Raw genomic sequence first — 230686 nt, 5'->3', positions numbered from 1 at the left:
TTCGCGCGCCGACGCCGATAAATACATCGCCGGCGGCTGGGTGCTGGTCGACGGCGCCGTCGTCGAAGAGGCGGGCGCCCGCGTGGCCGACGAGCAGGAAGTGACGCTGCACGACGCTGCCACGCTTGACGACATCGTGCCGGTCACCATCTTGCTGCATAAACCGCCCGGCCTCGATGCCGCCGCCGCCGTGCGCCTGCTCACGCCCGTGTCGCTGGTGCTGGCCGAGCACGGCAAGCAGCGCTTTTTGAAGCGCCACCTGGCCAACCTGACGGTGACCACGCCGCTCGATGAGCGTGCCAGCGGCCTGGTGGTGTACAGCCAGGATTTTCGGGTTACCCGCAAGGTGCTCGACGAAGCAGTGCGCGTCGAACAGGAATTTGTCGTCGAAGTGGCCGGCAATATTCGCGAAGGCGGCTTGGCGCTGCTCAATCATGGCCTCAGTTTTAACGGCAAGCCGCTGCTGCCGATGAAGGCCAGCTGGCAAAACGAAACCCGGCTGCGCTTTGCCGGCAAAGGCATCCGCCCTGGCCAGCTGCTGCACATGTGCCGCATGGTCGGCTTGACGGTGGTGTCGACCCGCCGCATCCGCGTCGGTCGGGTGCCGATGGCCAGTTTGCCGGCGGGGCACTGGCGTTATTTGCACGAGTACGAGCGCTTTTAATCGAGTGATCTGCCTGCATGCCACCATCAACGGCGCCGCCGTCGATATTCACGTCGAGACATGGCTGACCCTGCCCGACCTGCTGCGCGACAAGCCGGCACGGACCTGCACCAGCTGCGCCGCGCAGGCGGGCCTGAGCCGACAGCACGCCATCATCAACGCCACAGCGGCCAGCAGCCCGATCAGCGGCGGCGTGGTGTGGGGCAGCGGTCAGGCTCTGCACGAAGCGCCCCTCGCCGAACACGTGCTGGGGCGCTTCATGAACCACAATCTTTCCCAATCGCATATCGCCATCAACGCCAATATTGACGTCATAGGTGTGCCCGAAGATGACCGTGTGGTCAGCCGCAGCGGCGCCAAAGGTGTCGGCGAAATCGGCCAGCTGCGGGTAGCGGCGGCGATTGCCGATGTCCTCTGCCACACCACCGGCACGCGCCTGCGCTCGCTGCCCATGCGGCCGCAGCGCCGGCTGCCTCTGCGACCACCGTCAGCCATCAAGTGCCACCCTCATTGTTAAATAAAGATGGTGCTTTTGCCTAGATTTTGACGTAACCTTGCTGTCACTTTGACATTTACACAGGTGGTTACGTGTTGAGCATTAACGTAGAGCAATGGGATGATGTGCTGGGCGATTTGTACGGCGCGGTGCTCGATCCCGCCCGTTTGCAGCGGGCAGTCAGCAAGGCCGACCGCCTGCTTGGCTCGGATCTCTGTCACATTGTCGGCATCAGCAATCAGGGCGCCGAGACATTTCGGCTGCTGTCGCAAGCGGGCACGCAAGCCGTTGGTGATCTGTACGCAGCGCATTACAACCGCATCGATCCGCGTCGCCTCTACATTCAACAGGCGCAGGTGGGACGCACCCATCGCTGCAGCGAGTTTTTTGATGCCCGCTTTGTCAGCCGCGATCCGTTTTACCAAGACTTCCTGATCCCCGAAGGATTCCGTTACGTCATCGGCGCCTGCCTGCACCGCAGCGCCAACGAGCAAGTCTTTGTCGCCTTCAACCACGGCGCCGGCCGCGACGACTTCACTGACCACGAACAGCGCTTCTTTGAGCGCTACATCAGTCACCTGGGCCGGGCGATGGGCAGCGTGTTCGCCCACGCCCCGCTGGCCGCGGCGCTGGCCAGTGAGGGGGCGCTGCAGGCGCTCGAGGTGGGCGTGATGGCGCTCGACCAGCATGCCAGGATGATTTACTGCAACCGCCAGGCCGATGGCTTGCTGGGCAGCGCGCTGCGCCAGCAGTTCAGCGCCGGCACGCTGGCCGAGGGCGGCGCGCTGGCGGCGCTGTTTCGCCGCGTGCAGCGCGATGGTCACGCGCCCACGGTGGCGCTGCGGGCAGGGCCGGGGATGGCGCCGATGTTTGTGTCGGGCATGCGCATCCGTCCCGACCCACAGGACGACGGCGGCGCTTTCGATGCCTATCTGGGCCGGCTGCAGCCGGCGGTGGTGCTGGTGTTTAGCCTGGGCAAAAACCGGGCGGTATTGCCCCCCAGCGAGCTGATGCAGATTTTCGGCCTGTCGGCGGCCGAAGCGCGCCTGGCCCACGCGCTCGGCGGCGGCATGTCGGTACAGGACTTCGCCGCCCTCTACAGCGTCAGCGTGGCGACCGTGCGCACGCAATTGCGCGCGGTGCTCTACAAAACCGGCGAAGCGCGCCAGCAAGACCTGGTGCGCATGCTGATCGCCCTGCCGCGCAATGCCGCCGAAAGCGCCCGCAGCGCTGCGAATCATCCACTTTGATGATGTCGCTTTACTACTGTTGACGTCAATATAGTGTCGCCCCGGAAACGAGGGGTGGTACCAGAGTGATCTGGATGATTGATTGCAACCATGGGAAGCGGTGCGATGACAAAACGCGGCAAGATTTTACGGGATACCAGCGCTAGCAATGGGCTGTTGATGATTGAAGGGCAGCAATATCCATTCACCCTCGAAGGCATGTGGCGCTCCGACCAGGCGCCCCGCACCGGCATGACGGTCGAAGCGCAGTTTGCAGCGGACGGTAGTATCAGCGCCCTGCAGCCGGTCACCGATGCACAACTGGCGCGCGAACAATCCGAACTGATGCTGGCCGCAGCGCGCGCCAAGGGCGGCGCCTTCGCCACCGACCTGGTGGGGCGACTCGGTGTGCCGCTGCTGGCCGGACTCGGTTTGCTGGCGCTGGCCTGGTTCGTGTTGAACAGCGTGGTTGTCAATGTCGGCCCGCAATACAGCGTCGGCCTGTCGTTCTGGAAGCTGCTGGGCGTACTCAATTCGCCCGACAGCGTCATGTCCAGCCTGCGGGGCGGCAGCGCCGGCGCCGGCTTGTACGGTTTGCTGGCGGTGCTGGCATTGCTGGCACCGGCCACCCCACGCCTGTGGCACGACAGTCGCGCCCACCTCGCTGCGCTGTTGCCGCTGGTGTTCATGCTGCTCGTTGCGCTGCTGTTTTATCACAGCATCGGCAACGCGGTCGACGAGGCGCGCAGCAGCGCCGCATCGTTCGGCGGCGCCGCTGCCGCCCAGATGGTCGAGGAGATGCAACGCAGCATGCAGCGCGAAGCAATGCGCGCGGTGTCGCTGGGCCTGGGCTTTTATCTGGCCTGCGCCACCAGCGTGGCGTTCGCCGTCAACGGCGCCATCGGATACCTGGCTGCCCGCGCAGCCTGATTGTTCCTTGGGGCGCTGTCACCGTTAGATATTGAAGAGTTTGCTTTCCGCGCTGCGCAGTCGATATCCGGTGACGCGACGATCCCCGTCAAATTTCAACAACCACGTACGGTTCCCTACTTAACGTGGACAGCGCCTTATTTTAAGGCTGGTTTTTTTAAGGACTTACCATGCATTTGACCCGCTCCACCCTGATCGCCACCGCACTGATCGCCGCCTTGAGCGGCTGCGGTGACAAGACTGCCAAGGCCGATCCTGACGCCAAGGCGCCCACGCTGGCCGATGCCACTGCACCGAAGGCGGTCGCCGCCGCCCGTGAACTGGTCAGTCGCGCCGCGCTGCCCAAGGCGGACAAGAACACGCCCGAGAGCCAGTATGTGGAACTCAACAGCGGCAACCAGCTGATGTTCAGCTACCTCTCGCTCGCTGCCATGCCCATCGATTACAAGGAAGTGGCCACCAGCTTCTCGCCCGACTATGCGCGTGCCAGCGACGAATTTCGCCGCAACGATCTGTTGACCGCACTCAAGCCACGCATCGATGGCGCCGTCGCCGAAGCGGGCCAGCGCCGCTACGTCAAGATGACCATCGACAGCCCGATCGAGAAATACGACTTCGACAAAAAGGGTTTTCCCCTCAATAGCGCGGTCTGGCAATCGGGTTCGTATCGCTATTTCAACGACAACAGCACCTACAAGATCGGCTTTACCAATGGCGACGCCTACCGCTACCTGAACGTCGCCGCCGAAGACAGTGCCCGCACCATCGAAGGCTTGCGCAGCAAGTACGAGCAGCTCAACCTGGTGGTATATGCGTACACCCAGCAGGCCGACCTGAGCGACAAGATCGTCAAAGCCGAAATCGTCAAAGTGGCGCTGGTTGATCGCAAGGGTAACGTCCTGGCCAGTCAGTAAGGGCAAAGCGGGGATCAGCAGACGCAGTTGCTTTTTGTTGTGATTGCTCTCAATCATGATAAACCGGCTGCTTCTGCTTGCCCTGACCCTTGGACTGACCGCCATGCCAGCTACCATTTCTGCCGCCGCCGCTGTCCCTGTCGGCGGCGACGTTGCCAGCGCCATCGCCCGGTCGCCGCACTACCACGCGGGCACTTTTCATAATGCCCAGCCAGTGCACAAGCCCAGCCTGGGCGAAAACCTGGCGCTGTTCTGGACGGTGATGTTCAAGAAGAGCAAGGCCACCGTGCCGACCGGCGTGATTCCCGTCGACACGCTCAGCCGTGCGCAATTACAGGCAGCGCCTGACGACAGCGTGTTCCGGCTCGGACACTCGACCATGCTGCTCAAATTTGGCGGGCTGTTCTACCTGACCGACCCGGTATTTTCGCGGCGCGCCTCGCCCGTGCAATGGGCCGGTCCGGCGCGCTTTCACCAGCCGCCCATTGCGATTGCCGATGTGCCGCCGATCGCAGCGGTGATCCTGTCGCACGACCATTACGACCACCTCGATCGCGCCAGCGTGCTGGCGCTGGCCCCCATTACGCGCCACTTCATCACGCCGCTGGGGGTGGGCGAGCGCCTGATCGCCTGGGGCATCGACGCCGCCAAGGTGCGCCAGCTCGACTGGTGGCACAGCACCGAGGTGGGCGCCGTCACCCTGGTGGCCACGCCTGCCCGCCATTTTTCCGGCCGCACGCCATCGGACCGCGACCGCACCTTGTGGGCCTCGTGGGTGATCCAGCATGGCGACCTCAAGCTATTCTTCAGTGGCGATACCGGCTATTTCGATGGCTTTCAACAGATCGGTGCTGCGTACGGGCCGTTCAACCTGGCGATGCTGGAAACGGGGGCTTACGATGCCTTGTGGCCCGATGTGCACATGCAGCCAGAGCAAACCTTGCAGGCGTTCCTTGATCTCAAGGGCAAGACCTTGATGCCGATCCACAACGGCACGTTTGACCTGGGTCTGCACCGCTGGCAGGAACCGTTCGAGCGCATCCATGCGCTGGCCACCGCCAGCGGGGTGGCGATCACCACGCCGCGCATGGGCGAGCGGCTCGATGTTCGGCAGCCGGCGGCGGCGCAAGCGTGGTGGAATGAGGTGGATCGGCTGGAAGGCGTGCAGCGCTAGTCATTCCGACCTGCGACCGGTACCTGGCGGTGCCTGTCCCAAGCATGAAATGAACGGCACCGGGGACGCACTGATTAATTCATGACGGCGGACTCGGCACACGAAAAAAGTGCCCAGCTGCGTTGCAAATCCTCGCCATGCCCCGGCATGTCTGCGGTATTGCGCCTTGCCGAGCACCTTTTTAGTGACCGATTCCATCCGCCGGAATAAATCGGTGCTTCCCTAGCGCTTGGGCAACGCAATGAGCCGGGTGCCGGCAATTTTATCGTGCAAAAACTGGCGGTTCTTGTCGAACAAGGCTGTCAGCGCCCATGCGGCGATGCCGGCGGCCAGCGCGCCGACGATCTGCCCCGGGCTGCGCAAATGGAACACATAACAGACCAGCAGTGCGGGCAAAAACCAGCCCCAGGCCAGCAGGTAGCGCAGTGCGGCCGGCCGCAGCGGCACCTTGGCGTGGCCTGGCATGACGAGCTTGATGCGCCAGGTTTTCATCGCCAGGGTGTGGCCGCTGCCCGACCAGGCGTGGATAAAATAGAGGGCGGCGACAAGAAAAAACACCGCATTGCGGCCCTGATCGAGCAGCGCGCTGTGCTGGTTGAGGGTGGCGAACAGGTAAATGAACATGGCCAGCGCTTCCACCGCCGTCAGCAGGAAGGCCTCGTACAACATGGCCATCAAGCGACGGCCGATGGTAGGGACGCCCACTGCCGGCTTAGCGGCCATTGACGGCCGGGCCGGGAGGCAGGGCCGGCGCTGGTGCCGCCGCTGCCGCCGCTGCCGGCACCAGCGCCGGCGGACTGACGGCGACGCAGGCTGCCACGGCGCTGCCGCCCGCTGGCGCTGCCGCTCGCGCGCTGCCGGCGGGGCAGGGCGGCTGTGGATTGCGCAAAATTGGCGCCACAGTCTTGACGCTGGCCTGGGTCGGCGTGGGCAGATTGGTCAGTTGCTTCTTCCGCTTTGCCGCTTCTTCTGCCAGTTTTTGCTTTTGTTCTTCCGGCAGTTGCTGGTATTTTTCCCATTGTGCGGATTTTTGTGTGACGTCGAGCTTTTGCGCACGCGTGTAATTTTCGCGCACCAGGCGGCGCTCGCCGGGCGTCATGCGTACCCATTCGCGCATTTTTTCGTGCACCCGTGCCTGCTCGTCAGGTTTCATCGAGGCGAAGCGGTTGGCGATGTCGAGCCATTTTTGCTTGCGGATGGCTTCCATCCGGTCCCACTCGGCAGCGAGCGGCTCGAGCGCCACTTTTTGCGCGGCTGACAGGCTGGCCCAGGCCGGTTTGACGAGGTTGACGGCGCCTTTGGCGGCGGGCGCGGCTGCGGGGGCAATCGCGCGGGGAACTGCGGGTGCCGTGGCCGGTGCAAGCGCTGGCGCAACCGCGGTTCCGGTTTGCGCCAGCACCACGCCCGCCAGGGCCAGCAGGGCGGCGCCGCACAGGCAGGCGAGGCGGACCACCTTATTGACCGCGCTGGGCAAGGTATTGATTAAAGCCGTGGTCGAGGTACGCCGTCAGCGGCAGCTCGTCCGACAGCACGGCGGCGTCGAGCTCGGCCAGTTCGGCGATGCGACGCTCCTGTTCGTACTGGTAGACCCCGGCCAGACCGGCCACCAGCGCCAGCAGGGGGATGATGGCGCCGGCCCGGCCCATCGCCGGAAAATTGAACGACGACATCAGCTGACCAATATTGCCAGCGAAACCAGGACGGGCGACGCGCTGCGCCAGAAGCGCCGGCACGTGCGCTTTCTTGCGGGCCATGGCCGCCTGGCGGGCGGCAGCGAGCCGGTCCGTGGTCGACGCCGGCAAATCGTCCAGCGTTTCGTTGAGCGCATGGCGTACCTTGTACGCAAAATTGAGATCGTCGGTGTTCATAATTTAAGTCCCTTGGCTTTCAGCGATTCGGCGAGGGTATGGGTCGCCCGCGAACAGTGTGTTTTGACGCTTCCTTCAGAGCACCCCATCGCTTCGGCTGTTTCAGCCACGTCCATGTCCTGCCAATAACGCATGAGGAAGGCTTCCCGTTGACGCGCCGGCAGCTTTTGTACCTCGGCGTCGATGATGGCCAGCGTTTGCGCGCGCTCGACCTGGTCGGCCGTGCTCTCGGCGGCAGCGCTGCCTTCCTCTGCTTCGTGGGTTTCCAGTATATCAAAATCATCGTTGCCTTCCTGCCGTTTGCCCATGCCGGAGAACAGGCTGACCCAGGCATTGCGTACTTTTTCGCGGCGGAAGTAATCGAGGATGGTGGTCTGCACGATGCGCTGAAACAGCATCGGCAATTCGGCGACCGGCTTGTCGCCGTATTTTTCGGCCAGCTTGATCATCGCGTCCTGCACGATGTCGAGTGCGGCCTCATCTTTGCGCACGGCATAGACGGCCTGCTTGAAGGCGCGTCGTTCGACGTGCTCCAGGAAATCCGATAATTCTTTGTCTGTGGCCATGCGCGGGAAGGGCGGCGGTCGAACGGGTCAATTGTGACACCCGGACAGCAAACCATGCTGAAATGAAAACTGACGCATCCTAGCAAAAAAGCGCCTGCTTTGCTTGCATTTAACGCACAGCGACGGTGCAATTGCCGATTAATCCACAGTTTGTCTTGACCGATTTGGTGCAACGCAGTACTGTGAACAACGCTTTGTCATCCCGAAGCTCTATGGTCCCGTCGTCACCTGCACACAAGCGAGGCAACGACGTGACGCGCTTTCTTATGTAGGCAGTTTGCTCAGACCCGTGCCACAAGCACGAGAGGTTTGCACCATCGCCACAGAAACTCACGCCGAACGAGTTGCGCCCAGCGCCTTTTTGAAACGTCACGCCGTTGACGTGGACAATTGCCGCGACCGCAGAGAAAAGGGACGCCTGAGCACTGTCGCGCCATGCAAGCATCGCCAGGAATGAGCATCCGATCACCTCCCAATGGGTCTTGAAAGGAATGTTTTATGACTAACGAAGCAGAAGCACCGATCACCGGTGCAAAAATTGTCGTCCGCTGTCTGGCGGAAGAGGGCGTCAAGCACGTCTTCGGCTACCCCGGCGGCGCGGTGCTGTACATTTACGACGCCATCTTCCAGCAAGACAAATTCCAGCACGTACTGGTTCGCCATGAGCAGGCCGCGGTGCACGCCGCCGATGCCTATTCGCGCAGCTCGAACACGGTTGGCGTCGCCCTCGTCACCTCCGGTCCGGGCGTCACCAATGCCGTCACCGGCCTGTCGACGGCCTACATGGATTCGATTCCCATGGTGGTCATTTCCGGCCAGGTACCGAGCCACGCCATCGGCCAGGATGCATTCCAGGAGTGCGACACCGTCGGCATCACCCGCCCCGTGGTCAAGCACAATTTCCTGGTGAAAGATGTGCGCGACCTGGCCGCCACCATCAAGAAAGCCTTTTTTATTGCCCGCACCGGCCGCCCCGGCCCTGTGCTGGTCGATATTCCCAAGGACATCAGCATGCACAAGTGCGTGTATGCGTATCCGAAGGAAATCGAGATGCGCTCCTACAAGCCGGTCGACAAGGGCCATTCCGGGCAGATCAGAAAAGCCGTACAGCTGCTGCTGCAGGCTGAACGCCCGATGATTTATGCCGGTGGCGGCGTCATCCTGGCGAACGCCTCGCCTGAACTGAACAAGCTGGTCGACAAGCTCGGCTTTCCGGTCACCAATACCCTGATGGGCTTGGGCAGCTATCGCTCGTCGTCCGACAAGTTTGTCGGCATGCTGGGCATGCATGGCACCTATGAAGCCAATCTGGGCATGCAAAACTGCGACGTGCTGATCGCCATCGGCGCCCGCTTCGACGACCGCGTGATCGGCAATCCCAAGCATTTCGCCTCGCACCCGCGCAAGATCATCCACATCGATATCGACCCGTCGTCGATCTCGAAACGGGTCAAGGTCGATATTCCCATCGTCGGCAACGTCAAGGATGTACTGATCGAGCTGCTCGCGCAGTTAGACGCCGCTGAAACCAAACCGAACCCGGTCGCCCTGCAAGCGTGGTGGAAGCAGATCGCCGAATGGCGTGGCCGCGACTGCATGGCGTACCAGGGCTCGGACACCGTCATCAAGCCGCAGTCAGTGGTCCAGCGTTTGTGGGATGTGACGGGTGGCGACGCCTTCATTACCTCGGACGTCGGCCAGCACCAGATGTGGGCGGCCCAGTACTATCCGTTCGACAAGCCACGGCGCTGGATCAATTCGGGCGGCCTCGGCACCATGGGCGTCGGCTTGCCGTATGCCATGGGCGTGCAGATGGCCAACCCGGGCGCCACCGTTGCCTGCATCACGGGCGAAGGCTCGATCCAGATGAATATCCAGGAACTGGCCACCTGTAAGCAGTATCACCTGACGCCGAAGATCATTCTGCTCAATAACCGCGCGCTCGGCATGGTGCGCCAGTGGCAGCAAATCGATTACGGCGGCCGCTATTCCGAGTCTTACATGGATTCGCTGCCGGATTTCAAGATGATGGCGGAGGCGTATGGCCACGTCGGCATGAATATCGACAAGCCAGGCGACGTCGATGGCGCCCTGCGCGAAGCGTTTGCCATGAAGGACAGGCTGGTGTTCATGAACTTCATCACCGACCAGAGTGAAAACGTCTGGCCGATGGTGAAAGCCGGCAAGGGGTTGTCCGAAATGCTGCTCGGATCGGAGGACCTGTAATGCGCCATATTATTTCTGTATTGCTCGAGAATGAAGCCGGTGCCCTGTCGCGCGTGGTCGGCCTGTTTTCCGCCCGCGGCTACAACATCGAAACGCTGACGGTGGCGCCGACCGAAGATGACACGCTCTCGCGCATGACCATCGTCACCAGCGGTTCGGACGACATCATCGAGCAGATCACCAAGCACTTGAATCGCCTGATCGAGGTGATCAAGGTGGTCGACCTGACCGAAGGCCAGCACATCGAACGTGAGCTCATGCTCATCAAGGTGCGGGCCGTGGGCAAGGAGCGCGAAGAGATCAAGCGCACCGCCGACATCTTCCGTGGCCGCATCATCGACGTCACCGAAAAAACCTACACCATCGAACTGACCGGCAACAAGACCAAGCTCGACGCCTTCATCGATTCGATCGACCGCGCGGCGATTTTAGAGACAGTGCGCACGGGCGGCTCCGGCATCGGCCGCGGCGAGCGCATCCTCAAGGTCTGAGCCAGCGCAGCACCCCCATCAAATTTACTGAACAAATTTCACAAGGAATGATCATGAAAGTTTTTTACGATAAAGATTGCGACCTCTCCCTCGTCAAAGGCAAGAACGTCGCCATCATCGGCTACGGTTCGCAAGGCCACGCCCACGCGCAAAACCTGAACGATTCCGGCGTCAATGTGACGGTCGGCCTGCGCAAGGGTGGGGCGTCGTGGAGCAAGGTCGAGCAGGCCGGCCTGAAAGTGGCGGAAGTCAACGACGCCATCAAGGCGGCCGACATCATCATGATCCTGCTGCCCGACGAAAACATCGCGCAGGTCTACCACGACAATGTTGCCCCGCACGCCAAGCAGGGCGCGGTGCTGGCCTTTGCCCACGGCTTCAATGTCCACTACGGCCAGGTCGTGCCGCGCGCCGACCTCGACGTCATCATGATCGCCCCGAAGGCCCCCGGCCATACCGTGCGCGGTACCTATGCCAACGGTGGCGGCGTGCCGCACCTGATCGCCGTCTACCAGGATAAATCGGGCTCGGCCCGTGACATCGCCCTGTCGTATGCGATGGCCAATGGCGGCGGCCGCGCCGGCATCATCGAAACGAACTTCCGCGAAGAGACTGAAACCGATCTGTTCGGTGAGCAGGCCGTGCTGTGCGGTGGCGCCGTTGAACTGATCAAGGCCGGTTTCGAGACCCTGACGGAAGCGGGCTACGCGCCGGAAATGGCGTATTTCGAATGCCTGCACGAACTCAAGCTGATCGTCGACCTGATCTATGAAGGCGGCATCGCCAACATGAATTACTCGATCTCCAACAATGCCGAATACGGCGAGTATGTGACCGGTCCGAAGATCATCACGTCGGAGACCAAGAAGGCCATGCAGCAATGCCTCAAAGATATCCAGACCGGTGAATACGCCAAGAGCTTTATTCTGGAAAACAAGGCGGGCGCGCCGACCCTGATTTCGCGCCGCCGCCTGACGGCCGAGCACCAGATCGAAGAAGTGGGCGCCAAGCTGCGCGCGATGATGCCGTGGATTGCGAAGAACAAGCTGGTCGATCAGTCGAAAAACTAAGCAAGGCGGGGCCGCGCAGGCGCCTGCGCTGCGGTCCCCACGTCCACCGCCAGTGTTGCGGCAACAAAGGGCAGGCCCGTCGTGTGCGACGGGCCTGCCCTTTGCACATTCAATTGCAACTTTCGATGACAATGCTCGTCAAGACGGCATCGAGCCGTTACTGTTCCGGTATCACCCATTCATCAGGAGCTTTTCACATGGTCTTACGCCCCCTCATCTGCGCCGCCACCCTGCTCGCCGCCACCTCGGCCTATGCCCAGTCGACCAGCGGCACGCTGGTCGTGGTCCCCGCTTTCGGCGAAGTGGTGCATGCCAATGACCAGGCCGTTGCCAGTTTTTCCATCGAAGAGCAGGACAAGGACAAGGCCGTTGCCGCTTCGCGCGTCAATCTCAAAATGAAACAGGGCATGGAGATCATCCACCGCGAAGATGCCCAGGCCGCGCTAAAGACGGAAGGCTATTACACCTATCCCGTGTACGCCGAGCAGCGGCCACTGGCCAGTGGCACCGCAGCAAAACCACAGATCATCGGTTACCGGGTGGGCCAGAGCCTGCAAGTGAAAACGGTCAACCTGGCCGGCCTGCCGAAGACCGCCGCCGCCGCCCAGAAAGTGCTGTCGCTAAATGGCCTGAACTTCGGTCTGGCGCCCGCCACTTTGCGTCAACTCGATGAGGCGCGCATCGCGGCCACTTACAAAAATCTGCAAGAGCGCATCGCTTCAATCGCCGCAGCGATGGGCCGCAACCGCGCCGAGGCCAGCCTCGATACCGTCGACTTCGAAGGCTCCGGCAACTATGCCGGCCAGGACCGTGCGGCAGCGGCGCCGATGGCGATGAAATCGATGCGCATGAGCGAGGCGGCGGCGGTGGCAGAACCATCGTTCGAGCCGGGCGAGACCACGCTGCAGATGAACGTGGTGGCTAAGGTACGTTTCAAGTAAGGCAGCGAGGGGGCGAACGGCCGGCTGCGCGGCCGGCTTGCCCACTATAATAAGCGCATCAGTGTTGACAGCGCTTTCATCGGAAACGGAATCTCCATGCCTTCTTTTACCCCGCGCAGAAAACCCGGCGCCAAGAAACTGGCCCGTTTTGGCCGCCGCAAGCTCGATGCCGCCGGTAATCCCGTGCGCCGCCGCGGCATCTATCTGCTGCCCAACGCGTTCACCACGGCCGCCCTGTTCTGCGGCTTCTATGCCATCGTCCAGGCCATGAACCTGCGCTTCGAGCAGGCGGTCTGGGCGATTTTTATTGCCATGGTGCTCGATGCGCTCGACGGCCGCGTGGCCCGTCTGACCAATACCCAGTCCGAGTTCGGCGCCCAGTACGACAGCCTGTCCGACATGGTGTCGTTCGGCGCTGCACCGGCGCTGGTGATCTATGAATGGTCGCTGCGCGGTCTGGGCAAGGCGGGCTGGATCGCCGCTTTTATTTATTGCGCCGGCGCCGCCTGCCGCCTGGCCCGTTTTAATACCAATATCGAAGTGGTCGACAAGCGCTACTTTCAGGGTTTGCCAAGCCCCGCTGCAGCGGCCCTGGTGGCCGGCTTCATCATGATGATGAGCGACTTCGGCATTTCTGGCCTAGAAGTGTCATGGTTCTCGTTTGTGGTCGCCCTGTTTGCCGGCCTGACCATGGTCACCAACGTGCCCTTCTATAGTTTTAAGGACGTCAATTTCCGCAAGACGGTGCCATTTATCACCGTGTTCCTGATTGCGCTGGTGCTGGCGCTGCTGGCGATCGACACTGCAAAGGTGCTGTGGCCGCTGTTTGTGCTGTATGGTCTGTCTGGCTACGTGATCTACCTGGTACGGCTGGTCAAGGGCAAGCCGGTCAGCATCATCCAGACGGGCGAGGAGGCGCTGCGGGCAGACGAGCGGCTGTGACCGTGCAAGAACTCAGCGCATGAACCGCCGCTCGTCATACATCGGATCGGGGCCGTTTTGCAGCAGGCGCACGATCCCGGCCTCGTCGAAATGCACGTGCATCATCGAGTTCCACACGCCGGCTTCCTTGTAGCGGTAGGACCACACTTCGTAATTGTTCAGGCGCACGCGCGACGTTTCAGCGGGGCGGCCGACGGTGCGCAAGACATCCTCGTGGGTGGCGCTGTTGAGTTTGATGGTGGCGAAAGTTTCTCCCGTCAACACTTGCTCGAAGCTGCGCAGGCGCCGGTCAGCACCGAAGCGTGCCATATAGGTTTGCTGGCCGAACGGGCCGCGCGCGTATTCGTATTCTTCGCCAATGGCCAGCGCATAGGTGGCGGTGGGGCGGCCCAGCCGTGCGACGACGGCGTCGACCGTCTCCCCTGGCTGCGGTGGCGGACCGCCGACGGCGGCGCAGCCGGACAGTAGTAGTTCGATTGTCAATAAGCTCGCTGCAATTTGGTAACGCATGGTGCTCTCCTGTTCGAATATCGCCATGATGCCCCAGCCGGGCGCCATCTTCACTGGCCGCACGCGCTGTTTTCGCTTATAATCGCCGGTCCGGTCATGTGGCCGGGTTCAATCGAAGTTCACGGTGCGCTGGGTTACGACTCTTGCACCGCATGTGAAAGGTAACATCATGTCCGTAGAAAACATCGACAAGTCAGCGATCATCGCCGACAACGCACGTGGCCAAAACGACACCGGTTCGCCGGAAGTTCAGGTCGCACTGCTGACCGCCCGCATCAACGAACTCAATGGTCACTTCAAGGCGCACGCCAAGGATCACCACTCGCGCCGCGGTCTGATCATGATGGTCAACCGTCGTAAAAGCCTGCTGTCCTACTTGAAGTCGAAAGACGCGACCCGTTATCGCGATCTGATTGCCAAACTCGGCCTGCGCAAGTAATTTTTGCCTGTCCTGTTTTGACCGAAAATGCCTGCGCCAGTTTGACTGTCGCGGGCATTTTGCATTATGTGGGTTCAAAAAGTTGAATTAAAGAAGTAAAGGTGGCCTGTGGCCATCTGCGGTGAGGTGAACGACAGCCCCTGAAAATCTGTCGGCAAATAGAAAGGGAATACCCATGTTTAACAAAGTCACGAAAACTTTCCAGTACGGTCAGCATCAAGTCACCCTCGAGACAGGTGAAATTGCCCGTCAAGCTTCCGGCGCCGTGCTGGTGTCGATCGAAGACACCGTCGTGCTGGCCACCGTGGTGGCGCGCAAGGATGCCAAGCCAGGTCAGGATTTCTTCCCCCTGACGGTCGACTACGTCGAGAAGACCTATGCTGCCGGCAAGATCCCGGGCGGCTTCTTCAAGCGCGAAGGCCGTCCTTCGGAAAAAGAAACGTTGACCTCGCGCCTGATCGATCGTCCGATCCGTCCGCTGTTCCCTGAAGGTTATCTGAACGAAGTCCAGGTCATCATCCACGTGCTGTCGGTCAATCCTGAGATCGACCCGGACATCGCCGCCATGATCGGCGCTTCCGCCGCCCTGTCGGTCTCCGGCGTGCCATTCAACGGTCCGGTCGGCGCTGCCCGCGTCGGTTACGCCAATGGCCAGTACATCCTCAACCCGACCACCACCGAACTGAAAACCTCGCAGATGGACCTGGTCGTTGCCGGTACCGAAACGGCCGTGCTGATGGTCGAATCGGAAGCGCAGCAACTGTCCGAAGAAATCATGCTCGGCGCCGTCGTCTTCGGTCACGAGCAAATGAAAGTGGTGATCGACGCGATCCACGAACTGGTGCGCGACGGTGGCAAGGATGAAATCGTCTGGAACCCGCCGGCGAAGAACGACGCGCTGATCGCCCGCGTGGCAAAATTTGCCGATGCCAAGATCAACGACGCCTACCAGACCAAGGACAAGCAGGCCCGTACGGCCAAGCTGAAAGCCGCATTCTCTGAAGTCATCGCCGATCTGAACGCCGAAACGCCGGATACGCCGGTCGACGCCGCTGAAGTGGGCAACCTGCTGTTCGACATCGAAGCCAAAGTGGTGCGTTCGCAGATTCTCAATGGCGAGCCACGCATCGACGGCCGCGACACCCGCACCGTGCGCCCGATCTCGATCCGCACCAGCATCCTGCCACGCACCCACGGCTCGGCCCTGTTCACCCGTGGCGAAACCCAGGCGCTGGTGGTGGCCACGCTGGGCACCGCCCGCGACAGCCAGAAGATCGACGCACTGATGGGTGAGTACACCGATTCGTTCATGATGCACTACAACATGCCTCCTTTCGCCACCGGCGAAACGGGTCGTGTCGGCACGCCAAAACGGCGCGAAATCGGCCACGGCCGCCTGGCCAAGCGCGCGCTGATCGCCGCCTTGCCTGACGCCGCCGACTTTAGCTACTCGGTGCGCCTGGTGTCGGAAATCACCGAATCGAACGGTTCGTCGTCAATGGCGTCGGTCTGCGGCGGCTGTCTGGCACTGATGGACGCCGGCGTGCCGATGAAAGCGCACGTGGCCGGTATCGCCATGGGCCTGATCAAGGAAGGCGGCAAGTTTGCCGTGTTGTCTGACATCCTGGGCGACGAAGATCACCTCGGCGACATGGACTTCAAGGTGGCCGGTACCGCCAATGGCATCACGGCGCTGCAGATGGACATCAAGATCATGGGCATCACCAAGGAGATCATGAAGGTCGCCCTGGCCCAGGCCAAGGAAGGCCGCGAGCACATCCTCGGCGAAATGCAAAAGGCCATGCCGCACGTGAAGACCGAACTGTCGGACTTCGCACCGCGCCTGATCACCATCAAGATCAATCCGGAGAAAATCCGTGACGTCATCGGCAAGGGCGGCGCTGTCATCCGCGCACTGACTGAAGAAACGGGCACCCAGATCGACATCAGCGACGAAGGCGTGGTCACCATCGCGTCCGTCGACGCTGCCGCCGGCCAGGAAGCCAAGCGTCGCATCGAAGAACTGACCGCCTCGGTCGAAGTGGGTAAAACCTACGACGGCGTCGTGCTCAAATTGCTCGACTTCGGCGCCATCGTCCAGGTCATGCCAGGCAAGGACGGCCTGCTGCACATCTCGCAGATCGCCAACGAGCGTGTCAACGCCGTTGCCGATTATCTGAAAGAAGGCCAGCACGTGCGCGTCAAGGTCCTCGAGACCGATGACCGCGGCCGTTTGAAGCTGTCGATGAAGGCCGCTGAAGGTAACGAAGTGCCGGCTGCACCTGCTGTCTAAACGTTCTCTGCCTGAATAAAAACCGCCAGCGCGCAAGCCTGGCGGTTTTTTTACGTCTGTTGCTTTACGTCTGTTGCTTTACGTCTGTTGCTTTACGTTTGCCGGGCGAGGTGGCTGGCCAGGCGCGTGCCCAGGCAGAGCAGCGTCAAGGTGGGCGGCAAGCCCCAAGGGCCGGGAATCACGGAGGCGTCGCACACGTAAAGATTGGGCGCCGCCGTTTGCAGGTCGGCGTCGACGCCGTCGCCGATGCGCACGCTGCCACCGGGATGGGCGGCGAAATGGTGGCTGGCAAAGACGTGGCTGGCGCCAGCTTCGCGCAGTACCGCGCGCGCGAGCTCGACACCGCGCGCAAATTTGAGACGGTCGCTGGCATGCAGCGGTTTGGACACCCAGCGCGGGCCAATGGCGCCGCCGATCTCGTCGCCAATTTTGACCATCACCGACAGCGTGCGCGCGTGCGCCGCCAGCCGGTCGAGGCGGCCCGCCTGCGCGGCAAACGCCTGAAACAGGGGGCGCGGCAGCGCCAGATCGGCCAACGAGATGCCGTCACCATCGAAGCGCACGCCAGCGGCCATCGGCACTTCGTTGCCGGCGTCCTCACCATCGTTGACGGCCACTGCCAGATCATCGACCGCACCCATCACGCTGATGACGGGGTCGCTGAAAAAGCCGCTGGTGGCGCCGCGCAGACCCGAGGCATGCAGCAGCCGGCTACTGCCAACAGCGCCACCGGCGAGTACCACCACGCGCGCCTGCGCCACCTGGGTGGTGCCAGCGCGCGTGTAGACGACGCCGACGGCGCGACCGTCTTCGAGCAGCACGCGCCGGGCCCGGGTGCGGTCGAACAGAACGGCGCCGTTCTCGATGGCCTGGTCGAGAAAATCGCGCGCCGTCCACTTGGCGCCGAACGGGCAGCCGTAGACGCAACGCCAGCAACCGGCGCGGCAGCGCGCCGGGCGGATCATCTTGTCGAGTGCTTGCCAGTCCATGCCGGCCGCGCGTGCGCCTGCCGTCAAGCGCCGTGCCATCGGTCCCACCAGAGAGTCGGGCAGCGGCGCGATGGGCAGTTCGGCGCGCAGCTGCGCCAGTTGCCGGGACAGATCGATGCCGTGGGCGGCGAACATGGCGGGCGGTGGCGCCGCCGCAGTGGCGAAGTTGAGCGCCGAACTGCCGCCGGCGCCGATGCCCTGCACCAGCAGCGAGGCGTCGCGGTGGATGAACAGGCCGCGGCCGGGGATGGCGGCCATGCTGGCCATCTGCGTGAGCGTGCCGGAGAGCGGTGCGGCGCTGCCCTGTTCGAGCACCAGCACGCGCCAGTGGCGGCGGGCGAGGTCACGGGCGACGCTGGCGCCGCCGGGGCCGCTGCCAACGATGATGGCGTCGTAAGGGGGCGTGGTCATGCGCAAGTGTAGCAGGCGCGCGGTGGGGTGAGCGGTGGGGCGACCCTTGGCACAGGCGCCTGCGCGCCAGTGCCCCGGCTGCCAGGGGCGCCGCGCAGTCACCCGCAGGGTGCCTGTCCCAAGGTGGGGTGAACGACGGGTCATCGATCCGGCCGTGGACGCGTGCAGCCCGCCGTCGCTGCGATGGCCGGTGGCCATATCGACAGCGACCGGCAAGCCGGCTGTTCGCTTGCTGCTTGCTGACTTTTGCTTACTTCTCGCTGACCTTGAACTCGCCAAACGCCTTCAACTGCTCACTGATTTGCGCAGGATCGCCAACGACGACAATCGATTGCTTTTCCGGCGCAAAATACTGTTTGCCGATAGCGCGCACCTGTTCTGGCGTGACCTTTTGAATCAGCGGCACATACTGGCCCAAAAATTCAGCAGGCAGACCGATCAGCCAGTTGCTGGCCAGCGTGCCCGCCACCGCGCGTTGCATCTGGTTGTTGATCAGGTAGCCGCCGGCGACGTAGCGCTTGTTCATCGCCATTTCCTCGTCCGATACCAGGTCCGTGCCGAGCCGCTTGTACTCGTTGAAAAACTCTGTCAGCGAGGCGCCGGAGACGGCGTTGCGCACATCGGCGCCGCCGATCACGCTGCCGCCGTCGCGGTTGACGCGGGCGCCGGCCGAGGCGCCGTAGGTGTAACCCTTCGCTTCGCGCAGGTTGAGGTTGACGCGGCTGGAAAAGCCACCACCGACAATGGTGCTGGCCAGCCGCATCGGCACGAAGTCGGCGGTGCTGGCGGCAATCCCCGGGCTGCCCAGGCGGATGGTCGACTGTACGCTGCCGGCCCGTTCGAGCAGGATCCGCTGCGGCGTGGCGCTGTGCGGTGCTGGCGGCGTCGGCGGCACTGCAGCGCCGTTCGCTTTCCAGTCCCCAAAGGCGCGTTCGGCCAGGGCGATGGCGTCTTTGGCCTTGATGCGGCCGGTGATCACCAGCAGCGCCTGGTCGGGACGGAAGCGGCGTGCGTGCTCGGCGCGCAGCATGGCATCGGTGGTGGAGGTAATCGCTTCAGCAGTTGCTTGCACGCGGCCATACGGATGGTCGCCGTAGACCGCTTTGGCAATCGCGCGCTCGGCGCGGAAACCGGGGGTGGCTTCCTGCACTTTTAGCGACTGCAGGGCGTTGGCCTTGGCCAGCGCCACTTCCTTGACAGGGAACGAGGGCAGGCGCGCCACTTCAGCCAGCAAGCCCATCATGTCGCCGGCGCGCGAGGTGACGGCATTGGCCGACACCAGCATGCCATCGACACTGGTCGAGGCGCCCACCGAGCCGCCCATGCCCTGCGCTGCTTCGGCGATCGCGCGCGAATCGCGTACGCTGGTGCCTTCGTTGAGCAGGCCTGCCATCAGGTTGGCAAAGCCGGGGTGGTCCTTGTCGTCGGCCGTGTAGCCAGCGCCGCGCACGGCCAGCACGTAATCGACGCGCGGCACGCCGCTGCGCTCGACGACCCACACCTGCAGGCCGTTGGCCATGCTGTGCTTGACGATGTTTGGCGCCGGGATCGGCTTGTCCTTGCCGTAGGCCGGCATGGCGGCAGGCAGTTTGACGTCGGCCGCTTGCGCGCACGGTACGAAGGCGCTGACAATGGACACAGTGATCAATAATGTTTTCATCGCGCTTTCCTTATTTCTTTTCGATGGCTGGGGCTGCTGCTGGGGCCGCTGTTACCGGCGCTGCTGCAGCTTTGGCGATCGGCTTGCGGTCGATGACGGTGCGGTTGGCCGCCGTCAGATAGGTGGCGGCAGCGCGCTCGATGTCGCGCGACGTGACCGCTTCGATCCAGCCGGGGATCTGGTTGACCACCTTGGCATCGCCCCACAGGGTTTGCAACTTGGCCAGGGTGTCGGCCCGGTTGATGAAGCTTTCCAGCTTGTTGTTCCAGTCGGCCAGCATGCGCGTCTTGGTGCGCTGCAAGGTGGCGGCGTCGACGCCGTTCTTGACCACCTTGGCGATTTCTTCGTCGATTGCCGCCAGCATGGCGTCGGCGCTGCTGGTCGGCTTGTAGACGGCGAACACGGTAAACAGGGTCGGGCCGTCGAATTCCCATGGTCCCGTCAAGCCGTACAGATTGTCGAGGTTGAGCGCCAGTTCGCGCCCTTTGACCAGACCCTGGTAGAGCATCGAGGCGTCGCCGCCGGCCAGCACTTCGCCCAGCACCGCCATGGCGGCCTGGTCGCGGCTGCCGCGTGCCGGCATCTTCCACGCCGCTACCAGCGCGGGCGCCTGCGCCAGGGCATCGCTCTGCTCGATGCGTTTTTCCGCCGTGTTCAAGCCTTCGGTAAAATCGCTGCCGGCCGGGACCGGGCGTTTGGGGATGGCGGCGAAATATTTTTTGGCCAGGGCGAAGCCTTGCGCCGGGGTGACGTCGCCGGCGATGGCCAGCACTGCATTGTTGGGGCCGTAGTAATCGCGGTGGAAGGCGCGCACATCGTCGAGGCTGGCCCCCTCGAGGTCTTCAAAGCTGCCGTAGCCATCGTGGTTGTTTTCCCACTTCTGGAACGCTTGCTGGCTGATGTCGATCCACATGAAGCCGCCATATGGCTGGTTCTTCACGTTGACGCGGATTTCTTCCTTGACCACGTCCTGCTGGTTCTTCAGCGAAGCGGGACTGAAGTCGAGCGTCTTCATGCGGTCCGCTTCGAGCCACATGATCGAAGCGAGCGCCGACACGGGCGCCGTTTCGATGTAATTGGTAAAGTCGGGACGGGTCGATCCATTGTTGCGGCCGCCGCCGCCCGTGATGGCCTTGTCGAACACCCCTTTCGGTGCATTTGGCGTGCCCTGGAACATCAGGTGTTCGAACAGGTGGGCAAAGCCGGTACGGTTTTTCGGTTCCAGCCGCATGCCGACGTGGTAGACCACGGAGACGCCGACGGTGGGCGAGGTGTGGTCTTCCGAGACGATGACGGTCAGGCCGTTGTCGAGCTTCTGGACGTTGACGGGCAACGTCCATTGATCGGGTGTTGCGGCCAGTGCGGAGAGCGACAGGGAGAGCGCCCCGAGCAGGGCGGGGATAGTGCGTTTGCGCAAAATGAGCATGGTGGCGGACCTCGTGATCTCGATGAATGTGACCCCCAGATCTGGCGGCGCGGTGAAATGTGAACCGCGGCACTGACCCGGATGCCGAACTATGGGGTGAACGGTAGCGCTCTGGCCTGCTGCTGGCCGGCGTCTTGGGCACAATCTTAGCGAAAAAACCAATTGCTGCGGTAACAATTTTATATGCATGTTTCGCCCATGCGCTGCGCCGCGCTGGTGCTGGCATGCGCCTGCTGCGCCCATCGCTGCGCCGCGCTGGTGCAAAACATGGTGCGCGTGCCACCTGGCAGATGGCACGAAATATGCACGTTTTAGCGGCATCGCATAAGGAGACGCCATGGCTGACCAGCTCATCTATCAAGCCACCACCGCCGCCGCGGTCGATGGCGCTACCGACGTCGTTGTCAGCGCTTGTGTTGCCGACCCGCTCGACCGCGCCGCCACGGCGCCGGCGCCGCTGGCGGCGGCGCAGCTGTCCGATGATGTCTTCGGCGCCCTCATCAATCTGTCGGGGCGGCGCCGGTTTACCTCGCAGCGGGTGGTGCTCTATGCGGTACTCGCTTCGCTCGGTCACGAGGGCGCCGAGGCCACCGCGCGCGCCACCCTGGCGCAGCTGGTGGACGCTCACAACACCCTGATGCAGGGCAAGGGCAGCCTGCCGGGCGTGTTCAGCGGCCAGTTGCACGACGCCTATTTCGGCACCCTGCAGGGCGACCGTAACATCCGCGCCTTCATCGATCTGGCCGAACTGACGCTCGCTGCCATTGCCGACAACCGGATCGGTGCGCCGGTGCTGCTCGACCAGCTGGTCAAGAGCGCTACGCCGCTGCTGAGCGTTTTGAATGGATTGACCCTGGTCTATGAAGAGCAAGCCATGCGCCATGCGCAGGCGCAACGCCGCCAGCTACACCAGTTGATGGGGCAAATCAAGACGGTCAGTCAGCAAGCCCGCCAACTGGCCTTCAATGCCCAGGTGACCGCCGCCCGCGCCGGTGAGCAGGGGCGCGACTTTGGCGTGGTGGCCGCCAGCATGGCGCAGGTGACGACAGCGCTCGATGCACTGGTGCAGCAGGCAGCGGAGCGTTCGCTGGGGTGAAGGCAGGGCTTGGCGGCGCGCTGTGCCGGATGGCGGCACCGCTGCACCTGCATCGGCGCGACCATGCCGCCATTTTGGTCATTGAGCAGGCGTTTTATGCAGTCCATCGCAATCCGATGGAGGCGGGTTGGGGGCGGCGCTACAGTGCCATCATACCAACGCCACTCCGAAGGAATAACGCCATGAACCTCAGCAAACATATGGAAGCCGTACTGGTCTGCGCTTTCGCCGTCATCGCCGCCACTGGCATCGCTACTGCCGCCGTCCCGCTTCATGCTGCCGCGCCGGCCACGGTGTTGCCCGCTGCAGTGTTGCCCGCTGCGCTCGCACCAGCTGTCGCGGTGAGCGGCCCGATGCAGGTGGTGACCATCGTCGGCAAGCGCCAGCCGCGCGCGTGATGTGCATGCTTGCCACCAGCACTGCCGCCTGCCATCGGCCATCGACGCCCACCTGTTACGGACCCCGCGCATGAACTATCTGCTTATTGCTGGCACTGCCCTGTGCCTGTTGGCCGGCTCCGCCCACGGCGCCGGCGCCGCCGTCGAAGGCAAGGTCGTTAGCGACACCGACAGCATCAGCGAAGCGCGCACTGTCGACGCCCGCGTGCTGCGAGTCAAGCTCGACGGCGTCATCAACGTCAAGGTGCGCCAGGGTGCGGTTGCCGAGCTGGTCTTGATCGGTGAGCGCAGATTGATCGACAAGACCAGCACCGTGCAAACGGGCGATACCCTGCTCATCGATACCGACAGCCACCAGGTCAAGTTCAGCCGCCGCAGCATGCTGCGCGCCGAATTGACGCTGCCGCGCCTGCGCGAATTGCGCTCCGATAGCGTCGGTTCGACCGAGGTAACGGGCTTTAGTGGCGACATCTTCGATCTGACCCTCGACGGCGCCAGCACCATGCGCCTGGTGGCCGATTACCGCGTCATCAATGCTTCGCTGGGCGGGGTGGGCAGCATGCATCTACAAACCGGCAACAGCGAGCTGGTTGAACTGAATATGCATGGCGCCGGCTATGTGACGCTGGTCGGTCGCAGCAAAGTGCTGAAGGCCTCGCTGGGCGGGCTGGGGGGGCTCGATGCCGAAAAATTCCTGGCCGACACCGTCGATCTTGACATGAGCGGCCTCGGCAATGCCAGCGTGCTGGCGCGCCAGAATGCCGTGCTCAATCTGTCGGGGATGGGCTCGGTGACCGTGTATGGCAAGCCGCCCAGGCGCTCGGTGACTGCGGACGGGCTGGGCAAGGTCAGTTGGAAGTGAGCCGTCAATGAACTGGTAGCGACGCCGCCGCGCGCCCTTCCATCAGTCCGGCAAGAACAAGACGACCCAATCACACAAGCGCATCGAGGGACATGAAAAAACACTTATTTGCCGTCGCCCTGGCGTGCGGCCTCGGCCTTGGCATCCAGGGTCTGGCGATGGCCGGTTTCGCCGAAGGCGCCAGTGCCTATAACGCCGGCCGTTATGAACAGGCACTGCGCGACATCGTGCCGCTGGCGCGTGCCGGCAATGCCGATGCCCAGCACTTGCTGGGCCTGATGTATTACATGGGCCGTGGCGTCAAGCGCGATTACAAGGCGGCGCTCGAATGGCACCGCAAGGCCGCCCAGCAAGGCAAGGCCGATGCCCAGTACGTGGTCGGTGCCATGTACTACACCGGCAATACCGTACCGCAGGATCAGCTGCTCGCCGTGCAGTGGTTTCGCCGCGCGGCCGAGCAGGGCCACGCCGATGCCCAGTACGCCCTGGGCCTGCTGTACCGCTTTCATGTGGCGGGCATGCCCCATGATGTGGTGATCGCGTGCATGCTATGGAATCTCGCCGCTGCCGGCGGCAACAACAACGCCAGCGCGCAGCGCACGGCGCTGGCCCGCCTGATGAGCCAGGAGCAGATCGACGAGGCGCAGGCGCTGTCGCGCAACTGGAAGCCGGGCACACCCTTGCCGACGGCCTCGCGCAGCGGTGCCGGCGCGGGCAACTGAAAACGGTGCCGTGTTTGCCGGATCTGCATGGAAAATTCCGCTGGTCTGAGCATACTGCCCCTGTCCCCCTTTGCTGGCTGACAGCGCGACCGTCGAACTTGGCGAACTTGGCGAACTTGGCGAACTTGACGATGTTGACGAGTTCGATGTGCTCGGCTGGTCAACAGGAATGCCAGCATGCGTCATTACTATCCCGACAGCCCCGAAGCGCAAGCCCGCATTGTCGTTGCGGCCCTGCTTGCAGATGGTGGTCTAGACAAAGCGGAGCTGGCCCGCTTGCGCGCCGGCCAGATCGTGCAACGCCTGGCCCTGGACGAATTGCCGTTCGATCGCATTCTCCAGCACTTTTGCGAAGACCTGCAGGTTGTGCTGGCCAGCGACCATGGGGCCAGCGGCAGCTACTGGGCATGATGCTCGGCCTGATCGGCGCTGATGACCGCCTCAGCCTCCATGCACGGACCCTGGTGTCGCAGGCGATGACGCGCTGGGGGCTGGAACTGCACACCATATTGGCGCACCGCCAGCCGCTCTGACGGCGAGGGCGCAGTGGCGCCTGGCAGCGCAGTGCCATGCAGCGCATGCGATTGCGCGCAGCCGGCTTGTGGCGACTGGCCAGACGCGAGGTCGGCTTCAAACCAGTCGGTGCCGGCGCGATCAAAGCCGACCTCGCTGTAGCTGGTGGCCAGGTGGCCAGGCGGGGCGCGATGGCGCGGCCCAGCCGAGCCTGGCCGCCGCCGACCACTACCACTGCTGTCGATGACTGCGTGTCGACATGTTCGTCGCTATGCGTGGCGTACGCAATCTGGCAGTGGGGTACGCCACTGGACGGGCGCCAACCACAGTGCCGCAGGTATGCCTCACTTCAAACGTGCGCACCCGCACGCAAGCTCTGTCCACAGGTTTTCGATGGCGGTAAGATGATGCGGTGCGGGCCAGTGGCGCCCCGTGCCCGCGTCGAATCAGGAGGCCATCGTGAGCCAAGCACAGACCGGCAAGCAGGGCGGGCGCGGCCCGTCGCCATTCGACGAAGCGCTGATCGACTGGCTCAAGCGCTCGATCCGCTGGGCTGTGCGGCTGCTGGCGGTGTTGATGATGCTGGTGATCTGGTGGGGTGTGGCCGATGTCATTGACGTGCTGGTGGAACGGATGTCGGTGCACCCCTATTTTTTGCTAACAATCAGCGACATTCTCGCCACCTTCGGCACCTTCATGGCGGTGCTCATTGCGATTGAAATCTTCGTCAACATCGTCAGCTACCTGCGCGAAGATGTCATCCACATCAAGATCGTACTCGCCACCGCCTTCATGGCAGTGGCCCGCAAGGTCATCGTGCTCGATTACAAGGAAATTGGTGCGCACTATGTGTATGCCACGGCGGCCCTGGTGCTGGCACTGTGCCTTGCTTACTGGCTGACGGTGGTAAAAAATCCCGATACCGAGCCGCACGGCGAGCTCTAACTGCAGCGTCGGCTGCCATTCTGCCAGTCTGCCAGTCTGCCAGTTTGCCACTGTGCCGGTCTGCCAGTCCGCCAGCCCGCCAGTTTGCCAGTCGGCTAGTTCGCACTTTCCTCCTCGCTTGCCGTCGCCTGCGCCGCCTGCGCCGCTTGATCGACGGCGGCACTGGCGGCGCTCTTGTGCGCCGCGTTGCCCACAGGATTGCTGGCGACACCCGCCGCGAGATTGGCTGCGCCAGTCTCTGCCAGCTTGGCCGTGACATCGACGGCGGCTTTGCCGGCGACGCTGGCCCCTTCGTCCAGCGTCCGCACGACGCCAGCCGTGAACAGGGACAGTGGCACGGCGTTGCCCATCAACTGGTAGCCAAGGTTGTTTGGATGCAGGTGGTCGCCGCTGTCGTAGCTGGGGGCGAGCCGGCGCGGGTTGGCCGGGTCGCGCAGCAGGGCGTCGAAATCGACCACGCCGTCAAATTGCCCGCTGCTGCGGATCCAGGTGTTGGCGGCCTGTCGCACCAGATCCTTGTCGGCGGAATAATAGTCGGCATCCTGAAACGGTGTCACGGTGGCGCCGATCACGCTGATGCCGCGCGCGTGCGCGCGTGCAATCAGCTGGCGGTAGCCGGCGATCAGATCATCGCTTGTCAAGGGCGACGAGCTGCTACTGTTGATCAGATCGTTAATGCCGATCAGTACGATCAGATACCGCGCACCCGCTGTCGCCAGCACATCGCGGTCGAAGCGCTCGAGGGCGGCGCGACCGGCCAGCGAGCCGACCTGCGGATTGCTGAGCAGGCGATTGCCGGCAATGCCACGGTTGACCACCCCCAGGCTGGCGCCGCTGCCGGCCTGCAAGCGCCGCGCCAGCCAGTCGGGCCAGCGGTTGTTGCTGTTGCCGTTGCTGCGCAAGCCATCGGTAATCGAGTCGCCAAGGGTGATGATGGCGCCAGCCCCGCTCTTGCCCGTCACATCGACTTCCACCAGGAAGGGCCACTGCTCGATGGTGCCCTGTACGGGAAACGTGCTGCTGCCCACAAAATTGCCGGTAGTCGACACATAGCTGTCCTGGGTGGCCATCGCATGGACGGTGGTGACGCGGGTTTTAACGGGAAAATACAGGCTGATGGCCAGATCGGACAGCGCCGGCACGGCCAGGTCGACCGGGTCGCTGAGCACCGGCGTGCCTGCTGGCACCACGATGGTCGGGTTGCCGCTGAAGGTCAGCGTGCGGTCGCTGCCGGCGACGATGCCGGCGCTGCCGGCGACCCGCAAGGCCACGTGGGCACCGCCGATCTGCAGGGTGCTGCCGCCCATTTCATTGGACAGGCGGATGCGTACGCGGCTGCCGGCCGTGCTGGTATGGACGATCAGGCGGACGGTTTGCTGATTGAACACGGCACTGGCGGTGTCCAACGGCGGGCCGGCCGGACCGGCACCCCAGCTTCCCACCCACAACTCGCTGGCCCAGGCCTGGCTGCCCTGGGCATGGACGGTGCCGCTGGCCAGTGCACACCAAAATACAGCGCAGCACAGCAGGGCGACGCGGCGCGGCGCGGCGCGCAAAAGAGCGATGATCGTAGCCACTGCAGTTCCTCCTCAGGGGGTGAAATGAGACGCCAGCTGTTGCAATACGGTACACGGTACACGGTACACGGTACACGGTACACCTTGCACGGCACGCGGCAGCCGACGCATGCAACATGCATGCCTTGATCAGCTCAATGTACGGCGCGCTGGGCCGGCTGCCTAGGGCGGCGCCGACGTGCTGTTTGCGCTAGCTCTAAGGAAGGGAATATTTGCAATGCTGCCCAGTATTTTCTTGCGCTTCGACATAGCCACGCCGGAATGGCAACATTTTGTTAAGCAACGCCATGGTCTGCGCCACACGTTAATTTCTTGCCAGACGTGCTACAAGGTTTGACCAGTTTCGCCGGCGCCGGTTAAAATAGCGGGTTAAACCCATCCTGGACCCGTCCCATGCGTCGCAAACTCGTTGTCGGAAATTGGAAAATGAACGGCAGCCTTGCCGTCAATGCCGCGCTGCTCGAGGCATTGACGACGGCCGTTGGCACGCCTGCTGCCGCCAGTGCCGTCTGCGTGCCCGCGCCGTATCTGGGCCAGTGCCAGGCAGCGTTGACGGGGAGCACGATTGGCTGGGGCGCCCAAGATGTCTCCTCCCATGGCGGCGGCGCCTACACGGGCGAAGTGGCAGCGACCATGTTGGTCGATTTCGCCTGCACCTACGTGATCGTCGGCCACTCCGAGCGCCGTGCCATGCACGGCGAGTCGAGCGAACTGGTGGCCGCCAAGGCGCAGGCAGCGCTGTCGGCCGGGCTGACGCCGATCGTTTGTGTCGGCGAAACTTTGGCCGAGCGTGAGGCAGGGCAAACCTTTGCCGTGGTTGGTGAACAACTCGGCGCCGTGCTGGCCCTGCTCAGCGAAGCCGAGGCGGCGCGCATCGTGCTCGCTTACGAGCCGGTGTGGGCGATCGGCACCGGCCAGACTGCCACCGCCGCCATGGCGCAGGAAGTGCACGCCCAGTTGCGGGCGCAGTTGACGCAGAAGCAGGCGGGCGGCGTGCAGATTCTGTACGGCGGCAGCATGAAACCAGACAACGCCCGGGAATTGATGGCACAGACCGACATTGATGGCGGCCTGATCGGTGGCGCGTCATTGAAAGCGGGCGATTTCCTCGCTATTATCGGCGCCGCCAGCTAAGCAGCCAAGCAGCTGAGCAGCAGTGCCGCCCGAACCAAATTTAAAACTCGCAGTCAAACTAGAAATGGAAATGCCATGAACACCTTGTTCAATCTTATCGTCGTCGTCCAGGTGCTGTCGGCCCTCATCATCATCGGCCTGGTGCTGCTGCAACACGGTAAAGGCGCCGATATGGGCGCCGCCTTCGGTTCGGGCGCCTCTGGCAGTCTGTTCGGTGCCACCGGCTCGTCGAACTTCATGTCCAAGTCGACCGGCGTGGCGGCGGCAGTATTTTTCGCCTCCACCCTGGCGCTGGCCTATTTCGGCACCCAGCGCGGACCTGCCGTTGGCACCGGCGTCATGGAGCGTGCCGCCGCCGTCAAGCCCACCACCGGCAGCGGCGCGGTACCGGCAACCACCACGGTGGCACCGGCGCCAGTGCTGCCGGTCACCGGTTCGGCAGCAGTGCCGACCACGGCGGCACCCGCAGCGCTGCCAGTACCTGCGGCACCAGCAACGCCGGGCAGCAGCGTGCCGAAGTAAGCGGTCGAAGTAAGCGGTCGAAGTAAGCGGTCGAAGTAAGCGGTCGAAGTATTTGTTACATCGCAGGGCCGAATAGAACAAACGGCAATAAACGGCAATAAACGGTAACAACATGGTCCGCGCGCTGTCAGCGTGGTGTCATGGTCAGTCCGGTAAAGGGGTGATCGGCGTGTCGTTGACGGTTCAGCGGGCCGTTTTGCTGCATTTTGCAGTGCCTGTATTGATAAAATTGGATATTATGCTTATCAATTAAGCAGAGTGTCGCCAATCAAGCAGGCACCGGCAAAAAGTTTTAAAGTTATACCGCAATTTGCCTGTGTTACCGCAAGTTTGCCATTGAAAAATAGTGGTATCGCGGGTTAGAATAGCGTTTCATCGCCGACGTGGTGAAATTGGTAGACACGCTATCTTGAGGGGGTAGTGGGAGAAATCCCTTGCGAGTTCGAGTCTCGCCGTCGGCACCAGGAATTACTAGAAGCCAGCAAGGGCTGTGCGCCTGAGCTGGCTTTTTTACGACAGTCAATCGGTTTATCCTGGCAGTGTCAATGTCAGGGTCCAGGGCAGGGCGCTGCGAACGTGCAGTGGTTCCGCAGTTGTTCAACAGTCGAACTATCAACAAGGGCTCATCCACGTGAACCTCGAATCATATTTCCCCGTTCTTTTGTTCATCCTCGTCGGCATCGGCGTCGGCGTCGTGCCGCAGGTGCTGGGCAAGCTGCTCAGCAAGAGCGCGCCCGATGCGGCCAAGCTGTCGCCTTACGAGTGCGGTTTCGAAGCATTCGAAGATGCCCGCATGAAGTTCGACGTGCGCTACTACCTCGTTGCAATCCTGTTTATTTTGTTTGATCTGGAAACGGCGTTTTTCTTCCCATGGGGCGTGTCGATGCGCGAATTGGGCTGGTCCGGTTTTGTGACGATGATGGTGTTTATCGCTGAATTCGTCGTCGGATTTTGGTACATCTGGAAGAAAGGTGCCCTTGATTGGGAATAAGCCATGGCTATTGAAGGCGTTTTAAACGAAGGTTTCATTACCACCACAGCTGACAAGCTGATCAACTGGGCCCGCACCGGATCAATGTTTCCGATGACGTTTGGCCTGGCTTGCTGTGCAGTCGAGATGATGCACACGGGCGCGGCGCGCTACGACATGGACCGCTTCGGCGTCGTCTTCCGTCCCTCGCCACGCCAATCCGACGTCATGATCGTTGCCGGTACCCTGTGCAACAAGATGGCGCCGGCGCTGCGCAAGGTCTACGACCAGATGCCGGAACCACGCTGGGTCATTTCGATGGGCTCGTGCGCCAACGGCGGCGGCTACTATCACTATTCGTACTCGGTGGTGCGCGGTTGCGACCGTATCGTGCCGGTCGACGTCTACGTGCCGGGCTGCCCGCCGACGGCTGAGGCTCTGCTCTACGGCATCTTGCAGCTGCAGAACAAGATCAAGCGCACCAACACCATCGCACGCTAAGAGGCGACCATACATGACAACCAAACTCGACCTCCTGCAAGCGAATCTGCGTACGGCGCTGGGCGACGACGTCACCATCACCGCCGCCCTCGGCGAAGTGACGGTGGTGGTCAAGGCCGCCAATTACCTCGCTGCCATGCTGACCCTGCGTGACGATCCTGCGCTGCAATTCGAGCAGCAGCTCGACCTGTGCGGCGTCGATTATTCGACCTACGGCGAAGGCGCGTGGGATGGCTTGCGTTTCGCCGCCGTCTCGCATTTGCTGTCGATCGCCCACAACTGGCGCGTGCGCGTGCGCGTGTTCGCCGAAGATGAAGATTTGCCCGTGCTGGCCTCGGTGGTCGGGGTCTGGCGTTCGGCCAACTGGTACGAGCGCGAAGCGTTCGACCTGTTCGGCATCCTGTTCGAAGGCCACAACGATCTGCGCCGCATTCTTACCGATTACGGTTTCATCGGCCACCCGTTCCGCAAGGATTTCCCGGTGACGGGTTACGTGGAAATGCGTTACGACCCCGAGCAAAAGCGTGTGATCTATCAACCCGTGACGATCGAGCCGCGTGAAATCATCCCGCGCGTGATCCGCGAAGAAACCTACGGTCTCAAATAATGGCTGAACTTAAGAATTACACCCTCAACTTCGGTCCCCAGCACCCGGCGGCCCACGGCGTGCTGCGTCTGGTCCTCGAGCTCGACGGCGAAGTGATCCAGCGCGCCGATCCGCACATCGGCCTGTTGCACCGCGCCACCGAAAAACTGGCCGAAACGCGTACCTACCTGCAATCGGTGCCGTACATGGACCGTCTCGACTATGTGTCGATGATGGCCAACGAGCACGCCTACGTGCTGGCGATCGAAAAGCTGCTGGGCATTCAAGCGCCCGAGCGCGCCCAGTACATCCGCGTGATGTTCGATGAAATCACCCGTCTGCTCAACCACCTGATGTGGCTGGGCGCGCACGCGCTCGACGTCGGCGCCATGGGCCCGTTCCTGTATGCCTTCCGCGACCGCGAAGATTTGTTCGACGTCTACGAAGCGGTGTCGGGCGCGCGCATGCACGCGGCCTACTACCGCCCGGGCGGCGTGTACCGCGACCTGCCTGACGCCATGCCGAAACACAAGGCATCGATCATCCGCAGCGCCAAGGCCATCGACGCCCTCAACGAAGCGCGCCAGGGTTCCTTGCTCGATTTCATCGACGATTTTTCCAAGCGTTTCGTCACCTATGTCGACGAATACGAAACCCTGCTGACCGACAACCGGATCTGGAAACAGCGCACTGTCGGTATCGGCGTGGTCTCGCCGGAAGATGCGAAAGCCATGGGCTTCACCGGCGCCATGCTGCGCGGCTCCGGCGTCGAGTGGGATCTGCGCAAGAAGCAGCCGTACGCCGTCTACGACAAGATGGAATTTGACGTGCCGGTCGGTACCAATGGCGACTGCTACGACCGCTATCTGGTGCGCGTCGAAGAAATGCGCCAGTCCAATCGCATCATCAAGCAGGCATCGAGCTGGCTGCGCGCCAACCCGGGCCCGGTGATGATCGACAATCACAAGATCGCGCCACCATCGCGGGTCGACGTCAAGACCAATATGGAATCGCTGATTCACCACTTCAAACTGTTCACCGAGGGCATGCACGTGCCGTCCGGCGAAGCGTATGCAGCGGTGGAACATCCAAAAGGCGAGTTCGGCATTTACATCGTCTCCGATGGCGCCAACAAGCCGTACCGCCTGAAGATCCGCGCCCCGGACTATGCCCACCTGCAAAGTCTCGACGAGATGGCACGCGGTCACATGATCGCCGACGCCGTCACCATCATCGGCACCCAGGATATCGTCTTCGGCAGTATCGACCGCTAACAGAATCGACCAGGCAGGCACCCACATGTTGTTAACTGAGCATTCAATCAAAAAAATCGATCGCGAGGTCGCCAAGTACCCGCCGGATCACAAGGAATCGGCGGTGATGGCAGCGCTGGCCATCGCCCAGGACCAGCACGGCTGGCTGCCAGCCGAATTGATGGCGGAAATCGCCGACCACCTGGGCATGCCCGCCATTGCCGTGCAAGAAGTGGCGACGTTCTACAACATGTACAACGTCAAGCCGGTCGGCAAGCACAAGATCTCCGTTTGCACCAACCTGCCGTGCGCCCTGTCGGGCGGCGAATCGGCAGGCCAGTACCTGCAAAAAAAACTGGGCATCGGCTACCGCGATACCACCCCGGACGGCCTGTTCACCCTGGTCGAAGGCGAGTGCATGGGCGCGTGCGGTGACGCGCCGGTCATGCTGGTCAATAACAAGCGCATGTGCAGCTGGATGTCGCATGAAAAAATCGACGCGCTGCTTGAGGAACTGAAGAAATGACTTCCCTCCATAACCGTCACATCAAGCCCCTGATTCTCGCAGGTCTCGATGGCAAGAACTGGCATTTGCAGGATTACGTGGCACGCGGTGGTTATACCGCGCTGCGCCGCATCCTCGAACAAAAAATCACGCCCGAACAGGTGATCGCCGAACTGAAAACCTCGTCGCTGCGCGGTCGCGGCGGCGCCGGTTTTCCGACCGGCCTGAAGTGGAGCTTCATGCCGCGTCAGTACCCGGGCCAGAAATACCTCGTCTGCAACACCGACGAAGGTGAGCCGGGCACCTTCAAGGACCGCGACATCATCCGTTACAACCCCCATGCACTGATCGAAGGCATGGCCATTGGCGCTTACGCCATGGGCATCACGGTGGGCTATAACTATATTCACGGTGAAATTTTCGCCGAATACGACCTGTTCGAAGAAGCGCTGGAAGAAGCGCGCGCTGCCGGTATGCTTGGTGACAAGATCATGGGCACCGACTTTTGCTTCCAGCTGCACGCCTTCCACGGCTACGGCGCCTACATCTGCGGTGAAGAGACGGCCTTGCTGGAGTCGCTCGAAGGCAAGAAAGGGCAGCCCCGCTTCAAGCCGCCTTTCCCTGCTTCGTTCGGCCTGTACGGTAAACCGACCACCATCAACAATACTGAAACGTTTGCAGCCGTGCCGTTCATCATGAACATGGGCGGCGAAGCCTACGCGGCGCTGGGCAAGCCGAATAACGGCGGCTCGAAGATCTTTTCGATCTCCGGCGACGTCGAGCGTCCAGGCAATTACGAAGTTCCCATGGGCACGCCATTTGCGACCCTGCTGGAACTGGCCGGTGGCATGCGCGGTGGTAAAAAAATCAAGGCCGTCATCCCTGGCGGTTCGTCCGCCCCGGTGATCCGCGGCGACGTCATGATGGACACCGACCTCGACTACGATTCGATCGCCAAGGCCGGCTCCATGCTGGGCTCGGGCGCCGTCATCGTCATGGACGATACGCGCTGCATGGTCAAGTCGCTGATGCGCCTGTCCTACTTCTATTACGAAGAATCGTGCGGCCAGTGCACCCCATGCCGCGAAGGTACGGGCTGGATGTACCGGATGGTGCACCGAATCGAGAATGGCCAGGGCCGTGCAGACGATCTGGACATGCTCAACTCGATCGCCGACAACATCCAGGGCCGCACCATCTGCGCCCTCGGTGATGCGGCTGCGATGCCGGTCCGTGCGTTCGTCAAGAATTTCCGCGAAGAATTTGAATATCACATCGAGCACAAGCACTGTCTGGTGCCTGCTTATATCTAAGGCCAGAGAACACTCATGGTTGAAATTGAAATTGACGGCAAGAAGGTAGAAGTCCCACCGGGTTCGATGGTGATGGACGCTGCCAACAAGTTGGGAACCTACATCCCGCACTTCTGCTACCACAAGAAATTGTCGATTGCGGCCAACTGCCGCATGTGCCTGGTCGAAGTGGAAAAGGCCCCCAAGCCTCTGCCCGCATGTGCCACGCCCGTATCGGCAGGCATGATTGTGCGCTCGAACAGCGCCAAGGCCGTGCAGGCGCAAAAGTCGGTGATGGAATTCCTTCTCATCAATCACCCGCTCGATTGCCCCATCTGCGACCAGGGCGGCGAATGCCAGCTGCAGGATTTGGCCGTCGGTTACGGCAAGTCGAACTCGCGCTACGATGAAGAAAAGCGCGTGGTGCCTCCCAAGGATGCCGGCCCGCTGATCTCGATGGCGGAAATGACCCGTTGCATTCACTGCACCCGTTGCGTGCGTTTCGGCCAGGAAGTGGCTGGCGTGATGGAGCTGGGCATGCTCGGGCGTGGCGAACACGCCGAGATCACTTCCTTTGTCGGCAAGACCGTCGACTCTGAAGTGTCGGGCAATATGATCGACCTGTGCCCGGTGGGCGCGCTGACCTCGAAGCCGTTCCGTTACAGCGCCCGTACCTGGGAACTGTCGCGTCGCAAATCGGTCTCGCCGCACGATTCGCTCGGCACCAATCTGATCGTCCAAGTCAAGGCCGGCGTCGTCATGCGCGTGCTGCCGCTGGAAAATGAGGCGGTCAACGAATGCTGGCTGTCGGACAAGGACCGTTTTTCGTATGAAGCCTTGGCTTCCGACGAACGCCTGACCAGCCCCATGATCAAGCAGGGCGGTCAGTGGCAAACCACCGACTGGCAGACGGCGCTCGAGTACGTCGCCCACGGCCTGCGCAACATCAAGCACGAACACGGTGCCGATGCCATCGCCGCGGTGGCCACCGGCCACTCGACGCTGGAAGAACTGCACCTGCTGCAAAAAGCCGTGCGTGGCTTTGGTAGCGAAAACGTCGACTTCCGCCTGCGTCAGAGCGATTTTGCCCTCGACGGCAAAGTCACTCCATGGCTAGGCATGCCCATCGCCGAACTGAGCACCGTCAAACGTGCGCTGGTGATGGGGTCCTTCCTGCGCAAAGACCACCCGCTGGTCGCCACCCGCCTGCGCGCTGCCGTCAAGAATGGCGCCAAGCTGTCGGTGATCCACGGCGCCGATGACGAGTTGCTGATCCCGGTGGCGAATAAAATCGTTGCTGCACCATCTGACTGGCTTGCCGCCATCAGTGGCGTGGTCGCAGCGGTAGCGAAAGCCAAAGAGATCGCTGCACCGGCCGGTTTCGACACCATCGTCGCCAGCGCCAGCGCCAACGCGATTGCCGCCAGCCTGCTCGGCGCCAATGCCGACACGCCCGCCGTCATTTTGCTGGGCAACGCTGCGCTGTACCACCCACAAGCGTCGCAGATTCACGCGGCCGCCGAATGGCTGGCAAACAGCACCGGCGCCAAGCTGGGCTACCTGGTCGACGCCGCCAACGCGGTCGGCGGCCACATCGCCGGCGCCACCTCGAAAAACGCCGCGACGTTGTTCTCGGTACCGAAAAAAGCCTACGTGTTGCTCAACGCCGAGCCTGAGCTCGACGCCGCCAACGCGCAGCAAGCCCACGCGGCTTTGCTGGGCGCTGAAATGGTGATCGCCATGAGCGCCTTCCGCCACGGCATGGATTACGCCGATGTGCTGCTGCCGATCGCACCGTTCTCGGAAACTTCCGGCACGTTTATCAGCTGCGAAGGCCGCGCGCAAAGTTTCAATGGCACCGTCAAGCCCCTGGGCGAAGCGCGTCCGGCCTGGAAAGTGCTGCGCGTGCTGGGTAACCTGCTGGGGCTGTCCGGTTTCGACTACGACACCTCGGAAGCGATCCGCGACGAAGTGCTGGGCAAGGGTGTGATGGATGTGTCGGCAAAACTGAGCAACTCGGCAGCCATCGTGCCAACCGCAGCAGCGTTTGGCAATGCCGGCGCTTTGCAGCGTCTGGCCGACGTGCCGATTTACTTTGCCGATGCGATATCTCGCCGTTCGCCGCCGCTCTTGCGCACCTTCGACGGTCAGCCGCCGCAGGCGCACCTGCCGGCAGCACTGGCCGCGTCGCTGGGCGTCAAGTCGGGCGACATCGTCAAGGTCACGCAAGGCGCCGGTTCGGCGATGCTGACCGCCCTCGTTGACGCCAGCCTGCCAGAGAACACGGTGCGGGTGGCGGCATCGCACCCATCGACCGCGATGCTGGGCGCCATGTTTGGTGACATCGAGGTAGTCAAAGCCGGGGAGGGCAAATAATGGCGCTGTCAGACATGATTGTTACTGCCCAGGCCCATGGCACCGCGCTGCTCGGCGCTGGCGGCTGGATGTTTGCCTGGACCATGATCAAGATCCTGTGCGTGCTGTTGCCGCTGATGGGTCTGGTTGCTTATGCCACCCTGTGGGAGCGCAAGCTGATCGGCTGGATCCAGATCCGCGTCGGCCCCAACCGTGTCGGTCCGGCCGGCCTGTTGCAGCCGATCGCCGATGCCATCAAGCTGCTGTTCAAGGAAATTGTCGTGCCGGCCAAGGCCAGCAAGGCGCTGTTCATTCTCGGCCCGATCATGACGATCGCGCCGGCCCTGGCCGCCTGGGTGGTGGTGCCGTTCGGTCCTGAAGTGGCGCTGGCCAATGTCAACGCCGGCTTGCTGCTGTTGATGGCGATTACTTCGCTGGAAGTGTACGGCATCATCATCGCCGGCTGGGCCTCGAACTCGAAGTACTCGTTCATGGGCGCCATGCGCGCTTCGGCGCAAATGATCTCTTACGAAATCCCGATGGGTTTTGTGTTGGTGGTGGTGCTGATGGTGTCCGGTTCATTGAATTTTTCCGACATCGTCGCCGGCCAGCAGCAGGGCATGATGGTCTCGAGAGGCCTCTCTTTCCTGTCGTGGAACTGGCTGCCGCTGCTGCCGCTGCTGGTGGTGTATCTCACTTCCGGCCTCGCTGAGTGCAACCGTCACCCGTTCGACGTGGTCGAAGGCGAATCGGAAATCGTGGCCGGCCACATGGTCGAATACTCGGGCATGTCGTACGCCATGTTCATGCTGGCCGAATACGCCAACATGATCCTGATCGGCGTACTTGCCTCGATCATGTTCCTCGGCGGCTGGGCTGCACCGTTTACATTCCTTGATATCGGTGGCGCTTTCGGTGGCTTCTTCTGGCTGTTCTTGAAAACCTTCCTGATCGTCTCCCTGTTCGTCTGGGTCCGCGGCACCTTCCCGCGTTACCGTTACGACCAGATCATGCGCCTCGGCTGGAAAGTGTTCATTCCGCTGACCCTGGTGTGGCTGGTCCTGGTCGCAGGCTGGATGCAGACCTCCTGGAATATTTGGAAGTAAGGAAAAGCAATGGATCGCGTTAAAGATTTTTTCGGCAGCATGATGTTGACCGAGCTGTTCAAGGGCATGGCCCTGACCGGCAAGTACATGTTTTCTCGCAAGATTACGGTGCAATATCCGGAAGAGAAAACCCCGATGTCACCCCGTTTCCGTGGCTTGCACGCACTGCGTCGGTATCCTAACGGCGAAGAGCGCTGCATCGCCTGCAAGCTGTGCGAAGCGGTGTGCCCGGCGATGGCCATTACCATCGAATCGGAGCAGCGTGACGATGGCTCGCGTCGCACCACGCGTTACGACATCGATTTGACAAAGTGCATCTTCTGCGGTTTCTGCGAAGAGTCGTGCCCGGTCGATTCCATCGTTGAAACGCACGTGCTGGAATATCACGGCGAAAAGCGCGGCGATCTCTACTACACCAAAGAGATGCTGCTGGCCGTGGGCGACCGCTATGAAAACGACATCGCCGCCGCCCGCGCCGCCGATGCGAAGTACCGCTAATCTGAGAGCCCGGTAACCTCATGGAATTCAAAACTTTTCTGTTCTACGCGTTCTCGGTGATCATGGTGGCCGCGGCCACCCGCGTGATCACCGCCCGCAACCCGGTGCACGCCGCGCTGTTCCTGGTGCTGGCATTCTTCAACGCCGCCGGCCTGTGGATGTTGCTCAAGGCCGAGTTCCTGGCCATCGTGCTGGTGCTGGTGTATGTCGGCGCGGTCATGGTGCTGTTCCTGTTCGTCGTCATGATGCTCGACATTAATATCGACCGCATGCGCGAAGGTTTCTGGGGCTATCTGCCGCTGGCCTCCGGCATTGGCGCCCTGATCGTGCTGGAAATGGCGGCCGTGTTGTGGCGCGGTTTCCTCGGTTCGGTGCAAGAGCCTAGTGCAGGTGGCAACATCGGCGGCACCAAGGAACTGGGCATGCTGATCTACACCAAGTACATATATGGCTTTGAAATTGCCGCCGTGATCTTGCTGGTGGCGATTATTGCCGCCGTCGCGCTGACCCTGCGCAAGCGCAAGGACACCAAGGCCATCGACCCGGGCGTGGCCGTGCGCGTCAAGCGCAATGACCGCCTGCGCATCGTCAAGATGGCGTCGGTCGACCAGCCGGCCCTCGACGCCGCCTCGACTGCCGCTGCCGTGGCCGCCGCCGAACTGACTGCCAAGGAGCCGAAATGACTTTGTCGCTCGCACACTACCTGATCCTGGGGGCGATCCTGTTCGCCATCTCGATCGTCGGAATTTTTCTCAACCGCAAAAACATCATCGTGCTGCTCATGGCGATCGAATTGATGCTGCTGGCGGTCAACCTGAACTTTGTGGCGTTTTCCCATTACCTGGGTGACGCGGCAGGGCAGATCTTTGTCTTCTTCATCCTGACCGTTGCTGCCGCCGAGTCGGCTATCGGCCTGGCGATTCTGGTCGTTCTCTTCCGTAATCTGGACACGATCAACGTCGAAGACCTCGACAGCCTCAAGGGCTAAGGTTTGCATCGTTTTGCAACTTCATTCATATAAATAACGACTAAGGTTCAACATGGCGGGGCAAACTCTTAACCCATACTTGCTACTGGCAGTGCCATTGGCGCCGCTGGCGGGCTCGGCAATTGCCGGTCTGCTTGGCACGAAATTTTTCGGCAATGTGGTCGGCCGCAAGGTGTCGACCACGGCGTGTATTCTTGGCGTGCTGATTGCGCTGATTATTTCCGTCCAGACGCTCATGCTGGTCAACGGCGGGTATTCCTTCAACGACACCATCTATACCTGGATGACAGTCGGCACCCTGAAGATGCAAGTGGGCTTCCAGATCGATGCGCTGTCGGCCATGATGATGTGCGTGGTGACCTTCGTGTCGCTGATGGTGCACATCTATACCATCGGCTATATGGCGGAAGACGAAGGCTACAACCGCTTCTTCTCTTACATCTCGCTGTTCACCTTCTCGATGCTGATGCTGGTGATGGCAAACAACTTCCTGCAACTGTTCTTTGGCTGGGAAGCCGTGGGCCTGGTGTCGTATCTGCTGATCGGTTTCTGGTACACCCGCCCGACCGCCATCTTCGCCAACATGAAAGCCTTCCTGGTCAACCGCGTGGGCGACTTCGGCTTCATCCTTGGCATCGGCCTGCTGCTCGCTTACGGTGGCTCGCTCGATTACCAGGAAATCTTCGCCAAGAAAGAAGCGCTCGCCACCATGCAAGTGGCTGCTACCGGCTGGCCGCTGCTGACGGCTGCCTGTATCTGCCTGTTCATTGGTGCCATGGGCAAATCGGCACAGTTCCCGCTGCACGTGTGGTTGCCTGACTCGATGGAAGGCCCGACCCCGATCTCGGCCCTGATCCACGCCGCCACCATGGTTACCGCCGGCATCTTCATGGTCTCGCGCATGTCGCCTCTGTTCGAACTGTCGGATACGGCGCTGTCGTTTGTACTCGTCATCGGTTCGATCACCGCGCTGTTCATGGGTTTTCTCGGCATCATCCAGAACGACATCAAGCGCGTGGTAGCGTACTCGACGCTGTCGCAGCTTGGTTACATGACGGTCGCCCTCGGTTCGTCGGCCTACTCGGTTGCCGTGTTCCACCTGATGACCCACGCCTTCTTCAAAGCGCTGCTGTTCCTCGGCGCCGGTTCGGTCATCATCGGCATGCATCACGACCAGGATATCCGCAACATGGGCGGTCTGCGCAAGTACATGCCGATCACCTGGATCACCTCGCTGCTCGGTTCGCTCGCGCTGATCGGTACGCCGTTCTTCTCCGGCTTTTATTCGAAAGACTCGATCATCGAAGCGGTTCACGAGACCCATCTGTGGGGCGCTGGCTTTGCCAATTTCGCCGTGCTGGCCGGCGTGTTCGTCACCGCGTTTTATTCGTTCCGCATGTATTTCCTGGTGTTCCACGGTAAAGAGCGCTTTGGTCAGCCGCATGCTCATGATGCCCATGCAAAACACGACGCCAAACACGACGCCCACGACGCTCATGGTCACGACGACCAGGACGCGCACGACGACCATGCTCACCACGGCCTGGCCCCGGGCCAAAAGCCGCACGAGTCGCCATTTGTCGTCTGGTTCCCGCTGGTGATGCTGGCGATCCCGTCGGTCGTCATTGGTTATCTGACCATCGGTCCGATGCTGTTCGGAGACTTCTTCAAGGGTGTCATCACGGTCGGGGAAAACCACAAGGCCATGGAGTTGCTGAGCGAAGAATTCCACGGTCCGCTGGCGATGGCAATCCATTCGCTGTCGAGCCTGCCACTGTGGCTGGCCATCGGTGGCGTCGCCTCGGCGTACTACTGCTACATGATCAACCCGCGCGTTCCTGCCTGGTGCTTCAAGCATTTCCATGCGGTTCACACGCTGCTGGAGAACAAGTACTACATGGACAAGTTCAACGACGTCGTGTTTTCCGGCGGTGCGCGCCTGATTGGTAACGGCTTGTGGAATGTCGGCGACAAGGGCTTGATCGATGGCCTGGTCGTCAACGGCAGCGCCAAGCTGGTGGGCTGGTTCTCGTCGGTGGTGCGCACCGCGCAGACCGGCTACATCTACCACTATGCGTTCGTGATGATTCTCGGTGTGCTCGCCACGCTGATGTATTTCTTCCCGTTCTGGCACGCTTAAAACATCTACATCAGATACGCAAAGACCAAACAACATGATGTCTCATTTTCCTCCCTACCTGAGCCTGTCGATCTGGCTCCCGATCCTGTTCGGTGTGATTGTCCTGGCCGTTGGCCGCGACGATAACCGCGCACTGACGCGCTGGGTCACGATGATCGGCTCGCTCGTCAGCTTCGCCGTGACGATCCCCCTGATCCTTCATTTCGACAACGCCGCGCATGGCATGCAATTTGTCGAATCGACGCCGTGGATCGGCCGCTTCAACATTCTGTATAACCTTGGCGTCGACGGCCTGTCGCTGTGGTTCATTCCGCTTACTGCCTTCGTTCAGTGCGTGGTGGTGGTCTCTGCCTGGCAGGTGATCGAAGAGCGCGTGGCGCAGTACATGGGTTCCTTCCTGATCCTGTCGGGCTTGATGATCGGCGTCTTTTGCGCCCTCGACGGCTTGCTGTTCTATTTCTTCTTCGAAGCGACCCTGATCCCGATGTTCATCATCATCGGCGTGTTCGGTGGCGCCAACCGGGTGTACGCCTCGTTCAAATTTTTTCTGTACACCTTCTTCGGTTCGCTGCTGACCCTGATCGCCATCATTTACCTGTACAACCGCTCCGGCGGCAGCTTCAGCATCCTTGAATGGCACGACCTGAAACTGAGCTTGCGTGAGCAGATTTTTATCTTCATCGCCTTCCTGATGGCGTTCGCCGTCAAGGTGCCGATGTGGCCCGTGCACACCTGGTTGCCCGACGCCCACGTCGAAGCGCCCACCGGTGGCTCGGTGGTGCTGGCCGCCATCATGCTGAAGTTGGGCGCGTACGGCTTCCTGCGGTTTTCGCTGCCGATCGCCCCGGATGCCAGCCATTACCTGGCCAACTTCATCATCACCCTGTCGCTGATCGCCGTGATCTACATTGGCCTCGTTGCGCTGGTACAGAAGGACATGAAAAAGCTGGTGGCGTATTCGTCGATTGCCCACATGGGTTTTGTGACCCTGGGCTTTTTCGTCTTCAACGAAATGGCCTTGCAGGGCGGTATCGTGCAAATGATTTCGCACGGCTTCGTGTCCGCCGCCATGTTCCTGTCGATCGGCGTGCTGTACGACCGCATGCACTCGCGCCAGATCGCCGACTACGGCGGGGTGGTCAACCGCATGCCGAAGTTCGCTGCCTTCTTCGTGCTGTTTTCGATGGCCAATGCGGGTCTGCCTGCCACCTCCGGTTTTGTCGGTGAATTCATGGTGATCCTTGGTGCCACCCAGTTCAATTTCTGGATCGGCATGCTGGCGGCCACCGCCCTGATCCTTGGCGCGGCGTACTCGCTGTGGATGGTCAAGCGGGTCGTCTTCGGCGCCGTCACCAACCACCACGTCGACGAGCTGACCGACATGAACGGCCGCGAATTCGGCCTGTTCCTGGTGCTCGCCATTGCCGTGATCGCCATGGGCCTGTACCCGGCGCCATTCACCGATACGATGCAAACCTCGGTGGCCGACCTGCTCAAGCATGTCGCCATCAGCAAACTGCCATAAGCCAAAATGACTCCTATTGCCATCCCTAGCCCCAATCTGATGCCGGTCTACGCCGAGATCTTTCTCATGGTGTCGGCGTCTGCCATACTGCTGATCGACATGTTCATGGCCAAGCGTTCAGTGGCCTACTACCTGTCGCTGCTGGCCCTGGTCGGCTGCGCCGTGCTGTCCTACGCCGATTACAGCGCCGGCACCACTGTCTACACGTTCTACAATATGTTCGTGTCCGACCCGATGTCGAACCTGTTGAAACTGTTCACCTACCTGACGGTGGCCATGACCCTGATTTACTCGCGCCAGTACGCCGGCGAGCGCGGCATGTTGTCCGGTAACCTGGGCGGCGAGTTCTACGTGTTGGCGCTGTTCTCCATGCTGGGCCAGATGGTAATGATCTCGGGTAATAACATGCTCGTCATCTACCTGGGCCTGGAATTGATGTCGCTGTCGCTGTACGCGCTGGTGGCCTTGCGCCGCGATCACGCGGTGTCGACCGAAGCGGCGATGAAGTATTTTATTCTCGGTGCGCTCGCTTCCGGCTTCCTGCTGTACGGCATTTCGATGATTTACGGCGCCACCGGCTATCTTGACATCACCGAGATCGCCCGCATGGTTGCCGGTGGCACCGTCAACCACTCGATCCTCACCTTTGGCATTGTCTTCATCGTCGCCGGCCTGGCTTTCAAGCTGGGCGCCGTGCCCTTCCACATGTGGGTGCCGGACGTCTACCAGGGCGCGCCAACGGCGGTCACGCTGCTGCTCGGTGGTGCGCCGAAACTGGCCACCTTCGCCATCGTCATTCGTTTGCTGGTCGAGGGCTTGCTGCCGCTGGCCATCGAATGGCAGCAAATGCTGCTGGTGCTGGCCGTGCTGTCGCTGGCGGTAGGTAACCTGACGGCCATCGCGCAGACCAATTTCAAGCGCATGCTGGCCTATTCGACGATTGCGCAAATGGGTTTCGTGCTGCTCGGCCTGATGACCGGCGTGGTTGGCGCCAGCGCACTGAACATCAATACCGCGTACAGCGCCGCCATGTACTACGCCATCACCTACGTGCTCACCACGGTAGGCACCTTCGGCCTGATCATGATGCTCTCGCGCGCCGGCTTCGAAGCCGAACAGATCGCTGATTTTAAAGGTCTGGGCAAGCGCAGCCCGTGGTTTGCCATCGTCATGACGGTATTGATGTTCTCGCTGGCCGGTGTGCCGCCGATGATGGGCTTCATGGCCAAGTGGGCGGTGCTGCAATCGGTGGTCAATTCGGGCATGGTGTGGTTGTCGGTGGTGGCGGTGATGTTCTCGCTGATCGGTGCCTTCTACTACCTGCGTATCGTCAAAACCATGTGGTTCGACGACGCCGTCGATGCGTCGCCGATCGCCGTGCCAGCCGACATGCGCGCCATCCTCTCGCTCAACGGCATCGCCATTTTTGTGCTCGGCGTGGTACCAGGCTCGCTGCTGACGGCGTGCCTGCACAGCATGACCAAGACCCTGAGCAGCTGATGAGCGTCGCGTGATCAGCGTGTCGCTGGCGAGCTGGCTGGTCATTGCCATGGCCGTGCTGCTCGCCAATTTGCCTTTTTTGAATGAACGGCTGTTCGGTGTAATTGCCAGGTCCGGCCCCAAGCCAATGTGGTTGCGGCTGCTGGAACTGGCGCTCTGGTATGTGCTGGTGGGGCTGTGCGCCCGCCTGCTCGAAGGACGGATCGGCAATGTGTTCGAGCAGTCCAAAGAGTTTTATATGCTCACCGTGCCGCTGTTTATTACCCTCGCTTTTCCCGGCTTCGTGCTACGCTACTTGAGCAAGCGCCAGCGTTGAAAGACGCCTGGCGTCCAACCGAGGAGAGCGCATGAGTGACCGCCTGACCGAAACCCGCATCGATGGCACCGTCGCCTACGACGGTTCCTTCCTCAAGATCCACCGCGACCGCGTGCGCCTGCCCGATGGCGCCGTCACTACCCGCGAATACATCCGCCATCCCGGCGCTGTCGTCATTCTTCCCCTGTTCGACGATGGCAGCGTGTTGCTTGAACGGCAGTTCCGCTATCCGAACGCGCAGATCTTTATCGAGTACCCGGCCGGCAAGATCGATCCGGGTGAAGACCCGCTCGCCTGTGCCAAGCGCGAGCTGGAAGAAGAAACGGGCTATACCGCGGCGCGTTGGGATTTTGTTTGCACCATTCATAATGCCATTGCTTACTCGGACGAGCATCTCGAGCTCTACCTGGCGCGCGGACTGCACGCAGGCGAAGCCAAACTCGACGATGGCGAATTTCTCGAAACCTTCACCGCCACCGTGCCGGCGCTGCTGGAGATGGTCAAGCGCGGCGAGATTACCGACGTCAAGACCATCATTGGCACCTTCTGGTTGGAGAAAATCATTGCCGGCAGCTGGACGCCGGGCTGAGCAGGAGCGTGAGGATGCGGGCCAGCCTGGCGTCGGCCCTTGTTGCCGGCCCGCTTGCCGGCCTGTTGGCGTGGGCTACACCGGCCCGCGCCGCCAGCGAATTTCAAAGCCGCTGCGAAAACAGCATCGGCACCACGGTCGCCCGGCTGGAAGTGGCCGATCACGGCTGGTCCGTCGACAACAGCCGCTCTTACCGATCGCTCACCGCCATGAAGGGGCAGGCCGCCGGCTTCGTACTCGGGCTTACGCGCACCGAGTCGCGCATCGTCATTGGCCTCGAAGGCAAGCTGTTGCAGGACCTGCGCAGCGGTTACGAATGCGTGGCGCCGGTGGTCAAGGTCAAGCTGTCGTACGTGCCCATCGTGCTCTACGTGGGCAGCGAGTTCGCCCCGGGCAGCTGCGCGTACGAAGAAATACTCTCTCACGAGATGAGACATCTCAAGGTCTACCTGGACCACCTGCCGAAAGTGGAAACAGTGGTGCGTGCGGCGCTCGACCGGCGCTTTATTGCCAAGCCCCTGTATGCGCCGTCGGGCCAGGCGCGCGCCTTGCTGCAGGTGGAAATGGACCAGCGCTGGATGCCATTCATCAAGCACGAAATGGCCAGGGTGGAAGCGCTGCAGGCCGTGATTGACTCACCCCAGGAGTACGCCCGTCTTAGCAAAGTTTGCAAAGGTGAGGTACAGTTCCAACTGCGTCGCCAACGACAGTGAAGATTTAGCAGCATGCACAGCACCAGTTTCTCTCCGCAGTATGTCGCCCTGATTCCCGCCGCCGGCGTCGGCGCCCGCATGCAGGCCGATGGTCCCAAGCAGTATTTGCCGATTGCCGGCAAAGCCATGCTGGCCCATACCCTTGCGGCGTTCGATACCAGCGCCCACATCGCCCACACCTTTGTCGTCGTCAGTGACGACGATGGCCAGATCGATGGAGTAGCGACCAGCGGCCCCCGGCTGTCGGTGCTGCGCTGTGGCGGTGCCACCCGCATGGACTCGATCCTCGGCGGCCTCGAGGCGATGGCTGGCGCGGTGAGCGACGACGACTGGGTACTGGTGCACGACGCCGCCCGTCCCGGATTGACGGCCGCCCTGATCGAACAACTGATTGTCGCGGTGGGCAGCCACGCAGTGGGCGGCCTGCTGGCGCTGCCCGTGGTGGACACCGTCAAGCAGTGCGCTGCCGGTGCGCACAGCGGTGTGCACACGGTGCCGCGCGACGGCCTGTGGCTGGCGCAAACGCCCCAAATGTTTCGCTATGGCTTGCTGCGGCGCGCCTTGCTGGCGGCGCGCGGGAGCGGCGCCGCCGCCGCTGCCGCCATGACCGACGACGCCAGCGCCATCGAGGCGCTCGGTCTGACGCCCTTGCTGGTCGAAGGTCACCCGCGTAATTTAAAAGTGACGCTGCCGCGTGACATCGAGATCGCCGCCATGTATCTGGCGGCGGCGCCGACTTCCACTTCCACTTCCACCCAACCGTGAACTGATATGGCACTCGCATCCTACAATCCCGCACCCCCGTTTCGCATCGGCACCGGCTACGATTGCCACGCGCTGGTCGCCGGCCGCAAGCTGGTCATTGGCGGCGTGACCATCCCGCACCGCCTGGGCCTGTTCGGTCATTCCGACGCCGATGTCCTGCTGCACGCCATCATCGATGCGATGCTGGGCGCCGCCGCGTTGGGTGACATCGGCAAGCATTTTCCGGACACCGACCCGATGTTCGCCGGCGCCGATTCGCGTACCCTGCTGCGCGAAGTGGCACACCGTGTGGTCGCCACCGGTTACACCATCGGCAATATCGATGCCACCATCATCGCCCAGGCGCCGAAGATGGCGCCGCACATCGGCCAGATGGTGTCGCGCATTGCCGAGGACATTGGCGTGTCGCCCCAGCAGGTCAACATCAAGGCCAAGACCAATGAAAAGCTCGGTTACCTGGGGCGCGAAGAGGGCATGGCGGCCGAGGCGATCTGCATGTTGATCAAGGCGCCGGCGCCTTGAAGGGGGGCTTGGCGAAAGGCCGCGCGGTACCGCAAGCGAAAAAAAACGTCACCGCGAGGTGACGTTTTTATGTCGGGACTCATGACGGCGGATGGCGCAATTAAAAGTAAAAGTTGGCCGTTACGCCCAGTGGCGACCATCGACATCGCGCGCGCGCCGCCTTGAACGTTTCATTCGCATCGCGCAGCGTGATACCACAGCGCGGGCTGAAAAAATAGTCTGCTTCCAGCACGCCGCTGGTGCGGCGTGCCAGCGGCGCCGGCCGCGTCGACCGTCAGTGGCGCGTCCAGGTGCTGCCGGCGCAGGCGAGCATGATGGCGGCGGTCCCTGCGCATTGCAGGGTGCTCAAGGTTTCTCCCAGGATCAGCCAGCCGGCAATCGCGCTGACCGCTGGCGAGGCACTGAGCAAGATACCAAATACGTTGGCCGACAAATAGCGCATGGCGAACATGTCGAGCAGGTAGGGCAGCATGCTCGACAGAACAGCAATGCCAAGGCCCGCGACCAGCACCGCAGGATTGAGTAACAGGCTGCCCGCTTGCGCCGCGCCCAGCGGCACGATGAACAGGGCGGCGATCAGCATGCCGCTGGCGACTGCCTGATTGCCGTAGGGCGCCACGCGGGCGCCGGCAAAAATATAGATGCCCCAGCAGACGGCGGCGCCCAGCGCAAACGCCACGCCGAGCGGATCGAGGCCGCGGTGCAGGCCGTCGTGCAGGGCGCCCAGCGGCAGCATCGCCAGCCCCGCCAGCGACAGAGCGACCCACACCGCATCGATGGGGCGGCGCGACGCCAGCAGCGCCGCCCCCAGCGGGCCGAGCACCTCGATGGCGACGGCAATGCTGACGGGTAAGGTGGCGAAGGCGCGATAGATCAGCAGGTTCATCAGGCCCATGGTGACCCCATAGGCGAGCAGATCGCGCCAGCGCGCCGTGCCCCAGATGGTCCACGGCCGCAGGGCAAGCCCTAACAGCAGGGCTGAAAAGCCCAGCCGCAGGGCAGCCACCCCTTCCGAGCCCACCAGCGGGAACAGCGATTTGCCGATGGCGGCACCGGTCTGCACCGAGACCAGGCCCAGCAGGGCGGCCCCGATGGGGGCGGCAGCATGACGTCGATGAGGCAAGGTGGCAAGTCTCCGCTTGAGGAACGCGCCACTATACTATGGCGATGGCGATGGCGATGGCCAGCGGGGCGGTCGATTAAAAGCGCAGCCGCACACCCATCACCAGGTTGCGTCCCGGCAGCGGTACCACATCCTTCAATACCGAGGTCGAATAGCGGATGTCTTCATTGAGCAGGTTTTTGACCAGCGCAAAATAGGTGACATCGTTATCGCCTACCCGCTGCGTGTACGACAGGTTCAGGTCGAGTTCGCTGTAGGCGCCGGTGGGCGTGCTTTCGTAGGTGGCCAGGTGATCCTGCTTGAGCGCGTGCAGCGCCGACACCCCGGCGCGCCACGGACCCTGGCGGTAACCGACATCGCCGCCGAGGCGGGTGGCCGGTTGCAGCGGCAGGCTGCCGGCGTTGTCGAGGCTGCCGCGCGAGCGGTCGACGAAGGCGTGCCAGGAAACGCCATCGTGGCCGAGGTTATAGCTCAATTCCGCCTCGGCGCCGCGGATGGTGGCGCCGGCCTGGCGGAACTGGCGCTGGCGCAGGCTGCCGCCGACATTGCCTTCGTCATCGAGCAGGGTGCCGTCGATCTCGCCGTAGACGAAATTTTTCACCTTGTTCTGGAACAGATTGGTTTTCCAGCGCCACAGGCCCGCCGTTTTTTGCAGCGACAGTTCGATATTGCGCGAGTTTTCCTTCTCGAAGTTGGCATTGCCAATATCGAAGGTATTGGTCGAATCGTGCGGGCCGCCCGCATACAGTTCGTCGGCGGTGGGGGCGCGCTGCGCAATCGACGCCGTCAGGCTGGTCGAGTAGCCCGCCATGAACGGCCACAGCGCACCGGCCGAGTACGAGCCCAGCTTGAAGTTGCGGCTCAGATTGCCGTCGGGGGTGCGCTCGACCTGTTCGTAACGTGCGCCGGCGTTGACGTCGAGCACGCCCAACTTGTGTTCTTCGACCAGGAACAGCGAAGTCGAGCGCGAACGGGTGGCCGGCACCGTGTCGGGGCCACCGGTGCGCGCATTGAGCGCCGCAAAATTGGTGTTTTCGGTTTGCATGCCGAAGGTGCCGTGCCAGCCGGCCACCGGCTTGTGCGTCAGTTCCCAGCGTGTTTCCACCGAGCGGTTGCTAAAGCGCGTTTGCGGCACGCCGTCGAGATCAAGTTCGCTGTGGCGGTAATTGGTGTAACCGCTCTTGAACTTGAAGCTCTCGAAACCGGCCAGCGGTTCCTTGACCAGGCTGTCGAAGTCATAACGGCGCTGCTGCATTGAAATTTGCGATGCGTCCAGCGTCGGCACGCCGTAATCGTTGCCAATGGCGCTGACGGAGGCGCCCGCAAAGCCCCAGTCGGCAATATAGGCGCCTCCGAGGCCCACGCTGTGCTGGCGGTTGAACGAGTGTTGCAGCATGCCGGCATCCGCATCGGTGCGGCCGTCGGCGTAGCGCGAGCCGGGGATGCGGTAGTTGCCGGCATCGCGCGCGCTGGCGTCGAGGTGGATGGCGAACGGTCCCTGGCCCGCATCGACTGCCAGCGAACCGGTGGCCGAGCGGTCGGTCGAGCCGACCCGTCCTTCGACTTCGCCGGTGGCTGCCGCTGGCACCGTGGTGGGGATGCGGTCATTGACCACATTGACCAGGCCGCCGATGGCGCCGGAGCCATACAACAGGGCGGCCGGCCCGCGCAGGATCTCAATCTGGCGCGCGGTGGGGCCGTCGGTGGCCACCGCATGGTCGTTCGACAGGCCGGAAATGTCGGACACTGCCATGCCGTTTTCCAGCACTTTGACGCGCGAGCCTTCCAGGCCGCGGATGATGGGACGCGAGGCGCCGGCGCCAAACGCCGACGCCGATACGCCCAGTTCATGCGACAGCGTTTCGCCCAGCGAGCCGCCCACCTTGTTGTGCAGGTCGTCGCCCGACAACACCTTGGCGGGGCTGAGAATCTGGTCGCCCTCGGCGCTGCCAAACGGCGCCGCGGTGACGATCACGGTGGCCATCGGCTTGCCGACGCTTTGGGCGCAGGCGAGGGAAGACAAGGCGGACAGAACGGCGCCCGCCACGATAGTGCGTGGAAAATAGTGAAGTATCACGGTGTATCCTTGAGAGAGCATGAAAGATGCCGGGCGCGCACCAGCGATGGCCGCACCACGACACGAACGACGTTGCGATTCTCAGGATTGCGGCGGTGCGCGTGAAGAAAAATGGGCAGTAAATGGCGCGATGCGCGAAATGAACGCCAGCCACAGCGCCATCACCGGCGCATGGCGCGGCATGGCGAAGACGAACGGTGATGTGCACAGGAAGGCGCCGACGGTGGCGGCATCGAAGGCCAGGCACGAGTGAGCAGCGCTCTGGTCCAGCGGCGTGCTGCCGGCATCGGTAGTGGCCGCTGGCGTGCCGGCCAGCGCGGCCGTTTCGACCGTCTCGGCACCGGCCAGCATGCGCGACGCGTGGCCGATCCGGTGCGCCAGCCCTTGCCAGTGCGAGCTGAGCAGCGCGGCGATCAGGATCGCAACGAACACAGCATGCAGGCGACCCTGCGAGCGGGCAAAAGAGCGGAACAAGGGCATCGGTTACGGTAAAGACATCAGCAAATACAGGCGGGCCAGTGCGGCAGGCGAAGGCGTCGATGGGGACGCGACGGCGTCGATTGTAGCGCAATTTGAACGGCAGTAAAGCCGCGGCGGGCGCGTCTCATCTTTCCTTTCGACAAAATTGCGCGCTCACGGCGCCACCATCGGCTATAATTTTTTAGCAAAAATGCATGCCGAGGAGACCCCATGAGCACCACCAGCCACCCCGAAATGACCCCGCGCGCCGCCTGGCTGCTGATCTTGTCGGCCTCGGCCATCCTGATGATCACCATGGGCGCGCGCCTGACCACCGGCTTGTTTATGTCGCCGATCAATACCTCGACCGGCCTGGGGATCGCCTCGATCAGCTTTGCGCTGGCGGTCGGCCAATTCATGTGGGGCGCAGCGCAGCCGGTCTTTGGCGCGATTGCCGACAAATACGGTTCGGTCAAGGTGGTGGTGGCCGGCGCCCTGATGCTCGCCGGCGGGCTGGCGGCCACGCCGCTGGTGGGCTCGCAGTGGGGCTTGCTGCTGACCATGGGTTTCCTCAGTGCCGCCGGCGCCGGTGCCGGCAGTTTTTCCATCCTGATCGGCGCCACTGCGCAGCGCCTGCCGCCTGAGCGGCGGCCGTTTGCGGCCGGCTTCATCAACGCGGGCGGTTCCTTCGGCCAGTTCGTGTTCGCCCCGCTGATGCAGGCGATTATCAGCAGCGCCGGCTGGATTGCCGCCATGCTGACGATGGCCGTGACGACCCTGCTGACGATTCCCCTGGCCTGGCAATTGCGCGACCCGAAAGGCGAGGGCGCTGCAGCCCAGGCTGCCCACGCGCGCAAATTCGTCCCCGCCAGCGGCGTGCCCGCGGCCGACCCGCTGGTGGCCCCGGCCATGACATTGCGGCGCCAGATCGCCATCGCCATGCGCGATCGCAGTTATCTGCTGCTGCACCTGGGCTTTTTTACGTGCGGCTTTCACATCGCCTTCCTGGTCACCCACCTGCCTGGCGAAGTGGCGCTGTGCAACCTGTCGGCCAGCGTGTCGGCCACCGCGCTGGGCCTGATCGGCTTGTTTAATATTGCGGGCAGCCTCAGCGCCGGATATCTGGCCACCCGCTTTCGGATGAAGTCCTTGCTGGCCCTGCTGTACGCCAGCCGCGCCGTCATCGTCGGCGTGTTTTTGCTGGCGCCAAAAACGCCGCTGACCTTTTATGTGTTTGCCGCCGCCCTCGGGTTTACCTGGCTGGCGACGGTGCCGCCCACCGCCGGCCTGGTCGGCAAACTGTTCGGCATGCGCTACCTGTCGACGCTGTTCGGCCTGACCCTGCTGTCGCACCAGATCGGCGGCTTCCTTGGGGCTTGGCTGGGCGGACTGTCGTTCGTCCATTTTGGCAATTACACCTGGATGTGGTACGCCGACATCGCGCTGGCGCTGGCCGCCGCCGTGTTCAACTTACCTATCCGAGAAGCGCACGTGCTGCCGAAGGGCGCCGCGCTGGCACGCTAAGATGGCACGCTAAGATGACAAGGGACAGCTGGGCTTACCGCGAGGTGGCGGTCGAATCGGTGTTCGATCGCGCCAGCGGCCGGCTGCGCCTGCAGCCGATGGCGGGACAGGCGTTTGCCCCCAGTTTGCCGGTGCACGCCGCGCGCGTGCTGACCGACCCGGCGCGCTATCGGGCCGGCAGCCGGTTTTTACTCAACGCCAAGCTGAGCGACCGCCTCGGTGGGCCCCAATTTCTGTACAGCTACCACGGCGACCCGGTGACGCTGCTCAGCGCGGCGGCGGCGCGCCGCTTTTTGCTGGCGTTTAAGCGCGGGCGGATTTAGAAGCAGTCAGTCCCAGTGCGCGCTGGCGCGACGCCAGCGCAGCGCCGATGAACAGCGCCAGCGCCGAGTACAGCAGGCCCCGCTGCAAGCCGCCGGCGCCGTCGGCAATCTTGCCGATCAGTGCAGGCCCGATGATCTGGCCGAAGGCGAACACGCTGGTAAACGCGCTGATGCCGGCCGACCACGCGTGGGGCGGCAGATTATGGCGCACCAGCGCGGTGGTCGACGCCACCACCGACAGGAAAATGGCGCCGAACATCACCCCTGACAAAAATACCAGGGGTGGCCATGCGGTCAGCGCCGGCAACAGGGTCGCCACACCGAGCAAGCCATTGAGGATTGCCATCGACTGGCCGCCCTTGAAGCGGTCCAGCATGCCGGCCCAGATGCGCGACGACGCCATCACGGCCACTCCCAGCGCGCTATAAAACCAAGTGATGGCAGCGCCGCTCATGCCCTGTTCCTTGAGCAGGGCGATGACGAAGGTCATGTAGGCAATGTAGCCGACCCCGAACATCAGGTAGCCGGCCAGGCCGAAGGCGAACGGCCGCACCTGAAAATGGCCGTGGGCACCGCGCGCCACCGGCGCGCCGTCGATGTGCACCGCCACCGTCGCCATCGCCGCCGTCGCCAGCAGGCAGACGGCGCCCAGTGCCACCCACGCCCATTGCCACGGGTGGGCCGCCTGTGCGCTGGCGGCGCGCGTGAGCGACTGTGGCACCAGCACGGCGGCAATCAGGATGCCGGCGCCGGTGCCGCCGTAATAGATGCCGATCAACAGGCCGGCGCGCTGCTGGTGCAGGGCGCCCAGGCGCGCCGCCAGCACGCCGCCGGCGACAAAGATCAGCGCGCTGGCAAAGCCGGTCAGCACCCGCTGCAGCATCAGCAGGGACGCGTCGATCACCAGGCCGGACAGCATCATCATCAGCGCCGCCAGCAGCGCGCCGCCCACCAGCGGCGTTTGCGCGCGCCAGTGGCGCATCAGGACGGGCATCGTTAGCGCACCGAGGAAGTAGCCCAGCGCATTGCCGGTGTTCATGGCGCCAGCCAGAAAATAGCTCCAGCCGAGGTCGGCGCGCATGGGCGGCAGCAGCAGCGCGTAGGAAAAGCGCGCCAGCCCCAGCGAAATGGCGGCACCCAGTGCCAGCGCCAGCGCCAGCAGGAACGGCCGGCGCAGCGCCAGTGAATCGGTGGGCAAGGGGGATGGCGCTGATGTCATCGAATGTTCCTGGCGTGGTGGGAGATCACGGTTTGTGTTGAATTGCTACTGGAGCAATTATGGCAGGTTTGCAAGGCCAGTTGGTGCTGGCGATCGGTCGCTGGCGTGCGCGCCATCGGTGTGAAAGATGTAAAAATGCCCAGAAGAGCATGTGCTTTCCCGCTTCCACCCGCACTTCTTCCACCCGCACTACTTACACTAAGGAATCACCATGGCAACCCGTAAAATCGCCGTCATCGTCGGCAGCCTGCGCCAGCAGTCGTTCAATCGCAAGGTGGCGCGCACCCTGATGCTGCTGGCCGGCCCGGAGCTGGACATGGAAATTGTCGAAATTGGCCAGCTGCCCCTGTACAACGAGGATGACGACGCCACGCCGCCGGCCAGCTACACCGAATTCCGCGAGCGCATCAAGGGCTACGATGGCGTGCTGTTCGTCACCCCCGAATACAACCGCTCGGTGCCCGGCGCCCTCAAAAACGCCATCGATGTCGGTTCGCGCCCGTATGGCCACAGCGCCTGGAGCGGCAAGCCGGCCGGGGTGGTGACGGTGTCGCCGGGGGTGATCGGCGGCTTCGGCGCCAACCACCACCTGCGACAGATGCTGGTGTTTCTGAACATGCCTGCCATGGCCCAGCCCGAAGCCTACATCGGCGGTGTTGCCAAGATGTTCGAGGGCGACAATCTGACGAATGAATCGACCAAGGCCTTTTTGCACAGTTTTATTGATGCGTTTGCGGCCTGGGTCGAGCGCCACGCCGACTGATTCGTCTGTCGCTGCATGAGTACCGCTGACAGTTTTCCACCCGGACGGACGCCGGCCGCGGGAGCGCCCGCCGCCGGCGCGCCGGCCGTCCTCTTCGGTAAGCCGCCGGGCGGCTGGCGCCGGCGCCTGTTCAACATCATTTTCGAAGCCGACACGGCCGCCGGGCGGCGCTTCGACATTGCCCTGGTGGGCGTCATCCTGATCAGCATCCTGGTGGTCGTGCTCGACAGCGTACCGGCGCTCGCATGGCCGCGGCAGCCGATGATGAGCGTGTTCGAATGGTTTTTTACCTTGCTGTTCAGCGCCGAATACCTGGCGCGGCTGGCGTCGGTGCGGCGGCCGTGGCGCTATGCCACCAGCTTTTTCGGCATCATCGACCTGCTGGCCGTGCTGCCGGCGTATTTCTCGCTGTTCGTGCCGGAATCGGCGGCCCTGCTCGATATCCGCATCCTGCGCCTGCTGCGCGTGTTCCGCATTTTCAAGCTGACGCTCTACATCAACGAATACACCATGCTGGGCAGCGCGCTGCGCGCCAGCGGCCGCAAGATCCTGGTGTTCCTGTCGGTGGTGCTGATGGCCGTGCTCATCCTCGGCACCGTCATGTATGTCGTTGAGGGCCCGCAGCACGGCTACACCAGCATCCCGGTGGCGATGTACTGGGCCACCGTGACCATGACCACGGTCGGTTACGGCGACATCACGCCGCAGACGGGGCTGGGCAAGCTGATCGCCTCATTCATGATGCTGCTGGGCTGGGGCATTCTGGCGGTGCCGACCGGCATCGTGACGGCAGAAATGACCTCGCTGCGTTTCCGCAAGGCCGATCATGACAGCCGGCACTGTGCTGCTTGCGGCAGCCGTTGCCACGAGCCGGCCGCGCAGTTTTGCAAGGATTGCGGGTCGGAATTGTCCGAAAAGCAGACAATGGCGAATGCCACACACGATTGATCTAGATCAAAGGTTGAGGATGATGAAAGCCTAACCTTGGCACTTGAGTCACCCACCGAAAGCAGTAGCAAACCGGGGGCGGCCATTCCGATGCCATGCATTGCTAGTCCGCGGCCAGTCGACCAATCGGCGGTGGGCGAGCTTTTGCGCGGCAATCCGTTAGCACCATCCATTATTTGCCAAAGGATTAAAAAATGTTCCCATTTTCGCAATCAGTAACGCCCGCCGTCCGCAGCCACATGGACGCGCAAGTATCTTTCATGAACGATCTGTCGAAATCGATGTTCAAATCGTTCCAGCAAATGTGCGATCTGAACATTCAGCTGGCCCAGACCATGCTGGAAGAAACCACCACGGTGACCCAGCACCTGTCTACCCAGACCCGTCCTACCGAAGCGATCAGTGCCGCCAGCGCCCGTGCCCAGCCCACCGCTGAAAAACTGCGTGCCTATCAGCAGCACCTGTCGCGGGTGGCGGCCGACGCCCAGGTCGACCTGGCCCGCGTCACCGAGCAGCATGTGCAGGAAACGGCGCGCACGGCCAAGGCGCTGGCCGATGAAGTGCAACGGGTGGCCACCGAAGAAACGGAACGCGGCATGCGCAATCACCAGGAAACCATGCGCAACTTCACTGATCCGTTCAAGGAAATCACCCAGCGCGCCGACGGCCTGCGTGCGCAAAGCGACAGCGCAGACAGCGCCGCCAGCACCGCCAAGCAGGCGCCCACGCCGTCGAGCAGCAGCGCAGGCCGTAGCACGGGCGGCGCCGCCGCCCACTAAGGCCGTCAGCGCGCCCGGCTGACGGGCCGGGCGCGTGATGTTCAGCGTTACCAGTATCGGACTCGCGTGCGAGCGCGGGTCCGACTGGTGCCGCACACATCAGGTGCGACTCAGGCGGCGTGCTCGCCACGACCGTACGCTGATCACAAGGTTCCTGCGCCGTTTTATGGGCAGCGTGTTGCGCAGTTTGCTGTTCAGTTAGTTTGCTGTTCATTTTGTTGCGCGGTTTATTGGGCAGTTTGTTGTTCAGCTCGGTGCTCAGCTCGTTGCTCAGTTTGTTGCTCAGTTTGTTGCTGAGTTTGTTGCTGATTTTGTTGCTGATTTTGTTGCCCAGTCAGCGGTTCAGCTTGCCGCTCACTCAGCCGCTCAGTCAGCGCAGCACGTGGACCCAGCCCGAACAGGGGACGCAGCATGGGCACCCGTCTGACCATCTCGAACACGGCAAAGCTGCCGCACACCGTCAACACCACCAGAATGGTCGCTTCCGTCAGCGCTGCCAGGTGGACTGGTTTGAGGTAATGGGCCATCAGCACAATCAGGCTCTGGTGCACGATATACACGGGAAATACCGCTTCGCTCAGATAGCGTCGCTTGGCGCCGTCGACATTCAAATGACGCCGTGCAAAACCACAGGCGGCGAGCATGGCCGTCCACTGGCCCAGCGCATAGACCACTCTTTGCAAGGGCAGCAGCCAGGCCATCGTCGATGGCGAAACCAGCTCATCCGGCAAGGAGGCATATACCTTGAACAGGGCCCACACCACTAGCGCAATGCCCAGCGCAACAAAACGCAACGCCGCCATCGCTTGCCACACCTGCGCCTGGCGCGCCAGCAGCGCGCCGACCACAAACACGCTGAAATAAACGGCGTGGTTGAACCAGTCGTCGAACAGCGCATGGGTCACCGGAAAACGCTCGAGCATCGTCAGGCGCAGCAGTGCCAGCAGCGCTGCCGGCAGCAGTACCAGGCGCCAGCCCGTCAGCAGCTGTCCCAGCAGATTCGACCATGATTCCCAGTAGCGGCCACAGACCTTGAACAGGCCAGCGAGCAGCACGCTGTAGACCCACAGGTAGGCGACGAACCACAGGTGGTTCCAGGTCGGCATCACCAGGTGGCTGTGCGGCCCCGTCTGGAAGCCCCGGTAATTGCTCAGGTACAGGCCGAGGAAATCCCTATAGCTACCCTGGTAGCCGAATTTTTCGATGACTTCGCAAAACGGCTGCGGCGGCACGATCACCAGCATGCCCAGCGCCAGAGGCAGCAGCAGGCGCCAGCTGCGCTTGCGCACGAAGGCGGCGGGCGCTGCGCTCGTCAACATCAGGCGCGAGGCGACGCCCGCCACCAGGAACAGCAAGGTCAGCCGCCAGGGCGAGGACAACATCATCAAGAATTCGATGCTGTCGCTGGCGTGGGGGCTTTTGACGTGCCAGCCCCAGCTGACGTAATACATACCGACGTGATACACAATCAACAGAAAAAACGCGACGATGCGTACCCAGTCGAGAAAATACAAGCGGCTCGATGGTGCGCGGCCGGGCAGCGGCGCGGCGAAGGCAGTGGGCATGGCAAGCTTTCAGTGGCTGATCAAGCTGTCAACATACGGCGGCCGCGCAAGGCGCGCCAGTCAATTGGGGCGAGCCGGGAGCAGGGCGGGGTGAAACGGCGCGGCGGCGTCCGGCTCTGAGAACCTGCCGGGATAGGCTCTTAGCCACTGCACGCCGCCAGCCGCGCCACCACCTCGGCGCGGTACTGGCGGCTGCACGGCACCCGCGCGCCGCCGCGCAGCAGCAGCGCGCCATCGCCCTTGTCGGTCGTAATCACGCGCTCGATCCACGCCAGCTGGACGGCGGCGCGGCGGTGGCAGCGGACAAAGCGGGGACCGAGGCGCGCGAGCAGGCTTGACATGCTCTGGCGCAGCAGCGGCTGTGCAGCGGCGCAGTGCAGCACCACGTAATTGTCGGCCGTTTCGATCCAGCCGATCTGTTCGACCGGCACCACCCGCGTGACCCCCCGTTCGCTCACCAACAGCTGGTGCAGCGGCAAGCCGTGCGCTGCGGCCGGCTGCGCCTGCGCCCGCTGCAGGCGCACCTGCGCGCGCGCGCGGGAACGCTCGAGCCGCGCCAGGTCGTAGGGTTTGAGCAGGTAATCGATGGCGTTGGCGTCGAATGCCGCCAGCGCATATTGATCCCAGGCGGTGACGAACACCACCAGCGGCGCCGGCTCGGGCAGCGAGGCGGCCACCTCCAGGCCGCTCGTTTCCGGCATCTGGATGTCGAGAAAAATGAGATCGGGCCGCTGCCCGGCAATGCGTGCCAGCGCCTCGATGCCATCGGCGGCTTCGTCGATGCACAGTTCAGCGGCGGCCGTGCACTGGCCCAGCAGGCGGCGCAGCCTGGCGCGCGCCGGCTGTTCATCGTCGACGATGAGCACGCGCATCATTGGACCGGCGCCGGCACCAGCAGGGTCGCCCGCACGCCTGCCGGCACCAGTTGTTCGAGCTGCAGGCTGGCACCGTTGCCATGCAGCATGGTCAGGCGCGCGCGCAGATTGGCCAGGCCGATCCCGCTGCTGCCACTGTCACTGGCGCGGCCCGGCACCAGCACACCGCCATCGTCTTCCAGCACCACCCGCAGCAGCGCGCTGGCCGGCTCGACCTGCGCGCTCACCGTGATGCGGGTGAGGGCGCGGCGCTGCTCGACCGTGTGCTTGAAAATGTTTTCCAGCAGCGGCTGCAGGCTCAGCACGGGCAGCTGGCACGCCAGCGCCTGTGCTTCTATGTGCCAGGCGATGCTGGCGCGCTCGCCAAAGCGCGCCAGCATCACGCCCGCATAGCCTTGCGCCAGGCGCAGCTCCTCGGCCAGCGGCGCCGACTGCCGCTCACCGGCGTCGACGGTGGCGCGCAGCAAGCTGACCAGGGCGATCAGGGTGGCGTCGGCGCGCTCGACGTCGCTGTGCATCAGCGACGAAATGGTGTTCAAGGCATTGAACAGAAAGTGCGGCTGCATCTGTTGCGCCAGCCGCTGCAGCTGGGCCTGGCGTAACAGGGTGTTAGCCCGTTCGGCATGCAGCTTCGCCTGCAGCAGCTGCTGGTAAGAGAGCACGCCAAAACGCACCGCCGTGAACAAACCAATAAAAATGGTGATCTTGAGCGACTCGTAAAACAGCACTTCGGCCCACGGCCGGTGACTGTAACTGTCGCCCACCAGGGCATACACCGCGTGGCGGATGCCGAAGGTGAGCGGGGTAAACAACAGCCAGTAAGCAGGCAGCCACAGCGCCTGGCGGCCAAACCAGCGCCATGGCGTAGCCAGCGCGCCGCGCCAGTGGCGCGTCAGCTGCAATTGCGCGAGCATCAGGGCTGTGCCCACCAGCAGCGACGACGATTCCCACAGCAGCGGCTTCCACACCGCGAGGCCGCCACTGCGCAGGTAATCCTGGACGCCAACTGCCAGCATCAGCGCGGCAAACAGCAGCCACGCCAGCGCGAACCCCAGCAGGGCGCGCCGGCTCCACGGCTGCGCCAGGGCGGCGCTGTCAGTCGTCGTCATCCTCGTCCACTGCGGCGGCATCGGCATCCTTGGCCTGTTTGGCGCGGTCGGCGTCGAGCCGGGCTTGCATGGCGCCCACTTCGCCCATGAACTCGCCGACGCTGCGCGCGCGTGCCAGCCGGGTGGCCGGTGGCAGGATGACCGACATGTACAGCTCGTCGCCAAGGCGGCCGCTGCGCTGCTCGTTGCTGATCAAGGTCAGGCCCGAGCCGAGCAGGCCGAGCAGCACGCAGACGATGGCAAATTGCCGGCGACCGTGGGGCTTGACGGTCACCAGGTGATAGAACAGCATCACGGCAACGATGGCCACCGCGACGTGGGCGCCGTAGCGGGTGATCCACGCCAGCGACAGGCTAAATGCCAGCAAGGCCGAGAGTAATTTAAAGACGCTGATGGCAGCGACGCCACAGCCGAACACGAACAGGTGGCGCCCGAGGCGCGCATGGCGGCCGAACAGGCGGTTGGCAAACGCCCAGGCGCCGCACCACACCAGGCTGGCGCCAATGCCGTAGGCGAGCGCCTGCAGATAGCGGATCAGCTGGAACGGTTCGGTGTCATTGAGCCACACCGACAACAGCGATACCACGCCCAGCAGCGCGATGCCCAGCAGGCCGGGGGCGCCACCCTCCCAGCTGTGGCGGGTGTGGTCGATCTGTTCGGCTGGCACGGGGAAATCGGCTTGCCGCAGGCGCAGCGAGGTGTGGCCCAGGCGCACCACGGTGTCGCCCGTCAGCAGCACGCTGGCCACGCGGCGGCCGCGGTGGATCACGCCATTGCGGCTGCCCAGGTCGCGCAACACCAGCGCGCCGCCGCCATCGAACTCGATGACGGCGTGGTGCGCCGCGCAGTGGGCATCGTCGACGATGCAGTCATTGTCGTAAGCGCGTCCCAGCCGGATCGGCATGGCGGCCACCTGCTGGCGCTGCAGCACTTCGCCGTTGCGGGCCAAGGTTTCCAGAAAATACGGCGCGCTCATGGCTTGGCTCCGCGCGCCAGCGTATCGAGGAAGGCGCGGGTGCTGCGCATGCCATTGGCGAACGACACGCCGGACACATCGAGCCGGCTTTGCAGGCTGGCGCGGGCGTCATCGAGGCTGGCGGTGAGCAGGGTGAAGTTATACAGGCCAGGAAATTTACGGTAGGCGCGCACGCAGGTAACGGCGCGCAGGGGCAGCCGGCCCGAAGAGATAAACTGCTCGGTGCAGCGCGGGCCGGTCAGCCGGCTGTCCTTGCCGCGCCCCAGGTTTTCGGCCTTGAACAGGGTGGTGGCCAATACGGCAAAGCGCAGCTTGTCGAGCGAGGCCGAATGCACATACTGGTGGCTCATCGACACGTGGCCGGTCTGCTGGGTGTCGGAGACGAAGATGGCCGACTCCATGCGGCAGCTGATGGTGTCGGCCGTGAAACTCGCTTCCGCCTTGACGTTTGAGCGGCCCCAGCAGCGCACCTGGTCCGATTCGCGCACCGGCACCAGGTACGGCCCCATGCTTTTGGTCGACAGCGGCGTCTCCAGCAGTTTGTCGATCATGGCGGCCTGGTGCGCCAGCAGTTGCGCGCCGATCAGGGGATTAAAATCTTTCGGCGCCGCCGTTTGCGCCGCCACCGTTTTCAATAGTTGCTGGGCATAGCGCACCGGCACCAGGAAGCTCACCAGTTCGCCGTCGCGCCGTTTCGACACATTCACGCCGGCCACCTCGCCGCTGGCGGTCACGCTGGGGCCGCCGCTCATGCCCGAGTTGATCGGGCCGGTGAACATCAGCTGATCGTAAAAGCTGCGCGTGATGACGCCGTTGTAGGCGCCTTCGGAAATGGCGAAGCCGAGGTCGAGCGGATTACCCAGCGAATACAGATACTGGCCCTGGATCAAGGTCGCCAGCTTGTCGGGGATGGTAAAAAATCCGGTGCCGGCGCGGTTCACCCGCACCACCGCCAGGTCGTGCAGCACATCGACGGCCAGCAGTTCAACGGGGCCACGCTTGCCGTCGGTGTCGACATACTCGGCCGTGTAGACGTCCGGATCGAGCGCCATCTGTGACACCACGTGGTAATTGGTCAGCACCAGTTTGCTGGTGCCGATCAGAAAGCCGGAGCCGACGGTGGACTGGCTGCGGCCATTTTTCAGCAGCATGCGAATTTGCAGCAGGTCGGTCTTGGCGCGCGAATACAGGCTTTGCGCGGCCGACGACGGTGGCGGCAGCACCGCGCTGCTGTCGACTTCGGGCGGCGCTTGCGGGGTGGCGGCCGGCGCTGTCGGCGCCGTCGCCAGCGGTGCCAGTGGCGCCAGCGGCGGCGCCAGCTGGCGCGTTGCGCCCGCCTTGTCAGCGGGCGCCGCCGCGAGCGCCAGGCTGGCAGTGGTGATGGCACAGGCGAGCGTGCTGACAAGCATCTTGAAAAAATTCATGCGATCCCGTTTCGGTACAGCTTGAGGAATACAACACATTGCCAGAGCTTAATTGATTTGGCCGCAGGGAACAGAAAGCGCCAGCGGCTTACAGCTCGCCGTCTTCAGCCACCACCGCCGTCAATGGCATCATCATGTGACCCATCTTGGCTGCCTTGGTGTCGAGGTAACCGGTGTTGAAGGCATTGCGGTTGACCAGCAGGGGCACCCGTTCGCTGACCTCGATGCCGGCCTGCTCCAGCGCCTCGATCTTGCGCGGGTTATTCGTCATCAGGCGCACGCGGGCGACGCCGAACTGCGCCAGCATCGGCTGGCACAGGGCGTAATTGCGGGCGTCCGCATGAAAGCCCAGCTGCAGATTGGCTTCGACGGTGTCGGCGCCTGCTTCCTGCAAACGGTAGGCGCGGATCTTGTTGACCAGGCCGATGCCACGCCCTTCCTGGCGCAGATACAACAGGATGCCGCGCCCTTCATCGGCAATCTTGCGCAGCGCCCCCTCGAGCTGGGCGCCGCAATCGCAGCGCTGGGAAAACAGCACGTCGCCGGTCAGGCATTCCGAGTGCACGCGCGCCAGCACCGGCTCGCCATTGCCGATATCGCCCAGCACCATCGCCAGATGTTCCTTGCCGGTCGCATGTTCAATAAAGGCGTGCAGGGTAAATTGCGCCCACGGCGTCGGCAGGGCGCACGAAGTGACGTACTCCATCAATGAGTCGGCCATCAATGGGGCGGCCAACAGTGCGTCGGCCGATGGCGAAGGTGTTGGGAAAGGTGCACGAGGGTTCATTGCTATCTCTGAAAGCTATTTCTGTAGGCGCAAGTGTAGCGGAAATCGTCGGCGACTGTGGCTGCCCGGCAGTGGCACCCCAGTTAAGAAAGAATTAACGGGCAGTTAGCAAATGTTTGACCTGTTTAGCAACGGTTGACCACAACGGCCTATAAATTGCTGCAAAGTGTTGGGCTGCGTCAATACTTTCGCGGTAACATAGCTTTTATTCTGATGAATTTAACAAGTTGATGACCCCGACGAATTCTGTGGCGCTGCTGTTTTTTCGTGTACTTGCCGATCCCCGCGGCCGACCGGCAGCGTTGCTGCTCGAGTGCGGCGCCGGTGACCACGGCGCGCTCGCTGCTGCCATTGGCGCTGGTGTCGACAATTTTGTGGCGCTGTCGGCGGCGATGCCCTGCCTGTTCCGGCACGATGCGCTGGCCGCCCCGCTCGCCGAGGCCCTGCAACAGCAGCGCTGGCGCGCACTGGCGCCGGCCGCCGTCTGCCGCGTCGATCAGCGCCTGGTGATCGACGCGCTGCCGGCCGCCATTGCCTGGCTCGATGGCGACTGGTGCATGACGCCGCCACCGACCGCCACCGGCGCCCAGGCCGCCTCGCGCGCCACCGCCCTGCAGATGGTGCAACTGGTGGCCGACGACGCCGACACCCACGCCATCGAGGCGCTGCTGCGGCGCGATCCGGCGCTGTCGTACAACCTGCTGCGGCTGGTCAATTCGATCGGCGTTGGCGGTGGCCGCCGCATCACCAGTTTTTCGCAGGCGCTGCTGCTACTGGGGCGCGGGCAACTGCGGCGCTGGCTCAACCTGATGCTGTTTGCCGCCCGCCAGGGCGACATCCGTTCGACCATGCTGCTGGCCCGCGTGGCGATGCGCGCGCGCGCACTCGAACTGCTGGCCAAGGTGCATGGGTTGGATAAATTGCACCAGGAGCAGGCCTTCATGACCGGCATGTTTTCCTTACTGGGCGTGCTGTTTGGCATGACCGTGGCCGAGGTGCTGGCGCCGCTGTGCCTGGGCGAAGCGGTGCACGCCGCGCTGCTGCGCCGCGAAGGCGAGCTGGGCATCCTGCTCAGCCTGATCGAAGCGCTGGAACAGGGCGATCTGGCCGGCGCCGCCGTCCGCCTCGACGCGCTGCAGATCGCCCGCGCTGATTTCAACGACGCCATCATCGACGCGGCCCTGTGGATGCAGGGCGCCCTGCAGGAAAGCCAGGCAGCCCATGGCTGAAACGCTGAGCCAGCGCTGCCTGCGCCTGACCAGCATGGCGCGCGCGCTCGAGACGGGCGCGGCCGATGCCAGCGATGGCGCTGCGCTAACGGCCAGCATGGACGCATTCGAAGTGGCGCTGGAGGCGGCGCTGCAAGCACTGCCGGCAGCTACCGCGCCGGCGCTGATCACCCTCGATCTGGCCGGCTATGTCAGCGACTGGAACGCTGGCGCCAGCGCGCTGTTCGGCTACAGCCGCCAGCAGGCCCTCGGCCAGCACGCCTTTTTTCTCGACGCCGCCGACGCTGACGATCCCGGCATCGCCCTGCTGCCGCAACAGGCCGACGCCCTGATCGTGCGCCGGCGCACCCGTGCCGGCGCCACCATCAGCGTTGCCATGCGGGTCAGCGCGCTCCTTGATGACGCCGGCAACGTGGCCGCCATGCTGCTGACGATGACGACCGCCGCCGCTGTCAGCCCAGCCGCACCGCGCGCTGGCGCCCTCAGCGACAGCGACCGCCACCGCCTGCACGCGCGCATCATCGAAGACAGCGAGCAGGGCGTGCTGATCACCGACGCCGATGAGCGCATCGTCTCGGCGAACGCCGCCTTTTGCCGCATGACGGGTTACAGCGAGGCCGAGCTGATCGGCCAGACTGCCGAGCTGCTGCACACCGGCGCGCCCGACGACGGTTTTACGGCGCGCGTGCGGGCCACCTTGCACGGGGAAGCGTCGTGGCGCGGCGAAATCGTCGGCAAGCGCAAGAATGGCGAACAGTTTCCGCAAGCGGTCAGCATCAGCGTGGTGCGCGACGGCGCCGGCGCCATCAGCCACAGTTTTTCACTGTTTTCCGACATCAGCGTGCACCGCGAAGCCGAGGCACGCATGCAGCGCATGGCCAATTACGACAGCCTGACCGGCCTGCCCAACCGCAGCCTGTTCAATCACCTGGTCGACCAGATGCTCAGCGAGGCGCGCCGCGCCGCCGAATATGGCGCCGTGCTGGTGGTGGAAGTGGACCGGCTGGCCGCGGTGGCCGACCTGCTGGGCCACGACGTCGTCGCCGAGGTGCTGGTCGAAGTGGGGCGGCGCTTCCGCGCCGGCCTGCGCGACGCCGACATCCTCGCCCGCCTCGACGGCGCCAGGTTCGGGGTGGCGCTGCCCTTCATCGAAAAGCGCGAGCATGCGGCGCTGGTGGCGCAAAAACTGCTCGCCTCGCTGCAGGCGCCCATCGATATCGGCGGCCACCAGGTGCGCGTGGCCGGCCATATCGGCATTGCCATCTACCTCGAAGACAGCACCAACACTGCCTCCCTGATGCGCTATGCGGAGGTGGCGGTGACGCGGGTCGACCTGAACGCCAACGAGCGCTTCCTGTTTTACAGCGAAGAGATGGACTTGCGCGCCAAGGACCGCATGCGCCTGGAAAACGAGCTGCGCGCCGGCCTGGCCGCTGGCCAGCTCGAGCTGCACTATCAGCCCAAGGTCAGCCTGCGCAGCGGCCGCATCGTCGGTGCCGAAGCGCTGATCCGCTGGCGCCACCCGCAGCGCGGCTTGGTGCGCCCCGACGAATTTATCCCGCTGGCCGAGGAAACCGGCTTGATCCTGGAAATTGGCAACTGGGTGCTCGGTGAAGCATGCCGCCAGATCCGCGCGTGGCAGGATGCCGGCCTGGCGATGCCGCCGGTGGCGGTGAACCTGTCGGCGCGCCAGTTCGACCGCCAGTTGCCCGCCTTCGTGCAAACGGTGCTCGAATGCCACGGCGTGCAGCCGGGCCAGATCATGCTGGAGATCACCGAGAGCCTGCTGGTCGGTGGTACCGACGACGTGATTGCCATCATGAATACGCTGGTGGCGATGGGCATGGCGCTGGCGCTGGACGACTTCGGCACCGGTTACTCGAGCCTCGCTTATCTCAAAAAATTCCCCATCAGTACGCTGAAAATCGATCGCGCCTTCGTCGTCGGCCTGCCCGATGAAGAAAACGATTGTGCCATCGCGCGCGCCATCGTCACCATGGCGCAGCAGCTGCGCCAGGAAATTGTCGCCGAAGGGGTGGAGACGGTCGAGCAGATGCAGTTCCTGCGCGACCTCGGCTGCGATCAGTTGCAGGGCTGGCTGTTCAGCCCGGCCGTGCCGGCCGCCGACTTCGCCGCCATGCTACGCGACGGCAAGCGGCTCGACGTCACCCGCTAGCCGAAATATCCACCGCACATAGTGCTTGCTGTAACATGATTGCTTCCCGACCAAGCAAGATTGCGGGGAACGATCACAAGGACGGCTATGCTGGAAGCGACGGACAAGGAAAGCTGTTATTTAGGCCAATTTATCCCGGTCCATTACCATCACAATATGTTGATGGATAAAAACCGCATGCAGGGTTTCAAGGCGGCGATTGCCCAGGCGGTCTTGCCGGGCATGACCGTGCTCGAACTGGGCGGCGGCACCGGTGTGCTGTCGTGGTTTGCCGCGCAGCAGGCGAGCAAAGTCTATTGCGTGGAGTTCAATCCCGACCTGGTGGCCGAGGCGCGCCGCCTGCTGGCGCGCAACCGCGGGGGCGAGAAGGTCGAGCTGATCGAAGCCGATGCCTTCGACTACCTGCCGCCCGAGCGGGTCGATGTGGTCATTTGCGAAATGATCCACGTCGCCCTGGTGCGCGAAAAGCAGGTGCAGATGATGGCCTCGTTCAAGGCGCGCTACTTGGCCCGCTTCGGCGCGCCCTTGCCGGCGTTCATGCCCGAGGCAGTGGTGATGGCCATCCAGCCGCTGCAGCAGGACAGCGATTTCGAGGGTTTTGACGCCCCCATCATTCAATTCCAGCAAAATCAGGTGATCCACGCGGACACGCTCGAACTGGCCGCGCCCGCGGTGTATGCGATCGTCGATTTTAACGAGCCGACGCTGGAACAGATCGTCTGGCAAGGGACGATTGCCATCACCACCGACGGCACCGTCAACGCCATGCGCTTTATCACCAAGAACATCCTCGCCGTGGTGGCGAATGAAGCGCGCACCATCGACTGGCTCAACAATTACATGACGGTACCGCTCGAACCGCTGGCCGTGCGCGCCGGCCAGGTGCTGGCAGTGCGCCTGGCCTACAAGGCCGGTTGTTCGATTCCGGCGCTGCAGGCGGGGCTGCAGCTCGGTCTGGCCAGCAACGCCTGCGCTACATCGGCGGCCGCTTGAGTCCGCCATGACCCGCGCTTCGCTCGACCCTGACAACTGGGACGCCCTGCGCGCCCAGGGCCACCGCATGCTCGACGACATGATCGACTACCTCGAACAGATCCGCGAACGTCCGGTCTGGCAAGCCATCCCGGCAGACAAGCGCGTGCTGTTTGAGCAAGCGCTGCCGTCGCAACCGACCGATCTGGCCGCCGTGCACGCCAGTTTCATGGCCGACATCCTGCCTTATGCGGTCGGCAATGCCCACCCCGGCTTCATGGGCTGGGTCCATGGCGGTGGCACGGCGGTCGGCATGCTGGCCGAAATGCTGGCCGGCGGCTTGAATGCGAATGTGGGCGGGCGCGATCAAATGCCGGTCGAAGTCGAGCGCCAGGTGGTGCGCTGGATGCGCGAACTGTTTCAGTTTCCCGCCAGCGCCAGCGGCGTGTTCGTCACCGGCACCTCGATCGCCAATTTCATGGCGGTGCTGGTGGCCAGGGTGGCCTTGCTGGGCAGCAGCGCGCGGGGCCAGGGCGTGCGCGTCAGCGACGGCGAGCTCACCGTCTACACCTCGGCCGCCGCCCACGGCTCCATCGCCCAGGCGGTGGAGATGGCCGGACTGGGGCGCGCATCGCTGCGCAAGATTGGCGTCGACGGGCGCCAGCAGATCGATGTGGCGGCGCTGGCGGCGGCGATCGGCGCCGACCGCGCTGCCGGTCGCCGGCCATTTTTACTGGTCGCGTCGGCCGGTACCGTCGATGTGGGTGCCATCGATGACTTGCGCGCGCTGGCCGCACTGGCGCAGCGCGAATCGCTGTGGCTGCACGTCGACGGTGCCTACGGCGCCATGGGCATGCTGTCGCCGCACATCGCACCGCGCCTGGCCGGCATCGAGCTGGCCGATTCGATCGCGTTCGATTTCCACAAGTGGGGCCAGGTGCCCTATGATGCCGGCTTTTTGCTGGTGCGCGATGGCGCTCAGCACCAGGCGGCGTTCGCCTCGCCGGCCGCCTACCTGGCGCGCGAAACGCGTGGCCTTGCCGGCGGCTCGCCGTGGCCGTGCGACTTCGGTCCCGACCTCTCGCGCGGCTTTCGCGCCCTGAAAACCTGGATGACCTTCAAGGTCTACGGCAGCGAGCGGCTGGGACGTTCGATCGACCAGAGCTGCCGCCTGGCCCAGTACCTGGGCGCGGCGATCGAGGCGCACGCCGCGCTCGAGCTGATGGCGCCGATCAGCCTGAACATCGTGTGCTTTCGCTACCGCTGCGGGCAAGCGGACAGCATCAACCGCCAGATCGTCGCCGATCTGCACGAGTCCGGCATCGCGGCGCCGTCCACCACCACCATCGCTGGTGCGCTGGTCATCCGCGCAGCGCTGGTCAACCACCGCACCAGCGAACACGATATTGACAGGATGCTCGTCGCCGTCGTCGCCGCAGGCGCGCGCCGCTGCGCCCCACCTGACCATCAAGGAATTGCATGAACGACTTGCTTGCCACTGCCAGCACCCCGTTTGCCCCGCTGATCGGGGTGGCGCCGCTGATGCGGCGCGCCTTCCAGCACGAAGACTTGCGGCCCATCGGCGCCGCCCTGTTGCAGCGCGCCCAGGACCATCCCGAAGATGCCAACGCCCTGCTCGATTTTTCCACGGTGCTGCAACTGACGGGCGACCGCACTGGCGCGCTGGCGATCCAGGCCGAGGCGATTGCCATGCAGCCGCTCTACAGCCTGTCGTGCCATTCAGGTGAACCGGGCCTGCGCCTGCTGGTGCTGATGGGGCCGGGCGACTTGATGTCGAACACGCCCGTCGAATTTCTGCTCGAAGGGGCCGATGTCGCCGTCGATGTGCTGTTCGTCAGCACCACCGCGCCGTTTCCCGACAGCGTGCCCGATCACGACGTGCTGCTCGTCGCGCTTGCCGAATCGACCGCCAACCAGCCCTTGCTGGCCCAGGTCGCCGAACTGGTGCAGCACTGGCCGCGTCCCGTCATCAATCCGCCCGAGCGCATTGCCGTGCTCTCGCGCGACGGCGTCTGCGCGGTGCTGGCGGGGATTGCCGGCGTGCTGCTGCCGCTGACCGCACGCGCCGATCGCGCCACCGTGCAGGCGCTGGCGGCGACGCCGCACAGCCTGGCAGCGCTGTTGCCGGGTGACGACTTTTCGCTGATCGTGCGCCCGGTCGGGTCGCATGCCGGGCACGATCTGTTGAAAATTCCGACCCCGGCCGATGTGCCGGCCTACCTTGCCGCTGTCGATAGCGCGCAATTTTATGTGTCGCGTTTTATCGATTACAGCAGTGACGACGGGCTGTTCCGCAAATACCGGGTGGCGCTGATCGAGGGCGTGCCGTATATCTGCCACTTCGCCATTTCCTCGCACTGGATGGTCCATTATCTCAATGCCGGCATGGACGACAGCGCCGACAAGCGCCGGCAGGAAGCCGACTGCATGGCCCATTTCGATGCCCAGTTCGCCACCCGCCACGCGGCGGCGCTGGCGGCCATCAACGAGCGCATGGGATTGCCGTATCTGGGCATCGATTGCGCGGAAACGCCATCGGGGCAATTGCTGATCTTCGAGGTCGACAATGCCATGGTTGTCCATGCACTGGAAGCGGACCCCAAGTACGCCTACAAAAAACCGGTCATGCAAAAAGTGTTCGATGGCTTTCGCCGTCTGCTCGAGAACGCCCGCAACGGCATGCCCCCCGCGTGATTACGGCGCCAGCAGGCGTTCCATAAACGCCCGTTTGTCGGCGCTGGCCGGGTCTTGCCAGAAGTGCTGGCGCTGCAGACGCACTTCACCGTCGCACAGCACGCGCACGCGCAGCGGCTTGCCCAGCAATACGCTGTGGACATAGGTGGCAAACGTTTCGGCAAAGTCGTCGTAGACATTGGTGGCGGCGTACAGGGTGGCAAAGCTGGTGCCAGCGAGCGCCTGGTAGATGCCGAGGATGGCGTCATCGGCCAGGCCGCGCCGCGCATAGTAAGAGATGGCGCTGCGCCCGGCAAAATCCTCGCCCGCTTTCGGCACGATCTGTTTGTCGGCGGTGACGTCCCAGCCCAGTTGCAGGAAGGCGTAATCGGTGGTGCCCCGCATGGCGTCGGCGCCCAGCCACCAGATTGGCAAAAAGCGCCGGCCGGTGCTCAGGACGTGACCATATTCGTGCAGCAGCAGGAACTGGATGGCATTGGCGCGCGTGTCGCCAGCGGGGTCGGCGATGGTCACCTCGAGGCAGTTGCTGCCGCGCAGCTCGAACGGGGAGTTTTCTTTCCAGGTGGCCCAGGCATTGGCCAAGCGTTCGGCAAAGGCGTCGATATCCATCACGATCACGGCGCCGATAATCGCGCCTTGCGAATCGACGACGACATCGGTAATGGCCGACGAGCCGACGGCGCGGGCGAAATACACGCCCAGCAGGACGTCCTGCAATTGTGCGTTGATGAGATCGGGCACCTCGTTGATGGCAGTGCGCAGATCGTCCAGCAGGTCGGCCGGCACCGCGCAAGCGCAGGTGCGGGCGTCGACGGCGCTGGCCTGGTTGGCCCAGGCGATGTAATCGACCAGCTCGGCAGGGGCCGCACCGGTGCGCGCGGCGATGGGTAGATCGAGGGTCGCTTTCCAGAAAAGCGGGTCTTGGGCGACGATCAGGTCAGCCTCCGTGGCGAGGTGGTCAGATAAAAACAGTACAGCAGCGCTACTGTTGAGCGACCAAGCTTAGCACAGCGCGCCCTGTCAGCGCCGCCGCAGGGGATCGAGCAGGCTGCGCAGATCGTTGTGATCGAGTTCATACATGATGGCCAGCAGCTCGCCCAGCTCGCCTTTGGGAAAGCCGGCGCGGGCGAACCAGCCCAGGTAGTGGCCGGGCAGGTCGGCAATCTTGCGGCCTTCGTATTTACCAAAGGGCATTTCGCGGGTCAGCAGCAGCTGCAAATGTTCGGCTTTCATGCGCGCCACTGTAGCACCCGCGCTAATATAGCGGCGAGGAGGGTCACCTTATGAATGATCTATTCGATCTTGCCCGCTTCGTCGAGGCGCAGGAAGCGGTGTATGCCAGCGTGCTCGACGAGCTTGCCGCCGGGCGCAAGCGCAGTCACTGGATGTGGTTCGTGTTTCCCCAAATTGCCGGACTGGGCCGCAGCGCGCTGTCGCAACGCTACGCCATCGCGTCTGCCGACGAGGCCGCTGCCTACCTGGCGCACCCCGTGCTGGGGCAACGCTTGCGCCAGTGCTGCGCGCTGGTGCTGGCGCTGCGCGGCCGCGACATTGCCACCATCTTCGGCAGCGCTGATGCACAAAAACTGCATTCGTCGCTGACCCTGTTTGCCGAAGTGGCGCCGGACGAAGCGGTGTTTCAGGACTGCCTCAACGAATTTTTCGATGGCTTGCCCGATCTGGCGACGCTAGCGCGCCTGTAGATGCGGCCAGCGGGGAGGGCGCCGGCAGGCAGGCGGCGGCTGCGGTGCGGTGCGTGCTGGCAACATGCGTATAATCGCTGGCTTGTCCGACCTTCACTGCATGGAAAAAATTCCCTATGGCTTCAACTCCCGACAATATCAGCATGGCGGTGTTCTGCGATTTCGAAAACGTGGCGCTCGGTGTGCGCGACGCCAACTACGAAAAATTCGACATCAAACCCGTGCTCGAGCGCCTGCTGCTCAAGGGCAGCATCGTGGTCAAGAAAGCCTATTGCGACTGGGAACGCTACAAGGGTTTCAAGGCCACCATGCACGAAGCGAACTTCGAGCTCATTGAAATCCCCCACGTGCGCCAGTCCGGCAAGAACTCGGCCGACATCCGCCTGGTCGTCGATGCCCTCGACCTGTGCTACACCAAGTCGCACGTCAACACCTTCGTCATCATTTCGGGCGATTCCGATTTTTCGCCGCTGGTATCGAAACTGCGCGAGAACAACAAGCAGGTGATCGGCGTCGGCGTCAAGCAATCGACCTCGGACCTGCTGGTGGCCAATTGCGACGAATTCATTTTCTACGATGACCTGGTGCGCGAAGTCAAGCGCGCCGCCGCCAAACGCGACGAGCGCAAATCGCAGCCGCAGGCAAGCACCTCCGGCAGCAACCGCCGCGCGCCCGACGACAAGAACGACAAGCGCAAGGAAGAACTGGAAGCACGCAAGGCGCAAGCGATCGACATGGTGGTCGAAATGTTCGACGCCCTGGTCTCCGAGCGTGGCGACAGCGGCAAGATCTGGGCCTCGCTGCTCAAGGACACCCTGAAACGCCGTCGCCCCGAATTTAATGAAACCTATTTTGGTTTCCGCACCTTCGGCAATTTGCTGGAAGAAGCGCAGGCGCGCGGCCTGCTCGAGTTTGGCCGCGATGAAAAATCCGGTGCTTATGTGTATCGCAGTGCCGCCGGCCAGGCCGGGCGCAGTGCCGAGGCGGTGGTCGAAGACGTCGACGGTGAGGCGGTCGATGGCCATCTCGATGGCCGTCCCGCCGTGCTGGACATCGATGGCTTCTCGCCGGAAATGGCGGAATTGCTCAACGCGCCCGTCGCGCCCATGACGGAAGCGCCCGCGGCGGTGGAAGCGCCGCGCCGCCAGGCCCGTCCCGAGCAGGAGCGCGGCCGTGGTCGCGGTCGCGGGCGCACCGATTTCCGGGCGCCGGTGGCGCCGCAGGTCGAGCCTGCTGACCTGGTTGATGCAGTCGAGCCGCAGGCTGAGGTACAGCCCGAGGTACAACCCGAGCCGGCCGTGGCGGAACAAGTCGAAGCGCTCGACAGCGAAGTGTGGAACGACGAATCGCCATTCCCGCCGCCAGCGGCGGGCCAGCGCCGCGCGCCGGCCCGCAAACCGGCCGCCAAGAAAGCCCGGGCGCCGGCCGTGCGCCAGCAGGCCGCGCCCGAGGTGGTCAGTCAAGTCGACGTGCTTGCCGCTGCACCGGTGGTCGAAGCTGCCGCTAAGCCGGTGCGCAGTCGGCGGCCGGCCAAGGCCAAGGTGAAGGCCGAGCAGGGCTAAAACGGCAAGCGTTGGTGGTTGTTTTAAGCGTTGATCGAACATTCGGACTGGCACCTGCGGTGCCGGTCCCAATTGTCCAGACTACCAGCCGCGTTAGTCCCTTTCAGTAACAACCTCCTGCCACCGTCTCATGTCCCCAGTCCTGCTGTTCTGCATCCTGATCGCTTATTTTGCCTTGTTGCTGGGCGTCGCCTGGGCGACGTCGCGCAACGCCACCAACGACAGTTTTTTCATCGGTAACAAGTCGAGCAACTGGATGCTGGTGGCCTTCGGCATGGTCGGCACCACGCTGTCGGGCGCCACCTTCATCAGCGTACCGGGCGCCGTCGGGCGCGACGGTTTTGGCTACGCCCAGATCCTGATCGGCTACGTGATCGGCTACATCGCCGTGGTCTATCTGTTGCTGCCGCTGTATTACCGCCTCAAGCTGACCTCGATTTACAGTTACCTCGACATGCGCCTGGGGCGCCGCGCCTACCAGAGCGGCGCCGGCTTTTTTATCCTGTCGCGCCTGCTGGGCGCGACCGCCCGCCTGTACCTGGTGGTCAACATCCTGCAAGTGATCATCCTCGACAGCCTGGCGATACCGTTCTGGCTGACCACCCTGGTCATCCTCGGCATGATCCTGATTTACACCTACCAGGGCGGCGTCAAGACCATCGTCTGGACCGACACCCTGCAAACGAGCTGCATGCTGATCGGCCTGCTGGCCTGCGTCGGCTTTCTGTTCAGCCAGCTCGACCTGACGCTGGCGCAGTCGCTGGCGCAGATGCAGGAGCGCGGCCTGTCGCGGGTGTTCACCAGCAGCCCTGACAGTCCCAGTTTCTGGCTCAAGCAGATCGTCGCCGGCATTTTTATCGTCATTACCATGACCGGCATGGACCAGGAAATGATGCAGAAAACCATCTCCGTAAAAACCCTGGCCGACTCGCAAAAAAACCTGCTCACGCTCACCCTGGTGCTGACCATCGTGCTCTCGCTGTTCCTGTTCCTGGGCGGCTTGCTGCACCTGTATGCACCGCTGGTGGGCGTCACCGCCAGCGGCGACCAGCTGTTTCCGGCCATCGTCACCGGCCACCTGCCAGCGGCGGTCCAAGTGATTTTCCTGATCGCCCTGGTGTCGGCGCTGTTTCCCAGTGCCGACGGCGCCATCACCGCGCTCACTTCGACCACCTGCATCGACCTGCTGGGCATTCACCGTCCCGGCTACATCGGCGCACTGGGCGAGGGCGCCAAGATACGCCTGCGCAAATCCGTGCACCTCGCGTATGCCGCCCTGTTCCTGCTGCTGGTGCTGGTGTTCAAGGCAATCGACAGCCCCAGCATGATCGTCGTCATCCTCAAGCTGGCAGCCTACACCTACGGGCCGCTGCTGGGCCTGTTCGCCTTCGGCATGCTGACCACCCGCATCCTGCGCGACCGCCTGGTGCCGCTGGTCACCATCGGCGCGCCGCTGCTGTGCGCGGTGCTTGAATTGCATCAAACGCAGCTGTTTGCCAGTTACCGTTTTGGCCTTGAAATGTTGATGATCAACGGCTCGCTGGTGTTTGCCGGCTTGTATTTAATTTCCAAAAAGCAACATTAGACGCTCGCCATCAAGGCGGCAGAGGCGCTTTTATCGTACAGTGCGGGGTGTGACGTAATGTGACGTGCTGTGACGTGCTGTGACGTGTTTTGACGTGTTGTGACTTGTTGTACCCGATTGTTTCATCAACTTTGCCGCTGGAGAACCGATGTCCTTCAAACCTTTTTCCGCCGTGCGTCGCGGCTTCGGCCTGTTCTGGCGTGCCCTCGACGCCACCCGCCGCACCTTCTTCAACCTGATTTCCCTGTTCCTCCTGGTGCTCATCGCGGTCGGCCTGTTCAGCGGTGGCGTCAAGCCGCTGACGCCGAAAACGGCGCTGGTCATCAACATCAAGGGCAGCGTGGTCGAGCAGGCCACCGGCAGCGTGCAGGACGCCGTGCTGGCCAACGTCAATGGCGACTCGCGCCGCCAGGTGCAGCTGCGCGACCTGCTCACAGTGCTCGATGCCGCCGCCACCGACAAGGGCATCGGCAGCGTGCTGCTGATGCTCGAAGACATGGATGCGGCCGGCATGGCGCAGCTCAACGATATTGGCGCCGCCATCGAGCGCGTCAAGGCCGCCGGCAAACCCGTCGTCGCCTGGGCTGGCAATTACGACCAGCGCCAGTACCTGCTGGCCGCGCACGCCACCGAGGTGTATCTGCACCCGATGGGCATGGTCAACGTCAAGGGCTTTGGCCGCTACCGCAATTACTACCGCGACGCCCTCGACAAGGTGGGCGTGACGGTCAACCTGATGAAAGTGGGTACTTACAAAAGCTTTGCCGAGCCGTACATCGGCAACGGCCCGTCGGATGCCGCTGCCGAAGCCGAAGGGGTGCTCTACAACGCCCTGTGGAAAGGCTACACCTCGACGGTGGAAAAAAGCCGCAAGCTGCCCGCCGGCGCCATCGACAGCATGATCGACAAGCTGCCGCAACTGATGGAAACGGCGCAGGGTGACGGCGCCCGCGTGATGCTCAATAACAAGCTGGTCGATGGCCTGAAGACACGCGACCAGCTGCGCAGCATGATGATCACCCGCGGGGAGTACGACGCCTCGGCCAAGAGCTTCCGCCAGATCAGTTTTGATGACTACCTCGGCCGCAACCGCCCGAAAATGTTTGGCGACGCCGTCGGCGTCATCGTCGCTTCGGGCGAAATCACCGATGGCAGCTCGGGCCCCGGTGGCATCGGCGGCAATTCGACCTCGAACCAGATCCGCCGTGCGCGCGAGGACGAGCAAATCAAGGCCGTGGTGCTGCGCGTTGATTCACCCGGTGGCAGCGCCTTTGCCTCCGAGCTGATCCGGCGCGAGCTGGAATTGACGCGTGCCGCCGGCAAGCCGGTGATCATTTCAATGGGCAATGTGGCCGCTTCCGGTGGCTACTGGATTTCGATGGCGGCCGACGAAGTGATCGCCGATCCGGCCACCATCACCGGCTCGATCGGCGTCTTCGCCATCTTGCCGACGGCGGAAAAAGTGGTCGACAAGCTAGGCGTGCACACGGCCGGCACCACCACCACCTGGCTGGCCGACGCTTACAACCCGCTGCGCCCGCTCGATCCGCGCTTCCGCCAGCTGGTGCAGAGCAGCGTCAACCACATTTATAGCGAGTTCACCACCCGCGCCGCCGCCGCCCGCAAGACCACGCCGGAGAAAATCGACGCCGTCGGCCAGGGCCGCGTGTGGACCGGGGCGCAGGCCCAGGAACGGGGGCTGGTCGATCGCCTGGGCAGTTACCAGGATGCCCTGAAAGCGGCGGCGGCGCGCGCCAAACTGCCGGCCGATTACCGCGTCGCTTACGTCGAGCGCGAAAGCACCCGGGTCGAGCGCGTGCTCAATATGTTCGGCGCCTCTGCCGCCCAGGCCTTGCAAATCGAAGTCAAACTGGGCATGCTGCCGACCGGTTTACCGGCGGCCAGCGTCAAGCAAGTGGCGCGCGATATGGCGTGGCTGTCGGAGCTAAATAGTGGCAAGGAGCCATTTGCGGCCGTGACCCATTGTTTGTGTGGCATGCCGTAATTTGCAGCAGTTCAGCATTGGGACAGGCACCCTGCGGTGCCAGTCCCCCCTGCTTGATATGTAGCGGGTTTGTAACACCAAGTACACCCTTGCGCCGACGCCGCTTCCCCCTGAAGCGGCTTTTTTTTGGCCTGCCGCCGCCGCCCGATGGTGTCCCTATGGCGCACTTTGTATTCTCCTCTGTACGCTATGAAACATACAGGACCACCCCTGCATGCTACAGTTGGACGGTAATTGTTACCATTTCGATCAAGGAAATCATGCAGCAGCAGCCAGTTGACAAAGCCGTCTCTCCCGCACCGCAGCGCAGCGGGCGCCGCAAGTTCATTGGCACCGTCATCGCCGTGGCCGTCATGATTGGTCTGGGCTGGCTGGCCTGGCACCTGACCCACCCGGCCGCCGACGCCGGCGGTGCTGGCGGTGCGCGCGCCGGGCAGGGCGGTGGTGGCGGTGGTGGCGGTGGCCGGCGCGGCGGCGCGCCCGCTTCCACCGTCGGCGTCGCCACCGCCGAGACCATGGACATCCCGGTCGTCATCGATGCGCTTGGCACCGTCACCGCGGCGGCCACTGCCACCGTGCGCCCGCAGGTATCGGGCGTGCTGCAAAAGATCAGTTTTAGCGAAGGGCAGATGGTCAAGGCCGGCCAGGTGCTCGCCACCATCGATCCGCGCGCCTTCGAGATGGCGCTGCTGCAGGCCAGCGGCCAGCGCCAGCGCGACGAAGCGCAACTCGACAGCGCGCGCGTCACCCTGAGCCGCTACCGCACCCTGCTGACGCAAGATTCGATCGCCCGCCAGGACGTCGACACCCAGGCCGCGCTGGTCAAGCAGTTGGAAGGCACCATCATGACCGACAAGGCGGCCGAAGGGGTGGCCCGCCTGAACCTGAGCTACACCCAGATCAAGGCACCGATCAGCGGGCGGGTCGGCCTGCGCGTGGTCGACCTGGGCAACCTGGTCGCCAGCGGCGACGCTGCCGGCATTGCTGTCATCACCCAGTTAGCGCCCATCGATGTCGAATTTTCCATCCCCCAGGACCAGGTGCCGGCGGTGCAGGGCCGCATGGTCGAGAACACGCCGCTGCCGGCGATCGCCTTTGACCGCACCCGTATCAACACGCTCGCCAGCGGCAGTTTTAAAGCGCTCGACAACCAGGTCGATATCCAGACCGGCACCGTCAAGGCCAAGGCGCGCTTTGTCAACAGCGACATGAAGCTGTTCCCCAGCCAGTTCGTCAACCTGCGCCTGCAAGTACGCAATATCAAGGGCGCCGTGGTGGTGCCGGTGACCAGCCTGCGCCACGGCGCCAGCGGCGACTTCGTCTACGTTCTCAACACCGACAAGACGGTGTCGGTGCGCGCCGTCACGCGCGGCCAGGCCACCGTCGACAAGGTGCAGATTGCCACCGGTCTGAAGGTGGGCGAGCAGGTCATCACCGAAGGGGCCGACCGCCTCAAGGATGGCGCCAAGGTGATTTTGCCGGGCGACCGTCCCGCTGGCGGCGGCGGTGGCGGCGGCGGCGCTGGCCGGCGCGGCAACCGCGGCGCCGCCGCCGATGGCGCCGCGCCTGCCGCCGCCGCTCCGGCGGCCGCTGCACCCGCCGCCGCTCCGGCGGCCGCTGCACCCGCCGCCGCCGAAGGCCAGCGCCGCCGCCGCGCCGAAAGTCCCGCCCCATGATGGTGTTCGATAGCTGTGTGGCCGCCGCGCCGTTGGGATATTGCTCATGAATCCGTCCGGCCCCTTCATCGCCCGGCCTGTCGCCACCTCGCTGCTGATGCTGGCGATCGTGCTCGCTGGCCTGGTCGGTTTTAAATTTCTGCCGCTGTCGGCCCTGCCGCAGGTCGATTTCCCCACCATCCAGGTGCAAACCCTGTATCCGGGCGCCAGTCCCGAAGTGATGGCGCGCACGGTGACGGCGCCGCTCGAACGCCAGTTCGGCCAGATGTCGGGTCTATCGCGCATGAGCTCGACCAGCGCCGCCGGCGTTTCCATCGTCACCTTGCAGTTTGGCCTGGGCCAGACGCTCGACGTCGCCGAGCAGGAAGTACAGGCGGCGATTAACGCCGGCGGCTCGCTGCTGCCCACCGACCTGCCGGCGCCACCGGTGTACGCCAAGGTCAACCCAGCCGATGCCCCGGTGCTGACGCTGGCGATCACGTCCGACACCATGCCGCTCACCGAGGTGCAAAACCTGGTCAACACGCGCCTGGCGCTGAAAATCAGCCAGGTCAACGGCGTCGGCCTGGTCAGCCTGTCGGGCGGCCAGCGGCCGGCGGTGCGTATCCAGGCCGATACCGAGGCACTGGCCTCGTATGGCCTGGGACTGGACTCGCTGCGCACGGCGATCACCGCCGCCAATGCCAACAGCGCCAAGGGCAGCTTCGACGGCCCGACCCGCTCCTACATCATCAACGCCAACGACCAGCTGCTGGCGGTGCCCGACTACAAGCAGCTGATCGTCGCCTATAAAAATGGGGCGCCGGTGCGGCTGGTCGACGTCGCCAACGTCGTCGACAGCGCGGAGAACGTCAAGCTGGCCGCCTGGTCGGGCTTGAAACCGGCCATCATCGTCAACGTCCAGCGCCAGCCGGGCGCCAACGTCATCGCCACCGTCGACGCCATCAAGGCGCGCCTGCCGGAGCTGCAGGCCAGCCTGCCCGGCGCGCTGCACCTGGACGTGCTGGTCGACCGCACCACCGGTATCCGCGCCTCGGTCGAACACGTCGAACTCGAACTGCTGCTGTCGGTGGCGCTGGTGGTGCTGGTGATCTTCGCTTTCCTGCACAGCGTGCGCGCCACCGTGATCGCCAGCCTGTCGGTGCCGATCTCGCTGATCGGCAGTTGTGGCGCCATGTACCTGCTGGGCTACAGCCTGAACAACCTGTCGCTGATGGCGCTGACGATTGCCACCGGCTTCGTGGTCGACGACGCCATCGTCATGATCGAAAACATCGCCCGCTATATCGAAGAAGGCGAAACGCCAATGGCAGCGGCGATCAAGGGCGCCGCCCAGATCGGCTTTACCATCATTTCGCTGACGGTCTCGCTGATCGCCGTGCTCATTCCGCTGCTGTTCATGGGCGACGTCGTCGGCCGGCTGTTTCGCGAGTTCGCCATCACGCTTTCGATCACCATCCTCATTTCCGCGGTGGTGTCGCTGACCCTGGTGCCGATGATGTCGGCGCGCTGGCTCAAGGCGCACAAGGATGAAACGCCATCGAAGCTGGCGCTGCACACGCAGGCGTTTTTTGACCGCGTGGTGCACCGTTACGACGGCGCCCTGACCTGGGTGCTGGCACGCCAGGGCCTGACCCTGATCGTGGCGCTGGCCACGCTGCTGCTGACGGTGGCGCTGTACATGCTGATCCCCAAGGGCCTGTTCCCTACCCAGGACACCGGCCAGCTGCAGGCGCGCGTGCAGGCGCGCCAGGCGATTTCGTACGACGGCATGGCCAGCCTGCAGCAGCAGGCCGCGCGCGTGATTTTGCAGGACCCGGACGTGCTGTCGCTGTCATCGAATGTCGGCGTCGACGCCGCCAACAACACCATGCTCAACACGGGCAGCATGCTGATCAACTTGAAACCCACCCGCAGCAGCGACCAGCAAGCCATCATGACGCGCCTGCGCCAGCGGGTGGCGCAGGTGGCCGGCCTGACCCTGTTCCTGCAGCCGACCCAGGACTTGACCATCGACGCCGAAACCGGGCCGACCCAGTACCGCGTGTCGATCGAAGGGGCCGACAGCGCCAGCGTGACCAAGTGGGCAAACGCACTGGTGGCGCGCCTGCAGTCGACCAAACAGGTGGCCAATGTCACCAGCGACGCCGGCGCCAGCGGTGTGGCGGCGTTTGTCGACATCGACCGCGACAGCGCTGCGCGGCTGTCGATCACGGCGTCGACCATCGATGATGCCCTCTATAGCGCTTTTGGCCAGCGCATCGTCTCGACCATTTTCACGGAAACCAATCAGTACCGGGTGATCCTCGAAGCGAAGAACGAGCACGCCATGTCGATCGATACCTTGAAACGCCTGCCGATCAAGACCGGTTCCGGCAAACCGACCCCGCTCGAAGCGATTGCCACCATCACCGAGCGGCCGGCGCCGCTGCAAATTACCCACGTGGCGCAATACCCGGCCACCACCATCGGCTTCGATACCGCGCCCGGCGTCTCGCTCGGTACGGCGGTCGACGCCATCCGTGCTGCCAGTGTCGATGTCAAGCTGCCGCCGGCAGTGTCGATGACCTTCCTCGGCGCCGCCGGCGCCTACCAGTCATCGCTGTCGAACCAGCTGTGGCTGATCCTGGCGGCGGTGGTGTGCGTGTACATCGTCCTCGGCGTGCTCTACGAGAGTTATATTCACCCGATGACGATCCTGTCGACGCTGCCGTCGGCCGGTGTCGGCGCGCTGCTGGCGCTGTTGATCTCGGGCCAGGACCTGGGGGTGATCGGCATCATCGGCATCATCCTGTTGATCGGCATCGTCAAGAAAAACGCCATCATGATGATCGACTTCGCCATCGAGGCTGAGCGCGAGCAGGGCAAAAGTGCGCAGGAGGCGATTCACCAGGCGGCGCTGCTGCGTTTCCGGCCGATCCTGATGACCACCCTGGCAGCGCTGTTTGCCGCCGTGCCGCTGATGCTGGGCTGGGGTGAAGGCGCCGAGCTGCGCCGCCCGCTGGGCCTGGCCATTTTCGGTGGCCTGATCGTCAGCCAGGTACTGACCTTGTTTACCACCCCGGTGATTTACCTCGGCTTTGACCGCCTGGCCAAGCGCGTCAATCAGCGCATGAGCAAGCGTTTTGGTAGCAGGGACGATGCCTTGCACAACCCGTACGCGCACGGCGCCCTGCTCGAAGCGCGCACCGACGGTACTGTCCCCGGAGCGCGCGAATGAACCTGTCGGAACCGTTCGTGCGCCGGCCGATCGCCACCGTGCTGCTGACGGTGGGGATTGCGCTGGCCGGCATCGGGGCGTTTTTCGTGCTGCCTGTCTCGCCGCTGCCGCAGGTTGACTTTCCCACCATCTCGGTGTCGGCCTCGCTGCCCGGTGCCAGTCCCGACACCATGGCCAGCAGCGTCGCCACCCCGCTCGAACGGCGCCTGGGCGTGATCGCCGGCGTCAACGAGATGACGTCCAACAGCGGCAACGGCTCGACCCGCGTCAGCCTGCAGTTCGACCTGACCCGAAAAATTGATTCGGCCGCGCGCGAGGTGCAGGCCGCCATCAACGCCGCCCGCGCCGACCTGCCGTCGACCCTGCGCAGCAATCCTACCTACCGCAAGGCCAATCCGTCTGACGCTCCCGTCATCATCCTGGCACTGACCTCGAAGACCAAGACGCCGGGGCAGATCTACGAGACGGTGTCGAACCTGGTGCAGCAAAAGCTGGCGCAGGTGCAGGGCGTGGGCGACGTCGAAATCGGCGGCGGCTCGCTGCCGGCGGTGCGTGTCGATCTGCTGCCCTATGCGCTCAATAAATATGGCGTCTCCACTGAAGACGTGCGGGCGTCCATCCAGGCCACCAATGCCAACCGGCCGAAAGGGGCTATCGAAGGCAACGGCCAGCGCCTGCAGATCTATTCGCAGCCTGCCGGCGCCAGCGGCGGGCGCAGCGCCAACGATTACAAAGCGCTGGTGGTGGCATGGCGCAACGGCGCCGCCGTCCGCCTGCAGGATGTGGCGGCGGTGACCGATGGCGTTGAAAACGTCAACACACTGGGCCTGTTCAATGGCGAGCCGGCGGTGATCGTGCTGGTCACGCGCCAGCCCGCCGCCAACGTCATCACCACCGTCGACGGCGTGCGCGCGCTGCTGCCGCAATTGCAGGCGCAGCTGCCGAGCGACGTCAAGATTGAGGTGGCGTCCGATTCGACCAATTCGATCCGCGCCTCGCTGCACGAAATTGAAGTAACGCTGCTGATCTCGATCGCCCTGGTGGTACTGGTGGTGAGCGTGTTCCTGCGCTCGGTGCGCGCCACCGTGGTGCCGGCGGTGGCCACGGTGGTGTCCTTGCTGGGGACCTTTGGCGTCATGTACCTGCTGGGTTTTTCGCTCAACAACCTGTCGCTGATGGCGCTGACGGTGGCCACCGGCTTTGTCGTCGACGACGCCATCGTGGTGCTGGAAAATACCGCCCGCCATATCGAGGATGGCATGGACCGCATGCAGGCGGCCCTGCTGGGCGCGCGCGAAGTGGGTTTTACGGTGCTCTCGATTAGCCTGTCGCTGGTGGCGGTGTTCATCCCGCTGCTGTTCATGGGGGGCCAGGTGGGCCGGCTGTTCCGCGAATTTGCCGTGACCCTGTCGGCGGCGGTGCTCATTTCGCTGGTCATTTCGCTCACCACCACGCCGATGATGTGCGCCTGGCTGCTGAAGAAAACCGACAGCAATCACCGTCCCGGGCGCCTTTCTCGCTGGTCGGAGAGCGGCTTCGTCAAGCTGCAGGGCGGTTACGAAGCGGCGCTTGACTGGGCACTGGGCGCCAAGGCGCTGGTGATGGTGATTCTGGTGTTTGTCATCGGTCTGAATGTGTACCTGTTCGCGGCGGCCCCCAAAGGCTTTTTTCCGCAGCAGGACACCGGCCAGATCAACGGCGGCATCCGCGCTGACCAGTCGATTTCATTCCAGGCCATGCAGGGCAAGCTGCGCCAGCTGGTCAACATCATCGACAGCGATCCGGCAGTGGCCACCGTGGTCGGTTTTACGGGCGGTTCGCGGGCCGGTGGCGGCTTCATGTTCATCAACCTGAAACCGGTCGGCGAGCGCGCCAAGGGCGACTCCGGCCAGGCGGTGATTGCGCGCCTGCGGCCGCGCCTGGCCAAGGTCACCGGGGTGTCGATGTTCCTCAACCCGGTGCAGGATTTGCGTATCGGCGGCCGGCAGTCCAATTCGACCTACCAGTACACGCTCAAGAGCGACAACCGCGAAGACCTGAAAAAATGGGCGACCCGGCTGGCCGACGCCATGAAGGGCCAGAGCGCGCTGATCGATGTCGATACCGACCAGGCCGAAAACGGCGTCGAAACCTTTGTCACCATCGACAAGGACAGCGCCGCCCGCCTCGGCATCGGCACCCGTGACGTCGACAACGCCCTCTATAACGGCTTCGGCCAGCGCCAGGTCGCCACCATCTACGATGAGCTTAACCAGTACCACGTCATCATGGGCGTGGCCAGCCAGTATGCGCAGTCGCCGGAAGCGCTCAAGGATGTCTACGTGCCGGGCAAGAGCACGGCTGCCACCACGCTCGGTGCGTCGTTGAACCTGACGGCCTCGCGCGATCCGTCGAGCGGCACTGCGCTCGCTACCAGTGCGTCGACCATGGTGCCGCTGTCGGCAATTGCCAGCTTTGCCGAGAGCGCGACGGCGACCTCGGTCAACCACCAGGATGGCGAACTGGCCACCACCGTCTCCTATAACCTCGCTGCCGGCAGCAACACGGCCGCCGGCGAAGCAGCGGTGCGCCAGGCCGAAGCGAGTATCGGCATGCCCAACAATGTGCGTGGCAGTTTTCAGGGCGCCGCCAAGGCAGCGCAGGATTCCAACCAGGAGCAGCCCTACCTGATCGCCGCCGCCATCGTCGTCATTTACATCGTGCTGGGCATTTTGTACGAATCGCTGGTACACCCGGTGACGGTGCTGTCGACGCTGCCGTCGGCCGGCGTCGGTGCGGTGCTGGCCCTGCTGTTGTTCAAGATGGAGTTTTCCATCATCGCCCTGATCGGCGTGTTTCTGCTGCTCGGCATCGTCAAGAAGAACGCCATCCTGATCATCGATTTTGCGCTCGAGGCCGAGCGTGCGCGCGGCCTGTCGGCGCAGGACGCCGTGCGCGAAGCATGTCTGCTGCGCTTTCGCCCGATTTTGATGACCACCCTGGCGGCAGCACTCGGTGCGCTGCCGCTGGCGATCGGCTTTGGCGAGGGGTCGGAACTGCGTCAGCCACTGGGCATTGCCATCATCGGCGGGCTGGTGGCCAGCCAGGTGCTGACCCTGTTGACCACGCCGGTGGTCTATATTTTGATGGACAAGCTGCGCCGCCGCGGCCCGCAGGAAGCGGCGCTGAGCCACCTGGGCGCTGCTCCTGCTCCTGGCCCTGCCACCGCCGGCGCCACTGCCCAACCCTGAACACGACTGTGATTGACACGCCATGACCGCCACCTTGCGCCCGCCCCGTCTTGCCACCCTCGCAGCCTGCCTGCTCGCCGCCACCCTGCTGGGCGGCTGCGCCGTCGGCCCGGCTTACCGTTTGCCGGCCACGCCGCAGCCGGCTGCCTTCAAGGAAGCAGGACCCTGGCAGCTGGCGGTGCCGGCCGATACGCTCGAGCGGGGGCCGTGGTGGACGCTGTTTAACGACGCCCAGTTAAACGCGCTGGTGGCGCGGGTGCGCATCGATAACCAGAACGTCGCCGTGGCAGTGGCCAATTACGCTGCCGCCCGCGCCAGCATCGCCCAGCAGCGCGCCCAGTTGCTGCCCACAGTGACCCTCAATACGGGCGCTGACCGCAGCGGCGGCGCCGCTAACAATGGCACTGGCAAAAATTACCGGCTATCGATCGGTGGCAGCTGGGAGCCGGATGTGTGGGGCCGCCTGCGCGCAGGCGTGAACGGTGCCGAAGCGAGTGCACAGGCGAGCGCCGCCGATCTGGCGGCGGCCACCCTGTCGGCCCAGGGCGAGCTGGCCATCGATTATTTTAGTCTGCGTGAAATCGACGCCGAGCGTGAACTGGTGCGGCAAACCATCAGCGGTTACGAGCGCGTGCTGCAAATTACCCAGAACCGCTTCGACGCCGGCATCGCTGCCCGCACCGATGTGCTGCAGGCGCAGACCCAGCTGGCGCAAACGCGCAGCGACGATTTGACGCTGGAGCGTCAGCGGGCCCAGCTCGAGCACGCGATCGCCATTTTGCTGGGGCGCGCCCCGGCCGGGTTTACCCTGCCGACGGCGCCATGGCTGGCCAATGTGCCGGAAGTGCCCGCCGGCGTGCCTTCGAGCCTGTTGCAGCGGCGTCCCGACATCGCTGCCGCCGAGCGCCGCGTGGCCGCTGCCAATGCCAATATCGGCGTGGCGCAGGCAGCCTATTATCCGAATATTGGCCTGTCCGGTTCGTACGGCACCGCTGGCCCCAGCGTGAGCGACCTGTTTAATGTGTCGACCGCGGTGTGGTCGCTCGGCCTGTCGGCGGCGCAGACACTGTTTAACGGCGGCGCCACCAGTGCTGCGGTGGCCGCTGCCACGGCGCAGCGCGACGCGGCTGCTGCGCGCTACCGCCAGACCGTGCTGACCGCCTTTGGTGACGTCGAAGACCAGCTGGCCGCCACCCGCATCCTGGCCGCCCAGCTGGTGCTGCGCCGTCAGGCCTCGGACGCCGCCAACCAGGTCGAGACGCAGATTCTCAATCGCTATACGGCCGGTCAGATCAGTTATACCGAGGTGGTGCAGGCACAGGCGACCGCGCTGTCGGCGCGGCGCGCGCTGGCACAGTCGCAGGCGGACCGGCAGACCACGGCGGTGGCGTTGATTGCGTCGCTGGGAGGGGGATGGAACGTGGTCAACCAAAAGTGAAAACCTACTTTTGGTTGGGTTGGTCAGAGACGCCAAGGGGGGAACCGGCTTAGAGGCGCACACACGGTCAGCTCAAAATCACTGGCGCAGCCAGATGATTTTGAGAGGGGGACGAAAGCCCGAGCCGGATCGACTGTCGCCTCGAGGCACCGCGCGCGCAGCGCGCGGTGCCTGTCCCCACTGCCACTGGCGCCGCGCCAGGGGAACTGCGAGAATGCATTTCCATCATCACTTCGAACTTTCCATGCGCCGCCTTTCCTTCGCTTGTCTTGCTTCTTTCGCTTCTTTCGCGTCTTTCGCTTCTTTCGCGTCTTTCGCTTCTATCGCTGTCCTGCCCGTGATCCTTGGCGCCTGCGCCAGCGTGCCGCCGACGCCGCCCGGGCCGCCGTGGCAAGCTGTCACCAGCAACACCAGCGCCGAACTGCGCGGGCTGTCGGTGGTCAATGAGCAGGTGGCCTGGGCCAGCGGCGCCAAAGGCACCGTGCTGCGCACCGTCGATGGCGTGCACTGGCAGGGGGGGACTGTCGCCGGCGCCGACCAGCTCGATTTTCGCGATATCCATGCCATCGATGCCAGCAGCGCCATCGTCATGAGCGCCGGTCCCGGCGATGCCTCGCGCATCTACCGCACCGACGACGGCGGCGCCAGCTGGCGCCTGGTGCTGACCAACCCTGTCGCCGCCGGCTTCTGGGATGCGATAGCGTTCTGGGACAAGGAGCACGGCCTGCTGTTCGGCGACCCGGTGGCTGGGCGCTTTCAAACCTATGCCACCAGCGATGGCGGCATCAGCTGGCGCGCGCTCGCCGGCACGGGCCTGGAGGCCTTGCCCAACGAAGGCGCGTTTGCCGCCAGCGGCAGCTGCCTGTCGGTGGCCGGCAGCAGCGACGCCTGGATCGTCACCGGCGGCGCTGCCAGCGCGCGGGCGTTTCACTCGAATGACCGCGGCGCCAGCTGGCGCGCAGCGAGTTTGCCGATCGCCGCCGGCGCACCGGCGCGCGGCGCCTTTTCGGCCGGCTTTGCCAACAGCCGCAGCGGCATGGCAGTGGGCGGCGACTATCAGCAAATCACCATGGCCGGCGTGAACGGTGCGCGCAGCGACGACGGCGGCGCAACCTGGACGGCGGTGCAGGTGCTGCCGGCCGGGTATATGTCGGTGGTGGTGCCCATCAAGGGCAGCGCCAGCTACGTGGCGGCGGGACTGGCCGGTTCCGGCTACTCGCTCGACGCCGGTCGCAGCTGGACGGCGCTGGACGCCACGCCGCTCAACACGGTGGCCTTTGCATCGGCGTCGTCCGGCTGGGCGACCGGTCCCAAGGGTCTGTTAATGCGTTACACGGGCCCTTCGCTCAAGTCGCGTCCGTAAAACGTCACTGCCAGCAAAACCAGGGCGGCGCCTGGCGCGGCCCCTGTTGGCGGGCGCAGCGCTGTTATATACTGCGGCGTCGCACTACCCACGTCGTTTATCAGCTGTCCATACAATATCCGGGGATACCATCTTGTTCAAATCGATTGTCCTGCCTGTCGCCTTGCTGGGCGCGCTCACTACCGCCTCCACCGTCAGCGCCGACGAAGGCCAGTGGCAGCCACACCAGCTTACCCAGCTCAAGTCCGAACTCAAACGCATCGGCATCACCATCCCGGTCGACAAGCTGACCGACCTGTCGAAGCATCCGATGAGCGCGATCGTCTCCACCGGCGGTTGCTCGGCCTCGTTCGTCTCGCCCGATGGCCTGATCGTCACCAACCACCACTGCGGTTACGCGGCGATCCAGCGCAATTCGACGCCGGAACACAATTACATCGTCAACGGCTACCTGGCGCGTGAGCGCGCTGCCGAACTGCCGGGCGGCCCGACCCTGAACATCTACGTCACCGACAAGGTGGAAAACGTCACCGAGCGCGTGCTCAAGGGCCTCTCGCCCAGCATGCCGGGGCGCGAGCGCTATGAAGAAGTGCAAAGCCGTATCAAGGCCCTGACCGCCGAGTGCGAAGCAGACAAGGCGTACCGCTGCTCGGTGCCAGCGTTTCACCGCGGCCTTGAGTACTATCGCATTCGCCAGCTGATGATCCGCGACGTCCGCCTGGTGTACGCGCCGGCCGACATGATCGGCAATTACGGCGGCGATATCGATAACTACGAATTCCCCCGCCACACCGGCGACTTCAGCTTCCTGCGCGCCTACGTCGGCAAGGACGGCCGCCCGGCTGACTATTCGCCCGATAACGTGCCGTACAAATCGAAGGACTTCCTGGTGGTGTCGGCCGAAGGTCTGAAAAATGGCGACCCGATCCTGCTGGCCGGCTATCCGGGCCGCACCAGCCGCTACAAGCTGCCGGCCGAAATCCGCTTTGCCCGCGACAGCGATTTCCCCATGCGCGTGGCCGCCATGCAGGCCGACCTGGCCGTCATCGCTGCCGCTACCATGGGCAATCCCGCCTACGATGTGCGCTACGCCGGCGTGGTCAAGGGCATCAACAATGTGATGAAAAAAACCCAGGGCCTGATGGACGGTTTCGCCCGCAAGGACGTCGCCGCCATCAAGGAGGTGCAGGACGCCGAGTTCCGCGCCTGGCTGGCGAAAAACCCGGCCGCCGCGCCCAGCCGCACCATGCTGTCCGACCTTGACGCCGTGATCGCCGCCGACATGGCGATGTCCGACGAAGACTACGCCTGGTCGGTGGCCAATCACAGCGACCTGCTCTACAACGCCCGCATCCTGTACCGCCTGGCGCTCGAACGCCAGAAGCCGGACGCCAAACGCGAACCCGGTTACCAGGAGCGCGATCTGCCCTTCATCAAGGCGCGCCTGACCCGCCTTGAGCAATCGTTCGTCGCCAGCGTCGACGAGGCGCGCTACACCGCCGCCCTGCTGCGCTACCAGAAGCTGCCGGCGAAAATGCATCCGGCTGGCCTCGATGCGCTGATGCCAACCATTGCCATGGTGCCTGCCATGTACAAGGGCACCGAACTCGGTGACACTGCCAAGCGGCTGGCCTGGCTCACGCGCGACGCCGATGCCTTCCGCAAGTCCGATGACCCCATCATCAAACAGGCGGTGCGCCTGCAGGACGTCTCGATGGCGCTGGAGGCACGCCGCAAGGAAGTCGCTGGCAACCTCGAAAAAGTCATCCCGCAGTACATGGCCGCCGTCATCGCCTGGAAGAAGAGCCAGGGCAAACCGGTTTACCCGGACGCCAATTCGACCCTGCGCGTGACCTTCGGTACCGTGGCGCCTTATGTGGCGCGTGATGGCGTCATCAAGGGACCGTTCACCACCGTCGACGGCATCGTCGAGAAGCACACGGGCAAGGATCCGTTCAATGCACCCAAGCCGCTGTTAGAGACGATCAAGGCGCGCCGTTTCGGGCTGTATGCCGATCCGGTACTCAAGACGGTGCCGGTCAATTTCCTGTCGAGCGCTGATACCACGGGCGGCAACTCCGGTTCGGCCGTGATGAACAAGCGCGGCGAACTGGTGGGGCTCAATTTTGATTCGACCTATGAATCGATTACCAAGGATTTTTACTTCGATCCAGCCATCACGCGCGCCATCCACGTCGATATCCGCTACATGCTGTGGGTGATGCAGGAAGTCGATCATGCCGACAGCGTGCTCAAGGAAATGACGATCAAGTATCCGAAGAAGTAAGGTTTGGGTGGTGGTGGGCAAATGGGACAGGCGCACGCGCCAGTCTCCCTGCTACGACGTCCAGCGCTGAACAAAAAAAACGCCCCGGCCGCTTGTTGGCGCCGGGGCGTTGTTGCGTGCGCTGCTGTCAGTGACCGATATGCTTGTCCAGAAACGCTTCGAGCGACTGATAAAAGCGGGTGACGTTGGCGGTATCGTAGAAGCCGTGTCCTTCGCCCGGGGCCAGCAGCCATTCGGGCGGACGGCCCTGGGCGATCAGGGCGGCGCGCATCGCTTCGGCGTGCGCCAGCGGCGCGCGCTCGTCCTTGCCGCCGTGGATCAGCAGTACCGGCGCCTTGATCTGCGCCGCCAGGTTGACCGGTGAATAGCGTTCCAGCTCGGCCTTGTCGTCGCCCAGGTAGCGCCGGTACAGGGCGGCAGTGGCCTTGTTGCGGCGCGCATCGTCGCCATTGACGATCAGCTTGAGGTCATACACGCCCGCATAGCCCACCGCGCATTTGATCAGCTGCGGCGCGCGCGCGGCCAGCATCAGCGCCGAGTAGCCGCCAAAGCTGGCGCCGTACGCACACACGCGGGCGCCGTCGACGTCGCCCTGGCTGATTGCCCAGCCGATGCCATCGGCCAGATCGTCCTGGATGTTGGCGCCCCACTGGCGGTAGCCGGCATGCTCAAAATTGACGCCGCGCCCGCCCGAGCCGCGGAAGTTGACCTGCAGGACGGCATAGCCGCGGCTGGCCAAAAACTGCGCATCGGTGTCGAAGTACCACTGGTCGGACGGCCCGTGCGGTCCGCCGTGCGGCACCAGCACCAGCGGCACCTTGACGCCGGCAGCGTGGGCCGGCATGGTCAGGTAGCCGTGCAGGGTGACGCCGTCGCGCGTCTTGAAGCTGATCGGCGTGCGCGGGCGCATGTCGGCCGGCTCGATCTGCGTCATCGACGCAAACAGCATGTCGGCCTTGCCGCTGGCACGGTTGAACAGGTAGTAGGCGCCGGGATCGCGGTCGCTGACGACGCTAAAGAGCAGCATGCTGCCGTCGCTGCTGAAATTGAGGAAGCTGACCACGCTGTCGGGGAAGGCGGCGCTGAGAGTCTTGTGCAGCTTGGCGTCGTCGCTGTTGGGGTCGAAGTAATGGGGGCGGGGAACGCCGATGGTGGTGAGCAGACCGAGCGGCATGCCGTGCTGCGAGCCCGGCTGCAGGTCGCCGGCGCTCGCTTCGCGATCGGCATACAGCACTTTGCGCGCGCCGGTGGTGAAGTTTTCCTCGACCACTTCGTCGGGGCCGCCTTTGCTTGACAGCTCGACCAGGAAACTGGCGTCATCCGGGCGGAACAGCAATGGCACATAGCGGCGCGCGGTGTCGCCGGTCACTTCTTTCCAGCTGCCGTCGGCGTCATTGTAGTTGTAGCGCAGCGCATAGCCATCGTCGCCAATGCCATAGGCGAAGCGGGGCGTGCCGCTACTCTGGAAAACGAAATCCATATTGCGTGCCGGCAGGTCGGCAATCAGCTTGCGGATGGCGCTGCTTGAATCGATGTCGTAGAGCAGGCTGTGATTGGCGTCACCACCGTGCGCGGCCAGATAAAAATGCTCGTTCAGGGTGCGTGGCAAGCCTTCGATCTGGCCATAGGCGTAGTCGTCGCCGTAGCGGTCGCCGCGCCGCGACGATTTGAACATGTTGTAGCCGAACAGGTATTCCTGTTTGCTGCCGTCATAGTTGGTGGCCAGTACTTCGCCGGTCGCCACCGGCTTTTCGCGCGAGCCCAGTTCCTTGCCCTTGGTAATGACGAGCCGGTTGTTGCTCACCCAGATATAGTCGAGCGGCACTTCGAAGGCGGGCATGCGGATGGCGCCCACCTGTTTCAGGTCCGGCAGCGAATAAAACGCCACCACGGGCACGAAGCGGTCGCCCGATGGTACCTGGGCGGTGATGGCAATGTGCTTGCCATCGGGCGCCAGGCGGGGATGGGAAAACTGGTCTTCCAGCACAAAGGCGGATAGCGCGACTTTCGCTGCGGGTGCAGGTGCAGGTGCAGGTGAGGCCAGGGTGGACACGCTGCCGGCGAGCAGGCTGGCAAGAAGGAAGGCGGAGCGGAGTGGATACAGTGGCATGTGTGGGTCCAGGCAATGGGCGTCGACAGTGGGCGCTTTCATCGTTAAGTCCGGAAGTGGCCAGACGGCATGCACACACCTTGCCGTTCGGCATTCCCTAGCTAATGGTGAAAGGGCTGACCTTAAAATCAGCAAACTTTATGAAAAAAATTATAGAGAAATCCGCAAATATTGCAATACTATAATTTTGTATCTAGGCAACAACAGGGTATGCGCAATATTGCATGAAAGGCGTTTGCGCTCCATACTCAGTGCATGACGCCATCCCCCATCCTTGCAGAAGCAGAAATCGCCATGCGCGCCGCCTTGAGCCATGCCCTCGAGAGCTGGCTTGACGGTGCCGGTCTGACCCAGACCGCCGCCGCCGCCGTGCTGGGGATAACGCAGGCGCGCGTGTCCGAAATCAAGCATGGCAAGACCGCCCACTTCAGCCTTGACCTGCTGGTGCGGCTGGCTGCGCGCGCCGGCCTGCAGCCGCGCGTGTCGTTTTCGATGCCGTTGCCGCCAGGAGAGCAGCCTTGAACGATCCGCTCATCCTGTTCGGTCTGCACACCACGCTGTTCGAGCTGCTCGCCTTTGTGCTGTCGGTAACCACGGTGGCGCTCAACATCCGCCAGAATCACTGGGCCTGGCTGTTTGCCATCGTCTCGTCGGCCGCGTACGGCGTGGTGTTTTTCAATTCGCGCCTGTATGGCGACGCCGGCCTGCAGCTGGTCTTTATGATTGTCTCGGTATGGGGCTGGTATAGCTGGCTGCATGGCGCTGCCGCGGGCGCGCCGGCCGCCGGCCGCCCGCACCAGCTGGCGGTGTCCACCCTCGACCGCGCTGGCTGGCTGGCGGCCGGCGCTGGCTGGCTGCTGTCTTACCTGGTGCTGGCCTGGTTCCTGCGCAGCTACACCAACACCGATGTGCCGCACACCGACGCCTTCCTCACTGCCGGCAGCCTGGTGGGACAGGTGCTGTTATCGCGTAAAAAACTGGAAAACTGGCATGCGTGGATCGTCGTCGACGTCCTGTATGTCGGCCTGTATGTCTACAAGGGGCTGCTGCTGACGGCGGTGCTGTATGCGCTGTTCGTGGCGATGGCGGTGGCTGGACTGCTGGCCTGGCGGCGCACCCTGGTGCCGCTGGCGCGGCCTGCATGACGGTGCAGCGCATCGCCATCGTCGGCGCCGAATCGACAGGGAAATCGACCCTGACGGCGGCGCTGGCGGCGCGTTACGACAGCGCCTGGGTGCCGGAATACCTGCGCCAGTTCGTTCAAGAGCAGGCCCGCGTGCCGTTCGAGGACGACCAGATCGGCATTGCCCGCACCCAGCTGGCGCATGAAAACGCGCGCGCGGCCACGGCCTGCGGCCTGCTGTTTTGCGATACCACGCCACTGATGACGGCCGTCTACAGCGATATTTACTGGGGCCGGGTGCCAGTTGCGCTCGAAGCGCTGGCCGCCGCCCACGCCGGCGCTTACGCCATCACGTTTGTTGCCGCGCCTGACGGTCCGTGGGTGGCCGACGGCTTGCAGCGCGACTCGGCGACCATGCGCCTGCGGGTCCACCAGGTGCTGCTCGATCGCCTGCGCCACCAGGGCGTGCCCTACACGCTGCTCGAAGGCGATCTCGAGGCGCGCATGGCTGCTGCAGCGCCGCTGCTGGCACCGCTGCAGCAGCGCCTGCAACTGCCGGCATCCTGCTGGTGATGTACCCGATACATTCCCACCACCCCCACCGCCGACTGCCACCATGAACCTTGCGCGCCTTCCTGTTCGTTGCTCTGGCCACTGCCGCCCGCTCACGCTGCTGCTGGCCGCGGGCCTGTGCTACGGCGCCAGTGCCGCCGCCGGCACCGGTTACTACCTGGTGAGCACCTATCCGAATGCCGGCCAGCGCGCGGTCGACTTCAAGTACTGGGCCTCGGCCCTGGACGGCGTACCCCTGCTGGCGGCGCCCGAGCTGGGGCTGTCGTACAACGTCAATTCACGCTGGTACACCGAGCTCACTGTGGCTGGCTTCCGGCTGGGCGCCGGTTCGACCCACCTGGACGCGGTTGAATGGCAGAACGACGTCATGCTCACCCAGGGTGAATTACCGTTCGACCTGGCCTTTCACACCAATATCGAGCGTGCCACCGACGGCTCCGGCAGCATCGCCATCGAGTATGGCCCGGTGCTGCAAACGGAGGTTGGACGCACGCAGTTCAACTTCAACCTGTTCCTGCAGCGTGAGCTGCGCACCAGCACGCCGCAAGTGACCGAGCTGGCTTACCAGTGGCAGGTCAAGTACCGCTGGAAGGAGCAGCTGCAGTGGGGCGTGCAGGGGTTCGGCGAAGTGGGCAAGTGGAATGATCCGCTGCCGCGCGCGCAGCAGTCGCACCGGGTCGGGCCGGCCTTGTCCGGCAGCTGGGCGCTGGGCGGCAAGCAAGAGCTGCGCTATGAAGCGGCGCTGCTGGTGGGGACCAACACGGCCATCCACGGCAAAACATTTTCGACCCGCATCCAGTACGTGTATTAGCCCCGGCACGCAGCGATCACAACAGCATTTTGCGCGCCTGTCCTGAGCGCACTGGACGGCGCTGGTGCGATCAGCACGACGGCGTGGCGAAGCTGTCGCCGTTTCAAATTTTTACAAAACAAACAGGCAGGCGCTGCCTGCTTGCATATTTAGCATTGCGCTAGTCAATACGGCAACAATCGGCGTCGCCACCTTGTTTGCCTGACAAGTGGCGCTGCCGCCGCCGCCGCCATCGCGCTGCCGAAAATCGCCGAATGTCATAGCGATCGGTGGCCAGCGGCCAGCGCCAGGCGGGTCCGCGGCCGGCTGATATCAAAATGATGTCAACCCTTGTCAGACCGCCAAAAATCCGTCTGACCGTGCTTTTTCGCCCCGGTAAACCGTGGATGCGGCTGGCTTGACACCCCAGTTGCTGCACGATATCGTCTCGAAAAATTGCCCAGCTGAAATTTTTTGACGGTCATCGGCGTCCAGGCGGGTCCGTATTTATTGAAAGGCATTGATGATGATTTCAACCCTTGTCGGCGCCCGGCGCGCGGCTGTTTCCCCCCTGCTGAAAAGCGTGCCGCTGGCCGTGCTGCTGCTGCTGGCCGCCTGCGGCGGTGGTGGCACGGGTGGCACGGGCAGCACTGGCAGCCCGGCAGCGCCGGCGACCACCACCCCGGCAGTGACGCCGGCAGCGGCCGCGCAGGTCGACATGAGCAATCCCGGCCGCGCCGTCGTGCCCGTCGCGGCCACCTCGACCAGCCTGGAAAACCCTGCCAACACGGCGGCGCTGGCCATCGATGGCAACAGCGCCACGCGCTGGGCCAGCGCGTTTGATGACAGCGCTTCGATCACCTTCGATTTCGGCGTCAAGACCCCGGTCGGCTACATCAAGCTGCTGTGGGAAAATTCATACGGCAAGCAGTACAACATCGAAGTGTCCGACGATGGCACCGCGTTTACGCCGGTGCGGCTGATCACGGCAGGGCAGGGCGGTACCGAAGAATTGTTCAACCTGGGCATCAATGCACGCTATGTGCGACTGCAGGGCGTGCAGCGCGCCACCACCTACGGCTATTCGCTCTACGAGGTCGAGTTCAAGACCCCCGGCAGCGACAACACCCTGGCCAGCGTGACGACTTCAGCGGTCAGCTTCCCCGCCAGCGGCGCCGCCCTGGCCGCCTTGCCGGCTGCCGCGGCACCGATCGAATCGCTGCAGTTTTCGCTGGCCGACGGTACCCTGGTGACGCGCTTCGGTGCGCGCGGCCTGGCCCGTCACGGCCGCGAACGGGGCGAAGAATGGAATGAAATCGGCTACGGCCCCAACGAGACAATCGATGCCGTCACCGGCTTGCCGCTCGATAAAGGCCCCGGCAATTACCTGACCTTCGTCAGCAACTATTTCAAGAACCGCAGCTGGGGTGTCGAGATCATCGACAACAGCCGCGTGGCCGGCGTCAGCAAGCCGACGCTGACGGTGAACCAGTACACCACCGTCGATTTCCTGAAAGGCGGCATCGCCTTTTTCCGCGCCATTGACCGCCCCGGCGTGACCGGCTATGGCTGGATGGCACCGGGGCAGCTGATCGACGACACCGTCACCATCTGCAAGCCGACCGCCTACCCGGCCAATGACGCCCTGAGCAACCCGAATGGCATCAATGGTGGCTGCACCATCGAGGTCAAGAGCTATCCCGGCATGACGGCGCTCGACGCCGATGGCTTCCCCAACGGCGTCAATATCCCGGCGCGGCCGCTGGTGGTCGGCGACGTCATCGAAGTATCGCCATCGATGTTCAGCACGGTCGAAGCGATGGCGGCCAAGGGCGACAGCGGCGGCATCCGTTACTATTCGCAGGAATGGGTGTACGTGGTCGGCGCCGGCCTGAAACCCTGGTACGGCGTGCAGCCGCGCCTCAATTCGGTGCCGCTGCCGGACGACACCCTGTCCGGTGGCCAGGGATCGGTCTCCTACAATTACTCGGACAATGCGCTGTTCATGTTCCAGCAGCCGCACAACAACATCGGCATGCAAAACATGCAGCGCTTCGTCGAAGGGCGCCGCCTCGCGCATAGCAACTTCACCACCGGTAACCACAACGAACCGGGCAACGACCGCAACGACGCCGTGGTCGGCCTGCAGGGGCTGCGCTACAACCAGTCGGTCTGTATTGCCTGCCACGTCAACAATGGCCGCAGCCCGGCACCCGGCGCGCTCAATCAAAAGCTCGACAACATGTCGGTGCACGTCGCTGCCATCAGTGCCAGCGGCGCCCAGCTGGCCCATCCCCAATACGGCAGCGCGGTGCAAATGAACGCCGTCGCCAGCAGCGGCGCGCCGCAGAACTGGGGCACCAGCGTGCGGGTCGGCGCGTTTTCCACCAGCACGGCGACCCTGGCCGATGGCAGCAAGGTCGAACTGCGCAAGCCGACGCTCGCTTTCGAAGGCCCGCTGCCGGACGCCTATTCGCTGCGCGCGGCGCAGCCGATGATCGGTACGGGCCTGCTCGAAGCGGTGGCGGAAGCCGATATCCTGGCGCGCGTGCGCAGCAGCGCCGATGCCGATGGTGTCAAGGGCACTGCCAACTTTGTCTTCGATCCCGAGTCGGGCGCCGTGCGACTGGGGCGCTTTGGCTGGAAGGCGTCGAAAGCGACCCTGCGCCACCAGGTCGCCGCCGCCCTGCTGCAGGACATGGCGGTGACGTCACCGGTGTACCCGAACCGCAGCTGCAGCACTGATCCTGCCGGCTGCAGCAAGGCCGTCGCCCAGAAAGGCATCAGCGAGGCCGACTTGCAGGCGCTGTCGCGCTACCTGGCGCTGGTGGCGGTGCCGGCCCAGCGCAGCCTGGCCAGTGGCTTTCCAAAAGGGGTGGCGCCGATCGATGAGTTGAATGTCGACCCGGTGCAGGTAGCCGCCGGTGCCAAGGTATTCCAGGGCATGCGCTGCGCTGCCTGCCACACGGCGGAGATGAAAACGGGCGGCGGTCACCTGTTCGCCGAGTTGCGCAACCAGACCATCCATCCCTATACCGATCTGCTGCTGCACAACATGGGGAGCGCATTGGCCGACAAGCTCGTTGAAGGACAGGCGACGGGCGAGATGTGGCGCACCGCGCCCCTGTGGGGCATCGGCTACACCGACAAGGTGATGGGCGAGAGCAGCCGGGCTGGCTACCTGCACGACGGGCGCGCGCGCAATCTGACTGAGGCGATCCTGTGGCACGGCGGCGAAGCGGACACTGCGCGCAAGCGTTTCGAACAGTTGTCGAAGGCGGATCGCGATAGTTTGCTGGCGTTTTTGAGGTCGTTGTAAAAGGATCCGGGGCGTTGCGTGCGTCAATGGCAGCGGCACCCCGCTGCCGGGGGGGGGCTGTCGCGAAGTTGACTGTCCCAAGTTTCGCCGTCGCCACCTTCACAATTTTTTATCAAAGTTAGTCAATCGAGCCATGTACAAGCCCTTCAATCTATCCATCGCCGCCGTGGCCCTGTTGCTGTCGGTGGCCGCAGCGCCGGCGCAGGAACTCAATTCCAGCTGGCGCCTGCGCGTGCTCGATATGGACCATCAGCCGAAGGCGCAGGCGACGGTGCAGTTCAGTGACGAGGCGGTGCGTTTTTGCATGCGCGGCAAATGGAGGCGCCTGATCATCGACCGCGTCGAAGGCAGCGAGCCGGCCTTCTTCCCGCTCGAGCAGGCAGTGGTCTACAAGCTCGAACACGGTGTGCTGAACATGGCCAGCGCGTCGCGCTGCAATCCGTATTCCTTGCTCAGCGCCGTCTCCGCCAGCGAGGATATCCACGGCAGCTACCAGGTGGTCAGCACGGGGCGCAGCAGCAAGCGCGGGCTGTTCAGCATGAATCCGTTGCCTGTGCCCCGGCCGGCCGCCCCGGCCCCGCCTTAAAAATCGACCTGGGCTGACAGGCGCGCGCTACGCGGGGTACCCGTCAACAGGTAACCACCGAGGGCCGGGGTGACGTCGCGCCAGTAGAACTTGTCGAACAGGTTGACCACCTGCAGGCGCACGGTGGTGTTCTTGCCAGCGATGCGGCTGCTCCAGGCGGCGCCGGCGTCGAACAGGTGGTAGCCGGGCACGTTGACGGTGTTGGCAGCGTCGAACGACTTGCTGCCTGAATAGCGCCAGAGCGCGTTCAGTTTAACGCCGGGCAGCTGCGCCACGCTGTATTCGAGCCAGGCACTCGACTTGATATCGGGGACGTCGGTGACGCGCTTGCCGTCGAAGTCGGCCACGCCGGTACCCGTCTGCCTGGTCTGCAAGGCCAGCAGCGAGGCGCCGTAATGGAGGTCGCCGCTGGCGCGTGATTCGAGGGTCGCTTCGAGGCCGCGGTGGCGTTCCTCGCCAGCGCGCACAAACACATTGGCCAGGCCGGTAAATTCATGACCGCGGCGGATGTCGAACAGGGCGGCGGACAAGGTGGTGTCATTGCCGATCGCGCCCTTGATTCCCAGTTCGAGCTGCTTCGAGCGGCTCGGCGCCAGCGCCTGTCCCTGGTTGTTCGTTTGCAGCGGCGCCACGCCACCGTGTTCGAGGCCGTGGGTGGCCGACCCATACACATTCCAGTCGGCGTTAAAGCTGTACTGCAGGGCCACGGTGGGCAGCACGAAATGGTCGTCGCTGTGGGCGTAAGGCAGGGTCGCAGCGACGAATTCATCGCGCTTGAGCGCGACGTAGCGCAGGCCGGTGAACAGCTTCACACCGGCGCCGAGGGCAGCGATGTCCTGCACGAACACGGCACGCTCGTTTTCGTGGCGGCGCAGATAGGCCGGGCCGGTGACAGGATTGCCAGGGGCCGGCGCGGTCACCAAAGGGTGGTAGATATTGCTGTAGCCGGCGTAATCGTAGACATAGTCGCCGGCCATGTCGCGCCGCGTGAACACCGATACGCCGGTGCTCAGTTCGTGGCGCACGGCGCCGCTGGCAAAGCGCGCATGCAGCAGTACTTCGGCGCCCAGCGGGGTCTTGGTTTCGCCAGCGCTCTGGTAGTCGTAGACGTCGTAGTCGCCATTGCGGCAAAAGCCCGGATAAAAGCCGGCGCCTTCGTTCGAGCAGCCATACGGGAACGCGGTGTAGTCGTCGCGCTTGAACCAGTGCTTGTTGACGGCCGCTTCGAGGTTGACGGCGTCGCTCAGGCGGTAACTCAATTTGGCAGCGAGGTTGGTCGAGCGGGTGTCGACCGGGCGCGCCCACGGCTGGTCGTTGAGCAGCAGCGTTTGCGATACCTTGGTCGGCAGAGTGACGCCGGCAATGAGCTGGTAGCCGGGCGCCGTCAGCTGCGACTTGTGCTGGGTGTCGGCATCGATTTGCAGCAGCGCGTCCGGGCTGATTTGCCAGTCGAAGGCGCCAGAGATGAACTGGCGTTCGCCATCGGCGCCCTTGACATAGGAACGCAGCTTTTCGGCGGCGGCGTTGATGCGGTAGCCGAAGCGGCGGTCCTCGAAGCGGCCGCCCACATCGATGGCGCCGTAGACGGTGCCGCGCTCGCGCACTTCGACGGTGGCGCTGCGCAGCTCGGCATTGGTGGGACGCTTGGTGACGAAGTTGATGATGCCGCCAGGCGCCGCCACCCCCGCCTGCAAGCCGGCCAGGCCCTTGAGCACTTCGATGCGCTCCTTGTTTTCCAGCGGGATCTGGGTGTCGCCGGGGATCGCCAGGCCATCCTTGCGATAACTCGAGGTGTTATCGAGATTAAAACCGCGGATCGAAAAATTTTCGGCGTAACCGACGGCGTTGTAGGCGTCGCTGACGCTGGCATCGTAGGCCATCGCTTCGGTGGCGTTGCGGATGCTGAAGTCTTGCAGCTTTTGCTGATCGATGACGGTGACCGAGACCGGCGTCTGCAGCAGCGCTGCTTCGCCGAAGCCGCCGATACGGGCGCGCTCGGCGGCGGCGCCGCGTTCGCCCTTGATGATCACTTCGGCGATCGGCGCTGCCGGACTTGTGGCGCTGCTCTGGGCCTGCGCCGTGCTGGCGCAGGCCTGCATGACGGCGAGGGCGACGACGCTGTACTTCAAGTGTGCTGATGACATGTGTTTGCTCGTTGTTCTGCGCCGGATGGCCAGCGCAATCAATAAAACCGGAGCCAAACGGGAGGAGCGAACAAAAGAGGGGGACCTGCTTTGCGCTTTCCTTCGCTGGCATTATCCAGATCAGGTACGGAGGGTATTTCTCACCCGGAAACAAGTTCCAGGACCCCTAGCGAAGGCGGATCATAGCACGGACAACAAGAACGTCAAATTGACCGCGGTCAGTTTTGCCAGTACGGGCCGCGCTGGTGTGGCCACTGCCGGCTGTGCCAGTTATTGCGCTGGCGGCGCCCCTTCGGCGGCCTTTTTCAGGCGCGCCAGGCCACGTTCGAAGTCCTTGCCGATCAGCGCATCCATGCTGACGAACACCGTCATCAGGCGGGTGACGAACAGCGTCGGCCCCGTCATAGTCCAGGTGGCGATGGTGCCGCCCTGATGATCGCCGTCGGCCTTCAGTGAAAATTCCGTGAGGTTGCTGGCAGCGAACGGTTCAATGAAGTCAAGCTTGATCACCGTGCGCGCCGGCGACGCCGCCTCGACGATTTCCATGCGGCCGCTGCCGACTTCCTTGTTGCCCTGCCACCGATAGACGGCGCCCTTGCCGCTGGCGGCGCCGCTGAAGCTGCGCTGCATGGCGGGGTCGAGGTTTTCCCACGGCGACCAGCTTTGCCACTGGTGAAAATCGGTAATCAGGGCGGCGATTTTTTCCGGCGGTGCGGCGATCGTGGCCGAGCGCGAGACGCTGAAGGTGTTGGGCTTCATCGCTGCCATCAGCAGGATGACGATGAGAATGGCGAGGACGCCGAGCGCGATTTTTTTCAACATGCGGTTCTCCCTGAAGTGTGGTCCGCGCCTGCAGGCATGGGCGGTGGCAGCAGAGTAGCATGGCGCGCCACTGTTTTTGAAATTGCAACATACTGAAAGTCTTGAATCCACTGCACGGGAGCGCGCATGCACTACCAACTGTATTACTGGCCGACCATCCAGGGCCGCGGCGAATTTGTCCGGCTGGCACTCGAAGAGGCGCAGGTGCCTTACACGGACGTTGCACGCGGCAAGAACGGGGTCGACAAATTGATCAAAAAAATGGCGCAGGGGCCGACGCCATCGTATGCGCCGCCGTTCCTGGTGGCCGGCGAACAGACGCTCGGCCAGGTCGCCAACATCCTGCAGTTTATCGGCGGCGCCCACGGCCTGGCGCCGCGCGCACAGCGTGGCCGCCTGTGGGTCAACCAGTTGCAGCTGACCATTGCCGATGTCGTCGCCGAGGCCCACGACACCCATCACCCCATCTCGGTCGACCTGACCTACGAGGCGCAAAGTGGCGCCGCCAAAAAGCGCGCTGCCGCCTTTGTGAACGGGCGCATTCCCAAGTTCCTCGATTATTTTGAAGGCGTGCTGGCGCTGGCGGGCAAGGGCGGTTACCTGCTGGGCAGCCGCCTGAGTTACGCCGACCTCTCGCTGTTCCAGCTGGTCGAAGGCTTGCGCTACGCCTTTCCGGCGGCGATGGCGCGCCTCGATGGCGAGCATCCGCGCCTGCTGCAGTTGTGCGCACAGGTGGCGGCGCGGCCGGCGCTTGCCCGCTACCTCAATTCGAAGCGGCGCATCCCGTTTAATGAAGAGGGCATCTTCCGCCACTATGCGGCGCTTGACCGGTAGGCCGGGGCGGCACCTGTTTGAAATCTGGCGCAGCCGGGCGCTTTTCACGCCAGTGCTGTCGGCATCGACCTGTCTGACAGCGGGCGGCAACGCTTTTTGCAGTGTTCAGCGGCCAGTGACCAGCGCCACCTGTGTTACCGCGCATGCCCGGACTGGAGTGAGCGCCGCTACCTCTGGCCGGCGAAGCGGCGCTCGAGGCGTGTTTGGCGCCGGCGCAGCCGTACTGCAAACATGGGAAACAATTTAGTCGATTGCTGGTAATGTCAAAGTGCTACCCGAAGTGCTACCGGAAGTGCTACCCTCATGCGTCATTTCTTGCGAACCAGAAATGCTCGATGTCTTTTCCGATTGCCTCACTTGCTGGCTCACTTGCTGTCTCACTTTTCCTTCTGCGAATGCAACCATGACGATACGCCGCGACTTCCTCATCAAAGCCCCCCTTGGCCTGCTGGCCGCCTCCACCCTGGCGCGTGCCAGCGGCCAGACCGGACCGGCAGCGCCACCGGGCGCGCCGCCCACCTTCGGGGCGACCGCAGCGGCCGGGCCAGAAGTGTCGCCGGCGACCTTTGCCGAAGCGGAAAAGCTGATGCAGGTGACCCTTACACCCGCCCAGCGGGCACAGGCGGCGGGCAGCTGGCGGGTGTCGATGGCCGCCTTGCAGGAGCGGCGCACCGGACCGAACAAGGTGAGCATCGGCGCCGAGGTGGCGCCTGCCACCGTGTGGCGGCCGCTGCTGCCAGGCATGCCCACCAGCCTGCTGCGCCAGAGTGCGCGCTTTAGCCGCAGTGCGCCGGCCGCTGCCAGCCTGCCCGCGCGCGACGAGGACATCGCCTTTGCCCCCGTCACCAGCCTGTCGCGCTGGATCGCCACGCGCGTGCTCAGCGCCGAGCGGCTCACCACTATTTATCTGGCGCGCATTGCCCGCCTCGATCCAAAGCTGCGCAGCGTCATCACCGTCACCGCCGAGCACGCCATTGCGCGGGCCCGCCTGGCCGATCGCGAAATCGCCGCCGGCAAGTACCGCGGCCCGTTGCACGGCATCCCGTACGGCGTCAAAGACTTGCTCGACACCGCCAACATCGCCACCACCTGGGGCGCCGAGCCCCTGCGCAATCGCGTGCCGGCCGCCGACAGCGCCGTGGTGGCGCGCCTGAACGCCGCCGGCGCCGTGCTGATCGCCAAGCTGAGCCTGGGCGCGCTGGCCTTGAACGATATCTGGTTCGGCGGCCAGACCATGAATCCGTGGCTGCTCGAAGAGGGCGCCTCCGGTTCCAGCGCCGGCCCCGGCGCGGCGACGGCGGCCGGCCTGGTGGCCTTTTCGATCGGCAGCGAAACGGGTGGCAGCATCGTCAGCCCGGCCATGCGTTGTGGCGTTACCGGCTTGCGTCCGACCTACGGCCGGGTGGCGCGCACGGGCGCGATGACCTTGTGCTGGTCGCTCGACAAGCTCGGCCCGATGACGCGCGGGGTCGAAGACGCCATGCTGGTGCTGGCGGCGATCAACGGCGCCGATGGCGGCGATGTCGCCAGCGTCGATGTGCCCCTGCATTTTGAGGCGGGCGCCAGCGTGCGCGGCTTGAAAATCGGTTATTTCCCCCACTGGATGAACGAAGCGCCGGCACTCGATGTCGACCGCGCCGCCCTCGAGATGGCGGTCAAGGCCGGCATGCAGGCAGTGCCGGTGAGCTTGCCCGACTGGCCTTACCAGAGCCTCAATACGGTGCTGTTCGCCGAAGCGGCGGCGGCGTTCGAAGACTGGGCGGCCGATGGCCGTTTTGATCAGCTCAAGGCGCAGGTGGCCGACGCCTGGCCGAACCTGCTGCGCCAGGCGCGCTTTTTGTCGGCCGCCGATTTTGTCCAGGCTGACCGCCTGCGCCGCAAGGTGGCGCTGGAAATGGCGCGCATTTTCAGCAGTGTCGACGTGCTGCTGGTGCCATCGCTGCGCGACGAGATGCTGACCATTTCGAACTTCACCGGCCACCCCTCATTGACGCTGCGCACCGGCACGGTGGCGGTGCAGCAGGCCAGGAGTGACTGGGCCCCCGATCCGGCCAACCCGGCGCCGACCTTTGCCACGCCGCGCCAGGTGCCGCACGGCGTCACCCTGATCGGTCGCCTGTTTGACGAGGGCACGCTGGCCAACGCCGGCCTGGCGCTCGAGCGCGCCGCTGGCGTGGTGCGCGAGCGGCCGCCTGGTTTTTAAGGTCGCGCTGGCTGTGCAAGGGGCCGCGGCTTGCCGCGGCTTTTTGTTGCGCGCTCGATTGCTGGCAATGGGTGCCGCCACAATCGGTGCCGCCAAACACGGTCGGATCTTGCAAGCCAATAATTAATTTCACACGGGCAACGATATCTATATTGCTTAAACTGACACCGAAAACCCAGCTTTCTCGCCAAATTGATAACGGTTGGAAGATTGATAATTGATAAAACGGAATTTATCTTTTCTCAAGGAGTTTTCGATGGAACAGCAATTCGCAGTGACCCCAACCCCGTCCAGCGCCGCGCCCCTAATGTCCGCAATGGCGCGCGATCAGCGCCTTGCCGGACAGGCGTATGTTGAACGCCTGCCGTTTACCATCAAGCGGGTCGAGACCGCCGACGATATGCGCAAGGCCGTGCAGGTGCGCCATGCTGCCTATGCCCGCCACGTGCCGGCCTTTGCCGCCACCCTGGTGTTGCCGGAAGCTTGCGACTATGACGACGACAGCATCGTCCTGCTGGCCGAATCGAAGCTCGACGGCTCGCCGCTGGGCAGCACCCGCATCCAGACCAATCTGCAGGGCCCGCTGCACGTCGAGCAGTCGATCGTGTTGCCCCACTGGCTGCGTGGCGCGCGTCTGGCCGAAGTGACGCGACTGGGCATCGATGAGGGACGCGTGGGCCGGCTGGTCAAAATTGCGCTGATCAAGGCGTGCTTCGAGTACTGCGAACAGCAGCACATCGAGCATGCCATCGTCACCGGCCGTGCGCCGATCGACCGCCAGTATGAGCAACTGATGTTCCGCGACGTGTTTGACGACAAGGCCTACGTGCCGCTGCATCACGTGGGCAATATCGCGCACCGCGTGATGGCGTTTGAAATTGCCACCGGCGAAGCGCGCTGGAGTGCCGCCGGCCACCCGCTGCTGAAATTCTTCAAGCAGACCCAGCATCCCGACATCGATATCGGCAAGAAACTGGCGCTGCACCTGTCGCGCAGCGTGGCGCCCGACTGTGTACCCGACTTCGTGCCCGAGCTGGCCCGCTTGCGCGAGCACAGCTTTGCCGGCGTTTGATGCACTGCCGGTTTCCTTCTTGAATTGTCGACGGAGTTTCCATGTTTTCTGGTTTGATTCATATTAATGTATGGCAGGGCGCGCTGATCGTGCTCGTATCGATGCAGCTGACCTCGGCCGCTGTCAGCCTCTACCTGCACCGCAGCATGACGCACCGGGCGATCACCTTTCATCCGCTGCTGTGCCACTGCTTTCGGCTGTGGATCTGGCTGACCACGGTAGGCGTCACCACCCGCCAGTGGGTGGCGGTGCACCGCAAGCACCATGCCAAGTGCGACACCGAAGACGATCCGCACAGCCCGCAGATCCACGGTTTATGGGCGCTGCTCACGCGCGGCACCCTGTTGTACCGCAAAGCTGCGCGTAACGAAGCGCTGGTCAACCTCTACGGCGTCGGCATCAAGGAAGACTGGCTCGACCGCCACCTGTACGTGATCCACCGTTACAAGGGGGCGCCGCTGTTCCTGCTGATCGAAATGCTGGTATTTGGCGCCGGTGCCGGTGCGCTGGTGTGGCTGCTGCAAATTCTCGCGCTGCCGTTCTGGGCTTCCGGCTTTATCAATGGCCTGGCGCACACGGCAGGCTACCGCAACCACGATACCAAAGACCACTCGCGCAATTTGTTTCCTCTGGGACTCATATTTTGCGGTGAAGAGTTGCATAACAATCATCATGCGCGTCCTGGCTCGGCCAAGCTGTCGGAAAAATGGTATGAGTTTGACATGGGCTGGGCAGTGGTTCGCACTCTGTCGCTGGTGAAATTGTGTCGTATTAATAAGCGCTGAGGGGCCAGTCTGCGCATTGTCGGAATTGCATCAGTGTTAGAGGGTTGTGCGTGAAATGTTGCATCCCATCACTTGTTGCCTGTATGCTGGCAGATTGATGGGGGGAGCGTTCCCGCCGTCCGTCCAGTTAACAGATTCCGTTCCATGCAAAAGTTGCTGCCCATTTCACACTCACGCTTGTCCCTGCTGGCGCAGCGTGGACTCGATGCGGCCTTGCGGCTATTCTCGTTTTACCTTGTGCCCATTGGCATTGCGCTCATTTCAATGATCGCCCTGCTGATGTGGCAAAACCAGTACGCCACCGGCGGTGAAGTGGCCCTGGTGATGCGGGTCGCGCCCCATACCGGGGTGGCGCAGACGCCGGACGCCGCCCTCAGTGCCCTGCAACAGAAAGAGCTGCTGTCGACCTTCGACACCCAGTTGTCGGAAGCGCCGGTGTGGTTTGATTTCCACACCGTGCCACGCCCTGGCCAGCATGTGGTCGTCGAATTTCCTTCTCGCCACGCGGTGGAAATGGCGTGCTGGGATGCCGACAATTTACAAATGATCGGCCAGGCCACCCGCAGCGCGGCCTACCTGGCGCTATCGGTCGTCAAGTCCGGCTTTGTGTTGCAAATGCCCCTGCCGCCGCCACACGTGCTGTGCCGGGCGTCGTTCATCGGTCCCGCCCGTCTCACCGCGCTGCAGTGGCCCGACAAGCAGTTCGAACTGTCGGTCGAGCACTACCACCGCAAGTCGGGCTTGCTCGACGGCGGCATGATCGTGCTGGCGCTGTTCGTCCTGATTACCGCCGCCATCAACCGCCAGCGCCTGTACGTGCTGTTCGCCGCCTGGCTGATCCTCAATTTACGGGTCGGTGCGCTGTCGGCCGGCTGGGATATCCAGTGGCTGGGGCAGGTGGTGCCGGAAAACTGGCTGTTGATCAGCCGCGCGCTGACCATTACCCTGTACGGCCTGTGTACCTTGACCCTGTACCAGAGCCTGCTACAAGAAAATTTCCGCCATTCGCGCTACCGGCTGGCGATGCGCGCCATGCAGTGGTGCTGCCTGCCCATGCTGGTGGGCGCCGTGCTGCTGCCGTACCGCGTGTTCCTGCCGATCCTGTGGGCCATCATGGTGGTCGGCTGCTCGATTACCACGTTGGGCCTGGTGAGCATCATGTTCAAGTCGCGCACGCGGGTGGCGTCGTGGATCGCTGCCTCGTTCGCCGTGACGTTTGTGGCGTCGCTGGCCGAAGTGCTGGCCGCAGCCTTCGGCATGCGCGAACTGACCGGGGTGATCAATTCGGTGACGGCGGCGCTGGCCTCGAGCCTGCTGGCGGCGCTGGCGGTGGCCGAGCAGATGCGCGCTGAAATTGAACAGCGCATCGATGCCCAGGCTGAGCTGGAACATACCTACAGCGCCATGCCGGTCGGCCTGTTCACGCTGGACCTGTACGGCCACTTCCTCAGCGCCAATCCGGCCCTGCAAAAAATGCTCGGTGCGCCGATCGTGCTCACCCGCACGCGCTGGAACCAGTTTTTCGAAGATGCCGTCTGGCGCCAGTTGCACGAGATGGTCAACCGCCAGGCCGACGCCGAACTGGAAATCACCGACCGCGACGGCCAGCGCCGCTTCATGGTGCGCGCCATTCTCGCGCGCGGCCGCATCGAAGGGGTGCTGCAGGATGTGACGGAGCAGACCAAGGCCACCGAACAGCTGCGCTTCATGGCCAATAATGACCCGCTGACCAAGGTCTTCAACCGCCGCGGTATCGAAAAAATGTTTGCCAATGCAACCGGCGCGCATGCGGGCGGCAAACCGGTGGCGCTGGCCTATATCGACCTCGACCGCTTCAAGCTGATCAATGATTTGTTTGGCCACGGCGCTGGTGACGAAGTGCTCAAGCAGGTGTGCGAACGGATGGCCACCATGCTCGCTGGCGGCCAGCAAATTGGCCGCGTGGGCGGCGACGAATTCGTCATCGTCATGCCCGACACTGCCATTCCGCTGGCCTCGCTGATTTGCCGCGGCATCGTCGAGCGCATCGGCAACACCCCGTACCGGGTCGGCGACAAGGCGTTTACGGTGCGTGGCTCGGTCGGCCTGATCGAAGTGTCGGCCGGCATGCAGATGAAGGACGCCGTTTCTACCGCCGACCGCGCCTGCCGCGAAGCAAAGCTGGGACGGCGCGACGGCCTGGTGGTGTACGAGCGCAACGCCGCTGCCTTCCACGAGCGCGAAGCCGAACTGTCGCTGGTGGCGCGGCTGGCGTCGATCAATGCCACCGAGGGCATGTTCCTCGAAATGCAGCCGATAATGTCGCTCAAGTCGCCCCATGACTCGCTCAATTTCGAGGTGCTGCTGCGCATGCGCGAGCGCGACGGCAGCGTCACCACCGCTGGCCCGATCATTGCCGCCGCCGAGAAAAGCGGGCGCGCCGGCGTCATCGACCGCTGGGTGCTGGCCACCACGCTGGCGTGGATTTCAGCCAATCTGGCCAGGCTGCCGCACACCCGCTTTGTCTGCATGAACCTGTCGGGCGCCTCGCTCAATGACGAGCGCTTCGTGCAGGACACCATCGATATCCTCGGCCGCCATGTGCACGTGGCCAGCCGCCTGTGCATGGAAATCACCGAGAGCGTGGCCTTGCACGATCTCGACAACACGCGCCGTTTTATCGAACAGGTGCGCACCTTTGGCGTCAAGGTGGCGCTCGACGATTTCGGCGCCGGCTACACCTCGTTTTCGTATTTAAAAGAACTACCGGCCGATGTGCTGAAAATCGATGGCAATTTTATTGTCAACATCAATGACCATCCAGCCAATGTCGCCATCGTCGAGGCGATCGTCAACCTCGCCGTCAACCTCGGCATGAAGACCATCGCCGAGTGGGCTGAAGATACCGCCACCGTCAAGACGCTCGCTGAAATCGGCGTCGACTATGTGCAGGGCTTTGCCGTTTCGCGTTCGCTGCCACCGGAGCGCATGCTCAGCGCGGCGTCGTCGGCCAGTTTCATCGACAACGACGAGCTGGCGATGCTGGTGAAGACACTGGGGGCCGAAGCGATGCAGCCAGGCACCACCGCGCCGATCTCGTCGGTGCACGACCTTCACTGAACTGCTTGTCAGTTCAATTGAGCGCGGCCAGCCGCTGACGCCGTGCGCTGCTGGCCGCCTCATCGAGCGCCTGCAGGCTGCTGCGGGCGGCGCGCAGGGTCGCGGCGTCACCGGCCAGCGTGCTGCTGCGCGGGCGCGAACTGACCCACGCGGCATGCTCGAGCGGCGCCCCGCCCGGCACCAGTGGCGCCACGCGCCGCACCACCGGTGCCGGGCGGGCCGCCGCCACCAGCACGGTGGCGCTGGCACTGCCGCAGTCGCTGTCGGTGAGCGTCACATGGCCGGCGCCATCGACGCACTTGACGATGTCGCCACTGGCCCAGGCGGGCAACGCCAGAACGGCGGCGCACAGGCCCGCAGTAAGCGTCGAAGGCAGGGTGGACAACAGCGTGGAAAGCCGGGCAGGCAGGGTGGCGCGCATGACAAACTCCAGGGCTGGCAGAACGAATCAGGGATATGTCCGGCAGATTAATAGTTATTTGTTCGACATCATAGAGACAGTCGGCCGTGTGCTTGTAGGACCAGGCTGGCGCAGCTCGACCGGGGCCCTGCCGCAGCGCAACCATGGCCCGCTAATTGCAACGTAAAGTAACAATTAAGTGCCTAACATAGCATTTAATTGTGTCTTTTTGCACTGCAAGTGAATTGTTGCAATTAAAAATTAACATTAGCTTTTGTTTTGTCGCAGCCCAAGTTAGCATGCGTGTGGCTGCCTAAATCCCGCTGCCGTCGCTCTCCGCCGCGCTGCTTGCTGCGCCTTGCTGTGTGGAGGGCGTCAGCGTCCTTGCCGGGGACGCTCAACGCTTCAGGGGCCGTATGGACAAATTTGATATCGACGAAGGGGCGCGCGTTGCCGCCCTGCTGGGCCTGGGCTTGCAGGGCAGCGCTGCGGAGGTACGCTTCGACCGTTTCGTCGAACTGGCCAGCGCCGCTTTCGGCATGCCGATCGCGCTGGTGTCGCTGATCGACAGCGAGCGCCAGTGGTTCAAGGCCAGCCGGGGCCTGGCGATGACGGCGTGGCCGCGCGCCGGCACCTTTTGCAGCTACACCATCGGCAGTGCCGGCTGCTTCGTCGTCCACGATGCCAGCGCCGACCCGCGCTTTGCCAGCCACCCGCTGGTCGCCGGCGGCCCGCACATCGGCTTTTACGCCGGTCACCGCCTGTGCAGCGTCAGCGGCCACGCGGTGGGCACCTTGTGCGTGATCGATACAGTGCCGCGCGTGCTTACGGCCTCCCAGCTGGGGCTGCTGCAGTCGCTCGCCACCATGGTCGAGGAAGAACTCAATCGCGACAGCCAGGCGCGCGCGCGGCTGGCGGCAGTGAGCGCGCTACACGCCTTGAGCGGCGCGCTGCAGCTGCGGCTGGCCGAGCGCAGCGCCGTCCTGCTGCAAAAAAACGAGGTACTCAACCGCGAGATGCGTCAGCGCACCGATGTCGAAGCGAGCCTGCGCTGCAGCCAGGCGCGCGTACGCTCGATGATCGCCTCATCGTTCTCGGCCTACGTGGCGACCGACGCCGCCGGCCACATCGTCGAGTGGAACGGCGCTGCCGCGCGCATGTTCGGCTGGCCGCGCGCCGAGGTGGTGGGGCGGCCGTGGTCGTCGATCCTGGCCGGTGCTGCCCCGCTTGGCGGTGAGGCCGGTGCCGGCCCGGCCAGCAACCGCCGCGCGGCGCGCACCCGCACCGGCGAGGACATCACCATCGAGATGACGGTCGATGGCTTTAGCAGCGATGGCCAGCAGTACACGGGCGCCTTCATCAATGATGTCAGCGGCCAGATCGCCAGCCGCCGCGCGCTCGAACAAAAGCAGGAGCTGCTCGATGCCGTGCTCGATACGGTCGACGTTGCCGTCATGGCGTGCGATGGCGACGGCAAGCTGGCCTTCTTCAACCGTGCCGCCCGCGAATTCCACGGGCGCGCGCCCGCGCCGCTGGCCAGCCTCGACTGGGCCAGCCAGTACGACCTGTATCACGCCGACGGCACCACCCTGATGGCGCCTGCCGAAATTCCCCTGCAGCGCGCGCTGGCCGGCGAACGGTTGCAGGCGCTGCGCATGGTGATCGCGCCGGCCGGGCTGGCGCGGCGTACCGTGCTGGCCAGCGGCCGGCTGATGCGCAGTCCGTCCGGCGAGCGGCTCGGCGCCGTCATCGCCATGCAGGACATCACTGCGCTGAGCGCGTCGCAGGACAAGCTGCGCAGCAGCGAGCAAATGCTGCGGGCGATTGCCGAAAATCTGCCGACCCTGATTGGCCAGATCGATCGGCATGGCCGCTTTGTCTACCTGAACGGGCGCGCGCTGCAGTTTTATGGCAAACCGGCCGACCAGCTGGTGGGCAAGACCGTGCGCTCGATTTACAACGACGTCGATTACGCCAGGATCGCGCCATTTTATGAAGCGGCCGCGGGCGGGCGCCGCACCGCCTTCGACAACGATGTCAGCATCGACGGCAAGCAGTTTTATTACCACGCCGCGTTTGTGCCGCAGCGCGACGCCAACGGCCGCCCGGATGGCTTTTTTGCGATGGCCTTCGATATCACCGCGCGCCGTCTCAGTGAGATCGCCCAGTGTGACAGCGAAGAGCGCCTGCGCACCATCACCGACAATGTGCCGGTGCTCATTTCATACCTCGACTGCAGCTTGCGCTACCAGTTTGCCAATGCCATGTACCGCGACTGGCTGGGCGTGGCCAGTGAGCACATGATCGGGCGCACCGTCATTGAGGTGTTCGGCCAGGCATATTTTGACGCCCGCGCGCCCAGCATTGCCCGCGCCCTTGGCGGCCACATGGCCAGCGTCGAAGTCAACGTGTTGCGCAAGGGCCATGAGCGCATTTTGAACACCACCTATATGCCCCATTACCGCGACGGCCGGGTGGCCGGTGTGTATGTGCTGGCCACCGACGCCACTGCCGCCCGCGTGCACGAACGCAAGCTGCTGGCGCTGGCCAATGCCGATCCGCTGACCAATTTGCCGAATCGCCGCATGTATGAATTTCATCTGGCCAAGGCATTGGCACTTTCCAAGCGCCAGCAGACCCGGCTGGCGCTGATGTACCTCGACCTGGATGACTTCAAGCGCATCAACGACACCCACGGCCATGGCGCGGGCGACGCCGTGCTGGTCGAATTTGGCAAGCGGGTGGGCGCCAGTTTGCGCCAGTCCGATTTGCTGGCGCGGCTGGCGGGCGATGAATTTACGGTCGTGCTCGAAGCGGTCGACAGCCTGGAAAACTGCGAAATCATCGCCTATAAAATCCAGCAGGCGCTGCTGTTGCCCTATTATTTCGATGGCCGCACGCTGCAGATTTCGGCCAGCATCGGCATCGCCCTGGCCGACAGCGATGCCACCACGGCGTCGTTGTCGTCGCAGGCCGATCAGGCGCTGTACGTGGCCAAGAAAAAGGGCAAGAGCCGTTACGCCGTGCTCGAGCACGGCGCCCAGCGGCTGGTCAGCTGAACCGTCAGGCTGCCTTGGCCAGGTCGGTTGCCGGCGGCAGGGTAGCGGCGCCAGCCGTTTCCGCCGGCGCATCCTGGATCAGCTTGTTCAAGAACGGCACCAGCAGCACCAGCGCCACCCCGACCGCCACGCTGCCCCAGCCGAGGCTGGCGAACAGCGCGGCATAGCCGGCGTTGCTCACCAGTGGCGAGCCGGCGCCGGGATCCGGCACCATGCTGGAAAAGTCACCGGCAAACAGCGAAGCGACGCCCGTCACCAGCATCCATGCACCCATCATCGAACCCTGGTACTGGCGCGGCGCCAGCCGGCCGATCATGGCGTAGCCGATGGGGGAAATGAGCAATTCTCCGACGCTCTGGAACACATAGGACAGGAACAGCCAGACAAAGGCCGACTGGCCGCTGACGGGATCGGCCAGCTTGATGCCCAGCGGCAGGCACAGAAAGCCGAGGCCCATCAAGATGACGGCAGCGGCGAACTGTTTCGGGATATCGATGTTCCAGCCTCGCTGGCGCAGGCGGGCGAACCAGGCCGCCAGCAGGGGGCCGCCAAAGACGATCACCATGCAATTGATGTTCTGGATCCACTGGGGCTGGATTTCCACGCCCAGCACCATGCGGTCGACATTGTGCTCGGCAAAAATCTGCAAGCCGTTGGGCGCCATCTGGTACAGCGCCCAGAAGGTCAGCGAGCCGCATGCCAGGATCAGGTAAGCGAACATGTTCTTGCGCTCGCGGCGGTCGCGGTTGCGCAGGGCCAGAGCGCCAATGATGGCGAAGACGACGGCGGCAAACCCCTTGATCAGGGCGCCCGTCGACACCGGGTGCTGGAGCAGCAGCCATACCGAGGGCACGATCAACGCGATGATGGCGGCGCCGCCCAGCAGGCGCAGGCGCCACTGGCGCACCGGCATGGTCATTAAGGGCGTGCTGATGTCGGCCAGGGTGTTCCAGTTGAACAGCGCCAGGCCGAAGGCGACGACGTTGCCGGTGGCAGCGAAAACGAACAGGGCAGGGTAGTTTTCCGTGATCTGGAAGATGCCGGCACCCGTAAAGCCGACGAAAAAGCCGATGTTCATCCCGGCATAATTCCACAGGAACGCCGATTCGCGGCGGTTGTCGGTGGGGCTAAAACGCTGGGTCAGCATCATGTTGACGCAGGTGACGTTCAGGCCGTTACCAGTGAGAAAGAAAGCGAGGCCGCCGTACAGCAGGGCGGTCGAGCCGAGCGAAATAATGGCGCAACCGATAATCTGCAGCAGCATGCCGACCACGAACAGGTTGCGGTTCGACATGAAGCGGCCACCCAGATAGCCACCGAACAGGTGCAGGCCATAATTAAACGCGCCAAACACGCCCATCATGACGGCGGCATCCCTGGCGGCAAAGTGCAGGTGCTTGGTGGCATACAGCACCAGCGAGGAATACAGGACGGCAAAACCCAGCGTGCAAAAAATCTGGATGAAAAACAGCGTGGCGGTGCCCGGCACGGCGTTGGCAAGGCGGCGTTGAAGGAAAGACAAGCAATTCTCCTGTAGAAACAAAGCAAGGCGGGCTCGTCCTTATTTTGACAAGCTGCGCAATTCTACGGGGAATTGTTGCGACGGCCTAATGACTTTGTTGGTGGTGCACTGGCAGTGCCGTCAGCGCCTGGTTCGCCAGCGCCAGCAGGCGCTCGCGCGGCACGCCGTCGCGCGCCAGCACGGACATGCCCTGGATGACGCCGATGAACAGGTCGGCCAGCGCCTGCGCATCGGTGCTGGCGGGCAGTGCCGCGCTGGCGATGTCAGCGGCGATGCGGCGCCGTACCAGTTCGCCAATCTCGCGCCGCACCGCCGTCACCGCCTGCTGCACCGGCAGCGACGCTGGCGAGCCGCTGGCGGTGGCGCTGGCCAGCAGGCAGCCGGGCGGGGTTGCAGCGCCCGTGAATGCGCGCGCCGAGGCGGCCAGCATGGCGCCGATGGCGGCATGCGCGCTGGGCGCCTGGTCGAGCGCGGCGCCGATGGCGGCGGTGTCGCCGGCGTACAGGCGCATTGCTTCGAGAAACAGCGCCTGCTTGTCGCCGAACGCGGCGTACAGGCTGGGCGCGGTCACCCCCATGGCGGCCGTCAGTGCGGCCACCGAGGTGGTTTCATAGCCGTGCCGCCAAAAGGCGTGCATGGCGCGCTCGAGGGCGGTGGCGCGGTCGAACGACAGCGGGCGGCCGGTTTTTTTGCGAAGTTCTTTCATAGCGATCTTTATAAAACAGATTGACGCGCCGGCGCAAGCATGACAGACTTTAATAGCGATCACTACGAAAGATACTCATGGACCTCACCAGTTACCGCACTGTTGGCCGCTCCGGCCTTGTTGTCAGTCCGCTTGCCCTTGGCACCATGACCTTTGGGACGTCGCGCTGGGGCGCGGCCGATGCCGATGCGCGTCGCCTGTTCGACAACTACCTGGGTCAGGGCGGCAATTTCGTCGACACCGCCGACATTTACGGCGGCGGTGCCAGCGAAGCGCTACTGGGCCGGTTTATCCGCGACAGCGGCACGCGCGACCAGCTGGTGCTGGCCACCAAGTTTGGCTTTAACGCTGGCTCCAGTCCCCTCGAGGCGAGCGCCACCGGGCGCGGCAATCCGAATGCGGGCGGCGCCGGCGCCAAGAACATCCACCGTGCGCTCGACGGTTCGCTCAAGCGGCTGGGCACCGATTACATCGATCTGTACTGGATGCACATCTGGGATGGCGTCACCCCGGTAGAGGAAATCCTGCACACCCTGGGCGACCTGGTTCGCGCCGGCAAAATCCGCTATTTTGCCTTTTCCGACATGCCCGCCTGGCTGGCCATGAAGGCGGCCACCGTTGCCAGTGAACGGCGGCTGCCGGCGCCGGTGGCCATGCAGGTCGAGTATTCGCTGGTGGCGCGCGATGTTGAGCGCGAACACGTGCCGGTGGCGCTCGAGGCCGGCATCGCGCTGATGCCGTGGAGTCCGCTGGCGGGCGGTTTTTTGTCGGGCAAATACCAGCGCGGCGAAACACCGGCAGCGGGACGCCTGAGCGGCGCCAATCCGTTTGGCAACAGCAAATTTTCCGATAAAAACTGGGACATCCTCGCCGTCCTGCGCCAGGTGGCAATCGAACAGGAACGCAGTGCCGCCGAAGTGGCGCTGGCCTGGCTGCTGGGGCGGCCTGCGGTGGGCGCGGTGCTGGTGGGCGCCAGCGCGCCGGACCAGCTGGCCATCAACCTGGCCGCGCTGTCCTGCGTGCTCACCGCAGACCAGCGCCAGCGCCTCGACACGGTGAGCGCCACAGCACCGGGCTTTACTGATAGTCTGGCCAGCCCGGCCATCCGGCGCATGGTCTTTGGTGGTCACGCCGTGCGTGGCTGGGGCGAATTCTGAGGGAGCAGGCAATGGTGCAGATGTGGTGATCCGGCGGGCCGGCCTGGCCGACCTGGCGGCGCTGGCGGCGCTCGAAGCGGCCAGTTTTGTGTGTGACGGCGTCAGCCGGCGCGCCATGGCGGGCTTTTTGCGCAGCCCGGCCGCGCTGGTGCTACTGGACGAGGAGGGCGCCGGCGCTGCATTGCGTGGCCACCTGGTGCTGCGCTTTCACGCCCGCCACCGGATTGCGCGCGTCTATTCGATCGCGGTGGCCGCCGCCGCCATGGGACAGGGCGTGGGCAGGGCGCTGGTGGCCAGCGCCGAGCTGGCCGCGCGCGCGCGCGGCAGCGCTGCGGTGCGGCTGGAAATCAGTGTCGACAATGCGCCGTCGCAGGCGCTGTTTCGTGCTTGCGGCTACCAGGTGTTTGGTCATTACGATGACTACTATGAAGATGGTGGCGCGGCGCTGCGGCTGCAAAAGATGCTGTAGGCAGGATTCGGTCGGGCGCGCTGATATATGTATTGATCAGTGATTGCCGGCTGACTGCCGCTCCGCTACCATCGGCAGGTTGATTTCGCCAACCTCGCCATCAAGGACACCCATGCTGCAACTGCCATCCCCCCTGCGCGCCGGCGTTCTCGCCGTGCTGCTGTCGCTCGCCACGCCCGTCGTCGTTGCTGCCGCCGTCACCGACGCCGCCTGGGTCAGCAAGAGCAATGAAAATGCCCAGCTGCTGCTCAAGGTGATGGCCCGCTATGCGCCGGAGAGCGCCAGTTCGCTGGGCGTCGATGGCTTCGATGAGCAGATCACCGATTATTCGCGCGACACCTTTGCCGCGCAAAACCGCGACCAGCGCGCCGCCATCGCCGAGATGGTGCGCCGTCGCAAGCTCGAGCGCGACCCCAAAATCGTCCAGGATCTCGACATCCTGATCGGCAGCGCCAACGACCAGCTGCGTACGCAAGCGCTGCAACGCCAGTACTTCATGCCGTTTATCGACCTGACGCAGTCGCTGTTCGAAGTGGTTAACCAAACGCTCGATCCGCGCATCCCCAAGGCGCGCCAGGCCAGCCTGCTGGTGCGCCTGCAAAAATATACGGGCCTGACGCGGGGCTACCGGCCAGCAACGCTGCTGGCGGGCGAGCGCCTGCAGGAGCGCCTGAAAGCCAACAACAAGCTGCTCGGGCCCTTCAAGGATGAAGTGGAACTGGCGCTGAGCAATGCGCCCACCCTGATCGCTGGGATAAAGCAGTTGCTGGCCAACAGCGACATCAAGGGCTGGGAGAGCGTCTTCGCCACCCTCGAACAGCAGTTGACAGCGTACAACGAGCAGTTGCGCGCACAACTGCTGCCGCGTGCACGCGCCGACCATCGGCTGCCGGCGGAAATCTATGCCGACAACTTGCGCCAGTTCGGTGTCGACATCGCGCCGCTGGAACTGAAGGCGCGTGCGCTGACCTCGTTTGCGGAAATCCGCAACCAGATGAATATCACCGCCGGCCTGATCGCCCGCGAGCGCAAGCTGCCGCACGCCGATTACCGCGCCGTCATGGCCGAGCTGAAAAAACAGCAGGTGGCGGCCGATCAAGTCATGCCCCTGTATGCGGCGCGCCTGGCGCAAATCGAGGCGGCCGTGCGCGAGCATCACATCGTCACTTTGCCAGCGCGCAAGGCAAGCATCCGGCTGGCATCGGAGGCTGAAAACGCCGCTTCACCGGCGCCCCACATGAATCCGCCGCGGCTGATTGGCAACACGGGAGAATACGGCGAATTCGTGTTGACCACGGCGGTACCGCCGGCCAAGGGCGGCAAGGCGCTGCTGATGGATGATTTCACCCACGATGCCGGCACCTGGTCGATCACTGCGCACGAAGCGCGGCCCGGCCACGAACTGCAGTTCGCCAAGATGATCGAGTCGGGCGTGTCGATCGCGCGCGGCGTGTTTGCTTTTAACAGCGTCAACGTCGAAGGCTGGGCCCTGTATGCGGAAGCGGAAATGCAGCCTTACGAGCCGCTCGAGGGCCAGCTGTTTGCCTTGCAGGCCCGCATGATGCGGGCGGCGCGGGCGTTTCTCGATCCCATGGTCAACCTGGGCGAAATCACCCCGGAACAGGTCAAAGCGTTTTTGATGGATGACGTCGGCCTGTCGGAAGCGCTGGCCACCCAGGAAATGCAGCGCTACACCTACCGCTCGCCGGGCCAGGCGACCGCGTATTTCTACGGCTACCAGCGCTTGATGGAAACGCGCCAGGCCGCTGAAGTGGCGCTGCCCCACAAATTCGATCGCCAGGCATTCAACGACTTCGTGCTGGCCCAGGGCATGTTGCCGCCGGCCTTGTTGCGGAAGGCCGTGATGGAAGTGTTCGTGCCGGCCGCGCTGGCGCGCTGAACCGCCGCCGCGTTTACCGCTCCGGGCCTCAGGCGTGACGTCTCAGCTGGCGCCAGCGGCGTCGGCAGCCGCCATCTCTGCCGTGTAGTCGCTGATCCAGTACAGCAGGGCCAGGGTAGGGAAGGCCATGCCGGTGAGCAGGGCGGCGTGCCAGCCATGGGTGGCGAACATCCAGCCGCCCAGCGCCGAGCCGAGCGCGCCGCCGGCGAAGAACAGGGCAAAATAAATCCCGTTGAGGCGCCCGCGTACCTCGGCGCCCAGGTTAAAAATGGCGCGCTGCCCCAGTACCAGGTTGGCAGCGACGCCCATGTCGAGGACGATCGACGCGGCCACCAGCAGTGCCAGTCCGATCGGGCGCGAGGCCGGTGACAGCATCGGCAAGATGAAACCGAGGATACCCAGACTCAGGGCGGCAGCCGTGGCCAGCAGGGTGTGGCCGCGGTCGGCCAGGCGGCCGGCAATCGGCGACGCCACGGCGCCGGCCATGCCGACCAGGGCGAACACGGCGATGCCGGTTTGCGACAGGTGAAAATACGGGCCGGCCAGCATCAGCGGCGTTACTGTCCAGAACAAGCTGAAGGCGCCGAACAGGCCGGCGTGGTAAGCGGCGCGGCGGCGCAGCACGGCGGTGCTGAGGAACAGGTGCCACATCGAGCCGATCAGTTTGGCATATGGCATGGGCGCGCTGGGCACCCGCTGCGGCAATTTCCAGCGCAGCACAAAGGCGAGCACGACAATGACGACGGCGGCGCCGCCAAACACCACGTGCCAGCTGGCGTGGTCGGCAATCAGGGAGGCCACCGGGCGTGCCAGCATGATCCCCAGCAGCAATCCGCTGACCACCTTTCCCACCGCCTGCCCGCGCGTGGCTTCTTTCGACAGGTGGGCGGCGAAGGGAACCAGCACCTGGGCGACCACCGAGCCCAGGCCGATCGCCAGTGCCGCCGCCAGGAACAGCACGGCGCTGCTGGCGAAGGCCGCCACCAGCAACGCGCAGGCTGTAAACAGCAGGCCGGTAAACACCAGCCGGCGGTTTTCCAGCAGATCGCCCAGCGGCACGATGAACAGCAAACCGAGCGTGTAGCCGATCTGGGTCAGGGTGACGATCAGGCCGGCCGCGCCGGCCGATAGACCGGTGGCGACACTGATGGGCCCGACCAGGGTTTGCGCATAGTACAAATTGGCAACGATCAAGCCGCAGGCGGTGGCAAGCAGCAATAGCATGCCGGAAGAGATGTCGGATTCGGTGTTCTGGGCCATGCTGATAAACTCCAGGAGCGGCGCCACGGGCGGCGCTGAAAGACGATGAAAAAGACGATGAAAAGTACAATCAAAGAAAAACAACAGTGAGCGCGGCCGATGCAGCGCGGCGGGGCAGCTGGCGCTATTGTAAAGAAAGTCTGGGCAAAGATAATTAATGCATAATCTCCCTATACCTTTCATCTTTTATGAACAATAGAAAGTGCCGCTCATGGACAAGCTCAAGGCCATGCAAACCTTTGTTCGTATTGTCGAAGCCAACAGCTTTTCAAAAGCGGCGGAAACCCTGGGCTTGCCACGGGCGGCGCTGACGGCGACCCTGAAAAATCTGGAAGCGTATCTTGGCGTGCAACTGCTGGCGCGCACCACCCGGCGGCTGTCGCTGACCCAGGATGGCGCCGACTATTTTCGCCAGTGCCTCGACATTCTCGGCGCCGTCGATGCCGCCGAAGCGGGTTTTCGGGGACCGGGCGCGCTGCAGCCAAAGGGCAGGCTGCGGGTCGATCTGCCAGCCGCCGTCGGTCACACGCTGGTATTGCCCCACCTGGGCCGCTTCCACCAGGCCTATCCCGAGATCGAGCTTAATATCAGCATCACCGACCGGCTGGTCGACCTGACCCAGGAAGGCATCGATTGCGCCGTTCGGGTAGGGCAGTTGCAGGATTCCGCGCTGGTCGGGCGCCAGATCGGCAATATGCGTTTCGTCACCTGCGCCACCCCGGCCTACCTGGCCGCGCGCGGCACACCGCGCCATATCGATGAGCTGGCCGGGCATGCCAGTGTGGTTCATTATTCGGGCCGCGCGGGACGCGCCTTTGACTGGGATTTTGTGGTGGCGGGCGAAGTGGTCAAGGTGGCGATGCACGGCCCGGTCGCGGTCAACGATGCAGAAGCCAATGTTTGCTGCGCGCTCCAGCATTTTGGCCTGGCCCAGCTGGGCGCCTACCAGGTCCGCCAGCACCTCGACAGTGGCGCGCTGGTCGAAGTGCTGGCCGATACGCCGCCGACGCCGATGCCGATGTCCTTGCTCTACCCGCAGGGACGCATGGGTTCGCCCAAAGTGCGCGTGTTTGCCGAGTGGGTCGCCAGCCTGTTTGCCAGCAACCCCGATTTGCAGGCGCCGCCTCTGCCAGCGCCGGTGCCGCGCGAGAGTACGCATGCCTGAGGTAGAACATCAGCAAGACACGACTGACCCCGGCGCCGACCACCTGCAACGTGCCTGCGCTGAAGCGGCGACCTCTGCCACTGGCACGGCGGTTCCCATCCGGGACAGCTCCGCCATGGACGCCCTGGCCACTGACGCTCTAACTACTGACAATCCCGCCATGGATGCCCCCGGCACGGACAATCCCGCCATGGATGCCCCCGGCACGGACAATCCCGCCATGGATGCCCCCGGCACGGACAATCCCGCCATGGATGCCCCCGGCACGGACAACCCCGCCATGGATGCCCCCGCCATGGACAAGCTCGCCAAGAATGCGCCCGTCACAGACAATCCTGCCAGTGATGCCCTCGTCCCGGACAATCGCGCCATGGACGATGCCGCCGTAGACGATTCCAGCACCGCCGCCGCCGCCGCCGCCAGCGATGCCGGCCATGGTTTTCTGCTGACCCGCCACTGGCGTGACAGTGCCGCCGGCACCGAGGTCGAGCTATGGCTGGCCACCGACGATGGCCCCCGCTGCCTGCGTCTGCCGGTCCACGAATCGGTCGCCTTCCTGCCCGCCGAGCAGGGACCGCAGGCAGCCATCATCATCGGCCAGGAAGCCGGTTGCGCGCTGCGCCCGCTGGCGCTGCTTGATTTTTCGCACCGCCCCGTACTCGGCCTGTATTGCACGCAATACCGCACTCTGACCAAGCTGGCCCGCCGCCTGCGCGAACACGGCATCGATGTCTACGAGGCCGATGTGCGTCCGCCCGAGCGCTACCTGATGGAGCGTTTCATCACGGCGCCGGTGTCGTTTACGGGTACGCCATCGGCGCATGACCCGACCCTGCTGCTTGACGCCCGTATCAAGCCGCTGCCTGGCTACCGGCCGCGCCTGCGTATGGCCTCGCTCGACATCGAAACGAGCCAGAAAGGCGACTTGTACTGCATCGGCCTGGAAGGCTGCGGCGCGCGCACGGTGTTCATGCTGGGCCCCCCCACTGCGGAAGCGCACGCGCCTGCATCGGTAACTGCATCTGCATCTGCGCCTGTACTCGACTTCGACTTGCGCTACTGCGACAGCCGCGCCGCCCTGATCGAAGGCCTGAACGCCTGGATTGCCGAACACGACCCCGATGTGATCGTGGGCTGGAACGTGATCCAGTTCGATTTGCGCGTGTTGCAGCAGCAAGCCGAGCGCTACCAGGTGCCTTTGCGGCTGGGGCGGGGCGGGGCCGTGATGGAGGGCCGGGAGCAGGGCGGTGGCCGGCAAGGACACTATTTTGCCAGCGCCGCCGGCCGCCTGCTGGTCGACGGCATCGAGGCGCTGCGCTCGGCGACCTGGACTTTTTCGTCGATGAGCCTGGAAAACGTGTCGCAGCAATTGCTGGGCGAAGGCAAGGCCATCGATAACCCCTACCACCGCATGGCGGAAATCAATCGCCGTTTTGCCGAAGACAAGACGGCACTGGCGCGCTACAACCTGAAAGACTGCGAACTGGTGACGCGGATTTTCGCCAAGACCAGTTTGCTGGCCTTCCTGCTCGAACGGGCCAGCGTGACCGGGCTGGCAGCCGACCGCAGCGGCGGCTCGGTGGCCGCCTTTGAACATTTGTACATGCCGATGATGCACCGGCACGGCTACGTGGCGCCCAACCTCGGTGACGTGGCCGGTGAAGACAGCCCTGGCGGCTTTGTGATGGATTCGCGCGCCGGCCTCTATGATTCGGTGCTGGTGCTCGATTATAAAAGTCTGTACCCATCGATTATCCGCACTTTCCTGATCGACCCGGTGGGGCTGGTGGCCGGCTTGCGCGAAGACGATGCCGACACGGTCGATGGTTTTCGCGGGGCGCGCTTTTCGCGCACCCGGCACTGCCTGCCCGCTATCGTCAAACAGATTTCGGAAGGCCGCGATGCAGCCAAGCGCGACGGCAATCAAGCGCTGTCGCAGGCGCTTAAAATTATCATGAACGCCATGTATGGCGTGCTCGGTTCCGCTGGCTGCCGGTTTTTTGATCCACGCCTGGCATCGTCGATCACCTTGCGCGGCCATGCCATCATGCACCTGACGCGCCAGCTCATTGAAGAGCAGGGTTACCAGGTGATCTATGGCGATACCGATTCGACCTTTGTGTGGCTGGGGCATGCTCACTCCGAAGACGACGCGACCGGCATCGGCCGGGCGCTGGTGGCACATGTCAATCACTGGTTGGACCAGCATCTGCGCGCGCAGTTCAATCTGTCAAACAGCCTTGAGCTGCAGTTTGAAACCCATTACCGGCGCTTTCTGATGCCAACCATCCGCGGTTCGGAAGAGGGCAGCAAGAAGCGCTACGCGGGCCTGGTGCGTCAGGCCGACGGTAGCGAGCGCATGGTCTACAAGGGGCTGGAAACGGTGCGCAGCGACTGGACCGCGCTGGCGCAGCAGTTTCAGCAGGCGCTGTATCTGAAAATTTTCCGGGGCGAGCCCTACCGCGATTACGTGCGTCAGTACGCGCGCGATACTGCCGCCGGCCAGTTCGATGCCCTGCTGGTCTACCGCAAGCGCCTGCGCCGGCCGCTCGACGATTACGAACGCAACGTGCCGCCGCAGGTGCGCGCGGCGCGCCTGGCCGATGCCTACAATGGGCGGCACGGCCGCCCCCTGCAATACCAGAACCGGGGCGTGATCGCGTATGTGATGACCATCAATGGGCCCGAGCCGCTCGAAGCGCTGACCTCACCAATTGACTACGAGCACTACCTGAGTCGCCAGCTGCAGCCCGTGGCCGACGCCATCCTGCCCTTTGTCGGCGACAATTTCGCCGCTCTCACCAGTCGCCAGCAAGAACTGTTCTGAGCGCTTCTGATCCTGCCAGTGATGGGCGGTTTTTTACAGCGCGCTGTCGGCGTAAAGTAGTCAATGGTATTTCAATGTTGCGCTCTGACCGGCATCGTGGCGTCGCCGCAGACCGCCATGGAGGCGCGCAGCTTGAGCAAATGAACCACCCAGGTTGCCGAAGGCCGCAGGCGCCAGCGCAGGCAGATACTGGAACTGGAACCTCAGCCTCAGCATCAGCCTCAGCCTGACTGCGCTGGGCCCACGACCAGCAGCGCATCGACTGTCCGCAAACCCTGCCGCAAGCGGCAATCGGGGTCTTCCATACTTAACGGGGACAGCGCCTTTTCCAAATGTCTGCATCCGATCGGCCGCCGCCGGCGTATATCAGTACAGGAAGCGTTGCCGGCGCGCCTCATCGTGAAACATCTCACCCGGAAAAGTGGAGGCGCAACTTGTACTTGTTTGATAACGAATCGTGGGGACCCTGTCAAATCGACACGAATACCTCGGGCAAGCATGGTTTCGGCTTGCCGAAGTTGTTCAAGATCAGCAGTCGCGACGGCAGCTTTGCCGGCACTTACACCGTGCGTTTCAAGAACTGCGTGGTGCAGGACCTGGTCGCCGCCGAGCGCACTAATGCGCAGCTGATCCGCACCGCCATTGCCCAGTTTTGCGCCTGGCCTGGCAACCACCAGTGCGATTTCGACGCCGAGCTCGATACCACGCTGGCACCGTATGCCGGCGTCGTCTGCAACCGCTATGGCCGCGTGCTGTCGGAGACGAGTTTGCTGCCGCGCCATCGCGCGCGCGCCAGCAACCCGGAGAACTGCCTTACCTGATGTTACATCTGTTGCCGGCTCCTTTCACCCGATGTCACCTTCGGCGCTTACAGTGGTCCTCACTGCAGCGTGCAGCGTACAACACCGGAGACCATCATGAGAACATTGATCAAGCTTGCCAGCGCCGCCGCCGTTCTGGCTGCGGCCGTCACGGCGCTGCCGGCAGCGGCGCAGGTGCGGGTCGGCGTGCAGCTTGGCGCCCCCGTCTATGTGCAACCGCAAGCCTATTACGCGCCGCCGCTGGTCCAGTATGGTCCGCCGCGCGTGTTGCAACAGGGTTATTTCGACAGCCGCTACGATCACCGCGAGCGCTCGCACTACGAGGGTGAATGGCGGCGCCGCCAGTGGCTGCGCCACGAAGAAATGCGCCGCGAAGAATGGCGTCGCCAGCAGTGGCGGCGCGAGCACTGGCGCCATGAGCGTGCCTGGGGCGAGCGTTAAATGCTGGCGCTGCTGCCCCGATTGTCTGGTGCCGATGCTCGAGCTGACCGGCAAAGCTGCTGGCAGACCGCATCCGGCCCCCAAACACCGCGATCATAGCGTGGCGTAATGACGGCACCATGACAGCGTCATGACCTCGTGATGACGGCTGGGCAAGCCGATGATTGCCTGATCCGCCGCGCATTTTTTGCGCCAGCAAGCCCTGCATGGTGTGCGCCAAGCGGGGCTTGTTTGCGTCGGCGCAAAGTATTTCCGCAAGGCTAAATCAAGATGCGGAGGTGCCCGTGCCGCGGGCTTTCTTCCTGATGGGGTTTTCCATGCCGATCCGCAGCCGCTCCCTTGCCGGCACCCTTGCCGGCACCCTTGCCGCCATGCCCTTGCTGATCAACGTCAGGGCTGGCGCCGCCCAGTTGATGAGTCCTGCCGCGGTCCTGCCGCCGGCCGTCAGTGCCAGCCTGGCGGCCATGCTGGTGGCGCAAAATGCCGCCCATGGACTCGATGCCAGCCACGGCGTGGTACTGGCGCGCCAGCATCCGGGCACCCAGGGCACCCAGGTCAGCCGTTTCGATCAAACCTACAAGGGCGTGCGCATTTTCGGCGCCGACGCCGTCGTCGTCACCGACAGTGCCGGTAAACCAGTGAGCGTATCGAGTTCGGAGCGCAGCTACAACCTTGGGCGTGGCGCTGCCAACCGGCTGGGGCCATCGACGGCCGATTTCGATGTCACGCCCACCCTGTCGACAAGGGCGGCGATCGATGCCGCCCTGCGCACCCTGCCGGGCGGGGCGGCCGGCGCCGTGTACCAGATCCCGCCCACCGCCGAGCTGATTATTTATCCGATCATCAAAACCGAGCGGCTCTCGACAGCGCTGACCAAGACCGACGCCGACCTCAACGCCCTCGATGTGCGCGACGTCGTCGACTCGTATGAGCTGGCCTACCTGGTGCATACCCGCATGCACCTGGGCAAACGACCATTGTTTTACGACACCGTCATCAGCGCCAAGAATGGCCATGTGCTCAACCAGTGGAGCATGCTGCAAACGGTGGTCGGCGTCGGCAACAGCCAGTACAACGGCACCGTCGCCATCAACACCACGCTCACCAAAGGCAGCTACCAGATGATCGATTCTTCGCGCGGCACCGGCGGCGCGTATGGCGCCATGGCAATTACCAATGCCGACCATGGCACCGGCGCAGGTCGTGTGTACAGCAATGCCAGCAACACCTGGGGCGACGGCAAACAGTATGTGGCCGGCGGTTCGACCACCAACGCCAATGGCCAGACCGCGGCCGTCAATGCCCTGTGGGGCCTGATGAATACCTACGACATGCTGAAAATGGCGATGGGCTGGCTGTCGCTCGATGGCCACAATACCGCCACCTATATTGCCGCCCACGTCAATTCCGGCTACGACAATGCCTATTACAGCGACACCTGCAAATGCATGTTCATCGGCGATGGTTCGACCTTTAGCAGCCTGGGCGCCATCGATGTGATCGGTCATGAAATGGGCCATGGGGTCACGGCAGCGACCTCGAATCTGACCTATTCGGGCGAATCGGGTGGCTTGAATGAATCGAGTTCCGATATCAATGGCGAGATGGTGGAAGCGTATGCGCGCGCCGGCGGCACCGGCTCGACCATTCCGGCCAGCGGCAATGACTGGGGCGTCGGCAAGGAAATCAGCAAGAATGGCACACCGCTGCGCTATCTGTTCAAGCCCAGCAAGGACGGCTCCAGCCCGGACGCCTGGAGTACCAGCCTGAAGCGCCTGGACGTGCACTACAGCAGCGGCCCGAACAATCGCATGTTTTATTTCCTGTCGCAGGGTTCCAACGCCACGCCAGCGAGCGATTTTTATTCGAAATACTTGATCAAAAAGCCGGCAGCGATGAGCGGCATCGGCGCCGACAAGGCTTACCGGATCTGGTTCAAGGCCGCTACCACCAAGTTCACCGCCAGCACCAACTATGCCGACGCCCGTGCCAAGATGGTGCTGGCAGCCCAGGAGCTGTACGGTGCCAACAGCCGCGAGCACAAGGCGGTGCAACGCGCCTATGCGGCCATCAATGTCGGGGCCGATATTGATGAATAGCGCGATGCAAGACGCGATGGATAGCGGCGCCGCACCGGCAATCCGGTACGCCGGCCGTCAGCGCTCGAGCAGGGCGAGCGCCTGCGCGCGCGCCGAGCGCCGCCAGCTGCGGCGCAGGTCGGCATCGTCGGTGGTGCGCGCCAGCACCATGCCGCCCACGCAGAGGGCGACGATGACCTCGGCCCGTGCGCCCGCATCGGGCGCCGCACCGAGCGCGCTGCGGAACACCGCCGTCAGGTTGCCAATCAGTGCCGTATACGCCTTTTGCGGGTGTAAACCGGCGCGGGCGACATCGCCGGGCAGCGCGTACAGGGGGCAATGCGCATCGATGTCGGCCAGCACGGCGTCGCTCAGGTAGATCTCGATCAGTGAACGGGCCAGTGCCAGCGGGTCGCCGGAGCGCTCGAGCCGCGCGGCGAACGGATTGCAGATGCTGAAACTGGCCACTGCCACCGCATAGAGCTGGTCCTTGCCGCTGAAATGGTGATAAAAACCGCCCCGCGTCAGACCCGCCTCGGCCATGATGCGGTCGATCGTTACCTGCTCGAATCCATGACGATTGAACAGCCGCCGCGCGGCATCGACGATGCGCGCACGCGTGCGGCTTTTGTGTTCGCTGTCGTAAGGCATGGTCGATCCCCTCTCGACGTGGCTGTCCGCGTATTATCGCGCCGCGCGAAAATATGTTCTTGATCATATTTTGCCAGTGGCTACGCTGGGATGACTGCTTTGACTGTCACCTTGAGGAGATTGCCATGACCAACGACGACGCTGCCAGACCCGTCCTGATCACCCTGAAATGGGTACCTGAATTTGCCCGCGGCCTGGTGCGCGACCTGCGGGTGCGCTGGGCGCTGGAAGAGGCCGCCATTCCCTACCGGGTCGAGCTGGTCGATGCCGATGAAAAAATGCTGCCCGCCTATCGCGCCCTCCAACCCTTCGGCCAGGTGCCGGCGTACCGCGACGGCGCCTTGCGCCTGTTCGAGTCCGGCGCCATCGTGCACCATATCGCGGCGGCGTCGCCCGTCCTGATGCCCGCCGACGCCGCCGCCCGTAGCCGCACCCTGAGCTGGATGTTTGCCGCCCTGAACAGCGTCGAACCGGCGCTGCTGGCGCTGGCCGATGTCGATCTGTCTGCCGCCGCCGCCGGGGCCAGCCTGCGCCGGCCGGCCTTGCTGGCGCAGGCGCAGACGCGCCTGGCCGATCTCAACCGTGTGCTGGAAGGACGGGCCTATCTGCTCGGAGGATTTACTGCTGCCGACATCCTGATGGCGTCGGTACTCAATATTGTGCGCCACACACCGCTGGTGGCGGCGTATCCGCACCTGCACGCTTATCACCAGCGTTGCCGCGCGCGGCCGGCGGCGCGCAAGGCGCACGCCGATCAGATGGCCTTGTACGAGGGGGCCTGGCGTGGTGAGACAGAAATTCGTTGAATAAATATGCCGAGAATCGCAGCGATTTCGACATATTTATTCAACGAATTTCTGATTGACCACATTAGTAGGCCAGCAGGGGATAGGGATTGATGGCGCTGCCGGTCCACCACTGCTTGGCGGGCGTCAGTTCGATGACGGCGAAGTGCAGGTGCGGGGCTTTCGGATCAGCGTTGCCGCTCACGCCCACGTAGCCGATCAGGTCGCCCCGCTTGAGGAGCATGCCTTCCTTGACACCATCGGCGTAGTGGTCCAGGTGGGCATAATAATAGGCCCAGGTGGCGGTCGGATCGAACTGATAAATGGTCAGGCCGCCTGGCTTGCTGTTGAACAGTTTCACCAGTTTGCCATCGGCCACCGCCAGCACCCGGCTGCCGGTGGGAGCCATGATATCGAGCGCTTCGTGGTGGCGCTCGCTGCCACGCGGCTGGTTGAAGGTGTCCGCCAGGCTGGCGTACTTGACGCCGTCGACCGGAATGCGCAGCTTGACGCCATTCATGGGCGCCAACGTGCGCAGCGCAGCACTGTCGGCGGCGCTCGGTTTGAGGGGCAGATCGAGTTCGTTGAGGTCGGCGGGTACCACCGGCGCCGGTGGCAGTGCCGGCTCGATGGCCGCCGCCGACGTCGGCGCCGGCGCCGGCGCCGCCGCCGGTGCGACGATGCCACCCGTGCCCGGCACCACCAGCGTTGCGGTCGGTGCATGGGCGGCCTGGCGCAGGTAGACGAACAGCCCGGCGGCGCCCAGTACGGCGCCGAAGATCAAGGTCAGCAACCACTTCATGGCAATCTCCTGTTTTGTTGTTTGTTATTTTGTTGTTTCGTTTTTTTGTGCTTGAGAACGGGCGCCGCGCTCAGTCCTGCAACACCACATCGGTGCCAGCGCCAACCGCCGTGATCAGCAGCGCCACATCCCAGTTGGTCAGGCGGATGCAGCCATGTGACTGGGTCTTGCCGATGGCTGCAGGCACGGGCGTACCGTGGATGCCGTAGTGCGGTTTCGACAGGTCGATCCAGGCCACCCCAACAGGATTATTCGGGCCGGCCGGGATCTTGGCACTGGCGTCGCCCGGCTTGGCATCCCAGAACAGCTTGGGGTTGTACCAGTAGACCGGCTTGTTCGAGATGCCGTTGACTTTCCACTGACCGATCGGCAAGGGATCATGGTCGCTGCCCGAGGACGAGGGGAACTGTGCGATGGCCTTGCCGGCCGTGTCGTACAGGGTCAGGGTGCGGCCCGCCTTGCTGATGACGATCCTGGCGCCTTTCGGCAACGGCGCGGCGCCTTCGACATGAGGGACAACTATCTGTTCGCCGACCCGCTGCAGATCCTTGCCGGGATTGAGTTTTTGCAGCAGCGCGGGGCTGACGTGAAAACGCTCGCCCAGCGCCTCTTCGATGCTGGCGAAACCGAGGCTGCTCAGTTTGGCCTTGTCGGCCATCGAATCGGGGACCGCCTGGTAGGGGCCGGCGACGTCCTGCTCGCTCACCGTGTAGCCGATCAAGGCGTCGCTGGGATCGCTGTTCAGGGCGTCCCAGGTGGCAGCATTGAGGGTGCCGTCAGCGGCAAGATCGTGGGCTTTTTGAAAGCCGGCCAGCGCCGCTTTCAGGTTGCTGCCTGGCGCACCGTCGATTTCGCCGGCACTGAAATGGGCGCGGTCGAGCAGCACCTGGGCGCGCACGATGGCGGCTGCTGCAATGTGGCGGCCGGTACCCCGCACTGACGCCTCCTTGCCGGCGGCGTTGACCAGTTCAGCCGCGAGCGAGTCAGACAGTGCTGGCTGGCCGGCGGCAGCTGGCGCCGGCAGCGCGCTCAGGCTGGCCAGCAGCACGGTGGTAAGGCAAGTGACGGCAGCGGCAAGTTTCAAGAGGAGTCCTGGGAACGTCATCGGGGATCACCAGATTAATTCCACCAGGACAAAGAGTCTGTGCGCCAGCGTACTTACCGGCAGACAGACCGTGTCTTGCCGAAGTACTTAGCCGTTCAGCGCCGCCATGTCAGGGGTCGACATCATCTTGTCGATGTCGACCAGGATCAGCATGCGCTCGTCGAGGGTGCCCAGGCCGATCAGATAATCGCTGCCGACGTCGCCGCCCATGTCAGGCGCCGGGCGGATCTGGCCGGCGGTCAGGGTGGTGACGTCGGAGACGCGGTCGACCACCATGCCGATGATCTTGCCCGACAGATTGAGGACGATGACGATGGTGGAGGCGTCGTAGGTGGGCGTACCGAGGTTGAGCTTGATGCGCATGTCAACGATCGGCACGATCACGCCGCGCAGATTCATCACACCCTTGAAAAACACCGGTGCATTGGCAATACGGGTGACCGCTTCGTAGCCGCGGATTTCCTGCACCTTCAGGATGTCGAGGCCGTATTCCTCGTCACCCATGGTGAAAGCGAGAAATTCCTGGCCGCTTTCATCGTGCACCGGCGGCGCGTGGTGAAGGTGGGAGGTCTGGGTAGATTCGTTACTGAGCATGGTGTTCCTGCAGATAAGTGACGGCGGGTGACGGCGAGCGGCTGCCGGGCGCGGTCGCGACCGCACGCGAAGCGGGGCCGCGAAATCACGGCCAGGTAGCAAGTTTAACTTGCCCTGTGGAAATAACAACTCAAATCACGCCGAATCTTGCTTATTTGTTGTGTGGCTGTGACAGCGGCGGCGCCAGTCCCAGTGCGGCGCGGATGGCCGGCAGCACCAGCGCGAAGGCGGGCGAACTGGCGGCCACTTCATCGTAATGACTGGCGCCCGGCAAGATGATGACCTCGGCGCTGTCGCCGGCGGCGCGTGCCCGTTCGGCGTAATCGTGTGCCACGCGCGGCGGCGATACCGTGTCAAGTTCGCCGGTGATGAGTACCGTGTGGCTGCCGTTGGGAATCAGCTCGGCCGCATTGGTGTCGGCAAACACATCGGAGCGGGCGGCGCTGGGCAGGCCGGTCAGCTCTACCAGCTCGCGCTCGCAACTGCTCTTGATCAGCGCCTGTTCGCGGCGCAGGTCGGCCAGGCCGCCCAGGCTGATGATTTGGCTGATTGGCAAAAAGCCGCTCTGAAACAAGGGGCTGCTTGGCGCAATCCGGCTGCGCCCGGCCAGCCACTGCACCAGCTGGCCGCCAGCCGAGTGGCCGATGGCCACCACCCGGCCCAGGTCAAGCTGGCGGGCAGCGGCCTGCCGGCCTAACAGATCGAGCGCGGCATTGATGTCCTGGTAGGTGCCCGGATAGCCGCCGCCTGGCTCATCGACGCGCCGGTATTCGACGTTCCAGACGGCGATGCCGTGCGCATTGAGGGCGCCGGCCAGGTTGCGCAACTGCGTGATGCCACCATACTGGCTGGTCCAGCAGCCGCCATGGACCAGCACGGCGACGGGGAAGGGGCCCTGGCCGGCCGGGCGGAACAGCTCGGCGAACTGTGACGGCGCCGCGCCGTACGTCAGGGTGGCGGTGGGCGGCGGGCCGCTCAGGGCCAGGTAATCGGCCAGCTTCATCGGCGCAGCGTTGGCCAGGCCGGCGCATAGCAGGGCGGGCAGAAGGGGACGCAGGGAAATTGTCATGGTGGTGTCGTTGATGGGTGGGAAGCACGGCGCTCCCGCACTATACCCAGCGCAGGGCGCTGGCAGCAAGGCCAGCGAGCGCTGCTGCGCGCACGATTGCGCGCGCGGGCGGGAACGTTCTTCATGCTAGTCTGGTCAAAACCTCAGGAGCGACCAAATGACATCAATGAATGACAACAAGCAGTATCGCGGTTACAACATCTCGGTTAGCGTCCGCCAGGACTGCGAAGACCGCTGGGACTTCGATTACACCCTCACGGCGGTCGACGGCAAGGGCGAAGTGCGCCAGCGCAGCCACACGGTCAACGGCCAGATGACCGAGGCGGCGGCGCAAGTGGCCGCCATCGAAGTGGCGCGTACCGAGATCGACAACGTGCTGGCCATGCAGGCCGGCTAAGGGCGATCGCAGCCAGGGGCGCCCCGCGGCACGCCGCTCAGGAAAGCAACAACGCCCCCACCAGCGACCCCCACTTTGACTTTACGCAAGCAAACCGGCCTGGCCGTTCGCTACGATTCATATCGCCAGTTACGGCAGAAAAAACTGACAATGACCAATCGCTTTATTGAGCAACTTCAGCAAAGTGCTGAAAGCACGCAGGTGCACGCCGGGCTACATTTTCACTCCACGCCTGATCCCGACTTGCCGCCGCCACCGAGTCCCCCGCCTGACGACGTACCGGCCCCCGACCAGGCGCCCATCCAGGAACCGATGCCGGCCGCGCCACCGATCAAGGCGGATTGCATTTAAGGTAATAGATAGAGCCTTGTAGTATTTGATTTATTCTATTTGCAATAAGCAATATTTGTTGCTAAAAACCTACAAAGTTAAATTAACTTGGCGCCCTGCGCGTGCTGCCAGCGCACAGTCATATAATGATTTTGCAGCATCAACCAACCGGAGATGGAGAGCGTTATGGGAAACTCGCTACACAATAAGATTCGCCTGGGACGCGCTTCTCCATTTACCTCGCGCAAGCTGCAGGCATTGTTGGTGTTGGGCGCCATCATTCCCCTGAGCTGGCTAATCTTGACGGCCATGCGTTAATTGGCCTTGGCGCCGCGTTCGCGCTTGCCGGCATGGTCGCCGGCATCGCCGCGCTCGTCGTCGATCACCGCTTGCCGCGTCCTCGCAGCGCGGTTACCATGGGCGCCGACCCTGGATTAAGAAAGCGGCAATGAAAAACGAAAAACTGACCACCGACGAATACGACGCGCTGGGACACCTGGAAAAAGGGCCTGCGCCGGAGCGGGTCAATGCCTGCGTCGGTCGCAACGCCAAGCGTCTGTCTGGTCTGAAATTGCTGCAATACGGCCGTGACGGCCGCGTCGGTCTGACCGAAAAAGGCCAGGAAATGCTGTTTCTGCGCCGCTGCGTGGGCGCCTTGCGGGCGCTTAGCGCCGATCCGGCAGCCAGCGTGGCCACCGATGTGGCCAATTTCCTTGGCAAAAAATCACACATCGTGGCGCGGGAAGACGGCGGCTATGACATCACCGACAAGGGCCGCGACTCGCTGGCCGACATCGAAGCGCGCGCCTGAAGCGGGTGGCGCACGGGCGCGCTGGACGTTGCGGCAACTGCGCGTGTAAAAAAACCGGCCAAGGCCGGTTTTTTCATGTGCTGCATTACATCTGACGGCGCCGGCTGGGGTACACCAGGGTGCGCACTGCCAGATCGGCAGGAATGTTCATCGCCGACAGGAACTCGGCAGCACGTTGCAGGCCGACGGTGGGGATCGATGCGATGGCCTGGTTGATGACGTCACGGGTGCGAAAATCGTTGCGCACTTGCTTGACGCCGTGGTGCTGTTGCGATGCGGTGCTCAGTGTCATGATGGTTCTCTTGGCCGATTCAAAGGTTGGACTGCGTGGAGCGAATAAAACGTTCCTCGCGTTGATTCAAATCATAAACCAAATTGACCCAATGATGACCATCTGTCATGCAAATTTCCTTTAATACCAGAAATTTCTTGATGGGCGGACGGTGCCAGCCGCACCCCATCACTGGGCGACACTGTCGTCGGCATCCATGCTGGCATGGGCGCTGGCGACCAGTGCGGCAAATTGCTCCGCCGGCAGTGGCTTGCTGAAATAAAAGCCCTGCATCTGGTCGCACTCATGGCGGCGCAGGTAATCGAGCTGGTCGAGCGTCTCGACGCCCTCGGCGATCACCGCCAGCTTCAGGTTATGGGCCAGGGTGATGATGGAGTTGACGATGGCGCCATCGTTCGAATCGCGGGCGATGGCGGCGACGAAGGAACGGTCGATTTTCAGCACATCGATGGGGAAGCGCGACAGATAGGACAGCGACGAATAGCCGGTGCCGAAGTCGTCGATGGCCAGCTTGACGCCCAGCGCCTTCATCGCATGGAGCAGTTCGACCGCCTCGCCGACATCGCTCATGAACAGGCTTTCGGTCAATTCGATTTCCAGGCAGGCTGGCGGCAGTGCCGTCTCGGCCAGCACGCTGCGCAGGTCGCCCAACAGGCTGGCGGCGCTGAACTGGCGCGCCGACAGGTTGACCGCCACCCGCAACGGCCCCATGCCGGCATCGTGCCAGGCCTTGGCCTGGTGGCAGGCAGTGCGCAGTACCCAGGCGCCGATCGGCACGATCAGGCCGGTTTCCTCGGCGACGCCAATAAAACGGTTGGGCGCGACCATGCCCATTTCCGGGTGCTGCCAGCGGATCAGCGCTTCCATACCGACGATGCGACCGCTGCGCAGATCGACCTGCGGCTGGTAGTGCAGCACGAACTGGCGCCGTTCGAGGGCATTGCGCAGGGCGCTTTCGATGCGCACCCGCTCGGTCGCTTCCTCGTTCATGGCCGGCGTGTAAAACTGGAAGTTGTTGCGGCCCAGTTTTTTGGCGCGGTACATGGCGATGTCCGCCATCTCGATCAGGCTGTCGGCCGGCGCGCCGTCGAGCGGATAGACAGCCACGCCGATCGAACAGGTGACGAAAAACTCCTTGATGCCCAACATCACCGGCTGCGCCACCGACGCCATCAGGCGCTCGATGATATCGATCGAGAGCGGCTGCTCGTCGTGCTCGGTGAGCAGGACGACAAATTCGTCGCCCGACAGCCGTGCCACGGTGTCGGCGTCGCGCAAGGCGCCGCGCAGGCGCGCCGCCACCGTCACCAGCAGCACGTCGCCGGCCTTGTGGCCCATCGAGTCGTTGACGAACTTGAAGCGGTCGAGGTCGATCAGCATGACCCACACCGGGCGCTCGCTGCGGCGCGACGCTGCCACCGCCTGGCTGAGGCGGTCCTGCAGCAGGCTGCGGTTGGGCAGACCGGTCAGCACGTCGTGCTGGGCGACGTGGTGAATCGCCTGCTCCGAGCGCTTGCGGGCGGTGATGTCGGTGCCGGTACCGCGGTAACCGCGCAGTTCGCCTTGGGCGTCGAACAGCGGTTCGCCATTGATGCTGAACCAGCGGGTGGCGCCGTAATCGTCGAGCACGGCGTATTCGAAGCCCGCATAGCCCTGGCGGGCGGCGATTTGCGCCAGGTGGGCGCGGCCATGCTCGTCAGCGAGGCGGTCGCGTGCAGTTTCCCAATGGGTCTTGCCCAGCAGGCGCTCGATCGGTACGCCCGCCTTCTCGACAAAGCCGCCGGTAATCGAAGTGAAGCGGCAGTCGGCATCCTGTTCCCAGTACCAGTCCGACGACATCGTCACCAGCTGGCGGAAGCGCTGCTCGCTCTCCTGCAGCGCGTGTTCGGCGCGCTGGCGGTCGATGACGTCGTCGAGCAGGCGCTGGTTCGACATCTTTAAGTCGGCGGTGCGTTCCTGCACCAGCCGTTCGACGCGGCGCGAGCGCTGCGCCAGCGACTGCACCAGCGCCGACAGCAGTAGCGTGAGCATCAAGCCACCTACCGCCACCAGCAGCGCGCCCAGGTGATCGGCCAGCAGCGGCCGCGGGCGCGCGTGCACTTCGACGCGCCAGGTCTGGCCGCCGACGTCGAGGTTGCGCATAAAATGGGGCGGGGCGGCCAGCACCGGCCAGTGGTGTACCCGGGCCGGCGGCGCGGCGCCGAACACCGTCTGCAGGCGACCCTGGTCGGCGCTGGCCGCTACCGTCACCAGCAGGTCGCGGTCGGGCGGCTGGCTCGACAGGATAATCTCGACCAGGTCGTCGGCCCGCATGATCACCGCGCTGTTGCCGATCATGGCCGCGCGGCGCGCTGACGCGCTGCCCAGGTCGGCGCCGTGGCGGTACACCGGCATCGCCAGCAGAAAGCCGCGCTGGGCCGGCTCGCCTGCCGACAGCCGCATCAGGGTGGTGGCGGCCGGCCGCCCCTGATCGATGGCGCGCGCCAGTGCCGCTTCGTACGAGGCGATGCTGCTGGAATCGAAGCCGAGAATGACTTCATTGTCGGCATACGGTTCGATGAAGTCGACCGGTGTATAGCCGGGCCGCCGCAGCGCCGGGCGCACGGCGCCGTCGCGCCACTCGGTGATGGTGGCGGCCGGATGGGCTTGCGCCAGGGTCGCCTCGAAGCCGGCGCGCTCGGCGTCGCTGACGCGGCGGTGAAAGGAGAACGACTTGATGAAGCGGTTGCGCGCCAGCAGCGGCGCGGTAAAGTCGTGAAACTGCGTGCGCGTGACCGGCCAGACGCTCTGAAACAGCGCATTGGTGACCACCGCCAGCTCGACTGCCTGGTCCAGGCCGCGACCGATGGCGGCGCTGCGGATGCCGGCCTGCTGTTCAAACGCCAGGCGGTGCTTGTCCTGTTCCAGTTGCAGCACGCCGGCACTGAGCAGGGCGCTCGCGGCGATGCCGCCAGCGAAGGTCATCAGGGTCGACAGCGCAAGCCAGCGGGGTAATCTCAAACGGCGATACGGCAAGTCCAGCTCCCTCAATGGCCAGGAGCCGTCAGGCCCTCAATGGTGAATGTGCTAGTTTGTCACAACGCACAATTACCGGCAAATTAATTGTAAATTGGTAACAATATTGATGCAATCTGCATCAGACTGGTGCCGGGCGCCGCAGCACCAGCCAGGCCAGCAGTGCGCGTACCAGCAGGCGGTTGAGCCAGTTCAGGCCGACGCCGTTGCGCTGCGCCAGCCACCGCTGCACGGCCAGCGCCCGTCCCGGCGGCGGCGGCGCATCGGCGGCCAGCGGTGCGCGCACGGCAAACACGATGCGGTTATTGCCGGCCACCCCGGCGACACGCGCTAGGCGCTCGCCAAACACCAGCGCCAGTCGCCCCATCATGGCGCCATACTGGGGGTCGTAACTGAAGATATTGGCCACCAGCACGCCGCCGTCGACCAGCGCGCGGCGGCAGTCGGCGTAAAAGCGCGACGCCACCAGTGCCGGCGGCAGGCCGGCGGCGTCGAAGCCGTCGACCACCAGCACATCGACCGCCTGGCGCAGGCTGGCGATATACACACAGGCGTCGGCGTGCACCACCTGGAACCGGTGATCATCGGGCGGCACGCAAAATTCGTCGCGCAGCGCGATGACGTCGGCGCGCAGTTCGAGCACCGTGATGCGCGTGTGGGGGAAATGGCGGTAGCAAAACTTGGCCAGCGAGCCGCCGCCCAGGCCGACCATCAGGATGTGACGGGGACGCGGCACGAACAGGGCGAACAGCATCATCGCGCGCACGTAAGCCAAGGTCAGCCGGTGCGGCCGCGACAGCCGCATTTCGCTCTGCACTTCGCCGGGACGGAAGGCGAGGGTGCGGATGTCGCCGCAGGTGGTCACCAACGGTGGCGTCGGCGGGCAGCTGGCAGGGGGGACGGGGATCGACATCGGCGCAGTATACAGTCATGTGCCCTCAGGCGCCCGCCCGCGCCGCTTGTTGCCGCCCCGCCGTTTCTGCTAAGCTGCTTTATCGACTTCGGAGAAACCATGTTCCTCGACCATCCTGCCCTGACCGCCACCAACAGCCAAACCGAACCGGACCGCATCGAGCGGCTCAACCGCGTGTACGGGTACGTGATGGCGCTGGCCGACCGCGACGATTGTACCGGGCTGATTGAAAAAATCAGCCAGCTGCACGACCACAAGGGCACGCTGATCGTGTTCTGGATCGACGCCCCGGGCGACGCTGAAAAAGCCTATTTCAGCGTGGCCTGGGCCAGCCGCATCGGCGATGGCAGCGGCAGCGTCGAGCACGAAGTCTAGCTGCAGGCGCTTGATGGATATTTCGACCATGCTGCTCGCGCTCGCACTGGGCAATATGAGCCTGTGCGCCGCACTGTTTTTTTATGAGCACGGTCGTCCGCAGCCGGTGGCGATGCGCATCTGGCTGAGCGCGCGCCAGTTGCAGGCCGGCGCCTGGTTGCTGCTATACCTGCGTCTGAGTGGGGTGTTGCCGGACGCGCTGAGCATCCCGCTCGGTTACTGCCTGCTGTTTTTTGGTGTGGCGCTTGAGGCCGGTGCCCTGTGGGAAGCGAATGGTCAGCCGCACTGGCGTCGCCGCACCTTGTGGGCGCTGGTACTGGCGGTGGGGCTATTTTTGGCCTGCTACGCCATCGACCCGGCGGGCTTGCGCCAGGTGGCCGGCGCCCTCATCGCCGGCGCGGCGTATCTGTCGTGCAGCGCCGCCTTTGCTGCGCGCTGGCGCGAAGCGAGCCTGCTGCGCCGTTTTTTGGCCATCGCCATCGCCGTGCTGGCCGTGCTGGTGGCGGCGCGCGGGGTGCTGGCGCTGGTCGCACCCGGCGGCTGGGGCTGGGTCAGCAACGGCCTGCTGCAACTGTGGGCGTCGGCAGCGTTTTACCTGCTGATGGTGCTGGGGGCCTTCGGCTTTTTGCTGGTCGGGCGCGAACGCCTGCAGCAGGAAATCGAGCGTTTGCAGGTGGCGGACCCGGTCACCGGTGTGTCGAACCGGCGCGGCTTTTTCATGGCGGTGGCGCCGTGGCTGGCGCTGGCGCGCCGGCCCGGCGTGCCAGCCGCACTGATCGCCTTCGACCTCGACAACTTCAGGCGCGTCAATGACAGCTATGGCCATGCCGCCGGCGATACCGCCCTGCACGCCGTCATCGATATTTGTAAACAGCACCTGCGCGACAGCGACCAGATCGGCCGCCTGGTGGGCGTCGAGTTTGCCATCCTGCTGCCGCGCACCGAGCTGGCCGCCGCCGTGCTGGTGGCTGAGCGCATGCGCGCTGCGGTCGCTGCCACGCCATCGAAAAGCGCGCGCGCGATGGTCGCCCTGACTGCCAGTTTTGGCGTCACCACCGTGCGCGGTGATGACAGCACCACCAGTCTCTTCAAACGCGCCGACGATGCCGTGCAGGCCGCCAAGCAGGCGGGCCGCAATTGCGTGATGGCCGCGCCAGCGGCGCCGCAAACCGTTTAGTTCAACCGCATCGTTCTGCAGCGTCGTCATCAAGCTGTCATGCAACGCCGTTACAGTCATACGGTTGCCGCGCGGTGGAGCACCGCCGCCGCGACGCCGAAAGAGGAAAGTCCATGTACGCAGCAGTCGATTTAGGTTCAAACAGTTTTCGCCTGCACATTGGCAAACATGACGGCGAAGCGATTCGCGTCGTCAAAAGCCTGCGCGAGCCGATCCGGCTGGGCGCCGGCCTCGATAAATCGGGCAATCTGACGGCCCCCGCCATGCAGGCCGCGCTCGCCTGCCTGGGCTCGTTTCGCGCGGTACTGTCCGGCTTTTCGCTCGACGCTGTACGCGTCGTCGGCACCGCCGCGCTGCGGCTGGCCAACAATGCCGAGCAGTTTTTGCCGCGTGCCGAACAGGCGATCGGCCACCCGATCGAGATCATCTCGGGCGAGGAAGAGGGTCGCCTGATTTATATGGGCGTGGCCAACGCGCTGGCCGCACCGAACGAGCGGCGGCTGGTCATCGATATCGGCGGCGGTTCCACGGAAGTCATCCTCGGCAAGGGGCTCGATATAGAGCGGGTTGAATCGTTCAGCGTCGGCACGGTGCGCCAGAGCCTGACGTTTTTTCCCGGTGGTCGCATCGAGGCGGGCGCGTTTGAAGCGGCCATCCTGTCGGCGCGCAGCCAGTTCGAAGACGCGGCGCCGCCGTTTCACCGGCAGTTCTGGCGCGGCGCCTACGGTTCCTCGGGCACCATCCGCTCGCTCGCTGAAGTCATCAGCCGCAATAATATCGGCGACGCCCGCCTGTCGCTGGTCTCGCTGCAGGCGCTCAAGCTGCGCTTCATCGCCCTCGGCGACGTCGCCCGCATCGATCTGGCCGGCCTCAAGCCCGACCGCGCCGCCACTGTCATTGGCGGGCTGGCGATCCTGATCGCGGTGATGATGGAAATGGGCGTCGATACCCTGCAGCCGATCGAAGCGGGTCTGCGCATGGGCGTCATGTGGGACCTGTACGCGCGCGCCATGCACCGCGACCGCCGCGACGATTCGGTGCGCCAGATGGCGCTGCAGTTTCACGCCGATCCGGCGCGCGGCGAACGGGTGGCGCGCGAGGCGCAGGCGCTGTACGCGCAGCTCAAGCCGGCCGCCGACGGCTACGTCAAGCTGCTCGGATGGAGCGCGCGGCTGCATGAAATTGGCATGCTGGTGTCGCACACGGGCTACCACAAGCATGCAGCCTACATTATCGAAAACGCCGATCTGCCGGGGTTCACCGCGCGCGAACAGAAAGCCATGGCGCGCCTGGTGGTGGCGCAAAAAGGCAATCTGCGCAAGATCGGCGACAGTTTGACGGATCCCGATTTTGCCAAGGCGGTGCTGGCGCTGCGCCTGGCCATCCTGTTGATGCACGCGCGTATCGAAGCCGATTTTTCCGAGCTGCGCGTGCGCATGAAGAACCGCATCGAACTCGATATTCGCCGCGACTGGGTCAGCAACCATCCGACCGTGTCGTACTGGATCGAAAAAGAGCGCGAGTGCTGGGATGAAGTCGATATCGACTTCCTGGTACGCTGCGGTACCTGACAGATATGAGCGCAGCGCGCGTATGAAAAAAAGCTATACTGTTTACCTGTTTAAGTTCAATTACCTTCGGAGATCCTGATGCGCAAGCCTGCAGCCCCTAAAAAAACCACCACGGAAAACGCCGCACCTGCGCCCGCGCCGGCAAAAGCGCTGGCCAAGCCAGCAGTGAAGGCCGCAACCCGGCCGGCGGCGAAGGCCGCAGTCAAGCCCGCAGTAAAGGCCGCAGTCAAGCCGGCAGCGAAGGCGGCTGCCAAGCCAGTGGGCAAGGCAGCGGCCAAGCCGGCGGCGGCGGCGGTCAAAGCCGTCAAGGTCATCAAGGAAGTCAAGCAGGCCAAAGTCATCAAGCCAGTCAAGCCACGGGCGCCGTCGAAAGTGGCGGCGGCAGAGCCGGTGCGCGAAAAAGCGGCCGCCTCCACCCTGGTACGCGACAGTTTCACCATGCCGGCACACGAATATGAAGTGCTGGGCAAGGTAAAAAAAGCCTGCCTGAAGGCCGGGTTCGAGATCAAGAAAAGTGAATTGCTGCGCATCGGCGTGGCCCTGATCAGCCAGATGGACATGGCGACCCTGCAGCGCGTGCTCGGCGATTTGCCGCAGCTGAAAACCGGGCGGCCAAAAAAGGCGTAAGGCGGGAGGTAGAAGGTGTAAAGCACGGCGCTGCTGGCGCCCTGTGATATCAACACATACCGGTACCAACAAACCGGTACCGGCAAGCGCGCCTGCGGCCCCTGTGGCCGCGGGCGCGTTTGCGTTAATGCATGGAGGCGTTGGCCAGTTCTTTCAGATCGCGAATGCTCAGTTCTGATTTTTCATGCATGCGCAATAAAATCGTCGCGCCCACTGCCAACTTGCGGTGACGGATCTTGCTGACGATGGGGGGCTGCACTTCCAGCACGCGGCACAGTTCCGCGTCATTTTTCAGCTGCATCTTTTCGATCAAGGTGTCGAGTAGCCGGTTCGGCACAAAACTCGATGGCTCAAGCGCGCGCGCCCGGTTCATCGCTTCGATCAATTCCTGTTTCTTTTGCCGTACGTTCATGATGTCCTCACTTTGATCGGGATAGGGCTTGTCGAATCTATCGCGGGACCATGCGGCGTGACATTGTGTGATGTTTTTGTGCCGCCTGGACTTTTGAAATAATACTTGTTTCATACTGTTTTGGCAGGTTTTTCACTGGTTATAATCACAAATACACACTTTGACGTGTCGCTAAGACAACAAATCTAACCCTAAAGTTGACAATACGAGGATCTGATCGGCCTGGGCGGCGGCGGCGTGAGAATGCGTGACCATGATGGCGGTGGCACCGGTGGCCTTGATCTGGCGCCGCAGCAGGGCCAGGATGGCGTCGGCCGTTTCCGGGTCGAGGTTGCCGGTCGGTTCGTCAGCGAGCACCAGCGCCGGCCGGTGCACCAGCGCACGGGCGATTGCCACGCGCTGCATTTCGCCGCCCGACAGCTGGCGCGGAAAGTCATCGCCGCGTCCCTGCAGGCCGACCGCGGCGAGCATGGCGCTGGCCTGGGCAGCGGCCTCGGCGCCGCCGCCATTGAGCAGCAGGGGCAGGGCGACGTTCTGGGTCAGGGTCAGGTGCGGCAGGACGTGAAAGGCCTGGAAGACAAACCCCATGCGGGTGCGGCGCAGGGCGGTGGCGGCATCGTCGTCCAGGCCCGCCATCGACTGGCCGTCGATGATGACGGCGCCGCTGTCAGGCGAGTCGAGGCCGGCGATGATGTTAAGCAGCGTCGATTTGCCGACCCCCGATTCGCCCATGATGGCGACGAACTGGCCGGCGCCGAAGCGGTGCGTCAGGCCGTGCAGTACGGCACGCCCCTGGTAAGATTTGCGCAAATCGCGAAGTTCAAGCATGCAAGCCGCCGTCAATGTTAACAAGAGCGCCAGCATAACAGCGCCGCCGTGATCGGGTCGGCCGCGGCAACGGGCCGAATCGCAACGCCGAACCGGCAGCGGACCATTCATTGTCACAATGACGATTTTTGAATTGACGAGTCAATTGACCATGCGAAGGTGCTGCTTGAGGCGATTAGCATGCTCGAGCCGGGATCGCACGCACGGTTGGTGACGATTCAACCGAAGTGGTCAGCGCTGCAGGCGATTGCTGTCCCGCCGGCGGGCGGATTGACGGCGCCAGCAGTAAAGGCTTAGCTGACAACGTGGACAACGTGAAGTGGGACATGTTTTAAGATTAGCGCGAAGCACATGCGGGACGGGCACCCTGCGGTGCCAGTCCCCCCCATCAGCAAGCGCTGCAACGGCTCCACAAGAGCGGCGTGCGCATTGTGTCCGCAGTTTTCCCCGAGGCGAACCAAATTCAGACGCGGTTTTGCATTGCCTAAAATTTGCCTGGCTCTGCCAGGTAAATGTCCCCATTCATCCTTGGCCTCGAAGGCGGTTTCCCTTGGCTTTTCTGAATAGTCCAAACAAAAGTGGGTTTTTACTTTTGTTTGATTATTTTACTTTCCGCCTCAACCAAAAACTCATGCCATCGACCAGCGCCACCAGCAGCAGCATGGCGATGATGACGGTGGCCGCATCCTGCATCTGAAACAGCGACAGGTGATACTTGAGCATCTGCCCCAGGCCACCGGCGCCCACCACGCCCAGCACGGCGGCGGCGCGGATATTGTTTTCCCAGCGGTACAGGGTGTACGACAGCATCTGCGGCAAGGTCTGCTGAAAGGTAGCGTAGAAAAATGCCGGCAGCGGTGCGGCGCCATTGGTGATCAGGGTTTGCTGGGCCAGCGGTTCAGCGTTTTCGAGGGCGTCGGCAAACAGCCGTCCCAGCACGCCGGCGGTGTGCAGCGCCAGCGCCAGGGTGCCGCCGAACGGTCCCAGGCCGGCTGCCACCAGCATCATCGAGGCCCACACCAGTTCGGGAATCGAACGCAGCACATTGAGCAGGGCGCGCACGGCAGCGCGCGGCGCGGCGCCGAATTTGCCCGCTGCCGGCAGCGCCAGCGCCAGGCCGGCGATCACCGCCAGCAGGGTGCCCAGCGCCGACATCGACAGCGTCTCGATGGTGGCATGCAAGGTTTTAAGCAAGAACGGGGTGGCCATTTCGGGCGGCGCAAAGCCGCTGAGAAATTCGGCGGTGGTCGACCAGGCCGCCGCCGTAAAGAACTCGGCGAACTGCAAGGGCAGGCTGGCGAAACTGGCCAGCACCAGCGCGATCAGCGCGCTGATCAGCAGCCAGGTCGAGGGCTGCCGCCGCGGCGCAGCCGGCATGCCCGCCATGCTTGACCTTGAGGCCCGCCGCGGGGCGCTCAAGCGAGCCTCCGGCGCAGCATTTTCGACACCAGATCAGCCAGCGCGACCAACAGCACAAACACGATCAGCATGGTCGCCACTTCGCCACCGGCCATGTTGCGGGTCGATTCGTCCATGCGCTGACCGAGACCGCCAGCGCCCACAAAGCCCATCACGGCCGAACCGCGGATCGCGCATTCCCAGCGATAGACGGTGTACGACACCAGTTCCGAGGCCGCCTCCGGCAGGGCGCCGAACAGCAGCGCACCGAGTCGTCCGCTGCCACTGGCAAGCAGGGTGTCGGTGGCATGCGCGTCGGATGATTCCAGAATTTCCGCATACACCTTGCCCAGCATGCCGCTGTAGGTGAGGGCGATCGCCAGCACGCCAGCGGTGGGGCCGAGGCCAATGACGCGCACGAACAGCAGCGCCCATACCAGCTCGGGCACGCTGCGCAGCAACACCAGCAGCGCGCGCACGGCCTGGCGCAGCAAGGCCGCGGCGGCGCGCGTGCGGCCCGTACCCAGGCGCGAAATGGACAGGCGTTCAGTGACGATCAGGGTGGCGGGAATTGCTCCCAGCAGCGCCAGCGTCAGGCCGGCGCTGGCCATGGCCACCGTTTGCCAGGTATTGATCAGCACCATGCGCAAGAATTCGGCGTCGTAGGCTGGATGGAGAAATTGCGCCAGGAAGCGGCGCGTGGCCACCAGGCTCTGGGCATCCAGCAGCAGCCAAGGCTTAAATTCTGAGTAGACCAGCATGGGCCACAACAGCAGCACGAACACGATGGCGGCCTGCAGGCGCGCGCGCAGGGCCGGATCGGCGGGTGCGCGGGTCGCTGGCGTGGCCGCCATCATCAGACGCGTCATGCGCTTACAGGCAGGCGCCAACAGCCAGCCGCGCTGGCGCCGCGGGCGCAACAGGGACATCGGTGTGCGCTGCGTCGTTGTGGTAGAGGGCGGTGATCATGGCATCGGTGACCTGCTCGCGCGGCAGGTCGAACACGATGCGGCCGGCGCGCAGACCGACGATGCGGGGAAAGCAGGCGCGTGCCACATCGACCTGGTGCAGGCTGCACATCAGGGTGGCGTTGCGCGCGCCTGCTTCCTGCTGCAAGGTGGCGATGGTCAGTTGCGACAAGGTGGGGTCGAGCGCCGACAGCGGCTCGTCGACCAGAAAGGCGTCGGCGTTCGACAGCAGCAGGCGCGCCAGGCCGCAGCGCTGGCGTTCGCCGCCGGAGAGCCGGTCGACCCGCGCATACAGTTTGTCGCCCAGGCCAAAGCGCTGCAGGGCCTCGAACGCCGCCTGCGGGTCGGCCGGCTTGATCAGCGAGGCGAATGCCTGCCACAGGGTCCACTGCGGCAGGCGCGCTGCCAGCACGGCGGTCACCACGCGCTGGCGTGGCGGCAGTGGCGGCGTTTGTGGCGCCAGGCACTGGCGTGCGCGCAGCCGGTGGCGTGCGCCTTCGCTCAGCGCCCACGGGTCGACGCCGAACAGTTGCAGCACGCCGCTGACCGGCTTGTTGCTGCACGACAGGGTCGCCAGCAGGGTGGTCTTGCCAGCGCCGGACGGGCCGATGATGGCCAGCTGCTCGCCCTGTTCGACCAGCAGGTCGATCGCGTGCAGCGCCGGCGCACCGGCGCCGCCGGCCAGGTGCTGCACCGTCAGTTGCTGCAGGCGGTAGCAGGGCGGCATGTCAGTGGACACCGTCAAACCAGGCTTACTTGAGCAGGCCGGCGTTGTGCGCCGCTTTTTCGATGTCGCCGTAGTTGCTGGCCTTGGTCGGAATGAACTTGCTGGCGCGCTGCAGTTCGAGAATCTCTTTGCCTTCAGCGGTCGACTTGTCCAGCGCCAGGAAGGCGTCGGTGATCTTTTTCTTCAAGACCGGGTCCATGTCGGTGCGCACGCTCCAGTTGTAGTCAAAGTAGCCGGGGGTGGTGTAGAACACGCGCACCACAGCCGGATCGACCTTTTTCTCGGCGACCAGTTTTTCCCATACGGAGATATTCAGCGCGCCGGCATCGACCTTGCCGCCGCCGACTGCGGCGACGGTGGCGTCGTGGGCGCCGGAAAAGGCGATGCGTTTCAGATCGGTATCTGGATTGATCTTGGCGGCCAGCAGGTAGTAACGGGGCATCAGGTGGCCGGAAGTGGACGACTCGGAACCGAACGACAGCGTTTTGCCTTTGAGGTCTTCCAGCTTGGTGATGTCCTTGCTGGTGGTGACGAAAACCGAGCGGAATTTTTCATCTTCGGCGCGCTGCACCAGTGGCGTGATCTGGCCCTTGCTGCGCACGTTCGCCTGGACGAAGGTGAAGCCGCCAAACCACACCATGTCGACGCGCTTGTTGATCAAACCCTCGACCGAGGCGGCATAATCGGTGACCGGGGTAAATTCGACCTTGAGGCCGGTGGCCTTGGCCAGGTAGTCGCCCAGCGGCTTGAATTTGCGCTGCAATTCAGTGGGGTTTTCGTCGGGAATGGCGGTCACGCGCAGGACGCCCGGGGTGTTTTGCGCGGCAACGGTGCTGGCAGCAAACATGAGACCGGCAGCAGCAGTGGCGCCGAGCAGGTGCTTGAGGGTGCGGAGGGCGGAAAAGTGGCTCATAAGCCCTTTCTGACGAGAAGTAGTTAAGGGCGCCCCCACGCACCGTGCCGCTGGTGGCACGATAGAATTGGCAGGCGTTATAAAAATGCGTATTCAGCTATCATAACAAAAACAGACGCCGAGACGCAGGGAGCGTTGCCATCGGGCTGGCCCGGACGCGGTCTGTCGTGCAGCGCCGTGGTGTCCCGTGCGGTTTGCGCGCGCGCTGCGATGCGCCTGTTGTACGTGCTGTAAGTGCTTTACGCGCCTGATTGACGGCGCTGTTCCGATTGTCCCGATTGTCCCGATTGTCCCATCACCCAAAGCCTGCCCATGCCGCCTGATACGACGACCGCTCCCCAGCTTGCCCCCCATTCCCTTGTCCATGGCAGCGCAGCTGTCGTCGCCGAAATCGTTGCCGGCCTGGCCGCGGCGCAGGCGCAGGTGTCGCCGAAGTTTCTGTACGATGCACTCGGTTCGCGCCTGTTCGAAGCCATCTGCGAGCTGCCCGAGTACTATCCGACGCGCACCGAAGCGGCCATTTTTGCCGCCCACGGCGAGGCCATGGCACGCGCGATTGGCGTTGGCAGCACCTTGATCGACCTCGGGGCCGGCAACTGCGCCAAGGCGGCCGCGCTGTTCCCCCTGTTGCAGCCGGCGCAGTATGTCGCCATCGATATCTCCGCCGATTTTTTGCACGAGGCACTCGCTGGCCTGCAACAGCGTTTTGCTGCCATCGACATGCTGGGCCTGGGGCTCGATTTTTCCAGTCAGCTTGCCTTGCCGGCCAGCGTCAGGGCTGAGCAGCGACTGTTTTTTTACCCCGGTTCATCGATCGGCAACTTTACCCCCGACGAGGCGGTGGCGTTTTTGCGCCGCGCGCGCGCCCAATGCGGTAATGATGGCGGCGTGCTCATTGGTGTCGACCTGGTCAAGGACAGCGCCGTGCTCGATGCCGCCTACGACGACGCCATTGGCGTAACGGCCGCCTTCAACCTCAATTTGCTGCGCCACCTCAATCACCTGGCCGGTACCGATTTCGACGTGCGCCAGTGGCGCCACCGCGGCCGCTTCAATGGCGCCGAAGCGCGCATCGAAATGCACCTCGAAGCGCGCCACGCGCTCACCGTGCGCTGGCCGGGCGGGGCGCGCAGTTTCGATGCCGGCGAGCGCATTCACACTGAAAACAGTTACAAGTACCGCCAGAGCGCCGCCGTCGGCCTGCTCGAACAGGCAGGCTTTCAAGCCAATTGCGTGTGGACCGATGCCCAAGGCTGGTTCGCCGTCATCCACGCCCGCGCGATCGGCCAATAACATGGCGGCATCTGCGCAAGCATTGGCCTGCCTCGCACGTTTTACGACTGTGCGCCAGCGTTCGCTGGCACTGGCCGCGCCGCTGTCGGACGAAGATTGCGGCGCGCAGTCGATGGCCGACGCCAGCCCCGTCAAATGGCACCTGGCCCACACCACCTGGTTTTTTGAAACCTTCATCCTCGAACCGCTGGAAGCGCACTTTGCGCCCTTTCATCCAGCGTTTCGTTTCCTGTTCAACTCCTATTACAACGGCATCGGCGCGCGCCACCCGCGCGCCTTGCGCGGCCTGCTCACGCGCCCATCGATGGCCGAAGTGCGGCAATGGCGCGCCGATGTCGACGGGCGCATCGTGCGCTTGCTTGATTCGTTTGCCGATGCGTTTGCCGATGCGCATGCCAATAAGGCCGGCCCGCCCGTCCCGACCGAACTGATGGCGTTGCTTGAACTGGGCCTGCAGCACGAACAGCAGCACCAGGAATTATTGCTCACCGATGTGCTGCACCTGCTGTCGCACAATGCCATGCACCCGGCCTACGACAGCAGCGCGCCAGCGCCGGCTGTGGCCACGCCGCTGACCATGGTGGCCTTTGATGGCGGCGTGTGCAGCATGGGTTTTGATGGTGACGGCTTTTGCTTCGATAACGAGTTGCCCCGTCACCGCGTGTTCGTCGAACCGTTCGCGCTGGCCGACCGCCTGGTAAGCAATGGCGAATTTGCCGCTTTTATCGATGCCGGCGGCTATCGCGATCCGTCCTTGTGGCTGGCTGAGGGCTGGGACGTGGTCAGCAAGAACGGCTGGCAGCATCCCCTGTACTGGCAGCGCGACGACGACGGCCAGTGGCACGAGTTCACCCTGCACGGTTTGCAGCGGCTCGATGGCGCCCGCCCGCTCACCTGCATCTCGCTGTACGAAGCGGACGCCTACGCCAACTGGTGCGGCCTGCGCCTGCCCACCGAGGCCGAATGGGAGCTTGCCGTTACCTCGGCAATGAGCCCGGCGGATGAACGACTGCGCCAGCTGTTCGGCCACTGCTGGCAATGGACCAGCAGCAGTTACGCGCCGTACCCCGGTTACGCCACCGCGCCGGGCGCGCTGGGCGAATACAACGGCAAATTCATGCTCAACCAGTATGTGCTGCGCGGCTCGTCGTGCGCCACCCCGGCCGGCCACGCGCGCCGCAGTTACCGCAACTTCTTTCCAGCGGGCGCGCGCTGGCAAATGAGTGGTATCCGCCTGGCCCACTAACATGGAATTTCACCTGCCGCAATTACACCAGCTATCGCCGGCCAAGCTGCTCAACCGGCGCGCCAACGCCTATATTCTGGCCCATCCGCTGGCCTTTGTCTGGCAGGTACTGAAGGCCTTTCGCGCCAACCAGGGCTTGCTGCTGGCCGGCGCCGTCGCCTATTACGCGCTGCTATCGATCGTGCCTTTCCTGATGCTGGCGGTGGTGGTGCTGTCGCACTTCATCGACCAGCAAGAGCTGCTGTCGACCCTGCGGCGCTATCTCGAATACCTGGTGCCCAGCCAGAGCAGCTCGATCACCGCCGAAGTCGCCCATTTTCTCGACCACCGCGATCTCATCACCTGGGTGCTGGGCGCCACCATGCTGTTTTTTAGTTCGCTGGCGTTTACCGTGCTGGAAAACGCCATGAGCGTCATTTTTGTGCACCGGGTGTCGGTCAAGCGACGCCACTACCTGGTGTCGGCCATTCTGCCGTACTGTTACATCGTGGCACTGGGCGTGGGCGTCATGCTGGTCACCGTGGTGGCCGGCTCATTGCAGGTGATCGGCACCGAGAGCGTGCGCCTGTTTGGCGCCGACTGGTCGCTCAAGGGGGTCTCCGGCGCGCTGCTCTACCTGCTGGGGCTGGGTGGCGAAATTCTTGTGCTCACCTCGATCTACCTGGTCATGCCGGTGGGGCGGCTGTCGTATGCCCACGCGCTCATCGGCGGGGTGACCGCCGCCCTGCTGTGGGAAGCAGCGCGCCATGTGCTGGTCTGGTATTTCACCACGCTGTCGCAGGTGAACGTGGTGTATGGCTCGATGACCACCGCCATCGTCGTCATGTTCAGCCTGGAGATCGGCGCCACCCTTTTGCTGATGGGCGCGCAGGTGATTGCCGAATACGAGCAGGTGGGCCGGGATGGCAAGGGCAGCGAGCCGGTGCCGCTGATCACCCCTCGGGCAGAATAGATCAAATACTTTGCTGCATCGCACAAAACCCTGCTATACTCCGGTTTGTGCTGAGGGAAGTTCTGCTTTCTTTGGCCAGCCAGGGCGTTGTGCCTCGGAGACCGCGGGTGTAACGCGGAACCCGTAGACAGTCGCGACAAGCCAGGTTTTGTAATTCCGAATACGTTGGTCGATTTACACATCAACGCACCACGCAGATAGCATGGGCGCCTGAGACACGATTAAAGCATTGGTACTACATTGGAACAGAGCTCGCTTCGGCGGGCTTTTTTTTCGTCTGCTTTTTCGCTTGAAGCGCACTCGGCATGAGAAATTGAAGATGAACAGTGCGCTATGGCAAGCTCAGGGATGGTAAAGTTAGCAGATTCAGAACTGCCTGTTACCTCATGAAACCATATCGCGGCATCGTTTTCGATCTTTACGGCACCTTGTACGACGTCCATTCGGTCGCCGGCGTTTGCGAGCAAGCCTTTCCCGGCAAGGGCATGGCACTGTCGCAGCTGTGGCGCCAGAAGCAGCTCGAATACACCTGGCTGCGCAGCCTGATGGACAAGTACCTCAATTTCGAAGTGGTGACGGGCGATGCGCTTGGCTTCGCCTGCGCCGCGCTGGGCCTGCCGCTGGAAGAAGACATGGCGATCGTGCTCAACGACCACTATCTGCGGCTGGCGCCGCATGCCGACACCGAAGCGGCGCTGCACCTGCTCAAGGATGCCGGCATCCCGCTGGGGATCATCTCGAATGGTTCGCACAAGTCGATTGCCCAGGTCATCAACAATTCCGGCATGGGCTGGGCGTTCGATGAACTGATCAGCGCCGAAGATGTCCAGGTGTTCAAGCCGCACCCAAAAGTGTATGACCTGTGCGAACGCCGCATGGGGCTGCCGCGCGAGCAGATTCTGTTCGTCTCGGCCAACGGTTGGGATGCCAGTGCCGCCAGCCTGGCCGGCTTTGGCACTTGCTGGGTCAACCGCGCGCTGGGACCGTTCGACGTGCTGGGCGCGACGCCGACGGTGGTGACGGAAGACTTGCTGTCGATGGCCGACTGGATGCTGGGCAATTTTGAGAAGGCCGACCCGGTGCCACCCGCCGACATGGCGCCGGTGGCCTGAGCTGTGTCCGCTGCAAGCGATCAGCTTGCGCTGCGCTTGCTGCTGGCGAGCACTGCAGCGGCGACCAGAAAGACCACGCCGGTGGCGCGATTGAACAGTTTGGCGCGCCGGGGTTGCTGCAGCCAGCGCTTGGCGCGTGCTGCAGACAGCGCGTAGACGGTCAGCCATCCCAGCTCGAAAAACAAAAAGGTTGCGCCCAGCAGCAGGAACTGGGGGGCCTGTGGCGATGCCGGAATAATAAATTGCGGAAACAGGGCGCCGAAGAACAGCAGCGCCTTGGGGTTGCTGGCGCCGACCAGAAATCCCTGTCCAAACAGGCGCGCGGAAGTCGACGATGCCACTGCACCGGAGACCGCGATCTCGCTGCTCGCTGAAAACAGTGAGCTGATCCCCAGATAGGCCAGATAGGCGGCGCCCAGCCACTTGATCGCAGTAAACAAGGTTTCAGAGGCGGCCAGTGCGGTTCCCAAACCCAGGGCCGACAGCATCATGATGCCGACAATCGCCGTCGTGCTGCCCAGCGAGGCGATCAGCGCTTTGCGCACTCCCAGGTTGACTGAGGTCGAAATGCACATCAGGACGCTGGGCCCTGGGGTGATGGTCAGCACGAGCACGGCGGCGACGTACAGGAGCCAGGTGGAGAGCGTCATGATGGCGGTTTTCCAGGTGAGGTCAGAGCGCTTTATTTTACTTGGACTAATTGCAAATTAGCAATGGCAAGCTGCGATCGGTGGCCAAGCTGTGCAATTTGTGCACACGGCGCGGCCGGCACCGCCGCGCCCCCTGCCGCGCCCTGTCGCCATGGTCAGGCGCGCAGCTTGTAGCCGGTCTTAAAAATCCACCAGATCGCCCCCATGCACACGGCCAGCAGGGCCAGTCCCATGGCCACGCTGATGCCGATGCTGACATCGGCGACGCCGTAAAAACTCCAGCGAAAGCCGCTGATCAGGTAGACCACGGGGTTGAACAGGGCGACCTTTTGCCACATGGGCGGCAACATCGACAGCGAATAAAAGCTGCCACCCAAAAACGACAGCGGCGTGATCACCAGCATCGGCACGATCTGCACCTTCTCGAAGCCATCAGCCCAGATGCCGATGATGAAGCCGAGCAGGCTGAACGCAATCGCGGTGAGCACCATGAATACCATCATCCAGACCGGGTGGGCGATGTCGAATTCGACGAAGCAGCGCGCGGTGGCCAAAATCAGGATGCCGAGGATGACCGACTTGCTGGCGGCCGCACCGACGTAACCCAGCACGATCTCGAGGGCCGACACGGGCGCCGATAAAATCTCGTAAATGGTGCCGGAGAATTTGGGCATGTAGATACCGAACGAGGCGTTGGCCACGCTTTGCGTCATCAAGGACATCATGATCAGGCCGGGCACGATGAAGGCGCCGTAGCGCACCCCATCGACTTCGACCATGCGGCTGCCGATGGCGGCGCCGAACACGACGAAATACAGCGAGGTGGAAATGACGGGCGAAGCGATGCTTTGCATCAGCGTGCGCCAGGTGCGCGCCATTTCAAACTGGTAGAGGGCGCGGATGGCGTAAATATTCATGCGGAACGGTTCCATCTCAGTTTTCGACCAGGTTGACAAAAATTTCTTCGAGCGAGCTCTGCTTGGACTGGATGTCCTTGAAATCGATGCGGTGCTCGCCCAGGCGGCGGAACAGGTCGGTGATGCCGGTGTCGGCGCCGGCAGCGTCGAAGGTGTACACCAGTTCGCTGCCATCGGACGACAGCGACAGCTCCGGCGTGTGCAGCGCCAGGTCAGCGGGGATCGCGGCCAGCGGGCGCTGCAGGTGCAAGGTCAGCTGCTTCTTGCCCAGCTTTTGCATCAACACTTTTTTGTCTTCCACCAGCATGATTTCACCCTTGCGGATGACGCCGATGCGGTCGGCCATTTCCTCGGCTTCTTCGATGTAGTGGGTGGTCAGAATGATGGTGACACCCTGCTCGCGCAAGCCGCGCACCATCTCCCACATATCGCGCCGCAGCACCACGTCGACACCGGCGGTGGGTTCGTCGAGGAACAGGATCTGCGGCTCGTGCGAGAGGGCCTTGGCGATCATCACGCGCCGCTTCATGCCGCCCGACAAGGTCATGATGCGGGCGTCGCGCTTGTCCCACAGCGATAACTGGCGCAGCAGCTTTTCGATGTGGGCGGGGTTGGGCGGCTTGCCGAAAATGCCGCGGCTCAAGGCAACGGTGGCGCGTACCGATTCGAAGGCATCGGTGGCCAGTTCCTGCGGCACCAGGCCGATCTTGCTGCGGGCGGCGCGGTAATCGGTGATGATATCGTGGCCGTCGGCCAGCACGGTGCCGCTGCTGGGATTGATGATGCCGCAGATGGTGTTGATCAGGGTGGTCTTGCCGGCGCCGTTGGGGCCGAGCAGGGCGAAGATTTCGCCCTTGCGGATGTCGAGGTCGATCGATTTTAAGGCGTGATGCCCTGATTCGTAGACCTTCGAGAGCTGTTTTACTGAAATGATCGGGGTCATTGCGCGCTTTGCCGGTGAGAAGACGTCGATTGTAGACGAACTGCTCACCCGGCGTGGCGCGCCAGCGGACCGGCGGGCCTTGCCTTAGCCTGCCATCACGCCACGGCGCGGTTGTCGCCCATCGCCAGCTGGCGGTTGACGGCGCTGAGCACCGCCTTGAACGAGGCGGTGACGATATTGCTATCGATGCCGGCGCCGAACAGGGTCGGACCGTTGGCCAGCCGCAGTTCGACGTAGCAGGCGGCGCGCGCGTTGGCGCCTGAGCCGATCGAGTGCTCGTGGTAATCCATCAGCTTGATGTCCAGGCCCAGCGCGGCCACGAAGGCGTCGATCGGACCATTGCCGCCACCCTTGCGGGCAATCGGCGCGCCGTTTTCATGCAGCGCCACTTCGATCTGCACCGGCTCGGCATTGCTGGTGTCTTCCACCATCTTGTGGCTGGCGTAAGCAAAGGGCGTGGTCTGCTCAAAATACTCGCGGGTGAAAATGGCGTGAATGTCGGCGGCAGCGACTTCGCGGCCGCTGGCATCGGCCACTTTTTGCACGGCCCGGGAAAACTCGATCTGCAGGCGGCGCGGGAGCTGCAAGCCGAATTCCTGCTCGAGCAGATAAGCCATGCCGCCCTTGCCGGACTGGCTGTTGACGCGGATGACGGCGTCGTAGCTGCGGCCGAGGTCGGCCGGATCGATCGGCAGATACGGCACTTCCCACAAGCCGTCCGGCTTTTGCTGGGCAAAGCCCTTCTTGATGGCATCCTGGTGCGAACCGGAAAACGCCGTGAACACCAGGTCGCCCACGTACGGGTGACGCGGATGCACCGGCAACTGGTTGCATTCCTCGACCACCTGGCGCACCGCATCGATGTCGGAAAAATCCAGGCCCGGATGGACGCCCTGGGTGTACAGATTCATCGCCAGGGTGACCAGGTCGACGTTGCCGGTGCGCTCGCCGTTGCCGAACAGGCAGCCTTCGACGCGGTCGGCGCCGGCCATCACGGCCAGTTCGGCCGAAGCGATGGCGGTGCCGCGGTCATTGTGCGGGTGCACGCTGATGATGATCGCGGCGCGGTTGTTGAGGTGGCGGCCCATCCACTCGATCTGGTCGGCGTAGACGTTGGGCGTGCTGCATTCGACGGTGGACGGCAAATTGAAAATCATCTTACGCTCGACGGTCGGTTGCCAGACGGCGCTGACGGCGTTGCAGATATCGCGCGAAAAATCCAGTTCGGTGGTGGAAAACGATTCGGGCGAATATTCAAAGCCCCATTCGGTTTCCGGGTGGCTGGCCACCAGATCCTTGACCAGCTGGGTGCCGGTGACGGCGATCTGGGTGATTTCTTCACGGCTCATATTGAACACCACGCGGCGGAACACCGGCGCCACCGAGTTGTACAGGTGGACGATGGCGCGTTTGGCGCCGACCGCCGAGTCGACCGTCCGGCGGATCAGCTCGTCACGCGACTGGGTCAACACGATGATGGTGACATCGTCGGGGATGCGGTTTTCATCGATGAGCTTGCGCACAAAATCGAAGTCGGTCTGCGAGGCCGAGGGAAATCCCACTTCGATTTCTTTCAGGCCGATTTGCACCAGCATCTCGAAAAACCGCAATTTCTTTTCTGGACTCATCGGCTCGATCAGCGCCTGGTTGCCATCCCGCAGGTCGGTGCTCATCCAGATTGGCGGATGGGTGATGGTTTTGCCGGGCCAGGTGCGGTCGTGCAAGGCGATGGCAGGGAAGGGACGGTATTTGGCGGCGGGGTTTTGCAACATCATGGTCAGGCTCCTGCAATTGGTGTGCGGTAGTGGGTGGGGACGCTGTGCGGCGGTGGCGACAGGTTGCCGGGCGGCCACGGAACGCTAGGCCAGGCAACCGGTCGGTAGCAGTAGCGACAACGGCGACGGCCAGGCGTGGGCGCGGCCGGGCTGGCGTGGCGACGGGCAAAGCGCAAATGGTTCTGGGGTGCTGGTCGGGAACATCGGGTCACACTTTCCGGGGCGGCTAAACGGGTCAGCCTGGGAGCCTGGGTGCCTGGCGGGTAGCCGGGCGGCGCACTGCGGGTGAATTACGCGCGGGCAGCTAGTAGCGTCGCTAGCGATAGCACGCCAGCGAGCGGTAGGGAAGTGGACAGGTGCGGAGTCGGGGACATGACCTGAATGTACGGCAAGGGGGCGCCGATTGTCAAGCAGTCTGTTGACAGGCGGGCGCTGCCGGGGTGAGGTGTGGCGTGACGGCGGCAGCCATCGCGGTAAGTTAAGATGCATTGATCGAGGCGGTAAAAATGAACACGCTAAACGAACACGCATGTTGAAAGGATTCGATGCACCATAACCTGAGCCTCATCACCACCATCGCTGCCGCCCTCGGTTTTGGCCTGCTGTTTGGCATGCTCGCGCTCAAATTGCGCCTGCCCGCCCTGGTCGGCTATCTGGCCGCCGGCGTGCTGATCGGCCCGGCCACGCCCGGTTTTGTTGCCGATGTCGACCTCGCCAGCCAGCTGTCAGAAATCGGCGTGATGTTGCTGATGTTTGGCGTCGGCCTGCATTTTTCCATCAAGGATTTGATGGAAGTGAAAAAAGTGGCGCTGCCGGGGGCGGTGCTGCAAATCGTCGTCGCCACCGCCATGGGAGCGGGACTGGCGCACTGGTGGGGCTGGAGTTTTGGCGCCGGCCTGGTGTTCGGCCTGGCGCTGTCGGTGGCCAGCACGGTGGTGCTGCTGCGCGCGCTGGAAGACAAGGGCATCCTCGATTCGCTCAACGGCCGCATTGCGGTCGGCTGGCTGGTGGTGGAAGACCTGGTGACGGTGCTGATGCTGGTGCTGCTGCCGGCGCTGGCGGGCATCCTCGGCGGCGACGGCGGCGACAGCAGCAAACCGCTGTGGCAAACCATCGGCCTGACCCTGCTGCAGGTGGGGGCGTTTATCGCCTTCATGCTGATCGTCGGACGCAAGCTGTTTCCGTGGCTGCTGTGGCGGGTGGCCAAGACGGGCTCGCGCGAAATGTTTACCCTGTGCGTGATTGCGGCAGCGGTCGGCATCGCCTATGGCTCTTCGGCGATTTTCGGCGTGTCGTTCGCGCTGGGCGCCTTCTTTGCCGGCATGGTGCTGCGCGAATCGGACTTGAGCCACCGCGCCGCCCAGGAATCGCTGCCCCTGCGCGACGCCTTCTCCGTGCTGTTTTTTGTCTCGGTGGGCATGCTGTTCGATCCGCGCGTGCTGGTCGACATGCCGCTGCAGCTGCTGGCAGTGATCGTCGTCGTCATTTTTGGTAAATCGCTGGCGGCGGGCCTGTTGGTCGTGGCGCTGCGCTATCCGCTCAATACGGCGCTGACGGTGTCGGCCAGCCTGGCGCAGATCGGCGAGTTTTCCTTTATCTTGGCCGGGGTGGGCATGCAGCTCAAGCTGCTGCCGGTCGAAGGACAGAGCCTGATCCTGGCCGGCGCCATTATTTCGATTGCCGTCAATCCGCTCTTGTTTGCCGCCGTCGAGCCGCTGCAAAAATGGATACGCACCAAGTCGGCGCTGGCGCGCAAGATGGAGCGAAGCGATGATCCGCTGGCCGGCCTGCCGGAGACCACCGACCACACCAAGCTGTCGGGCCAGGTGGTGCTGGTCGGTTACGGCCGCGTCGGCAAGCGCATTGCCGCCGAACTGAGTGCTGCGGGCGTGCATTTCGTGGTGGCCGAACAGAACCGCGAACTGGTGGAAGAATTGCGTTGCAAGGGCATCGCGGCGGTCGCCGGCGACGCCGGCGAAGCGGCGGTGCTGATCCAGGCCCACATCGCGCGCGCGTCGATGCTGGTGGTGGCCACGCCCGACACCTCGCGCGTGCGCGCCATGCTGGAGACGGCGCGCGCGCTCAATCCGCAGATCGGCACGGTGCTGCGCTCGCACAGCCAGTCGGAAACCGAACTGCTGCGCAAGGAGCAGGCGGGCAAGGTGTTTTTTGGCGAACACGTGCTGGCCGATAGCATGGCCAGTTTCGTGCTCGAACAGTTACAGCCGGCAGCGGCCGGCCACGCGGCCGGCCGGTCGAAGTAAATTAATCGAAGTAATTTAGTCGAAGTAATTTAGTCGAAGTAATTCAGGCCGAGTGCGGCCTTGACTTCGGACAGCGTCTGCGCCGCCGTCTCGCGTGCCTTGTAGGTGCCCCGCTTGAGTACAGCCAGCATTTCGCCGCGGTCGGCCGCCAGGCGCTGGCGTTCGGCGCGGATCGGCGCGATCACTTCCTGCAGGCGCTCGTTGAGCATTTTCTTGAGCACGCTGTCACCGAGCCCGCCGCGGCGGTAGTGGGCTTTGAGTTCGTCGACCATGGCGGTGTCGGGCTCGAACGCGTCGAGGAAAGAAAACACCACGTTGCCCTCGACCTGGCCGGGATCGTCCACGCGCAGGTGATTGGGGTCGGTGTACATCATCTTGATGGCCTTGGAAATCTCGTCGGCGGAGGCGCCCAGGGCGATCGAGTTGCCCAGCGATTTGCTCATCTTGGCCTTGCCGTCGGTGCCGGGCAGGCGCGTCACGCTCGAGAGCACCGCTTTCGCTTCGACCAGCACCTCTTGGCCAACGGTGGCGTTAAATTTGCGCACCAGCTCATTGGTTTGCTCGATCATCGGCAGCTGGTCGTCGCCTACCGGCACCAGTGTCGCCTTGAATGCGGTGATGTCAGCTGCCTGGCTGACCGGGTAGACCAGGAAGCCCGCCGGGATATCGCGCTCAAAACCGCGCAGCACGATTTCCTGCTTGATGGTGGGATTGCGTTCGAGGCGCGCCACCGTCACCAGGTTCATCAGGTACTGGGTCAGTTCGGCCAGTTCGATCACCTGCGACTGGATGAAGATGGTCGATTTGGCCGGATCGATGCCGGCGGCCAGGTAGTCGAGCGCCACTTCGATGACATTGTCGGTCACCTTCTGGTGCTTGCCGACGTTGTCGGTCATGGCCTGGGCATCGGCCAGCAGCAGGAACTGGCGGTGGCTGTGCTGCAGCTCGACGCGGGTGCGCAGTGAACCGAGATAGTGACCGAGGTGCAGGGGGCCGGTGGTGCGGTCACCGGTGAGGATGACGGGCGGATGGGCGGTGGTGACCGTGGTCAGGCTGGTGTCGGACATCGTAACTCCTGTGGAGTGATGGCGCCGGCGCTGCGCGGATCCCGCTGTTGCAGGATGCCGCCAGGTCCGGCGGCATCACGGGTTTAATCGTGCGTGTTAAAACGGGCCGCCAGGGTCAGGCGCGCCACCAATACGGATTCGATTGTGCGTTTTTCATGGCGGCCAGTATAGCATGCAGACGGGGCAGGTCGATCAGGCCACCGTTACCGTAGGCGTGCCGCTGACCATGCTGCCGATCACTGCCGCCTCGCCGAAGCCTTCGCGGCGGAACAGGTCGAGCACGGCGTCGACGCTGGCGGGCGCCACCGCCACCAGCAGGCCGCCGGAGGTTTGCGGGTCGGTCAGCAGGGCTTGCTGGGCTGGCTTGACGCTGGCCGCCAGGGTGACATCGCTGCCGTACGCATCCCAGTTGCGCCCCGAGGCACCGGTAAAATAGCCGTCATGGGCCAGTTGCTCGACGCCCGGCAGCAGGGGAATATCGGCCATGGTCAGCTGCGCCGTCAGTGTGGCGCCGCGCGCCAGTTCGAGCAGGTGGCCGAGCAGGCCAAAGCCGGTGACGTCGGTCAGCGCGTGCACATCATCCATCTCGGCCAGCGCCTTGCCCGGTTTGTTGAGCTTGGTGGTGTTGTCTATCATGGCGCGGTAGCCGTCGTCGCCCAGCACGCCTTTTTTGAGGGCCGCCGACAGCACGCCCACGCCCAGTGGTTTGCTCAGGATGAGCACGTCGCCATCTTTGGCGCCGGCATTGCGCTTGACCTTCGACGGGTGCACCAGGCCCAGCACCACCAGACCGTAGATCGGTTCGACCGAGTCGATGGTGTGGCCGCCGGCGATCGGAATGCCCGCTTCGGCGCACATCGATTCGCCCCCCTTGATGATCAGGCCGATGGTTTCCAGCGGCAGCTTATCGATGGGCATGCCCACCAGCGCCAGCGCCATGATGGGGGTGCCGCCCATGGCATAGACGTCGGAGATGGCATTGGTGGCGGCGATGCGGCCAAAGTCGAAGGGATCGTCGACGATGGGCATGAAGAAATCGGTGGTGGCGATCAGCGCCTGCTCGTCATTGAGCTTGTAGACGGCGGCGTCGTCGGCCGTCTCGATGCCGACCATCAGTTCTTTGGGGATGGCAAAGCCGCTCGAGTGTTTCAGGATTTCGGACAGCACGCCGGGCGCAATTTTGCAGCCGCAGCCGCCGCCGTGCGAAAACGACGTCAGCTTGATGGGCGCGGCAGTGGTGACGATGGGTGCAGTAGGGGAGGTCATGGTGCTTCCTGTGGCTGGAGGGGGGCTTGCGCCGGATCGCACAGATTATCCACTAATTGCAACAGCGCCGCTTGCTCGGCAGCCGGCGTGAACAGGGCGGCGCGGACGGCGCACTGGGCCAGCAGGCGGGCGTAGAACGGCGCGTCCGTCAGGCAGCGGTCGATCAGCGCGGCCAGCGCGACGGCGTCGCCGGCTGCAAAGTAGGCGCCGTAATCGTCGCCCAGCATGCCGCGGTTGCCGCTGATGTCGCTGGCGATCACCGGCACGCCGCAGGTGACCGCTTCGATGATGACGTTGGCGCCGCCCTCCATGGTCGAGGCGATCACCATCGCCGCGCTGTGGCGCAGCAGCTCGCGCGCCTGCGCATGCGGCAGGTTACCGCGCCAGCGGTAGCGCGGGTTGGCGCGCGCGGTGGCGGCGGCCTGCTGGCCCAGCGCGGCGTCGAGGGCGCCGCCGAGGTGCAGCAGGCGCACGCCGGGCGCCTTGACCAGGGCGGCGGCGGCCATGAAGGTGGCCGGGTCTTTTTCGGCGCGCAGGTGGCCGATCATGATAATTTGCGGTGCGCTGGCCACGCCCGTCATTGGTGGCGGCCGTGTCAGCGTCGGCGCCGACTGGAAGATCACCCGCGCGCGCGCGCGCATCGGCGCCGGCAGCAGCGCCAGTCCGGCCGGCTGCAGCAGCACCAGCTGCGTGGCGTAGGCCAGCGAAGCCTGGGCACTGGCATCGACGGCGATATCGCGATACAGGTCGGTGCCGGTCAACACCAGCGCGGCGGGGCGGCTTGGATAGGCGCTGCAAAACGCTGCCAGTGGCGCTGCTGCACGCCGGGCGTGCAGGGCAATGAGCAGGTCGGGCGCGCCGTCGGCGTCGCTCCATTGCTGCACGATGTCGACCTGGTGGCGCGTGCCCAGCATGGCTGCCCAGCGGCTGGCGGTCTGCCAGTTGCCATTGTTGTGGGCGCTGGTGGCGGGGCTGACGATGGTGATGCGTTTGGCTGCCATTCGGGTTCCATAAAAATCGCTACAATCTGCCCATGAATCCCTCCACCGACACCACCACTTCCCTGCGCCGCGCCAATCCGCAGCAGCTGGCCGAAGCCTTGCAGGCTGCGCGAAATTATACGCTGACCCTGTTCGATGCCTACGCCGCTGAAGGACTCGACGTGCTCGCGCGCGTGCCGCACTTGCAGATCATCAACCCGCCCCTGTGGGAACTGGGTCATATCGCCTGGTTCGCCGAGTGGTTCATCTTGCGCGACGCCTTGTCAACCCATCCGGCGGCGGCGCAGCGGCCGTCGCTGCTGTCGCAGGGCGACGACTGGTTCGACTCGAACCTGGTGCCGCACCGCGCCCGCTGGACGCTCGACCTGCCGGCCGCCGGCGCCCTGAAAACTTATTGTCGCGAAGTACTCGACCGCGTGCTCGACAAACTGCTGCGCGAAGCCGACACGGACGCCGCCCTCTACCCCTATCGGCTGGCGCTGGCCCACGAAGACATGCACGGCGAAGCGCTGCTGTTTACCATGCAGACGCTGGGGGTGGCGCCGCCTGCCCACATCGCTACCGATACGCCCGCTGCCAGCCGCGCGGGCGATATCGGCTATCCCGGTGGCAGCATGGTGCTGGGCAAAGGTGCGGGCAAGGGCTTCAGCTTCGACAACGAGCAGCCACCGATGGCCTGTTATGTGGCGCCGTTTCGTATCGATGCAGCCCTGGTAACGAACGCCCAGTACATGGATTTCGTCGACGATGGCGGCTATCAGCATGGCCAGTTCTGGAGCGCTGCGGGCAGCGCCTGGCTGATGGGGCAGGAGCGCTCGTCGCCACGCTACTGGCAGCGCGATGGCGCCGCTGGCCAGTGGCGCAGCGTGCGCTTCGGCCGCCCGGCCACGCTGGCGCTCGGTGAACCGGTGCGCCATGTGAACCTGTATGAGGCGCAAGCGTACTGCGCCTGGGCCGGGCGCCGCCTGCCGCTCGAAGCCGAATGGGAATACGCCGCGACGTCGGCCATGGTCGGCCTGCGCTGGGGCAGCCTGTGGGAGTGGACCGCCTCGCCGTTCGAGCCGTACCCGGGTTTTATGCCGGACCGCTACGGCGAATACTCGGCGCCGTGGTTTAGCAGTCACCAGGTGCTGCGCGGCGCCTCGGTGGCCACACCGGCGCGCCTGCGCGACCCGCGCTTTCGCAATTTTTACCAGCCGCAGCGCGATGATTTGCTGGTTGGATTTCGCACTTGTGCAGTTTGACGCCGTTTGACCAATTGTTACTCAGGCCATTCGCTAATTCGATAGACGCCCGCAAAAGACGTCGATACAATCGACCCGGCACCTTTCCGAAATAATAACTACATTGGGAGACAATGGCATGGAAAAGGGTTTGATTGTATTAATGGTATTGATTTTGTGGGGGCCAGCCGTGTTGTATCTGGCCTATCGCTTCATCAAGATGTTCAATTCGCCCGATGGCGAACGGCTGGCGCGGCGCACTGTGCAGGGGCCGTTCGTGCCACTGAGCCGCGACGACATTGCCGATGACGAAGCACGTCAGCAGCCTGCCCGTCGGCCCCCGCAGGCGCAGCAAAATTAATAACTAGCTGTAACAAGTTGCACCGTGGCTACGCCGGCGAAAACAGCAGGGCGTAGCCGATTCCCGTTGCCAGCAGCAGAAATGGCACGGCGTACAGATGAAACAGCGTCCACGCGCGGCCATCCTTGAGCATGCGCAGTGCGATCAGGTTGGCCAGCGATCCCAGCGCCGAACCGAAGCCTCCCACGCTGACCGCGTAGCTGAGCACCTTCCAGTCGTTTGTATAGGCCGCCAGCGCAATGGCAGCCGGCACATTGCTGATCAATTGCGACGCACCGATGGCGGCGACATACAGCCGCCCCGGTTCACCCAGACCGAGCTGGGCGATTGCCGCCTGTACCGCGGGCAAGCCGGCGAGCAGCCGCAGGTCGACAAACATCAACATAAAGACCAGCAGCAAGCCCCAGTCGAGTTGCGCCAGCACGGCGGGCCGCAGCAGCGCCAGGATCGCCAGTACTGCCAGCAGCGCCCAGCCGGCCTGGTGCAGGTCGGCGGCCAGCAACAAGGGCACGTACAGGGCCAGTGCCACCCACAGCAGGCGGTGCTCGAGCTTGACGTGCGGGGCGCCCGCGCTGATTGTCAGCGGGCGCGGCTTGAACGTCAGTGCCGTCAGTGCCAGCAGGGCCAGCGTGAGCAGGGCGGCCAGCGGCAGCATATGCCACACGAACTGGCCGAACGACACCCGGGATAACTGCCACAGAAACAGGTTTTGTGGATTGCCGATGGGCGTCAGGGCGGAGCCGGCATTGGCGGCCAGCGCCTCGAACACCACCAGGCGCGCTGGCGGCATTGCCGTCAGGCGGCACACGCCCAATGTGAGCGGGACGATGACGAACAGGGCGACGTCGTTGGTCAGCACGGTCGACAGCAGCGCGCAGGCCAGCACCAGCAGCAGCGCGGCGCGCCGCTCGGTGGCCATGGCGCCGACCAGGCGCTGGCCCAGCCAGCTGAGCGCGCCACTCAATTCGAGGCCCTTGGTCAGCGCCAGCAAACCGGTGAGCACCGCCATGGTGGGCCAGTCGACCAGCGCCGGGTAACTCGCCAGCGGCGCGCTGCCCCAGATGGCCAGCGCAGCGAGCACCAGTAACAGCAATTGCAGCAGGCGGTCAGCGCACAGGGCGTGCCACAGCGTGCCGAGAAGCGTAGTGGAAGGCAGATGCGCGGTGGTGGAGGTTGCTGGAACGGGGGGCATGGTGGGCGCAAATGCTGGATCAGGGCGCTACTGTGCCAGTTGTTGCGCGATTGTGCACGCGCGAGCGTGTTTGTGTCGGCCCAAGACCGGCGGCGGCGTCTTCGCTACGCTGGACGCTTGATCCTTGCCGGAGCGACTGCCATGCGCCTGTTATTTCCCGTAATGCTGCTGTGTTCGTGTATTAGCGCCAGCGCTTGGGCACGGCAGGGGCCTGGTGGCGACCTGCACAACGCCACCCTGCGCGCCTGGAATCTGGCGAGCGAGGCCAACCGTTTCGCCACTGCCAGCGATCTGGTCGAGCGCATCTTGAACTTGCATGATCCGATCGCCCTGCGTCCGAAAGCGCGCCAGGTACAGACCTGCATCAGTCGGGTTGCCATCGATTTTCAGCAGGGTGGCCAGGCGGTGGCCGATACCGCTGTTGCATGCATGGCGGAATTGGGCATGCTGGCCCGTTAAGCGCCGCCCATTTCCGTTACCATGTCGTTTTATTATTTACCGTAGCCGCTACCATGACAATTTTTGCCGCCCCCATTTTTGATGCCACCGTGATTTTTCAGGACCAGGAACTGTTCAAAGGGCAGGGCGCTGCCAGCCTGTGGGCGGAAAAGCTGTCCAAAGAACTGGAAATACCCATCACGGTCGAAAAAATCGGCACCGGCTGGGCCCTGTGCGGCCGCCAGGATGGCGCCGATTGCACCTGGGGCATCATGGGGCAACGGCTCAAGGCATTCAAACGGACCTGAGCGGCGCCTGTCCAGGTGGCTGCTATTTCTCGGAATTTTCCTAGTTTGGTGTGCCAGCCCACTTACCGGGCGCGGTGAATACGGCATGCTGGCGGCAGCTGGCAGTGCGCCGCCCCATGGCGCGCGCTGCTGTTTTTTTAGTCGCCGCAGGGCACCCACAGCGAGATCACCATGCCAAGTTTTACCACCCCCAAGGCCCTGGCCAGCGGCCGAATCGAGCGCGAAGTCGAGCGCGAGCGGCAAGAACATGCGATCAACCAGGAGGCAAAAAATTACCTCGGTGACGATGATCAGCGGATGAAAGATGCGCGCGAGACGGTGTTTTCGTCGACCGTCAAGCGCTTCAAGTAATCCGTGCCAAATGCTGTTGGCGGACGGGTAAGCAAGTAGGGGACAGGCACCGACGGTGCCTGTCCCCTACTTGCTTAAAAAACGGCTACCGCGGTAGCCGTTTTGCATGTCACTGGGCCAACAGTTTTATTTGGGCGCTTTACCCGTAAAGTCGGGACACCGGTTGAACTTCATTCTCGCGCGCGACTCCAAGTTACTCGACCATTGATCAGGGGAGTGACATGGACCGCGCCGCGTTCGAACGATTGTTGCATCGCCTGCGAGCATTGCACCTGCACGAGCGCGAGGAAGTGTGCCTGGAGATGGCCCACTCGATTTTCGGCGAACGCACCTGCGCCCTGATCGAGCAGGCCGGCCAGGACCGCCTACAGTGTCCGCGCTGCCAGAACACCAGGCTGTATCGCGACGGCAGCGCCAATGGCTTGCAACGCTATCGCTGCCGCCAATGCAGGCGCAGCTTTAATAGTTTGACCGGCACCCCGCTGGCGCGCCTGCGCCATAAAGATCGCTGGCTCAGTTATTTTGATTGTTTGCGCGATCCGGCGTGTACCGTGCAGCGGGCGGCCGATAAAGTGGGCGTGCATGCAAACACCAGTTTGAGGTGGCGCCACCGCTTTCTCGACTGGGTGAAATTTGACCGGCCGCGCAGCCTGCAGGGCATCGTCGAAGTTGACGAGACGTTTTTATTCGAGTCGCAAAAGGGCGCGAAGCAGTTAACACGACCTGCGCGCCGGCGCGGCGCTGCTGCCAGCCGGCGCGGCATTTCGGCCGAACAGCTCAATATCGTGGTGGCGCGCGACCGCGCCGGCAATACCATTGATTTTATCGGCGGCCGTGGCGCCTTAAAGGCAGCCAGTCTGCAGCGCCATTTGCTGCCAACACTGCAGAGCGATGCCCTGCTGGTCAGCGACGGCAATCCGGTCTACCGCCGGTTTACCCGTGACGCCGGCATTGCCCACCGCGCCGTCAATCTCAAACGAAAAATCCGCGTCGATGGCACTATTCATGTGCAAAACGTCAATGGTTATCACAGCCGTTTCAAGGGCTGGCTAAGCCATTTCAATGGCGTCGCCACCCGCTATCTGGCCAATTACCTGGGGTGGCGCTGGGCCATTGACGGCAACCGCATCAACGGCGCTGAAAGCTTCCTCAGAGCGGCGCTGGGGGTTTTCCGGTAACGGGTAAAGCGCCTTTATTTGTAAAACGCTTCGACCTTGCCTTTTAATTTGAGCAGCATGGGCTTGCCCTTGCGGTCAAGCGTCTTGCCGGCGGTGACTTTGATCCAGCCTTCGCTCAGGCAATATTCATCGACATCGCTGCGTTCCTTGTCGTTGAAACGGATGCCAATGTCGTGCTCGAACACTTTGGCGTCGTGGAAAGGGCTGCTCGGATCGATGGAGAGCCGGTCAGGCAAGGGGGGCAGGGTGGAGGTATCGTTCATGGGTGCGTATTATCCATCAAGTGGGCGGGACGAACAACGGCGCCTTCGGCCACGGGCAAAAAGAAAGGCTGCCGGGGCAGCCTTTCTTTACAGAGATCGGTGGTGCGCACGGCGCACCAGACGATTAGCGGTCGCCGTAAGCGCGGCGGGCACCGTCAGCGGCACGCGGGGCCGAACCCTTGTAGCCGCCGCCTTCACCGCTGCGCGGTGCATTTGGCTTGCTGAACGTGCGCTGACCTGGCTTGGCCGCTGCCGAGCGGTTGTCGCCCGGTTTCCAGCTGCCTGGGCGAGCGGCCGAGCGCGGTGCCGAGGCGCTGCGCTTTGGCTCGAAGCCTTCGATGGCGCTGACCGGGATCAGCTGCTTGGTGAAGCGTTCGATGCGCTTGACGTTCATGCCTTCGGCGTGATTGACCAGCGAAATCGCCTGGCCGTTACGACCAGCGCGACCGGTACGGCCGATGCGGTGGACGTAGTCTTCCGGGAACTTCGGCAAATCGTAGTTGAACACGTGGGTGATGTTCGGCACATCGATACCGCGCGCAGCGACGTCGGTGGCAACGAGCACCTTGACCTGGCCGCGGCGCAGGCTGTCGAGGGTGCGGTTACGCGCGCCCTGGTGCATGTCACCGTGCAGCGCAGCAGCGGAAAAGCCGGCGATGTTCAGGCGGTCAGCGATGGTGTCGGCGTCGCGCTTGGTGGCGGTGAACACCACAGCCTGGTCAAGCGTGTCGTCGCGCAGCAGGTGGTCGAGCAGGCGATTCTTGTGCGACAGATCGTCGACAAAGTGGACGCGCTGAGTGATGTTGTCATGACGCGACTGCGAGCTGGTGATTTGCACGACCATCGGATCGGTGGTGATGCGGCGCGCCATATTGCCGACCATACCGTCGAGGGTGGCCGAAAACAGCATGGTTTGACGACCAGCCGGGGTGGCGGCGATGATTTTTTCGATGTCGTCGATGAAACCCATGTCAAGCATGCGGTCGGCTTCGTCGAGCACCAGGATTTCAAGCTGCGAGAAATCGATCTTGCCCGATTCCATGTGGTCGATCAGACGACCTGGGGTGGCGACGATGATTTCAGGATTGCGCGCCAGCAGTTGCATCTGCTTTGGATAAGGCATGCCGCCGAGGATGGAGACGGCCTTGATGCGGCGAATCTGGGTGCCGTATTTTTCCGTTGCGGCGGTCACTTGCAGGGCCAGTTCGCGGGTCGGGGTCAGCACCAGCATTTTTGGCTGGGCTGCCTTGAAACGGGGACGCTCGCCACGGGCGCGCGCCGATTGCGCTTCCTGGGCAGCGGTTTTGGCGGCTGGCGATTGCTCGGCAACGGCGAATTTGTGCAGGGCTGGCAGCATGAACGCGGCGGTCTTGCCCGAACCGGTTTGCGACGACACCAGCAGGTCACGGCCAGCGATGGCAGCAGGAACAGCTTGTTCCTGGACGGGGGTAGGCACCGTGTAACCGGCTTCGGTGACTGCTTGAACGATGGACGCGTGGAGGCCTAATGCTTCAAAACTCATTGTTTTCTTTTCTTTCGATATATATCAGCGCCCGAGCTCATGCTCGGGGCGCAACATAGCAACGCCAACCAACAAACGAAATGACTCAGAAATGAAAGAAATTTCGGCACAAAAGCTTTGCGCCGGGACGGTGTCAGGTGCGACACACAAGGCGGGAGGGCTTTATTGAGGGCAATTCAGTGATTTGCCCTGGCTTGCGAAGCTGCTAAGGGTAGTGCTTGGCGCTGCAGTGACGCTGGCCCTGAAGGCAAACGCACGATTTATCGCAGAGCACACCCAATACTATACAGTAGTTTGACTGAGTATGCACGACTAGATGCACGCAAATAGCATCAAATGGCGTTTCAATGGCTGGAGGCGGCGCGCTGCCGCCTTCACGATGCACACTGGGCTTGTCAACCGTCGCTGTTGCGGGCCTGCTTGTCAGCCTTGCCACTGACGCGGCTCTTGATGACGGCGACCGCTTCGGCAGCGCGTGCCTTGAGTTTTTGCGTGCGCGTCAGCGGATGGCTGGCAGCACGCCGGTTGCTGCGTTCTGCTTCGAAGGACACCACCGCATTGTCGACCACCTGGTCGGCAATGTCGCCGTTGGCCGAGGTCGACAGCTTGGGCACCAGGATGGTCGATCCCGCCTTCAACTGGCTCGATGGGGGGATATTGTTGGCCTGGCGCAGCACTTCCGGGGTGGTGCGAAAGCGCGAAGCCAGGCTGCTGATGCTTTCACGGGCGCCGGAAATCTTGTGCGTGGTCCAACTCGACAGGGCCTGACCCCAGTTGGCCAGGTTGGCGCTGAACTTTTCGGCGTTTTCTTTTGGCAGCAGGATCTTGGTTTGTTCATTGCCGGTAATGACAGGGCGGTTGAACTGCGGATTAAGCGCCTTGAATTCTTCGATCGACATTTCGGCCAGCTGGGCGGCAACGGTCAAATCGATGTCGCTGGTCTTGTCGACCGCAGTGAAATACGCTTCATTGCTGATCGGCGGCAGGCTGACGTTGTACTGGGCTGGATTGGCGATGATGTTTTTCACCGCCTGCAACTTCGGCACATAGTTGCGCGTTTCGGCCGGCATCAGCTCGGCCAGGCTTTCGAAGTCAGTGGGCTTGCCCAGCGACTGGTTTTTCTTGATCGCTTTTTGAACGTTGCCTTCGCCCCAGTTGTAAGCCGCCAGCGCCAGTTGCCAGTCGCCAAACATACCATACAGTTTTTGCAGATAGCTCAAGGCGGCATCGGTCGATGCCAGGACGCCGCGGCGCTCATCCTTGAACAGGTTTTGCTTGAGGTTGAAATCTTTGCCCGTGCCCGGTACAAATTGCCACATGCCGGCCGCGTTGGCGCTCGACAGCGCTTGTGGATTAAAGGCTGACTCGATGATGGGCAGCAGCGCCAGTTCGGTCGGCATGCCGCGCTTTTCCAGTTCGGTGACGACGTGGAACAGGTAGCGCGACGCCCGTGCCGAAGTGCGGGCGATGTAATCGGGACGGCTGGCGTACCAGTTGACATGCTTGGCAACGAGTTCGTTATTGATGTCGGGAATGGCGTAGCCGGTGCGAATGCGGCCCCACAGATCGGCTTCCTTGAAATCGTCGACCTTGAAGGCGGCCGCAGCCGCCGGCGGCAGACGGCTCGCCCCTGCGGTCACCGCTGGCAGTGAAGCGATGGCGAGGTCATTGGCCTGCGACACGGCAGGGCAGAGGACCAGCAGCAGCGCGGCCAGCGAAACGATATTACGGGTAAATGTTTGCATGTGCTTCCATTGTGGCGTCCGCTACCCTGGACTGACGATGAATAAGTGCCGAGTGTACGGACCACTTCTCCGCTGAGTCAAGCGTTTGTACCGTTCAGTTACCAAATACTTTGACAAGGTCAAGGCCCTGGTAAAACACCCTTGAATATCAGGGGTGCAGGGAGTATGACGGCGACCATGCCATTTCGCCATCTTAAAATACATTTGATTAATTACATACCCGGGGGGGTATAGGTGAAACGGCAGAGCGACTGTGGTTGATGTTCAGCCCCGCCGGATCCACAGCAGCCATGCCAGCGCAGGCGCGCCGGAACAATACCACTGTCGTGTTAGTCAACCGGCTGACCTTGAGCCGCAGCATCCTGGCCGGCGCCGATCTGCGCGCTGAACTGGGGCTGCTTGGCGCCTGACCCGCTAGCGTCGATCGGCCGCCGGCACGCCCCGCGCCGACCTGCCGTACAATTTGCCTTTGCGCGGGCGCCGCGCCTGCTTCTTCTGAAAGTGTTCCATGAGCAAAACCAACCCCCATCTCGATGACGACCACATCATTGCCGCCGTCGAACGCTGGGTCGAGCGCGCCGTGATTGGACTCAATCTTTGTCCGTTTGCCAAGGCCGTGCAGGTCAAGCGGCAGATCCGCTATGTGGTGTCGAACGCCACCACACCGGAAGCCTTGCTGGAACAGCTGATGAATGAATTGCAATCGTTGGCGGACACCGATGCGGAGCAGGTCGACACCACCTTGCTGATCCACCCGTGGATCCTCACCGATTTCCTCGACTTCAACGAGTTTCTCGATGTGGCCGATGCGGCCATCGAAGACTTGCAGCTCGACGGTGAGTTGCAGATCGCCAGCTTTCATCCGGATTATCAGTTTGCCGATACCGATGTCAACGATATCGAAAATTACACCAACCGTTCACCGTACCCGGTGTTGCAGCTGCTGCGCGAAGAAAGCATCGACCGTGCCGTCGAAGCGTTTCCTGAGGCCGAAGCGATTTTCGAAAAAAATATCGAGACGATGGAAAAGCTGGGCCACGATGGCTGGGATAAACTTGGTGTGGGAGCCATACAGTGATGGCCGCACCAGCGCAGCCGCAGGCCGACGCAGCAGCGTTGCCCGAGCGTCCCGACACGCCGTGCGTGGCGGTTTGCTCGACCACCTTCGATGACGTTTGCCGCGGCTGTGGCCGGACGGTGGCCGAAGTGGCGCACTGGGTGTCGATGAACGGCGCCGACAAGGAACTGGTGTGGCAGCGCATCCTCGCGCAGGGCTATCCGCGCCGCAATAAATAAGGTCGTCAGCGCTGACACGACAGCGCCGCCGCTGGCGACACTGTCATGACCACGGCTTAAAAACTGCCGACAAAATCCTTCTTGCCAATCTCGACGCCATTGTGGCGCAAGATGTTGTAGGCAGTGGTGGCATGGAAATAGAACTGTGGCAGGGCGTAATGGACCAGGTAAGTCTGGCCTTTCCACTGCTTGGCCTTGTCGCCGCTGCCGGTGGTGATGTCGCGCGCGGCCGACGCTTCGATGCCGTCCTGCGGCACGCTGGCGATGAAGGCCAGGGTCTTGGCGATGCGTTCCTGCAGGTCTGCAAAACTCGTTTCCGTGTCGTCATACTTGGGAACCTCGACACCGCCCAGGCGCGCCGCGGCGCCCTTGGCGAAATCGCAGGCGATCTGCACCTGGCGGGCGAACGGGAACATATCGGGGAACAGGCGTGCCTGCAACAGGGCGTCGGCGTCGATTTTTTTCTCGGTGGCGTGCGCTTGCGCCTTGTCGATGATGGCCGACAGGCTGCCAAGAATCTGCTTGAACACGGGCGTCGACGCGTTATACATGGAAAATGACATGGGATCCTCTGAACTTTCATTAAATAAAGTGCGGCGATCATAGCAAGGGCCGCACGTTTCTGCTTGCCCGGCTCCTGAGACTGTGTCGTCAATCTGCTGCGAGCTTAATGTTTTGGTGACTAACAAGCTAAATTGCGTGATAATTCCGGGTAGCAAGTGTTGTGTCCCCATAAAATTGCTGGTACAGATCAGATCAAGGATGGCGCCCGCAGGCGACGCGATGATGCTTTGGTTCATGCATGGCCATTAAGGCCCATTTCCGACTCGGCGTCCGGCTGGGCAAGCTGTATGGCTTGTCCATTTATGGCGCCATGCTGCTCGTGGTGGCGGGCGGTCTGGTGCTGCCGGCCGTGGTCGGCAGCTACCTGTCGATCGGCGTGCAGGAACAGAAAGCGGCACGCGCCGCCCTCAACGAGGCGCTGGTGCGCAACACCGACATTCTTGCCCTCGGCATGCAGGAATCGCTGTGGAATATGAATGCCGAGTCGGCCAGGTCGCTGGGCGAAGCCGTCATGCGCGACCCCTCGGTACTGACCATTCGCGTCACCGGCCAGAATGACAGCGCTTTCGTGCTGGTGCGCTCGACGCGCGAAGCGACTGGCACGGTGTTGACGAGCAGCCGCGACATCATTGTGCGCGGCGAGCGCATCGGCAAGGTGAGCGTCGAGATGGACGATGCCCGCAGCCAGCAGGAATTGCACAGCAAACAGTCCAGCTATGCGCTGATGCTGGCCAGCCAGATTGGCATTTCGCTGCTGCTGATCGTGCTGTTCCTCAATCAACGGCTGATCCGGCCGCTGCGCAGCCTGATGCAATTTTCCGATCGCCTGGGGCGCGGCGAGTTCGACCAGCCGCTGGCGCCGCTCGGTGAAGATGAGCTGGGCCGGCTCGGTTCACAGATGGAACAGATGCGGGTGGCGATCCGCAACCTGTTCGACGATATCGGCCAGCGCGAAGAACGCTTTCGCACCATCGTCAACCAGATGCCGGGCGCGGTATTCCGTTATCGCCCGAATGGCGTCATCGAGTTCTTGAGCGACACCATCGAAGAGATCAGTGGCTATCCGGCGGCGCAGCTGATCGGCGGCTCGACCGACCAGTGGAGCAATATCATCGCCGCTCAAGACCGTCGCATGCAGCGCCGCGCCATTGCCGCCGCGCTCGCATCAAGCCAGGCCTATGCGATCGAATACCGCATCATCGATGCCACCGGGGTGGAACGCTGGGTGGCGGAAAATGGCCAGCCGCAAAGCAGCGAAGGTGACGTCTGGGTGGACGGCATCGTGGCCGACATCAGTGAACGAAAACACAATGAAATGCGGATCGAAGGCTTGCTGGCCGAGCAGAGCGCAATCCTCGACAACGTCATGTTCGGCGTGATGTTCGTGCGCCACCGCCGCGTGGTATCGGTCAACCGCCGCTGCGAAGAGCTGTTCGGCTATGCCAACGACAGCATGGCGGGCGGCTCGACCGCCTTGATGTTCCCCTCCGATGAAGGTTTCGCCGGTGCCGGCAACAGCCAGTATGCCGTGCTGGCCGAAGGCAAGTATGTCAGCGAGGAGCGCCAGTACCGGCGCCGCGACGGCGCCATGTTCTGGTGCCTGGTCAGCGGCTTCGCGGTCGACCCCCTGCGGCCCCACGAAGGCAGCATCTGGGTGTTCGCCGACATCACCGAGCGCAAGCTGGCCGAAGAAACCTTGCGGCTGTCGGCCACCGTGCTCGAACACATCGCCGATGGCGTCATGGTCACCGACACCGAGGGCAACATCGTCGCCGTCAACCGGGGCTTCACGCAAATTACCGGCTACACCGAGGCCGAGGTGATCGGTTTACCGTCGAGCCTGTCGCGCCTGGGCCGTTACGACAAGGTGTTCTACCATCATCTGTGGGAAGACCTGGCCGCCACCGGCTACGGCTGCGGCGACATCTGGAATGTGCGCAAAAATGGCGATGCCTACCTCGAGTCGCTGACGGTGTCGGCGGTGCTCGATACGGCCGGCGCGGTCACCCACTTCGTCGCCGTCTTCAGCGACATCACTTCGGTGCGGCAGTCACAGGACAAGCTCGATCACATGGCCCACCATGATCCCTTGACGGCCTTGCCGAACCGCCTGCTGTTCCACGACCGTCTCGAACACGCGCTGCAGCGCAGCGCATGCGAACACCAGCAACTGGCGATCCTGTTCATTGACCTCGACCGCTTCAAGAACGTCAATGACACGCTGGGCCACCAGGTCGGCGACGCCCTGCTCAAGCTGGTCGCCGGCGCGCTGGCGGCCCAGCTGCGCGATGGCGACACCCTGGCGCGCCTGGGCGGCGACGAATTCGTCGTGCTGCTCGAGAATGTCGATGCGATGGGCGCCGCCAGCGTCGCCGCCAAGCTGGTGGCGATGTTCGAACAACCGTTCTGCGTCGCCAGCTACGAGCTGTTCGTCACCGGCAGCGTTGGCATCGGCGTCTATCCGGGCGACGCCGTCGACGCCGATCTGTTGATCCGCAATGCCGACGTCGCCATGTACCAGGCCAAGGCGCGCGGCCGCAACAACTACCAGTTTTATGCGCCGTCGATGTCGGGCGAGGGCGTCGAGCGGCTGCGCCTGGAAGCGCTGCTGCGCCGCGCCATCGAAAAAAATGAAATCTTCCTCAACTACCAGCCGCAGGTGGACATGGCCAGCGGGCGCCTGACCGGGGTCGAGGCGCTGGTGCGCTGGCAAAATCCGGAGCTGGGACTGGTGCCGCCGACCCGCTTCATCGCCGTCGCCGAGGATACCGGTTTCATCAACCCGCTGGGCAAATGGGTGCTGGAACAAGCGTGCCGCCAGATGGTGCGCTGGGAACAGGCCGGGCTGGTGGTGCCGAAGATGGCGGTCAACCTGTCGGTGCGCCAGTTCGAGCGCGGCAGCATCGTCGGCATGGTAGCCGACATCCTGCGCGAAACGGGGCTGGCGCCGCAGCGACTGCAACTGGAAGTGACGGAGTCGCTGATCATGAATACGGCCGACGTGCTGGCGTTCGTGAACGACCTGCGTGCGCTCGGCGTTGGCCTGGCCATCGATGATTTTGGCACGGGTTATTCATCGCTGGCATACTTGCAACAGTTGCCGGTGCAGACGCTGAAAATCGACCGCAGCTTCATCAAGGACATTGCCAACGACAGCAACGACGGAGCCATCACCATCGCCATCATTCAACTCGCCAAAAGCCTCAACCTGTCGGTCATCGCCGAGGGCGTCGAGACCGAGCAGCAAGTCGCTTTCCTGCAGCGCCACGGCTGCCGCCACGCCCAGGGGTTTTATTTCGCCCGTCCCGGCCTGCCCGAAGAACTGCTGAAGCGCTGGCAGGTCGCGGCGTGAGGGCGCTGTTCCGGCAAGCACCGCAACGCCGTTCGCGGCGCGCCTTTTTGCTCGCTGGCCTGGCCGCCGGCGGCGCCCTGCTGGTGGGCGCCGGCATGCTGCCACCACGCCAGCGCCTGCGCGGTGCTGGCGCCCTGCCGGTACGCGACGGCGCCGTTGCCCTCAACGGCTGGGTGGTGATCGGCGCCGATGGCAGTGTCGCCGTGGTGATGGCGCGCAGCGAAATGGGGCAGGGCGTGCATACGGCGCTGCCGATGCTGGTGGCCGAGGAGCTCGATGTGCCAATGTCGATGGTGACCTTGCGCGCCGCGCCCATCGATAAAATCTACGGCAACCTGGCGCTGCTGCGCGAGCTGCCGCCGTTTCACCCGGATACCCGCGGACCGCTGCGCGATGGCGTCGAATGGACGCTGGCCAAGGTGGCGCGTGAAATGGGCATCATGTTTACTGGCGGCTCGACCAGCGTCAAGGATGCCTGGCAGCCGATGCGCGAAGCCGGTGCGCTGGCGCGTGCCATGCTGGTGGCGGCCGCCGCGCAGCAATGGCAGGTCAGCCCGGCCAGCTGCAGCACGCAGGATGGCTTCGTGCGCCATCCTTCGGGGCGCAGCGCCAGTTACGCCAGCCTGGCGGCGGCGGCGGCGGCCATCGATATCGATGTCGCCTCGCTGGTGCTAAAAACCCCGGCGCAGTGGAAGCTGATCGGCCGTCCCCTGCGGCGGCGCGACAGCCCCGCCAAGGTGAGCGGCGCCGCCCGCTTTGGTATCGACGCGCGTCCGCCCGGCCTGTTGTACGCGGCCGTCTGCATGGCGCCGGTGATCGGCGCCGGCATCGCTGCCATCGACAGCGCGGCGGTACACGCCATGCCCGGCGTGAAAGCGGTGATCAATTTTTCGGCGGCGCTGGCCAGGCACAGTGGCGCCGGCGCCGGCGTGGCGGTGATCGCCACCACCTGGTGGGGCGCGCGGCAGGCGGCGGCAGCGCTGCCGATTACCTGGGCCGAGGGCGCTGGTGCGCAGTTGTCGAGCGCGGCGATTTTCAAGGAATTTGGCGCGCGACTCGACGCCAACGATGGCCGTGGCAGCGGCCATGTCTATCACAGCAGCGGCACTGGCACGGCCGCTGAAGGCGCCGGCGTCAAGACCATTCGTGCCGAATACCGCGCACCTTTTCTCGCGCATGCGGCGATGGAACCGATCAACTGCACCGCCCAGGTCAGCAACGGCAAGGTGTGGTTGTGGGCCTCGACCCAGGTGCCCAGCATCGCCGTCGACATGGCGGCCAAAGTGGCCGGGGTGGCGCGCGAAGACGTCACGGTCGAGGTGCTGCTGCTCGGTGGCGGTTTCGGCCGCCGCCTCGAGGTCGATATGGTGGCGCAGGCGGTGGCGGCGGCCAGCGCCGCCGATGGCCGCCCGGTGCAGCTGATCTGGACGCGCGAAGACGATATGACGCACGACGTCTACCGGCCCGCCGCGCTGGCGCGGTTTACCGGCAGCGTCGATGGCGCCGGCAAGGTGCTCGGCTGGGACAACCATTCGGTCAGCGGCTCGATCGGCCACCAGTATTTTCCCCGTGCGCTGGGTTTGCCCGGCTTCGGCCCTGACAAGACCGCCGCCGAAGGCGAGTACGACATGGCCTACGAAATCGCCAACCAGCGCATCGCCCACGAGATCGTCGACAGCGCCGTGCCGCTCGGTTACTGGCGCTCGGTGGGCCATTCGCACAACGCTTTTTTCAAGGAAAGTTTTATCGACGAGCTGGCCCACGCGGCCGGTCAGGACGGCGTGCCATTTCGCCGCGCGCTGCTGGCAGGGCACCCCCGTCACCTGGCGGTGCTGGACGCCGCCGTCGCTGGCGCAGGGGCGGCGCCGGCCGGACGCGCCCATGGCGTTGCCGTCCATGCCAGTTTTGGCAGCATCGTCGCCCAGGTGGCCGAAGTGTCGATCGACGGCGGCGCCATCCGCGTGCACCGGGTGGTATGCGCCATCGATTGCGGCATCGCCGTCAACCCCAACATCATCGCCCAACAAATCGAGTCGGCCGTGGTGTTCGGACTGTCGGCAGCGCTCGGTGGCGAAATCACCATCAAGGATGGCCGCATCGAGCAGACCAACTACCACAATTACCCGGTGCTGCGGATGGGCGAGGCGCCGCACGTCGAGACCATCATCATCGCCAGCAGCGCGCCGCCCGAAGGGGTGGGCGAGCCGGGGGTGCCGCCGCTGGCGCCGGCAGTGGCCAATGCGGTTTTTAAACTGTGCGGGCAGCGGCTGCGCAGTTTGCCGCTGCGCTTGGCCAGTCCGGCCAATTGAGGCAACCTCGAACGCAGCGATCAACCATGATCGGTCGAGACGGTCAGCTGTTGCCAGGTCTGTAGATCGCGTTCGAGGTCGGCCAGCTTGGCCCGCACCAGCCGCAGCGCATCGCTGCCGAGCAGCAGGCGGGCCGGCGGCGCATCCGCTTCAATCACCGCCAGCATGGCGCGGGCTGCCTTGACGGCGTCGCCCAGTTGCTTGCCACTGATGGCTTCACGCGCCTGGCGCAGCGGGTCGAACAGGCTGTCGTAGTCGCTGATCGAACGGGGTGCACGCTGCATCGAGCGCCCCGCCCAGTCGGTGCGGAACGAGCCCGGTGCCACCGCAGTCACAGCGATGCCCAGCGCTGCGACTTCTTGGGCGAGTGTGTCCGAGATGGCTTCCAGCGCGAATTTGCTGGCGCAGTAATAAGCAATGCCGGGCAGGGTGATGTAACCGCCCATCGACGTCACGTTGAGGATGTGGCCACGCCGGCGCGCGCGCATGTACGGCAACACCGCCCTGATCATGGCCACCGGGCCGAACACATTGACGTCGAACTGACGGCGCATGTCCGCCAGCGGCGACTCTTCCAGGATGCCTTCGTGGCCGTAGCCGGCGTTGTTGACAAGGACATCGATGGGGCCACGCTGCGCCTCGATCTGCGCGACGATGGCATCGATGGCGTCAAATTGCGTGACGTCGAGCAGCCGTGCATGGGCGTGCTGCGGATGCGTCGCTGCGAATGCCTGCGCCGCCTGCGCACTGCGAACCGTGCCGACCACGCGGTGGCCGGCGGCCAGGGCCTGTTGCGCAAGGGCGCTGCCAAAGCCGCTGCTAACGCCGGTGATCAGGATGTGTTTACTCGATGCCATAGGGTCTTTCGTAAGGGAACAGAGCTGGCATGTTATTCTCCCCATCGCTACGACCCAAGGTCGAATCGGCTGCCTTTCTAGCCTAAAACTATGTCTGAACCAAACATCAACGTCGATGGCGACACCTCCTGCGAGCATGCCCGGCAGCGCATGCTCGCGCTGTTGCGCATGCTGGCGCCCGACCAGGGCTACAACCTGACGGCCCTGCCCGGCGTGCGCATCCTGCGCTCCGACCGCGCCTTGACCCGCACGCCGGTGCTCTACGATCCTGGCATCGTCATCGTCTGCCAGGGCCGCAAGCGCGGCTACTTCGGCGACCAGTTGTATCTCTACGATGCGCAGCACTATCTGGCAGTGGCGGTGCCGGTACCGTTTGATATGGAGACCGATGCGACGCCCGCGCAGCCGTTGCTGGCGCTCTACCTGCATCTCGATTTTGCCGTTGCCGCCGAGCTGATGCTGCACATCGATGGTCAGGCCGCAAGCGGTGCTCTGCAGGCGCCGCAGAGCATGATGTCGAGCCCCATCGATGGCGACATGCGCGCATCGGTGCTGCGCTTGCTCGAAGCGCTGCAGCGGCCGCTGGAGGCGGCGGTGCTGGGCCCTGGCCTGTTGCGTGAACTGTATTTTCGGGTGTTGACCGGCGCCCAGGGGTGCGCGCTGCGCCAGGCGCTTAGCCTGAAAGGACAGTACGGCAAGATCGGCCGCGCCCTGCGCCGCATCCATAGCAGCTACGCGCAAGCGCTCGACCTGGGCGAACTGGCGCGCGAAGCGGGCATGAGCATCCCCGCATTCCACAGCCACTTCAAGACCATCACGCGCAGCTCACCGATGCAGTACCTGAAGACGACGCGCCTGCACCAGGCGCGCCTGCTGATGGTACGCCAGGACTTGACAGCCGAGCTGGCCAGTTACGCCGTCGGTTACGCCAGTGCGTCGCAATTCGGCCGCGAGTTCCGGCGGCTGTTCGGCTTGACGCCGGCGGCCGAGGCGCGCCGGCTGCGCGCCAGCTTCGCCATCCCGCCGGCGTTTGCCGGCGCCGAGTTTGTGTCCTCGCACTGAGGCCAGCACTGGCCCACCGCTACAGGCGTGGCGGCAGTCAGGCATGCCCTTACGTCAAGCGCAAATGGCACAGGCGCCCGGCGGCGCCGGTCCCCCCTGCCAATCGCTTCGCAGGGGGAACCGGCGAGGTGGCCTGTCCGCCAGCGCCTTGACTGATCGGCGTTGCTGGTCAGTCAGCCCAGCAGGGTCTTCAAATTGCCGCTGCGCTGCCAGCCGCGCCGTTCGTCGGTGCTGGCGGCCAGCCGCGCCAGGTCGTCGGCCGGGGTTGACAGCTGGGCGGCGAGCAGGCGCTCGGCCAGCGCGCCGTCGGGCAGCACGGTGCCGAGAAAAGCGACGACATCGTCGTGCTGGATCAGCAGGGTGGGAAAATTGTCGATATCGAGCTCGCCCACCAGGTCGGCCTGGTCTTCGATGTCGATCCAGACAAAGCGCAGCGCCGGATGGCGTGCTGCCAGCGCTTCGAAGGTGGCGCGATAGCTGGTGCAGGTGCCGCACCAGCCGGCGCACAGGCAGGCCACGGTCCAGCCGCCACCGGCGAGGTCGGCGGCAAAGCCGGGAAGATTGTGTTGATCGAGCGTGAGGCTATGCATGAGCGCATTTTACCGCGCCTGGGTATTTTTGCGTCGGCTGTCAGCCCGGCGCCGCCGGCGGCTGTGCCGCCCGGGTTAAAATACGCCATGCCTACCATTCTCGCCATTGAAACCTCCTCCGAACTGGCGTCCTGCGCCCTGCTGCACCAGGGCGTGCTGACCAGCCGCGAATCGTCGGGGGTGCGCACCCATTCACAATCGATCCTGCCGATGGTGCAGGCGCTGCTGGGCGATGCTGGCCTGCGGCTGGCCGATTGCGATGCCCTCGCTTACGGCGCCGGCCCCGGTTCCTTCACCGGCGTGCGCACCGCCACCGGCATCATCCAGGGCCTCGGCTTTGGCGCCGGCCTGCCGGTGCTGCCGGTGGTGACGCTGGCGGCGATGGCCGAAGCGTGCCGCGCCGCCAGTGGCGCCGACGAGGTGCTGGCGCTGCTCGATGCCCGCATGGGCGAAGTCTACTGGGCACGCTACCGCTTCCAGGCCGCGGGCGGCTGGTCGGTGATCGATGCCCCGGCGCTGGCAGCGCCGACGGCAGTGCCCGCAGCGGGCAATGCCACCGTCTGCGGCAATGGCTTGAGCGCCTATCCGCAGGCGTTTGCGCACGATGCCGCTCACGCGGATAGCGCCGTCAACGCCACCATCATGCCGCACGCCCGCGAGATCGCCGTGCTGGCCGCCATCGGTGTCGCCGCCGGCCGCGCCATCGATGCCGCCCTGGCGCAGCCGCTTTACCTGCGCAACAAGATCGCGTTTACCAGCGCCGAGCGGCTGGTTATCAACGCCGACAAGGCCGCAGCAGCAGCGGCAGCAGCATGACGGCAGTGGCGCGCCCCCACCCCCACCCCAGTGAGGCAGACGGCCCGTTCGAGCAGTTCATCTATGCCCCGATGGTCATGGCCGATCTCGACGCCGTCTATGCGATCGAGCAGGTAGTCTATCCGCACCCCTGGTCGCGCGGCAATTTCGTCGATTCGCTGGCGGCCGGCTACAGCGCGTGGACGCTGCGCGATGGTGCTGAGCTGCTCGGCTACTTCCTGCTGATGGGGGTGCTTGACGAAGCGCACCTGCTCAATGTGTCAGTGGCGGCGCCGCGCCAGGGGCAGGGGATTGGACGCTACCTGCTGGGCAAGGTGGGCGCCTGCGCGCGTGGCCTCGGTGCGCACTCGGTGCTGCTGGAAGTGCGGCCGTCGAACCAGCGGGCGCTGGCAGTGTATGCACGGCACGGCTTCGTTGAAATCGGCCGTCGCAAAAATTATTATCCCGCCCATGACGGCTTGCGCGAAGAAGCCATCGTCATGCGCTTTAGTTTATGAGCGGTGATGAAGGCGATGCCATGAGTGCCGATACCAGCAAGTCGCCGGCGCCGAGCACGCGCGATGCGGCCTTTTTGGCCGAGATGGGCATCACTCCCCTGTGGCAGCGGCGCGCGCCGGCTGCGGCCCCGGCGGCCCAGCCCGCCCAGCCCGCCCCGCTGGCCGCCATCGCCGCCGCCGTCGATACTGACACCGCCGACGCCGACATCAGCCAGATGGACTGGCGCGCCCTCAACAATGCGATTGCCGCCTGTACCCGCTGCGGCTGCAAGGATGGCCGCAAGAGCGTGGCCGGCGACGGCGCCCGCGCCGCCGTCTGGATGGTGGTGGCCGGTGCCACCACCGCGCAGGACGAGGCGGCACGCACGCCGCTGGCCGGTGCGCCCGGCAAGCTGCTGGCCAATATGTTAAAGGCGGTGCAGCTGGCACGCGAAGAAAACGTCTACGTCACCAACCTGGTCAAGTGCCGCTTGAGCAGTGCCAGCGGTGGCGAGCGCGCCCCCAGCGCCGACGAGCTGCAGGCGTGCCGCCCGTTTGTCGAGCGCGAGCTGGCCCTGTGCGGCGCTGGCGTCGTGCTCACCCTGGGCCAGGTCGCCACCAATGCGCTGCTCGACCAGCCCTTGCAGCAGGCGCTGGCAGGTTCGCGCGGCACGCTGCACCAGTTCAACGGCGCCGTGCTGGTGGCCACCCTGCATCCGGCCGAGCTGCTCGACCGCGCCGCCGACAAGGCGCTGGCCTGGGCCGATCTGTGCCTGGCGCGCGCCAGCCAGGGGCAGTCGCAGTGATGGCGCGGCGCTTGCCACGATCGCAGCTGCGATGAATTGCCAGGCCCGCTACGCCCAGCGCTGGGGCCATCTGCACAACCCGCACGTGCGCGCGCTGGCCTGGCTGATCGATGCGCCCGACCTGCTCGACGCCGCCGCCCCCGAATGGCGTGGCAGGCTCGCCGCACCGATTGTCGTCACGCCTGCGATCGCCCACTGGCTGGCGCAACTCGATGCCGCCCCGGCGCCACTGCTGAGTGCACTGGCAGCGCGCCCGCGCCAGCGCCTCGGCCTGTACGCCGAACAGCTGATGGGATTTTTTTATGCCGCGCAGCAGCGCCTGGTGGCGCACGGTGTGCAGGTGCGCGCCAGCCGCAACGACACCGTGGGTGAATTTGATTTTTTGCTGGAGATCGATGGCGTCGATGGCGTCGACGGTGTCGACGGTGTCGAGCATATTGAACTGGCCACCAAGTTCTATCTGCTGGCGACCGGCAAGCGTGTCGCCAGCCGTTTCGATACCCTGATCGGCCCGAATCTGGCCGACAGCCTGGGCGCCAAGATGCGCAAGATTCTCGACAAACAGCTGACATTGGGCGCCCATCCGGCGGCGCAGGCGCTGCTGGCGCGTCCCGTGCTACGGGCACGGGCGCTGGTCAAGGGCTGGCTGTTTTATCCGCAGGCGATGGCTGGCATGGCGGGCATGGATGGCATCAACGGCGCCCACTGCCGCGGCTTCTGGTGCGCGCTGGCCGATGCCGCAACGCTGCCGGGCTTTGCCAGCATGCGCTGGGTGCTGCTGCCGCGCCTGCAGTGGCTGGCGCCGTATCGACTGCAGGCCGGGGTGGAGACATTCGACGGCGCCGGTCTGGTCGCCGCGCTGGGCGCGCTGTTGGCCGTCTCGCCAGCGCCGCTGCTGGTGGCGGCGTTGCAAGCAAGCGCCAATGGCGAAATGGTGGAAGCCGCGCGTGGTTTCATCGTGCCCGACGACTGGCAGGCGCGGGCGGCAGCGCGCCCGACATAGCGATCAAGGCGACTCACAGCTTAGTGCTTGTGTTCGCCGATCAATGCCAGCGAATCGTGCACTGCCTGGTTGGCCGCGTGCTTTTTCTGGATCAGGTACATGGCGCCGGCCACCGAGAAACCGAACAGGATGATGATCACGTTCAAATCGAGATTCATTGAAATCATGATGGCGTAGACCGCCAGCATGGTCAAAATCGACAGGTTTTCATTGAAATTTTGCACGGCGATCGAATGGCCGGCGCTCATCAGGACGTGGCCGCGGTGCTGCAGCAGGGCATTCATTGGCACCACGAAGAAGCCCGACAGCACACCGATCAAAATCAGCAGGGGATAGGCGAACGCCACCGAAGTGACCAGGGTCATGCCCATGACAATCACGCCCATGGCGATGCCGAGTGGAATAACGGTCAGCGATTTGCGCAGCGGAATTAAACGGGCCGACGCGGCGGCGCCCAGGGCGATGCCAACTGCCACCACGCCAACCAGACTGGTGGCTTTCTCGTAAGGCATGCCGAGCGACTTTTCCGCCCACTTGAGCACGATCAGCTGCAAGGTGGCGCCAGCGCCCCAGAACAGCGTGGTCACGGCCAGCGAAATCTGCCCCAGCTTGTCTTTCCACAGGATGGTCGAACAGTTGGCGAAATCGGCGATCATGCGAATCGGGTTGCGCTCCTGGTGTGGGTAGACGGCGCCGGTGGCCGGAATGCGCCAGTTGAACAGGGTGGCAGCGATGTACATCGACATCACCACGCACAGCGCCGCTTCGGTGGGCGTGTTGATGCCCGTGTCGATATACGGCACATCGAAGCCGAGCAGGAAAGCAGAAGTGCGCTTGGCCACCAGCAGGCCACCGAGCACGGTACCGAAAATGATGGAACTGACGGTCAAGCCTTCGATCCAGCCGTTGGCCGCGACCAGTTTTTCTGGCGGCAGCAATTCGGTGAGGATGCCATACTTGGCGGGCGAATACACCGCCGCACCGAAGCCGACCACGGCATACGCCACCAGCGGGTGCACATCGGCAAAAATGAGCAGGCAGCCACCGATTTTGATCAGGTTAGCGATAAACATCACCCGGCCTTTTGGCAAGGCGTCGGCAAAGGCGCCGACGAAGGCAGCAAGCAACACGTAGAACAGCACGAATGACAATTTGAGCAGCGGGGTCAGCGAGGCCGGGGCCTTCATCGATGTCAGCAGGTCAATCGCGACAAAAAACAGCGCGTTGTCTGCCAACGACGAAAAAAACTGCGCCGCCATGATGGTGTAAAAACCACGGTTCATTCGAGAATTTCACTAATCTGGTCTGGGTTGCTTTATACCATGAACGGCCTGTAAGCCCAAAGAATTCAGCCGTGCCTGCCCCTGCGCTCCGGTAAAATACGCGTGTCAGCCCCCTATTACTTCTCGTAAAGTTCCCATGCCCAGGCCGCTCAGCGCAACCATTCATCTTGACTCCATGAAACACAATTTGGCGCGTGCGCGCGCCTGCGCGCCCACCGCCCGCATTTGGGCGGTGGTCAAGGCGAATGCCTATGGCCACGGGCTCGAACGGGGGCTGCGCGGTTTTGCCGAGGCGGACGGCATGGCGCTGATCGAAACCGACAACGCCGTGCGGCTGCGCGAGCTGGGCTGGACCAAGCCAATTCTGCTGCTGGAAGGAATTTTCGATGGCAGTGATATCGAACTGCTCACCGAGCACAATCTCAATAGCACGGTGCACTGTATCGAGCAGATCAAAATGCTCGAATACACCCGCCTGAGCCGTCCAATTGATGTGCATTTAAAAATGAACACCGGCATGAACCGGCTCGGCTTTCGCCCTGACGAATTCGGCGCCGCCCATGCGCGCCTGCGTGCCATCCCCGGCATCGGCAACATTACCCTGATGACCCATTTCGCCAACGCCGACGAACTGGACAATCCACGGCTGTCGGTCCGCGAACAGGTACGCCGTTTCCAGCTGGGTGCCGATGGCCTCGCCGGCGAGCGCAGCCTGTCGAACTCGGGCGGTGTGTTGCAGCAGGCGCTGCTGAGCGAAGCCTTGTCGAACGACTGGGTGCGTCCCGGCATCATGCTGTATGGCGGCACCCCCGGCGAGACGGCGGCGGCCGACTACAAATTGCTGCCGACCATGACGCTGGCGTCGGAAATCATCGGCATGCAGCAACTGCAGGCCGGCGACACGGTCGGCTATGGCAGCCGCTTCGAAGCGAGCGGGCCGATGGTGGTGGGGGTGGTCGCCTGCGGTTACGCCGACGGTTATCCGCGTCACGCGCCGCACGGCACGCCGCTGCTGGTCGATGGCGTGCGCACCACGCTGATCGGGCGGGTATCGATGGACATGCTGACGGTCGACCTGACGGCAGTGGCCAATGCGCGCGTTGGCAGCAAGGTGGTGCTGTGGGGCGACGGCTTGCCGATCGACGCGGTGGCGACGGCGGCCGGCACCATCGGCTACGAGCTGATGTGCGCGCTGGCGCCGCGGGTGCGCGTGCGCGAGGCGGCGCTGGGGCAGAGCGCTTAGTTGCGGGTGCTTGGTGGCCGCTTGAATCGGCGCGGTACAACCGCGCCTCACTGAACGGCATCTCCGCCCGGGGCTGCCGCTTTACCATTTATTGGTTTAGAATTTACATTTCCGCAAGCGTGGCGGGTTTGCTCGTTCGTGCAAGCCGTCCACGCTGCTGGCGGCAGCAACACCCAACCATCATGGCCAAAGCTAAAACCAATTACACCTGCAGTGACTGCGGCGCCATCGCCAGCAAATGGAGCGGGCAGTGCACCTCTTGCCACCAGTGGAACACGCTGGTTGAGACGGTGGTCGAGACCGCCGGCGTCAACCGCCTGTCCAATCCGGTCCACCGCAGCCTGGCGCAAACTGCGCCGGTGCTGTCGCTGGCGGACATCGAGGCGACCGACGTGCCGCGCTTTGGCACCGGCATCGAAGAATTCGACCGCGTGCTCGGCGGCGGCCTGGTGGCCGGCGGCGTGGTGCTGATCGGCGGCGACCCCGGTATCGGCAAGTCGACCCTGCTGTTGCAGGCGCTGGCGAATATCTCGGCGGTCAAGTCGACGCTGTACGTCAGCGGCGAAGAATCGGGCGCGCAAATTGCCCTGCGCGCACGCCGCCTGTCGGTCGAAGGCAGCTCGCTCAAGCTGCAGGCGGAAATCCAGCTGGAAAAAATTCTCGGCACCCTGGCCGACCTGAAGCCGGAAGTGGCCGTCATCGACTCGATCCAGACCGTCTATTCCGATGCCCTCAGTTCGGCGCCCGGCTCGGTGGCCCAGGTGCGCGAATGCGCGGCCCAGCTGACCCGGGTGGCCAAGCAGACCGGGGTGACCATCATCCTGGTCGGCCACGTCACCAAGGAAGGGGCGCTGGCCGGCCCCCGCGTGCTCGAGCACATCGTCGATACCGTGCTGTATTTCGAGGGCGACACCCAGTCGAGTTTCCGGCTGGTGCGGGCGATCAAGAACCGCTTCGGCGCCGTCAATGAACTGGGCGTGTTCGCCATGACGGAAAAGGGTTTAAAAGGGGTGTCGAATCCATCGGCGCTGTTTTTGTCCAGCCACGATACGGCGGTTCCCGGCTCCTGCGTGATGGTGACGCAGGAGGGCACCCGCCCCCTGCTGGTGGAAATTCAGGCACTGGTCGACACCAGCCACCTGCCCAATGCGCGCCGGCTGTCGGTGGGTCTCGAGCAAAACCGCCTGGCCATGCTGCTGGCGGTGCTGCACCGGCACGCCGGGATTGCCGCCTTTGACCAGGATGTGTTCATCAATGCGGTGGGCGGGGTCAAGATCACTGAGCCGGCCGCTGACCTTGCGGTGCTGCTGGCGATCAATTCGTCGATGCGCAACAAGCCGCTGCCGCGCGGCCTGGTGGTGTTCGGTGAAGTGGGTCTGGCCGGCGAAATCCGGCCGGCGCCGCGTGGCCAGGAGCGCTTGCGCGAAGCGGCCAAGCTGGGCTTTTCGATTGCCATGATCCCCAAGTCGAATGCCCCGAAGCACAAGATCGAAGGGATGACCATCATCGCCGTCGAGCGCATCGACGAGGCGTTTAATAAATTGCGCGAGCTCGACTAGAGCACCAACCAGAACAGGAAAGCTGACCCCATGGATACACCTATTCCGGCAGAATCGGCACGGCCCGTCGGCGAGCAGCGCGCATCGCCGCGCAAGCTGCTCAAGGTGCGCGCCGCTCTCACGGTCAAGGGCGCGCCGGCACTGATGGTGCGCACTATCGACATTGGCACCAATGGCGTGTGCCTGGCATTTCTGCAACCGCTGCCGATCGGCTTGACGGGCACCTTGTCGATCGACTTGATGGTCGATGGCAAGGTGTATGTATTGACGGCAGCGGCCAAGTCCACCTACTGCATTTTCAGCAGCGGTCAGTACAAGACAGGGTTTCAGTTTCTCGAGATGGAGCTGAGCTCGCGTACCATCCTGGCCAAATTTTTGCGCTGAGACACGGCCCCTATTTGACGATCAGATCGCTCGTCATCACTGCCTTCAAATAAATACTGTCGGCATCTTTCGGCTCGCGCTGGACGATCCACCAGACGCTGTTCTTTTTGACTTCCCAGGATTGCGGCTGGCCGCACAGCAGCAGGGCGGCGACCTGGCCGAGGGTGTTTTGGTGGCCCACCACCAGCACCGGTTCTTTGCTGTTGGGCCAATTGGCCGCCTGCAATACCGCGGCCGGCGTCGCCTCGGGGGCCAGCGCATTGACCACCTTGAACTTGCGCCCCAGCGGCTCGATGGTTTGCAAGGTGCGCAGCGCCGGGCTGACCAGAATTTTGCAGCCCTCGGGCAATTGCGAAGCGAGCCAGTCAGCCATCCGGCGCGCCTGCTTGTGGCCTTTCGCCGTCAGTGGCCGCGCCAGATCGGGCGTGCCGTCTTCGGCTTCGGCGTGGCGCCATAAAATCAGGTCCATGCTGCTCTTCCCCATTTTAGTGGTCGATACTGTTCTCGGTGGTGCCAAGCAACTCCATCAGGTAACGCTGCGCTGAAAACTCGGCTTGCTTGCCGCGCACGCGGCGGCGGTGGTAGACGCCATCGCCATCGAGCTCCCAAGCGTTCGAGTTATCTTTGAGGTAAGGGTTCAATCCTTCGTTGATGACGCGGCGTTTGAGGGCCTTGTCGAGCACGGGGAAGGCCACTTCGATGCGGCGGAACAGGTTGCGGCTCATCCAGTCGGCGCTGGCCAGATAGACATCGTGCGCCAAATCGTTGCGGAAATAATAGATGCGGCTGTGTTCGAGGAAGCGGCCGATGATCGAGCGCACCCGGATATTTTCCGACAGCCCTGGCACGCCCGGCCGCAGGGTGCAGGCGCCGCGCACGATCAGGTCGATCTTGACGCCGTCGTGCGACGCCGCGTACAGCGCGCGAATGAGCGACTCGTCGACCATGGCATTGACCTTGACGATGATGCGCCCCGGCCGTCCCGCCTTGGCAATGCGCGCTTCGTTGCGGATCGCCTTGACCAGCTCGCTCTGCAGGGCGAATGGCGCCAGCCACAGGTGGGTCAGTTTATGCGGCTTGGTCAGGCTGGTCAGGTGAATGAAGACTTCGTTGACCTCTTCGCCCATCTGCTGGTTGGCCGTCAATAAACCAAAGTCGGTGTACAGGCGGGCGGTGGTCAGGTGGTAGTTGCCGGTACCGAGGTGGGCGTAATAACGCAGGCCATCGGCCTCGCGGCGGATCACCAGTGCCACCTTGGCATGGGTTTTCAGGCCGACCACGCCATACACGACCTGGGCGCCGGCCTGTTCGAGCTTGTCGGCCCAGTTGATATTGGCTTCTTCATCGAAGCGCGCCTTCAGCTCGACGATGACGATGACTTCCTTGCCGCGCTGGGCCGCCGTCACCAGCGCGGCCATCAAGTCCGAATCCATGCCGGTGCGGTAAATGGTTTGCTTGATTGCCACCACCTGCGGATCTTGCGCCGCCACGCAGATAAAATCGATGACGGTCTGGAACGACTGGAATGGGTGGTGCAGCAGGATGTCGTGCTTGCGCATCTGCTCGAAGATGTCCATATTCGCCATTTTTGGCGGCACGCCGGGGAAGAAGGGCGCAAAGCGCAGGGACGGCTGGCGCACCTGGCTGATCATTTCCGCCAGCCGCACCAGGTTGACGGGGCCGTCGACGGGATACAGGCGGCCGGGGTCAAGATTGAACTGGTCGAGCAGGAATTGCGACAGCTCGGCCGGGCAGTTCTTTGCCACTTCGAGCCGCACGGCCGTGCCGAACTGGCGTCCCTGCAATTCTCCCTTGAGGGCCTGGCGCAGATTTTTCACTTCGCCTTCATCGACCCACAGGTCGCTGTCGCGGGTGACGCGAAATTGCGAATAGGCCAGCACGTCGCGGCCGGTGAACATTTCTTCCATGTGGGCGTGGATGACCGAGCTGAGCAGGCAGAACGACTGGCCGCCGCCCTTGCTCAGGTGTTCCGGCAACTCGATCACTCGCGGCAGCACGCGCGGCGCCTTGACGATGGCAATCGCGGTACCGCGGCCGAACGCATCCTTGCCGGACAGCGACACAATAAAATTGAGACTCTTGTTACTGACCTGGGGGAAGGGGTGGGCCGGATCGAGACCGATGGGGGTGAGCAGGGGCCGCACCTGCTGGTCGAAATACTGCTTGACCCAGGCCCGCTGCGCTTCGTTGCGGTCGTTGTGGCGTACCAGGTGGACGCCGCGCTGGCGCAGCTGCGGCAGCACTTCGGTATTTAAAATATCGTATTGCTGCTTGACCAGTGCGTGGCATTCGGTGGCGATGCGCTCGAACATGGCCGCCAGCGCCGCATCCGGGTGCAGTGCATCCTGGGCCAGCAGGCTGGCCACCCGCACTTCAAAAAATTCATCGAGATTGTTACTGACGATGCACAGGTAGCGCAGGCGCTCGAGCAACGGCAGGCGCTTGTCTTCGGCCTGGGCCAGCACCCGGCGGTTGAACATCAGCAGGGAAATTTCGCGGTCGAGAAAGATGACCGGTTTCGGCAGGAGAGAGACCAGCGGGGCTTTTGATGTCATGGAGAGGTTTGGCGTGTTCAAGATATCAACACTTCATTCTAGAGAGAATATGTGACATTGGCGTGACTGCGCAGCGACTATTCGTACGACGATTAGCGCGACGATGAGAGCGACTATAACCGCGACCGCCTCCGCCCGCTGAGCTATCATGGGCGCGAAAGAATATTTCAACAAGATGTTTGATGTCATAAACGTGTCATATTGCGGGGCTAGACTACGCAGCATTCAACCGCCACACCCTCTAATAAAAGGAACTGATATGCGCATGAAACAGTTGTTCGCTTCGATGTTGCTCGGCTCGGCCGCCATCCTCACCTCGACCGCCACCCTGGCTGCCGACATGACGGGCGCCGGCGCAACGTTCCCGTACCCGATCTACGCCAAGTGGGCCGAGATGTACAAGAAGACCACGGGCAACGGCCTGAACTATCAGTCGGTCGGTTCCGGCGCTGGTATCAAGCAGATCAAGGCCAAAACGGTCGACTTCGGTGCTTCCGACATGCCTCTGCCAGCCGCTGAACTCGACGCCGACGGCCTCGTGCAGTTCCCTGCCATCATGGGCGGCGTTGTCACTGTCGTCAACCTAGACGGTATCGCCCCTGGCGCCATGAAGCTGACCGGTCCGGTCATCGCCGACATCTACCTGGGCAAGATCACCAAGTGGAATGCCCCAGAAATCGTCGCCTTAAATCCTGGCATGAAGCTGCCAGCGGACGACATCACCGTCGTCCACCGCGCTGACGGTTCGGGCACCTCGTTTCTGTTCACCGACTACCTGTCGAAAACGAATGCCGATTTCAAGACCAAGATCGGTTCCGGTACTGCCGTGAAATGGGCAGTCGGCGTGGGCGGCAAGGGCAACGATGGCGTCGCCGCCAACGTGCAGCGCATCAAGGGTTCGATCGGCTACGTCGAATGGGCGTTCGCCAAGAAAAACAAGATGTCGCACACCCAGCTGAAAAACAAGGACGGCGTCTATGTCCAGCCTGACGACGACAACTTCAAGGCTGCCGCCGCCAACGCCGAGTGGACCAAGACCCCAGGTTTCGCCGTCGTGCTGACCGATGCTGCTGGCAAACAAAGCTGGCCGATCACCGGCGTCTCCTACATCCTGATGCACAAGTCGCAAGCTGACGGCGTCAAGGGCAAAGAAGTGTTGAAGTTCTTTGACTGGGCCTACAAAAACGGTAGCCCTGCTGCCGCTGAACTGGACTACGTGCCCATGCCAGCGAGTGTCACCAAGCTGGTCGAAGAGAGCTGGAAAGCCAATCTGAAAGACGCTGCTGGCAAGGCAATCTGGTAACAAAAAACGTGTACAGCAGCTAGCCCTGTCAGCTGTGCATTTTCCCGAGACCGCACCCGTTGCCAGCAAAGCAATCGGTGCGGTCGCAAGCATATTTATTTCTATCGCAGAGTATCCCTCATGAGCGCGAATCCACCAGCAGCCCTGGCCCAGATGCAGGCGACGGAATCCTCCGAACGTCAGGCCGCGATGCATTCGACCATGCGCACCCAGCGCATGCAGGATTTCCTGTTTCACAAAGTAACGATGCTGTTTGCCGCATCGGTACTGTTGGTCCTGATCGGCATTATCGTGTCGCTGATCATCGGTTCGATCCCCGCCTTCCGCGAATTCGGCCCCGGTTTTATCACCCGCGTCGAATGGGATCCCGTCAATGACCAGTATGGCGCCTTGATTGCCATCACCGGCACCCTGGTCACCTCTTTCATTGCCCTGATCATTGCTTTCCCCATCAGTTTTGGCATCGCCCTGTTTCTCACCGAAATCTGCCCGACGTGGCTGCGCCGCCCGATGGGCACGGCGGTCGAATTGCTCGCCGGCGTGCCATCCATCATTTACGGCATGTGGGGCCTGTTCGTGTTTGCTCCCCTGTTCGGCGACTATGTGCAGCCGCTGCTGAAAAGCACGCTGGGCGCGTTGCCGGTGATCGGCAAGCTGTTTTCCGGTCCCACCATGGGCATGGGCATGCTCACTGCTGGCCTGATCCTGGCGGTGATGATCATCCCTTTCATTTCTTCCGTCATGCGCGACGTCTTCGAGATTGTGCCCGCCGTGTTGAAGGAATCGGCCTACGGCCTCGGTTGCACCAAGTGGGAAGTGGTGCGCAAGATCGTGCTGCCTTATACCAAGACCGGGGTGGTCGGCGGCGTCATGCTGGGCCTCGGCCGCGCGCTGGGCGAAACCATGGCCGTCACCTTTGTGATCGGCAACGCCAACACCCTGTCGTGGTCGCTGTTCTCGGCCGGTAACTCGATTTCGTCCACCCTGGCCAATGAATTTGCCGAGGCGTCCAACCCACTGCACGTGTCGTCGCTATTCGCACTGGCGCTGATCCTGTTCGCCATCACATTTATTGTCCTGTCCGCCGCCAAGCTGATGCTGGCCGGCATGTCACGCAAGGAAGGCATCCAATGAACCCGGCCATGACTCACGCCGCCAACAACCCGGTCTATCGGCGCCGCCTGCTGCGCCACCGTATCGGCATCGCCCTGTCGGTGCTGGCCATGTCGCTTGGCCTGGCGGTGCTGGCCTGGATCTTGATCACCCTGTTGATCAAGGGTTTCGGCGGCTTGACCGGCGCCATTTTGACCAACGACACCCCGGCCCCGGCCAGCGATGGCGGTGGCTTGAGAAATGCCATCGTCGGCAGCCTGATGATGGTGACCTTGTCAACCGCCATCAGCACGCCGATCGGCATCCTGGCCGGCATGTACCTGGCCGAATTCGGCGAGCGCAACAAGTTTGCCAATGTCACCCGCTTCGTCACCGACATCATGCTGTCGGCGCCGTCGATCGTCATCGGCCTGTTCGTCTATGCCATGTACGTGGCGCAGGTAAAACACTATTCGGGTTGGGCCGGCACCATCGCGCTGTCGCTGATCGCCGTGCCAGTGGTGGTGCGCACCACCGACAATATGCTGCGGCTGGTGCCGAACAGCCTGCTGGAAGCGGCCTTCGCACTGGGTGCGCCGCGCTGGAAAGTGGCCACCATGGTGCGCCTGCGCGCCGTCAAGGCTGGCGTGGTCACCGGCGTGCTGCTGGCGCTGGCCCGTATTTCCGGTGAAACGGCGCCGCTGTTGTTCACCGCGCTCAACAACCAGTTCTTCAGCACCAATATGAACGCTCCGCTGGCCAACTTGCCGGTGGTGATCTACGGCTTTGCCATGAGCCCGTATGACAACTGGCGCAACCTGGCCTGGGCGGGCGCGCTGATCGTCACCTTTAGCGTCCTGCTGCTCAATATCTTGTCGCGCACTGTGTTCAGCCAAAAAACGCCGAATTGATCGAAAGTCACAATGACCATGCCTATGCCTACCCCCATTCCTACCGTCACGCCCCGCGCCAAGACCATCGAGATTTCTGCCCTCAATTTTTTCTACGGCAAGACGCAGAGCCTCACCAACGTCAATCTGGACATTCATGAAAAACAGGTGACCGCCTTCATCGGCCCGTCCGGCTGCGGCAAGTCGACCTTGCTGCGGACCCTGAACCGCATGTACGATCTGTATCCAGGGCAGCGCGCCGAAGGCTCGATCATGTACCGTGGCCACAACATTCTTGATGCCGACCAGGACGTCAACATGTTGCGCGCCAAGGTTGGCATGGTGTTTCAAAAACCGACACCGTTTCCCATGTCGATTTATGACAATATTGCGTTTGGCGTGCGTCTGTATGAAAACCTGTCGAAGGGTGAAATGGATGAGCGCGTCGAATGGGCACTGAAAAAAGCCGCCCTGTGGACCGAAGCGAAGGACAAGCTGTCGAAAAGCGGCTTGTCGCTGTCGGGCGGCCAGCAGCAGCGGCTGTGCATCGCGCGCGGTGTGGCGGTCAAACCGGACGTCCTGCTGCTCGACGAGCCGACCTCGGCACTCGACCCCATCTCGACGGCCAAGGTGGAAGAATTGATTAGCGAACTCAAGCAGGATTACACCATCGCCATCGTCACCCACAATATGCAGCAGGCGGCGCGCTGCTCGGATTACACGGCGTATATGTACTTGGGCGAGCTGGTCGAATTTGGCGAGACGGACCAGTTGTTCATGAATCCGGCCCGCAAGGAAACGCAGGATTACATCACCGGCCGCTTCGGCTGAGTTGTCGCAGATCTGTTACGAAATTAGTATCCCCCTAGAATAAGACGGAGAGCAGCAATGATAGGCGAGCATTCATCCAAGCAGTACGACAACGAACTGGAAGCCATTCGCTCGAAGGTGTTGTTAATGGGCGGGATCGTGGAAACCCAGTTCACCGACGCGATGAACTGTTTCCGCGTGGGCGATATCGAACAGTCGGACCGCGTGATCAGCGAAGACGATGCCGTCAACCAGCTCGAAGTGTCGCTCGACGACGCTTGCAGCCACCTGATCGTGCGGCGCCAGCCGGCCGCCAATGACTTGCGCACGGTGATGGCCACCATCAAGGTGATCACCGATCTCGAGCGCATCGGCGACGAAGCGGCCAAGATCGCCCGCATGAGCAAGTCGCTGCACACGCGCGGCGTGGTCGGCATCAACCACTTTGAAACGGTGCGCTCGATTTCCGGCCTGACCTCCGACATGTTGCACGATGCGCTCGACGCCTTTGCCCGCCTGGACGGCAAGCAGGCGATGGCCTTGATTGCCCAGGACGAAATCATCGATCACGAATTTCGCGCCATCATGCGCAACCTGATCACCTTCATGATGGAAGATCCGCGCACGATTTCCTCGGCGCTCGATACCTTGTGGGTGGCCAAGGCGATCGAACGGATCGGCGACCATGCAAAAAATATCGCCGAATACGTGATCTATGTGGTCGAGGGCAAGGATATCCGCCACACCAAGCCGGCAGCCGCGGCGCTGACTGCGGGGAACTAAGCAATAATGGCAACTGTGGCAACTGTGGCACCCATGGCAGGCGCAATGGCAAGTACCGAGCGGGCGCTGATGCGCGAGCTGGCGCACGACGCGACCACGGTCTTGATCGTGGAAGACGAACCGGCCATTATCGAACTGGTCAAATTTTCGCTGCGCGAGGCGGCCTGGGAACTGGTGGCGGTGCAAACGGCCGCCGAAGCGTGGGAGTTTTTGGCCGGGCACACGCCGAAACTGGTGCTGCTCGACTGGATGCTGCCGGACCAGACCGGCTTGCGCCTGCTGGCGCGCATCCGCGCCGACCGCAATTTTCAGAAAATCCCTGTCATCATGCTCACCGCCAAGAGCATGGAAGAAGACAAGATCGCTGGCCTGAACAATGGCGCCGACGATTACGTCACCAAGCCGTTTTCGCCGCGTGAACTGCTGGCCCGTTCGCGTGCGCTGATGCGGCGCAACGCCCCCGAGCTGGCCGAGCTGGCCTTGCGGGTCGGCCCCGTGCTGCTCGACCCGGTCAGCAACAGCGTGGCCATCAATGGTGAGCGCATCGATATCGGCCAGGCCGAATTCAAACTGCTGAAATTTTTGATGGCCCACCCGGAGCGGGTGTTTTCGCGCAGCCAGCTGCTCGACAAGGTGTGGGGCAACCACGCCGTCATCGAGGAACGCACCGTCGACGTCCATGTGCTGCGCCTGCGCAAGGCCTTAAAAGGCGCCGAAGGCCTGGTGCGCACCGTGCGCAGCGTTGGTTACATGCTGTCGGAAAAATAGATGAACCCACGCTTGCTGTTCTGGGTACCGGCCACCTTGCGCCTGGTACTGTTGATGGGTGTGGCGGGTCTGGCGTGGTGGATGTCTGGCGCTGTCGCCGGGCTGTCGGTGGCGGTGCTGCTGTTGCTGCTGCAACTGGTGCTGCAACTGTCTTACCTGCAGCAGCTGAGCGCCTGGCTCGATGATTTCAATAGCGCCAGGCTGCCCGATGGCTGGGGTGCCTGGACCGATGTGTTTTCGCGCCTGTACCGGCTGCGGCGCGACGATGAACGCAGCCAGGCCGAACTGTCCGAATGGCTGGCGCGCTTTCGCCAGGCCATGCACCTGCTGCCGGACGGCGTGGCCATCATGGACGACGTACTGTTTCTCGAGTGGTGCAATCCGGCTGCCGAAAAACACCTGGGCCTGACCCTGGCGCGCGACAAGGGCATGCGTGTGACGAACCTGGTGCGCCATCCCGATTTCATCGACTACATCGTGCTCGGGCGTTACGAGCAGCCGCTGACGCTGTCGCTGCGCGACCGCAAGCTGATCGTGCAGATCATCCCGTTTGAAAACCGCCGCCAGATCCTGGTCACCCATGACGCCACCGAGAGCGCCCGCATCGAAGAGATGCGCCGCGACTTCATCGCCAATGCTTCGCACGAACTGCGCACGCCGTTGACGGTGATCGTCGGTTTTCTGGAGATTGCCTCGACCACGCCCGACCTTGACGTTGCCAGCCGCCAGTCGCACTTAAAACTGATGACCGAGCAGGGCCGTCGCATGCAGCGTCTGATCGAAGACATGCTGACCCTGTCGCGCCTGGAATCGGTCGATTATCCCTTGCGCCCGGAGCCGGTGGCGGTCAAGGCGGTCATCGATGACGTGGTGGAAGAAGCGCGCGCTCTCTCCGGTGGCCAGCACCAGATCACGGCCAGCATCGATGGCGGCGACGTGGTTGGCAGCGCCGACGAGCTCAGGAGCGCGTTTGCCAACCTGGCCTCGAACGCGGTGCGCTACACGCCGGCCGGCGGCAGCGTGCACTTAAGCTGGAAAGATGCGCCCGAGGGGGCGCAATTTACCGTCAGCGATACCGGCATCGGCATCGACCAGCTGCACATCGCCCGCCTGACCGAGCGCTTTTACCGGGTCGACAAGAGCCGCTCGCGTGAAACCCAGGGCACCGGGCTGGGACTGGCCATCGTCAAGCACGTCTTGCTGCGCCACCGTGCCAGCCTGTCGATCAATTCAGTGCCGGGGCAGGGCAGCTGTTTCACGGTGACGTTTCCAAAACGGTAAATTGGCGCCGCGCTGATGCCAGGCGGGGGCTTGACGCGTTACAATCGCAGGCTCATCAACACTGACTTTGTCCATGCGCTCACGCCGTCTTTCCCTGCTCGCCCTGTGTGCACTGCTGCTGGCCGGTTGCCGCGCCAGCGCTCCCGTGGTGCCGAGCCCGATTCCCGGCACGCCGCTGGCGATCTCGCCCACCGTGCCGGTCGCGCCCCGTAAAATCAAGATTGGCCTGGCCTTGGGCGGCGGCGCCGCGCGCGGCTTCGCCCATATCGGCGTCATCAAGGCGCTCGAAGCGCAGGGAATTGAAGCGGACATCGTCGTTGGCACCAGTGCCGGCAGCGTGGTGGGCGCACTGTACGCCGCCGGCAACAACGGCTTCGCCCTGCAGCGGGTCGCCATGGACATGGATGAAGCGACCATTTCCGACTGGGCCATCCCGCTGTTCGGTAAAGTCTCGGGCGTACTCAAGGGCGATGCCCTGCAAAATTACGTCAACAAGGCGGTCCACAACGCCCCCATGGAAAAGCTGAAGATCCCGTTCGGCGCCGTCGCCACCGATTTGAACAGTGGGCAACCGATCCTGTTCCAGCGTGGTAATACCGGGCAAGCGGTGCGCGCCTCGTCGGCCGTACCCAGCGTGTTCCAGCCGGTCCGCATCGGCAACCGCAGCTACGTCGACGGCGGCCTGGTGGCGCCCGTGCCGGTGCGCTTTGCGCGCGAGATGGGCGCCGATTTTATTATCGCTGTGAATATTTCGACGCAGACCGACAGCCAGGCGACCTTGAGTTCGCTGGAAGTGCTGATGCAAACCTTTAGCATCATGGGCCAGCGGCTCAATCACTATGAACTCAAGGATGCCGATATTGTCATCACGCCGTCGCTGGGGACCATGGGCGGCGGCGATTTTAATTCGCGCAATCTGGCCATCCTCGCCGGCGAGCAGGCCGCCGCGGCTGTCATGCCGCAGCTCAAAGCCAAGCTCAAGGCCAAGCAACAGCCGTGATGCCGGAAGATTTTTTCAAGCTATTTAATTTATTCAATTAGAGGATCAAACATGCAAACCAAGCCCGTACTGACCCTGGCCGACGCCAAAACCATCGCCGCTGCCTGCGAGGCCGAAGCGCGCTCAAATAACTGGAACGTCGTCATTTCCATCGTCGACGATGGCGGTCACCTGCTGTGGTTGCAGCGCATGGATGGGGTTGCCCCGATCTCCTCGTACATCGCTCCGGCCAAGGCGAAGACGGCGGCGATGGGCCAGCGCGAATCGAAGATTTATGAAGACATGATCAATAACGGTCGCATGTCGTTCCTGTCGGCGCCACACATCGAAGGCATGCTCGAAGGCGGCGTGCCCATCATCGTCGATGGCCAGTACGTCGGTGCAGTGGGCGTGTCGGGCGTGAAATCGGTGGAAGACGCGCAGATTGCCAAGGCTGGTATCGCCGCCCTCGGCCTGTAAATCGTCGACAGAGACCGGCTCAGGCGTGGATTTCCGCGCTGTCCGGCATGGAGTCGGCGGCGCCGCTGATGGTGAGCCAGGCGCGCAGCTTGGCCATGTCGCGCACGAGGATTTCACTGCCTTCGATGAAGCCGATCTGCACCACGTTCTCTCCCGCGCAGGTGAGCTTGTTCACCGTCGGTGACAGCTCGACCATGCGGCTGTACGACTTGAATGTCTTGGCCTGCCACGGCTGCAGGGCAGGGTCATTGAAGCGGTTGTTTTCGAAGTAGATGGTGACGGTGCGGTCGGGATTGCCAAAGCCGACCATGCCGGAGCCGTTGCGCAATGCTTCGCGCACCGCTTCGACCGCGTTCGGGTCTGGCACAAACACCGCAGCACGACCGCCCGCACGGGGGCGCTCCATCGGCGTGTCGAAACCAAAGGTCGTCATGTGGCCTCTTTCTGGCGTTGTTGGTTATTTGCGAAAACTGATTTTGGGTCGATGCCCCGCATTGTACATCTGGTTGTGCAGTCGATGTGACGGTTGGTGATCGTTGCGCCGGCGATTGCCGAAACAGGCCCGTTGCGCTATAATTCGGAGGTTTAGCCATTCCACATCTACCGTAGCGACGACCCACCATCCCATCATTTTTCGACGTCCACCCCGAGTAAAACTGGCTCGGCATGACGGCTGTCGATCTGACGTGGCGCAGCTACGGTAACTTTATCAGGAGTTACCCTTGCCGCCATTCTTTTCTGGCCCAGCTGTTCCAGCCATCCTCGCGCTTGCCGACGGCACGATTTTCAAAGGGATTGCCATCGGCGCCGCCGGCCATACCACCGGTGAGGTCGTTTTCAATACCGCCATGACCGGCTATCAGGAAATCCTGACCGATCCCAGCTACAGCCGCCAGATCGTCACCCTGACCTACCCGCACGTGGGCAATTGCGGCATCAACCCCGAAGACGTCGAAGCATCGAAAGTCCACGCGGCCGGCCTGATCATCCGCGATCTGCCCCTGCTGGCCTCCAACTTCCGTTCGACCCAGTCGCTGTCCGATTATCTGAAAGCGGAAAACATCGTCGCCATCGCTGGCATCGATACCCGCAAACTGACCCGCCTGCTGCGCGAAAAGGGCGCCCAGAGCGGCGCCATCCTGACCGGCACCCAGGGCAATGAGCCGTCGGTGTCGCAGGCGCTCGATCTGGCCCGCTCGTTCCCCGGCCTGGCTGGCATGGACCTGGCCAAGGTGGTCTCGACCAAGGTGCCCTACGAGTGGCAGGAGACCGAATGGGTGCTCGGCGAAGGCTACGGGACCCAGAGCGCGCCGCAGTACCACGTGGTCGCTTTTGATTACGGCGTCAAGCGCAACATCCTGCGCATGCTGGCCCAGCGCGGCTGCAAGATCACCGTGCTGCCGGCGCAGGCCAGCGCTGCCGATGCGCTCGCACTTGATCCGGATGGTATTTTCCTGGCCAACGGTCCCGGTGACCCGCAGCCGTGCGACTACGCCATTGCCGCCGCCGCCGAACTGATCGAGCGGGGCATCCCCACCTTCGGCATTTGCCTCGGTCACCAGATCATGGCACTCGCTTCCGGCGCGAAAACCCTCAAAATGAAATTCGGTCACCATGGTGCCAACCACCCGGTGCAAGATCTCGACAGCAAGCAGGTGCTGATCACCTCGCAGAACCACGGTTTTGCCGTCGACGCGCACACCCTGCCGGCCAATTGCCGCGTCACCCACGTGTCGCTGTTCGACGGTTCGCTGCAGGGCTTTGCCCGCACCGACAAGCCGGCGTTCTGCTTCCAGGGCCACCCGGAAGCGTCGCCCGGACCGACCGACGTCGCCTACCTGTTCGACCGTTTCATCAGCCTGATGCAGGCCGCCGACAAGAATCAAAAGCTGGAGAAGAATTAAATGCCTAAGCGTAGTGACATCAAAAGTATCCTGATCATTGGCGCTGGCCCGATCATCATCGGCCAGGCCTGTGAATTCGATTATTCGGGCGCGCAGGCGTGCAAGGCCTTGCGCGAAGAAGGCTATAAGGTCATCCTCGTCAACAGCAATCCGGCCACCATCATGACCGACCCGGAAATGGCGGACGTGACCTACATCGAGCCGATCACCTGGAAAGTGGTCGAGAGCATCATCGCCAAGGAACGTCCGGACGCCATCCTGCCCACCATGGGTGGCCAGACGGCACTCAATTGCGCGCTCGACCTGCACAACAATGGCATCCTGGCCAAGTACAACGTCGAACTGATCGGCGCTTCGCCAGAAGCGATCGACAAGGCGGAAGACCGCTCCAAGTTCAAGCAGGCGATGACCAAAATCGGCCTCGGCTCGGCCCGCTCGGGCGTGGCCCATAATATGGAGCAATCGTGGGTGGTGCAGCGCGAGATGGGTTTTCCGACCATTATCCGGCCGTCGTTCACCATGGGCGGCACCGGCGGTGGCATCGCCTACAACGAAGAAGAATTCGAGACCATCTGCAAGCGCGGCCTGGAAGCGTCGCCCACCACCGAGCTGCTGATTGAAGAATCGCTGATCGGCTGGAAAGAGTACGAGATGGAAGTGGTGCGCGACAAGGCGGACAACTGCATCATCATCTGCTCGATCGAAAACCTCGATCCGATGGGTGTGCACACCGGTGACTCGATCACCGTCGCCCCGGCGCAAACGCTGACCGACAAGGAATACCAGATCATGCGCAACGCCAGCCTGGAGGTGTTGCGCGAGATCGGCGTCGACACCGGCGGCTCGAACGTGCAGTTCGCGATTAACCCGGCCGACGGCCGCATGATCGTCATCGAAATGAATCCGCGCGTCTCGCGCTCGTCGGCGCTGGCGTCGAAAGCGACCGGTTTTCCGATCGCAAAGATCGCGGCAAAGCTGGCCGTTGGCTTTACCCTCGATGAACTGCGCAATGAAATCACGGGGGGGGCCACGCCAGCGAGTTTCGAGCCCGCCATCGATTACGTGGTGGTCAAGATCCCCCGCTTCACGTTCGAAAAATTTCCCACCGCCGACCACCACCTGACTACCCAGATGAAATCGGTGGGCGAAGTGATGGCCATTGGCCGCACCTTCCAGGAAGCGTTCCAGAAAGCGCTGCGCGGTTTGGAGGTGGGCGTCGATGGCCTGAATGAAAAAACCCGCGACCGCGAGATCATCGAAGAAGAACTGGGCGAGCCGGGACCGGACCGCATCTGGTATGTGGGCGACGCGTTTGCCCAGGGCTTTACCCTGGAAGAAGTGCACGCGCTGACCCACATCGATCCATGGTTCCTGGTGCAGATCAAGGAAATCGTCGACATCGAACTGTGGCTCGATAACCAGCAGCTCGATGCCCTGGACAAGCCGATGCTCTACAAGTTGAAGCAAAAGGGTTTTTCGGACCGTCGCCTGGCCTTCCTGCTGCACGTGACCGACACCGAAGTGCGCGAACGGCGCCACGCCATGAACATTCGCCCCGTGTATAAACGGGTCGATACCTGCGCCGCCGAATTTGCCACCAACACCGCGTATATGTATTCGACGTACGAAGAAGAGTGCGAATCGAAACCCACCGACCGCAAAAAAATCATGGTGCTCGGCGGTGGCCCGAACCGCATCGGCCAGGGCATCGAATTCGATTACTGCTGCGTGCACGCGGCGCTGGCGATGCGCGAAGACGGTTACGAGACCATCATGGTCAACTGCAATCCCGAGACCGTCTCGACCGACTACGATACCTCCGACCGCCTGTACTTTGAATCGCTGACGTTAGAGGATGTACTGGAAATCGTCGCCCTCGAAAAGCCGGTCGGCGTGATCGTCCAGTACGGCGGCCAGACCCCCTTGAAACTGGCGCTGGACCTGGAACGCAACGGCGTGCCCATCATCGGTACTTCACCGGACATGATCGACGCTGCCGAAGACCGCGAGCGTTTCCAGCAGCTGCTGCAAAAGCTCGGCCTGCGCCAGCCGCCCAACCGCACCGCCCGCACCGAAGCCGAGGCCTTAACGCTGGCGCAGGAAATCGGCTACCCGCTGGTGGTACGGCCGTCGTATGTGCTCGGTGGCCGCGCCATGGAAATCGTCCACGAGCAGCGCGACCTCGAGCGCTACATGCGCGAAGCGGTCAAGGTATCGCACGATTCGCCGGTGCTGCTCGACCGCTTCTTGAATGACGCCATCGAGTGCGACGTCGACTGCATCTCCGACGGCGAGACCACCTTTATTGGCGGCGTGATGGAACACATCGAACAGGCCGGCGTGCACTCGGGCGACTCGGCCTGCTCGCTGCCACCGTATTCGCTGTCGGGCGAGACGATCGAAGAACTCAAGCGCCAGACCGCGCTGATGGCCAAGGGCCTCGGCGTGGTGGGCTTGATGAACGTGCAGTTCGCCATCCAGAAGCGCGAAGAAGACGGCGTGCTGGTCGATACCGTGTTTGTCCTCGAAGTCAATCCGCGGGCGTCGCGCACGGTGCCCTTCGTGTCGAAAGCGACCGGCCTGCAACTGGCAAAAATCGCCGCGCGCTGCATGGTTGGCCAAACGCTGGCGCAGCAGGGCATCACGAAGGAAGTGGTGCCGCCATTTTTCAGCGTCAAGGAAGCGGTGTTCCCGTTCGTTAAGTTCCCGGGCGTCGATACCATCCTCGGACCGGAAATGAAGTCGACCGGCGAAGTGATGGGGGTTGGCATGACTTTCGGCGAAGCCTTCGTCAAGTCGCAACTGGGCGCCGGCGTCAAGCTGCCGGAATCGGGTAAAGTGTTTTTGTCGGTGAAAGCGTCCGACAAGCCGCGCACGGTGGCGGTGGCGCGCAACCTGGTCGAACGGGGCTTTCAGCTGGTGGCCACCAAGGGCACTGCGGCCGTGATTGCTGCTGCCGGTATTCCCGTCAGCGCGGTCAACAAGGTGCTCGAAGGGCGTCCGCACATCGTCGACATGATCAAGAACCACGAGATCGCCATGGTCGTAAATACGGTCGAAGAAAAGCGCAGCGCGATCGTCGATTCGCGCGCCATCCGCACCTCGGCCCTGCATGCACGGGTGGTCACCTACACCACCATCGCCGGCGCCGAGGCGGCGGTCGAGGGCATGCGCCACCTGAACGAGTTGCATGTGTATGATTTACAAGGGCTGCATAAAACCTTAAACTAGGCCGCATGCAGGTGTCCTAAGCTATACTCTTGCAGTATCTCTTGACCACAGAGTTCGCGCGATTTGCGTCGTGCGCCTCTGTGGTTTTCACTTTGGGTCACGCCACTCATCACAGAATAGAAGCACACACCATGAACACATCCGTTCCATTGACCAAATTTGGCGCCGAACTTCTCAAGGAAGAACTGCACCAGCTGAAAACCAAAGAGCGCCGCATCGTCATCGACGCCATTTCCGAAGCGCGCTCGCACGGCGACCTGTCCGAGAATGCCGAATACGACGCCGCCAAGGAGCGCCAGGCCTTCGTTGAAGGACGCATCGCCGAACTCGAAGGCAAACTCGGTGCGGCCCAGATCATCGACCCCGTCACCCTGGACGCCGAAGGGCGCGTGGTGTTCGCCGCCACCGTCGACCTGGAAGACCTGGAAAATGGCCAGAAGGTGACCTACCAGATCGTCGGCATGGACGAAGCGGACCTGAAGCTGTCAAAAGTGTCGATCACCTCGCCGATCGCGCGTGCCCTGATCGGCAAGTACGCCGGCGACGTCGTCGAAGTGCAGGCGCCATCGGGCCCGCGCGAATACGAAATCCTCGAAGTCAAATACATCTGATGCATTTGCCATGCTGACCTGGCGCCTTGGTCTGCTGGTGGCCGCCCTGTGGGCCGGCAGCCTGTGGACGATTGGTTACGTGGTGGCGCCCACCCTGTTCCTGGCGCTGCACGACAACGTGCTGGCCGGGACCATCGTCGGCGTGCTGCTGCGCAGCCAGGCGTGGCTGGCGATCGCTTGCGCCGCGCTGTTGCTGCTGTTGCTGCAGGTGGCAAAAGGATCGACGCCGCCGGCGCAGCGCCGTTCCTGCACCCTGATCATCGTGGCCATGCTCGCGTGCGCGCTGGTGATTTATCTGGGCTTGCAACCGGTGATGGCCCAGTTAAAAATCGACGCCGGCACCGCTGGCCTGGCTGGCACGCCACAGGGGCGCACGTTCGGCATGCTGCATGGCGTGTCGCAGCTGTTTTATCTGGCCGAGAGTGGGCTGGCGGGCTGGTTGCTGCTCAAGCTGCGCTAACTAAAAAAAGCCCTGCGCCGCAGGCAGCGGGGCAGGGCGTTACTGTGCTACACCGTGCAGCTGGTATTAGCGGCCGAGGGCGCCTTTTTTCGGACTGCTCTGGCGCGGCTTGGCGCGCTTGATGGTGCCGCCTTCGGTGACCCGTTCATTCCCTTTGATCATGACCTTGGTCACGCTGGGGCGCTTGGTGCCGCTGGCGCTGGCCTTGACGATGGTCACTTCGCGCATGCCTTTGCCGGCCTTGCTCGAGCGTTCCTTGACGGCTTCCACTTTCGGGCGGTACACCACCAGCAGCTTGCCGATGTGCTGGACCGGGTGGGCCTTGAGTGTTTCGGTGATCTGCTCGTACATGGCCACGCGCGCTTCGCGGTCATCGCCGGCGACACGGATCTTGATCAGGCCATGGGAGTCCAGGCTGGCCGAGATTTCCTTCAGGACGGATTCGGTCAGACCCGACTCGCCGATCATGACGACTGGCTTGAGCCCGTGGGCTTCGGCGCGCAGTTCGCTGCGCTCGGCGGGGGTAAGTTTTTGCATATTTTTGGACAAACCTTAGTTAAACCTTTTAAAAGCAGTATTCTACGCGAATGAAGAAGAAAAAATTAAACAAGAATTGGTTGCATGACCATATCAACGACCCCTACGTCAAACTGGCGCAAAAAGAGGGTTTTCGCGCACGCGCGGCTTTTAAGCTGAAAGAAATTGACGAAACTGAAAAATTGATCAGGCCGGGCCAGGTTATCGTCGACCTCGGTAGCACGCCCGGCAGCTGGAGCCAGTACGTGCGCCGCAAGCTCGCTGGCAAGGAAGGCGGCGGCATCAATGGCACCATGATTGGCCTGGACATGCTGCCGATGGAGCCGATTGCCGACGTTCACTTTATTTTGGGCGATTTCCGCGAGGGACGGGTGCTACGCGAGCTGGCGGTGATCCTGGCCGGCCGTCAGGTCGATGTGGTGCTGTCGGATATGGCGCCGAATCTGTCGGGTATTCCGACGGCCGACTCGGCGCGGATGGAACACTTGATTGATCTGGCCATCGAATTTTCGCAGATGCACCTCAAGCCGGGCGGCTCGCTGGTCGTGAAGTGTTTCAAGGACATGGGTTTCTCGCAAATCGTCGAGAAATTCCGCGCTGAATTCAAGGTGGTCAAACAGGTCAAGCCGAAGGCCAGCCGCGATAAATCGTCGGAGATTTTCCTGGTCGGCAAGGGATTAAAGAATCCCGGCGTACAAAATGTCGTCGAAGAGGAAGAAATTGACCTGATGGATCAATCGCGCTCTTGATATTTACTGCTGGCGGCCGCACATCTGCCGAGTTAATGGTCGATTGCGTGCCCCAGGCGGCGGCGAAGGCGATCTGAAACGGTTGTTTTCAGTGGTTTTTTACGCGGTGGCTCGGGCGTGCGTGGCATGGCCCGGCCATTGCGAGTAAAATCGGTGTACTACATTTAGGTACAGGATGCGTCAGCATCGAAGGAGTTTTCGTGAATAATATGTTTTCCAAATCCGCCATCTGGGTGGTCGTTGCCTTACTGCTGTTTATGCTGTTCAAGCAGTTCGACAATCACAGCACCACTGGCGGCAGCAAGACCATCGCGTACTCCGAGCTGCTCGACGACATCAAGGCGCGTCGACTGAAGGATGTTGTTATTGAAGGCCAAAACATCACCGCCCTGCGCGCTGATGACACCAAGGTGCGCGCCACCGCCACCGGCCTCGACAAAGGTTTGGTCAGCGACCTGGTCAACAACGGCATTCACTTCGACATCAAGCCGCCTGAAGAAGCTGGCTTCCTCCAGCAAATTTTCATTTCCTGGTTCCCCATGCTGCTGCTGATCGGCGTCTGGGTGTTCTTCATGCGCCAGATGCAGGGCGGCGGCAAGGGCGGCGCCTTTTCCTTCGGTAAATCGAAGGCGCGCATGATGGATGAAACCAACAACACCGTCACCTTCGCCGACGTCGCCGGTTGCGACGAAGCGAAAGAAGAAGTCAACGAAATCGTCGACTTCCTCAAGGACCCTACCAAATTTCAAAAGCTCGGTGGTCGCATTCCCCGCGGCGTGCTGATGGTCGGTCCTCCGGGCACCGGTAAAACCCTGCTGGCGCGCGCCATTGCGGGCGAAGCTAAAGTACCGTTTTTCTCCATCTCCGGGTCCGACTTTGTCGAAATGTTCGTCGGCGTGGGCGCCTCGCGGGTGCGCGACATGTTCGAGAATGCCAAAAAGCACTCGCCATGCATCATCTTCATCGATGAGATCGACGCTGTCGGTCGCCATCGTGGCGCCGGCATGGGCGGCGGCAACGACGAACGCGAACAGACCCTCAACCAGTTGCTGGTCGAGATGGATGGTTTCGAAGCGAGTTCCGGCGTGATCGTCGTCGCTGCCACCAACCGCGCCGATGTGCTCGATAAGGCATTGCTGCGTCCAGGTCGTTTCGACCGCCAGGTCATGGTGGGCTTGCCTGACATCCGTGGTCGCGAGCAGATTCTTAACGTCCACATGCGCAAAGTGCCCATCAGCACCGACGTCAAGGCCGACATCCTGGCCCGTGGTACCCCCGGTTTCTCGGGCGCCGACCTGGCCAACCTGGTCAATGAAGCTGCCCTGTTCGCCGCCCGTCGCAGCAAGCGCTTGGTCGAAATGAGCGACTTCGAAGATGCCAAGGACAAGATCTTCATGGGTCCCGAACGCAAGTCGATGGTCATGCGCGAAGAAGAGCGTCGTAACACGGCTTACCACGAGTCCGGTCACGCCGTCATCGCCAAGCTGCTGCCGAAGGCCGACCCTGTTCACAAGGTCACCATCATGCCGCGTGGCTATGCACTGGGTCTGACCTGGCAGCTGCCGGAACACGATGCACTGTCTGGCTACAAGGACAAGATGCTGGAAGAAATTTCAATCCTGTTTGGCGGCCGTATTGCTGAAGAAATCTTCGTTGGGCAAATGTCGACCGGCGCGTCGAACGATTTTTCGCGCGCCACCAAGCTGGCCCGTTCGATGGTTACCCGCTTCGGTATGTCCGACAGCATGGGCGTGATGGTCTACGAAGACAGCGAAAACGAAGGCTTTTTCGGTGGTGCTACCAAGACCATTTCCGAAGCCACCCAGCAAAAAGTCGATGCCGAGATTCGCAGCATTCTGGACACCCAATATGCGCTGGCGCGCCGCCTGCTGGAAGAAAACCGCGACAAGGTCGAAGCCATGACGCGCGCGCTGCTCGACTGGGAAACCATCGACGCCGACCAGATCAACGACATCATGGCCGGCCAGGAGCCACGCATGACGGCATCGACCAATCTCACCAAGCGTACGCCGCCGCCAGGCGACAGCGGCACCGGTGCCGGCGGCGTCTCGCCGAACGCCACGGCGCCTGCCTGATTGCAGCAGCTTTAGCATAAAGAAAGGCATCCCCTGGGGTGCCTTTTTTTCGTTACTGCCCAGCCTGCTCAACGCCGCCATTTTCCTCTCTTTGACGTAGTAGCGAATCCTGATGCGACATTTTTTGCAATGCGGCCGCTTTGGCTATTCCCTCGGCGTCGATGGCCCAGCTGCTTCAACTGTGCGCAGTGACGCCAGTGCGGCCCTCGTCATGGGCATTCTGAACGTCACGCCCGATTCGTTTTCCGACGGTGGCCGTTTTCAGTCGCTCGAGTTTGCCATTTCGCGCGCCGAAGAAATGGTGCTCGATGGCGCCGACATGATCGACATCGGCGGCGAATCGACCCGTCCCGGGGCGCTGCCCGTCTCCGTCGAGGAAGAATTGCAGCGCGTGATGCCCGCCCTGTACGCCTTGCGCGGCCTCGGTAAAGCGCTGTCGGTCGATACTCTCAAGCCAGCGGTGATGCGCGAGGCGGTCATCGCCGGCGCCGACATGATCAATGATGTCAATGGTTTCCGGGCGCCTGGCGCCATCGACGCGGTGCGCGACAGTGACTGTGGCCTGTGCATCATGCACATGGTGGCCAGCCCCGCCACCATGCAGCAACAGGCCCAGTATGTCGACGTGGTTGCCGAGGTGATCGCTTTTCTGGCAGAGCGGGTCGAGGCCTTGACGGCCGCTGGCATCGCCCGTAACCGACTCTGTATCGATCCCGGCTTTGGGTTTGGCAAAACGGTGGAGCATAATATAACGTTATTAAAAAACATCGGTCGCATTGAACGCGAACTGCGCCTGCCGGTCCTGGCAGGCCTGTCGCGCAAGTCGACCATCGGCGCCATTACCGGTCGACCTGTCGATCAGCGCCTCGCAGGCAGCCTGGCTGGCGCACTGGCTGCGGTGGCGCAGGGCGCAACCCTGCTGCGCGTGCATGATGTGGCTGAAACCGTCGATGCCCTGAAAGTCTGGCATCGGGTCGCCACCCTTTAATTACCAAGAAAAGAGAGACATATGGGACGTAAATATTTTGGTACCGATGGCATTCGCGGGCTGGTTGGCGTGGCGCCGATCACCCCCGATTTCGTGATGCGCCTGGGCTATGCGGCCGGCAAGGTGTTGGCCAAGAGCCCGCCTGCAGGCGGTCGTCCCACCGTGCTGATCGGCAAGGACACGCGCATTTCCGGCTACATGCTGGAGGCCGCGCTCGAGTCCGGCTTTGCCGCTGCGGGGGTCGACGTCATGCTGGCCGGTCCCATGCCAACCCCGGCGATTGCCTATCTGACGCGCGCGCTGCGCCTGTCGGCCGGGGTGGTCATTTCAGCATCGCATAACCCGTTCCAGGACAACGGTATCAAATTTTTCTCCGAACATGGCACCAAGTTGCCGGACGATGTGGAGGCGGAAATCGAAGCGGCCATTGACCTGCCCATGGAGTGCGTGCCACCGCAGCAACTGGGCCGCGCCAAACGCCTGTTCGATGCCCAGGGCCGCTACATCGAATTTTGCAAGGGCACCTTCCCTAACGAGCTGGACCTGCACGGCATGAAAATCGTGGTCGATTGCGCGCACGGCGCCGCTTACCACATTGCGCCGCCGGTGTTTCACGAACTGGGCGCGGAAGTCATCGCGATTGGTGCGAGTCCGGACGGATTTAATATCAATGCCGGTTTTGGCGCCACCGCGCCGGCCGCGCTGGCCGCTGCCGTGGTCGAGCACAAGGCTGACCTGGGCATCGCTCTTGACGGTGATGCCGACCGCCTGATCATGTGCGACGCTAGCGGCCGCATCTATAACGGTGACGAATTGCTGTATGTGATGGTGCTCGATCGGCTGGCCATGGGACCGGTCGCTGGCGCGGTCGGCACCCTGATGACGAATATGGCGCTGGAAGTCAAATTCAAGCAACTCGGCGTCGGCTTCGCCCGCGCCAAGGTGGGTGACCGCTACGTGCTGGAAGTAATGAAAGAGAAGGGCTGGTTGTTTGGTGGCGAAGGCTCGGGCCACCTGCTCGCGCTCGACAAGCACAGCACGGGCGATGGTATCGTCTCGGCGCTGCAGGTGTTGTCGGCGCTAAAACGGTGTGGCAAAACGCTGGCCGAGTGCTGTGGCGAGCTGACCCTGTTCCCGCAAACGCTCATCAACATCAAGGTGGCGCCCGGCTTTGACTGGACCAAGACGCCAGCCATGGTGGCCGAAAAAGACGCCGTTGAACTGGAACTGGGCGATACTGGCCGCGTGCTGATCCGCGCGTCCGGCACCGAGCCATTGATCCGCGTGATGGTCGAAGCGAAGGACAAGGCCCGGGCGCAGGCGATGGCGCGGCGCATTGCCGATCATGTGCCGGTGGCGGTCGCCGCCTGAGCTGCGCCCCAGCGATGAAGTCGCGCGCAGCGTCGCATTGACGGCGGCGCGACTCCCCGCTATAATATTGTTTTCGGAGTGTGGCGCAGTCCGGTAGCGCACCTGGTTTGGGACCAGGGGGTCCAAGGTTCGAATCCTTGTACTCCGACCAAAGTTTCAAGGACGGGCTGTCATGCAAGTGACAGCCCGTTTTCCATTCTGGCGACTGTTCGGTCGCCGCTTCAACACACTGCCCATAGCTCAGTTGGATAGAGCATCAGCCTTCTAAGCTGAGGGTCACAGGTTCGATTCCTGTTGGGCAGACCATAGCAAGCACGCTTTCACCTCACATTGTGCACTGCGGGGGGCACTGCGAAGCCGGCGCTGACCTGGCTTGCGGAGGGTTATCGCCAGTGGGTTATTGTCAGCATAAAAATACTATTAACATAACATCTGTTGCTTTTATGAACAGCGAGGTGCTATTGGTGTGACAGGTGCGCCGCCTCGGTTTATGATGCCGCAACGCACAATTCTATCCAAAACTCACACACCAAAGCCTTGCTGACGTGTTTGACAAGGCATATTCGTGGACACCTTCGACGATCTGGCACACTGGCGCAAGCAGGTATTGAACACCGTGCTGAACGTCGTCCTTGCATTAGGCGTGCTCATCGCAATCCCGTCGACCATCCTGTTCAGTGGTGGTCCGCACTGGCCGGTCGGCGTACTCGATGCAGTCGCCCTGGCCTGGCTGGCCTTTTTGCGTTTTAAGCGGCACCTGAATTATCGCGCCACGGTCTTGCAGTTTGTCGCCATTGTCCTGTTATTCGCTTGCGGCCTGATGGTGACAGTAGGGCCCACCAGCGAGCTCTACATGGCGGCGGCGCCGGTGCTGGCGGCGCTGCTGCTCAGCACGCATGCTGCACTGCTCACCTTGCTGCTCGGCAGCGCAGCAGTTTTTATCATCAGTGCGACTGGCATCGGTGCCGTGCATCTGCCAGGGCTGCCCCAAGGTAGGGTGGCGCAAGCGTTACTCATCAGCAGCAACTATGCGTTCATCTCGGGCGTTATCACCCTGTCGTGTACGTTTTTGCTACAGCGGCTCGTCCGTTCGCTCGCGCAATTGCAGGCCACTGCCGCCTCCTTGCAAGAAGGGAAGCTCGAATTGCACGCGGCTAACGCCGAGCTCGGTCTGTCAGCGGCGGCGCTCTCCAGGCTCAGCGACATGGTGGTCATCGCCCGCATCGTCGACGCTCCCGGCGCCCGCCAGCCGATTATCTTCGTCAACGACGCCTTCGAACGGCGCAGCGGCCGCTCACGCCAGCACTTGCTGGGAAGTAGCGCGCGCAAGCTGCTAGAACGTAGCATTGATACTGCCGAAGTTGCGCGTTTTTGCGCGGCAATCGACCGCCGCGAAACCGTTGCCGGCGAACTGCGTTTCCATACCGGTGCCGGTGCCGACGCCGACGCTGCTGAGGCCTGCTGGATCGAACTCGAACTCAAACTGTTTGCCGACGCCGGCGGCGTCAAGACCCACTGGGTGGGCATTGCCTGCGACATTACCGCGCGCAAGAAGGCCGAGACCCATATTCACCAGCTGGCCTTCTATGATGTGCTCACTGGTCTGCCCAACCGGCGCCTGTTGATGGAGCGGCTGGCGGCGCTGTTGGCCGCTGCCGCCGGTGGCGGCCATGGCGCGTTGATGTTCATCGACCTCGACAATTTCAAGGTGATCAACGACGCCATGGGCCACGCCATCGGCGACCATCTGCTGACCAACGCGGCTGAACGGCTCAAGGCGCTGATGGCGGAGGGCGATACGGTGGCGCGGCTCGGTGGCGACGAATTCGTCGTGCTGCTCGGCGGTCTTGGCGACGACGCGCAGGCGGCCCGCCAGGCGGCGCTGCAGGTGGCGGAAACCATCCGTCACGCGGTGGCCAGGGGCTTTGCCATTGGCGATCACGGCTACCAGTCGTCGGCCAGTATCGGCGTCACCCTGGTCGGCCAGCGCGCCGGCACCGTGCAGGACTTGCTGCGCGAAGCGGACACCGCTATGTACCATGCCAAGGCGGGCGGCCGCAACCAGGTGGCGCTGTTTGAAACCGCCATGCATGTGCAGAATGAATACCGGTTAAAGCTGCAGGAACACCTTGCTGCCGCACTGGGAAATGGCGAACTGTCGATGCACCTGCAGCTCCAGGTCGACCAAGCCGGCACCCCAACCGGCGCCGAACTGTTAATGCGCTGGCGGCGCGCCGATGGCACCCTGGTCGCGCCCGAGCGCTTCATCCCACCGGCCGAAGAGAGCGGCTTGATCATCGAGTTGGGCCAGTTCGCCCTGCGCAGCGCCTGCGAAGCCTGGCATGCGCTGGCACGCGCCGGTCATCGGCTGGCGCTGTCGGTCAACGTCAGCCCTATGCAGTTCCGGCAGCCGGAGTTCGTCGATGCCGTGCGCGCGCTGCTGCGCGAGATGGCCATACCGGCCAACGAGCTCACCTTCGAAGTAACCGAAGGGCTGTTCGTCGATTCGCACGACAGCGTCATCGAACGCATGCACCAGCTGGTAGCGTTGGGTATCCGCATGTCGATCGATGACTTTGGCACCGGCTATTCGAGCCTGGCCTATTTGACGCGCATGCCGCTGTTCGAGTTGAAGATCGACCGCAGCGTCATCCGCGCCACCCCGGGCGACGCCAACGACACCGCCATCGTGCAGTCGATTATCGCGATGGCGGGGCACCTCGGTTTGCACGTGGTAGCCGAAGGGGTAGAGACCGGGGCGCAGGCGCGTTTTCTTGCAGACAATGGCGGACCGGGCATGCAGGGCTATCTGTTTTCGCGGCCGATGCCGCTGGACGAGGTGATCGGGCACCTCGACGCCAGCCGCCGCAGTACTACTTGACAGGACGCAGCTGGCGCGCAGGCGGGCGCATATTTGCTGGTCTGGCGCGAACGGCGTGCAGTACAATCAGCCCATTCCGAGCCAGCCCAGCGCGTGCGCGCTGTGCCGGCGCCCAACGAAAGCTGGCATGGCTGCATTGGCCCAAACACTGCTCAATTTTATGCGCGCCCCGGGCGCGCGCTCGTCTGTCGCCGCTGTCGCCGCTCTACCTGCAGCCAGCGTGTCGTGCTCTCACACGTTCGCTGAAAGTGACCTGGCCCGCCTGCATCGGCTGGAATCGGGTGGCGTCGACGAGCCGACCTGGCAGGGCATGTTGATGGCGCCGTACTTCGAGCGCCTCACCGCCGCGGCGAGCATCTTCGGCAAGCAGCAGTTGTACCGCGACTTGCGCCATGGTTTGGCGGACGAAGAGCGGGCCGCGCTGGTGACGCGCCTGACCCGGCTCGAAGAGCCGCCCGGGCGTCAGGCGCTCGAACCGGTGCTGGCGCCCCTGCGCGCTGCTGATACGGAGCTGTCGGCGATGCTGTTCGAAGCGCGTTTGCCATTGGTGCCCGCCTGGGCCGGCAAATGCTGGCTGCTGTTCGCCGGGCTGTCGCTGTCGGTGGCCGCCGTCGCCTGGTCGCCGCTGGCCTGGCTGGCTGCGCTCTTTTTTCTGTTTCAGATGGTGACGCTGCAGGCGCGCTATCATTCCATCATCGATGTCTGGGACCGTCAGCGCGCCAGCCTGCAACTGCTGCTGCGCACCTGCAGCCTGGCCGCTGGCAGCGCGCATCCGGCATTGGCGGCGTTTGCTGCGCTGGGGCGTCAGGCTGGCCGCTACAACCGCGCCCTGAACCGCTCGCCGCTGCAGTCGTTGTCCATAGTGGGCGCTTATCTGGACTGGTTTTTGCAAGCCAACGTTGAACATTATTTCAGGTCGGTGCGCCTGGTGCGCAATGAACAGGCCTTTTTGCAGCAGTGCTTTCATCTGTGCGCGCGCCTCGACGCCGACTTCACGCTGGCGCGCCACCGCGCCGATAGCGCCACCTGCTGGGCGCAGCACGCCCGCGAGGTGCGTCTTCACGCCGCCGTCCATCCGCTGCTGGCCGCGCCGCTGGCGCTGTCGATTACCCTCAATGGCGGGGGGGCCTTTATCTCCGGCCAGAACGGCGTTGGCAAGAGCACCTTGCTACGTACGGTCGGTATCAATCTGTTGACGGCGCGCGCTTTTGGCTTTTGTTATGCGGCGTCTGCGCAGTGTCCCATGTCGGCGGTCTGGGCCAGCATGCAGAGTGAAGATTCGCTGCTGGGCGGCGCCAGCCTGTATGTGGCGGAACTGCAGCGCGCGCGCGAGCTACTCAAGGCGGCCGCGCAGGGCGGTGACGACGGCGCCATCTTTATTATCGATGAGATCTTCCGGGGTACCAATCACCTCGAATCGGTGTCGAGTGCCGCCGCGGTGGTCGACGAACTGGCCTTCGGCCACATGGTGCTGGTGTCGTCGCACAATCTGGTGCTGGGCAGCCTGCTCGCCCACCGACTGACGCCACTATGCGTGGCGCGCGACGAGGGCGGCGCTCTGGTGCTCAGGCCGGGCCTGCTGAACACCACCAATGGCATCGCGCTGCTGGCGCAGCACGGCTTTGGCGGCGCCATCGACGCCAAGGCGCGCAGTGTGTTCGCCTGGCTCGAGACGTTTCTAGCGCGGCCGCCTGGCGGCGCGGCGCTGCTGGCGCAGTGGGATCGGGCAGCCTGACATGGCGACCGTGAAGCCGCCCGCGCCTGGACGCTTTCCCACCGTCGGTACCTCGTTGCGTGCCGAAACGCTGCTGGTGCTGCTGTCGAACGACGATATGCTGGGCGTCGAAAGCCTGTTCGAACACCGCAAAATCGCACTCAATACCGTGATCCGGGCGTTGATCCGCAAGTATGGCTGGCCGATTGAGCGCCACGATTTTCCCACCAATACCGCCGACGGCCGCGGCGCCTGGGCGGCCGTGTACAGTTTATCGGCGGCGGTGGTTGACGCGGCGATGGCCAATGGCGGCCGCGATTGGCAGGCCGGCATGCACGCCGCCCGCGCCGCTAAACTGGCGCGGCGGCGCTAGGCCGGAAGGCCACGCCCATGCACTCGCAGACGCTGCCCGCCACCGCGGTCCGCCGGCACCGCCGCAGCGAGCGGCCAGCGCTGCGCTTGCTGTTGGGTGTGGTGCTGTCGGCCCTGTTGCATGCGGCGCTGCTACTGCTGCGTTTCGGCCCTGCGGCACAGGGTGGCGTGGCGGCACTGCCGCCATTACGCGTGGTGCTGGCGCCGCAGATGCCGGCGCTTGATCTGCCGTTGTCGCCGGCGTCGGCGTCAACATCAGCGGCAGCGGCAGCGCCAGCCAGTGGTATGCGTCTGGTGCCGCTGCGCCCCGCGCCACTAGCGCTGCCGGCAAAGTCTCGCGGCGGCAGCAAACGGAGAGTGCCGGCGCCATCCCGCACTGCTGTGATCAGCCAGGAGCGCGTGGTCAATGATTTCGTACTGCCGCAGCCGGGGTCGGGCAATAGCAGTGATGCGGCCGAGTCGCAGGATGTTAGTGATGCCGCCGCTGCCCGCCAGGACGGTGCCCTGCAAGCCGAAAAAAACGAGCAAGCACAGCAGCGTGAGGCGGAGCAACTGGCGCGCCTGGCGCAGCAGCAGTTGGCCGACGAGCAGGCAGCGCGCGAACAGCAGCAAGAACAGCAGCACCTGGAAGCGAAAGTCGCAGCGCAAGCCATCGCGCAAGCGCAACAGGACGCGCTGGCGCAGCAGCGGCAACGCGACGAGCAGGAGCGGCTGGCCCAGCAAAGCGAACGCCTACGGCAACAGGACCAGATTGATGAACAACGCCGGCGCGAAGATGCGCGTCGGCAGGCTGAAGAGTTGCAGCGGGCGCAGGAGCGGTCGCAGCTCGAACTGCGGCGCGAGCAGCAGGCGCGGATCGAACAGGCGCGCATCGAACAGGCGCGGATCGAACAGGCGCGCATCGAACAGGCGCGCAGCGAACAGGCCCGTAGCGAACAACAGCTCAACGAGGCCCGATTGAACCAGCAAAGACTGGATCAGGAGCGACTAAGCCAGCAGCGGCTGCTCGAGCAGCAGCGCATCGAACAAGAGCGCATCGAACAAGAGCGCATTGCCGACCAGCGCCGCCAGATCGAGGCACAGCGGCTGGCGGAGCAGCGGCGCCAGATCGAACAGCAAGAGCGCCAACGCCAGCAGATGGCACAACAGCAGATAGCACAACAGCAGAGTGCACAGGAGCAGAGGGCACAGGAGCAGAGGGCACAGGAGCAGAGGGCACAGGAGCAGAGGGCACAGGAGCAGGCGCGCGCCCGACAGCAAAGCGAGCAGGCCGGGCGCGATCAGGCCGAGCGTGACGCTGCGACGCAGCGCATGGCTGCGCCAGTGCGCAATCCTACCGGTGCCGGTGCCGCTGCCGGTGCCGGTGCTGGCGGCGGCGGTGGCGGTGGTAATGGCGCTGCTACCGGCAGCGGCCGCCCATCGCTGGGCAGCGCTGCCGCTGAACGGGTGCGCGAACTGACGCGTGGGATCGACCTGCTGAGTGGTGTGCCGCCAGGCGGAGCGACCGCGCGCGCCGATAACGATGGCAAACGCCGCGTCACTGTCGGTACTGGTGAGCGCGACGTCGTATTGCGCATGTATGTCGATAGCATCCGCCTGAAAATCGAACGCAATGGCGGTATCGCCTTTGCCGCGCAAGACGCCGACCGCGTGCGCATCGAGCCGTTGGTAAGTATGACGGTGCGCAGCGACGGCAGTGTCGACGAGGTGACCATCGTGCGGTCGAGTGGCCAGCCGAAAGTCGACCAGGCGGTACGCCGCATCATCGCTGTCAATGCGCGCTATTCGGCATTTCCGCCAAACGTGGCAGCGCGCTACGACGTCATCGAAATTCGCCGCATCTGGAGTTTTACCGACACCTTGCGACTGCTGGAAGAGCTGCGTTGAGGTGCTGCGTTGAAGTGCTGCGTTACGGCGTGCCGCTGAAGCTCACCGCGCGGCCGGCCATGTTCAGAGAGCGACCGGTGTCTGCCTGGTTTGCGCTGGCGTGCTGGCGGCGCCGGCGCCGCCCCTGCCTTCGCCGCTCACCAGTGCGGCTTCGAGCGGCAGGCAAATCACGAAGCTGCTGCCGGCCGCTGAACTACTGTCAAGCAGGATGCTGCCGCCATGCAGGTCGAGCAGATGGCGTGACAGCGACAGGCCGATTCCGAGGCCGCCATCGCCGCGGCCGATCGCTGCTGCCGTCTTGGCGAACATGTCGAACAAATTGGCATGCGCAGCAGGCGCGATGCCAGGGCCGGTATCGCTGATGCGGATCGCCACCGTGTCGCCAGCGGCGCGCGCCGATACGGTGATGCGGCCGCCGCGCGGCGTGTATTTGGCAGCGTTATTGAGCACATTGCCAAGCACCTGCGCCAACCGCAGCGGATCGGCAAATAATGGCAATGGCTGTTGCGGCATGTCGAGCTGCAGGCTGTGGCCACTGGCCGCGATCAGCGGCATGGTGGTTTCGACGGCCGCCTCCAGCACGCCGGCGAGGTCGAGGTGGCGCCGCTTGAGATCGAGCTGGCCGGTGGTGACGCGTGCGACGTCGAGCAGGTCGTCTAGCAGGTGGCTCATTTGCAGCACCTGGCGTTCCATCATGTCGCGCACCTTTGCCATCGCCACGGCGTCGTCCGCTGCCAGCTGCATCAGCTGCAGGCCGTTACGCAGTGGCGCCAGGGGATTACGCAGTTCATGCGCCAGGATCGCCACAAATTCATTCTGGCGGCGCGCGGCCCTGTCCTGTGCTTGCGCGGCGCGCACGCGCTCAACATGCAGCCAGCAGCGCTCCATGACCTGTTCGGCCAGCGCCACTTCGCTCGGGCTCCAGTTGCGCGGGTGATGGTGGTGCAGCGCCATCATCGCCACCAGCCGACCTTTGTCGAGCAGCGGACAGCAGACGATGGCCTTGCAGGCAAAGGCATTGAACAAGGCGGTGGCGGCGCCGCTGCCCAGCTCGAGGTCGACATCGCCGATGCGCATGGTGCGGCCGGCGCGCAGGTGATCGGCGCCGCGCCTGCCAAACAGGGCGAGCGCATGGTGGCCAATGGTGCTGGTGCTGCTGTTGATGCTGCTGGCGTCGGCGCTCCGCCAGTCGTGACGGATTGAAAAATGCTCATTGTCGACGGCGACGTCGGCATAGGCGCAATGGGTCACACCCAGGTGCTCGCCGAGCATGCGCAACGATAGTGCCATCAAGGCGTCGACGCTGTCGGTGTTGCGGCCGGCTTCACTGATTGCATCGAGCAGGTCAAGCTGCCGGCCGGCGCCGCGGCGATCCTCGGCATCCATGTGCAGTCCGACCCACTGGCGCACGCGACCGTCGCTGTCGACCTCCGGCACCGCCCGTACCAGCATGTGGTGGTAGTGGCCATCGGCGCTGCGCAGACGGTGTTCGTCGATATAGGCATGGCGGCACTGCCGCGCCGCCGACCAGCCGGTCGCGCTGCGTGCGCGATCGTCGGGATGAATCGCCTCGAGCCAGCCATCACCGCAGTACTGGTCGAAGCGCTGCCCGGTAAACGCGCTCCATGCGCTTTGCATGGCGTCGAACTGACCGCTGCCGTCAGCTTCCCATTCAATCACCTTGGCGTCGACCGTGAGCGCACGGTAGCGCGCCTGGCTGCGACGCAGTGCTTGATCCGCCTGCTGTTGCTCTAGAACGTCGCGCGCCAGCACCAGCAGGCGCGCGCCACCATCATCGCCGCTGCCAGCCGGCACAATCGTGACATCCCACCAGCGCGCCGCTCCCGCGCACGTCGTCGATGGCGTGTCAAAGCGACCGATACCGCCTGCGCGCGCAATGGCCAGCGCGGCCGCGATGGCATCGTGCGCCGCCGCCTGCCATAGTTGGCTGAGCGGTTGACGTAACAACGTTGCGAAATCGTCGGTTCCCAGCGCCAGCACCCGTGCACTGCTGGCATTGATGTCAATGAGTTCGCCAGCGAAATTGACCAGCATCACGCAGTCACTACCGGGATCGCCACTGCGGCGGGACAGTCCACTTGCGTGGGCACATTCTTCAATCAAGCTCTGAGACGGACGTACGGACATGGCGGCGAGGCAGTTCAAAATAGGCAACTGGGGTGGCAGAACGACTTGTGGTATTTCCAAATGCGCCACAGTGGTCGCCCCGCTGTCACTTCCCAGTTTAGCTGAGCATTCAATTTGATTTGCGCCAAAGCCCACCCAATCTGAGGCTTTACCCTGAGTTCTACCGTTGCAATGGTGGTTCATTGCAGGAACAGCAATGTGAGATGGCGTTAGCGCCGCGCGCCACAAGGTGGGCAACGCTAAGGTCAAAAGTAACAAACAGGCGCGACCAGCGCCACCATGGGCGAACTACTATGCAAGCTATATTTACACGATGCTGTCCTCTCAGCATGCAGGCACGATGGCGTAGGGTGCTGGCGGGCGTGACTATTGCGATGCTATCGGGATGCGCGAATTGGACGGGAATCCAACAGGCCAGCCCCGCCAGCGCCATCCCGGTCGCCAATCCGCCTCCCACCATTCTGATCACGCCGCAATTAATCGCTGCCGAGCGAACCGAGCGCGAAGCGGCGGCGCACCAGGACCTGTCCGCGTTGGTGGTCAACGATCCGCCTGCTTACACCATCGGTCGCGGCGACATCCTGTCGATCGTGGTGTGGGATCATCCTGAATTGGGCGCCAGTGTCGTGGTGCCGGCAACCGGCGCTGCCGAATTGGGTCCGAATGGGGCGCCACCGAACGGCTTTGTTGTCGACAACGAGGGCAGGGTGCAATTCCCGTTTGCCGGCGTTCTCAAGCTGGTCGGCTTGACTGAAGAGCAGGCCCGCGATTTACTGGCGAGCCGGCTATCGCGATTTATTGCCAGCCCGAATATCACCTTGCGGGTGCAGGCGTTCCGCAGCAAGCGCGTCTATATTGATGGCGAGGTACGTGCGCCTGGCTTGCAGGCCATCAACGATATTCCCATGACGCTGACAGAGGCGCTCAACCGCGCCGGCGGCTTGTTGCCAACGGCTGACCAGAGCCGTCTGCTGCTCGAACGAGGCAGTGCACGTTATCGCATTGATTTGCGTGAGCTGGTGCAAAAAGGCATCAATCCAGGGACAGTGATGCTCGCCAATGGTGACATTGTGCGGGTCTATTCGCGTGACGAAAGCAAGGTGTTTGTCACCGGCGAAGTGGTCACGCCGCGTGCTTTGACCATGCATAACGGTCGCCTGAGCCTGAACGAGGCGCTGGGCGAATCAGGCGGCGTCAGCCCGCTGTCGGGCGATTCGCGCCAGGTCTACGTGGTGCGCAAGGCGGGCGAAGACGTCCGCGTGTATCAGCTTGACGCTCGCATAACGGGCGCCCTGGCGATGGCCGAAGGCTTTGAACTGGCGCCGAAGGACGTGGTATTCGTCGCGGCGTCACCGCTGGCCAACTGGAACCGCAGCCTGAGCCTGCTTTTCCCCGGCGCGTTGACCTCGGCTGCCACGGTTGCCAAGCCTTGAGCGACGTCGGAGCCCCACTATGGACCTACCCAACGAGCAACACTCACTGTCGCATGTGACGCAGCAGGCGTCTGCCTTGTCAATGCGACTCGATCCGCCGGGACCGAACTTGCCGCCGGAGGAGCCGCCGGTCAACTTCAGGCTGTATTTCAATATGGTGTATGACAATCGCTGGCTGATTGGCATCATCACCGCCTTGCTGACGGTCAGCGCGCTGATCTATTCCCTGCTGGCAAAGCCCGTCTACGAAGCCAATCTGATGATCCACGTGGAAGAAGAAAGTCCGAATGCGTCAAAAAACATCCTCAGCGAGGCATCTTCCCTGTTCGAGACCAAAAAGGCTGCCATCGCCGAGATGGAATTGTTGCGCTCTCGTATGGTCATTGCTCGTGCGGTCGACAACCTGCAGTTGTACGTCGAGGTGCAGCCCGTGTATTTCCCCATCATCGGCTCGTGGCTAGCCGATCGCTCCAAGGGCGCGTTGTCGCGGCCCGGCATGTTCGGCTGGGGGGGCTACGTGTGGGGCGGTGAAAAACTCGAAGCGGGCGTCTTTAATGTTCCTGATGCCTTGATCGGGCGTGAATTTCTTATCACTGCGCTCAGCGGCGAGCGCTACCGTTTTGCTGGTGGCAGTGGCACGCCGGCCTTCGAAGGGCAGGTCGGTCAGCAATATGTGGTGCCTACTGCTGACGGCACCATGCAATTGAAGGTCACGCAAATTTACGCGTTCGCCGGCGCCCAGTTCCGCCTGCGCCGGATGGCCCGTCTCGGTACCATCGAACGTATTCAGAACGCCATGCTCATCACTGAACAGGGCAAGCAATCCGGCGTCATCGAGGTCAAGTTGCAAGGAGAAAACGCCAAACGTATCAATATGCTGCTCAGCGCGATCGGGCGTGAATATTTACGGCAAAATTTGGCGCGGAAGACAGAGGAGGCCGAAAAATCGCTGGCCTTTCTCAATCAGCAGTTTCCTATCCTTAAACGGCAACTTGAACAGTCGGAAGACCGCTACAACCAGTTTCGTAACGCGCACGGCACCATCGATTTGCGCGAGGAAGCACGTATGAGCCTGCAGCAAGCGGCGGCCGCCCGCAGCCGCCGACTTGATCTGATGCAGAAAAAAAATGAGTTGCTGGCGCGATTTACCGAAGATCATCCCGTCATCAAGGGACTCAATGGCCAGCGCCATGAGGTGGACGCCGAAATCGAAGACGTCGCCAAGCGCATCCGTTCACTGCCCTCGCTGGAGCAGGATGAAACCCGACTGACCCGTGAAATCAAGGTCAATACCGATTTGTACACGGCGCTGTCGAACACAGCTCAGCAGCTACGCTTGATATCGGTGGGCCGGGTCAGTAATGTACGCCTGATCGACGCCCCGATGGCGCCGGAGCGGCCGGTGCGACCAAACCGACCGCTGATTGTCACCCTGGCCGCGTTGATCGGCCTGTTCTTGGGTATCGTGCTGGCGTTTGCCCGCAAAGCCATTCGCAGTGGCATTGATGAGCCCGAAAAAATCGAGCGCATGTTGCGCGCACGCGTGGTGTACGCCACCATTCCACACAGCGACAACCAGGATAAACTGGCGCGCAAGGGACGCAATGGTGGCGCCGGCCTGCCCTTGCTGGCCAGCGCCGCGCCGGATGACATGGCAATCGAAAGTCTGCGCAGCTTTCGCGCTGCGCTGCAGTTTTCGATGCCGCATTTTAGAAACAATATTGTCATGCTGTGTGGACCGACACGGCACTTGGGAAAATCATTTATTGCTGCAAACTTGGCGGCGGTGGTCGCCACCAGCGGCAAGCGGGTGCTGTTGATCGACGCTGACTTGCGCCATGGCCAATTGCACCGCTATTTTGGCGTCGATCGGGAAAATGGGCTGACCAAGGCAATCACTGGCACCGAGGCGGTAGAAAATATCATCTACCAAAATGTCGTCGACAACCTCGACTTCATTGCCACTGGGCCGCTTCCGCCCAATCGTTCGGAATTCCTGCTGCGGCTCAATTTTGCCCAGTTGCTTGCTACCGTCAGCGCGAATTACGACCTGGTTTTGATTGATCCGCCGCCTATCCTGGCGGTCGCCGACGCCTTGATCATCGGAGCGCACGCAGGTGCCGTATTCATCTTGACGCGTGCCGGTGTGACCAATGAAAGCGATATTAACGAATCGATCAAGCGGCTCAACCATGCAGGCATCGCGCCCCAAGGCGTGCTGTTCAACGACATGGTCGTTCGCCTTGGCAGGCGCCGAATGCACTACAGCGACGACACACAGCAACGGGTCTTGAGTGCATGACACCCAGGCATAAAACGCCTTGCGAGCGCGTCCCGGCGCGCTCGCATCGGCTCGATGTTCGGTTGCGCTCGCACAAACCTGCCGCCTTGTGCGAGCGCTTCTTTTGGAGCTTCGCCGTTTGTTCTTGCGCGCCTGGTTACTCTCAACTCACGTTGACACACGGCGCTAATCCATGATCGACTGACCGGCGGGCCGGCGGGCCGGCGGGCCGGCGTGTCGGTGCATGGCCGCATTGGCGCATCGGCGCATTGGTGCGTCGGCGCAGGCAATATGCTTGGGTGTTCGGCGCTGCAACGCAGCTTGCCATTGGGTGAGCAGATCGGGCAGCAACGGGCAGCGAGCCCGGCACTACATGCCGCCCGCGCCCCATGTACAGAACTCTATGCGGTGGCAAGCGGGCTTTCAGTTGCCTACTCGCTTGCGGCTTCGATTATCGGGCTGCAGCATGCATGGTTCGTATCAAGCGCGGTGTCGATTGTGGCTCATACTGGCATGGGTTGGCGCTGCACTGGGCGCAACAGCTTGCGTTTGACCCATGTGCGAATCTGTGGCGTGCGTGCCTCAAACAGCAGGTAGAACAGATAGGCGCACACGACAAGGAAGCACAGCATCAAGATATACACCCCGATGTGAAGAGGGTCGTGTGGCGAAAACTGTCCGACACCAAGAGTTTTGTGGCAAACAATTTTCAAGACGTAGATCAACGGTACGTGAATGAGATAAAGCGTGAAGGAAAATTCAGCGAAAAAGCGGCCGAGCTTGGCCAGAAGTACAAAGCTTGGAAAGGTTGGCGCCGCTGAGTTCTGCAAACTACACAAAACGAGCAAGAACAACAGCCCAAGCACCAGGTCAGGGACAAAGGCTGCCATCGATATGTCATCGTTCAAGCCTTTCAGACGACAAAAGCATGAGGCAATGATCGCGATGAAGATTACGATGGCGCGCATTGGGCTGCTGCAATCAATCTGAACGCGTGACGCTGCGGCGCCCAACAGCCAGATAATGAAATACAAAAGCAGGACCGGTGGAAGCGCGATTGCCAAGGCACAGATTGTCAACGCCGCCATCACGCGGACGCTGCGCCGGTCCGCGCGAAACATGAGAACGAGCAAGGGAAATAAGAGGTAGTACCAGGATTCATTCGACAGGCTCCAGAGCGCGAAATTGCCGCCATAGGCGGGCACGCTAATGAGTTGTAATCCAATTAGATTGCCGGCGAAAGTCAGTGCGGAAAATTCGCCTCGAGAGGTATAGTCGATGGTGCTGGTGTCCAGTTCACCCCGGCTCAGGCTTAGTAGCAACGACAAGATGAAGACGGGAATCAGGCCGGTCCACAAGCGGGTCAAGCGATCGACAGCGTAGTTGGCAATCGCACCGCTCTGTTGCCATTTATCGAGCAAACTGCCGCCGACAAGCCAGCCGCTGATGACGAAAAACAGCAACACCGCCTGGTGGCCAAATCCCGTAATGAATGCAAAACCCTGGTACCACAGTGACGGATCGGCAATCGTCCGCATGCCTGGGTAAAATATGGCGCGCAGGTGGGCCGCCGCCACTTCAATCGCTGCCAGCGCGCGTACCAGTGCAATCAGGGCGGACCCCCAACTGTCTTGCTGAGCGCTTGAATACGGATCAGGGATTTTTGTTGCTGTAAGATTCGTACTCATCGCATCCTCATAAAATTAAAATTTTGCAGTTGATAAACTTGTGATCTGGCTAGCAATGACTGCAGCGCAGCGCCAGATGAGGTAGCCAAGTGGTAATTGGCGAAGTAGCGCGACGGCGCATACAAACACCAGGAAGGCGCCGACGATGCAGTGGGTGCCGCAGGTGCTGCTGGGCTTGTATATCTGACCGGCAAGGCGGATAGCGCCCACGCCGGCCAGCGCACCCACAAGCCACCCGGCAGCCGCTTCTGCAATGGTATGTTCATGACGCACGACCAGAGCAAGGCAAAGCAAACCGCCGAGTAACAAACCCGCAACAATCCCGGCATTGCCAAATCGCCCATCGAATCGTTGCATTACCAAATGAAGAAAAACGACAAGGACAGCGGTGGCACCAGTGGCGTGACCACTGAGCGCAGAAAAATTGATGGCTTGAGAACCCACGTCCCAGAGAAGAAACGCAATCTTGCTCGCCGTTACCAGCATGATTGCGGTCAGGAACAGGAGGGTCCAGCAAACCGCCAGGCGCCAAAGACGCGACGTCATCATCCACACCGACATGGCCGCTGCAGCCGCCAGAGTTAGTGGTAAATCGCCAAGGTGGACGACGTAATTCCACGGCATGGCATTAACGCGTGCGTATCAGGGCCGCCAGGGTGGCAACGATGATGTGCAAGTCCATCCAGAAATTTCGTTCGCGAACATAGCGCTGGCAAAAAGCGAGCTTGATGGGCAGGACCTCATCGAGGTATATCTGCTCCGGGTCGCTTGTTTGACCCAGCAGGGCATTTTCTTGACGATATTTGATCGAAGCCCAGTCTGTCATGCCAGGCGCCACTGACAGCACCTCGCGGCGCACTGCCTCCGGGTAACAGGCGACATAACGGGCTATTTCAGGACGCGGTCCTACCAGGCTCATCGAACCTTGTAACACATTGAGCAACTGCGGCAGCTCGTCAATTTTATAGGCACGCAAAAAGTGGCCGGCGCGCGTGATACGGGGGTCGCGTCCCACCGTCAGTTGCGCATCGTTCCCATTGCTAATGCGCATGGTGCGAAACTTGTAGATAAAAAATAAGGAACCATTCCGACCCACCCGTTGCTGACGGAACAGTGCAGGCCCTGGAGAATCGCAGCGAATCCAAATACCAATGAGCATTAGCATCGGCGCGAGCAACAGCAGGCCGACCGTAGAAACCATCACATCGAACAGGCGCTTGCTCATACCATCTGGCCGCTGAGGGTGGCACGCAGCGCCATGATGACCCGTCGCTGATCTGCATCGCTCATCCTGGTATACAAGGGCAAACTGAGCATTGATGCAAAGCTCGCTTCTGCCGCCGGAAACTCGCTAGTGGCGCGGTGACAAATGGTTCGCCATACAGGGTGACGGTGTAAGGGAATGAAATGCACGCTGGTGCCGATGCCGAGTTCGCACAAGCGTGAAATCAATGCGTCGCGGCTGATAGCGGCATCGTCCCGCAGTCGAATAACGTACAGGTGCCAGGCATGGCGGCTTCCGCTGGCGATGTCGGCATCGGCCGGCAGTACCAGTGGCAGGTCGCCAAGTGCCTCTGCATAGTTTGCGGCGAGTAACTGGCGCCGTTTGAGGAAAGCATCGATCTTGCGTAGCTGCTGTACGCCGATCGCTGCGGCGATATCGGTCAGATTGTATTTGTATCCGGCCGCTACCACTTCATAGAACCAGGACGGTGTGGTGGCCGTATAGCGGGAAAAAGCGTCCTGACGAATGCCGTGAATACGCATCATGCGCACGCGTGCAGCCAGCTCGGGCGCGCGCGTGACGACCATGCCGCCTTCGCCGGTGGTCATGGTTTTATTGGCATAGAAGCTGAACACTGTGGCGTCGCTGCCCAGCGTGCCCACCAGTTGTGATCGATACAGTGTGGGGAACGCGTGAGCGGCGTCCTCGACGACACGCAAGTTATGCGCCGCCGCCACCGACAAAATCGCATCCATGTCGCACGGAAGCCCCGCATAATGGACGGGAATGACCGCCTTGGTACGCGGCGTGATCGCCGCCTGAATGGCATCGGCGGTCAAATTAAGTGTAGTGCCGTCGACATCGGCCAGTATTGGGCTGGCGCCGAGATAGCGGACGATCTCCGCAGTTGCAGTAAACGTCATGGTGGGCACGATGACTTCGTCGCCCGCACCGATGCCGAGCGCCTCAAGCGCCAGATGCAGGCCGGCTGTCGCCGAGTTGACTGAAACCGCTTCAACGCCGCCGCCGAGGTACGCAGCGAAATCACTTTCAAACTGTCGGGTTTTGGGACCCGTCGTCACCCAGCCTGAGCGCAGGCACGCTACCACCTCCGCAATTTCTTCTTCGCCGATGTCCGGTAAGGCAAATGGCAGGAAAGGTGTAGTGGTGAGCAAGTCCGGGGCGCGGTCATTCATGGCTGCTTCCGATCGAGGTTGAGGAGTTGTTGGGAGCGAGCGAACTTACTGAACTCACGTTGCGCTGTCGCTGAGAAACGCATGCGTGTAAAAAACGTTTGCCCAGCACGTCGTATGTCAGGTTCTCGAGGACGAATCGGGTTCCATTGCGCCCCATCGCCTTGCGCTGGGCCGGCGGCATGGCAAGCAAGGTACGGATGCCTGCGGCGACTGCTTCGGGATCTTCGGCCGCGACTGTTAAGCCACAGCGCGCTTCCCCGACCGGGTCATTGCCAGCCTCAATTGCCTGCAGCACCGGGCAGCCGGCCATCATGTAGTCGATCAATTTGTTGGGTGAGATGCCGAACCTGAATAATGGTTGACGTTGCAAACCGATATAAGCGACATCAAATGCGCGCAGCAGCGACGGAATTTGCTTTTTGGCGACAGCGTCGATAAAGATGACACTGTTCAATCGCTCGTCACGCACACGCGCCTGCAGCCTCGACTTTTCCGGACCCGACCCTGCCAGAACGAACCGCACGGGCACTTCGCTTAGCAGGCGGGCTGCATCGAGCAGGGTATCGAGGGCGTTCGCCAAACCATGGGCACCGGCAAAACCAACCAATAAAAAGCCCGCCTTTTGCAGTTGGCAAAATGTGTTGGCGACAGTTTCGGAAAGGGGGGCAGGCGCGTCGCGCCATTCTGCGGCATCGGTACCGTTGGGAATGATATGCAGCTTGTGAGGCGCCATCCCATGCGCTTCCAGATGGCCACGTACGTTGGGCAGCATTGACACAATGGCGTCACAGTTGCGGCATGCAAAATTTTCCGCGGCTTGCAGTACTTGGATAAAAGGATGCCAGCGTGAGTATCCGCCCAGTTCGATGGGCGAAAGCGGCCAAAGATCGTGCAATTCGAACAGCAGGCGCGCACCGGCGTGGCGGGCAATGCGGTATGCGGGCCAAATATCCAGGGGATAGGTGCTCGATGCGATGACAACGTCGGGACGAAAGCTGCGGGCCAGCGCTGTTGAAAAATAATGTAGCCTGAACAGAAAAATGAGCATGTTCTGAATACGCGCCGGGCCGTTTCCCGTGTAACCGGGCGTATTTAGCCAGGTGTATTCAATGCCATCGATTTGTTGGTCAAGTCGGCTCCGCTTATTCAAGCAAGGATTTTCTCGCCGTACATGAGAATGATCTGCGGCAACAATGCGAACGCGGTGCCCTAACGCAATCCAGGCCCGAGCCAGATAATAGGGGCGATATTCCATTCCGTGCTGCAATGAGCCAGCATGATGGTTGATCAGCAGAATATTCAAGGGATACCTGTCGGTTCGAAGCGCTGTATTACAGCCACTTGTCGACGATATCAAGCGTAAGTCATTACGTATTGAAGCCCCGCAAACGCACGCGCAGCGGGTAAAAATCAGATAGCGTAGACGGAAACATCCGCCACTGGCGTGTCAGCAGCGGATGTTTCTGGTTGATTTACTGAAAGGAGATGACTTAAAAGCTTTCGTAGGCACCAATATCGATGGCGCCACCGAACGGTCGAGCAACGCTGTCGATATCGTAAGCTGGCGCTGCCTTCGTCAATGCTTTATCGATTGCCGGCGAGCCACTTTGCAAGCGATAGTTGCCCGAGCCATTCGATTGATAATTGATGAATTTCGGATCAGCAGTAACCGTGCCCGTTGCGCTGCCGACGCGCAGGCTGATGCCGCGGCCATTCCCATAAACCAGGTTATTGGCGGTGAGATTCGAAGATCCAATACAGCTCGCACCCGTGTAGCAATACTGAGCAATAGAGGCGCCGGGATTGTTGTACACGATATTGTTGATAATGCTGGTGTTGTTCAATATGATGCCGCCCGGACTGTCGCCGGAACCCGCCTCGATCCCGCCTCCCATATTGCTTGATCCATTATTGAACACCGTGTTATTGGCGATCACAACATTGTTTGCAGCGTGCCATAAATGGATGCCCCAGGCTGACACGCGGTAAACAATATTATTCATGATTTTTCCGCGCAAATTAGAATGATAAATTCCCTGCACGCCATTGCACTTGCCCGGAACACCTATGTCATGCACCACATTGCCGATAATATCGGCGTCGGCGGCATTGTAATTGGCATCGACGATACCGGCGCCCCCGCTACCGTTACAGCCCCCGCCCACCTTCAAGTCGTGCACATGGTTGCCCTCAATGAGGGTATTCGAAGCGTAGTTTAAAATGCCTAAGCGGCCTGGGCCGCTGATGTCGAAACCAGACACATCGACGAAGTTGCCGTTGTTGGTCCAGTGCGCTTCGGTGCCTGTGCCGATAATTTTTGCACCCCACTTGGTATCGGATACGAAGCGAACTCGCCCACTAGAGCTACCCGCTCGTGCCGTGACCACATTGCCAGTATAAGTCATATCGTTATACACAACTCAGCCGTGCCCTTCGCGCATCGACTGTAATGCAGTGGCCACATCCATCACGCGCTGCAATCCTTGCCAGATCGTCTTGACGCCGGGTTCGCCGTCGCTCTTGCGGCCAAGGAAGCCGCCGAGCTGGGCGATCAATCGTAGCACCTCGTTGAGGCGCGGCGGTTCGGTCGGCTGAGGCTTCTTCGAGAGCAGATACGCGCCCCGAATTTCATCGGGGTTGAAGAATAGAGCGGCATCCAGATCCGGGCAGGTCCGGCCTATGCGCATCAGGTAGGCCACCCGCCAGGCGCCGATCATGAATAGCGCCAGCGCCCGCTCAATGCGATCGATGGCTGACAGCACCTTACAGCAAAGGGTGTTGCACTTGGTTTTAGAGGCTGCCCCATCAATAATACCGCTATAAGCTTGGCAAGCACTGAATGTGCTCCTATATTGAGTCGTGAAGCCATGTTGGAGTTAGTTAATTGGCTGGCTAAGTGTCAAGTCCCGCCTGGTCATAAACGCGTTTAACGAATAACTCTGGTTTTTTCTGCTGCCATTCCTTCAGCGCTTGAATTGGCGTTTTGGAGCCGATAGCGCGCTGCGGAATGTGGTGG

The 230686-nt window shown here is 63.1% G+C and carries 204 protein-coding genes, 3 tRNA genes, 3 pseudogenes and 1 riboswitch (1 of these 211 cut by a window edge); of the genes and pseudogenes, 138 read left to right on the top strand and 72 right to left on the bottom strand.

The genetic code is table 11. From position 1 onward, the window contains the following. The 6 genes from ACP7BZ_RS01050 to ACP7BZ_RS01025 all read left to right on the top strand — a co-directional run. Window positions 1-664 carry the 3' portion of an rRNA pseudouridine synthase gene (locus ACP7BZ_RS01050; RefSeq protein WP_426109790.1) on the top strand. It extends 83 nt beyond the left edge of the window, so 664 of the gene's 747 nt are visible here — the last part of the coding sequence; its start codon lies beyond the left edge, outside the window; its stop codon occupies window positions 662-664. A gap of 4 nt (window positions 665-668) precedes the next feature. Beyond that, entirely contained in the window at window positions 669-1181 is a 513-nt protein-coding gene (locus tag ACP7BZ_RS01045) for a hypothetical protein (RefSeq protein WP_426109789.1), read from the top strand. A gap of 74 nt (window positions 1182-1255) precedes the next feature. Further along, window positions 1256-2410 (top strand): helix-turn-helix transcriptional regulator, encoded by a 1155-nt coding sequence (locus ACP7BZ_RS01040; RefSeq protein ID WP_426109788.1) that lies wholly within the window; start codon window positions 1256-1258, stop codon window positions 2408-2410. Window positions 2411-2515: 105 nt separating this feature from the next. Further along, on the top strand, window positions 2516-3319 hold the full coding sequence (locus tag ACP7BZ_RS01035; RefSeq protein WP_426109787.1) for a hypothetical protein: 804 nt from the start codon (window positions 2516-2518) through the stop codon (window positions 3317-3319). A 170-nt stretch (window positions 3320-3489) separates the two neighbouring features. Further along, window positions 3490-4233: a hypothetical protein gene (locus tag ACP7BZ_RS01030; protein ID WP_426109786.1), complete on the top strand. Its 744-nt coding sequence runs from the start codon at window positions 3490-3492 to the stop codon at window positions 4231-4233. Window positions 4234-4336: 103 nt separating this feature from the next. After that, window positions 4337-5407 (top strand): MBL fold metallo-hydrolase, encoded by a 1071-nt coding sequence (locus ACP7BZ_RS01025; RefSeq protein WP_426109785.1) that lies wholly within the window; start codon window positions 4337-4339, stop codon window positions 5405-5407. A gap of 222 nt (window positions 5408-5629) precedes the next feature. On the opposite strand, the gene ACP7BZ_RS01020 is transcribed toward ACP7BZ_RS01025, so the two are convergent. From ACP7BZ_RS01020 to ACP7BZ_RS01005, 4 genes are read right to left on the bottom strand one after another with little or no spacing between them, the layout of a single operon-like run. Beyond that, the gene (locus tag ACP7BZ_RS01020) at window positions 5630-6130 is read right to left on the bottom strand and encodes an RDD family protein (protein WP_426109784.1); all 501 of its coding nucleotides are present in this window, start codon (window positions 6128-6130) and stop codon (window positions 5630-5632) included. Further along, window positions 6120-6860, bottom strand: a complete 741-nt coding sequence (locus tag ACP7BZ_RS01015) for a DUF3106 domain-containing protein (protein ID WP_426109783.1) — start codon at window positions 6858-6860, stop codon at window positions 6120-6122. The genes ACP7BZ_RS01020 and ACP7BZ_RS01015 overlap by 11 nt, the downstream gene beginning before the upstream one ends. A 1-nt stretch (window position 6861) precedes the next feature. After that, complete coding sequence (locus tag ACP7BZ_RS01010) at window positions 6862-7275, bottom strand: DUF3619 family protein (protein ID WP_426109782.1); 414 nt, start codon at window positions 7273-7275, stop codon at window positions 6862-6864. Next, complete coding sequence (locus ACP7BZ_RS01005; protein WP_426109781.1) at window positions 7272-7841, bottom strand: RNA polymerase sigma factor; 570 nt, start codon at window positions 7839-7841, stop codon at window positions 7272-7274. Before ACP7BZ_RS01005 ends, ACP7BZ_RS01010 begins: the two co-directional genes overlap by 4 nt. A gap of 498 nt (window positions 7842-8339) precedes the next feature. Here ACP7BZ_RS01005 and ACP7BZ_RS01000 point away from each other — a divergent pair, with 498 nt between their 5' ends. The 5 genes from ACP7BZ_RS01000 to pssA all read left to right on the top strand — a co-directional run bounded on the left by ACP7BZ_RS01000 (window position 8340) and on the right by pssA (window position 13511). Continuing rightward, window positions 8340-10067, top strand: coding sequence for an acetolactate synthase 3 catalytic subunit (locus tag ACP7BZ_RS01000; protein WP_426109780.1), 1728 nt, complete (start codon window positions 8340-8342; stop codon window positions 10065-10067). Next, on the top strand, window positions 10067-10558 hold the full coding sequence (ilvN, locus tag ACP7BZ_RS00995; protein ID WP_426109779.1) for an acetolactate synthase small subunit: 492 nt from the start codon (window positions 10067-10069) through the stop codon (window positions 10556-10558). Before ACP7BZ_RS01000 ends, ilvN begins: the two co-directional genes overlap by 1 nt. Before the next feature lie 53 nt (window positions 10559-10611). Further along, complete coding sequence (gene ilvC, locus ACP7BZ_RS00990; RefSeq protein ID WP_426109778.1) at window positions 10612-11628, top strand: ketol-acid reductoisomerase; 1017 nt, start codon at window positions 10612-10614, stop codon at window positions 11626-11628. Between the two features lie 197 nt (window positions 11629-11825). Continuing rightward, a complete protein-coding gene (locus ACP7BZ_RS00985) occupies window positions 11826-12569 on the top strand; it encodes an SIMPL domain-containing protein (protein WP_426109777.1) in 744 nt (247 codons plus the stop codon). A gap of 96 nt (window positions 12570-12665) precedes the next feature. Next, window positions 12666-13511, top strand: coding sequence for a CDP-diacylglycerol--serine O-phosphatidyltransferase (gene pssA / locus ACP7BZ_RS00980; RefSeq protein WP_426109776.1), 846 nt, complete (start codon window positions 12666-12668; stop codon window positions 13509-13511). A 12-nt stretch (window positions 13512-13523) separates the two neighbouring features. Here pssA and ACP7BZ_RS00975 read toward each other — a convergent pair whose 3' ends face one another. Continuing rightward, entirely contained in the window at window positions 13524-14021 is a 498-nt protein-coding gene (locus ACP7BZ_RS00975; protein ID WP_426109775.1) for a hypothetical protein, read from the bottom strand. 169 nt (window positions 14022-14190) lie between these two features. Between ACP7BZ_RS00975 and rpsO the strand changes: the two genes are divergently transcribed. Beyond that, complete coding sequence (gene rpsO, locus ACP7BZ_RS00970; protein WP_426109774.1) at window positions 14191-14460, top strand: 30S ribosomal protein S15; 270 nt, start codon at window positions 14191-14193, stop codon at window positions 14458-14460. Window positions 14461-14635: 175 nt separating this feature from the next. Continuing rightward, entirely contained in the window at window positions 14636-16753 is a 2118-nt protein-coding gene (pnp, locus tag ACP7BZ_RS00965; RefSeq protein WP_426109772.1) for a polyribonucleotide nucleotidyltransferase, read from the top strand. A 92-nt stretch (window positions 16754-16845) separates the two neighbouring features. Here the strand turns inward: pnp and ACP7BZ_RS00960 are convergent, their stop codons facing one another. The 3 genes from ACP7BZ_RS00960 to ACP7BZ_RS00950 form a co-directional block, all read right to left on the bottom strand. Beyond that, window positions 16846-18153, bottom strand: coding sequence for an FAD-dependent oxidoreductase (locus ACP7BZ_RS00960; RefSeq protein WP_426109771.1), 1308 nt, complete (start codon window positions 18151-18153; stop codon window positions 16846-16848). Between the two features lie 250 nt (window positions 18154-18403). Next, complete coding sequence (locus ACP7BZ_RS00955) at window positions 18404-19813, bottom strand: M16 family metallopeptidase (protein WP_426109770.1); 1410 nt, start codon at window positions 19811-19813, stop codon at window positions 18404-18406. A gap of 10 nt (window positions 19814-19823) precedes the next feature. Beyond that, complete coding sequence (locus ACP7BZ_RS00950) at window positions 19824-21239, bottom strand: M16 family metallopeptidase (RefSeq protein ID WP_426109769.1); 1416 nt, start codon at window positions 21237-21239, stop codon at window positions 19824-19826. A gap of 337 nt (window positions 21240-21576) precedes the next feature. Here ACP7BZ_RS00950 and ACP7BZ_RS00945 point away from each other — a divergent pair, with 337 nt between their 5' ends. The 7 genes from ACP7BZ_RS00945 to ACP7BZ_RS00915 all read left to right on the top strand — a co-directional run bounded on the left by ACP7BZ_RS00945 (window position 21577) and on the right by ACP7BZ_RS00915 (window position 25775). Beyond that, entirely contained in the window at window positions 21577-22335 is a 759-nt protein-coding gene (locus tag ACP7BZ_RS00945; protein WP_426109768.1) for a methyl-accepting chemotaxis protein, read from the top strand. A 182-nt stretch (window positions 22336-22517) separates the two neighbouring features. Beyond that, complete coding sequence (locus tag ACP7BZ_RS00940; protein WP_426109767.1) at window positions 22518-22733, top strand: hypothetical protein; 216 nt, start codon at window positions 22518-22520, stop codon at window positions 22731-22733. Between the two features lie 70 nt (window positions 22734-22803). Beyond that, window positions 22804-23595, top strand: a complete 792-nt coding sequence (locus ACP7BZ_RS00935) for a GIN domain-containing protein (RefSeq protein WP_426109766.1) — start codon at window positions 22804-22806, stop codon at window positions 23593-23595. A gap of 92 nt (window positions 23596-23687) precedes the next feature. Then, window positions 23688-24317, top strand: coding sequence for a tetratricopeptide repeat protein (locus tag ACP7BZ_RS00930; RefSeq protein ID WP_426109765.1), 630 nt, complete (start codon window positions 23688-23690; stop codon window positions 24315-24317). Window positions 24318-24494: 177 nt separating this feature from the next. Continuing rightward, entirely contained in the window at window positions 24495-24728 is a 234-nt protein-coding gene (locus tag ACP7BZ_RS00925) for a hypothetical protein (RefSeq protein WP_426109764.1), read from the top strand. Next, window positions 24725-24850 (top strand): hypothetical protein, encoded by a 126-nt coding sequence (locus ACP7BZ_RS00920; protein ID WP_426109763.1) that lies wholly within the window; start codon window positions 24725-24727, stop codon window positions 24848-24850. Before ACP7BZ_RS00925 ends, ACP7BZ_RS00920 begins: the two co-directional genes overlap by 4 nt. 439 nt (window positions 24851-25289) lie before the next feature. Then, on the top strand, window positions 25290-25775 hold the full coding sequence (locus ACP7BZ_RS00915; protein ID WP_426109761.1) for a phosphate-starvation-inducible PsiE family protein: 486 nt from the start codon (window positions 25290-25292) through the stop codon (window positions 25773-25775). A gap of 95 nt (window positions 25776-25870) precedes the next feature. On the opposite strand, the gene ACP7BZ_RS00910 is transcribed toward ACP7BZ_RS00915, so the two are convergent. Continuing rightward, window positions 25871-27352, bottom strand: coding sequence for an SGNH/GDSL hydrolase family protein (locus tag ACP7BZ_RS00910; RefSeq protein ID WP_426109760.1), 1482 nt, complete (start codon window positions 27350-27352; stop codon window positions 25871-25873). A 393-nt stretch (window positions 27353-27745) separates the two neighbouring features. Between ACP7BZ_RS00910 and tpiA the strand changes: the two genes are divergently transcribed. The 22 genes from tpiA (at window position 27746) to ispF (ending at window position 47132) form a co-directional block, all read left to right on the top strand. After that, the gene (tpiA, locus tag ACP7BZ_RS00905) at window positions 27746-28486 is read left to right on the top strand and encodes a triose-phosphate isomerase (RefSeq protein ID WP_426109759.1); all 741 of its coding nucleotides are present in this window, start codon (window positions 27746-27748) and stop codon (window positions 28484-28486) included. A gap of 75 nt (window positions 28487-28561) precedes the next feature. Beyond that, window positions 28562-29008: a preprotein translocase subunit SecG gene (gene secG / locus ACP7BZ_RS00900; RefSeq protein ID WP_426109758.1), complete on the top strand. Its 447-nt coding sequence runs from the start codon at window positions 28562-28564 to the stop codon at window positions 29006-29008. 377 nt (window positions 29009-29385) lie between these two features. Further along, window positions 29386-29472 (top strand) — tRNA-Leu (locus ACP7BZ_RS00895). Window positions 29473-29639: 167 nt separating this feature from the next. Then, window positions 29640-29999 (top strand): NADH-quinone oxidoreductase subunit A, encoded by a 360-nt coding sequence (locus tag ACP7BZ_RS00890; RefSeq protein WP_426110490.1) that lies wholly within the window; start codon window positions 29640-29642, stop codon window positions 29997-29999. 3 nt (window positions 30000-30002) lie between these two features. Continuing rightward, window positions 30003-30479: a NuoB/complex I 20 kDa subunit family protein gene (locus tag ACP7BZ_RS00885; protein WP_305504525.1), complete on the top strand. Its 477-nt coding sequence runs from the start codon at window positions 30003-30005 to the stop codon at window positions 30477-30479. 13 nt (window positions 30480-30492) lie between these two features. After that, the gene (locus ACP7BZ_RS00880; protein ID WP_426109757.1) at window positions 30493-31086 is read left to right on the top strand and encodes an NADH-quinone oxidoreductase subunit C; all 594 of its coding nucleotides are present in this window, start codon (window positions 30493-30495) and stop codon (window positions 31084-31086) included. Continuing rightward, the gene (locus ACP7BZ_RS00875; protein ID WP_426109756.1) at window positions 31086-32339 is read left to right on the top strand and encodes an NADH-quinone oxidoreductase subunit D; all 1254 of its coding nucleotides are present in this window, start codon (window positions 31086-31088) and stop codon (window positions 32337-32339) included. Before ACP7BZ_RS00880 ends, ACP7BZ_RS00875 begins: the two co-directional genes overlap by 1 nt. 25 nt (window positions 32340-32364) lie before the next feature. Beyond that, entirely contained in the window at window positions 32365-32844 is a 480-nt protein-coding gene (gene nuoE / locus ACP7BZ_RS00870; RefSeq protein ID WP_426109755.1) for an NADH-quinone oxidoreductase subunit NuoE, read from the top strand. Beyond that, a complete protein-coding gene (gene nuoF, locus ACP7BZ_RS00865) occupies window positions 32841-34136 on the top strand; it encodes an NADH-quinone oxidoreductase subunit NuoF (RefSeq protein WP_426109754.1) in 1296 nt (431 codons plus the stop codon). Before nuoE ends, nuoF begins: the two co-directional genes overlap by 4 nt. Window positions 34137-34151: 15 nt before the next feature. Beyond that, a complete protein-coding gene (gene nuoG, locus ACP7BZ_RS00860; RefSeq protein WP_426109753.1) occupies window positions 34152-36491 on the top strand; it encodes an NADH-quinone oxidoreductase subunit NuoG in 2340 nt (779 codons plus the stop codon). 14 nt (window positions 36492-36505) lie between these two features. Then, window positions 36506-37576, top strand: a complete 1071-nt coding sequence (gene nuoH / locus ACP7BZ_RS00855; RefSeq protein WP_426109752.1) for an NADH-quinone oxidoreductase subunit NuoH — start codon at window positions 36506-36508, stop codon at window positions 37574-37576. Between the two features lie 9 nt (window positions 37577-37585). Then, on the top strand, window positions 37586-38074 hold the full coding sequence (gene nuoI / locus ACP7BZ_RS00850) for an NADH-quinone oxidoreductase subunit NuoI (protein WP_426109751.1): 489 nt from the start codon (window positions 37586-37588) through the stop codon (window positions 38072-38074). A 20-nt stretch (window positions 38075-38094) separates the two neighbouring features. Continuing rightward, complete coding sequence (locus tag ACP7BZ_RS00845) at window positions 38095-38757, top strand: NADH-quinone oxidoreductase subunit J (RefSeq protein ID WP_426109750.1); 663 nt, start codon at window positions 38095-38097, stop codon at window positions 38755-38757. Then, window positions 38754-39062 carry an NADH-quinone oxidoreductase subunit NuoK gene (nuoK, locus tag ACP7BZ_RS00840; RefSeq protein ID WP_426109749.1) on the top strand — a complete coding sequence of 103 codons (309 nt, stop codon included), beginning with the start codon at window positions 38754-38756 and terminating at the stop codon, window positions 39060-39062. Before ACP7BZ_RS00845 ends, nuoK begins: the two co-directional genes overlap by 4 nt. A 52-nt stretch (window positions 39063-39114) precedes the next feature. Continuing rightward, window positions 39115-41202, top strand: coding sequence for an NADH-quinone oxidoreductase subunit L (gene nuoL, locus ACP7BZ_RS00835; RefSeq protein WP_426109748.1), 2088 nt, complete (start codon window positions 39115-39117; stop codon window positions 41200-41202). A gap of 34 nt (window positions 41203-41236) precedes the next feature. Continuing rightward, window positions 41237-42727 carry an NADH-quinone oxidoreductase subunit M gene (locus ACP7BZ_RS00830; RefSeq protein WP_426109747.1) on the top strand — a complete coding sequence of 497 codons (1491 nt, stop codon included), beginning with the start codon at window positions 41237-41239 and terminating at the stop codon, window positions 42725-42727. A gap of 6 nt (window positions 42728-42733) precedes the next feature. Next, on the top strand, window positions 42734-44227 hold the full coding sequence (nuoN, locus tag ACP7BZ_RS00825) for an NADH-quinone oxidoreductase subunit NuoN (RefSeq protein WP_426109746.1): 1494 nt from the start codon (window positions 42734-42736) through the stop codon (window positions 44225-44227). A gap of 13 nt (window positions 44228-44240) precedes the next feature. Next, the gene (locus ACP7BZ_RS00820) at window positions 44241-44543 is read left to right on the top strand and encodes a DUF2818 family protein (protein ID WP_426110488.1); all 303 of its coding nucleotides are present in this window, start codon (window positions 44241-44243) and stop codon (window positions 44541-44543) included. A 31-nt stretch (window positions 44544-44574) separates the two neighbouring features. Further along, window positions 44575-45132 (top strand): NUDIX domain-containing protein, encoded by a 558-nt coding sequence (locus ACP7BZ_RS00815; protein WP_426109745.1) that lies wholly within the window; start codon window positions 44575-44577, stop codon window positions 45130-45132. Between the two features lie 14 nt (window positions 45133-45146). Beyond that, window positions 45147-45845, top strand: coding sequence for a hypothetical protein (locus ACP7BZ_RS00810; protein WP_426109744.1), 699 nt, complete (start codon window positions 45147-45149; stop codon window positions 45843-45845). A 12-nt stretch (window positions 45846-45857) separates the two neighbouring features. After that, a complete protein-coding gene (gene ispD, locus ACP7BZ_RS00805) occupies window positions 45858-46610 on the top strand; it encodes a 2-C-methyl-D-erythritol 4-phosphate cytidylyltransferase (RefSeq protein ID WP_426109743.1) in 753 nt (250 codons plus the stop codon). 6 nt (window positions 46611-46616) lie between these two features. Further along, window positions 46617-47132, top strand: a complete 516-nt coding sequence (ispF, locus tag ACP7BZ_RS00800; protein WP_426109742.1) for a 2-C-methyl-D-erythritol 2,4-cyclodiphosphate synthase — start codon at window positions 46617-46619, stop codon at window positions 47130-47132. A 274-nt stretch (window positions 47133-47406) separates the two neighbouring features. On the opposite strand, the gene ACP7BZ_RS00795 is transcribed toward ispF, so the two are convergent. The 3 genes from ACP7BZ_RS00795 to ACP7BZ_RS00785 all read right to left on the bottom strand — a co-directional run bounded on the left by ACP7BZ_RS00795 (window position 47407) and on the right by ACP7BZ_RS00785 (window position 50806). Further along, window positions 47407-48255 (bottom strand): EamA family transporter, encoded by an 849-nt coding sequence (locus ACP7BZ_RS00795; protein ID WP_426109741.1) that lies wholly within the window; start codon window positions 48253-48255, stop codon window positions 47407-47409. 76 nt (window positions 48256-48331) lie between these two features. Then, window positions 48332-50332, bottom strand: coding sequence for a TonB-dependent receptor (locus ACP7BZ_RS00790; protein ID WP_426109740.1), 2001 nt, complete (start codon window positions 50330-50332; stop codon window positions 48332-48334). Window positions 50333-50413: 81 nt separating this feature from the next. Then, window positions 50414-50806: a hypothetical protein gene (locus ACP7BZ_RS00785; RefSeq protein ID WP_426109739.1), complete on the bottom strand. Its 393-nt coding sequence runs from the start codon at window positions 50804-50806 to the stop codon at window positions 50414-50416. Window positions 50807-51022: 216 nt separating this feature from the next. On the opposite strand from ACP7BZ_RS00785, the gene ACP7BZ_RS00780 reads away from it, so the two are divergent. Together ACP7BZ_RS00780 and ACP7BZ_RS00775 are read left to right on the top strand one after the other, a co-directional pair. Continuing rightward, entirely contained in the window at window positions 51023-52315 is a 1293-nt protein-coding gene (locus tag ACP7BZ_RS00780; RefSeq protein ID WP_426109738.1) for an MFS transporter, read from the top strand. A gap of 14 nt (window positions 52316-52329) precedes the next feature. Next, window positions 52330-52638, top strand: a complete 309-nt coding sequence (locus ACP7BZ_RS00775; protein WP_426109737.1) for a hypothetical protein — start codon at window positions 52330-52332, stop codon at window positions 52636-52638. Here ACP7BZ_RS00775 and ACP7BZ_RS00770 read toward each other — a convergent pair. Next, the gene (locus tag ACP7BZ_RS00770; protein WP_426109736.1) at window positions 52619-53857 is read right to left on the bottom strand and encodes a YbfB/YjiJ family MFS transporter; all 1239 of its coding nucleotides are present in this window, start codon (window positions 53855-53857) and stop codon (window positions 52619-52621) included. The genes ACP7BZ_RS00775 and ACP7BZ_RS00770 overlap by 20 nt on opposite strands. A gap of 211 nt (window positions 53858-54068) precedes the next feature. On the opposite strand from ACP7BZ_RS00770, the gene ACP7BZ_RS00765 reads away from it, so the two are divergent. From ACP7BZ_RS00765 to ACP7BZ_RS00755, 3 genes are all read left to right on the top strand, one after another. Next, a complete protein-coding gene (locus ACP7BZ_RS00765) occupies window positions 54069-54620 on the top strand; it encodes an NADPH-dependent FMN reductase (RefSeq protein WP_426109735.1) in 552 nt (183 codons plus the stop codon). Window positions 54621-54635: 15 nt separating this feature from the next. Further along, window positions 54636-55568, top strand: coding sequence for an ion transporter (locus tag ACP7BZ_RS00760; protein ID WP_426109734.1), 933 nt, complete (start codon window positions 54636-54638; stop codon window positions 55566-55568). A gap of 239 nt (window positions 55569-55807) precedes the next feature. Further along, a complete protein-coding gene (locus tag ACP7BZ_RS00755) occupies window positions 55808-56347 on the top strand; it encodes a phasin family protein (RefSeq protein ID WP_426109733.1) in 540 nt (179 codons plus the stop codon). A 227-nt stretch (window positions 56348-56574) separates the two neighbouring features. Here ACP7BZ_RS00755 and ACP7BZ_RS00750 read toward each other — a convergent pair whose 3' ends face one another. From ACP7BZ_RS00750 to ribA, 6 genes are all read right to left on the bottom strand, one after another. Continuing rightward, on the bottom strand, window positions 56575-57912 hold the full coding sequence (locus tag ACP7BZ_RS00750) for an acyltransferase family protein (protein ID WP_426109732.1): 1338 nt from the start codon (window positions 57910-57912) through the stop codon (window positions 56575-56577). 140 nt (window positions 57913-58052) lie between these two features. Continuing rightward, the gene (locus ACP7BZ_RS00745) at window positions 58053-58787 is read right to left on the bottom strand and encodes a LytR/AlgR family response regulator transcription factor (RefSeq protein WP_426109731.1); all 735 of its coding nucleotides are present in this window, start codon (window positions 58785-58787) and stop codon (window positions 58053-58055) included. Continuing rightward, the gene (locus ACP7BZ_RS00740) at window positions 58784-59896 is read right to left on the bottom strand and encodes a sensor histidine kinase (protein ID WP_426109730.1); all 1113 of its coding nucleotides are present in this window, start codon (window positions 59894-59896) and stop codon (window positions 58784-58786) included. The genes ACP7BZ_RS00745 and ACP7BZ_RS00740 overlap by 4 nt, the downstream gene beginning before the upstream one ends. Beyond that, window positions 59883-60872 carry an FHA domain-containing protein gene (locus ACP7BZ_RS00735; protein ID WP_426109729.1) on the bottom strand — a complete coding sequence of 330 codons (990 nt, stop codon included), beginning with the start codon at window positions 60870-60872 and terminating at the stop codon, window positions 59883-59885. The genes ACP7BZ_RS00740 and ACP7BZ_RS00735 overlap by 14 nt, the downstream gene beginning before the upstream one ends. Continuing rightward, window positions 60869-62296, bottom strand: coding sequence for a S1 family peptidase (locus ACP7BZ_RS00730; protein WP_426109728.1), 1428 nt, complete (start codon window positions 62294-62296; stop codon window positions 60869-60871). Before ACP7BZ_RS00730 ends, ACP7BZ_RS00735 begins: the two co-directional genes overlap by 4 nt. An 88-nt stretch (window positions 62297-62384) precedes the next feature. Further along, window positions 62385-63017, bottom strand: a complete 633-nt coding sequence (gene ribA / locus ACP7BZ_RS00725; RefSeq protein ID WP_426109727.1) for a GTP cyclohydrolase II — start codon at window positions 63015-63017, stop codon at window positions 62385-62387. Between the two features lie 296 nt (window positions 63018-63313). Here ribA and ACP7BZ_RS00720 point away from each other — a divergent pair, with 296 nt between their 5' ends. The 5 genes from ACP7BZ_RS00720 (at window position 63314) to ACP7BZ_RS00700 (ending at window position 70175) form a co-directional block, all read left to right on the top strand. Beyond that, window positions 63314-64312: an EAL and HDOD domain-containing protein gene (locus ACP7BZ_RS00720; protein ID WP_426109726.1), complete on the top strand. Its 999-nt coding sequence runs from the start codon at window positions 63314-63316 to the stop codon at window positions 64310-64312. Further along, window positions 64305-66488 carry a putative bifunctional diguanylate cyclase/phosphodiesterase gene (locus ACP7BZ_RS00715; protein WP_426109725.1) on the top strand — a complete coding sequence of 728 codons (2184 nt, stop codon included), beginning with the start codon at window positions 64305-64307 and terminating at the stop codon, window positions 66486-66488. The genes ACP7BZ_RS00720 and ACP7BZ_RS00715 overlap by 8 nt, the downstream gene beginning before the upstream one ends. 87 nt (window positions 66489-66575) lie before the next feature. Beyond that, entirely contained in the window at window positions 66576-67481 is a 906-nt protein-coding gene (locus ACP7BZ_RS00710) for a methyltransferase domain-containing protein (protein ID WP_426109724.1), read from the top strand. 7 nt (window positions 67482-67488) lie between these two features. After that, on the top strand, window positions 67489-68943 hold the full coding sequence (locus ACP7BZ_RS00705; RefSeq protein WP_426109723.1) for a pyridoxal phosphate-dependent decarboxylase family protein: 1455 nt from the start codon (window positions 67489-67491) through the stop codon (window positions 68941-68943). Next, complete coding sequence (locus ACP7BZ_RS00700) at window positions 68940-70175, top strand: ATP-grasp domain-containing protein (protein ID WP_426109722.1); 1236 nt, start codon at window positions 68940-68942, stop codon at window positions 70173-70175. The genes ACP7BZ_RS00705 and ACP7BZ_RS00700 overlap by 4 nt, the downstream gene beginning before the upstream one ends. Here the strand turns inward: ACP7BZ_RS00700 and ACP7BZ_RS00695 are convergent, their stop codons facing one another. Next, window positions 70176-70961 carry a hypothetical protein gene (locus tag ACP7BZ_RS00695; RefSeq protein ID WP_426109721.1) on the bottom strand — a complete coding sequence of 262 codons (786 nt, stop codon included), beginning with the start codon at window positions 70959-70961 and terminating at the stop codon, window positions 70176-70178. Between the two features lie 234 nt (window positions 70962-71195). Then, window positions 71196-71408, bottom strand: coding sequence for a DUF3820 family protein (locus ACP7BZ_RS00690; RefSeq protein WP_426109720.1), 213 nt, complete (start codon window positions 71406-71408; stop codon window positions 71196-71198). A 50-nt stretch (window positions 71409-71458) separates the two neighbouring features. On the opposite strand from ACP7BZ_RS00690, the gene ACP7BZ_RS00685 reads away from it, so the two are divergent. The 10 genes and pseudogenes from ACP7BZ_RS00685 to ACP7BZ_RS00640 all read left to right on the top strand — a co-directional run bounded on the left by ACP7BZ_RS00685 (window position 71459) and on the right by ACP7BZ_RS00640 (window position 90244). Next, window positions 71459-71878, top strand: a complete 420-nt coding sequence (locus tag ACP7BZ_RS00685) for a DUF1810 domain-containing protein (RefSeq protein ID WP_426109719.1) — start codon at window positions 71459-71461, stop codon at window positions 71876-71878. 116 nt (window positions 71879-71994) lie between these two features. Beyond that, window positions 71995-73440: an NYN domain-containing protein gene (locus ACP7BZ_RS00680; RefSeq protein ID WP_426109718.1), complete on the top strand. Its 1446-nt coding sequence runs from the start codon at window positions 71995-71997 to the stop codon at window positions 73438-73440. Between the two features lie 130 nt (window positions 73441-73570). Further along, the gene (locus tag ACP7BZ_RS00675; RefSeq protein WP_426109717.1) at window positions 73571-75025 is read left to right on the top strand and encodes a sodium:solute symporter; all 1455 of its coding nucleotides are present in this window, start codon (window positions 73571-73573) and stop codon (window positions 75023-75025) included. A 148-nt stretch (window positions 75026-75173) separates the two neighbouring features. Further along, on the top strand, window positions 75174-77030 hold the full coding sequence (sppA, locus tag ACP7BZ_RS00670) for a signal peptide peptidase SppA (RefSeq protein WP_426109716.1): 1857 nt from the start codon (window positions 75174-75176) through the stop codon (window positions 77028-77030). A 260-nt stretch (window positions 77031-77290) separates the two neighbouring features. Further along, a complete protein-coding gene (locus ACP7BZ_RS00665) occupies window positions 77291-78706 on the top strand; it encodes an efflux RND transporter periplasmic adaptor subunit (RefSeq protein ID WP_426109715.1) in 1416 nt (471 codons plus the stop codon). A 46-nt stretch (window positions 78707-78752) separates the two neighbouring features. Continuing rightward, window positions 78753-81926, top strand: coding sequence for an efflux RND transporter permease subunit (locus ACP7BZ_RS00660; protein ID WP_426109714.1), 3174 nt, complete (start codon window positions 78753-78755; stop codon window positions 81924-81926). Beyond that, window positions 81923-84994, top strand: a pseudogene (locus tag ACP7BZ_RS00655) (efflux RND transporter permease subunit); the annotation flags it as partial. The gene ACP7BZ_RS00660 and the pseudogene ACP7BZ_RS00655, both read left to right, overlap by 4 nt. A gap of 184 nt (window positions 84995-85178) precedes the next feature. After that, window positions 85179-86594 (top strand): efflux transporter outer membrane subunit, encoded by a 1416-nt coding sequence (locus tag ACP7BZ_RS00650; protein ID WP_426109713.1) that lies wholly within the window; start codon window positions 85179-85181, stop codon window positions 86592-86594. A 337-nt stretch (window positions 86595-86931) separates the two neighbouring features. Then, on the top strand, window positions 86932-87957 hold the full coding sequence (locus ACP7BZ_RS00645) for a WD40/YVTN/BNR-like repeat-containing protein (protein ID WP_426109712.1): 1026 nt from the start codon (window positions 86932-86934) through the stop codon (window positions 87955-87957). Between the two features lie 133 nt (window positions 87958-88090). Further along, a complete protein-coding gene (locus ACP7BZ_RS00640) occupies window positions 88091-90244 on the top strand; it encodes a S46 family peptidase (protein WP_426109711.1) in 2154 nt (717 codons plus the stop codon). A 127-nt stretch (window positions 90245-90371) separates the two neighbouring features. Here ACP7BZ_RS00640 and ACP7BZ_RS00635 read toward each other — a convergent pair whose 3' ends face one another. Further along, complete coding sequence (locus ACP7BZ_RS00635; protein WP_426109710.1) at window positions 90372-92354, bottom strand: alpha/beta hydrolase family protein; 1983 nt, start codon at window positions 92352-92354, stop codon at window positions 90372-90374. A 255-nt stretch (window positions 92355-92609) separates the two neighbouring features. On the opposite strand from ACP7BZ_RS00635, the gene ACP7BZ_RS00630 reads away from it, so the two are divergent. The 6 genes from ACP7BZ_RS00630 (at window position 92610) to ACP7BZ_RS00605 (ending at window position 98745) form a co-directional block, all read left to right on the top strand. Next, the gene (locus tag ACP7BZ_RS00630; protein WP_426109709.1) at window positions 92610-92876 is read left to right on the top strand and encodes a helix-turn-helix domain-containing protein; all 267 of its coding nucleotides are present in this window, start codon (window positions 92610-92612) and stop codon (window positions 92874-92876) included. After that, window positions 92873-93499, top strand: a complete 627-nt coding sequence (gene pnuC / locus ACP7BZ_RS00625; RefSeq protein ID WP_426109708.1) for a nicotinamide riboside transporter PnuC — start codon at window positions 92873-92875, stop codon at window positions 93497-93499. Before ACP7BZ_RS00630 ends, pnuC begins: the two co-directional genes overlap by 4 nt. Then, window positions 93496-94050, top strand: a complete 555-nt coding sequence (locus ACP7BZ_RS00620) for an AAA family ATPase (protein ID WP_426109707.1) — start codon at window positions 93496-93498, stop codon at window positions 94048-94050. Before pnuC ends, ACP7BZ_RS00620 begins: the two co-directional genes overlap by 4 nt. Before the next feature lie 43 nt (window positions 94051-94093). Beyond that, on the top strand, window positions 94094-94861 hold the full coding sequence (locus ACP7BZ_RS00615; RefSeq protein ID WP_426109706.1) for a hypothetical protein: 768 nt from the start codon (window positions 94094-94096) through the stop codon (window positions 94859-94861). A gap of 502 nt (window positions 94862-95363) precedes the next feature. Then, entirely contained in the window at window positions 95364-98159 is a 2796-nt protein-coding gene (locus tag ACP7BZ_RS00610; RefSeq protein ID WP_426109705.1) for a di-heme oxidoredictase family protein, read from the top strand. 133 nt (window positions 98160-98292) lie between these two features. Next, window positions 98293-98745, top strand: coding sequence for a hypothetical protein (locus tag ACP7BZ_RS00605; RefSeq protein WP_426109704.1), 453 nt, complete (start codon window positions 98293-98295; stop codon window positions 98743-98745). Here the strand turns inward: ACP7BZ_RS00605 and ACP7BZ_RS00600 are convergent. Beyond that, window positions 98742-100889 (bottom strand): TonB-dependent siderophore receptor, encoded by a 2148-nt coding sequence (locus ACP7BZ_RS00600; RefSeq protein WP_426109703.1) that lies wholly within the window; start codon window positions 100887-100889, stop codon window positions 98742-98744. The two genes, ACP7BZ_RS00605 and ACP7BZ_RS00600, sit on opposite strands and share 4 nt — an antisense overlap. 80 nt (window positions 100890-100969) lie before the next feature. Beyond that, window positions 100970-101067, bottom strand: a riboswitch (TPP riboswitch). 92 nt (window positions 101068-101159) lie between these two features. Beyond that, complete coding sequence (locus ACP7BZ_RS00595; protein ID WP_426109702.1) at window positions 101160-101711, bottom strand: SRPBCC family protein; 552 nt, start codon at window positions 101709-101711, stop codon at window positions 101160-101162. A gap of 126 nt (window positions 101712-101837) precedes the next feature. On the opposite strand from ACP7BZ_RS00595, the gene ACP7BZ_RS00590 reads away from it, so the two are divergent. The 5 genes from ACP7BZ_RS00590 to ACP7BZ_RS00570 all read left to right on the top strand — a co-directional run bounded on the left by ACP7BZ_RS00590 (window position 101838) and on the right by ACP7BZ_RS00570 (window position 109704). Further along, complete coding sequence (locus tag ACP7BZ_RS00590; RefSeq protein ID WP_426109701.1) at window positions 101838-102545, top strand: glutathione S-transferase; 708 nt, start codon at window positions 101838-101840, stop codon at window positions 102543-102545. Window positions 102546-102948: 403 nt separating this feature from the next. Continuing rightward, the gene (locus tag ACP7BZ_RS00585) at window positions 102949-104748 is read left to right on the top strand and encodes an amidase (RefSeq protein ID WP_426109700.1); all 1800 of its coding nucleotides are present in this window, start codon (window positions 102949-102951) and stop codon (window positions 104746-104748) included. Between the two features lie 256 nt (window positions 104749-105004). Beyond that, window positions 105005-105820, top strand: coding sequence for a hypothetical protein (locus ACP7BZ_RS00580; protein ID WP_426109699.1), 816 nt, complete (start codon window positions 105005-105007; stop codon window positions 105818-105820). A gap of 41 nt (window positions 105821-105861) precedes the next feature. Next, window positions 105862-106605 carry a fatty acid desaturase gene (locus tag ACP7BZ_RS00575; RefSeq protein WP_426109698.1) on the top strand — a complete coding sequence of 248 codons (744 nt, stop codon included), beginning with the start codon at window positions 105862-105864 and terminating at the stop codon, window positions 106603-106605. A 144-nt stretch (window positions 106606-106749) separates the two neighbouring features. Continuing rightward, the gene (locus ACP7BZ_RS00570) at window positions 106750-109704 is read left to right on the top strand and encodes a putative bifunctional diguanylate cyclase/phosphodiesterase (protein ID WP_426109697.1); all 2955 of its coding nucleotides are present in this window, start codon (window positions 106750-106752) and stop codon (window positions 109702-109704) included. Between the two features lie 13 nt (window positions 109705-109717). Here the strand turns inward: ACP7BZ_RS00570 and ACP7BZ_RS00565 are convergent, their stop codons facing one another. After that, window positions 109718-110125: a DUF4124 domain-containing protein gene (locus ACP7BZ_RS00565; protein ID WP_426109696.1), complete on the bottom strand. Its 408-nt coding sequence runs from the start codon at window positions 110123-110125 to the stop codon at window positions 109718-109720. A gap of 395 nt (window positions 110126-110520) precedes the next feature. On the opposite strand from ACP7BZ_RS00565, the gene ACP7BZ_RS00560 reads away from it, so the two are divergent. Next, window positions 110521-113163 carry a PAS domain-containing protein gene (locus ACP7BZ_RS00560; RefSeq protein WP_426109695.1) on the top strand — a complete coding sequence of 881 codons (2643 nt, stop codon included), beginning with the start codon at window positions 110521-110523 and terminating at the stop codon, window positions 113161-113163. A gap of 4 nt (window positions 113164-113167) precedes the next feature. Here ACP7BZ_RS00560 and ACP7BZ_RS00555 read toward each other — a convergent pair whose 3' ends face one another. Both ACP7BZ_RS00555 and ACP7BZ_RS00550 read right to left on the bottom strand, forming a co-directional pair. After that, the gene (locus tag ACP7BZ_RS00555; RefSeq protein WP_426109694.1) at window positions 113168-114685 is read right to left on the bottom strand and encodes a peptide MFS transporter; all 1518 of its coding nucleotides are present in this window, start codon (window positions 114683-114685) and stop codon (window positions 113168-113170) included. Between the two features lie 85 nt (window positions 114686-114770). Next, entirely contained in the window at window positions 114771-115391 is a 621-nt protein-coding gene (locus ACP7BZ_RS00550; RefSeq protein ID WP_426109693.1) for a TetR/AcrR family transcriptional regulator, read from the bottom strand. Window positions 115392-115468: 77 nt separating this feature from the next. Here ACP7BZ_RS00550 and ACP7BZ_RS00545 point away from each other — a divergent pair, with 77 nt between their 5' ends. The 3 genes from ACP7BZ_RS00545 to ACP7BZ_RS00535 all read left to right on the top strand — a co-directional run bounded on the left by ACP7BZ_RS00545 (window position 115469) and on the right by ACP7BZ_RS00535 (window position 118917). Next, window positions 115469-116548 (top strand): aldo/keto reductase, encoded by a 1080-nt coding sequence (locus tag ACP7BZ_RS00545; protein ID WP_426109692.1) that lies wholly within the window; start codon window positions 115469-115471, stop codon window positions 116546-116548. 22 nt (window positions 116549-116570) lie between these two features. Further along, complete coding sequence (locus ACP7BZ_RS00540) at window positions 116571-117017, top strand: GNAT family N-acetyltransferase (protein WP_426109691.1); 447 nt, start codon at window positions 116571-116573, stop codon at window positions 117015-117017. 112 nt (window positions 117018-117129) lie between these two features. Then, complete coding sequence (locus ACP7BZ_RS00535) at window positions 117130-118917, top strand: DUF885 domain-containing protein (protein WP_426109690.1); 1788 nt, start codon at window positions 117130-117132, stop codon at window positions 118915-118917. Between the two features lie 42 nt (window positions 118918-118959). Here the strand turns inward: ACP7BZ_RS00535 and ACP7BZ_RS00530 are convergent, their stop codons facing one another. After that, window positions 118960-120177, bottom strand: coding sequence for an MFS transporter (locus ACP7BZ_RS00530; RefSeq protein ID WP_426109689.1), 1218 nt, complete (start codon window positions 120175-120177; stop codon window positions 118960-118962). 211 nt (window positions 120178-120388) lie between these two features. Here ACP7BZ_RS00530 and ACP7BZ_RS00525 point away from each other — a divergent pair, with 211 nt between their 5' ends. The 5 genes from ACP7BZ_RS00525 to ACP7BZ_RS00505 all read left to right on the top strand — a co-directional run bounded on the left by ACP7BZ_RS00525 (window position 120389) and on the right by ACP7BZ_RS00505 (window position 127530). Next, window positions 120389-121342 (top strand): LysR substrate-binding domain-containing protein, encoded by a 954-nt coding sequence (locus tag ACP7BZ_RS00525; protein ID WP_426109688.1) that lies wholly within the window; start codon window positions 120389-120391, stop codon window positions 121340-121342. After that, entirely contained in the window at window positions 121335-124169 is a 2835-nt protein-coding gene (locus ACP7BZ_RS00520; RefSeq protein ID WP_426109687.1) for a DNA polymerase II, read from the top strand. The genes ACP7BZ_RS00525 and ACP7BZ_RS00520 overlap by 8 nt, the downstream gene beginning before the upstream one ends. Before the next feature lie 434 nt (window positions 124170-124603). Then, window positions 124604-124990, top strand: a complete 387-nt coding sequence (locus ACP7BZ_RS00515) for a hypothetical protein (RefSeq protein ID WP_426109686.1) — start codon at window positions 124604-124606, stop codon at window positions 124988-124990. Window positions 124991-125086: 96 nt separating this feature from the next. After that, the gene (locus ACP7BZ_RS00510) at window positions 125087-125431 is read left to right on the top strand and encodes a hypothetical protein (protein WP_426109685.1); all 345 of its coding nucleotides are present in this window, start codon (window positions 125087-125089) and stop codon (window positions 125429-125431) included. A 317-nt stretch (window positions 125432-125748) separates the two neighbouring features. Next, window positions 125749-127530 carry a M4 family metallopeptidase gene (locus ACP7BZ_RS00505; protein WP_426110486.1) on the top strand — a complete coding sequence of 594 codons (1782 nt, stop codon included), beginning with the start codon at window positions 125749-125751 and terminating at the stop codon, window positions 127528-127530. Window positions 127531-127587: 57 nt separating this feature from the next. Here ACP7BZ_RS00505 and ACP7BZ_RS00500 read toward each other — a convergent pair whose 3' ends face one another. After that, on the bottom strand, window positions 127588-128160 hold the full coding sequence (locus ACP7BZ_RS00500; protein WP_426109684.1) for a TetR/AcrR family transcriptional regulator: 573 nt from the start codon (window positions 128158-128160) through the stop codon (window positions 127588-127590). A gap of 125 nt (window positions 128161-128285) precedes the next feature. On the opposite strand from ACP7BZ_RS00500, the gene ACP7BZ_RS00495 reads away from it, so the two are divergent. Next, window positions 128286-128966: a glutathione S-transferase family protein gene (locus ACP7BZ_RS00495; RefSeq protein ID WP_426109683.1), complete on the top strand. Its 681-nt coding sequence runs from the start codon at window positions 128286-128288 to the stop codon at window positions 128964-128966. 64 nt (window positions 128967-129030) lie between these two features. On the opposite strand, the gene ACP7BZ_RS00490 is transcribed toward ACP7BZ_RS00495, so the two are convergent. From ACP7BZ_RS00490 to ACP7BZ_RS00475, 4 genes are all read right to left on the bottom strand, one after another. Next, entirely contained in the window at window positions 129031-129747 is a 717-nt protein-coding gene (locus ACP7BZ_RS00490) for a M23 family metallopeptidase (RefSeq protein ID WP_426109682.1), read from the bottom strand. 70 nt (window positions 129748-129817) lie between these two features. Beyond that, the gene (locus ACP7BZ_RS00485; protein ID WP_426109681.1) at window positions 129818-130831 is read right to left on the bottom strand and encodes a L,D-transpeptidase family protein; all 1014 of its coding nucleotides are present in this window, start codon (window positions 130829-130831) and stop codon (window positions 129818-129820) included. Between the two features lie 108 nt (window positions 130832-130939). Continuing rightward, window positions 130940-131446, bottom strand: a complete 507-nt coding sequence (locus tag ACP7BZ_RS00480) for a chemotaxis protein CheW (RefSeq protein WP_426109680.1) — start codon at window positions 131444-131446, stop codon at window positions 130940-130942. 151 nt (window positions 131447-131597) lie between these two features. Beyond that, window positions 131598-132515: an alpha/beta hydrolase gene (locus ACP7BZ_RS00475; RefSeq protein WP_426109679.1), complete on the bottom strand. Its 918-nt coding sequence runs from the start codon at window positions 132513-132515 to the stop codon at window positions 131598-131600. A 157-nt stretch (window positions 132516-132672) separates the two neighbouring features. On the opposite strand from ACP7BZ_RS00475, the gene ACP7BZ_RS00470 reads away from it, so the two are divergent. After that, window positions 132673-132912: a hypothetical protein gene (locus tag ACP7BZ_RS00470; protein ID WP_426109678.1), complete on the top strand. Its 240-nt coding sequence runs from the start codon at window positions 132673-132675 to the stop codon at window positions 132910-132912. 221 nt (window positions 132913-133133) lie between these two features. On the opposite strand, the gene ACP7BZ_RS00465 is transcribed toward ACP7BZ_RS00470, so the two are convergent. Further along, window positions 133134-133259: a hypothetical protein gene (locus ACP7BZ_RS00465; protein ID WP_426109677.1), complete on the bottom strand. Its 126-nt coding sequence runs from the start codon at window positions 133257-133259 to the stop codon at window positions 133134-133136. Between the two features lie 81 nt (window positions 133260-133340). Beyond that, a complete protein-coding gene (locus tag ACP7BZ_RS00460) occupies window positions 133341-133553 on the bottom strand; it encodes a hypothetical protein (protein ID WP_426109676.1) in 213 nt (70 codons plus the stop codon). A 137-nt stretch (window positions 133554-133690) separates the two neighbouring features. Here ACP7BZ_RS00460 and ACP7BZ_RS00455 point away from each other — a divergent pair, with 137 nt between their 5' ends. Continuing rightward, window positions 133691-134053 (top strand): hypothetical protein, encoded by a 363-nt coding sequence (locus ACP7BZ_RS00455; protein WP_426109675.1) that lies wholly within the window; start codon window positions 133691-133693, stop codon window positions 134051-134053. An 85-nt stretch (window positions 134054-134138) separates the two neighbouring features. Here ACP7BZ_RS00455 and ACP7BZ_RS00450 read toward each other — a convergent pair whose 3' ends face one another. From ACP7BZ_RS00450 to ACP7BZ_RS00440, 3 genes are all read right to left on the bottom strand, one after another. Next, the gene (locus tag ACP7BZ_RS00450; protein WP_426109674.1) at window positions 134139-134345 is read right to left on the bottom strand and encodes a hypothetical protein; all 207 of its coding nucleotides are present in this window, start codon (window positions 134343-134345) and stop codon (window positions 134139-134141) included. Between the two features lie 168 nt (window positions 134346-134513). Then, a complete protein-coding gene (locus ACP7BZ_RS00445) occupies window positions 134514-137345 on the bottom strand; it encodes a bifunctional diguanylate cyclase/phosphodiesterase (RefSeq protein WP_426109673.1) in 2832 nt (943 codons plus the stop codon). A 136-nt stretch (window positions 137346-137481) separates the two neighbouring features. Beyond that, window positions 137482-138273, bottom strand: a complete 792-nt coding sequence (locus ACP7BZ_RS00440) for a transferase spermidine synthase (protein ID WP_426109672.1) — start codon at window positions 138271-138273, stop codon at window positions 137482-137484. A gap of 99 nt (window positions 138274-138372) precedes the next feature. On the opposite strand from ACP7BZ_RS00440, the gene ACP7BZ_RS00435 reads away from it, so the two are divergent. The 4 genes from ACP7BZ_RS00435 to ACP7BZ_RS00420 all read left to right on the top strand — a co-directional run bounded on the left by ACP7BZ_RS00435 (window position 138373) and on the right by ACP7BZ_RS00420 (window position 142023). Further along, window positions 138373-138648: a hypothetical protein gene (locus ACP7BZ_RS00435; RefSeq protein ID WP_426109671.1), complete on the top strand. Its 276-nt coding sequence runs from the start codon at window positions 138373-138375 to the stop codon at window positions 138646-138648. Window positions 138649-138661: 13 nt separating this feature from the next. Further along, window positions 138662-139825 (top strand): GGDEF domain-containing protein, encoded by a 1164-nt coding sequence (locus ACP7BZ_RS00430; protein WP_426109670.1) that lies wholly within the window; start codon window positions 138662-138664, stop codon window positions 139823-139825. Between the two features lie 113 nt (window positions 139826-139938). Further along, entirely contained in the window at window positions 139939-141396 is a 1458-nt protein-coding gene (locus ACP7BZ_RS00425) for a Ppx/GppA phosphatase family protein (protein WP_426109669.1), read from the top strand. Between the two features lie 78 nt (window positions 141397-141474). Further along, window positions 141475-142023 (top strand): hypothetical protein, encoded by a 549-nt coding sequence (locus ACP7BZ_RS00420; protein ID WP_426109668.1) that lies wholly within the window; start codon window positions 141475-141477, stop codon window positions 142021-142023. A gap of 124 nt (window positions 142024-142147) precedes the next feature. On the opposite strand, the gene ACP7BZ_RS00415 is transcribed toward ACP7BZ_RS00420, so the two are convergent. From ACP7BZ_RS00415 to ACP7BZ_RS00390, 6 genes are all read right to left on the bottom strand, one after another. Further along, the gene (locus tag ACP7BZ_RS00415) at window positions 142148-142435 is read right to left on the bottom strand and encodes a hypothetical protein (protein WP_426110484.1); all 288 of its coding nucleotides are present in this window, start codon (window positions 142433-142435) and stop codon (window positions 142148-142150) included. A 171-nt stretch (window positions 142436-142606) separates the two neighbouring features. Continuing rightward, the gene (locus ACP7BZ_RS00410; RefSeq protein WP_426109667.1) at window positions 142607-143263 is read right to left on the bottom strand and encodes an ABC transporter ATP-binding protein; all 657 of its coding nucleotides are present in this window, start codon (window positions 143261-143263) and stop codon (window positions 142607-142609) included. A gap of 600 nt (window positions 143264-143863) precedes the next feature. Next, window positions 143864-144649: a phosphonate ABC transporter, permease protein PhnE gene (phnE, locus tag ACP7BZ_RS00405; RefSeq protein WP_426109666.1), complete on the bottom strand. Its 786-nt coding sequence runs from the start codon at window positions 144647-144649 to the stop codon at window positions 143864-143866. 29 nt (window positions 144650-144678) lie between these two features. Beyond that, complete coding sequence (locus ACP7BZ_RS00400) at window positions 144679-145530, bottom strand: PhnE/PtxC family ABC transporter permease (RefSeq protein ID WP_426109665.1); 852 nt, start codon at window positions 145528-145530, stop codon at window positions 144679-144681. Between the two features lie 4 nt (window positions 145531-145534). After that, window positions 145535-146356, bottom strand: a complete 822-nt coding sequence (locus tag ACP7BZ_RS00395; RefSeq protein WP_426110482.1) for a phosphonate ABC transporter ATP-binding protein — start codon at window positions 146354-146356, stop codon at window positions 145535-145537. A 25-nt stretch (window positions 146357-146381) separates the two neighbouring features. Then, a complete protein-coding gene (locus ACP7BZ_RS00390) occupies window positions 146382-147269 on the bottom strand; it encodes a putative selenate ABC transporter substrate-binding protein (RefSeq protein ID WP_426109664.1) in 888 nt (295 codons plus the stop codon). 312 nt (window positions 147270-147581) lie between these two features. On the opposite strand from ACP7BZ_RS00390, the gene egtD reads away from it, so the two are divergent. The 4 genes from egtD to ACP7BZ_RS00370 all read left to right on the top strand — a co-directional run bounded on the left by egtD (window position 147582) and on the right by ACP7BZ_RS00370 (window position 151872). Beyond that, complete coding sequence (egtD, locus tag ACP7BZ_RS00385) at window positions 147582-148562, top strand: L-histidine N(alpha)-methyltransferase (protein WP_426109663.1); 981 nt, start codon at window positions 147582-147584, stop codon at window positions 148560-148562. A 1-nt stretch (window position 148563) separates the two neighbouring features. After that, window positions 148564-149808 (top strand): ergothioneine biosynthesis protein EgtB, encoded by a 1245-nt coding sequence (gene egtB, locus ACP7BZ_RS00380; protein WP_426109662.1) that lies wholly within the window; start codon window positions 148564-148566, stop codon window positions 149806-149808. Between the two features lies 1 nt (window position 149809). Then, complete coding sequence (locus ACP7BZ_RS00375) at window positions 149810-150760, top strand: YihY/virulence factor BrkB family protein (RefSeq protein WP_426109661.1); 951 nt, start codon at window positions 149810-149812, stop codon at window positions 150758-150760. A gap of 386 nt (window positions 150761-151146) precedes the next feature. Continuing rightward, window positions 151147-151872: a haloacid dehalogenase type II gene (locus tag ACP7BZ_RS00370; protein WP_426109660.1), complete on the top strand. Its 726-nt coding sequence runs from the start codon at window positions 151147-151149 to the stop codon at window positions 151870-151872. Between the two features lie 20 nt (window positions 151873-151892). On the opposite strand, the gene ACP7BZ_RS00365 is transcribed toward ACP7BZ_RS00370, so the two are convergent. The 4 genes from ACP7BZ_RS00365 to leuA all read right to left on the bottom strand — a co-directional run bounded on the left by ACP7BZ_RS00365 (window position 151893) and on the right by leuA (window position 156157). After that, window positions 151893-152522 carry a LysE family translocator gene (locus tag ACP7BZ_RS00365; protein ID WP_426109659.1) on the bottom strand — a complete coding sequence of 210 codons (630 nt, stop codon included), beginning with the start codon at window positions 152520-152522 and terminating at the stop codon, window positions 151893-151895. A 155-nt stretch (window positions 152523-152677) separates the two neighbouring features. Next, the gene (locus tag ACP7BZ_RS00360) at window positions 152678-153439 is read right to left on the bottom strand and encodes an ABC transporter permease (RefSeq protein ID WP_426109658.1); all 762 of its coding nucleotides are present in this window, start codon (window positions 153437-153439) and stop codon (window positions 152678-152680) included. Window positions 153440-153455: 16 nt separating this feature from the next. Continuing rightward, window positions 153456-154382: an ABC transporter ATP-binding protein gene (locus ACP7BZ_RS00355; RefSeq protein ID WP_426109657.1), complete on the bottom strand. Its 927-nt coding sequence runs from the start codon at window positions 154380-154382 to the stop codon at window positions 153456-153458. 95 nt (window positions 154383-154477) lie between these two features. Next, window positions 154478-156157 (bottom strand): 2-isopropylmalate synthase, encoded by a 1680-nt coding sequence (gene leuA / locus ACP7BZ_RS00350; RefSeq protein WP_426109656.1) that lies wholly within the window; start codon window positions 156155-156157, stop codon window positions 154478-154480. 545 nt (window positions 156158-156702) lie between these two features. On the opposite strand from leuA, the gene ybaL reads away from it, so the two are divergent. Further along, window positions 156703-158421, top strand: coding sequence for a YbaL family putative K(+) efflux transporter (gene ybaL, locus ACP7BZ_RS00345; protein ID WP_426109655.1), 1719 nt, complete (start codon window positions 156703-156705; stop codon window positions 158419-158421). Window positions 158422-158450: 29 nt separating this feature from the next. Here the strand turns inward: ybaL and trpS are convergent, their stop codons facing one another. From trpS to senB, 3 genes are all read right to left on the bottom strand, one after another. Continuing rightward, a complete protein-coding gene (gene trpS / locus ACP7BZ_RS00340) occupies window positions 158451-159488 on the bottom strand; it encodes a tryptophan--tRNA ligase (RefSeq protein WP_426109654.1) in 1038 nt (345 codons plus the stop codon). Window positions 159489-159680: 192 nt separating this feature from the next. Continuing rightward, window positions 159681-160754, bottom strand: coding sequence for a selenide, water dikinase SelD (gene selD / locus ACP7BZ_RS00335; RefSeq protein WP_426109653.1), 1074 nt, complete (start codon window positions 160752-160754; stop codon window positions 159681-159683). After that, a complete protein-coding gene (senB, locus tag ACP7BZ_RS00330; protein ID WP_426109652.1) occupies window positions 160751-161755 on the bottom strand; it encodes a selenoneine biosynthesis selenosugar synthase SenB in 1005 nt (334 codons plus the stop codon). The genes selD and senB overlap by 4 nt, the downstream gene beginning before the upstream one ends. A 32-nt stretch (window positions 161756-161787) precedes the next feature. On the opposite strand from senB, the gene senA reads away from it, so the two are divergent. Both senA and ACP7BZ_RS00320 read left to right on the top strand, forming a co-directional pair. Then, window positions 161788-162999 carry a selenoneine synthase SenA gene (gene senA, locus ACP7BZ_RS00325; protein ID WP_426109651.1) on the top strand — a complete coding sequence of 404 codons (1212 nt, stop codon included), beginning with the start codon at window positions 161788-161790 and terminating at the stop codon, window positions 162997-162999. Between the two features lie 118 nt (window positions 163000-163117). Further along, window positions 163118-163339, top strand: a complete 222-nt coding sequence (locus tag ACP7BZ_RS00320; protein WP_426109650.1) for a hypothetical protein — start codon at window positions 163118-163120, stop codon at window positions 163337-163339. Between the two features lie 28 nt (window positions 163340-163367). On the opposite strand, the gene ACP7BZ_RS00315 is transcribed toward ACP7BZ_RS00320, so the two are convergent. Further along, entirely contained in the window at window positions 163368-164531 is a 1164-nt protein-coding gene (locus ACP7BZ_RS00315; RefSeq protein WP_426109649.1) for an SLC13 family permease, read from the bottom strand. A 141-nt stretch (window positions 164532-164672) separates the two neighbouring features. Between ACP7BZ_RS00315 and ACP7BZ_RS00310 the strand changes: the two genes are divergently transcribed. The 4 genes from ACP7BZ_RS00310 (at window position 164673) to ACP7BZ_RS00295 (ending at window position 166806) form a co-directional block, all read left to right on the top strand. Then, window positions 164673-164990, top strand: coding sequence for a hypothetical protein (locus tag ACP7BZ_RS00310; protein ID WP_426109648.1), 318 nt, complete (start codon window positions 164673-164675; stop codon window positions 164988-164990). Window positions 164991-165043: 53 nt separating this feature from the next. Then, window positions 165044-165277 (top strand): hypothetical protein, encoded by a 234-nt coding sequence (locus ACP7BZ_RS00305; RefSeq protein ID WP_426109647.1) that lies wholly within the window; start codon window positions 165044-165046, stop codon window positions 165275-165277. A 171-nt stretch (window positions 165278-165448) separates the two neighbouring features. Further along, window positions 165449-165628, top strand: coding sequence for a hypothetical protein (locus tag ACP7BZ_RS00300; RefSeq protein ID WP_426109646.1), 180 nt, complete (start codon window positions 165449-165451; stop codon window positions 165626-165628). Window positions 165629-165849: 221 nt separating this feature from the next. Then, window positions 165850-166806 (top strand): IS1595 family transposase, encoded by a 957-nt coding sequence (locus tag ACP7BZ_RS00295; protein WP_426109645.1) that lies wholly within the window; start codon window positions 165850-165852, stop codon window positions 166804-166806. 14 nt (window positions 166807-166820) lie between these two features. Here ACP7BZ_RS00295 and ACP7BZ_RS00290 read toward each other — a convergent pair whose 3' ends face one another. The 3 genes from ACP7BZ_RS00290 to ACP7BZ_RS00280 all read right to left on the bottom strand — a co-directional run bounded on the left by ACP7BZ_RS00290 (window position 166821) and on the right by ACP7BZ_RS00280 (window position 170336). Beyond that, on the bottom strand, window positions 166821-167069 hold the full coding sequence (locus ACP7BZ_RS00290; RefSeq protein WP_426109644.1) for a DUF3297 family protein: 249 nt from the start codon (window positions 167067-167069) through the stop codon (window positions 166821-166823). A 124-nt stretch (window positions 167070-167193) separates the two neighbouring features. Next, complete coding sequence (locus ACP7BZ_RS00285) at window positions 167194-168591, bottom strand: DEAD/DEAH box helicase (protein WP_426109643.1); 1398 nt, start codon at window positions 168589-168591, stop codon at window positions 167194-167196. A 395-nt stretch (window positions 168592-168986) separates the two neighbouring features. Continuing rightward, window positions 168987-170336 carry a transglycosylase SLT domain-containing protein gene (locus ACP7BZ_RS00280; RefSeq protein WP_426109642.1) on the bottom strand — a complete coding sequence of 450 codons (1350 nt, stop codon included), beginning with the start codon at window positions 170334-170336 and terminating at the stop codon, window positions 168987-168989. Between the two features lie 260 nt (window positions 170337-170596). On the opposite strand from ACP7BZ_RS00280, the gene ACP7BZ_RS00275 reads away from it, so the two are divergent. The 3 genes from ACP7BZ_RS00275 (at window position 170597) to ACP7BZ_RS00265 (ending at window position 171632) form a co-directional block, all read left to right on the top strand. Then, entirely contained in the window at window positions 170597-170746 is a 150-nt protein-coding gene (locus ACP7BZ_RS00275) for a hypothetical protein (protein ID WP_426109641.1), read from the top strand. 98 nt (window positions 170747-170844) lie between these two features. Continuing rightward, on the top strand, window positions 170845-171414 hold the full coding sequence (locus ACP7BZ_RS00270) for a DUF1415 domain-containing protein (protein WP_426109640.1): 570 nt from the start codon (window positions 170845-170847) through the stop codon (window positions 171412-171414). Continuing rightward, window positions 171414-171632, top strand: coding sequence for a DUF1289 domain-containing protein (locus ACP7BZ_RS00265; RefSeq protein ID WP_426110481.1), 219 nt, complete (start codon window positions 171414-171416; stop codon window positions 171630-171632). Before ACP7BZ_RS00270 ends, ACP7BZ_RS00265 begins: the two co-directional genes overlap by 1 nt. A 56-nt stretch (window positions 171633-171688) precedes the next feature. On the opposite strand, the gene ACP7BZ_RS00260 is transcribed toward ACP7BZ_RS00265, so the two are convergent. Beyond that, entirely contained in the window at window positions 171689-172195 is a 507-nt protein-coding gene (locus ACP7BZ_RS00260) for a DUF1993 domain-containing protein (RefSeq protein ID WP_426109639.1), read from the bottom strand. 239 nt (window positions 172196-172434) lie between these two features. On the opposite strand from ACP7BZ_RS00260, the gene ACP7BZ_RS00255 reads away from it, so the two are divergent. Both ACP7BZ_RS00255 and ACP7BZ_RS00250 read left to right on the top strand, forming a co-directional pair. Beyond that, a complete protein-coding gene (locus tag ACP7BZ_RS00255) occupies window positions 172435-175548 on the top strand; it encodes a bifunctional diguanylate cyclase/phosphodiesterase (protein ID WP_426109638.1) in 3114 nt (1037 codons plus the stop codon). 95 nt (window positions 175549-175643) lie between these two features. Beyond that, a complete protein-coding gene (locus tag ACP7BZ_RS00250) occupies window positions 175644-177857 on the top strand; it encodes a molybdopterin cofactor-binding domain-containing protein (protein ID WP_426110480.1) in 2214 nt (737 codons plus the stop codon). Between the two features lie 20 nt (window positions 177858-177877). Here ACP7BZ_RS00250 and ACP7BZ_RS00245 read toward each other — a convergent pair whose 3' ends face one another. After that, complete coding sequence (locus ACP7BZ_RS00245; protein ID WP_426109637.1) at window positions 177878-178714, bottom strand: oxidoreductase; 837 nt, start codon at window positions 178712-178714, stop codon at window positions 177878-177880. Between the two features lie 150 nt (window positions 178715-178864). On the opposite strand from ACP7BZ_RS00245, the gene ACP7BZ_RS00240 reads away from it, so the two are divergent. Further along, entirely contained in the window at window positions 178865-179776 is a 912-nt protein-coding gene (locus ACP7BZ_RS00240; RefSeq protein ID WP_426110479.1) for an AraC family transcriptional regulator N-terminal domain-containing protein, read from the top strand. 173 nt (window positions 179777-179949) lie between these two features. On the opposite strand, the gene ACP7BZ_RS00235 is transcribed toward ACP7BZ_RS00240, so the two are convergent. Next, on the bottom strand, window positions 179950-180366 hold the full coding sequence (locus tag ACP7BZ_RS00235) for a thioredoxin family protein (protein ID WP_426109636.1): 417 nt from the start codon (window positions 180364-180366) through the stop codon (window positions 179950-179952). Between the two features lie 87 nt (window positions 180367-180453). Between ACP7BZ_RS00235 and tsaB the strand changes: the two genes are divergently transcribed. Genes tsaB through ACP7BZ_RS00215 form a run of 4 tightly spaced genes read left to right on the top strand, consistent with a single transcriptional unit; the run spans window position 180454 to window position 183467 of the window. Next, a complete protein-coding gene (gene tsaB / locus ACP7BZ_RS00230) occupies window positions 180454-181182 on the top strand; it encodes a tRNA (adenosine(37)-N6)-threonylcarbamoyltransferase complex dimerization subunit type 1 TsaB (protein ID WP_426109635.1) in 729 nt (242 codons plus the stop codon). Then, a complete protein-coding gene (gene rimI, locus ACP7BZ_RS00225) occupies window positions 181179-181679 on the top strand; it encodes a ribosomal protein S18-alanine N-acetyltransferase (protein ID WP_426109634.1) in 501 nt (166 codons plus the stop codon). The genes tsaB and rimI overlap by 4 nt, the downstream gene beginning before the upstream one ends. 20 nt (window positions 181680-181699) lie before the next feature. Further along, complete coding sequence (locus ACP7BZ_RS00220) at window positions 181700-182464, top strand: uracil-DNA glycosylase (RefSeq protein WP_426109633.1); 765 nt, start codon at window positions 181700-181702, stop codon at window positions 182462-182464. A gap of 31 nt (window positions 182465-182495) precedes the next feature. Next, entirely contained in the window at window positions 182496-183467 is a 972-nt protein-coding gene (locus ACP7BZ_RS00215) for a DUF1853 family protein (RefSeq protein WP_426109632.1), read from the top strand. Window positions 183468-183487: 20 nt separating this feature from the next. On the opposite strand, the gene lplT is transcribed toward ACP7BZ_RS00215, so the two are convergent. After that, window positions 183488-184750, bottom strand: coding sequence for a lysophospholipid transporter LplT (lplT, locus tag ACP7BZ_RS00210; RefSeq protein ID WP_426109631.1), 1263 nt, complete (start codon window positions 184748-184750; stop codon window positions 183488-183490). 136 nt (window positions 184751-184886) lie between these two features. Here lplT and alr point away from each other — a divergent pair, with 136 nt between their 5' ends. From alr to ACP7BZ_RS00195, 3 genes are all read left to right on the top strand, one after another. Further along, the gene (gene alr, locus ACP7BZ_RS00205) at window positions 184887-185993 is read left to right on the top strand and encodes an alanine racemase (RefSeq protein WP_426109630.1); all 1107 of its coding nucleotides are present in this window, start codon (window positions 184887-184889) and stop codon (window positions 185991-185993) included. 182 nt (window positions 185994-186175) lie between these two features. Further along, window positions 186176-187552: a DNA repair protein RadA gene (gene radA, locus ACP7BZ_RS00200; RefSeq protein ID WP_426109629.1), complete on the top strand. Its 1377-nt coding sequence runs from the start codon at window positions 186176-186178 to the stop codon at window positions 187550-187552. Window positions 187553-187582: 30 nt separating this feature from the next. Further along, on the top strand, window positions 187583-187936 hold the full coding sequence (locus ACP7BZ_RS00195; RefSeq protein ID WP_426109628.1) for a PilZ domain-containing protein: 354 nt from the start codon (window positions 187583-187585) through the stop codon (window positions 187934-187936). A 10-nt stretch (window positions 187937-187946) separates the two neighbouring features. On the opposite strand, the gene ACP7BZ_RS00190 is transcribed toward ACP7BZ_RS00195, so the two are convergent. Together ACP7BZ_RS00190 and ppk1 are read right to left on the bottom strand one after the other, a co-directional pair. Next, window positions 187947-188405, bottom strand: coding sequence for a SixA phosphatase family protein (locus ACP7BZ_RS00190; protein ID WP_426109627.1), 459 nt, complete (start codon window positions 188403-188405; stop codon window positions 187947-187949). A gap of 16 nt (window positions 188406-188421) precedes the next feature. Continuing rightward, a complete protein-coding gene (gene ppk1 / locus ACP7BZ_RS00185; RefSeq protein ID WP_426109626.1) occupies window positions 188422-190512 on the bottom strand; it encodes a polyphosphate kinase 1 in 2091 nt (696 codons plus the stop codon). A gap of 259 nt (window positions 190513-190771) precedes the next feature. Between ppk1 and pstS the strand changes: the two genes are divergently transcribed. The 9 genes from pstS (at window position 190772) to ACP7BZ_RS00140 (ending at window position 198898) form a co-directional block, all read left to right on the top strand. Next, entirely contained in the window at window positions 190772-191815 is a 1044-nt protein-coding gene (gene pstS, locus ACP7BZ_RS00180) for a phosphate ABC transporter substrate-binding protein PstS (protein WP_426109625.1), read from the top strand. A 153-nt stretch (window positions 191816-191968) separates the two neighbouring features. Further along, window positions 191969-192949 (top strand): phosphate ABC transporter permease subunit PstC, encoded by a 981-nt coding sequence (gene pstC, locus ACP7BZ_RS00175; RefSeq protein WP_426110478.1) that lies wholly within the window; start codon window positions 191969-191971, stop codon window positions 192947-192949. Then, window positions 192946-193818, top strand: a complete 873-nt coding sequence (gene pstA, locus ACP7BZ_RS00170) for a phosphate ABC transporter permease PstA (protein WP_426109624.1) — start codon at window positions 192946-192948, stop codon at window positions 193816-193818. The genes pstC and pstA overlap by 4 nt, the downstream gene beginning before the upstream one ends. Window positions 193819-193842: 24 nt before the next feature. Continuing rightward, the gene (gene pstB, locus ACP7BZ_RS00165; protein WP_426110477.1) at window positions 193843-194628 is read left to right on the top strand and encodes a phosphate ABC transporter ATP-binding protein PstB; all 786 of its coding nucleotides are present in this window, start codon (window positions 193843-193845) and stop codon (window positions 194626-194628) included. Window positions 194629-194685: 57 nt separating this feature from the next. Beyond that, window positions 194686-195390, top strand: coding sequence for a phosphate signaling complex protein PhoU (phoU, locus tag ACP7BZ_RS00160; RefSeq protein WP_426109623.1), 705 nt, complete (start codon window positions 194686-194688; stop codon window positions 195388-195390). Window positions 195391-195435: 45 nt separating this feature from the next. Beyond that, a complete protein-coding gene (locus tag ACP7BZ_RS00155) occupies window positions 195436-196158 on the top strand; it encodes a response regulator (RefSeq protein WP_426109622.1) in 723 nt (240 codons plus the stop codon). After that, window positions 196159-197439, top strand: coding sequence for a phosphate regulon sensor histidine kinase PhoR (gene phoR, locus ACP7BZ_RS00150; RefSeq protein WP_426109621.1), 1281 nt, complete (start codon window positions 196159-196161; stop codon window positions 197437-197439). Between the two features lie 73 nt (window positions 197440-197512). Next, the gene (locus ACP7BZ_RS00145; protein WP_426109620.1) at window positions 197513-198439 is read left to right on the top strand and encodes a patatin-like phospholipase family protein; all 927 of its coding nucleotides are present in this window, start codon (window positions 197513-197515) and stop codon (window positions 198437-198439) included. A 51-nt stretch (window positions 198440-198490) separates the two neighbouring features. Next, window positions 198491-198898 (top strand): GlcG/HbpS family heme-binding protein, encoded by a 408-nt coding sequence (locus ACP7BZ_RS00140; protein ID WP_426109619.1) that lies wholly within the window; start codon window positions 198491-198493, stop codon window positions 198896-198898. A 19-nt stretch (window positions 198899-198917) separates the two neighbouring features. Here the strand turns inward: ACP7BZ_RS00140 and ACP7BZ_RS00135 are convergent, their stop codons facing one another. Further along, a complete protein-coding gene (locus ACP7BZ_RS00135; RefSeq protein WP_426109618.1) occupies window positions 198918-199331 on the bottom strand; it encodes a hypothetical protein in 414 nt (137 codons plus the stop codon). A 289-nt stretch (window positions 199332-199620) separates the two neighbouring features. On the opposite strand from ACP7BZ_RS00135, the gene carA reads away from it, so the two are divergent. From carA to ACP7BZ_RS00115, 4 genes are all read left to right on the top strand, one after another. Further along, window positions 199621-200802, top strand: coding sequence for a glutamine-hydrolyzing carbamoyl-phosphate synthase small subunit (carA, locus tag ACP7BZ_RS00130; protein ID WP_426109617.1), 1182 nt, complete (start codon window positions 199621-199623; stop codon window positions 200800-200802). Further along, entirely contained in the window at window positions 200803-204033 is a 3231-nt protein-coding gene (gene carB / locus ACP7BZ_RS00125) for a carbamoyl-phosphate synthase large subunit (protein ID WP_426109616.1), read from the top strand. A gap of 131 nt (window positions 204034-204164) precedes the next feature. Continuing rightward, window positions 204165-204644: a transcription elongation factor GreA gene (gene greA / locus ACP7BZ_RS00120; protein WP_426109615.1), complete on the top strand. Its 480-nt coding sequence runs from the start codon at window positions 204165-204167 to the stop codon at window positions 204642-204644. A gap of 10 nt (window positions 204645-204654) precedes the next feature. After that, window positions 204655-205104 carry a DUF4149 domain-containing protein gene (locus ACP7BZ_RS00115; RefSeq protein ID WP_426109614.1) on the top strand — a complete coding sequence of 150 codons (450 nt, stop codon included), beginning with the start codon at window positions 204655-204657 and terminating at the stop codon, window positions 205102-205104. Between the two features lie 66 nt (window positions 205105-205170). On the opposite strand, the gene ACP7BZ_RS00110 is transcribed toward ACP7BZ_RS00115, so the two are convergent. After that, window positions 205171-205641, bottom strand: coding sequence for a YhbY family RNA-binding protein (locus tag ACP7BZ_RS00110; RefSeq protein WP_426109613.1), 471 nt, complete (start codon window positions 205639-205641; stop codon window positions 205171-205173). A gap of 50 nt (window positions 205642-205691) precedes the next feature. Between ACP7BZ_RS00110 and ACP7BZ_RS00105 the strand changes: the two genes are divergently transcribed. The 10 genes from ACP7BZ_RS00105 (at window position 205692) to ACP7BZ_RS00060 (ending at window position 217699) form a co-directional block, all read left to right on the top strand. Further along, complete coding sequence (locus ACP7BZ_RS00105) at window positions 205692-206390, top strand: RlmE family RNA methyltransferase (protein WP_426109612.1); 699 nt, start codon at window positions 205692-205694, stop codon at window positions 206388-206390. Window positions 206391-206590: 200 nt separating this feature from the next. Further along, window positions 206591-208486: an ATP-dependent zinc metalloprotease FtsH gene (gene ftsH, locus ACP7BZ_RS00100; protein ID WP_426109611.1), complete on the top strand. Its 1896-nt coding sequence runs from the start codon at window positions 206591-206593 to the stop codon at window positions 208484-208486. Window positions 208487-208598: 112 nt separating this feature from the next. Beyond that, on the top strand, window positions 208599-209474 hold the full coding sequence (gene folP, locus ACP7BZ_RS00095; RefSeq protein WP_426109610.1) for a dihydropteroate synthase: 876 nt from the start codon (window positions 208599-208601) through the stop codon (window positions 209472-209474). Between the two features lie 21 nt (window positions 209475-209495). After that, entirely contained in the window at window positions 209496-210845 is a 1350-nt protein-coding gene (gene glmM, locus ACP7BZ_RS00090) for a phosphoglucosamine mutase (protein WP_426109609.1), read from the top strand. Window positions 210846-210919: 74 nt separating this feature from the next. After that, a tRNA-Pro gene (locus tag ACP7BZ_RS00085) sits at window positions 210920-210996 on the top strand. Between the two features lie 78 nt (window positions 210997-211074). Next, window positions 211075-211151, top strand: a tRNA-Arg gene (locus ACP7BZ_RS00080). Window positions 211152-211410: 259 nt separating this feature from the next. After that, the gene (locus ACP7BZ_RS00075) at window positions 211411-213726 is read left to right on the top strand and encodes a putative bifunctional diguanylate cyclase/phosphodiesterase (RefSeq protein WP_426109608.1); all 2316 of its coding nucleotides are present in this window, start codon (window positions 211411-211413) and stop codon (window positions 213724-213726) included. A gap of 127 nt (window positions 213727-213853) precedes the next feature. Beyond that, a complete protein-coding gene (locus tag ACP7BZ_RS00070; protein WP_426109607.1) occupies window positions 213854-215461 on the top strand; it encodes a MutS-related protein in 1608 nt (535 codons plus the stop codon). A gap of 1 nt (window position 215462) precedes the next feature. Continuing rightward, the gene (locus ACP7BZ_RS00065; protein ID WP_426109606.1) at window positions 215463-215813 is read left to right on the top strand and encodes a hypothetical protein; all 351 of its coding nucleotides are present in this window, start codon (window positions 215463-215465) and stop codon (window positions 215811-215813) included. Between the two features lie 17 nt (window positions 215814-215830). Next, window positions 215831-217699, top strand: a complete 1869-nt coding sequence (locus ACP7BZ_RS00060; protein WP_426109605.1) for a TonB C-terminal domain-containing protein — start codon at window positions 215831-215833, stop codon at window positions 217697-217699. A 63-nt stretch (window positions 217700-217762) separates the two neighbouring features. Here the strand turns inward: ACP7BZ_RS00060 and ACP7BZ_RS00055 are convergent, their stop codons facing one another. Further along, on the bottom strand, window positions 217763-219754 hold the full coding sequence (locus ACP7BZ_RS00055; protein ID WP_426109604.1) for an ATP-binding protein: 1992 nt from the start codon (window positions 219752-219754) through the stop codon (window positions 217763-217765). Between the two features lie 275 nt (window positions 219755-220029). Here ACP7BZ_RS00055 and ACP7BZ_RS00050 point away from each other — a divergent pair, with 275 nt between their 5' ends. Together ACP7BZ_RS00050 and ACP7BZ_RS00045 are read left to right on the top strand one after the other, a co-directional pair. Then, the gene (locus ACP7BZ_RS00050) at window positions 220030-221280 is read left to right on the top strand and encodes a polysaccharide biosynthesis/export family protein (protein WP_426109603.1); all 1251 of its coding nucleotides are present in this window, start codon (window positions 220030-220032) and stop codon (window positions 221278-221280) included. 19 nt (window positions 221281-221299) lie between these two features. Continuing rightward, a complete protein-coding gene (locus tag ACP7BZ_RS00045; protein ID WP_426109602.1) occupies window positions 221300-223582 on the top strand; it encodes a polysaccharide biosynthesis tyrosine autokinase in 2283 nt (760 codons plus the stop codon). Window positions 223583-224064: 482 nt separating this feature from the next. On the opposite strand, the gene ACP7BZ_RS00040 is transcribed toward ACP7BZ_RS00045, so the two are convergent. The 8 genes and pseudogenes from ACP7BZ_RS00040 to ACP7BZ_RS00005 all read right to left on the bottom strand — a co-directional run. Continuing rightward, window positions 224065-225249 carry an acyltransferase family protein gene (locus ACP7BZ_RS00040; protein WP_426109601.1) on the bottom strand — a complete coding sequence of 395 codons (1185 nt, stop codon included), beginning with the start codon at window positions 225247-225249 and terminating at the stop codon, window positions 224065-224067. A 15-nt stretch (window positions 225250-225264) separates the two neighbouring features. After that, the gene (locus tag ACP7BZ_RS00035; RefSeq protein ID WP_426109600.1) at window positions 225265-225873 is read right to left on the bottom strand and encodes a hypothetical protein; all 609 of its coding nucleotides are present in this window, start codon (window positions 225871-225873) and stop codon (window positions 225265-225267) included. 4 nt (window positions 225874-225877) lie between these two features. Continuing rightward, the gene (locus tag ACP7BZ_RS00030; RefSeq protein ID WP_426109599.1) at window positions 225878-226474 is read right to left on the bottom strand and encodes a sugar transferase; all 597 of its coding nucleotides are present in this window, start codon (window positions 226472-226474) and stop codon (window positions 225878-225880) included. Then, complete coding sequence (locus ACP7BZ_RS00025; protein WP_426109598.1) at window positions 226471-227670, bottom strand: DegT/DnrJ/EryC1/StrS family aminotransferase; 1200 nt, start codon at window positions 227668-227670, stop codon at window positions 226471-226473. Before ACP7BZ_RS00025 ends, ACP7BZ_RS00030 begins: the two co-directional genes overlap by 4 nt. Continuing rightward, window positions 227663-228973, bottom strand: a complete 1311-nt coding sequence (locus ACP7BZ_RS00020; RefSeq protein WP_426109597.1) for a glycosyltransferase family 4 protein — start codon at window positions 228971-228973, stop codon at window positions 227663-227665. The genes ACP7BZ_RS00025 and ACP7BZ_RS00020 overlap by 8 nt, the downstream gene beginning before the upstream one ends. A 187-nt stretch (window positions 228974-229160) precedes the next feature. Next, window positions 229161-230087: a choice-of-anchor Q domain-containing protein gene (locus tag ACP7BZ_RS00015; RefSeq protein WP_426109596.1), complete on the bottom strand. Its 927-nt coding sequence runs from the start codon at window positions 230085-230087 to the stop codon at window positions 229161-229163. A 3-nt stretch (window positions 230088-230090) separates the two neighbouring features. Then, window positions 230091-230429, bottom strand: a pseudogene (locus ACP7BZ_RS00010) (IS4 family transposase); the annotation flags it as partial. Between the two features lie 133 nt (window positions 230430-230562). Further along, window positions 230563-230686 (bottom strand): annotated as a pseudogene (locus tag ACP7BZ_RS00005) (IS481 family transposase); the annotation flags it as partial.

The organism is Massilia sp. PWRC2 (genome assembly GCF_049896725.1).
In the GTDB taxonomy this organism is placed as follows: Bacteria; Pseudomonadota; Gammaproteobacteria; order Burkholderiales; family Burkholderiaceae_D; genus JAFCUW01.
This window is presented reverse-complemented; position numbering and strand designations above follow the sequence as displayed.

Coding starts and splice junctions, on each gene's coding strand:
- ACP7BZ_RS00535 (WP_426109690.1), top strand. CDS start 117,130: ATGCTGCAACTGCCATCCCCCCTGCGCGCCGGCGTTCTCGCCGTGCTG.
- ACP7BZ_RS00235 (WP_426109636.1), bottom strand. CDS start 180,366: ATGCATAGCCTCACGCTCGATCAACACAATCTTCCCGGCTTTGCCGCC.
- ACP7BZ_RS00710 (WP_426109724.1), top strand. CDS start 66,576: ATGCTGGAAGCGACGGACAAGGAAAGCTGTTATTTAGGCCAATTTATC.
- ACP7BZ_RS01020 (WP_426109784.1), bottom strand. CDS start 6,130: ATGGCCGCTAAGCCGGCAGTGGGCGTCCCTACCATCGGCCGTCGCTTG.
- ACP7BZ_RS00280 (WP_426109642.1), bottom strand. CDS start 170,336: ATGCAAACATTTACCCGTAATATCGTTTCGCTGGCCGCGCTGCTGCTG.
- ACP7BZ_RS00735 (WP_426109729.1), bottom strand. CDS start 60,872: ATGAGCGCGCCGTATTTTCTGGAAACCTTGGCCCGCAACGGCGAAGTG.
- ACP7BZ_RS00440 (WP_426109672.1), bottom strand. CDS start 138,273: ATGTCGATCCCCGTCCCCCCTGCCAGCTGCCCGCCGACGCCACCGTTG.
- ACP7BZ_RS00620 (WP_426109707.1), top strand. CDS start 93,496: ATGACGGTGCAGCGCATCGCCATCGTCGGCGCCGAATCGACAGGGAAA.
- ACP7BZ_RS01025 (WP_426109785.1), top strand. CDS start 4,337: ATGCCAGCTACCATTTCTGCCGCCGCCGCTGTCCCTGTCGGCGGCGAC.
- ACP7BZ_RS00760 (WP_426109734.1), top strand. CDS start 54,636: ATGAGTACCGCTGACAGTTTTCCACCCGGACGGACGCCGGCCGCGGGA.
- ACP7BZ_RS00775 (WP_426109737.1), top strand. CDS start 52,330: ATGACAAGGGACAGCTGGGCTTACCGCGAGGTGGCGGTCGAATCGGTG.
- ACP7BZ_RS00270 (WP_426109640.1), top strand. CDS start 170,845: ATGAGCAAAACCAACCCCCATCTCGATGACGACCACATCATTGCCGCC.
- ACP7BZ_RS00320 (WP_426109650.1), top strand. CDS start 163,118: ATGGAAAAGGGTTTGATTGTATTAATGGTATTGATTTTGTGGGGGCCA.
- ACP7BZ_RS00545 (WP_426109692.1), top strand. CDS start 115,469: ATGGACCTCACCAGTTACCGCACTGTTGGCCGCTCCGGCCTTGTTGTC.
- ACP7BZ_RS00930 (WP_426109765.1), top strand. CDS start 23,688: ATGAAAAAACACTTATTTGCCGTCGCCCTGGCGTGCGGCCTCGGCCTT.
- ACP7BZ_RS01000 (WP_426109780.1), top strand. CDS start 8,340: ATGACTAACGAAGCAGAAGCACCGATCACCGGTGCAAAAATTGTCGTC.
- ACP7BZ_RS00420 (WP_426109668.1), top strand. CDS start 141,475: ATGCGCAAGCCTGCAGCCCCTAAAAAAACCACCACGGAAAACGCCGCA.
- ACP7BZ_RS00780 (WP_426109738.1), top strand. CDS start 51,023: ATGAGCACCACCAGCCACCCCGAAATGACCCCGCGCGCCGCCTGGCTG.
- nuoE (WP_426109755.1), top strand. CDS start 32,365: ATGTTGTTAACTGAGCATTCAATCAAAAAAATCGATCGCGAGGTCGCC.
- nuoL (WP_426109748.1), top strand. CDS start 39,115: ATGGCGGGGCAAACTCTTAACCCATACTTGCTACTGGCAGTGCCATTG.
- ACP7BZ_RS00720 (WP_426109726.1), top strand. CDS start 63,314: ATGACCCCGACGAATTCTGTGGCGCTGCTGTTTTTTCGTGTACTTGCC.
- ACP7BZ_RS00565 (WP_426109696.1), bottom strand. CDS start 110,125: ATGCGCGCCACCCTGCCTGCCCGGCTTTCCACGCTGTTGTCCACCCTG.
- folP (WP_426109610.1), top strand. CDS start 208,599: ATGCGACATTTTTTGCAATGCGGCCGCTTTGGCTATTCCCTCGGCGTC.
- ACP7BZ_RS00955 (WP_426109770.1), bottom strand. CDS start 19,813: ATGAAAACATTATTGATCACTGTGTCCATTGTCAGCGCCTTCGTACCG.
- ACP7BZ_RS00070 (WP_426109607.1), top strand. CDS start 213,854: ATGGCTGCATTGGCCCAAACACTGCTCAATTTTATGCGCGCCCCGGGC.
- ACP7BZ_RS00115 (WP_426109614.1), top strand. CDS start 204,655: ATGCTGACCTGGCGCCTTGGTCTGCTGGTGGCCGCCCTGTGGGCCGGC.
- ACP7BZ_RS00525 (WP_426109688.1), top strand. CDS start 120,389: ATGGACAAGCTCAAGGCCATGCAAACCTTTGTTCGTATTGTCGAAGCC.
- ACP7BZ_RS00745 (WP_426109731.1), bottom strand. CDS start 58,787: ATGATGCGCGTGCTCATCGTCGACGATGAACAGCCGGCGCGCGCCAGG.
- ACP7BZ_RS00155 (WP_426109622.1), top strand. CDS start 195,436: ATGGCAAGTACCGAGCGGGCGCTGATGCGCGAGCTGGCGCACGACGCG.
- alr (WP_426109630.1), top strand. CDS start 184,887: ATGCCCAGGCCGCTCAGCGCAACCATTCATCTTGACTCCATGAAACAC.
- ACP7BZ_RS00140 (WP_426109619.1), top strand. CDS start 198,491: ATGCAAACCAAGCCCGTACTGACCCTGGCCGACGCCAAAACCATCGCC.
- ACP7BZ_RS00630 (WP_426109709.1), top strand. CDS start 92,610: ATGACGCCATCCCCCATCCTTGCAGAAGCAGAAATCGCCATGCGCGCC.
- ppk1 (WP_426109626.1), bottom strand. CDS start 190,512: ATGACATCAAAAGCCCCGCTGGTCTCTCTCCTGCCGAAACCGGTCATC.
- ACP7BZ_RS00240 (WP_426110479.1), top strand. CDS start 178,865: ATGCTCGCGCTGTTGCGCATGCTGGCGCCCGACCAGGGCTACAACCTG.
- ACP7BZ_RS00455 (WP_426109675.1), top strand. CDS start 133,691: ATGAAAAACGAAAAACTGACCACCGACGAATACGACGCGCTGGGACAC.
- phoR (WP_426109621.1), top strand. CDS start 196,159: ATGAACCCACGCTTGCTGTTCTGGGTACCGGCCACCTTGCGCCTGGTA.
- ACP7BZ_RS00705 (WP_426109723.1), top strand. CDS start 67,489: ATGACCCGCGCTTCGCTCGACCCTGACAACTGGGACGCCCTGCGCGCC.
- ACP7BZ_RS00945 (WP_426109768.1), top strand. CDS start 21,577: ATGGCTGACCAGCTCATCTATCAAGCCACCACCGCCGCCGCGGTCGAT.
- ACP7BZ_RS00830 (WP_426109747.1), top strand. CDS start 41,237: ATGATGTCTCATTTTCCTCCCTACCTGAGCCTGTCGATCTGGCTCCCG.
- ACP7BZ_RS00030 (WP_426109599.1), bottom strand. CDS start 226,474: ATGAGCAAGCGCCTGTTCGATGTGATGGTTTCTACGGTCGGCCTGCTG.
- ACP7BZ_RS00290 (WP_426109644.1), bottom strand. CDS start 167,069: ATGAACGATACCTCCACCCTGCCCCCCTTGCCTGACCGGCTCTCCATC.
- nuoK (WP_426109749.1), top strand. CDS start 38,754: ATGACTTTGTCGCTCGCACACTACCTGATCCTGGGGGCGATCCTGTTC.
- ACP7BZ_RS00490 (WP_426109682.1), bottom strand. CDS start 129,747: ATGAAGTGGTTGCTGACCTTGATCTTCGGCGCCGTACTGGGCGCCGCC.
- ispF (WP_426109742.1), top strand. CDS start 46,617: ATGGCACTCGCATCCTACAATCCCGCACCCCCGTTTCGCATCGGCACC.
- ACP7BZ_RS00255 (WP_426109638.1), top strand. CDS start 172,435: ATGGCCATTAAGGCCCATTTCCGACTCGGCGTCCGGCTGGGCAAGCTG.
- selD (WP_426109653.1), bottom strand. CDS start 160,754: ATGACCTCCCCTACTGCACCCATCGTCACCACTGCCGCGCCCATCAAG.
- ACP7BZ_RS00400 (WP_426109665.1), bottom strand. CDS start 145,530: ATGACGCGTCTGATGATGGCGGCCACGCCAGCGACCCGCGCACCCGCC.
- ACP7BZ_RS00755 (WP_426109733.1), top strand. CDS start 55,808: ATGGACGCGCAAGTATCTTTCATGAACGATCTGTCGAAATCGATGTTC.
- ilvC (WP_426109778.1), top strand. CDS start 10,612: ATGAAAGTTTTTTACGATAAAGATTGCGACCTCTCCCTCGTCAAAGGC.
- ACP7BZ_RS00430 (WP_426109670.1), top strand. CDS start 138,662: ATGGATATTTCGACCATGCTGCTCGCGCTCGCACTGGGCAATATGAGC.
- ACP7BZ_RS00845 (WP_426109750.1), top strand. CDS start 38,095: ATGGAATTCAAAACTTTTCTGTTCTACGCGTTCTCGGTGATCATGGTG.
- pstB (WP_426110477.1), top strand. CDS start 193,843: ATGCCTACCCCCATTCCTACCGTCACGCCCCGCGCCAAGACCATCGAG.
- ACP7BZ_RS00715 (WP_426109725.1), top strand. CDS start 64,305: ATGGCTGAAACGCTGAGCCAGCGCTGCCTGCGCCTGACCAGCATGGCG.
- ACP7BZ_RS00475 (WP_426109679.1), bottom strand. CDS start 132,515: ATGACAATTTCCCTGCGTCCCCTTCTGCCCGCCCTGCTATGCGCCGGC.
- ACP7BZ_RS00435 (WP_426109671.1), top strand. CDS start 138,373: ATGTTCCTCGACCATCCTGCCCTGACCGCCACCAACAGCCAAACCGAA.
- ACP7BZ_RS00680 (WP_426109718.1), top strand. CDS start 71,995: ATGGCTTCAACTCCCGACAATATCAGCATGGCGGTGTTCTGCGATTTC.
- phoU (WP_426109623.1), top strand. CDS start 194,686: ATGATAGGCGAGCATTCATCCAAGCAGTACGACAACGAACTGGAAGCC.
- ACP7BZ_RS01030 (WP_426109786.1), top strand. CDS start 3,490: ATGCATTTGACCCGCTCCACCCTGATCGCCACCGCACTGATCGCCGCC.
- rimI (WP_426109634.1), top strand. CDS start 181,179: ATGACGGCAGTGGCGCGCCCCCACCCCCACCCCAGTGAGGCAGACGGC.
- ACP7BZ_RS00940 (WP_426109767.1), top strand. CDS start 22,518: ATGAACCTCAGCAAACATATGGAAGCCGTACTGGTCTGCGCTTTCGCC.
- tsaB (WP_426109635.1), top strand. CDS start 180,454: ATGCCTACCATTCTCGCCATTGAAACCTCCTCCGAACTGGCGTCCTGC.
- ACP7BZ_RS00220 (WP_426109633.1), top strand. CDS start 181,700: ATGAGTGCCGATACCAGCAAGTCGCCGGCGCCGAGCACGCGCGATGCG.
- ACP7BZ_RS00700 (WP_426109722.1), top strand. CDS start 68,940: ATGAACGACTTGCTTGCCACTGCCAGCACCCCGTTTGCCCCGCTGATC.
- senA (WP_426109651.1), top strand. CDS start 161,788: ATGAATCCCTCCACCGACACCACCACTTCCCTGCGCCGCGCCAATCCG.
- pnp (WP_426109772.1), top strand. CDS start 14,636: ATGTTTAACAAAGTCACGAAAACTTTCCAGTACGGTCAGCATCAAGTC.
- pstC (WP_426110478.1), top strand. CDS start 191,969: ATGCAGGCGACGGAATCCTCCGAACGTCAGGCCGCGATGCATTCGACC.
- ACP7BZ_RS00505 (WP_426110486.1), top strand. CDS start 125,749: ATGCCGATCCGCAGCCGCTCCCTTGCCGGCACCCTTGCCGGCACCCTT.
- secG (WP_426109758.1), top strand. CDS start 28,562: ATGAACACCTTGTTCAATCTTATCGTCGTCGTCCAGGTGCTGTCGGCC.
- ACP7BZ_RS00360 (WP_426109658.1), bottom strand. CDS start 153,439: ATGAATATTTACGCCATCCGCGCCCTCTACCAGTTTGAAATGGCGCGC.
- ACP7BZ_RS00260 (WP_426109639.1), bottom strand. CDS start 172,195: ATGTCATTTTCCATGTATAACGCGTCGACGCCCGTGTTCAAGCAGATT.
- ACP7BZ_RS00195 (WP_426109628.1), top strand. CDS start 187,583: ATGGATACACCTATTCCGGCAGAATCGGCACGGCCCGTCGGCGAGCAG.
- ACP7BZ_RS00295 (WP_426109645.1), top strand. CDS start 165,850: ATGGACCGCGCCGCGTTCGAACGATTGTTGCATCGCCTGCGAGCATTG.
- ACP7BZ_RS00310 (WP_426109648.1), top strand. CDS start 164,673: ATGCGCCTGTTATTTCCCGTAATGCTGCTGTGTTCGTGTATTAGCGCC.
- ACP7BZ_RS00055 (WP_426109604.1), bottom strand. CDS start 219,754: ATGCTGGTCAATTTCGCTGGCGAACTCATTGACATCAATGCCAGCAGT.
- ACP7BZ_RS00025 (WP_426109598.1), bottom strand. CDS start 227,670: ATGAATGACCGCGCCCCGGACTTGCTCACCACTACACCTTTCCTGCCA.
- ACP7BZ_RS00300 (WP_426109646.1), top strand. CDS start 165,449: ATGCCAAGTTTTACCACCCCCAAGGCCCTGGCCAGCGGCCGAATCGAG.
- pstS (WP_426109625.1), top strand. CDS start 190,772: ATGCGCATGAAACAGTTGTTCGCTTCGATGTTGCTCGGCTCGGCCGCC.
- ACP7BZ_RS00105 (WP_426109612.1), top strand. CDS start 205,692: ATGAAGAAGAAAAAATTAAACAAGAATTGGTTGCATGACCATATCAAC.
- ACP7BZ_RS00580 (WP_426109699.1), top strand. CDS start 105,005: ATGGAACAGCAATTCGCAGTGACCCCAACCCCGTCCAGCGCCGCGCCC.
- ACP7BZ_RS00465 (WP_426109677.1), bottom strand. CDS start 133,259: ATGCAATCCGCCTTGATCGGTGGCGCGGCCGGCATCGGTTCCTGGATG.
- ACP7BZ_RS00590 (WP_426109701.1), top strand. CDS start 101,838: ATGCACTACCAACTGTATTACTGGCCGACCATCCAGGGCCGCGGCGAA.
- ACP7BZ_RS00570 (WP_426109697.1), top strand. CDS start 106,750: ATGCAAAAGTTGCTGCCCATTTCACACTCACGCTTGTCCCTGCTGGCG.
- ACP7BZ_RS00750 (WP_426109732.1), bottom strand. CDS start 57,912: ATGCCCACTGCCTTCGCCGCGCCGCTGCCCGGCCGCGCACCATCGAGC.
- ACP7BZ_RS00040 (WP_426109601.1), bottom strand. CDS start 225,249: ATGAGTACGAATCTTACAGCAACAAAAATCCCTGATCCGTATTCAAGC.
- ACP7BZ_RS00615 (WP_426109706.1), top strand. CDS start 94,094: ATGAACCTTGCGCGCCTTCCTGTTCGTTGCTCTGGCCACTGCCGCCCG.
- ACP7BZ_RS00605 (WP_426109704.1), top strand. CDS start 98,293: ATGTACAAGCCCTTCAATCTATCCATCGCCGCCGTGGCCCTGTTGCTG.
- pstA (WP_426109624.1), top strand. CDS start 192,946: ATGAACCCGGCCATGACTCACGCCGCCAACAACCCGGTCTATCGGCGC.
- nuoG (WP_426109753.1), top strand. CDS start 34,152: ATGGTTGAAATTGAAATTGACGGCAAGAAGGTAGAAGTCCCACCGGGT.
- ispD (WP_426109743.1), top strand. CDS start 45,858: ATGCACAGCACCAGTTTCTCTCCGCAGTATGTCGCCCTGATTCCCGCC.
- ACP7BZ_RS00610 (WP_426109705.1), top strand. CDS start 95,364: ATGATGATTTCAACCCTTGTCGGCGCCCGGCGCGCGGCTGTTTCCCCC.
- ACP7BZ_RS00960 (WP_426109771.1), bottom strand. CDS start 18,153: ATGACCACGCCCCCTTACGACGCCATCATCGTTGGCAGCGGCCCCGGC.
- nuoN (WP_426109746.1), top strand. CDS start 42,734: ATGACTCCTATTGCCATCCCTAGCCCCAATCTGATGCCGGTCTACGCC.
- egtB (WP_426109662.1), top strand. CDS start 148,564: ATGGCGGCATCTGCGCAAGCATTGGCCTGCCTCGCACGTTTTACGACT.
- ACP7BZ_RS00315 (WP_426109649.1), bottom strand. CDS start 164,531: ATGCCCCCCGTTCCAGCAACCTCCACCACCGCGCATCTGCCTTCCACT.
- ACP7BZ_RS00265 (WP_426110481.1), top strand. CDS start 171,414: ATGGCCGCACCAGCGCAGCCGCAGGCCGACGCAGCAGCGTTGCCCGAG.
- ACP7BZ_RS00135 (WP_426109618.1), bottom strand. CDS start 199,331: ATGACGACCTTTGGTTTCGACACGCCGATGGAGCGCCCCCGTGCGGGC.
- ACP7BZ_RS00880 (WP_426109757.1), top strand. CDS start 30,493: ATGACAACCAAACTCGACCTCCTGCAAGCGAATCTGCGTACGGCGCTG.
- ACP7BZ_RS00660 (WP_426109714.1), top strand. CDS start 78,753: ATGAATCCGTCCGGCCCCTTCATCGCCCGGCCTGTCGCCACCTCGCTG.
- ACP7BZ_RS00510 (WP_426109685.1), top strand. CDS start 125,087: ATGAGAACATTGATCAAGCTTGCCAGCGCCGCCGCCGTTCTGGCTGCG.
- ACP7BZ_RS00250 (WP_426110480.1), top strand. CDS start 175,644: ATGCTGCCACCACGCCAGCGCCTGCGCGGTGCTGGCGCCCTGCCGGTA.
- sppA (WP_426109716.1), top strand. CDS start 75,174: ATGTCCTTCAAACCTTTTTCCGCCGTGCGTCGCGGCTTCGGCCTGTTC.
- ACP7BZ_RS00675 (WP_426109717.1), top strand. CDS start 73,571: ATGTCCCCAGTCCTGCTGTTCTGCATCCTGATCGCTTATTTTGCCTTG.
- ACP7BZ_RS00935 (WP_426109766.1), top strand. CDS start 22,804: ATGAACTATCTGCTTATTGCTGGCACTGCCCTGTGCCTGTTGGCCGGC.
- ACP7BZ_RS00730 (WP_426109728.1), bottom strand. CDS start 62,296: ATGAATTTTTTCAAGATGCTTGTCAGCACGCTCGCCTGTGCCATCACC.
- nuoF (WP_426109754.1), top strand. CDS start 32,841: ATGACTTCCCTCCATAACCGTCACATCAAGCCCCTGATTCTCGCAGGT.
- ACP7BZ_RS00450 (WP_426109674.1), bottom strand. CDS start 134,345: ATGACACTGAGCACCGCATCGCAACAGCACCACGGCGTCAAGCAAGTG.
- lplT (WP_426109631.1), bottom strand. CDS start 184,750: ATGAACCGTGGTTTTTACACCATCATGGCGGCGCAGTTTTTTTCGTCG.
- ACP7BZ_RS00810 (WP_426109744.1), top strand. CDS start 45,147: ATGCGGGCCAGCCTGGCGTCGGCCCTTGTTGCCGGCCCGCTTGCCGGC.
- radA (WP_426109629.1), top strand. CDS start 186,176: ATGGCCAAAGCTAAAACCAATTACACCTGCAGTGACTGCGGCGCCATC.
- ACP7BZ_RS00045 (WP_426109602.1), top strand. CDS start 221,300: ATGGACCTACCCAACGAGCAACACTCACTGTCGCATGTGACGCAGCAG.
- trpS (WP_426109654.1), bottom strand. CDS start 159,488: ATGTCCGACACCAGCCTGACCACGGTCACCACCGCCCATCCGCCCGTC.
- ACP7BZ_RS00740 (WP_426109730.1), bottom strand. CDS start 59,896: ATGACGACGACTGACAGCGCCGCCCTGGCGCAGCCGTGGAGCCGGCGC.
- ACP7BZ_RS00875 (WP_426109756.1), top strand. CDS start 31,086: ATGGCTGAACTTAAGAATTACACCCTCAACTTCGGTCCCCAGCACCCG.
- ACP7BZ_RS00245 (WP_426109637.1), bottom strand. CDS start 178,714: ATGGCATCGAGTAAACACATCCTGATCACCGGCGTTAGCAGCGGCTTT.
- senB (WP_426109652.1), bottom strand. CDS start 161,755: ATGGCAGCCAAACGCATCACCATCGTCAGCCCCGCCACCAGCGCCCAC.
- ACP7BZ_RS00815 (WP_426109745.1), top strand. CDS start 44,575: ATGAGTGACCGCCTGACCGAAACCCGCATCGATGGCACCGTCGCCTAC.
- ACP7BZ_RS00285 (WP_426109643.1), bottom strand. CDS start 168,591: ATGAGTTTTGAAGCATTAGGCCTCCACGCGTCCATCGTTCAAGCAGTC.
- ACP7BZ_RS00985 (WP_426109777.1), top strand. CDS start 11,826: ATGGTCTTACGCCCCCTCATCTGCGCCGCCACCCTGCTCGCCGCCACC.
- ACP7BZ_RS00530 (WP_426109689.1), bottom strand. CDS start 120,177: ATGGCCCAGAACACCGAATCCGACATCTCTTCCGGCATGCTATTGCTG.
- pssA (WP_426109776.1), top strand. CDS start 12,666: ATGCCTTCTTTTACCCCGCGCAGAAAACCCGGCGCCAAGAAACTGGCC.
- ACP7BZ_RS00370 (WP_426109660.1), top strand. CDS start 151,147: ATGAAACCATATCGCGGCATCGTTTTCGATCTTTACGGCACCTTGTAC.
- ACP7BZ_RS00065 (WP_426109606.1), top strand. CDS start 215,463: ATGGCGACCGTGAAGCCGCCCGCGCCTGGACGCTTTCCCACCGTCGGT.
- ACP7BZ_RS00585 (WP_426109700.1), top strand. CDS start 102,949: ATGACGATACGCCGCGACTTCCTCATCAAAGCCCCCCTTGGCCTGCTG.
- ACP7BZ_RS00975 (WP_426109775.1), bottom strand. CDS start 14,021: ATGCGTTACCAAATTGCAGCGAGCTTATTGACAATCGAACTACTACTG.
- ribA (WP_426109727.1), bottom strand. CDS start 63,017: ATGGCCGACTCATTGATGGAGTACGTCACTTCGTGCGCCCTGCCGACG.
- ACP7BZ_RS00425 (WP_426109669.1), top strand. CDS start 139,939: ATGTACGCAGCAGTCGATTTAGGTTCAAACAGTTTTCGCCTGCACATT.
- ACP7BZ_RS00635 (WP_426109710.1), bottom strand. CDS start 92,354: ATGCCACTGTATCCACTCCGCTCCGCCTTCCTTCTTGCCAGCCTGCTC.
- ACP7BZ_RS01035 (WP_426109787.1), top strand. CDS start 2,516: ATGACAAAACGCGGCAAGATTTTACGGGATACCAGCGCTAGCAATGGG.
- ACP7BZ_RS00355 (WP_426109657.1), bottom strand. CDS start 154,382: ATGACCCCGATCATTTCAGTAAAACAGCTCTCGAAGGTCTACGAATCA.
- rpsO (WP_426109774.1), top strand. CDS start 14,191: ATGTCCGTAGAAAACATCGACAAGTCAGCGATCATCGCCGACAACGCA.
- ACP7BZ_RS00650 (WP_426109713.1), top strand. CDS start 85,179: ATGACCGCCACCTTGCGCCCGCCCCGTCTTGCCACCCTCGCAGCCTGC.
- nuoI (WP_426109751.1), top strand. CDS start 37,586: ATGGATCGCGTTAAAGATTTTTTCGGCAGCATGATGTTGACCGAGCTG.
- carB (WP_426109616.1), top strand. CDS start 200,803: ATGCCTAAGCGTAGTGACATCAAAAGTATCCTGATCATTGGCGCTGGC.
- ACP7BZ_RS00765 (WP_426109735.1), top strand. CDS start 54,069: ATGGCAACCCGTAAAATCGCCGTCATCGTCGGCAGCCTGCGCCAGCAG.
- ACP7BZ_RS00410 (WP_426109667.1), bottom strand. CDS start 143,263: ATGCTTGAACTTCGCGATTTGCGCAAATCTTACCAGGGGCGTGCCGTA.
- ACP7BZ_RS00920 (WP_426109763.1), top strand. CDS start 24,725: ATGATGCTCGGCCTGATCGGCGCTGATGACCGCCTCAGCCTCCATGCA.
- ACP7BZ_RS00035 (WP_426109600.1), bottom strand. CDS start 225,873: ATGCCGTGGAATTACGTCGTCCACCTTGGCGATTTACCACTAACTCTG.
- greA (WP_426109615.1), top strand. CDS start 204,165: ATGAACACATCCGTTCCATTGACCAAATTTGGCGCCGAACTTCTCAAG.
- ACP7BZ_RS00690 (WP_426109720.1), bottom strand. CDS start 71,408: ATGAAAGCCGAACATTTGCAGCTGCTGCTGACCCGCGAAATGCCCTTT.
- ACP7BZ_RS00560 (WP_426109695.1), top strand. CDS start 110,521: ATGGACAAATTTGATATCGACGAAGGGGCGCGCGTTGCCGCCCTGCTG.
- ACP7BZ_RS00145 (WP_426109620.1), top strand. CDS start 197,513: ATGCGCTCACGCCGTCTTTCCCTGCTCGCCCTGTGTGCACTGCTGCTG.
- ACP7BZ_RS00470 (WP_426109678.1), top strand. CDS start 132,673: ATGACATCAATGAATGACAACAAGCAGTATCGCGGTTACAACATCTCG.
- ACP7BZ_RS00215 (WP_426109632.1), top strand. CDS start 182,496: ATGAATTGCCAGGCCCGCTACGCCCAGCGCTGGGGCCATCTGCACAAC.
- ACP7BZ_RS00665 (WP_426109715.1), top strand. CDS start 77,291: ATGCAGCAGCAGCCAGTTGACAAAGCCGTCTCTCCCGCACCGCAGCGC.
- ACP7BZ_RS00595 (WP_426109702.1), bottom strand. CDS start 101,711: ATGTTGAAAAAAATCGCGCTCGGCGTCCTCGCCATTCTCATCGTCATC.
- glmM (WP_426109609.1), top strand. CDS start 209,496: ATGGGACGTAAATATTTTGGTACCGATGGCATTCGCGGGCTGGTTGGC.
- ACP7BZ_RS00480 (WP_426109680.1), bottom strand. CDS start 131,446: ATGCTCAGTAACGAATCTACCCAGACCTCCCACCTTCACCACGCGCCG.
- leuA (WP_426109656.1), bottom strand. CDS start 156,157: ATGATGTTGCAAAACCCCGCCGCCAAATACCGTCCCTTCCCTGCCATC.
- ybaL (WP_426109655.1), top strand. CDS start 156,703: ATGCACCATAACCTGAGCCTCATCACCACCATCGCTGCCGCCCTCGGT.
- ACP7BZ_RS00685 (WP_426109719.1), top strand. CDS start 71,459: ATGAATGATCTATTCGATCTTGCCCGCTTCGTCGAGGCGCAGGAAGCG.
- ACP7BZ_RS00060 (WP_426109605.1), top strand. CDS start 215,831: ATGCACTCGCAGACGCTGCCCGCCACCGCGGTCCGCCGGCACCGCCGC.
- ACP7BZ_RS00770 (WP_426109736.1), bottom strand. CDS start 53,857: ATGACATCAGCGCCATCCCCCTTGCCCACCGATTCACTGGCGCTGCGC.
- ACP7BZ_RS00365 (WP_426109659.1), bottom strand. CDS start 152,522: ATGACGCTCTCCACCTGGCTCCTGTACGTCGCCGCCGTGCTCGTGCTG.
- ACP7BZ_RS00885 (WP_305504525.1), top strand. CDS start 30,003: ATGGCTATTGAAGGCGTTTTAAACGAAGGTTTCATTACCACCACAGCT.
- ACP7BZ_RS00110 (WP_426109613.1), bottom strand. CDS start 205,641: ATGCAAAAACTTACCCCCGCCGAGCGCAGCGAACTGCGCGCCGAAGCC.
- ACP7BZ_RS00925 (WP_426109764.1), top strand. CDS start 24,495: ATGCGTCATTACTATCCCGACAGCCCCGAAGCGCAAGCCCGCATTGTC.
- phnE (WP_426109666.1), bottom strand. CDS start 144,649: ATGGCGGGCATGCCGGCTGCGCCGCGGCGGCAGCCCTCGACCTGGCTG.
- ACP7BZ_RS00275 (WP_426109641.1), top strand. CDS start 170,597: ATGTTCAGCCCCGCCGGATCCACAGCAGCCATGCCAGCGCAGGCGCGC.
- ACP7BZ_RS00390 (WP_426109664.1), bottom strand. CDS start 147,269: ATGAGCCACTTTTCCGCCCTCCGCACCCTCAAGCACCTGCTCGGCGCC.
- ACP7BZ_RS00550 (WP_426109693.1), bottom strand. CDS start 115,391: ATGAAAGAACTTCGCAAAAAAACCGGCCGCCCGCTGTCGTTCGACCGC.
- ACP7BZ_RS00190 (WP_426109627.1), bottom strand. CDS start 188,405: ATGGACCTGATTTTATGGCGCCACGCCGAAGCCGAAGACGGCACGCCC.
- egtD (WP_426109663.1), top strand. CDS start 147,582: ATGCCGCCTGATACGACGACCGCTCCCCAGCTTGCCCCCCATTCCCTT.
- ACP7BZ_RS00375 (WP_426109661.1), top strand. CDS start 149,810: ATGGAATTTCACCTGCCGCAATTACACCAGCTATCGCCGGCCAAGCTG.
- ilvN (WP_426109779.1), top strand. CDS start 10,067: ATGCGCCATATTATTTCTGTATTGCTCGAGAATGAAGCCGGTGCCCTG.
- ACP7BZ_RS00495 (WP_426109683.1), top strand. CDS start 128,286: ATGACCAACGACGACGCTGCCAGACCCGTCCTGATCACCCTGAAATGG.
- ACP7BZ_RS01010 (WP_426109782.1), bottom strand. CDS start 7,275: ATGAACACCGACGATCTCAATTTTGCGTACAAGGTACGCCATGCGCTC.
- ACP7BZ_RS00575 (WP_426109698.1), top strand. CDS start 105,862: ATGTTTTCTGGTTTGATTCATATTAATGTATGGCAGGGCGCGCTGATC.
- nuoH (WP_426109752.1), top strand. CDS start 36,506: ATGATTGTTACTGCCCAGGCCCATGGCACCGCGCTGCTCGGCGCTGGC.
- ACP7BZ_RS00460 (WP_426109676.1), bottom strand. CDS start 133,553: ATGGCCGTCAAGATTAGCCAGCTCAGGGGAATGATGGCGCCCAACACC.
- ACP7BZ_RS00305 (WP_426109647.1), top strand. CDS start 165,044: ATGACAATTTTTGCCGCCCCCATTTTTGATGCCACCGTGATTTTTCAG.
- ACP7BZ_RS00950 (WP_426109769.1), bottom strand. CDS start 21,239: ATGCTCATTTTGCGCAAACGCACTATCCCCGCCCTGCTCGGGGCGCTC.
- tpiA (WP_426109759.1), top strand. CDS start 27,746: ATGCGTCGCAAACTCGTTGTCGGAAATTGGAAAATGAACGGCAGCCTT.
- ACP7BZ_RS00600 (WP_426109703.1), bottom strand. CDS start 100,889: ATGTCATCAGCACACTTGAAGTACAGCGTCGTCGCCCTCGCCGTCATG.
- ACP7BZ_RS00520 (WP_426109687.1), top strand. CDS start 121,335: ATGCCTGAGGTAGAACATCAGCAAGACACGACTGACCCCGGCGCCGAC.
- ACP7BZ_RS01005 (WP_426109781.1), bottom strand. CDS start 7,841: ATGGCCACAGACAAAGAATTATCGGATTTCCTGGAGCACGTCGAACGA.
- ACP7BZ_RS00415 (WP_426110484.1), bottom strand. CDS start 142,435: ATGAACGTACGGCAAAAGAAACAGGAATTGATCGAAGCGATGAACCGG.
- ACP7BZ_RS00395 (WP_426110482.1), bottom strand. CDS start 146,356: ATGCCGCCCTGCTACCGCCTGCAGCAACTGACGGTGCAGCACCTGGCC.
- ACP7BZ_RS00500 (WP_426109684.1), bottom strand. CDS start 128,160: ATGCCTTACGACAGCGAACACAAAAGCCGCACGCGTGCGCGCATCGTC.